Here is a 230,686-nt window from a genome sequence, read left to right as displayed (position 1 = left end):
AATCCGAAGCTGGTGCATGTGGGCAACAAATCCGTGTGCAATCCAGCGCGCGTGGAAGATCACCATGCGATATTGCCCACGCTAAAACGGCCGGGCAATTTAAGCAAAGAGGAGCAAAACGTATACGACCTCGTCGTCCGCCGGTTCCTTGCGCATTTTTATCCGCCGGCCGAGTACAAGCAGCATACCGTGTTGACCGAGGTGGAGGGAGAGACGTTCAAAACGAACGTAAAAGAGCTGCTTTCCCTGGGTTGGAAAGTGTGCCTCCCCGGCGACGAGGCCTCTAAACCGGGCGGACGCGGCAAGAAAAAGGACGAAGAGGAAGAAGCCGAGGAACTGGTCAGCGAGCCGTTTCAAATCGACCGGAACCAGCCGGTCCAATGTACGGAGGCCCAGGCCAAAGAGAAAGCGACCCAGCCGCCGAAGCATTATACCGAGGGGACGCTGCTTAAAGCGATGGAAAGTGCGGGAAAGCAGCTTGAAAACGAGGAGCTGCGCGAAGCGATGAAGGATGCCGGGCTCGGCACGCCGGCCACGCGGGCGGCGACGATTGAGCGGCTCAAAAAAGTCGGCTACATCACGATGCAAGGCAAAAGGATCACCGTCACGCAAAAAGGCCGGACGGCCGTGGAGCTGATCCGCCGCGCCGGCGTCGAGCTGCTGACTTCTCCGGAAATGACCGGCCAATGGGAGAGACGGCTGTACCAAATTTCCCGCGGGGAAGCGACTCCGGACAAGTTCATGGACAATGTGCGGCGGTTTACGGTGTCGATCATCGAAAAGGTGCGGACGCAGCAAAAAGCGGACGCTGCCTTGTTCGGCACGGCGGACGGAGACAAACCAGCGGGACGCGGGCGCGGAAAAACCGCGAAAGCCGGCCCGACGGGCCGTCCCGCCAAAGGAGCGGCCGGCTCGGCCAGCGCGGCGGCTTCGCCAGGCTCCGCAGCCAAGCCAGCGGCTGGCCCGGGGCTGCAGGCGCTCGCCCCTTGCCCGCGGGAAGGCTGCGGCGGCCAGATCATCGAAGGCCGCAAAGGCTACGGCTGCACGCATTACAAGCAGGGCTGCGGCTTCGTCATTTGGAAAGAGTTTGCCGGAAAGAAAATTTCCGCTTCCATGCTAAATGCGCTTCTGACCAAAGGCCAGACCCAGCTGTTAACCTTTAAGCGGGCAGGCGGAGAGATTAAGGGGCGGATCGCCCTGGTCGACCGTTCAACCGGAAAGCTTGAGCTTCTGCACGCCGAGCCGTCAGAAGCATCATCCAACTAAATCCTGACTTCTATCTTTCGGTCTAATCGCACCCTTGCGGTTGGGCCGGTTTATTCTGGATTTTGCCCAGAAATACATCCCCATTCCCAACATGCTGAACAATCCTCCAATGAATTGGGAAAAAGTTAGGATTTTTTGCGAACAGTACTATGGAAAAGAATTATGTTCTTCCCTTTACCAATTCTTTATTTTTGTCTCTAGTAATCAAGCCAGACGTGAAATGGCAACTTGAAATGATAGGGATGCTCTGGGATATAAAGAAAATGTTTGAACAAAAAAATCCTGGGGGTGGGAATATAAGGTTTCCATGAAAACCGTGCAGTTCTGGTTCACGATGATATCCAATATTACGCTTTCTTCCGAGGAATCGCCTAAATATTCAAACAACAGCAAGAAAGAATTCAATTAATGATCAGTTATATCCATCAGAACTACGCCGACAGCATCACTTTACCGGAAATTGCCGAAGCCGCGCATCTGAGTGTCTCTGAGTGCAACCGCAGTTTCAAGAAAACACTGCATACGACTCCTTATGACTATTTAATTAAATATCGCATCAAAAAAAGCACCGAATTATTGGTTGATACGGACTGTACGATTTCAGAAATAGCCCGTAGAGTGGGTTTCAACCATGCCAATCATTTCATTCAGTCCTTCAAAAAGCATTATAGAAAAACACCCAAGGAATACCGCAAATCCAAAAGCACAATACATAACGAGAGGTAGAACCATGTCAAAAACAATTCTGATTGTCGAAGATAAGCTTCTTTTACGGGAAATTATCAAAGATTACTTCCTTAATGAAGGATACAAGGTATTGGAGGCGGGTGACGGGAAAGAGGCGCTGGCATTGTTCGGACAGCATAAAGTCCAATTGATCATTCTCGACATCATGCTGCCTGAATTGGACGGCTGGGCGGTGTGCCGGCGGGTCCGCAAGGTGTCGGACGTTCCGGTCATCATGCTGACGGCCCGTTCGGACGAGGACGATACCTTGCTCGGCTTCGAGCTGGGCGCGGACGATTACGTCGTCAAGCCGTGCAGCCCGCCTGTTTTGCTGGCCCGGGCCAAACGTTTTCTGGAACCTCGCCATATGCCCGGGCAAGAAAAGGACACTTTGGGTGGGGCCGGGATCGCGCTGCACCTGCCTTCCCGCTCAGTAACGATTGACGGGGCAGACTGCAGTCTAACGTACACGGAATTCGAAATTTTAGCGTACCTCACGAAAAACAAAGGGACGATCGTGACTCGGGAGCAATTGATGGCGAAAATATGGGGATACGATTTTCCCGGCGATGAACGGACGATCAACAGCCATATGCGCAATTTGCGGGCGAAATTGGGCGACAAGGCCCAATGCATCGTGACCGTGGTACGCGCCGGGTACAAATTTGAGGATCGGCCATGTTAAAAGGAATCGTCCTCAAGCTGTTTTTGCTGACGACGGCGCTTTGCCTATTTCTCGTTGCAATGATTTTCGCCGCGCAAACCGTGTTTTTCAAACAATTTTATATGCATCAAAAAGTGTCGGACGTCAAGGCCGCCGTTCAAACGTTCAAGCAGGACTACATGAAAACGGGCGGGAAACCAAACGCCGCGGCCGAACTGGAGCAGAAATTTTACCGGGAGCATAACATCTGGATCGCGGCGTTGGACGAAATGGGGTATCTGCAGTACTCCGCCGATTTTGAGATGGAGGTCCGGCTGGAACAGGCTGAAGGTTTCCCTGACCTTGACGGCCAAACGCTGACGATTCCGCTTTACACTGTGGCGAATGTGGACGATTTTAGCGCCGACAATCCGCTGTACGCTTTCGGCGGTACCTGGGTCCAGGAAGGCCAGCCGATCGCGATCGAGGGTCTTATGATGAAGGGGCGCCTGATTCCGCAGCGGATGGCCAGGGGCGTTTCCGGCTTAAGAGAGGAAAACCGTCTGGAAAATACGCTGCTGGCCAATAAGGAATACGAGGTTGTCCCGCGCTTTGAGAGCCCGGTGCAATATCATGAAAAATATCCTTCGGCGCTGGTCCAGGGGACGATCACGAAACTTGCGCTGCCGGAAGGAGCCGGCGTCTCCCGTTATACGAACCGTTTGTTTCTGGAGCGGGTCAAAGCTTTTCAGGCGGACCTGCTGTACGGTGATTTCGCCGTTGACGGAAACGGCGAGGTGATGAATTTTGCGGAAAACGATGTGAACTATAAGTTGTTCGTGGAGCGTATCCAGGATCGGGAAGGCAAGTCCTCTTATATCTTCGCGCTGACGTCGCTTCAACCCGTCAGCGAAGCCGCAGCGGTGATGCAAAATTATTACGTTTATATTGTAATCGCCGCATTGCTGCTCGCGGTGCTGGCCTCGCTATACTTTTCCACCCGGATTGCCCGGCCTTTGCTGCGCATCAACCGGACCACGCAAAAAATCGCCCGCCTCGATTTCTCCGAGAAGCTGCCGGTGAGCGGCAAGGATGAAGTGGGACAACTGTCCGCCAGCATCAACGAGCTGTCCGAGCGGTTAAATTCTCATATTCTGCAGCTGGAGCGGGACATTGAGAAGGAAAAGCAATTGGAGCACACGCGGAAGGAGTTTATCGCCGGAGTGTCGCATGAGCTGAAAACTCCGCTGAGCGTCATCCAAAGCTGTTTGGCCGTACTCAAGGACGGGGTGGCCGGCCATAAGCGGGACTATTATTTTGCGGCGATGGAAGAAGAAGTAAACGGCATGATCTTATCAATCGCGGATATGCTGGAGCTGGCGAAATACGAGTCGGGCACGTACAAAATGCAGCAGGAACCGTTTGAAATCGGCCATGCGATCGAGCGGGTTTGCGGTAAACTGGCCCCGGAGCTCGCGGACAAGCGGCTGCGGCTGTCGACTCGAATGGCGCAGGCCGAAGTCGTGGCCAACCGGCACCGCATTGAGCAGGTTTTGGTCAATTTCCTGACCAACGCGATTCGTTATACGCCGGTAGGGGAATCCATCCTCGTCACGGCTGCCGAAGAGGCGGATTCCGTAAAGGTGAGCGTGGAGAACCGCGGTGTTCATATCCCGGAGGCGCAGTTGGAAAAGGTGTGGGATCGCTTTTACCGCGGGGAGCCTTCCCGAAATCCTTCGACCGGCGGAACTGGGCTGGGCCTGGCGATCGCCAAAAAAATATTGGAGCTGCACGGTCTGCCCTTTGGCGTGGCGAATACGGCGGATGGGGTTTTATTTTACTTTTATTTGCGCAAACAAGCGTAGAGCTTCGGTTCTGCGCTTTTTTAACTTATATTGATTTGATCTGCACCTGGTCTGCATTTCTCTCAACTATCCTATCAAGGTGCGAAAGAAAAACAACCTGAGAGGAATGTGAACGAAAATGAGAAAGACGCTCTGTATTTTGTTGGCCGGGATCGCTTTAATATCGCTTGCGGCGTGCGGACAACAAGAAGGAGAGCCACACCCGGCTTCCGGCAATCCGGTTTCAGCCGGACAGGCGCAAGTGGAGATTTCCGCGGATGCAGCGCAAGCCACGCTCGCTTCGCGGTTTCAAAGCAGCGTATTTCTGGGGGATTCCATCACGGAAGGCTTGTCGTATCATGATGTGCTGGATGAAGAGAACGTACTGGCCGGTGCGGGAAAAACAGCGGAATTCGCGATGGAGGATCTCGACGAACTGATGCGGAGAAATCCCGAGCATATTTTTATCCAGTTGGGTTCGGATGACATCCTCTGGCCGACGGATAACCCGCAGGAATACGCGGTTAAGCATTACACCGCCTTGATCGAAGCGATCAAAAATAAGCTTCCGCAGGCCGACATTACGGTTTTGTCGGTAACTCCCGTTACGGATGAGGCGCGGGAGAAAGAGCCCCGCTACCAAAACATCTCCGATTTTAATGAGAAACTGAAAGAGATGGCCGCCAAGGAGCAAGCCGCGTTTGTCGATTTGACCCCGATTCTCGCGGATCATCCGGAGCTGTACGATACGGACGGCATTCACTTTAGGCAGGGGTTCTATACGCTAATGCTGGACGCTTTGAAGGGCCGAGTGGAGTGACGGCGGCCATGTACTTCCGTCCCCGCCGATCCAGCGAGGCAGGGGGGATGAGTGTTGGTATTTAGCAGTCTGATCTTCCTGTTTTATTTTTTGCCGGCTACGATACTTATCTACTATTTGTCGCCCCAACGGTTTCGAAACGGTGTCCTGCTCGGGGCAAGCCTGGTATTTTACGCTTGGGGGGAGCCGTTATATATTTTCATCATGATCTTTTCGACCGTGTTCGACTATGCCAATGGCTTGCTGATCGAGAAGTACCGGGAGCGCAAAGCGCTCGCCCGGGCGATCTTTATCGGCTCCATTGCAGGCAATTTAGGGCTGTTGTGCTTTTTCAAATACGCCGGATTTGCCATCGACAACTTGAAACGGTTGTTGCATTTAGGCTTGCCTGCGGCCGATCTTCCGCTGCCGGTGGGCATCTCCTTCTATACGTTCCAAACGATGTCTTATGTCATCGACGTCTATCGCGGCAAAGTGCCTGCGCAGCGCAGTCCGATCGCTTTTGGCGCTTACGTGGCGATGTTCCCGCAGCTTGTGGCCGGTCCGATCGTCAAATACGGCGACATCGCCCGGCAATTAGTTTCCCGCCGCATGACGCTTGGCCGGTTTGGCGCGGGAGCGGAATTGTTTATCCGCGGTCTCGCCAAAAAAGTGCTGCTGGCCAACAATATCGGCCTGCTGTGGGCGAATGTCAAAGCGGCGCCGCCGGGGGAGCTGAGCGTGCTTTCCGCCTGGCTCGGGATTGCGGCGTTTGCCCTGCAAATTTACTTCGATTTCAGCGGATATTCCGATATGGCCCGCGGTCTCGGAAAAATGTTCGGGTTTGAATTTATGAAAAACTTCAATTATCCGTATATATCCCGGAGCATCACGGAATTTTGGCGCAGATGGCATATTTCCCTGGGCTCCTGGTTCCGGGAGTATGTCTACATTCCGCTCGGCGGCAACCGGCAAGGCCTGCCCAAGCAGCTGCGCAACCTGCTTGCGGTGTGGTTTTTAACCGGATTGTGGCATGGAGCGAGCTGGAATTTTATCGTCTGGGGTCTTTATTTCGGCTGCCTGGTTACGTTCGAAAAGCTGTTTTTGCTAAAAGGGCTGCACCGGCTCCCGCGTTTTGCCGGACACGTCTATACGCTGGCGGCTGTTATCATCGGCTGGGTGTTTTTCGAATACGAAAACCTGGGGATCGCTGCCCATTTTCTCGGAACGATGTTCGGGTTCGGCGCGCATGGCCTTGCCGATCGTCAGGCGCTTTACGATCTGTCCGCCTATTCCGGCTGGCTGATCCTGCTCATGTTATGCGCAACGCCGTTACCGCGCCTTCTGCTGCTGCGTTTCCGGAGGAGACGGGGGCATTGGGGCAGCGCCGCGGCTTTGGGTACGCACCTGCTGCTGTTGTTTTTATCCACGGCGTATTTAGTCAATGAAACCTATAATCCGTTTTTATATTTTCGTTTTTAGTGTCAGGAAGGGAGGCGGCGAAACCTGAAATGGTATAAACAAGCCATGGCTGTTCTGCTGCTGGCATTTATATGCGCCTTGCCGGCTCTGGAGATTCTAACGCCGGACCGCGAATTCTCCGCAGCGGAAAACCGGATGCTCGAGCCAAGGCCGGATCTTTCGCTGCAGCATTTGGCTTCGGGGAAGTTTATGGCCAATTACGAGAAGTACATGTCCGACCAATTTCCTTTCCGGGATTTCTGGGTTGGCGCGAAATCCGATACGGCCCGGGCGATGGGGCAAAAGGAAAACGGCGGGGTTTACCTGGGCAAAGACGGTTACCTGATTCAGCGGTTCTCTCCGCCGGCAGTAGGGGAGGTGGAGGAGAACGCGGAGGCGATCCGAACGTTTATTTCCGCGGCGCCGGGCCTGCACACCTACGTAATGCTGGCACCTACCTCCATAACACTGAACGAGGACAAGCTTCCGGCATTCGCTCCGGCCGGCAGCGAGCTTGCCTTTTTGGACAAAATGCGGAATGCGCTCAGCCGCTTCGCGCGCTTTGTCGACGTCTACCCGGCGCTGTACGACAAACGCCATGAGTATCTTTACTACAAGACGGACCACCACTGGACGACCTTGGGCGCTTATTACGCATACCGGGAGTTATGCAGGCAAATGGGGATGACCCCCCAAGAAGCGGAAGATTTCGAGATCTGGCAGGCCGCGGATGATTTCTACGGATCGCTGTATTCGCAGAGCGGCTTCAGGCATTTACGGCCTGATCGAATCGCTCTTTGGCTGCCAAAGGAGAAAGAGAACGAAACAGTTGAATATGTCGACGAAGAGCAGACTACCAATTCTCTGTATGCGTTGGAGAACTTAAGCAAGAAGGACAAATATGCAGTCTTTTTGAACGGCAACCATGCGCTGGTAAAAATCACGTCGCCGGCTCATCCGGCGGGAAAAAAGCTGCTGGTCGTGAAGGACTCGTATGCCAACAGCTTGATTCCTTTTTTGACGGGGCATTTCAGCGAGATTTATGTTGTGGACCTGCGGTATTATGACGGCGATTTGCTTGCGCTAATACGGGAACGGGAGATTGATGACATGCTGGTGCTTTATAATATCAATACGTTTTTTGCGGATCCGTCCATTAAGAACTTATCGGAGATGATAAAATGAATAGATATATGCAGGGAACAAAAACGTTCGTGTTCGGTTCCACTCTGCTGGCGCTTATCGTCATGACCGGCATTTTGGCGGGGTGCGCCGAAAGGGAAAAGGGAACCGGGAACCTGACGGCGGCCGATGTGGGCGAGCGAATCGAACAATCGGTTAACTTGGAGAGTATGGAGCAAAGGGATATGAAAAAGCTGCAAAAGCTGTATCATATCTCCGGCGAAGAGGTCGCGGATTTTGTGCTCTATACGGCGTCATCGAACGTGGAAGCGGACGAATTGCTGATCGTCCGGCTTAAGGACGAAAGCGAAGCGGACCGCGTCATGGCGAAAATCGAGGAAAGAATTGCCGCGCAAACCGCCAAATTTAAAGACTATCGTCCGGAACAATATTTTTTGCTCGAAAAGCATGTGCTAAAGACGAAAGGGCCGTTTATCCTATTTGCGGTCTCGGCCGGGGTTGACCAAATGGAGCAGGCTTTCGACGCGGTGACGGACACCTGAGGACAATAAGGCACAGGAGAGTGATATTCCTTGCTCTGCCAAAAATAACGGTAAAAAAGGGGCTTATTTTGGAAAATCCGCGACTATAGGAAAAATAAGGGACTTTTTTGGCTTTACTTTGGGGTGGAGGCGAAAAAAAGCATGGGATTATAAGGTTCCCAAGGGAAATAAGGACATTTTGTTCCTCTATTAAATCGAAAAAACACAATTCGCCCAAATAAGGGCTAAAATTACCTTTATTTTGGTGGGGGATCAGGGACCCGGTGGGTGAGACTCGTTTCCGAACAACAAAACGGACCTTGTTATAGGGTCCGTTTTTGCCGTTTCATCTGATGGATGTGATCAAAAATAATCCGTGGCACTTCCTCGAGCGAGGACACCGTATGCATGTTCGAATTGCTCTCCTGCTGCAGCTCAACGATGTTATACAGCCATTCATTTGGGATTTTGATGTAAACGGCGTTGATTCCGGCGGATAAGGCGGGCATTACATCGGTGCGCAGACTGTTCCCGATCATCCAGGTGCTGGTCCGGTCGAAGAAACGGGAACGTAAAATTTCCTCGAGCGCTTCCGCGTTTTTGTGCTGGCGGATGTATATGCGGTCCTCGAAGAACTCGGCCAGCTTCATCTGTTCGATTTTCCGCTGCTGGATAGCGGTCTCGCCTCCGGTGTACAACAAAAGCTCATGCCCCTGGCTGCGCAGCAGATTCAGCGTTTCGACCATGCCGGGGTAAGGCTCGACCGGATGCTCGTAGACGCTGAGCCCCAGCTTCATCAGCCGTTGTTCTTCTTCCGGCAGCGCCTTGCGGCCGTAGATACGGCAAAAATAGCGGTACGTTTCGACGAGCGATTCCGGAAAATGGGAGCTGGAAAATCCGATTTGGTGCACGCCGGCCACATCGATTTCGGTCTGTTTGTCGCGGATTTCCGCGGCGGTGACCGGATTCCCTTTAAACCAATCGACGAGTAGCTCGGCGAATTGCTCCAGGATCAAATCGAAATATTTATTGCAATGAATCAAGGTATCGTCGAGATCAAAAATAAGGTGTTGCCGCTTGGTCCGCGTGTTCACAGCAGGTCACTCCTTTATCCAAGTAAAACTTTCTCTGTTGCCGCCTGCATTACAAACGGATATAAGACTCCAGGAAAATTTGCAGCTCGGCGGCGCCGTCCGGGCGGATGCTGAATTTTTCGATATCCTGGTCGACCAAGTGGATGCGCAGCAGCCCGGCCACCCGAAGCCGCATGAGGTCATGCATCAAATCCTCTTTGCTTTCGTTTAAGTCATGCAGCATTTCGTAGATCGATTTCGGTTCGTCCGCCACATAGCGGAGAAGCCGCAGCCGCTCCGGCTTGGCGAGCGCCCGGGTCAACCGCTTTAACACGACCGGCGGCTCGTCCTCGTCGACTTCCGGGATGTCCAGCGGATATTGAATGAACAGGACATCGCGGTAGAAGACGTATGTATTGATCGGCCGGAAATGGGTGGACGGCGTGAGAACCACTTGGGAGACCGGTCTTTGCGGCTCCAGCACGAGACCGCCGGAAGCGTATTCGATCAGCGCGTCGGTGTCCATTTTTTTCAGGAGCGCGTTTTTCTCCGCCGCGTCTTCTTCCAGAAGAGGGAGCAGTTGCGGCTCTACGTCGCGGAAATAAACCTGGTGCCACGTTTTTAACAAAGGGATGTAATTGTCGCGAATTCTAACGATTGCCTCACAAGTCACATCGGGAATATAGGATTTTGTTTTCTGCCATAGCGCGTTTGCTTCGGCTTCGGCCGTTTCGTTCAAAAAGGAAAGAACGTCATCCGCCTTTCCGCGTTCCAGAACCCAAACGTACAACACGTCGTAATCGGAAAAGGGGTAGCCGGCGGCTTCCGCGAACCGTTGCCGGACCTCCGGATTGAAGCGGTTCTGAATCTCCTCGATCCATTCCGCTCCGACATCGAGATTGTTCACCCATTTCCGCGTCGTATATATCATAAAGCTGCTGAGCAGTTCGTAGACCAGAGAGTAATCTACCTTCACATCATAAGCCATGACAAGATACCTCCCAGAAATCTTTGCATACAAATTCATTATGGCTTGTTTGACGGGGGATTGTCTACTATAATGTTTAAGGATTCATGAACAAATCAGCAAAACGGCAGGACATCGTCAATGATTATTGGCGATTTTTTCTTTTTCCCTGCCTTCCATTTTAATCCGGAAAGCAGCGCCGGTCAAAAAATCGGCAAATATGAACATGCTGTAATGGATTTTCGCCGGCTTTTCCAATACACTTAAAGGTAGAGAAAAAAAGCGGTTGGCATCGTAAAAAAGGAGAATCGGACCCATGATCAGAGTGAACCACTTGCACAAATCGGTGGATGGAAATAAGAAAAAAGTGCTCCGCGACATTACCGTTCAGTTTGAAGGCGGGGAAATGATCGGCGTGGTCGGGCCCAGCGGCAGCGGCAAAAGCATTTTGCTGCGCTGTTTAGCGCTGCGGGAGCGCTGGAACCGCGGGGATTATACGTGGGACGGCGACCAGGTGATCAGCGGCGGTGGCGGCGGTTCGCAAAAGTACCGCTCCAAATGCGCTTACCTGGAGCAAAACCCTTCGCTGTTTCCCGAAAAAACGGCGCTTAAAAACGTCCTGATCGGACAGGCCGGGCAAACGCCGCTGCTTCGCCGCCTGACCGGTATGGTGCGTTCGGACGATTATATGGGCGCGATGGACGAGCTGGAGAAGTTCGGCCTGCTGGACAAAGCCCACGTGAAAGCCGGCAAGCTGAGCGGCGGCGAACGCCAGCGCGTGGCCATATGCCGGGCGCTCGTGCACGGCGCTGGGTTTATCGCGGCGGACGAACCGGCCGTCGGGCTGGATCCGAAGTCGGCCGAGCGCGTATTGAACACGCTGAAGGCCCTTTGCAAGGAGCAGGGCAAAATCGTCGTGGCGGCGCTGCCGCTGGACTTGGCGGAACGCTTCTGCACCCGTATCTGGGGCATACGCGATGGAGAGCTTAAAATCGACGTTTCCGGAAGAAGGCTGCTGCCGGAAGAGAAAAGGCTGATCGATTTGGCATGAAAAGAGTGATATGATGTTGGCAAAACGATGGTGCACCGTTATTGCTGGATTTTTTTTACTAATGGTGTTAAGCGGCTGCAGTTTTATCAGCGACCCGAAATCGCTGATGCAAACGCCGCAGTTGTCCTCGGATAAGGCGTCCCTGATCAGCGTCATCAAATCGGAGCTGAAAGGGGGAGAAATCATCTCGCCCCGGGATGTGCGCAACAGCAGCTCGATCCGCACTCCCGACCTGAACAACGACGGGGTCAAGGAGGCGGTGGTGTTCTACCAAACGCCGGATGAAGCCGTGCGGATTCACGGGATGATTCTGGAGCGCGAGAAGGATACCTGGGCGCTGAAAGCCCGCTTTGACGGTGAAGGCCAGGAATTGGAGACGTTTGACGTGCTGGATTTGACCGGAGACGGGAACCTGGAGATTATCGCCGGCTTCTCCAATGGAGGCGATGGACTGCAAAAGGGATTAACCGTATATTCCTACCATGAGGGAGCCGTTGAAAAAATGATGGCTTTGCCGTACGACTATTTCATGGTCGACGATCTCAATCAGGACGGTCAACCGGATATCACGGTGGTGAGCTTGAAGCGCCAGCAGTTCGCCACGGTGACGGCTTACCAGTATGCGGACGGATCCTTTCAGCAGCTCAGCCAACTGGAGCTGAACGATCCGGTCAGCGATTATTACAACGCGGTCAGCGGGAATATTACCCCAAAACTCAAAGGGATCATTCTCGACGCGTCCGTCGGGACTCATTCGGCTTTCTCCACCATCATCGTCATGAAGGACGGCCAGTTCGTGAATCTGCTTCCGTCGCAGGATATGACGCTGAAGGGTTATCCGATTATGAGCGGAGACGTGAATAACGACGGCGTGCTGGAAGTCGGCATGCTCGAGAAGCCGAAGGGCTGGGAATACATCTCTTTTGATGAAATCCCCTGGCTGTTTACCTATTACCAATGGGATGAAAAAGACGGTCTGAAATCCGTGATGCAGCAGTATATGGATATGGCGGGCCGCTTTTATTTCAATTTTCCGAAGGAATGGCGCGGCAATGTGACGATCGATACCAAATCGGATAAAAACGAGCATCTTTGGTTTGTCAAAACCGACACGAACGAGGTGGTGGCGGAAATTCGTTTCTTTACGCTTTCCGAGTGGGAGAAGAACAAAGCGGATTGGCAGTTCCTGGCGCAGGATACCGACAGAGTGATCGGCTTCCTTAGCCATACGGATTTGAAGGTGAATAAAGGCGAGACGGAAATCAAACGTTAAGCCGTTTTCGGATAGAGAGGGAGGTCTTACCATTGAGCAAGGTATTGATTTTGGAGGATGAAGAATCCATCCGCAGCTTTATCGTCATCAATTTGAAGCGGAACGGGTTCGAGGTGCTGGAGGCGGCGGAAGGCCACGAAGCGCTGAGCAAGCTGCAGAGCGTGCCGGATATCGACATCGCGCTGCTCGACGTGATGGTTCCGGGGATTGACGGGTTTGAGGTGTGCCGCCGGATCCGCGAGACCAACGAACGGATCGGGATTATTTTCCTGACCGCCAAAGTGCAGGAACAGGACAAAGTATACGCCTTGTCCGTCGGAGCCGACGATCACGTCAGCAAACCGTTCAGCCCGACCGAGCTGATCGCGCGGATCCATTCGCTGCTGCGCCGGGTTAACGTATACCGGGAGAGCAGCGCTAAAGTCATGTTTACGTCGGGGCCGTTTACGCTGGATTTGATTTCCAAGCAGTTTAAGAAAAACGGGCAGTTGATCGAACTGACGCCTACGGAATTTTCGCTCATTCAGTATTTCCTCGAGAAGGAGAATATGCCGCTGAGCCGGGATTCTCTGCTTGACCACGTCTGGGGCAAGGAATACATGGGCGATCCGAAAATCGTGGACGTAAATATCCGCAGGCTGCGGCAAAAAATCGAAAGCAATCCGTCCGAACCGGCTTTCCTGCAGACCGTGTGGGGGCACGGTTATAAGTGGAAAGGCGAGGGACAATGATCAAGAAAGGGATCGGACGGCAAATCGTTCTGCATTACTTTATCGTTGTATTCGTGACGCTGTTTATGGTCGAAATTATTTTCACGGTAGCCATCCGATCGTATTATTACGATACGATTTACAACCATATGGCCAACCATTCCAAATGGGCCTCGGATTTTTTCCAACAATTCGTGCGTCTGAACTCCGAACGCGATCCCGATTATTTTACCGAGATGCTGCGCACTTTTGAGCTGGACAATACCGAATTGATGATTTTGGACCGTAACGGAGAAGTCAAAGCGAGCACCAACGCCTTCCAGGCGGACAAAGCGATCCAGACGGGCGATGTCCCGCAAGCGCTGGCCGGCAGCGTAGGGAAATGGATCGGCCGGCAGCCGAGCACCGGCGAAGCGGTGATGGCGGTCTCGCGCCCGCTGCAGATTCAAGGCCAAACGCAGTATATCGCCCGGTTTGTCACATCGCTCGAGCGCGTTAATTCCAAGCTGCTGAACCTGACCTTTTTATCCATCGGGGTAGCTGCCGCCGTGCTTGCGCTTGTGACGCTGTTCAGCATCGGGCTCGCCAACTCGATCGTTAAGCCCATTAACAATATTCGCGACGTATCCGCGCAAATGGCACGGGGCAAATTCGACGCCAGGATCAGGGGCAACTACAAATACGAGCTGGGCGAACTGGCGGCAACGCTCAATTATATGGCGGAAGAAATCGTACGCAGCAATCAGATCAAGGACGAGTTCATATCTTCGATCTCGCACGAGCTCAGAACGCCGCTGACCGGCATTAAAGGGTGGAGCGAAACGCTCACGTCCGGGGGCTTCGATCCGGAAGAAACGAAGCTCGGAATGGGGATCATCGCCAAGGAGACCAACCGGTTAATCGGGCTGGTCGAGGAAATTCTCGATTTTTCCAAGCTGCAGCAAAATGAAATGAAGCTGGTCATCGGGCACGTCAATTTAAAAGAGCTGATTCAGGAAACGATGCTTAACGTATGGGCCAAAGCGGAACAGAAGCAAATCCAGCTGAAGCTGGAGGAACGTACCGACAGGACCGTCATCGTCAGCGGGGACGGCAATCGGCTTAAGCAAGTATTCCTGAATATCGTCGATAATGCGATTAAATTTTCCCATGAGCAGAGCTGGATTCACCTGGTGATCAGCGTAAAAGAGGACGGCCGGGCGATGGTGGAAGTGGTCGATACCGGGATCGGCATCAGCGAGGAGTATTTGCACAAAGTGAAGGACCGCTTCTTCCAGGTCAACCACCAGGGAGGCGGAACCGGGCTGGGCCTGGCCATCAGCCAGCAGATCGTGGAGCTGCATCATGGGGTGATGGAGATTCACAGCGAGCTCGGCGTCGGCACAACCGTGGCGGTGACGCTTCCCGTAGCCGAAGACGCGGAAGCATCGGACGTTACCGCTTCCGCCGCGCCGGAAGACGAATCGTCTGCAGACGGTGAAGCGGGCCGTTCGCTCGCCGCGGAAAACGATGATCAGGCTTGACCGAAAAGGGGGGAAACAAAATGATTGACAGGGTAGGAACGGTAATTACGCGCGGCGGGGACTTCTCAGTCACGCTCGCCAAGCCGGGCGACTTGGAAACGGTACGGCTAATGCTCGTCGAGGCGGCGAACTGGATGCAAACCGGCGGCGTCAAGCAGTGGAACCCCGAGCAGTTTACTCCGGACTTGATTCGTTCCTACTATGATGAACGGGAAATATATCTGTTGACCAGGGAAGGGGAGCCGGCAGCCATGTTTACGCTGCAGGATTCGGATCCCGATTATTGGGGGGCGCTGAACATCCCCGGATACAGTTATTTGCACCGGCTTACGGTCCGCTTGCCTTACCGCGGCCAGGGGCTGGGCGGTGAAATCCTAAGCTTTGCCGCCAAGCGGTCTAAGGTTTTGGGGCGCTCCGGACTTCGTCTCGATTGCTGGAACCAAAACGTAAAGCTGAATCGGCTTTATCAAGAGCTTGGCTTTCGCCTGCAGGGTACGGGGCGGAAGGATGATGGCCGCGAATTTAATTTGTATCAGTTGGCTCCGGCTATTTACGACCAAGCTTAATCCTTGAAAAGGGGCATCCCGCAAGCACACTTTTCGTGTACTTGCGAGGATGGCCCCTTTTTTTTCCGTTAATGAGATTGCCTATAAAAAACCCGTCAGGACAGCAGGCCTTCCGCCCGCAGCCGGGCCGTATTTTCGTAGACCTCCTGCAGCAGCCTGGAAGGCTGGGGAAGAACGGCGGGTTTTGCCAATACCGTTTCGCGCGGCCCGATCACCGCGATTTCGGACGCCGTTCCCTTCACGACCGCGCCATCCTTGATGATGGCGCCCTCGCCGATAATCGCCCGCTCGATCACCGCGTTTCGCCCGATTTTTACGCCGGGCATAATGACGCTGTCCTTAATTCGGGTGTTTCGTCCGATTTCCGTTCCTCCGAAAATGACTGAACGTTCGGCATGACCCTCCAGCGCGCAGCCATCGTGGATTAATGAACCGTTGGGGTTAACCCGTTTTTTGGGAGGAACCGGAACCGCCGGCATTTCCCGCGTATACATCGGCCAGTTTGTCTTATGAAGCTGCCAATCCGAGCTTTCCTCAAGCAAATCCATATGGGCTTCCCATAAGCTGTGGACCGTCCCCACATCCCGCCAGTATCCCTGAAACTCGTAGGCATGCAGCGGATCCGAGCCGGCAAGCATTTTGGGAATCAGATCCTTCCCGAAGTCATGGCTGGAAGCAGGATCTTCGGCATCCTCCAGCAGATGCCGCTTCAAATACCCCCAGTTAAACAAATAAATGCCCATCGAAGCCAGATTGCTTGCCGGCTGCTTCGGCTTCTCGGCGAATTCGGTGATCCGCTGTTTTTCGTCCTTGGACATGATGCCAAAACGATGCGCTTCTTCCCAAGGAACCGTCATAACGGAGATGGTCGCCTTGGCCCCATGGCTTAAGTGAAAATTCAGCATTTGGCGGTAGTCCATATGGTAAATATGATCCCCCGAAAGAATGAGGACATGTTCAGGAGCATACCCGTCGACGAACGCGATGTTCTTATATATGGCGTCCGCCGTTCCCGCATATTCCGAGGTTCCCGCATTGGAGGACGGAAGCAGAGATATTCCGCCGCCATCCGGCCGCGGCAGCATCCAGGGTTCGCCTTCCCCGATGTGCTCGTGCAGCGACGCCGCTTCGTATTGAGTCAAAACCCCGATCGTATCGATGCCTGAATTGACGCAATTGCTGAGAGGAAAATCGATAATCCGGTAATGCCCGCCAAACGGCACGGCCGGTTTTGCCTGCTTGGCGGTTAACGGGGACAATCTTCGCCCTTCCCCTCCCGCGAGCAGCATCGCAATACAGTTCTTTTTCCTCATTTCGTTTCCCTCCCGTATGTTTTTGACCGTGTAGTACATACATTAAAGGATATAATGTAGTTGAAATAAATTATGGAAATAGAAAGAAAATATTACATGAATTTTTGGAAAAAACTCATAATTTTTCTTTATCGGGAGTTTGCTTGAGTTTCGTCCGCAAAATGCTGAATGGTGGTGATGATATGTCCGAACCGTCCTGGGCTCAGGCCGTTTCGAAAACCGATGTTTATCTGTTTCATGAGGGCACCTTGTACCAAAGCTACCGTACGTTTGGCGCGCACCTCACCGAAGAGAACGGACGGCCCGGCGTTCGTTTTACCGTATGGGCTCCCAATGCATGCCAAGTCTCCATCGTTTCGGATTGGAACGGATGGAGAGGAGACCGCGATGTACTATATAAGATACCCGATTCGGGAATTTGGACTCGTTTTTTTCCGGGAATCGATGATGGAACATTTTACAAATTGGCGATTGCGGCAGCGGACGGCACAACGTTTCTAAAGGCGGACCCCTACGCGTTTCACGCGGAAGTCCGGCCTCAAACCGCTTCGGTCGTCGCCCGTCTGGACGGATATGACTGGGGGGACGCAGCATGGACGGAAAGCAGGAAGCCCCCGTACCAAAAGCCGATCAGCATTTACGAGATCCATTTCGGAACATGGCGGCAGGCGGAAGCGGGCCGGTTTTACACCTACCGTGAGATGGCGGACCTCCTGATTCCGTACGTCAAGGAAATGGGATACACCCATATAGAGATTATGCCGCTCGCCGAGCATCCATACGATCTATCTTGGGGGTATCAGGCGACCGGTTATTTTGCCCCGACCAGCCGTTACGGGAAACCGCAGGACTTGATGTATTTTGTGGATCGCTGCCACCAGGCGGGTATCGGCGTTTTGCTCGACTGGGTGCCGGGGCATTTTGCCAAGGACGCGCATGGCCTGCGGCGGTTCGACGGAACGCCCCTGTTTGAATACGGCGACCCCGCCAAAGCCGAAAAACCGGGATGGGGGACGCTCAGCTTCGATTTCGGCAAGCCGGAGGTGCGGTCGTTTTTAATTTCGAACGCTTTGTATTGGCTGGAGATGTACCATTTCGACGGGCTGCGGGTGGACGCGGTGACCAGCATGCTGCGGCTCGATTTCGAAAAAAGCGATGCCCCGCGAAACGAATACGGGGGCGTGGAAAATTTGGAAGCGATCAAATTTTTGCGGCAGTTGAATACGATCGTATTCCGTTATTTCCCGCACGCGCTGATGATGGCCGAAGAGTCCAGCGCCTGGCCGATGGTTACGGCTCCTGCCCATGACGGGGGGCTTGGCTTCAACTATAAATGGAATATGGGCTGGATGAACGATACGCTGGATTACATAGAGACGCCGTTTGCGGACCGCCCCGGGCGCCATCATCTGCTGACGTTCCCGGTGTGGTACGCCTATTCCGAAAATTACGCGCTGCCTTTGTCGCATGACGAGGTTGTGCATGGGAAAAAATCGCTGCTGGACAAAATGCCAGGCGAATATGAACAAAAGTTTGCCGGACTTCGCCTGCTGCTTGGGTATCAGTTCACTTTTCCAGGGAAAAAACTGATATTTATGGGCGGCGAATTCGGCCAATTCATCGAATGGCGGGATCAGGCCGAGCTCGACTGGTTTCTGCTCGATTACGAAGCCCACCGTCTGATGCGCGGGTACAGCGCCGCCCTTAACCGCTTTTATTTGCGGGAGCCGGCGTTGTGGCAGCTCGATCACGAACCGGACGGGTATCAATGGATTAACCCGCATGATGCCGGGCAAAGCGTCATAGGTTATATGCGCAAAGGCAAACGCAAAGAGGATCAGCTGCTTGTGCTGTTCAATTTTCAGCCGGCGGAGCGGCCCGTGTACCGCGTCGGCGTTCCGCTGCCGGGGCGGTACGAGCTCGTGTTCAACAGCGATGACGCTGGTTTCGGCGGTTCCGGTTATCCGCTTAAGCCGGTGGCGGCCGGCGAACGATTGTCTTGGCATGAACAGCCTTATAGCCTGGTTCTTTCGCTTCCCCCGCTGAGCATGACGGTGTGGAAGCGTAAAGTTTCGCCCAAACCGAAAAGGAGGGGAAGACGTTGAACATCTGCTTTGCCGCCGCGGAAGCGGCCCCTTTTATAAAAACGGGAGGTCTGGCCGACGTCATTGGAGCGCTGCCGAAAGCTTTGACCGCCGCCGGGCATGATGTGCGGATCGTGCTTCCGAAATACCGGGAAATCCCCGGGGAGTATACGGAGCGCATGAAGCATCTCGGAGCGGTAACCGTCCCCGTAGGCTGGCGCCGCCAGTACGGGGGCGTGGAAGCCCTGAATTGGGAAGGCGTGCCGGTCTATTTTATCGACAACGAATATTACTTTGGCCGGGAAGGCGTTTATGGCCATTGGGACGACGGCGAGCGCTTCGCCTTTTTGAACCGGGCGGTGCTGGAAATTTTGCCGCTGATCGGATTCGTCCCCGACGTCATTCACTGCCATGACTGGCACACGGCGATGGTGCCGCTGCTGCTTAGGGAGCATTATCAAGACAGCCCGTTCCATCAAGGCATCCGGACCGTTTACACCGTTCACAATTTGCTGTACCAGGGGATATTTCCGCCCGAAGTGCTTGGCGATTTACTTGGACTGCCGAAGTCTTACCTGCATGCGGACGCCGTGGAATATTACGGCAATGTCAGCTTTATGAAGGCCGGGCTCGTGTTCGCCGATCATGTGACGACGGTTAGCCCGACCTATGCGGAGGAGATTAAAACGGAGCATTACGGCTACGGCATGGACGGTCTGCTGCGGTCGCTGGGAAGCCGGCTCACCGGCATCGTGAACGGGATTGACAAGAGCGTCTACAATCCCGAAACCGATCTTGAGCTGTTTGCCCGCTACCGCAACAACCTCTCGCAAAAGCAGGCCAACAAGCCCGTGCTTCAACAGGAGCTCGGGCTGAATGTAGCGCCGCATATCCCGCTGGTTTCGATGATCACCCGGCTTGTGGAGCCGAAGGGACTCGATCTCGTCATCCGGGTTTTGGACGAATGGCTGGAAGGGGACGAGGTTCAATTCGCCCTTCTGGGCACAGGCGATCATGGATATGAGGATTGGTTCCGGGAAGCCGCTCACAGACATCCCGGTAAAATGTCCGCCCAGATCAAATTCAACGACGCGCTGGCGCGCCGCATGTACGCCGGCAGCGATCTGTTTCTCATGCCTTCGCGGTTCGAGCCCTGCGGCATCAGCCAGCTCCTCGCGCTTAGGTACGGGGCTGTGCCCGTCGTGCGGGAAACGGGCGGGTTAAACGATACGGTGCGGGCCTATAACGAATTTACCGGCGAAGGGAACGGGTTTACGTTCCGCAATTACAACGCGCACGATATGCTGTACACGCTGCGCAGAGCGGCCGGCTTTTACCGCGATCCTAAGCGCTGGAGCCAAATCGCGGCGAACGCGTTCGCCGGGGATTACAGCTGGAGCGCTTCGGCCGCCCGGTATGCCGATATTTACCGGACGATAAAGGCGAATGATTGAGTTTGCTTCTTCCGGTTCATTTTAAACGCCGGTACAAAATGCGGAAGCCGTAGGGGTCGAGCGATACGTTCATGACCCCGCCCGCGGGCGCGACCGGCTCTTCGGTAAGGCCGTCGCGCCAATCGCTTGTCTGCATCGGATGGGTTAAAGTTCGCGGTTCGGGCGTATTGTTCATCCAGACCGTAAAATGCATGAGCTCGTCCATGCGTTCATAAATGATGCACGGATCCCCGTGTTCGGCATGAAGAAAACGGAAACGTCCCTGCCGCAGCGCGATATGTTTTTTGCGGAGCGCGATCATCAATTTGTAGAAGTCGTACAGCTCCCGGTCCTGCTTGCTGCGGTCCCATTCCATGCATTTGCGGCAATCCGGGTCCCCCTCGCCGGTCAGGCCGATCTCATCGCCGTAAAACACGCACGGCGTCCCGATGTACGTAAACAAAAACACGACGCAAAGCTTCAGTTTGCGCTTGTCGCCGCCGACCCGGGTCAGCAGGCGGGGGGTGTCGTGGCTGCACAGCATGTTGAACACGACTTCGTTCGTTTGCTGGGGATAACGCATAATCAGGGCACCCATTTCATCGGAAAACGCGCAGCCGTCCATCCCGCCGTTAAAAAATTCCAGCACCTTGTCGGCAAACGGATAATTCATGACCGAATCGAATTGATCCCCAAGCAGCCAATTGAGCGAATCGCTCCAAACCTCGCCGATCAGGTAGGCGTCCGGGTTGGCCTTTTTGACGACCTGGCGGAATTCGCGCCAAAAATGATGGTCGATTTCGTTGGCCACATCAAGCCGCCAGCCGTCCAGTTTGATCTCTTTGATCCAGTACTCGGCGACGCCAAGCAAATATTCCTTCAGCCGGGGGTTGGCGGTGTTGAATTTAGGCATTTTCGGAAAAAAACCGAACGTATCGTACGTAGGAAATCCGTTTTCCACGCGGGCCGGGAACTGGTTGACATGGAACCAGTCGGCGTATGGAGAAGCGGCCCCGTTCTTCAGCACGTCCTGAAACGGCGGAAACTGCTCGCCGCAATGGTTGAACACGGCGTCAAGCACGACGCGGATGCCCCGTTCGTGGCAGCATTCGACGACCTTTTTCAGCAGCGCATTGTCGCCGAAGTGCGGGTCGACCTTTTTGTAATCCATCGTATCGTATTTGTGATTGGAGGGCGCGGCAAACAGAGGCGTGAAATAGATAGCCGTGATGCCGAGGTCGACCAGATCGTCGAGATGGTCAAGGACGCCCTGCAGATCGCCGCCGAAGTAATTTTCCCGGGTCGGCTTTCCGCCCCAGGCCTCAACGGGTTTCGGATCGTTGGACGGATCCCCGTTGGCGAACCGCTCCGGCATAATTTGATAAAAGACCGCCTGTTTGGCCCATTCCGGGACTTTAAACACCTCGATCTCGTGGATATACGGGAATTCGAACAACTCGCCGGGAGGGGTCGGCTCCTCCGTTTGAATCCCCGAATCCTGCATGTATACCGTTTCGGCTCCGGCTACCAGTTTAAAGGCGTACGACAGTCGCTTGAATCTTGGCCGGACCGACACCTCCCAATAGTCGAACATCCGGTCATGCGCCGCTTTTTCCATCGCCAGCTCCTGATAGGTGCCTTTCCAGTCGTATTTGTCGCCCGTCAGGGCGAAAACCCGCTCCACATCATCCCGTTTCGTGCGGATGCGAAGATGAATCGTTGCCGGGTCGTAGGCGTAGGCCCACTTGTCCCGGGGGACATGATAAAGCGCTTCAAGCAGCACGGGGCGACGCCTCCTTTTTCTCATCGAGTATTGGTTTCATGGTCCCATTATTCCCAAACTTTCCGCGGAGCATGAACCGGGGGTGACAGGTTAGCCGGTCGAGAAGGGCCGGTATACTTGACTTTTATTTAATGGCCTTATATAATCTGCATTGTAATTTTAAAAACTTTAAGGAGGATTATTAAAAAGTGACACAATCGATAAGACTTCGTTTCCCAACTTTGAACCGTTAATTTAATACGTTCAAAGGCTCCGTTTGTGTATACGGAGTAAACGGGATAAGTCTGTCCTTTTTTAATAATCCTCATTTGCGCATAGAAATATGTAATTATGCAGAAAGGCAGCTCACTTTGCCTTTCTTTTTTATTTTTATTTGGCGACAGCTTTCTTCAGCTAACCCTCTAATTCGAATTAGGATGGGTCTTCTTCCCTTTACTCTGATCACAGGCGGATTGCCTGTGATTTTTTTATTGCGAAAGGTGGAGATCATATGACCAAAAGAAAGCATAAGTACAGTGGAAGAAAGCTAAGCCGCGGGGAGCCTCCCAATTTTTCCGGACAGCATTTAATGCACAATAAAAAGTTGCTTTATGAAATTGTGGATCGGGCAAAGGTCGGAGGTGAAGACACGGTTTTAGAGCTGGGAGCCGGAAAGGGCGCTTTGACGACGGTGCTGAATCAACAAGCCAAAAAGGTATTGGCGGTAGAATATGATGCCCGATTTGTCGAGATCCTCAAGGAGAAAACGGCAAATCAGCCCAATACCATCGTGATTCATCAAGATATTATGAAAATCCGTTTGCCAAAAGAAAAGTTTATTGTTGTCTCCAATATTCCGTATTCGATCACAACGCCCATTATGAAGCTGCTGCTGAACAATCCTGCAAGCGGTTTGCAAAGGGGCATCATCATCATGGAAAAGGGAGCGGCCAGGCGCTTCACCGCAAAATTCATGAAAAATTCTTATGTTCTAGTTTGGAAAATGTGGTTTGATATTCGTTTTGTCAAAGCAATATCGAGAGATGATTTCTCTCCGCCGCCAAGTGTGGACTCGGCCATGGTAATGATCACTCGAAAACGGGCACCTGTATTACCGCAAAAAGGCTACAGCGTTTTTCTCGGGCTTGCCGAATATGCGCTCAAGCAACCGGAATCCCCGATTGAGTTTGCTTTTCGCGGAATTTTCACACCGCCGCAAATGAAGCTATTGCGGAGAAAGCTGAACATCGAAAATGAAAAACCTGTCGGTACGCTCAATGAAGAGCAATGGGGGATTGTTTATCAAACCATGGTTCAATATGTACCGTACCATAAATGGCCGAGAGTAAAGCGGTGATAATTGACCAAAGTATTATAATTGGAGGGGCGCTGGCAGAGCGGAGGCCGGATATGTGTGAAAATCTGATGAATGGCACGAAAATCCTTTGCATATATATACAAACTGATTTATAATTAGCCCAGTAATGATCACGTTATTAATTTGTGAAGAAAAGGACAGGAGAGAGACGAATGAAAAAATGGGGCATATTACTAACAGCTGTCTTGATGCTGACTTTCGTGTTGGCGGCCTGCGGACAGGAAAAAAATAACGGCGCGGGTCAGGCCGGCAACAAGGCCGGTCAAACGACGCAAAACGGTGCACAAGCGGCCGAACCCGACACGAACGAAACGGACAAAACATTAACGATTGGCATGAGCGCGGATTTCCCGCCGTACGAGTTCCATATTAAAAACGAGCAGGGCGAGGATGAAATCGTCGGCTTCGATGTCGAGATCGCCAAAGAAATCGCCAAAGACATGGGCGCGAAGCTGGAGATTAAGGATTTGAAGTTCGACTCCCTGCTTAACGAGCTGGCGAGCGGCCGGGTAGATTTGGTTATCTCGGGTTTAAGTCCGACGCCGGAGCGCGCTAAGCAAATCGATATGTCGAAAATTTACTATAAAGCCGAACAGGCGGTAGTCACCCGCGAGGCGGATAAAGACAAATTCGCCACCATGGAATCGCTGGAGGGCGCTAAGATCGGCGTGCAGCAGGGTTCTATCCAGGAAGAAATGGCTAAGAAAATTCCGAACGCCAAACTGACTTCGCTGGCCAAAATCAGCGATATCGTCATGCAGCTTAATACCAACCGCGTCGATGCGGCGATACTGGAAGGCCCTGTAGCGAAATCGTTCGTCAAGAACGTCAAAGGGATTGTCATTACCGACGCTACACCGGAAAACGAAGACGAAGGTTACGTGATCGGCGTGAAGAAAGGCAACAAGGAGCTGTTGGATCAGGTGAATTCCACGCTGGACCGCTTGATTGCCGACGGCAGCATCGATAAGTTCGTCACCGAAGCGAGTGAACTGGCTGAGAAATAATGGCGGATTGCAACCTGCAGAAAATAGCGAAGCCCATTTCGCTATTTTCTGTTTTTTTGCGTAAGGGTTTGAGGTAAACGAGGAGGAATGAAGGCTTTATGAATTTGATTTCGATGTTTATGGAATACCGAAGTTATTTTCTCGCCGGTGTGCAGTATACGCTGCTTCTGGCGGCGATCAGCGTGGTCTGCGGCTTTTTCCTGGGGCTGATCATCGCACTCTTGCGCATGTCTCCTTGGGGGATCGTGCGTTTTCTCGGCCATGCCTGGGTGGAATTCTTGCGCGGCACGCCGATGATGGTGCAGCTGCTGATCATTCACTATGGGTTTGCGTTTATGTTCGACATCAACTTTTCGCCGATCCAGTCCGGGGCGATTACACTGTCGATCAACAGTTCGGCTTATTTGGCGGAAATATTCCGCGCCGGCATCCAAGGCGTGGACCGCGGGCAAGGGGAGGCCGCACGATCGCTTGGGATGACCAAGGGAATGGCGATGCGGCATATCATCATCCCCCAAGCGATCAAATCGGTGCTTCCCGCGATCGGCAACGAATTCATCACGATCATCAAAGAATCGTCCATTGTATCGATCATCGGGACGGCCGAGCTGATTTTCCAGGCGCAATCGGTCGTGACCATTACGTACGACGGCATGACGCCGTACCTGATCATCGCGATCATGTACTTTATTTTGACATTTACGCTGTCCCGTATTTTGGGCGTGTTCGAAAGGAAGTTGAAGACCAGTGATCACCGTTAAAGGTTTGCATAAAAAATTCGGCCAATTGCACATTTTGAAGGGGATCGACCTGGAGATTTCCAAAGGCGAAGTCGTCGTCGTCATCGGCCCCAGCGGCTCGGGGAAAAGTACGTTTCTGCGCTGTCTGAACCTGCTCGAGGTTCCGACGGAAGGCGAAATCCGGTTTGAAGGCGAATCGATTACCGGGAAGGGCCACAACATCAACAAAACCCGGGAGAAAATGGGCATGGTGTTTCAACATTTCAACCTGTTCCCGCACAAAACGGTGATCGACAACATTACGTTGGCTCCGGTTCGCGTGAAAAAAATGGAGAAAAGCTCAGCGGAGAAGATCGCCGTTGAACTGCTGCGGACGGTCGGACTGGAGGATAAGCGGAACGCGTATCCTGCCCAACTATCCGGCGGACAGAAGCAGCGGATCGCGATCGCCCGCGCGCTGGCGATGGAGCCGCACGTCATGCTGTTTGACGAGCCTACTTCGGCGCTTGACCCGGAAATGGTCGGCGAGGTGCTGGACGTGATGAAGAGCCTGGCGGAACGGGGGATGACGATGGTCATCGTCACCCATGAAATGGGCTTTGCCCGCGAGGTCGGCGACCGCATCCTGTTCATGGATCAGGGCGTGATTCTCGAGCAGGGGACGCCGCAGCAGGTGTTTGGCGCGCCGCAGCACCAGCGCACGAAGGATTTTTTAAGCAAAGTGCTGTAGTGCCTTTAAGCTAGTATCCTCATATGTTTTTATTTCACTTCACCATATTTTTTCTTCTGATATCAAGTGAACTCCTCTTAATTTAGCAGAATCCTGCTTTCGAGGAGTTCACTTTTAATTCGTAAACTCGACCTCGTTTTCTCTATTCAAGGCGTCTATATATGAAATGCTGTTACCTCAGCTCAAGACCAGTCGAAAGATCAATGCTGAAGGCCACTTCAGAAGTTTTTTAGCTCAAAAATCGAGATCGGTGCTTGAAGAAATAAATGATGACTTTGGCTCTATTGATTCCAGGATGACGGACTGAGGTGGCTGTCTATAGCGTTTGTGTCTTGGTGTTCCTGCCTTGGTGTTCCTGCCTGCTGCCTGCCTTTGCACGATTATCCCCTTCTTTCAGGAGCAGGGAGCAGGGGGTGGGGGTTAGAGCAAGGGTTCCAAAAAAGAGAGAACAAAAAACAAAAAAAGGGGGAAAAAATGAGGCGGTTCAGGTGAGATTTTTGGCTTGATAAGAGAACACGTGTTTGGTATAATGAAATAAATGGAATTTATGTTCGTGTATTCTTGATTCGGGGGCGAGCGAATATGGAAGTCAATACGGAAACGGAACTTCAACCATTCAGCAGCCGTTTTAACAGCGAGCAGGACTGCATGGAGGCGCTGATCGCGATGAAGTGGCCAAGCGGCTTCGTCTGCCCGCGCTGCGCTTACACCCGGTGCAGCCGTCTGTCTTCCCGGCATATCCCTTTGTTCGAGTGCGGAAAGTGCAAGCATCAAACATCTCCTTTGGTCGGCACGATTTTTGAAGGAACGCATCTGCCCTTGCTCAAGTGGTTCGAGGCCCTGGATTTATTCCTGCTCCCGGGCGGCATCTCGGCGCTGCGGCTGAGCAAGGTGATCCGGGTCACCTACAAAACCGCCTGGTCGATGCTGCACAAAATACGTCATGCCGTGGGGGAGTTCGATGCCCGGGAGCTGCTCTCCGGAGACGTGAAGGTGAACAGCGATCAGTATGGGCGTAATCCGTCCCGGTGTCAGCTTTCGCATCCGTACGCCTCGGCGGTCGTAGCGGGATGCACGGTCACGGAGTCGGGCGAGCCGGAGCAGGTCAAAATCCGCCTGGTGCCGCATAAGCGGGGAGGCGAAAAGAGGGCAAACCGTCGCGATCTAACCGTGTTTATTGGCGGGCATGTGGATGTCCGTACATCGGCGGTGCAGTTGTTCTCTCAGGCCTTTCGGCTATATGCGCCCTTGCGGAGAGTGGTGAGAGAGGCGTGGGAATCGCTGAAGGGTACGTATGGAGCCTTGGGACTGAAGCATCTGCAGGCGTACCTGAACGAATACACCATACGCCGCCGGCTGCGCCTGTCCGGAGGACTGCCCGGAGCGGAAGAAACGCTGCGGCAGAAGTTGCTGCGCATGTGTGTGGCAATTCCGGCGATTCCTTACCGCCGGCTGATCGCACGCCAACCGAATCAGTCCCTTGCGGCTGCAGCCTGATAGAAATGATTGAACGCTACGGACATTGCACAAACGGATTCAGACTGCAGCAAGATCACGGTTTTTTCTTTTTTTCCGTTGTCTTGCCCCATTCTCCCGTCAGGTCTGCTTCACTTCACTTCTCCTAAACCTTCTTTTCCCGAACCTGGCTAATGATCTATGAACAGATTTATTGATCTCGAACATATCTGCTTTTCCCAAGCATATCTGCTTCTCCCGAACAACACATCTTCTTCTCTGCTTCCTGATCAAACGGGATAATCGTGCAAAGCCGTCCGGACAGCGGATGTTAATCTGCCGACCACCCCACCGGCCTTCCCTTTCCTCAAGATTGGCTAGAAGCTTGTTTGTACGTTACAACATGATGAGTTGTTACTTTTTTTACATGATTCCATAAATAAATAATAGCGGCAGAATGCGGGTTTGCGCGTTTTGGATACTATTTCCTGTCCAATTGGTTACAAAATTGTGATATATTTAGATAGCCAAAACCTGCCTCGGCAGGTGCGGGGGATGATTCAGCGAATAACGGAACGTTAAACGAAACGTGACCGGTTTTCTTGGGGTGAAGCGCTCGCATTGGGCGCCGGGGATAATCCTTTTTCCCGAATCCGACAACTAACTCCGCAGGCGTATAAAAGGAGGAAGAACAGCATGAAAAATCTCTTATTCTCGAAGATTGCAAAAACAACGTTGGTAGCCGCAAGTTTGGCGGCGGTTTTACAGACGGTACCTGTGCACGCGGATGCGGTACATACGACGGAAGAAGGAGATACCTTCTATCTGTTGGCCAAAAAGTACGGAGTCGGCTTGGAGCAATTGATGAACGCCAATCAGGGGATTGATCCCGGCAATATATACGAGGGGCTGAAGTTGATGATTCCGGAAATGGAGGCTCCCGAAGCGAAAGCAGCGGCGCCGGAATCGAACCAGGCTCCCGCGGCAAAGACGATGAAAGCCGACGCGGTGTCGGGGCCGACCGTATTGCCATCGGACAAAGTCGTCGAAGCCTGGGGCAAAACGTTTAATTATTCCCATACGATTCAGGTGAAAGCATCGGCATACTCGGCGGCCGCCGACGAAAACGGAAAATGGGGCGCGGTCGATTATTTCGGAAACCCGTTAAAGCTGGGCACGATCGCCGTCGACCCGGACGTGATTCCGATGGGAACGAAGGTACTGGTCACCGGATATAATCATGATGGCTTGCCGAAGCAGGCGTTTGTGGCCACGGCCAGCGATCAGGGGGGCGCGATCAAAGGCAACCGCATCGACATCTTCATTCCCGGCAGCGTCAAATCCGTCGAATCGTTCGGGTTTCAGGATGTCACCCTGTACGTGTTGAAGTAAATTCGTTTGCTTATATGTAGATCCAGTAAAGAAAGTGCGAGCGCTAGACCATTGGGTCTGATGCTCGCGCTTTTCTTTTTTATCTATACTTCGCCGTATTTAGCAATTCGGCCAAATCGACAAACTGGTAACCTTTGTCCCGCAGCGTTTGGATAATGTCCGGCAAAGCTTGGATCGTACCGTTTAAATTGGATCCTACTCCGCCGCCGGCATGAAAAAGAACGATCGAACCGGGCTCTATGGCGCCGAGCACGTTGTTTTCGACCTTGGATTTGTTCAGCCCTTTCCAATCCAGCGAATCCACGTTCCAGTTGACGATGGTGTAGCCGTTTTGCTTTGCCCATTTAATTTGCGGCTCCCGGATTTCGCCGTAAGGAGGACGGATCAGCTTGGGCCGGTACCCGGCGGTTTGCTGAATGATTTTTTCCGTACGCAAAATTTCCGTTTGAAATTGCTTGAGCGACCGTTTTCCGAAATTCGGGTGGCCAAAGGAGTGATTGCCGATCAGGTGGCCTTCCCGGCGTATCCGTTTTACCAGGGCAGGGAATTTTTTGGCCCGGTTGCCGACAATAAAAAAGGTCGCCTTCACACCTTCCTTCTGTAAAATGTTTAAAATTTGCGGTGTAAATCTCGGATCCGGCCCGTCGTCAAACGTCAGCGCCACTTGCTTGACCTCAGGTCCGCGAAATTTGAACGTTTCGGAATATTTGCGCCGAAGCTCGCTTAAATCGGCCGGCTTCGGTTTGGCGTCCGCCCGGGCGGCTTGAGCTTTTGCTTCCTTGTCGCCGGGCTGCAGCGCAGCAGCCGCAACGCGGGACGTTTCGGAAGAAACCGATACGACGGGCATGCTGCCCCCGATTACTGCGAGAATGAAAACGGAAATCAGGAAGTTTCTGAACAGGGTAGTCAACATTTTTCCTCCTTCGTCCGGGTACTGTTATGATTTGGTATGCCCATCTTTAACGGGATTTATAAAGACACAATTATGAAAAACATCACAGACGTTCTTCCCGAAAAATTGCATCCTTTGATGAAGCAGACGTAAGGAAGAGGTGGATTTGATGGCTATCGTGGTAAGCAACAGGCGGGTTGCCGATGACGTGTTTTTATTGACGGCGGAAGGCAGCTTTGCCGGGAAAATGGGCCAGTTTTATATGCTCCGCGCCGGCGAACGGTATCCATTGCTGTCGCGGCCGATCAGCATTTTCGATTTGACGGAGGACCGGATCGGATTTTTGTACCGGATTGCCGGGGAAGGAACCAGCCTGATCTCTCAGCTGAAGCCTGGCGATCCGCTCCGGATGGAAGGGCCTTTCGGCAACGGCTTTCCCTCGCTAACGGGAAAAACGGCATTCATCGGCGGCGGCATCGGTATCGCCCCGTTTTATTTTGCCCTCAAAACGGCGCCACAGGCTGACGTATATCTCGGCTTCAGCCGGGAAGCGTACATGGTCGAAGAGTTTCGCCAGGCATCCGCGGGCCGGACTATCGTTGATGTGGGCGGTTCGATACTCGACCGCGCCGATTTTGACGCTTATGACACAATCATCGCCTGCGGGCCGCATTCGATGCTGCAAGCCGTGCAGCAAAAGCAGGCAAGCGCGGGAAGCCGGGCCAAAGTGTACGTGTCTTTGGAAAACCGGATGGCCTGCGGCATCGGCGCTTGCTTGGTGTGCAGCGTGAAATGCCGGGACGGCCGGAAAAAGGCGTGTACGGACGGCCCCATTTTTCCGGTGGAGGAGGTGGTTTTTGCATGAGCGGGATCGATTTGTCCTGTGCCATCGCCGGGGTTTCCTTTAAGAATCCGGTCGTTATGGCCTCCGGTACGTTTGGTTTCGGGCGGGAGTACGGTGCGCTGTACGATATCAACAAGCTTGGAGGGATCAGCGGCAAAGGCTTGACCCTCCGTCCAAAGGCGGGAAACGACGGCCTGCGCGCGGCCGAAACGCCTTCCGGAATGCTCAACAGCGTAGGCTTGGAAAATCCCGGCGTCGCTGCTTTTCTCCGCGATGAATGTCCGTATTGGGAAACGCTCGATTTGGCGCGTATCGTAAATTTGGGCGGGAACACGCTCGAGGAATACGCGGAGGGCGCGCGCTTGATCGATGAGGACGCCGCCTGGCGCAAGCGGGAGGGACGTCAGGCGGTCGACATGATCGAATTAAACATCTCGTGCCCCAACGTCAAGGAGGGCGGGATGGCCTACGGGATCAAAACGGAGATCGCCCGCGGCGTCGTCCGCGAGGTGCGCGCGGCCACGAAGCTGCCGCTGATCGTCAAGCTGTCGCCGAACGCCGAAGACATTGCCGGGATGGCCGTAATGTGCCAGGAGGAGGGCGCCGACGGGGTTTCGCTGGTCAATACGTTTTCGGCAATGAAAATCGACATTTACCGGCGGCGCAGCGTCTTCGACAACCTGTACGCCGGATTGTCGGGGCCGGCGATCAAGCCGATCGCATTAAGGATGGTCCACCAGGTGTGCCGGGCCGTTACGATTCCGGTGATGGGCATGGGCGGTATCGGCAGCGCCGGGGATATCATCGAGTTTATTATGGCGGGAGCGGCCGTTGTGCAGGTGGGGACCTACAATTTCGTGCAGCCGTGCGCGGGCGAGCAACTGGTTGCCGGGCTGACCGAGTTTATGCGCTCGGAAGGCATCCGAAATTTGGACGAAATCCGCGGAATCCTTTAAAATGTGGTTATACATGGAGAAAAGGAGGCTGCGGCATGTTGACATTTGACGACATCAAGCTGGAGGCGATTCCGATGGGGCGCGATTTGCTGCTCACGATCGGCGGCGGCGAGGTCCATATCGGCGCGGCGTCCACCGCTTACGCGGCGGAAGGGGGCGTTACCGTGCAAACCTCGGCCGTTCCCGGCCACAAAGAGCACACGCTAAGCGAGGATTTCGCCCGCCGCGCCGCCGCGGCGCTGAATCGGACGGTGACCGTGGTCATGGGAATCCATTACGATGATTTAAGCAAGGCGGAAATTTTGGCCGTTTCGCAAAAAGCCTCCGCTTTACTGGATGATTATTTGCAGGAGGTTAAAAAATGACTACCGATTCGCAGCAAGACAAATTTCGCCGCAAAGCGCTGCAGGTTCCGGACGCGCAGGGACGGATTCTGCCTTATGCCCGGCGCCTGCCGGCAGAAACCGTAGCGCTGCCGGACGCGCAAGGACGGATTTTGGCCGAACGTGTGACAGCCCCCCATCCGTATCCGCATTTTCGCCGGTCGGGGATGGACGGCTTTGCCATCCTCAGCCGGGATACGCAGGGCTGCGGCGCGAACCGCCCGGCTCTGCTGGAGGTGGTGGACGAGATCCCCTGCGGCTCTCTGCCTTCCGTACCGCTCGCGCCGGGAACGGCGGCGCGGATTATGACCGGGGCGAAGGTGCCGGACGAAGCCGACGCTGTGGTCATGTTTGAAATGACCGAGACGATCCGGCAGGACGGCAAAACGTATATCCGGCTCATTCGGGAGATCGACCCGGGCAAGAATATTACTCCCGTCGGGCTGGAGCTTGCCGCGGGAGAGGTCATTTTGGAGCCCGGGCGCAAGGTGGGGGCCGGAGAAATTTCCGTGCTCGCAACGTTTGGGATCGACCGGGTGCCTGTCGTAAGAAAGCCGCGGATCGCGGTTTTTTCCACCGGTTCGGAGCTGCTGGCTATAAGCGAACCGCTGCAGGACGGAAGAATTCGCAACAGCAATGCGTACATGCTGGCCAGTCAGATTAAGGACGCGGGTGCGGAGCCGTTTATGCTGGAGGCGATTCCCGACGATCTGGAGCTGGCCCGCCAGCGGGTGCGGGCGGCGTTTGCCGATTACGATGCGGTGATCACCACCGGGGGCGTTTCCGTCGGCGATTTCGACATTATGGCCGATCTTGTGTCCGGCGGCGAGGTGGAAATGCTGTTCAACAAAGTGACGATGCGTCCCGGCAGCGTGACGACTGCCGCCGTGAAGGACGGGAACCTGCTGTTCGCGTTATCCGGTAATCCCGGCGCCTGCTTTGTTGGCTTCGAGCTGTTCGTGCGCCCGGCGATCGGCCGGATGCTTGGCGTTTTGCAGCCGTTTTTGCCGGAAATGACGGCGGAGCTAGGCCGGCCATACAAGAAAATCAACAACTTTACCCGATTCGTCCGGGGGAGGCTGGAAGCGCGCGAGGGCAAGCTTTACGCTTATCCGGCCGAGCTTGACGAATCGGGCGTGATGATCACGATTAAGGACAGCGATGCGCTGATTGTCATTCCTCCTTCCGGCGAAGCGAGGGAAGCCGGGGAAATGGTCACCGTGCTGAAGCTTCCGGGCGCTTCTCTTTGAGCGCTTTGGACAAGGAGGTTAACGAAATGGCGCCGATCATCCAAATCGTCGGCTATAAAAACAGCGGTAAAACAACGTTAATAGCCCGTCTTGTGGAGATGTTTCATGCCATGAATCTTCGCGTTGCCGTCATCAAGCATGATGTCCACGGCTTCGAGGTCGACCGGGAAGGGACCGATACATACCGCCACCGCCAGGCCGGCGCTTCCGCCGCCGCCATCGTCTCGCCATGGCGCACGGCGATCGTGGAGGAGCGGGAAACGCCGCTGGCGGACTTGATCGGGCATTTTCAGGCGTATGATCTTATTATTATTGAAGGCTTCAAGCGCGAGCCTTATCCGAAAATGGTGTTCATCCGCTCCGCCGAGGACGAGCATCTGCTGACGGAGCTCGGCGGGGTTTGCGCCGCGGTGTACAGGGAAGAGGCTCTCCCCGATCCGGACAAGCCGCCGCGGCCTGGACTTCGCTGCTTTGAGCGGAACGATGTGGACGGGATATTGTCGTTTCTGAAGCAAAATGTCCTAGTCTAAGCAAAAAGGACTTCTCAGCATAAAATGCGGGGGAGTCCTTTTTCGCGTACGGCGGCCGGCAGACGGATTTTTTACGATCCGCCGCTGATCCGGCGCTCGATTGCTTCGGACATCGTTTTGTCGGTGAGATGGGCGTAAACCTCAGTCGTTTCCGTCGAGGCGTGTCCGAGCTGCTCTTTCGTTTTGTAGATGTCGTTTTGCAAATAATAGTCCGTCGCAAAGGAGTGGCGGAGCTTGTGCACGGTCAGATAAGGTTTGCCGAACCGCTTGGCGTATTTGATGATCATCGCCTGGATGGCCCGCTTTGTCATCCGCTTGCCTTCCTTTTGCCCGTTGGGGACGGCGACGAACAGCGCTTTTTCCCGTTTCGGCGTGCGGTAACGCGTTTGCCGCAGCGTTAAATAATGAGCGAGATCGTCTTTGGATTGCTCGCGGAAATAGACCGGCGTTTTGAACGTTTCGTCATTGTTCCCTTTGCGGTACACATAAACGAGCTTATTGTTCAAGTCCAGGTCGTCGACGTTCAGGTTCACGACCTCGGACACCCGCAGCCCCGAATTCAGGATCAGGCTGGCGATGCAGGCGTCGCGTTCTTTATTTTGCTCGTAAGCGTAAAGCGCCTGCTTATTTCCTTCGATATCGTGGCCGTAGCCTTCGGCGATGTAGCCGATAAATTCGAGCAGCTCGTCCTCCTCGAGGATTTTCCCCTTCAGCTTGGCCGCCGTATCCTTCGGCTTGTGGATGCGTTTGATCTCTACCTTGGCCATAATGTTGCGTTTCAGCAGCGGGTAAAAATTTTCATCCTCGGCGATCTGGCTTAAATAATGGAACAGGGAACGAAGGGACGACATCTTGCGCGATACCGTGATTTTCGAATTCGTCCCATCGGTCCGGGTCGTCAAGTGCAAGCGGTAGCCGACCACATCTTCCATGCGCAGCGTCTCCAGATCGGTCAGCGAAATTTCCTTGTTGGTTTCGGCCTTCGTCAACCCTTCGGCCCGCAGCCAGCCGAAAAACTGCTCATAGTCCCGAACGTATTCCAGGAGCGTGGAAGGAGACAGGTCGGGCAGCTTATAATCGATAAACTGCTGTACAAACCAGGGCATAAGCGGCGTTTTTTCGTCCAGCTTTTTACGGTCGATCGTTTTCTGAACATTCACTGGCCGGCACCTCCAGCCCGCACCAGAAACACATAATCCGGATCGCGGTGGCTTTGCGGGACTTTGCGGATTTCCACATTCCCGAAAAAAGCGTTCAGCCGCCCGGCGAACTCCGGAGAGGGGGTGGCGCTCCAAAAAGTAATGCAGCCGTCCGGGTTGATCCGCGCGCCCAAAGCTTGCAGTCCCCGGTTATCGTACAGCGACGCGTTGCCGTCGAACACTTTCCAGTCCGGGCCGTTATCGATATCGAGGCAAATCAGGTCAAACGTTTCGTCGGTCTCCCGAATCCAGGCGATCAGATCGGCGTGCACCAGCCTGGTTTTCGGATGACGTAAGGCATAATCGGAAACGGGGGCCAGGACGGTGCGGTTCCATTCGATTACCTTCGTCTCGATTTCGACGACCGTAACCTCCCGTACCCGCGGGTCCGAGAGCGCTTCCTGCAGCGAAAAGCCGACGCCCAAACCGCCGATCAGCACTTTGCCGGGAGCCTTCGCTTGCTCCAGGGCGCGGCGCACCAGCAGACGTTCCGATTCTCCGTTATAGGTGGCCATCAGAAACGTGCCGTTGCTGATGATTTCATAAAATTCGCCGCGCCGTTGCAGTTGGATTTCCCCGCGCGGAGTAGAGGCGCGTTCGATGATTTCGGCGGGATGATGGGTATCGTTCATCAATAACTACCTCCCATTTAGTTAACATAACAATAATTATGTACAGTTTTTGCGTTTGCTGTGGTTCGATTGGACTCTTTAGCTCTCATTCGATTTGGAATGATCGAGCAGGGCTTGGTTGAATCTTTCCAAATACCGCCCGAAGTGCCGGGCATCCTCGTCGGACCAGTCTTTGAGCAGTTCGCTGATCCGGTTTAACCGGCCCAGCTTGTAAGCAAGATATTCCGTGGTTCCAAGCTCCGTGATTTCCAAAAAATAGGCCCGGCGGTCTTCGGGATCGGGCGTGCGCTTGACGTAGCCTTTCTGCTCCAGGGCGGCGGTCTGCCGGCTAACGGTGGAGATATCCAGCTGAAATTCGTCGGCCAACGCCTTGACGCCGATGGAGCCGAAGGAGCGGATGTGATGCAGCAGCAAATAGGCGGAACGATCGAGGTTGCCGTTTTTTTTCGCCGCGGTCACGAAGGTCATCCGGCGGTATAAGATGGCGATTTCCAACTCGATGGTTTCCAGGGAAGTTTGATCCATATCATGAATACCTCACAGCTTTTTAATATAATTTTATCGTAACATATCGACTAGAGAATTTGAAATGAAACCAGGCGGGGCAAGACTTGGGAGGGAGGCGGAAGCCCGCCCGTAACCTTGACAAAACAACAAGTAGTTGTATAATACAATTATATGGATTAGGGGGATTGGCATGCAAGCGCATGAAATGATGATCAAGCAGGTCTACAAAGTGAAGGAAAGCGATACGGTCCGTTCGGTGATTGAAAGGTTCATCGAGCATCGGATCAGCGGGCTGCCCGTCGTGAACGAACGAAACGAAATCGTTTCATATATCAGCGACGGGGACATCATGCGCTACATCGGCAAACATCGCGACGTTGTCGTTGACTCGATCTATTATGTGGCCGTCTTCAAAGGGGATCAGGAAGCTTACGAGGAAAGAGCGCGAAGATTGCTGGATCTCAACGTGATGGAAATCGGCAAAAAGAAAGTCATTAAAGTTTCATGGGATGAAGAAATTGAGAACATTGCGGCGATATTGGGGAAAAAGCAAATCAAAAAGCTTCCCGTCGAGCGTAATGGGGTGCTCGTGGGCATCATCAGCCGCGGGGATGTCATCCGGCATTCCTTCAAATCTTTAATGTAAGACGAAAGGAAGATTATATGTCATCATCTACATCATCGGCCAAAACCGCGCCGCTAAGCGGTACATCAAGCCATTTGGAGCTTGGGGAACCAAGCTTGCTGAAACAACCTAAGTCCGTATGGGCTGTTTTTTTTGCCTCGATCATCGCCTTTATGGGTCTTGGTCTCGTCGATCCGATCCTTCCGGCGATTTCCGCAAGCCTGAACGCTACGCCCAGCCAGGTTACCCTACTGTTTACGAGCTATAACGCCGTCATGGCGGTGGCCATGCTGATTACGGGGGCGATTTCGTCCCGCATCGGCATCAAATGGACGCTACTGGCCGGCATCGTCGTCATCGCCGTCTTTTCGGCGCTTGGGGGCATGGCCGGCGACGTGTGGACGATCATCGGGCTGCGCGGCGGCTGGGGCCTCGGCAACGCTTTGTTCGTGGCCACCGCGTTATCGGCTATCGTTACGCTGTCAAGCAGCGGCACGGGCAAAGCGGTCATCCTATATGAAGCGGCGGTTGGTCTGGGCATTTCAGTCGGACCGCTGCTCGGGGGCTGGCTTGGCGCCATTTCCTGGAGAGGCCCGTTTCTCGGCGTCGCCTCGCTGATGGTCATCGCATTCATTGGACTCATTTTGCTGATGCCCAAGGAGAACAAAGGGGAGGTCACACGCTCCCGCACCTCGATCCTGGCCCCGTTTAAGGCGATGAAACACCGCCCCCTGGTCGTATTGGGGCTGACCGCTTGCTTTTACAACTTTGGCTTTTTCACGCTGATGGCTTACGCTCCGTTTGTCATGGGACTCGATGAGCACGGGCTGGGTTACGTCTTCCTGGCTTGGGGGATTTTGCTGGCCATCACTTCGGTCGGCACCGCGCCGAAACTGCAGGAAAAATTCGGCACCCTCAAATCGATGTGCGCGATGCTGTTCCTGTTCTCTTTAGTGCTGCTGGCGATGGGCATTTGGACGAATTCACCTTGGGTGATCATCGCCGCCGTTATTTTTGCCGGAGCGCTGCTCGGCAACAACAATACGCTGATCACGACGGCGGTCATGAACGCAGCGCCGATAGAGCGGTCCACCGCGTCCGCCTCCTACAGCTTTCTCCGCTTTTTGGGAGGCGCGGTTGCTCCGTTTTTGGCCGGGAAGCTCGCCGAATGGTACAACCCGCACGTGCCGTTCATCGTCGGAGCCGGGTTCGTCATGCTGGCGGTCGTGTTCATTGCATTAAACCGCAAACATGTGCAGCACGTCGACCAGGTGGAATCGGCGCATTAACCGCCGTATTAGCACCTTGAGATTAATGGCATGAATTAATTTACTTCACTAGATTAACTGTACTGAGGCCCGCTTGCGGGCAGCGATTAGACCTTACGGTTTATCACGCCGCCCTCTAGCGGGGCTTTTGTTTGCTTATAATCAGTGATCAGTCCATTATTGCAGTTCCTTCGGCAGTGCTACCGCCAATAATCGTTTATCCGTTTGGGCCTGCCATTTCGGCGAAAGCAGCGGGACGGAGACGCTTTCCGCCGCATTGTTTTTGGTGGAAGCGGCTGTCGTTGGGGCTGCCTGGACAGCGTCTAAAGAAGCGTCGGAAGTCCAAGACCCGAAGCGAGCAGGGCTGTAGTAAGAATTGTGTTCAGAATAAGCTTTGATTGTGTCAATAGAACCATCTCCTTCATGATTACCGTCTCAGTTAATAAAACGCGGCAGAAGGAGGGAAGTTACTTTAAACAAATGTAATGCAAAATAAAAGCCCAGCCCGCTGTGTTCATTTCAGCGTCTGGGCGTTTTTTACTGTTGGTGCGGAGTTACCGTAATTACAGCTCCAGCTTGGCGATTTCCGATTTCAGCTTGTTGGCCGAAGCTTGGAACTGCGTCAATTCCGCGTCGCCTAGCTGCAAATCGAGCACTTGGCGTACACCGGTGCGATCCACGATGCTCGGTGCGCCGAGATAGACGTCCGAAACTCCGTTGTAATCGGTCAGCAGGGTGGAGACGTTCAGCACGGAACCTTCGTTTTGCAAAATCGACACGATAATCCGGTCCAAAGCCAGCGCGATCGCGTAGGAGGTGGCTCCTTTGGCGTTAATGATTTCATAAGCGGCGTTTTTGGTGCTGTTAAATATCTCCTCGCGCTCTTGTTCGTTGAACTCCAGGCCGATGCCGGCCACGTTCGCCAAGCTCCACAGCGGCACCTCGGAATCGCCGTGCTCCCCGATGATATGCGCGTGAATGCTGCGCGGGTTGATTTTTTTGTTCTGTCCGATCAAATAGCGGAAACGGGCGCTGTCGAGCAGCGTACCGGAGCCGATGACACGGTTCGACGGAAATCCGCTCTTCTTCAAGGTTACGTAAGCGAGGATATCGACCGGGTTGGTAGCTACCAGAATAATGCCATGATTGTTGTACTTCACGATGTTTTGAATAATGCTGTCAAAAATGCCGGCATTGCGCTTAAGCAGGTCGATCCGGGTTTCGCCGGGACGCTGGGAAGCCCCGGCGGCAATGACGATAATATCGGCGTCCGCGCAATCGCTGTAGTCGCCTGCCCATAACTTGACCCCGCCGGTAAACGGCAGGCCGTGATTCATGTCGAGCGCTTCGCCAAGCGCTTTTTCCTTATTCGCATCGATCAGGACGAGCTCGGAAATCCGTTCTCTTAACAGCAGCGTGTACGCCGTCGTCGCCCCCACGGCACCGGTACCGATAATCACGACCCGGCTGGAGCGCAGTTGGGTTTTCATCAAATCATCTCCTTAAAATGTAGATTCCCGTTTAGGATAGATTGCACCGAAGCCAGGCTACTTAACCTTTCCTTCCAACAATCGAAAAATTGCGACATATCGCCCTAAACCGTATGTATCCATCCTCATTGTACATGAAATATCTTAAATTTGAAGAAAAATCTGCAGGATTATTGAAAGTTGATCTGTTTCTATGCATTTGCTGAACAAAAATTAACGTAATAATTATTGTGTTAACTAATGACATTAATTTATAAAATCTGTAATGACTTTGTAACCTTGGATTAACGATTCTGTAAGGACGAATTTCTCATTTTGTATTATGCTAGTAATAATGAAATGAGAGAGGAATTATTCATATGTCGTACATCAACAGAAGCACACAGAAGCATTCCACCCGCACCGCGCGCGCGAAGTCCAAGCGGAAAGCAAAAGGGGTTGCGGTTACCGCCGTGGCGCTTTCCGTCGTATCATTAACCTTGTCGGGATTTGCCGTATATTCGTATTTGAAGCAGCATACGGCAAGCTCAATCGTCAAACACTCCACAACGGCTGTCGTGTCCGCTAATCTGGCCGGCAAAAATGAAGGCACTGTCGTCCAGCCGTCGACAAAACCGGAGCCGTCGACACCGGCTGAAACAACTCCGCCTGCCGCCACTCCAACCGACTCAAAAGCTGCGAACTCTGAGCCTGTAAAACAGTCCGCCGTTAAGCAGCCGAAGGTGATCTATTTGACTTTCGACGATGGCCCTAGCAAACATACACAGGAAATCATGGACATTTTAGCCAGATATCAAATTCACGGCACCTTCTTTATGATCGGAAATCAGCTATCCGGCCATGAGCAAACCGTGAAGGATGCGGTTGAAGCCGGCAACTATGTCGGACTGCACAGTATGAGCCACAACAAGAAAAAAATTTATGAGAGCGGAAATTCGGATAACTTCATCAAAGAATTCAAGCAGGAACAAAAGCTGATGGCTAAGATCACCGGAGTTTCGCCAACGCTCATCCGGGCGCCGTACGGCAGCAAACCGGAGATCGGCGAGCAATTCCGCGGCGAAATCGCCGACGCGGGCTTTAAAATGTGGGATTGGACGGTCGATTCCCAGGATTGGCGGTATTCGGGCAACCCCAAGCGTATTTTGAAGGAGGTCAAGCGCCAGGTGCACCGGGATACCGAAGTGATTTTAATGCACGAAAAGGCGCAAACCGTGGAAATCCTTCCGGAGGTTATCGAATATTTGCAGAAAAAAGGGTACGCCTTTGCCGTTTACAAGCCCAATCACCATGTCAGCGTAAATTTTGCCAAAGATAAGCGGCTGTAATCCGGCCCCTGAAGGCTTCGGCCACGTTTATGATATAATAGTTATCAGCATGTGGTTGAAAGTGAGGTTGTCTTTTTGAAATTATGGCGTAATGTTATCGCGGTTTCGCTATCCGTTTGTCTACTGCTGACGGCTTGTACGTCCGAGCGGCCGCCGGAAGCGAATCAGGCGCAGCCGGAGCCGCCGGAAGAAAAAGGGCAGACGCTCACCGTCATTAATCCCTCTTCCTCCGAGAGTCTGAGAGCGGAAGCCGCCGTGCCCTCGGAGGATAAGAACAACCAATATCAAATTCAAACGCGACTAACCGATTTTCAGTTGCTAAGCACGACTACCGGGTTGGCCTGGGGGCGTACTCAAAGCGAGCTGAGACTTTATCTTACTCGAGACAACGGGCAGACCTGGACGAATATTTCCCCGGCCGCTTCGGTGCAGTTTCCAAGCACGCCGCGTTTCGGCAAAGACATTTTTTTTATCGATCCGATGCATGGCTGGATTGTACTTAATGCCTCCGGTCTGGATGACGCGATCGTCTTAAGAACGGATGACGGCGGCGTCACTTGGAAAGTCTCTTCATTTCCGGGAGCGGACCAGGTCGAGGGGATTTATTTTTCGAACGAGTCCGCAGGTTGGATATTGGCCAGCAAAACGAGCGAAACGGGAAGTATTGAAATCGTGCTATACGCGACGGACGACGGGGGAGCTACATTTGATCCGATTATGGGAGCTCCGGACCCGAACAGCTTTACGCTGGAGCGGCCGGCGAGCGCCGGTCTGGGGAAGGGGACCCCGGTATCGATGGCGTTCATTGATCGGTTTAGAGGCCTCGTCAGCGAGATTGAAGCAGGACAACCCGCCCTGTACACGACCGGGAACGGGGGCGAAACCTGGGCGAAAAAGAAAGGCTTTTTTGATCCGTCAAAGTTCAAGACTTGCGAGCGGTTTAGCATCGGCAATGTCTCTCTTTTCGAAGACGGCAGTTCAGCCTGGGTCCCAGTCGGCTGCACTCGCGATGAAGCCACCAAGTTTAACGGCTACTTTACCCAAGATGCCGGAGCCACCTGGACGATGGTTCCTTTCAATTTATTTTGGCAGACCGGGTTTAATGAGGAATTGACCCCTACCTTTTTGACGCGCAACGAAGGCTGGACGATTATGGGCTCGACCGCTTACTATACTTCGGATCAAGGAAATCATTGGACGCCATTACCGCGAAGCCCGAAACTGGTTGATATTATGGCCGATTATCCGGAAGTGGTGAAGCTGCAGTTCTTTTCCTCCAGAGTAGGCTGGCTGCTCGTGGCCAAAGAAGATCAGAAACGTTCGCTGCTGCTGCAGACCAGAGACGGGGGGACGAGCTGGCATGTGCTGTAAGTCTGTCCGCGCCTGGGGCAACGCGAATATTCAATAGGAAAAAGTATGGCGGCCCGGCCATGCTTTTTTATTTTACAGAGTTTGTGAAAATAATCACATAATAAAATCCGACATTGTGATATATTTAACTTGTAAGAGAAACAGCAGCAAACTGGAGCGGTGCTCCAAATTTGATGGCAGGAGTGAATAGTGATGAAAACGACGACGCAAGACACGGTAACCCGCAATTATCTCCAATTTTGCTACACCTGCGAAGACGCTCATTTATGCACGACCGAAGATGTGTGCCGGGCTTGCTGGGCGGAAAAGGGGCTTTTGGATAACGAACCTGAAGCCGACGGCGTCGAAGAAACCCGCCAATTGCTGTTTGAATATTATGCTTGATTCATTTTCGCCAGCAGGCAAGTATGACTAAACCTCCGGTTCGATTTAAGAGCCGGAGATTTTTTATGATTTTGTGGGACAAGGGTGTCATAATTTACGCTGCAGGTGAATAACAAGTTTTAAATTAAGCGGCATATACTTAGGAAAGAAAGGGGAGGGACAAAAGAAGCAGGCCATTGCCTCTATGGAAGGAGGGCGAACCATGCAGTCATGGGTGGAAATGTTTGAGATGATGGAAACCGCGCTGCCGATCCTGCTCGTTGTGCTCACGGCGATTGTTGTAATTTCATCGGCGGGAGGGGCATGGCGCTTTTTCGCCGGCAGCAGGCAGCCCGTACTCAGCGTAAATTCGGTGATCGTCGGGAAGCGGACGGAGGTTTCCCACCGCCATGATACCGAGACAGCGGTCAACCGTTCGGACACGAAATATTATGTTACGTTTGAGGTCGAGAGCGGCGATCGGCTGGAATTTGCCGTCAGTGGCTTGGAATACGGCCAATGCGCGGAAGGGGACGAAGGGAAGCTGACGTTTCAAGGCCGCCGTTACCAAAGCTTTGAACGGGTGCGGAAAACGCAGCGGACGGAAGTGGAGGGGTTCCGGAAATACCGCAGTACGCTTTAGCCTTTAAATCAGACGAGGAAAGGAAGTCGCCAGGTTGAACGGAAATACGTTAAATAAAAACAGAAGCAAACGGAGCGCCTTTAACTTAGGTACTCGCGTTCGCTTCTGTTTTTGTTTTTAAATCCCGATTAATGGGTATAAGCTTTGATTCGCACGTTATCCGCCAAAAGCGCCTGGGCTACCGTCCGCGCGCTGGAAAATGCGCGTTCGGCGAGTTCGCCTTTGCCTGTGCAGCCGTCGCCGCAGAAGTAAAACGGGACGCCGGCCAAGCGGTTGGGAAGCAGCTTGTTTGTGCAGATGTTTTTGACGCTGGCAACCATCGCTTTTTTGGAAACGCGTTTGACTTCGACAAAATCCCGCCAATTCGGGTAATACGTATCGAACAAGGCCTCCATCTGCGCGTTTTTTTGCTCCAGATACTGTTTCTTTTGTTCCTCATCCGCAAAGTCGTCATTCAAGTAGGCGATGCCCTGAAGCAGCTGGCCGTGCACCGGCGCAACCGTGAAGTCGGTCGCGGAAACGTCGCTGATGAATATTTTGTGATCCATGTCGCTAATGTAATGGAATGGACGGGCTACGACTTTTGAGAAGCCGACGTCATACACCAGCACCTCGGTAGGGGTGCAATCTTTGTACGGCTCAAGCGAAGCGGACCATGGCGAGTTTTCCAGCAGTTTGACGACCTGCTGTACCGGCATCGCAAAAACAACCTGATCGTATTCTAAACGCTCCCGCGTTTTGGTGCGCAGCACAAACTTTCCGTCTTCCATGACAATCGACTCGACCGGCTCCTTCACGGAGATTTCCCAGTTTTCGTTGCCGCGGATCTTGTCGACCAACTGGCCTGTGATCGTCGCCCAACTGCCGAGAATATAGCTTACCGGCCGCTGGGAAAGGAACAGGTTATGATAGTATTCGGCGATGACTTCACCGGGCACTTTCCTGGCTTCCTCCGGCGTTATGAAGAAATTGGAGCAGACCAGATGCGCCCACAGTTCTTTGACATCAGCTGAGGCGTGAGAATGCTCCAGATAGTCGCCCAACGTACGATGATGCTTCAACTGGTGGATGTTGCCGATGACCGCGGCGACCTCGCTGACGAATCGCACCTTCTCCATCGGCGTCAAAACCTCCGTCTTGACGATGTTGACAAAATCGAGCGGGGCGGCGGTCAACTGCCCGTGCTTGGCGTACATTACTTTGCGTTTATCGACCTGCTTGCTTTGAAATTTAAGGTCCAGCTCTTCTTCCATATGATGGAGCGTGTGTCTGTCGATTCCGTATACCGCATGCGCTCCGTAATTCAGCGTAAATCCCGATTTCTCATAAGTAAATGCCCGGCCGCCAAGCTGCGGACTCCGTTCAAACACCGTGCCTGCCGTCTCCTCGTTGCCCGATAAGTATGCCGCCGCCGTCAACCCGGCCAAGCCGCCGCCAATAATCGCGATTCTCATGTGGGGAACCTCCTAAAAGGTGTTGTGAAGCAAAACGCTTTATAAAGAAATCACCAAAACCATATAAAAAACATTTATTTACTTAACAGTATATGCTATTCGTGTAAGCGCGTCCATAGAAATAGCCACAAAATGTTCAATATTGTAATCGTATTCACAAGATGAATCCGCTTGCAGCTATTGACAAGGCTGTTTTTAGGGGATTAGACACCCGGATAGGCATTCGCACATACAATATAGCGTCAAGTAGGGAGGAAGGAGGGACGGGATTGGCGGTCATTAAAGCAAACTCGGAAGACGTCAAGCTGCTGGCGCGCCTTATGCGCGCGGAAGCGGAAGGCGAGGGGGAGCAAGGGATGCTGATGGTTGGGAACGTAGGCGTTAACCGGATACTGGGCAATTGCCTTGATTTTCAGAATATACGCCTAATGAAGCAAATGGTGTTTCAATCCCCAGGCGGCTTTGAAGCGACGCAAAAAGGATACTTCTACCAAAGGGCCCGCGATCGGGATATCCGTTTAGCCCGGAGGGTGATAGGCGGAGAGCGGATACGGCCAGCGTCCAATGCGCTGTGGTTCTTCAGGCCCGCCGGCAATTGCCCGGGGACCTGGTACAATCAGCAGAATACCGGGCGTTTCAAATCGCATTGCTTCTTTGCCCCCAGCGCGCAAAATTGCCCGGGCGTTTATTAAGCGTACTTAGGCACGGCTAAGAAAGTGAAACCTAAGCAAGTAAATTGAGGAGGAATCGATACATGTTTACCCAGTCTTACCGGCCGGCTGCCTATCCCGCCGGCTACAACACCGCTCCGGCCCAAACCGGGGGGGCGGGTTTTGCGGCTCCGATGGGAGGCGGGGCAGTCGTCCCGCCGCAAGTGCCGAGCGGCAGTCCGATGACGCCCGGCGGCACGGTAGTGCCTTCGGCCATTCCGACGTTTGAGCAATCCTACATTGAAAATATTTTACGCCTGAATCTGGGGAAAGTCGGCACCTTTTATATGACATACGAAAACAACCGGGAATGGAATGCCAAAATATTTAAAGGCGTTCTCGAAGCCGCCGGCCGCGACCATATCATTATCAGCGAACCGGCCACCGGCCGGCGGATCATTTTGCTCATGGTCAACCTTGACTTTGCCACGTTTGATGAACCTTTGTATTATCAATATCCCGGCACCATCGGCGCCCCGCCGCCTACAAGATGAGATTAGGGCCCCCTCGCGAAAGGGGGTTCTTTTCATTTTTGCGGCCGCCGCGCCGGTACCGGTGTCATACCGAAGCGTTTGACTGTGTAGTGTATAATAATATAATTAATAGTAATCATGGTTTATGCCGAAATATGCTGAAAGGGAGATGAATCCATTGGGAAGTTGACGCTGCTCCATATAGATGAAAAATACAAAATGATGTACAATTCCATACTGCGAAGGAGGTGCACCTATTCACCGCTGGATAGGCGGGAATAGGAAACGTATTGAGTGACCCTTTACCGAGTCTTCTGCATGTAGGACTGATGGTGCTGCTGGTATTGCTGAACGGATTTTTCGTGTCCGCCGAATTTGCGATCGTCAAGGTTCGAAGCTCCCGCATCGACGCGATGGTGGAGGAAGGGCGAAGGAGAGCCGCGATCGTAAAAAGGCATTTGGATCATCTGGACGGTTACTTATCGGCGTGCCAGGTGGGCATCACGCTCAGCTCGCTGGGGCTGGGGTGGCTGGGCGAGCCGGTTGTGGCCCGGCTGCTAAGCCCGCTGTTTGAACTGACGGGTCTGGGCGAAAGGCCGGTTTATCTCATCTCGTTAACGGTTGCTTTTATTCTCATCGCCGTCCTGCACATCGTTCTGGGAGAGCTCTCCCCGAAAACGATCGCCGTCCGCAAGGCGGAAACCATCACATTATGGTTTGCCTGGCCGATGCTGCTGTTTTACCGTATCATGTATCCGTTCATTTGGATTCTGAACCATCTGTCGTCCGGCCTCTTGCGTCTGTTTAAGATTTCGCCGGTTTCGGGGCAGGACTCCGTGCATACGGAGGAAGAAATCCGGGTCATGATGAAGGAAAGCAGCGAAAGCGGCTTGATCGACAGCACGGAGATGTCGCTTGTAGACAACATTTTTGAATTCGCCGATACGACGGCGCGGGAAATTATGATTCCCCGGACCGAAATGATTTGCCTTTATACCCAGCATTCGCTGGAGGAAAACCTGGAAATCGCCTTGGAAGGCACAAGAACCCGATATCCCGTATGTCATCGGGATAAGGACCATATTATCGGATTTATCCATATTAAAGATTTGATCCGCTCGAATACCCGGAATTTGCGCGACCTGATCCGGCCGATCATGGCGGTCCCGGAATCCATCCAAATCAGCGATTTGATGAAACGGATGCAGCGGGGAAGAACGCAGATCGCCATCTTGATCGACGAATACGGGGGAACCTCCGGCATGGTGACGCTTGAAGATATCGTCGAAGAAATCGTCGGCGAAATTCAAGATGAGTTCGACGAGGAACGTCCCGGAATCGAGCAGGTTGAACCGGGCGTCTATTCCGTGGACGGACTCATGCTGATCGAATCGATCAATGACCGGTTTGGTCTGGAACTCGACTCCGACGATTACGATACGATTGGCGGGTGGCTTTATTCCCGGATCGAGATTTTGCCGCCGCAGGTGGGCCAAACCGTGGAATACGGCGAATTTGTTTATGTGGTGGAAGAAACCGACAACAAGAGAATTTCACGCGTCAAATTAATCCGGCAGCAGCTTCAGCCGCTGGAAGAGGCCGGCGCATAACATACAGAAGGCTGCCCCTTAGGTCAACTTGACCTAAAGGGGCAGCCTCGTTTTGGTTCCGTTTACGTATGCCGGCTTCTTTCCCATTCGTTATATAGCTTTTTCTTGATGCCTTCCCGGGTGCGGAACAGCCGCTGCCGGACGATATTTTCGCAAACGCCCAGCTTATCGGCGATTTCCCTGTAGCTTAACCCCAGCCGCCAGCGGTATTCGACCATGATGCGGTACTCCGGCTTCAAGCGGCGCAAATACGTAACGATCGCTTCTTCCATCAGCTTCGTCTCTACCGAGTCCTCGACGGAGCCGTCTTTCCAGGAGGCGGCAGCCAACTCGCCGATGGCGGATGTCTGCTCCAAATTTTGCATATACTTTTTGTTCTTGCGCAGATAGGTGATCGCCATATTGCGGGATACTGTCCTTAGCCAAGCCCGCAAGCTCGCTTCCGCCTTAAAGACGGGCTTCTTCAGCATAACCTTCAGGAAGGCCTCCTGGATGATGTCCTCCGTGGCCTGATGATCCTTGACAATAAGATAGATGGTGCCGTATACCCATTCATAAAATGCTTCGTACACTTGTTTTTGCTCGTCCTCGTCCAACTCCGAATAATTGGCGGACAGCAGGCACTGCAACCGGTTTGGCATGCGTTCCCTCTCATCTCCGCTAAAAACGATTCTATGGTAACTCTATCGGATGCTCTAGTCATTCGGATGCTCTATTCATTTTACTCTATCAACCAATGATTAGGTACTATTTTCCATAAATAAAACAAACTTGTCATTTGTTCGTGATACGGATGACGCTGCCTAAGGGAATCGATTACAATAGAAAGGGTGTGTCAAAAATATAACCTGCTCCGTAAGGTTCGGGGCGGGGAGAGCATCGTAATGCACGGAGGGAGAGAACATGAAAAGATTAATCTGGCTGGGATGCTGGTCATACCTGCTGATCGGCCTAGCTCATGTCGTCGTCGGCTCTTTGATGCCTAATCTGCTGGAACAATACGGCAAAGATTACAGCGCGGGAGGCAGCCTTATTTTTGCTCAATTCGCCGGATTTTTGGTCGGCGTGCTGGTTTCGCCGCTGCTGCTGGCCAAATTCGGTAAAATTTACGGACTGTTGATTGCCACGGGGATGCTTTGCACTGCGGAGGTTTGCTATTCGCTGCTGCCGCCTTGGGAATGGATGTACGCCATCGGGGCCGTGGCGGGGTTTGGATTCGGGATGATCGAGGCGGTGATCGGCACGATCATTCTCGTTGCGGTGACGGAAGGCACTGCGGTCGCCATGAGCCGGCTGGAGGTGTTTTTCGGGCTGGGCGCGCTGTTGATGCCGGTGGCCGCGGGATTTTTCATCCGCGCGGAGGCGTGGCGGTTTTCGTTCCTGGTCGTGGCCGGTTTGGCGTTTATCATGCTGTTTGCCTGGGGCAGGGGAAACTTCGGCGAATTCCGCGGCGCGCTGTATGCCAAAGGGAAGCGGCAGGATAAGAAGGGAGGATGGCTGAAGCAGTACCAGGGGGCCCGGGGACTGCTGCTCGCCGTATTTATCGTGTTTTTCTTTTTTTACGTCGGCACCGAAATGAGCTTCGTCAACTTCCTGCCGTCGCTGCTGATCGAGAAGCTGGGGCTTGATAAACCAACTGCGGCGTTCAGCGTCACGCTGTTTTGGATCGCGATGACCTGCGGCCGTCTGGTCGCCGGCATCATTGCAGAAAAAATCTCCTACAGCCGTTATGTGCTCTGGAGCTGCATCGTCAGCTTTGCGCTGATTGCGCTGTTTTCCTTGACCGGGGGGAAGGTCGTTACATATATCCTCATATTGCTGTTTGGTCTGTTTATGTCCGGGCTGTTTTCGATCGCGCTCGTATTTGCCAATAAGCTGCTGGTCGGAGCCGAGGAGTCGACGCCAAGCCTGCTGATCGCATCCGGGGGAGTAGGGGGAGCCGTTCTGCCGTTGATCATGGGGAAAACGATGGATCTGGGCGGTGCTTACGCCTCGTCCTGGCTGCTGGCCGGCTTTCTGATGCTGCTCGCGCTGCTGAGCATCTTCGCCGTGTTCATTCAGCGAAGCCGGGGCAGCGCGCTGGCCGCCGCCGTATCGGCCGAAAGCAACGGGTAGCGTTTCGCACAAAAAAAAGCAGCCGTCATCCGGAATCCGATTCCAGGTGGCGGCTGCTTTGTACTTATTGGCGGTGATCAATCAAAAAGCCCAGTTGCCTTTGGCGAAAATCGGTTCTTCCTTGCCGTCCTCCGCAATCCCGAAAATGTCCATCTCGGCCGAGCCGACCATAAAGTCTTCGTGCGCCAAGCTGGAATTCAGGCCGCGCTGCTCCAGCTCTTCCTTGGACATCGATTTTCCTCCCTCCAGATTGAAGGCATACGCGTTGCCGATCGCCAAATGATTGGAGGCATTTTCGTCGAACAGCGTGTTGTAAAACAGAATGCCGGACTGAGAAATCGGGGAGCTGTGCGGCACCAAGGCCACCTCGCCCAGATAATGGGAGCCTTCGTCCAGCTCGACCAGCTGCTTCAATACGTCCTGGCCGACTTCCGCCTTGTAATCGACGATCCGGCCGTTTTCGAACGTCAGCGAAAAGCGGTCCACGATCGTGCCGCGATAGCTTAACGGCTTGGTGCTGGACACGGTTCCGTTGACGCCGGTTTTCAGCGGAGCGGTGAACACTTCCTCGGTGGGCAGGTTGGCCAAAAACGTATGCCCTTTGGCGTTAATGCTTTCGGCGGCAACCCAGAGATGGCCTTCCGGCAGCTCGATCGTCAGATCGGTCCCGGGAGCTATGTAATGAAGCTTCTTATATTTTTTGGCGTTTAAATAATTGGACTTCTGCTTCAGATTGGCGATATGCTCTTCCCAGGCCGCGATCGGATCAAGACGGTCCAGACGGACGGTGCGGAAAATGGCTTCCCAAAGCGCGTCGATCTGCTGCTCCGCGGGAAGATCCGGGAACACTTTGGCCGCCCAGGCCTTGGAAGGGACGGCAACGATCGACCAGCTGAATTTATCGGACATTTGCATTTCCCGATATTTGCTCATCGCCTTGCCGTAAGTTTTCTGGTGATTGGTTAACCGCTGTGTGGACACGCCGCTGAGCAAATCGGGGTCCGAGGACATGACATGCAGGACGGCAGCGCCGTTTTCCACGTACTCGAGCATCTCTCCCGCATACCATTTCGGTTCGTCCAGGAAAGATTCCTCAGCAGCCATATCGTATCTCAGGCGGGTAACCGTGTCGTCGCTCCAGTTGACTTTGACGAACCGGGCCCCGGTTTCATAGGCTTTCTTCACGATCAGCCGCACCAGCTCGGCGGAATCGATCGCACAGTTGATGATCAAAGTTTGGCCTTGTTGAATGTTTACGCCGACCTTTACGGCCAGCTCAGCGTATTTTTCCAATTTTGTTTGAAAATCTGACATGGATTAGCCTCCGTTTTTTACAATTTGGTTATTGTTTTATCATACATCATTCTTCAAGATTTTAGTAATAAACCGGGTCCCAGGCCGCTTTAGCCGATAATTATTTTCCCTTCGGGGTAACGCAGCAGCTCTTTTTTCGATTTCGACGTGAACGCATATGCGAGCGTAAGCGGCCCGATCCGTCCCAGGAACATAACGGCGCAAAGAATCCATTTGCTGATGTTTCTGAGCTCGGGGGTTAAGTCCAGGCTTAAGCCGGCGGTCGCAAATGCGGACGTCGCCTCGAACAGCAGCGGCAAAAAGGCATGGTCTTCCAGCGCGGAGAGCGCCATCCCCACAAAAACGACGAGAAACATGGCCAGCCAGGTTTGGGTGATCGCTTTGATGATCGATTCTTTGGATAAACGCTCGCGGAAAAAGACGATATCTTCCTTGCCGCGAATCATGGCGTAAATGGCTCCCAGCAAAATGGCGAATACCGTCACCTTGATTCCGCCGCCCGTAGAACCCGGCGCCGCGCCGATGAACATCAGCAGAATAAGCAAAAATTGGCTGGACTGCTCCATATCCGACACGCTAACGGTGCTGAGCCCCCCGGATCTCGCACTGACGGAATGAAAAAAGGCGGCCATGGTCCGGTTCGTCCAGCTCATCGGCTGCAGCGTATGCGGATTGGAGGATTCGATGGCGAGCATAGTCAGCGCCCCGACCACCGTCAGGATCAGAGTCATGGTCAGCACGACCTTGGAATGCAGGGTCAGCCGGCGCGTACGGCGGTAGCTGACCAAGTCGGAAATGACGATAAAGCCGATTCCGCCAAGAACAATGAGCGCCATAACGACGATATTGACAAACGGATCGCCGGCGTATTCCGCCAGCCCGCTGAACGGGCCGTGGATTTTTCCGAACAAATCAAACCCGGCGTTGTTAAAGATCGACACACTGTGAAACACGCCAAAGTAGAGGGCCTGGCCCAAAGGCATGTCCCGAAAAAATCTCGCGGCCAGGAGCAGCGCGCCGACGAACTCGATGCTGAAGGTATAGACGCAAATTTTAATGATTAACTGCAGCAGTCCTCCGATCGCATTGTAGTTCAGCGTTTCCTGCAGAACGAGACGGTCGCGCAAGGAAATGCGGCGATTAAAAGCGAGCGAGATCAGCGTGCCGATGGTCGTAAAACCTAAACCTCCGATCTGGACCAGCAGCAGGATCACGATTTGACCGAACAGCGAAAACTGCGTTCCCGTATCCACAACGGCCAGTCCGGTTACACAGGTGGCCGAGGTCGCCGTAAAAAAGGCGTCCGTCAGCCCCAGTTTTTTGCCTCCGGCCGAAGCCGGTCCCAGCGAAAGGAGAAAAGCGCCGATCGTGATCGTGAGCGCAAATCCGAAGGTCAGCACTTTTGCGGGAGACAGCATGTTTTTTTTGCGTTTAGACATGGAATCCACCTTTACTCTTGTTGTACCGAATACCGATATTGATCTTGCCATAAAACATGGTACGATATTGCAGTAAGGTTGTACAGGCATTACACAAGACAAAAAATGCGAATCCGGGTAAAGGAGTACTAATGATGGAAGAATTAACGATTGTGGAAGCCCAAATGAAGAGACAGGAGGACGGATCCTACATTGGCAAAACCGTCTTTCAAGTAAGCTCCCATAAAGCGGGATATGAAATCGCCTTTTACAGCAAGGACGGAGGAGATTGGGATTACAGTCTGCATTATGCGAGCGAACCCGGCATTGAAGAGCAGTTCATGGCTGTAGACACAAGAATCGAAGAGGATGACGAATGGTTCGATGCGCTTCTCGATGCCGCTTGGGATACGTTGGCGGAGGAATGAGATTGGCCGTGTACGCACGATCTTCCCACAAGAGAGGAGGGGACAACTTCTATGATGCAGCATCCTTTTTATCGCACTTCGCTGGGGATTATCATGCTGCTGACGATCATTTATTTGCTGTCCAAGGTCAGTTTCATTTTTAATCCTTTCGTCACCCTGGTGCAGATTCTCATCGTCCCCTTGACGATTTCCGGGTTCCTTTACTATTTGCTGCGCCCAATCGTGCAATTTCTGGAGCGGAAAAAATGGAACCGGGTGCTGTCGATTCTGTTGATCTACCTTCTTTTTGCCGGAGTGGTTACGATCTTTTTTATGGTCGTTTGGCCGCCGCTGCAAAAGCAGCTGTTCGAGTTCATGAACAACGTTCCGAAACTCATGGCCAGCTTGCAGGAGCAAATGAACGAAATCCGCCGCAGCCGGTATTTTTCGTTTGTTACAAGCGAAGGCAGTCCGGAAGTGATGAACAAGGTGACCGAATACCTCAATTCCGCGTTGAATACGGTCAGCGGATACGTATCGCATGTGTTTAGCTTTTTGAACAATTTTGTGATCATCGTGGGGACCGTACCGATTTTTCTGTATTACATGCTGAAACAAGACGATAGGGTAACGCCTTCTTTGGTGCGGATGCTTCCGGTCCGTTACCGGATCGACGGCGAGCAGGTGATCCATGAGGTCGACAATATGCTGAAGGGGTTCATCGCCGGCCGGATGATCAGCGCCATGCTGCTGGCCGTTATGGGTTTCATCGGCTTTTGGCTGATCGGTTTGCCGTACCCGCTGCTGCTGGCCATCGTCATGGCCCTGTTTAACTTTATTCCTTATTTTGGCGCGCTGCTCGGCGCCATCCCTTGCGTTATCGTCGCGTTTACCGTTTCGCCGTCAATGGTGCTTTGGGTCATCATCATCGTCGTTGCCGCCCAACAGATCGAAGGCAATTTGATTTCTCCGTATATTTATGGGAAAACGATCAACATTCATCCGCTAACTACGATCGTGCTGTTGTTGATCGCCGGCGATTTCATGGGCATCCTGGGCATGATCCTGGCCATACCGCTTTATATGACGCTTAAAATTATCGTGATCAAGGCTTACCGGCTGTACATCGCCCAAAAGGTAGACAAGCTGCCGGAAGCGTGATGAATATCATATCTCCAGATGCCCTGCATGCGAGATGATTTTAGCGTAACCAAACGATCATTATTTAGCTCGGGGGATGAGAGTATGGCAGTAACTGCCAAGTCCGGGAAGTATTTTTACGCGTGGAGCAGAATACTTGCCGACGGATCGTTTTACCTGCCGGATCAAGCCCTGCAGGAGTATGGTATTCATCCGGATTCCCAGATCATTTTAATGACGGGACGCAACACGGTCCGGGGCTTCAGCGTGGTATGCAAGGAAATGATCGCAAATTCGCCGCTGGCGGCCGTCTTCGCCAGCATTCCCCAGCTTCGGCAACTTGCCGTTCCCGAGGGGGAGACGATTACGTTTAAAGAACGGACATTCTGTTGGGTTCATTTGAACTGTAACCGCTATTTTACGCTGCCGCCCGGGACGTGGGAGCAATTCGGCCTGAAGCCGGGGGATCGGCTGCTCAGTTTGCGGGCGACGCATTTGGCGTTTAACAACTTATTGGAAGGTCCGTTCATCGAGCAAGCCAAACAAATCCCTGATCTGACCGCCTACGGATAAAAAGCTGCCGCCTTGCCCCTTCTTGAACGAGGGAGCAGGGCGGCAGCTTTTTGCGGTTGGTTTGTCGTTTATTGTACCTGGCCCGCGTACCCACGGTATTTGCGGATCAGTTCCCGGTACGCGTCTTTGGGTCTTAAGCCGATGAGCTTCTCCACTGGCTCTCCGCCGCGGAAGAAGATAACCGTAGGCATCGACATGATTCCGTATTGCGATGCCAGTTCCGGATGATCGTCGCAGTTTACTTGGAGCAGGGGAACGGCTCCTTGAAATTCCTCGTGCAGCTCTTCCAGAATCGGCGAGAGCACCTTGCACGGAGGGCACCACGGAGCGTCAAAGTCGGCGAGCACCAATTCCGCGGCCGCACTTTCCCGGTTGAATTCGTTAGCATCGGCGATCCGTCTGATCGTCATATTCCATCATCTCCATTTCGGGATTTTCTTCTAAAATGTAGTGAATCCGTTCTTCCAGATTTGACTTGATCGTTTGCAGCAGCTCAATTTGCTCGGTAATCTCCTTCAACTTGCTGCGGTACACCGGCATAATCTCCCGGCAAAACGCTTCTTTGCTTGTCATTACGCATTGCAGAAAACCGGCGATTTCCTGCGTGGTCAGGCCGAGGCTCAAATAAAACTGAATCGTTTTTACCTGCTCGGCGGTCAAGCTGTGATAGTCGCGATATCCGTTGTTTAGCCGATTTGAGGTGATTAGCCCTTGCTCCTCGTAATATCTAAGAGAACGGATGCTGACGCCGGTCGCCTTCGACAATTCTCCAATTTTCATAAAACCTAACCTCACCTGCCTTCCGGATTCATTATAAACCCTGACACTAATGTGAGGGTCAATAGGTTGGCCGTTATTTTTCGCCAGAGACGAGAAGGATGTTTTGGCAAGGCTTAATCTTGGGCCCGGAAGTGTGTATAATGAAAGGAATGATTGACCCCAAAATGAGCGTTTGACGAGGAGGCACGCCAATGAAACCGGCTTTATTAATCATCGACATGCAGAAAGGGCTTTTGACTGATCCGCGGCTGCAAAGCGAGCTGTCCGTAGCTAGCGAGTATATTAACGCCGTGGCCGACTTATTCCGGGACACTGGCAGACCGGTCGTGGTGGTGCAGGATACGGAAATGGGCGAGCATTCGCCCGGATTTGAGGTGACTCCGGAAATTAGGCTTGACGATTCGGATCTCCGCATTTCGAAGGAATGGAACAACGCCTTTTGGAAAACCGATTTGGAGCAGCTGCTGCGGGATAAGGAAACCGACTTTGTCGTCGTCTGCGGATTTGCCGCGGAACATTGCGTAACCTTTACGTTTAACGGCGCCCGGGAGAGGGGCTTTGGGGCGGCGATCCTGCAAAAAGGCATTCTCGGCGAACATCCGGATGCAGTGTCCGGCGTATACCAGGACCGCAGTTTGATCAGCTATGCCGTTATCCATGCTTTGTTGAAAAATCAATGACTATGATTATTGACACCCCGGTCAATTTGTAACTAATATTGTTACTGACGCTTGAAAAGGGGGATACACGCTTGACGATCAGCTCCAGATTTTCCGTGGCCATTCACATTTTGTCCCTGCTTGAAATCAATAAGGACGGGGTTAGTACATCGGAGTATATCTCCGGCAGCGTGAATACGAATCCGGTCGTTATTCGCCGTATTATGAGCATGTTGAATAAAGCCGGGCTGGTGGAAGTTCGCCCCGGCGTGGCCGGCACCAAGCTGTCCCGCAAGCTGTGCGACATTACGCTGCTCGATATTTACCGCGCGGTGCATGTCGTGGAGGAGGATGGGTTGTTTGCGGTACACGATCATCCCAACCCGGATTGCCCGGTCGGCCGGAATATTCAGTCTGCGATCGAGCCGATCTTCTCCATGGCGCAAAAAGCGCTGGAGAAAACGTTGGAAGCCGTGACGCTGCAGGATATCGTCGAGGATATTTCCGCAAAAACGCCGGTGGTGTAAGTGCAAACTGAATCAACATCCGCTGTCCGACGCTTTGCACGATTATCCCGTTTGATCAGGAAGCAGCGAAGAAGATAAATTCAGGAGAAAGAGATATATTGGGGAAAGGATACTTTTGGGATCGGTAGATATGTTTTGAGAAGCAGACCTGTTCTAGATCAATAGATAGGTTTGGGAGAAGGAGGTTTAGGAGAAGTAAAGCAGGCCTGACGAGAGGGATGGGGCAAGACACCGAAAAAAATGAAAAGACCGTGATCTTGCCGCAGCCTGGATCCGTTTGCAGCAACGTCTGAAACGTTCAAGCACTTCTATCAGGCCGCAGCCTCAAGGGGCTGATGCGGTTGGCGCGCGATCAGCCGGCGGTAGGGAAGCACCGGCACCGCTACACACATCTGCAACAACTTCTGCCGCATCGTTTCTTCCGCTCCGAGCCGGCTTCCTTGCAGGCGCAGCCGGCGGCGTCCGGTGTATTCGTTTAGATACGCCTGCAGATGCTTCAGTTCCAAGGCTCCATACGTACTCTTCAGCGATTCCCACGCCTCTCTCACCACTTTCCGCAAGGGCGCATACAGCCGAAAGGCCTGAGGGAACAGCTGTACCGCCGATGTACGGACATCCACATGCCCATTGATGAACGCGGTTAGATCGTGACGGTCTGCCCTTTTTTCGCCTCCCCGCTTATGCGGCACCAGGCGGATTTTAACCTGCTCCGGCTCGCCCGACTCCGTGACCGTGCATCCCGCTACGACCGCCGAGGCGTACGGATGCGAAAGCTGACACCTGGACGGATTACGCCCATACTGATCGCTGTTCACCTTCACGTCTCCGGAGAGCAGCTCCCGGGCATCGAACTCCCCCACGGCATGACGTATTTTGTGCAGCACTAACCAGGCGGTTTTGTAGGCGACACGGATCTCCTTGCGCAGCCGCAGCGCTGAGATGCCGCCCTCAAGCAGGAATAACTCCAGGGCCTGGAACCACTTCACCAAGGGGAGATGCGTTCCTTCAAAAATCGTGCCGACCAAAGGCGATGTTTGATGCTTGCACTTTCCGCACTCGAACAAGGGGATATGCCGGGAGGTCAGACGGCTGCACCGGGTGTGAGCGCAGCGCGGGCAGACAAAGCCGCTGGGCCACTTCATCGCGATTAGCGCTTCCATGCAGTCCTGCTCGCTGTTAAAACGGCTGCTGAATGATTGAAGTTCCGTGCCCGCATTGATCTCCATGTTTACTCTCCCCCGAATTAAGAATATACGAACATTAGTTCCATTTATTTCATTATACCAAACACACGTTCCCTTATCAAGCCGAAAATCTCACCTAAACCGCCTCATTTTTCCCCCCTTTCTTTTTCTTCACGCTTTTTTTGGAACCCTTGCTCTGGCCCCAATCCCTGCTCCTTAACGAAGGGGATAATCGTGCAAAGGTAGGCAGCAGGCAGGAACACCGAGACACGAACGTTATCAACGCAAGAAAAACTACCGCTAAACGGCCTGGCTTCTTTGAAAATACGCTGGCAGACGTTTTTTATATGCGCAGCCAAAACCGGCAAGTATTCGTTGACACACGGTTCACCTGTAACTATACTGATTACATAACTATCATGTAACCAAACCGGTTACACTATATTGCATGAAATAGAGCATTTCGTATCCACACCAATCTTTGCGTATAGGAGGAATTTACATTTTGTCTGAGCACGTATCCATTCATCCCGCTGCCCGGATCGGCAGCGTCTATCTTAAAGTTCGCGATCTGGACCGGTCGGTGGCCTTTTATCGGGAAGTGATCGGCCTGAGCGTACTGAAGCAAAACGGAAACGTAGCCGAACTCACGGCCGACGGGAAAACACCGCTGTTGTACCTGGAAGCTAACGGGCAGTATCGGGTTATGCCGGAACGGTCGGTTTCCGGGCTGTACCATTTCGCGATCCTGGTACCGGATCGGACCGCGCTTGGCTTGGCGCTGCGCAATCTGATCAAATACCGAATTCCCGTTGGACAGGGGGATCACCTGGTGAGCGAAGCGTTATATTTAAACGATCCGGACCAAAACGGCATTGAAATCTACGCCGATCGGCCGCGCGACACCTGGCGGCGTGACGAAAGCGGCGAATATATCATGTCGACTGATCCGGTGGACGTGGATGGTTTGCTTGCCGTTTCGGAAGGAGCCGAGTGGAGGGGACTTCCGCCGGCAACGCAGATCGGCCATGTTCATTTTCATGTCGGCGATTTGCGCGAGGCGGAGCGGTTTTACTGCCAAATTCTCGGCTTTGAAATTACCGCCCATTACGGCGGGGCGGCGCTGTTTGTGTCCGCCGGCGGATACCATCATCATATCGGCCTGAATACCTGGGCCGGCGTCGGAGCTCCCCCGTCGCCGGAGGACGCGGTCGGGCTGCGTTATTTCGCGGCGGTGCTGCCGGACCTTGCGGCCCTAGGGGCCGTGGAAAGCCGGTTGGCGAATGCCAAAGCGGCCTATGAACGGGACGAGCAAGGGCGGGAAATCAGACTTACCGATCCGTTCGGCATCGGCATTAAACTAGTGATTGACCAGGCCGAATGATTTGACTCTTTCAATTGGCAAGGCTTCTCACCTATAATATTATACGATGCAATGTTATAGGAAAGGAGCGGTTGCCGTGAAGCTGTTCCCCCAGCTGGAGACGGAAAGATTTATTTTGCGCAAATTGACCGCGGAAGATGCCGGGGATTTGTTCCAGTATTTTTCCAATGACGAGGTTACGAAATATTACGACTTGGATCGGTTTGATAGTCTCCGGCAGGCCGAAGAGCTGATCCAAAACTGGAACATCCGGTATTTGGAGCGCCGCGGGTTTCGCTGGGCGATCACGGTCAAATCGGAAGGGGACCGGGTCATCGGTACATGCGGCTTCCATAACTGGTCTCAAGAGCACTATAAGGCGGAAATCGGCTACGAGCTGGATCCGGAATATTGGCGACAGGGCGTGATGAGCGAGGTGCTGCAGGAAATTTTGCGCTTTGGCTTTGAGGATTTGGGCTTAAACCGGATTGAAGCCTTTATCGACCCGGACAATATTCGTTCCAGATACCTGCTCGAGAAGATCGGTTTTCATGAAGAGGGCTATTTGAAGGAATGTTTCTTCGAGAAAAATCAATTTGTTGACGCCGTTCTGTTTGCTTTGCTGAACAAGCAGTACCTGGCCAGGCTTGAGCAATTTCATGGCAAACTTTTTAAAACTCCATAATAGAAATGAAAAAGAGATTTGCTCCGCGAAGGAGCAAGTCTCTTTTTTGCTGATGGAAATGCCCATGGAATGGGTATCATAATAATGATTGAAAACATTTAAAATTTTAATAGTACGATTGGAGGAAACGCGCTTTGAAATTGGAGAACAAAGCAGTCATCGTAACGGGAGCCGCATCGGGAATGGGCAGAGAAATCGCACTGCTGTTTGCCAAAGAAGGCGCCAAGGTCATGGTCTCGGATTTGAATTTGGAGGGCGCGAACGCCACGGTTGAACGGATTACAGCCGCAGGCGGGACGGCTCAAGCGGTGAAAACAAACGTCGCCGTGGAAGAAGACATTCAGCAGTTGGTGGATGCGACCGTTAAAGCTTTCGGCACGGTTGATATTTTGGTGAACAATGCGGGGATCATGGATAATTTCGAGCCGGCCGGCGACATCACGGATGAGCAGTGGGAGCGGGTGTTTGCCGTCAATACGACAAGCGTAATGCGTGCAACCCGGAAAGTGCTGCCGATCTTCTTGGAAAAGGAAAGCGGCGTGATCGTCAACGTTGCTTCCGCCGGAGGGTTGTACGGAGCACGTGCAGGCGCGGCGTACACCGCTTCCAAACATGCCGTGATTGGATTTACCAAAAACACCGGGTTCATGTACGCTCAAAAAGGCATCCGCTGCAATGCGATCGCTCCGGGCGGCGTGGAAACGAATATCGGGGCTTCGATGACCAATATCAATCCGTTTGGCGCTTCCAGACAACAGCTTGGCATGGCTATTAATCCGCGATTAGGCAGCGCCGAGGAAATCGCCAAAGTGGCGTTGTTCCTCGCTTCCGACGATTCCAGCTTTGTGAACGGCACCGTCATCACCGCGGATGCCGGGTGGACCGCCTATTAAGCGTGTTAAGCAAGCCTCCTGATCCGGGAATGGAAAAGGAGGCTTGCTCTGTTAGCCGGTCTTCATTCACTTTTAAGATATTCCCGCTCATAAACCGTTTTGACCTTGTTCAGCACCTGTTGCGCGAATTCGGTGTAATTTAATTCTTTAACTTGGCCTTTTTCCAAATACACGCCGGCAAGATCGCGGTATGGTCCAAACGCTCCGTCGTACAACCGCCCTGCCCCGTAAGACGGCGGCTGGAAAAACAGCTTCATCATCGGTTTCACATACCATGGCAAACCGGATTTTTTGCTTTTTCGCGCGGTGTTGTTGCTGCCTGGGTCGACGCTGCGGATTTTGATTCCTTCCTTGGCGAACTCCGGAGCTGCGGCCTGCGTCCAAAGCGACAATGCCAGCTTGGAAGTGGCGTAAGAACCCAACAGCTTGCGGAACGTTTTCGGGCGGTCCGGCGAATCCGCATCGAACGGCTTCGCCATATTTGTCACGGCGGACGAGGTGTTGATCACCGTTTTGTGGCGGCCGTTTTTTAAATGCTCCTGCAACTCCATCAAAATAATATAGGGAGCGACCGTCATCAACTCATAATGGAGCTCGCGCCCCTGTGCGGAGAAGAGCAGCTTGGTGTTTGCAACCATCCGCGAAAGCCCGTCAGGGGGAGTTTTTTTGCGGATTTTTTCATTGAAGATTCCGCTATCTTTTGCCATAATAAGCGAAGCGGTTAAGCGGTTGGACCCGGCGCAGAAGCGGCGGATTCATAAATCAAAGGAGGGAACGCCGTATGAAAGGAATCATTACGGTTGTCGGGAAGGACAAAGTCGGCATTATTGCGAAGGTATGTACATATTTGGCGGATCATAACGTCAACATTCTGGATATATCGCAGACCATCATTCAAGGGTATTTCAACATGATGATGATCGTGGACATTTCGGCGCCGTCGAAATCGTTTGAGCTTCTCGTCGAAGACCTGCAGCAGTTGGGGACGTCCATCGGCGTGGAAATCAAGCTGCAGCATGAGGATATTTTCAATATCATGCATCGCATCTAAGGAACGGGAAGGGGAGAAAAACATGATTTCACGCGTGGAAGTGCAGGAAACGAACTCGATGATCCGGGAAATGAATCTCGACGTGCGCACGATTACGATGGGCATCAGTTTGATGGACTGCGCTCATGAAAGCATGGATGTATTCAACCGGAAAATCTATGACAAAATTACCCGCCTCGCGGAGAACCTGGTCAAAACCGGCGAGGATCTGGAAAAACAGTTTGGCGTTCCGATCGTCAATAAACGGATTTCCGTGACGCCGATCTCGATCGCCGCAGGCGGTATCAAAACCGATACATATGTGCCGGTCGCCGAAACGCTCGACAAAGCGGCCAAAGAGGTGGGCGTCAATTTCATCGGCGGTTTTTCCGCGCTTGTGCAAAAAGGCTTCACGGCCGGCGACCGCCTGCTGATCGAAAGCATTCCGGAAGCGCTGGCCGTGACGGAGCGGGTGTGCTCCTCGGTAAATGTCGGCTCCTCGCGCAGCGGCATCAATATGGATGCCGTCAAGCTGATGGGCGACATCATCGTGCGCACCGCCGAACGAACGGTGGACCGGGGCTCGATCGGCTGCGCCAAGCTGGTCGTGTTCTGCAACGCGGTCGAGGACAACCCGTTTATGGCCGGCGCTTTCCACGGCGTGGGCGAACAAGAATGCGTCATCAACGTCGGCGTCAGCGGACCGGGCGTGGTCAAGCGGGCTTTGGAGGAAGTGAAGGGCAAAGACTTCGAAACGTTGTGCGAAACGATCAAGCGGACGGCCTTCAAAGTGACCCGGGTCGGGCAATTGATCGCACAGGAAGCGTCTAAGCGGCTGGGCGTGCCTTTCGGGATCATCGATCTGTCGCTGGCGCCGACGCCGGAAATCGGCGATTCCATCGCGGAAATTTTTCAGACGATGGGCTTGGAGGAAGCGGGAGCGCCGGGCACGACGGCCGCGCTGGCGATATTGAACGATAACGTGAAAAAGGGCGGGGTAATGGCCTCCTCCTATGTCGGCGGACTCAGCGGGGCGTTCATCCCGGTCAGCGAGGACCACGGCATGATCGAAGCGGTGCAGCGCGGCGCGCTGACGCTGGAGAAACTGGAGGCGATGACGTGCGTCTGCTCCGTCGGGCTGGATATGATCGCGATCCCCGGCAGTACGAGCAAAGCCACGATCTCCGGCATTATCGCCGACGAGGCGGCGATCGGTATGGTGAACAACAAGACGACCGCCGTGCGCATCATTCCGGTGATCGGCAAGGATGTCGGCGAAATCGTCGAATTCGGCGGTTTGCTTGGCTATGCGCCGATCATGCCGGTCAACTCGTTTGGCTGCGCGCCGTTCATCGAGCGGGGCGGCCGCATTCCGGCGCCGATCCACAGCTTTAAAAACTAATAGATAGAACGGACGACAGGTTCCGAAAGCAGAGGTGGATGCACGTTGAACAAAACGATCGGCCTGCTGGCCCATGTCGACGCAGGCAAAACGACTTTTGCCGAAGCGTTGTTGTATCGCACGCGGGCGATCCGCAGCCGGGGAAGAGTGGATCACCGCAACGCCTTTTTGGACGGCCATGAGATCGAAAAGGCGCGCGGCATCACCGTGTTTGCCGATCAGGCGGAAATGACGTACGGGAATTCCGTTTATTTTTTGCTGGACACGCCCGGACACGTCGATTTCTCGGCGGAAATGGAACGCGCTTTGCAAGTATTGGACTACGCCGTCATTATCGTCAGCGCGGTGGAAGGTGTGGAGGGCCATACGGAAACGGTATGGGAGCTCCTTCGCGCTTACGGTATTCCGACGTTTTTTTTCATCAATAAAATCGATCGTACGGGGGCCGACCCGGAACGCGTACTGGCGGACATCCGCCGGCAGCTGACCGGTGACGCGCTGGATGTTGCCGTCTTTACCCCGGACCATTGGGAGGATTCGCTGAAAGCCTGGCTCGCCGAACGGGACGATGCGCTGCTGGAACCTTATTTCGAAGGGACGCTGAACGACAAGGAATGGACCGGCCATCTGATCAGCCTGATTCGCGGCAGGAAGGTGTTTCCGTGCCTGAAAGGGTCGGCGCTGCTGGATCTCGGCATCGACGTTTTTCTCGAGCGGCTGGATCAGCTGACGGTTGCCGCTTATGACGATGGGGCCCCTTTTGCCGGGCGGGTATATAAAATCCGTCACGACGGGCAAGGGGCGCGGATTACGTTCATTAAAGCGCTGCAGGGCGTATTGGCGGTGCGCGGCGAAGTGGAATACGGGACGGGGGAAGCCCGCAAAGCGGAGAAAATTACGGCGATCCAAAAGGTTAACGGGCAGCGTTACGCGCAAGCCGATTCGATTAGTGCAGGCGAGCTGTTTGCCGTGACCGGATTAACCTCGGCGTTTCCCGGCCAAGGCGTCGGCGCTATTCATGACGCCGCCCCGTTCGAGCTTGTGCCGACCCTGCAATCCAAAGTGCTGTTCGCTCCCCCGCTGCACATCAAAGAAGTGCTCCGCGCGTTTCAAATGCTGGATGCGGAAGACCCGGCTTTAGGGACTGGCTGGGATGAGCATCTGCAGGAGCTGCATATTCACGTCATGGGCAAGGTCCAGCTTGAAATTTTGCAGCAGGTGGTGCGGGAGCGCTTTGGTTTTGAGGTGTCTTTCGGCCAGCCGGAAATTCTTTATAAAGAGACGATCGCGAAGCCGGTATACGGCTGCGGGCATTTCGAGCCGCTCGGCCATTACGCCGAGGTGCATTTGCGGCTAGAGCCGACGGGGCTAAACAGCGGCGTCGCGTTCGTGAACGCATGCCATCCCGACGAACTGGCGGCGGGCTATCAGAACCTGATCGGCCAGCATGTGCTGGAGCAGGAGCATCACGGGCTCTTGACCGGTTCGCCGCTCACGGACGTGCGGATCACATTGATAACCGGCCGTTCGCATAACAAGCATACCAGCGGGGGAGACTTCCGGGAAGCGTCCTTCCGGGCAATCAGACAGGCCTTGGAAAAGGCGGAAAACGTACTGCTTGAACCGGTATACCACGTGAAAATCAAAGTGGACACGGAGCATTTGGGCAAGGTGCTGACCGATATCCAGCAGGCTCATGGCCGGTTTGATCCTCCTGAGTTGACGGGAAGTTCCGCAACGATCACCGGCGTCGTTCCCGTCGCCTCCTTTATGGATTATAGTACGGTTTTGGCGTCAATGACGCACGGCAAAGGTGTCATCTCGCTGAAATTCGGCGGTTATGAAGCCTGCCATAATCCCGGAGATGTCATCCGCCTTAAAAACTACGATAAAAACGCCGATCCGGCCTATACCTCATCCTCCATTTTTTGCGCAAAGGGCCAGTCCTATTCCGTACCCTGGGGTGAGGCCGAACGGCATATGCATGTTCAGGTGCAATCCGAGCAGGCTTGGAACTCATGGATGAATGCTTAAACGCCGCTTTGTGAAACAGCCCTATTTTTCGGCTCCGGGACTTATAACCAATCCAACGTACCGCTAAAGTCATATGCTTAAGTAGATTGAAACGAAGGGAGGGCATCACTGATGTCGTGTTTCGCAGGCGGCGGTTTTACGAGCACCGGAGTTATCCTCGTTTTGTTCATCCTTTTGGTAATTGTTTTGACTGCCTGGATCTAAATCTGCTTAAACCAGGACAGCGCTTATGACGGGATTTAGGATTTACCGCCCGTGTGCGGAACATCAAGGCAGCAGGTGTTCCGTACACGGGTTTTTTAGAGAAAAGGGTGACTTCTGACCTGTCAGAAGTCACTTCCGTTTGTTGATTGTTCTTTGTTTTACGGCCCGGCGGCGGGGTGTACCGCCATTTCTTACGCTTGCCGTCGCCGCTTTGGGGAAAAATAATTTAATGAGCGGGTAAAACTGCCGGAACATCCCGACCATCTTTTGAACTTTGCCCAAGGTGCCCAAAATGCCGTCCAATCCGCCCAAACCCTTAAATAAGGAGCCGAAGCCGGACGAAGCGGGAGGGCCCGATGACGGCTGCGACGGCCCGAAAATACCGGGCAATTGCGGCCCAGGATTAAAAAGGGTGGGGGAGAGGGGACTTTGACTCATTTGAGTGGGAATAAATTGTTTGACTTTGACTTTTTTCTTTTTCCGTTTCAAGGGGTTCCATCTCCTTGGCGTTAATTAAAATCTAATGCAGTATATGTACCAACAAGCCATCTGCCCCTCCGCGCATGCACAATTTCCGCAAACGGGCCAGAAAAGGCGGTTGACAATGGCCCCAGGGGTGCATATAATTACCTATAATTCCATACGAGCAAATGTGTTGATTAGAAATAGTAAAAATGATCGAACCTTTCAGAGAGCCGTTGGTTGGTGAGAAACGGCAGCGCTCATCATTTTGAACTCGTTTATGAACAGCTGCCTGATATGTAGGGTGAGCCGGGATTCCGCCGTTACAAGGATAGATGGTGTCGGCCATCGAAAGAGATCATTTCAGAGCGTGAAATGAATTAGAGTGGTACCGCGGGATAAACCTCGTCTCTATTGCAGAGACGGGGTTTTTTTGTTGGTTAAAGCCCGGGTTTAATCAGCCCCGCTTCACATAGATTGCATAACCCAATAACCGAATGATCAAGGAGGAATTTCAGATGAACCGCAAAATTATCGTGCTCGATACGACTTTAAGAGACGGTGAGCAGGTCCCTGGGGCCAAGTTGAACGTACAGCAAAAATTGGAGTTTGCCCAGCAGCTGAAGCGCCTCCGTGTAGATATTATCGAGGCCGGGTTCCCGGCCTCGTCGCAAGGGGATTTCCAGGCGGTTCGGGAAATCGCCCGCAGCATGGGCGACAGCGTCGGCATCACGGCGCTGGCCCGGGCGGTGAAAAGCGATATTGACGCCGTTTATGAGAGCGTCCGGATCGCGCAGGAACCGCTGATCCATATTGTGCTCGGAGCATCAAACGTACACGTGGAGAAAAAGTTCAACCGCTCCAAGGAGGCGGTGCTGCAAATGGGCGTCGACGCGGTCAAATACGCCAAGACGCTGCTGCCGCAGGTGCAGTACTCGACGGAGGACGCCTCGCGGGCGGACTTCGAGTATTTATGGAAAACGATCGAAGCGGTCGTACGGGCCGGCGCCACGATCGTCAACGTTCCGGATACGGTGGGATATGCGATACCGGAGGAGTATGGCGAACTGATCCGGAAAATCCACGACCGTTTGAAAAACTTGGACGACAAGGTCATACTGAGCGTGCATTGCCACAACGACCTTGGGCTGGCCACGGCCAACACCTTGAGCGCGGTCAAAAACGGCGCGGAAAAAATCGAATGCACGATCAATGGCTTGGGAGAACGGGCGGGGAATACCTCTCTGGAGGAAACGGTCATGGCGCTGAAGGTCAGGGAATCGCTGTACCGCTGCAGCACGAACATCGATACGACCGAACTGCTCCGGACGTCGAGACTATTGACGCATTTGACAGGGCTCGACGTGCAGGCCAACAAGGCGATCACGGGTGAAAACGCGTTTGCCCATTCCTCCGGCATCCATCAAGACGGATTGCTCAAGGATAAACAAGTGTATGAAATCATGTCTCCCGAAGACGTTGGGGCGGAAAGCATGGAATTGGTGCTGACCGCACGTTCCGGCAGACACGCAGTCAAACATGCGATCGCGAAGCTGGGCTTCGATACGTCCAATACCGACGCCTTTGAGATCGTGTTTCAAAAATTCCTGGCCCTGGCCGACGCGAAAAAAGAGGTTTACGATCACGATCTGTACTACTTGCTGAACGATCAACGGGAACAAGCGGAGCACGCGAGCCGGCTGTTCGAATTGCGGTCGTTCCAGGTCGTGACGAATGATCTGTGCCCAACCGCGGCCGTGGTGCTTATGCAAAATGGGGAAGAGCTTAAGGGCAGCGCCGTCGGGGACGGTCCGATCGATGCATTATACACGGCGATCAAAACGTTGACCGGTCTGGACGTTCATTTGACGCATTATAAAATCAACAGCATTTCGCGGGGGAAGGAAGCGGTAGGCCGGGTGAATATCCAGCTTGATTTTCAAGGCAAGACGTATGTCGGCCGGGCGATGGACACCGATATTATCAAAGCAAGCGGCCAGGCTTTTCTGAACGGCGTTAACGCCGTTATTCTGGATCAGAAGGAGAGCGTTCAAGCTTTTTGAGTTAGGTTTTCCAATCAAAACTGCCCCTCCCAGTCTAATTTTAGGATGGGAGGGCCTTCCAGCGGGATGACACTTGGACCGAAGGGCCCCAGGAGGGCGGGATGCAGCCGAAGATCAACAAAGGAGTTCGCCGATACATCGGCTGAACTCTTTTGTTTTGCGCGGAGAAAACCTTGCCAAAAATCTGGTGACTGTTATTTTAGCGTTTGTGGGAGCTGCCGCCAATAAAGATTACATAAATATAGTTATGTTAACTTAAAAAACAGGAGGGATGCATCGCGCATCGCCTCCTGCTTATTAATGCTCGTGAAGTTGGGAAAGAGCCACGTTCTTCTCATTTTCCGGCTCGTCCAAAGGATAGATTCTGGCGGTTTCGTTTTTTTCGTCCACATGCTGAATATAAATCGGAACCCCATCGCAGGTTACGTTTACCATCGTCGGCGAAGCGACGATTTCTTTAGCGCGTTGACTGTTCATACTAAAGACCTCCTGGAATGCAAAATATCACAAACTTGGGGAATAGGCTTCAATCATACATAAGTTGCCCTCGCCATAGCGATGTTATGCAAACTCAAAACAAAACACTTGACCTACCTACCGAAGGTATGTAAAATTTGAGATACCTACCGAAGGTATGAAATATTCCCGTCAAACTCACGTTAAAGAAAGGACTTCAACCAAGATGAACCATACGCGAAAAGAAATCATCATCACATTAGCCGTAAATGTTGTACTGCCCTATCTGATTTACACTCTGCTCATTAAACATACCGGCAGTTTATGGGCGCTATCGGCCGCCTCCGTCGTTCCGCTGGTTGATTCGCTGTACAGTCTGATTAAAACGCGAAAAGCGGATATGTTTTCCGCCTTTATTTTCATCGGCCTGATCTTAGGCGTTGCTGCCGTGCTGCTTGGCGGGGACGAGAGGTTTATTTTGCTGAGGGAATCGTATGTAACGGGAATCATGGGACTCCTATTTTTGCTCTCTTTGCTTCTTAAGCGCCCGTTAATTTATTATTTTGCCGAGCGGTTTACGGGGCGGGATGCGAATATGGAAGAAAAGTGGAGACATTTGCCCAGGTTCCGCCATACTTTCCGGCTGCTTACCGCCGTGTGGGGGGTTGCTCTTGTGCTGGAAGCCGTTGTCAAAGTGGGGTTGGTGTACATTTTATCCGTTCCGTCATTTCTGGCGGTGTCGCCGTTTGCAAGTTATGGCATCGTGGGTGTGACGATTTGGTGGACCGTTCGTTACGTAAAGCGGGTGAAGAAGCAGGCCTCTCCGGGACTTCAACCGTCGGAATAAACACCGCTTATGAATTGGAGGTATTTGACCATGCATGATAAAACGATGAACCCTACGCTCAAGCTGCTGCTGGAGACGGCGGAAGAAATGATTTTGGAAAAAGGCTGCCGGGCCGCCACGCTGCAGGATATTGCCGTCCGGAGCGGGCTCACCAAAGGAGCGATTTATCATTATGTCAAAAGCAAAGACGAATTGTTCGCTTTAATCCTTGAATCCGGATTCGAGAAAACGAATGAGCTTTTTTTCGAATCGGTGGCTCAAGCCGCCGGCAAACCCGCCGAAATCCAGGGACCGCTGAACCTGGTGTCCGGCAGGATGCAGCATGCCGCCAGTCCGGACAGTGTTTCCAACCTGATCTTCATATACTTGCTCAGCCAAAGAGATAAACCCGCCGTGGACGACATTCTGCGGCGCTATCACGAAACCGCGATCCGCAATTCGGCAAGATGGATTGAAGTCGGCAAGCGGCATGGGGTTATTCCCGCGCACATCGACGCCAACAAGGTTGCGCAGCTATTTGCCACGTTGAAGTACGGCTTGCAGGTTCAACAAATCGTTACTCCCGATGACGAAGTATTAAGCGACCGGGACATCTATGAGTTTATGCTGAACGCGTTGAGCTGAGCGCTTTTTGGAAATATCCCCCGCGCGAAGGCGGGGGAATGGATTAAAAGGCGTGATCGTGATCGTTATTCATCTTGAAATCCGCCTATATAAGCGTATTTTATTTCACGGACATGAATCCGCTGCGTTCCGTCCGGAACCTCCAAGACAAGGGGAGAATTGCATTCCGCACAAAGCAGTTGCCTGCCGATCGGGGAGATAAAAGAGATCCGGTTGTTGTCGGGGTCGCTTTCCGTGGGATAGACCACAGTGAACAGGTCCGTTGAACCGTCTTCCTCAAACTCCACTTTTACGCCACTTCCAATCAGAACGACCTGATGGAGCATATCTTGCAGCGCAGTATCATCGGCCGCTAGCATGGATATCAATCGGGCGGTGTATTTTTGCAGGAGGTCGTCTATCATTTTCCGATCGCGGCTTGGCATTCCGTATAGATAAGTATCCGCAAAAAAAGGGTACTGTTCGTCAAAAAATACGAGCTGGTTCACCAAATGCGTTCTGGTTCCGTCGAGGGCTTTAAAACTAGGGCTCATAGTAGATATCACCCCCAACTTGTTTTTCCCAACCAAGCGTGACCATGTCAATGGTTCTCATACAAGCAGTCCTCCTTAAAGAAAATAAGCCCGCAAGGGGCTTACACTCAGTATAACATCTTTCCTGATTATGGTCATCCGAAGGTATTCGCATGATTGGTTTAAATTGTTTACATACAAATCTATTGAACTTATATTTATTATGTAGTGCAACTAATATGGGGTGAGGAGGAGTTGGCTTTATGCAGTTGGGGTACAAGTCATTCGGCAAGTTTTTTGCGGCCGCTGTCATTGCGGCCGGACTTACGACCGGTACGGCCTGGGGAACAGTCAGTGCAGCCGAAAACGCAAACGGTTCGGGGGAATTCCAGCTTAGGGTGTTACATACGAATGACACGCATGCCCATCTGGACAATATCGGCCGCCGCGTCACGGCCGTACAGGAAGCAAGAACGGGGAATACCCTGCTGCTGGATGCGGGCGACGTCTTTTCGGGAACGCTCTATTTTAATCAGTTTAGCGGCCTCGCGGACCTGTATTTTATGAACGCAATGAAATACGATGCCATGACGTTCGGGAACCATGAGTTTGATAAAGGTCCTGCGGCCTTGGCCGAATTTGTGAAGCAGGCCAAGTTCCCGTTCGTAAGCGCGAACCTCAATTTCGGCACAGAGCCGGCATTAAGCCCCATGGCGAACAGCGGGCTAGGAAAACCCGGGGAAGAAGGGAAGATTTATCCGGCCGTGATCAAGGAAATCGGCGGCGAGAAGGTGGGGATCATCGGCCTAACCACGCCGGAATCCTCCGTGCTCTCTTCGCCGGGGCCCAACATTAAGTTCAATGATGAAGTGGAAAGCGCGCAAAAGCAGGTGGATGCGCTGGAAGCGGAAGGCATCGACAAAATTATCGTATTATCGCATCTGGGTTATACGGTCGATCAGGAGCTGGCGGAAGCGGTTGATGGCATCGACATCATCGTCGGCGGCCACTCCCATACGCAGCTCGATGTTCCCGAAGTGCGCCACGCCGATACGGAGCCGACGCTGATCGTACAAACGGGCGAATATGACGAGCATTTGGGCCAACTGGATGTGACGTTTGACGACAAGGGCGTACTGAAGGAATGGAACGGCCGCTTGATCGACCTTAATGCCAAGGATGATGCCGGCAATTATGCCATTAAGGGCAATGCGGAAGCGGAAGCCAAGCTGGCCGAATACGCCGCCCCCCTAGAAGAACTGAAAAAAACCGTTGTCGGCGAGTCGGACGTTCCCCTAGACGGTGAACGCAACAGCGCGCGCAAGCAGGAGACGAACCTGGGCGACCTGGTGGCCGACGGCATGCGGTCGAAAGTGATGAGCATCGTCAAGGAACCCGGTGTCAAAGGATATGTGACGATTCAGAATGGCGGCGGGATTCGCGCTTCGATCGATGCCGGCGACATAACGCTCGGCGAATTGCTGACGACGATGCCGTTCGGCAACAATCTGACCGCGCTCAAGATGACCGGCGATGAAATCATAGCGGCGTTGGAGAACGGCGTAAGCGGCGTCGAAAACGGTGAAGGGCGGTTTCCGCAGGTTTCGGGCATGCGCTTCTACTATGATTCGACCAAGCAGCCTGAAGTCGTCGATGATGTGACCGGGGAGAAAACGCAATCCGGACAACGCATCGTGAAAGTACAAATTCAAAATGAAGACGGCACGTACGCCGACATCGATCCGAAGGCTTATTATATCGTGGCCACCAACTCCTATATGGCCGGCGGCGGAGATTTCTACAACTCGATGAAGCAGGCCAAGGACGACGGCCGTTTCTACGAGCTGAATCTGGTCGATTATGAAGTGTTCCGCGAATACCTGGATAAAGCGGGTACGGTCAACCTGAAGGCGGAAGGCCGCATCACCGATTTGAAAGGAGCGGCGCTTCCGGCCGAAGCAGGAAGCAGTGGCGAGGCCGGCGGGGAAGCGGCGGAGAATGTCGCTTCCCGGTTTACGGATATCGCTAACGATCCCAACAAGTCGGCGATTGCCCGGGCAGAGTCCGCGGGCATCATCAACGGTTACGGCGACGGCACATTCCGTCCGAATGGGCTCGTAACCCGCGCCGAATTTGCGGTGATGGTGAGCCGGGCCTTCAATCTGGGCGACGCGGCAGCCGAAACCGGATTTTCCGATGAAGACAGCATCGAGCCGTGGGCATTGCCTGCCGTTTCCGCGCTTAAGCAAGCGGGGTATACGGACGGTTTCGCCGACACCGCTTTCCGGCCTGAACAAAACTTGATCGTCAAAGAGGCTGCAGCCGTAATTTCCGCGGCGTCGGGGAAGGCTTTAAGCGGGTTGGAACTGAAAGAAAACGCACAAGTCACCCGCAGCGATTTGGTGCTGATGATTATGTCCGCGTTGAATGAATAGGCCGGCATGTCCGATGAAAGCTCAAAACCGTTCCACATATACTGTGGGGCGGTTTTTTCGTTATGTTATTTATGATGCATGATGAGCCGTAACGAAATGACGCTTTGCTCCATATGATGAAGAGACTGAGGAAATGGTTATTTACCTAGCCCGAAAAACAGTTCGGCTTTAAGCTGCGGGACGAAGTGGAGGAAGAAGGTGTTTAACTGATGCCTGCAATCGTTGGAAATGTAAAGATTATTAACATCAGCTCCGGTGGAGTGGTGCAATTTGGCGATACGCTGGTTATCTCCCCGCAGACGGCCACGAAAACATTTGCGGGCTCGGGATCGTTTAATACCGGGGATTTTCCGGTTACGAACAGCGGCTTGAGTACGACCCTAACCATTGACCCCGCTGTTGTCGATAGTTCGGTCACCAAGGGAGGGACCTTAGCCTAATGATACATGTTCAGCAGACCATTTCGATTCAGTGCCTTCGGATTAACGGAATTTCAAATTCTTCAGTTTTGCAAATCGGAACAGCCGGGATCATAAAATCGTTATCCAATCTGTACAATACCGGAGGGTTTACGGGTCCCGCCCCGGAGGCAGCCCCAACCGCTCCTGCTGCTTTGCCGGGACCGGTGGTCCCTTTTGCCACCGGGCGGTAATAACCGATTTTGAATGCCAATGCGGAAGGTGTGAAAAAGATGAACGAAAAAATTCGCTTGGATGTTACAAACGATAAAATCATGGTAGACAACATGAAGATCGTGGCAGTGGGCAGTTCATCGGTCGTTTTGATTGGGGACACCGGTTCTATTCGGCTCTCCTCCATATTTGACACTCCGCCGGAATCCCTCATTATCGGGCCGCTTGTGCCTTTTGCACGGTAGACATGATGCGGATATCCTGCGTTAATCAGATGAAAGTCACCTTCGTAATTTATTCTTCTTTTGTACATGTGGGAGATGTCTGGGGAATCTTTCCGGATTCGCAAGTTTTCGCCTTGCAACGCCAAATTCCCGTCTTTTGGGGGGATGAGGGGAAATTGGAGAAGCTGCCCGTGTTCTTTCAACCGTTTCCCTCCCAAGAAATCAATGAGGAAGTCATTTTTACGCAAAAGAACAAAAGCCCCTGCATCAACGTGAACAATCTCTATATTTTGGGGATATCAACTTCCTCCGGGCTGCAAATCGGCAATACCGCCATACTTGACGCGAAGAATCGCACCAAGCACATCAGGCATCTTATCCCAAGAGATTAATTGAACCGGTCTGATGATCCCTCCCATGTAGCTAATTTATTGCAAGACGGGCGATGGATTGGCATACATTGATAAAGAAAAAGAAAGGAGGAGGGGCATTTGTCGGGACATCCCCCCAATCATTGGCTGGATCAAATCAATCATGCCTTGCGCTGGCAGTACGATAAATTGTTTCAATTGGAAAACGATATTTCGGCGCTGAAGAAGCAGTTTGAGGCTTTGCAATCCATGCCGAGACAACATGTTGAAAAGATAGATTACAATTTTGAGCAGTTGAAAGTAGAAAATCTGAACGGCACCCTCATTATCGGAATCAGTCCTAATGATCAAGGAACGATTGAAGATCTATCGGTAGCCGGCAAACAAACGGAGGACGTTTCGTTTGGCCAGGACCCTGACGATCCGAGCAAATCGTCCGTCCAAACGATCAAAGTCGAAGTGCAACGATACATAAAAGAGGACATCGCCTCCTTGCTGGCCGAGAAAGCTAATCACCGCAATATGACCCTCACGGCCGAACAGCTGCAAAACATCATGGACGATATGATCCGGCAAGTCGAGGACCGGCTTGCCTTTTATATGGCTCAATTGCAAGAGGGGGCAAACGGTCATGAACAGCATGAACAGGTTGAGCGGCGTTTAAAGGATGATCTGCTGCAAGCGACGGATAAATATATCGATTACTTTCACCAACTGGGGGGTTCGTAACCCAGCGGGGGACCGGTTCGCCCCTGAAAACTGTGGCGATGCCGCGGGATGCCTGTCACGGTGATATAATATTGGCCTCTAAATTCGAACGGCTCGTCATCCACAACATCGTCAACCCAATGAAAATGTGATCCGTCAGGTAAATAAACGGGCGGTCCGGTGTAGCCGTTAAATCGATGGAAATGTTGATCCCGGGTGTAAGTGATTCCTTGGAAACGATGAAAGTGGCAGTCACTTGGGCCTCCATTAACAGGATAAGTAAAAAACCGGACATTATGACGATGGCCTAAATTGATGGATGTCGATCCATAAAACGCATGCGCATGCGCCTGACAATTTGTCGCAAACATCGGTACGCTTCCTTTCTTGTGATGTAAGGCTTTCTTAAAAAGGATTACGCTGCTTCGTTCGCTCATACAATTTATTGATACGGGGAGGAGGGGAATTATATGCGAAGTTCGCCGGCGGAGGCGGCCCAGACGTTTGTGTCTCAGCATTATCCCGATTGCATGTTAGCGGTATTGGGCGGCAGCGCCAGCATAAACCAGCATGACGCGGCTTCGGATTTGGATATCGTTGTTTTTGAAAAGGAGGACCCGGGTTATTTTCATAGGGTAAGCTCTTTCATGGATTGGATCATCGAGTGTACGGTACTTACGCCGGAAAATTACAGGGAATACTACGATTTAGGGGTGCAGACCGCCAACCCCACGTTGCAGAGACTGGTAGCCGGAGGCGTTGTTTTGGTTTCGCGGGAAAGCGGCCTGGAATTTATCGAAGAAGCAGAAAACGATCTGCAGTATGGCCCGATGCCTTGGTCGCAAGCAGAACTGGATTTCGCCAGATACCAGATTTCCGAAAAAATCACGGATTTGCAGGGCCAAGTTCCACGCTGCGAAAAATGGTTTGTGGCCAGCAAGCTGCTTATTTTATTTAGCGAGTTTCTGCTGCGCGCCAACCAACAATGGCTTGGGGAAGGGAAACACTTATTCCGGTATTTGCAAAAGTACGCTCCTGAAACGGCGGGGGAATTGGAGAAAGGGCTGGAAACGCTGTATCTTCGGGACGATCCGTGCGAACTCGTCAAGGTTTGCGGCCGGGCGCTGGAACCGTATGGAGGAACGCTGCTTGACGGGTATGAGGCATGAAACTTTGAAGTTAACTTGGGAACAACCGGATGAGAATGCCCCGTTGCGCTGTGCAACGGGGCATTCTCATCCAAACTTCTATTCCTCGTTTTCGCTTTCGACAAAGACATCGTGAAAGTTTTGGGACTCCGGCATCTTAGGCATCTGGATCTCCAAAATGCCTTCCTTGTATTTTGCCCGGGTTTGTTTAGGGTTCACTTGTTTTTTGAGCTGGATTTCCTGTTTTTCCCCGGACGGCAAAACAATCCGCAGCTTGTTGCGATTTACCGAGATCTTTGTATGGTCTAATTCGAAATGGTCCGAAACAGGCAACCGGACAATTAAACTTCGGTGTGTTTCGTGAAGTTCATAATTCCCCGCATTGTCATGGAAGATAGGGATTTTAAAATCGGCTGGCATGGACTTTTGAAGCTGCTTTTGGACATAGTCGCCTACCCAGGAGAGATTTTTGGCGGGATTCGCCTGGGTGAAATTTTTCGGCAAAAACGGAAATTGCTCCAGCATTTTCTTTTCAAATTCTTCCCAGCTTGTCAAACCGCCCTTATTTCGCATATCGCATCACCTACATCTTTATATATCTAAATTTTATTCAGCGGAGCATGTTCATGTTCGAACGGTAGCAAGTGATGCGGAAAAACAGCGCGGACTTTTCCTTTATGCGGACCTTGCACCAAATGCCTATAGGCTGCATAGCCTAGGGTTGAATAGAGCGAGAGGGGAAGGTTAGTTTGCACTATGATTTCGATTTTTACGATCCGTTTCGCGTCTCTGCGGACCAAAATTTAATCCCTGATATCGTACGCGCCATAAACGGTGAATACAACGCGATCATCTGCTACGAACAATTGGCCGGCATGGCTCCGAATGAAGAGATAAAGAGGAGAATTATGGAAATCCGTCAAGACGAAATTCGGCACTATCACAGCTTCTTGCAACTCTATGCTTCGTTAACCGGCACGCAAGCGACTCCGCGGCAAACGGAACGGTGCCCGGCCGATTACCGGTCGGGAGTGATCGGCGCTTTTTTGGATGAGCAAAAAACGGTTGACCAGTACCTGGAAATCGCAGATAAAGCGCACGATCCCTATATCAAGGAACTATTTAAACGTACGGTTTCCGATGAACAAAATCATGCTGTCTGGTTTTTGTATTTTATGGTGGGCGGGAAAAAGTAAAAAGCGAGATTAGAACCCGACTGGTATCAGGGAACTGGTCGGGTATTTATTTACAGGTTGCCACATTTCAATGTAAGCGATATACTATAATTACCCAGGTAAAATATTCCAACACCGTGGCTCCATAACTTCGTTCATATTTAAAATCATTTTGGAGGTGTATTATGAAAAAGAAGTCCTGTTTTACACTGGTGACCACATTTGCGTTTTCTTTGATTTTTTCTGTAAGCGCTTTAGCGGGGAGTGTGTTCTGGGAACCATTAAGTTATTTTAATCCGAGTACATGGGAAAAGGCAGATGGGTATTCCAATGGGGGGGTGTTCAATTGCACATGGCGTGCCAACAATGTTAATTTTACGAATGATGGAAAGCTCAAGCTGGGCTTAACGAGTTCTGCGTACAACAAATTTGACTGCGCGGAGTACCGATCAACGAACATTTACGGATACGGCCTGTACGAGGTCAGTATGAAGCCAGCCAAAAATACAGGAATTGTCTCATCCTTTTTCACGTATACAGGACCTGCTCATGGCACACAATGGGATGAAATAGATATCGAATTTCTAGGAAAAGACACGACAAAAGTGCAGTTTAACTATTATACCAATGGGGTTGGCGGTCATGAAAAGGTTATCTCTCTTGGCTTTGATGCATCAAAGGGCTTCCATACCTATGCTTTCGATTGGCAGCCAGGGTATATTAAATGGTATGTAGACGGTGTTTTGAAACATACCGCCACCGCGAATATTCCGAGTACGCCAGGCAAAATTATGATGAATCTATGGAACGGAACCGGAGTGGATGACTGGTTAGGTTCTTATAATGGAGCGAATCCGTTGTACGCTGAATATGACTGGGTAAAATATACGAGCAATTAATATGATTGCAGCTGGGCATGAGCTTTTTAGTCCAGCTGCAGGATTTTTTATAATTACGTAAAATAATAATTTGACGAATAATTATAAATGAATTATGCTTGGTTTAGGAGGTGACGAACCGACATGGATAAAACGTTAAAAGCGCATTATATGAACCGTATCGATGAAAAGCTAAGTGAGCTGCCTTGGTACGTGACCGAATACATAGATAGCCGCAAACGCAAATTGTCGCCGACGACGCTGCTGAATTACTGTCATGATTTCATCATCTTTTTTGACTGGCTGATTGCCGAAAAGTTCGCAGCCGCAAGCCGCAAAGACGTTGAATTACCCAGCTTGGAAAAATTGACGGTTCGCGAGATCGAAAATTTTCTTTCCCATCTGGAGTACCGTTTGGGAAACAACAAATATACGATCAACCGCAAACTGTCCGCGTTAAAATCGTTGTTCGATTATTTGCAAAACAAAGCAGAAACCGACGATTTACAGCCGTATATTCAGCGTAATGTTATGGCCAAAATAGAATTTAACGCCGTTAAAGAAAGCCAGGAAACGATGGCCAACCGGATTGAAGGGAAAATTTTGCGAGACGATGATTTCGAACGGTTCCGGCAGTTTGTGGCGTATGATTTTGGCGCGCAAAACAAAGACAACAAGCGGATTTTTCGTTTCCATGAGTTTAACCGCGAACGAGACACCGCCATCGTGTCCTTGATACTTGGATCCGGACTACGCTTATCGGAAGTTGCGGGAACCGACATCGGCGATCTGGACATGAACAAAGGATTGGTCCGGGTAATCCGCAAAGGAAATAAAGAACAATACGTGTATTTTAGCGAACAAGCTTTAGCGGACCTGGAAAATTACCTAAGCATCCGGGAAGCAAGATATGCGCCGGACAAATCGGAAAGTTCCTTGTTTTTGGCGGCGCCAATCGGCCGCAAAGGCACAAACCGCCGGCTGACGCCAAGAGCCATTGAGAAGCTGATCGAAAAATATGCGGCAGCGTTCGGCAAACCGGCGTTAACGGTACACGCGTTAAGACATTCTTTTGCGACACGTTATCATCAAGAAAACAACGACGTACCGAGACTAAAAAACCAACTGGGCCATTCATCAATCCAAACTACGATGATTTATACGCATTTAACGGATGAAGAGATGCGAAAAGCCGTAAATAATATGGATAAGTAAAAAGCAGATAAATCAGATCAAAGAGCCGGGTTGGGCCGGTTCTATATTTTAATAACACTACTTATTCACAAAACTCGTATTTTGTACATATGTATTTGTGAAGACTGAAAGCCTTTTTTATTCTAGCGAACTATTTAAATATAGTTCGTAGTTTGACTTAGCTCTTACATCCCATTTTGGTAATAAGTTCATTTTATCATCGATAAGGCTTATGCACTATATATTCTGGAAATAATTTGTTTAATACTATCGAACTGAATTTATTTATCACTTCTCTTAGTCTTGTCCTTTTCGGCAATCGGTCAGTTCTTGTCCTCGACTCGGGACAAGAACTTGTACTGATAAAATAAAATAGCCTCTAAAATAGCGACTTTCAATGGGACTATGTACTTGTCCTCCGACATAATCGTACAAGGTCTATTCATCCATCTATCCCGTTTCCGTGATATTTGGTGTCATAGCGCTATCGTCCCCGTTAGTTGAAGATTCGGGTGCCCATGTGGCAATACCATCTCTTGGAGTAGCAACCACAAGCCAATTATCTCTAGTATACTCTGCATCATCTCCAGCTTGCCAGCACTCATATTTTTCATGATGTCCATTAACAAAGAGTATCTGCCCTGACTAGATTGAATTACATATCTATATAAGTTATTTTTTCACTTTACGTTTGGGTTTCGTCAGGTCAAAACTATGTTTTACCATATCGTGAAGATCATCCTCCGGAAGGTTTCCATCTAAGATAATCGTATTCCAATGCTCTTTACTCATATGATATCCCGGCTTAACTTCTTTAAATGCGTTTCGAAGGAAATCAGATCGATCAGGATCACATTTCAGGTTAACGCAAAGATGATCATCTTTTTCAAATATTAACGCAAAGATCTTCTTGTTTCCTTTGTGGCGTATAGCTGTCCAACCTTCTCCAAAAGGATGATCCTCATATGAGGCTGGATAAGATAAACAGTATTCTACGATTTCTTCTAATTTCATTTTGGTATTCTCCTGTCTGTAAAGCTATTCATGATTGTTGTTTTTCTTGTGCCATGCTGCAATTTCTTCCATCCTTTGTTTAATTTTGAATTCAGACCCCTGTGTTGTCGGATGGTAGTATTCGCGTCCGATCAGGGAATCTGGCATAGTCTGCATCGTTGTTAGCTTTTCTTCTGTGTCATGGGCGTACTGATACCCTTTACCATAGTTCAGCTCTTTCATAAGCTTCGTTGGAGCGTTCCGAAGTTGCAAAGGAACAGGTTCACTCATGGAATGTAGGGCATCTTTTTTCGCATAGCGGTAAGCCAAGTAAGCGGAATTCGATTTGGGAGCCAGGGTCAGATATATAACGGCTTGTGTTAGATGTACATCGCACTCTGGCATTCCTATGAATTGACATGCCTGAAACACCGAAACAGCGATTTCTAAAGCCCTATTGTCTGCCAAACTCACGTCCTCACTTGCAAACCTAACTAGCCTACGAGCAATAAATAAAGGATCTTCACCTGATTCCAACATTCGAGACAACCAATAAATAGATGCATTTACATCACTATTTCGCATCGATTTATGCAATGCGGAAATAATATTATAGTGTTCTTCTCCATCTTTATCATACAAAAGTGATTTTCGATGAATAATTTGTAGCAGCCCTTCTTTGCTAATTTCAATATATTCACCTTGTTTCTCTCCGTTAAGCACAGCCATTTCTAAGGTGTTTAATGCCACCCTGGCATCTCCATTTGAATATTCTGCGATAGCAGAAAGTACGCCCTCTTCTAAACCTATCTTTTGTTCTCCGTATCCTTTAGGATCCAAGATCGCTTTTTTTAATAATTCAACAATATCTTCACTGCTTAGTTGGTGAAGTACAAAAACTTTGCTACGAGATAACAAGGCTGAGTTAACTTCAAACGATGGATTTTCGGTTGTCGCGCCGATGAGAATAATGCTCCCTTTCTCCACATACGGAAGAAAAGCATCCTGTTGTGCCTTATTAAACCTATGAATTTCATCAATGAATAATAGGGTTTTCTCCCCTAATTTCCTGTTTTCCTCAGCTTCTTTCATTATATTTCGGATTTCTTTAATACCGCTAGTTACTGCACTAAAATCAATAAACTTAGACTTGGTTTGATTGGCAATGATTTTAGCTAGTGTTGTTTTGCCAACACCTGGTGGACCCCAAAATATCATAGAAGACACTTGATCATTTTTGATCATATCTTGCAGAACTTTTCCAGGGCCAAGTAAATGTTTTTGACCTATAAAGTCTTCCAACGATTGAGGACGCACACGATTGGCCAATGGTCGATCATGTTCATTATCAAATAATGTTCCTTGTATCACAGTATCACTCCCTTTTGTAGAACAAATCATTAAAGGTTCTGCTTTCGGAATTCTACAGGCGAATAGCCAGTTTCCCTTTTGAAAAATTTACTAAAGTGAGTAGTTTCTTGAAAGTTCAGCATTTCTGCAATGTCGCTAATCAAGTAATCTGTATGCATTAATAAACGTTTAGCTTCGAGACTAATTCGAGCTGATATGAAAGCTTTAGCACTTATTCCAACAGCTGCGACCGTAACCCGTGTTAATGTTTTTTCTGTGCAATTTAAAAGGGCGGCATAGTCACTAACATGATTTAACTTGGCATAATTTTTCTCCACTAATTCTTGAAATTTTAAAAACTTTTGTGAGACCTGAGAAGTAGTAGGGATATTTTTTTGTTTATGGATAATGTTGAGCCAGGCTACGAATGCATAAAGCTGATAGCGTAACAACATATGAACATCCTCTTTGGCTACTTGAATTAAAGAATCTTGAACCATTTGCTCTATTAAAGTGATTGCCCGATGCAGCTCTGTATTATTTAAAGTCAAACTATGAGGCGCTCTTCCAATATCAAACGTTAAATTCAGTTCACTCAACGTAAGTGAAGCAGGAAGAAGGAATTCTTCACGGAATAGAATAACCCATCCGTCCCAGTTTTCAAGGATGCATGTTCTTGTCCATTTCGGTAAAGGATATATGTTCTTGTCCTTCGATTTGGACAAGAACATATATCTATAAATAAAAAAAACGCGATTTACGTGGATTCTAATGACTACATATTCTTGTCTTTTGACATTTAGTGGCATACATTATATTCCCCATTTTTGCAGATGCAAAAAAATAAGTTGTGTTTTTACATTTACAAATTTACTACTGTTCAAGTCCTTCAAAATTGCATCGCCAATCGGACACCCACGCGGGAAAATACCCTAATCGGTGAAAATGGTCCACGGAGCCCGTGGACCACTGCTTCTTCTGATTAGAGTCTAGCCGTCGAGCAGCGTCATCTGTTCTTTCATATAACGCGTGCCGTGAACGACATTCTTGGGACTGACCTGATCGATTCGTTCGAGGTCCTCCTTCATGAGAAGGATATCAGCCGCGGCCGCATTTTCCTCCAGGTACTTGATACGCTTCGTACCCGGGATAGGCAGCGCCCCGTTGGCAATCGTCCAGGCAATGGCCAATTGGGATGGTGTACAGTTCTTCTCCATCGCGATCTCCTTAATCTTGCCGACAACCTCAATGTTCTTCCGGAAGTTGTCTCCTTGGAACCGCGGCATCCATCTGCGAAGATCGTCGGCGGCCAGATCCTCGAAAGTGCGAAGCTCGCCGGAGATAAAGCCCCTGCTCAGTGGACTGTAGGCCACATGGGTAATCCCCAGCTCTCTTACGGTCGGGAGTATCTCCTCTTCGATGTCACGGCTCCAGAGCGAATACTCACTCTCTAGCACGGAGATCGGATACACGGCATGAGCGCGGCGAATGATGGAAGCGGAAGCCTCGGACAGGCCGAGCGCCCGAACTTTGCCTGCCTTGACCAAGTCTGCCATCGCTCCGACCGTCTCCTCTATCGGGATTTGCGGATCGACGCGGTGTTGGTAGTATAGATCGATGTAATCCGTATTCAAACGGCGAAGGCTATCCTCCACTGCTTTCTTAACGTAATCAGGATGGCCATTGATGCTCTCGTAATTTGGGGTGTACGAGAACTTGGTGGCGATAACGGCTTGCTCGCGGCGCCCTTGAAGAGCACGGCCGAGCAGCTTTTCGTTATGCCCGTTCCCGTACACGTCCGCGGTATCGAACATCGTGACGCCAATGTCCAAAGCGCGATGGATCGTTTGGATCGACTGTTCGTCGTTAGTCTCCCCGTAAATGCCTGGAGACATTCCCATAATTCCCAGTCCGATCGAAGAGACGAGGATATTGCTATTGCCCAAAATTCTTTGCTGCATTTGTTAATCCCTCATTCTATGTTTGTTGTCGCTCTGACTCCTCCATCTTGATTAACAACTGGCTCTCGGAAGGGATTCTCCCTTTTTCGATGTCTTCGTATATCGACAGTTTGTTATTGACGGCGTCGAGCGCTTTGGCCAATTCGTTCTGGCGGCGAAATAAATCTTCCTTGTACTGGTTCAAGATCGCTTTGCGCTGTGGAATCGTGGAATCACCATCGAGCGCAAGATCCACCATCTCCTTCAGCAACGACAGCTTCATCCCTGTCGCCCGGAAACATGTCATCAGCCGGATCCAATCTAGGTGATCTTGTTCGAACAGTCGATTCCCGTTCTTATCTCTCTTAATGTAAGGGAGCAATCCCTCCTTCTCGTAAAAACGAATCGTATGAGCCGGGCAACCAAGCCGCTCTGAAGCTTCTTTGATCGTGAATGCCATTGGCCGGATCGCTCCTTATCGGTTATTTTCAGACGGAATCGGCTGGTTCTTCCTCATCCTAAACCTTAAAGTACACTTTAAGGCAAGCGTTATTTTGGGAGACAGCTGTTAACGTCTGAACTACTGGTTATCATTATAATGCCCATCATTGACCCTATTTAGGGGGCTGTGAAAACTGGAGCTATAATAGAGGCACCTTCGGCGTTAAAATACACACAATGTTCGTTCCAATATCGTTTATTTTCGAATCCTTCTTGCTTACTCAATGGACACTTCGTGTATCTGAGTGTTCTACCAAACAAAAGTCGGCACTAAACAGAGAAAAAGGCAGCCGGATTAAATACTCGCTGCCTAAACTAAACTGCCAGTTAGCTCAATGAAGCATCTTCAGTCTACAACTTTATTTTTCAGTCTAGAACTTTATTTTCTTCTGACAGACAATTGATTGCAGGGCAGTACCGTTCGATTTAACAAACCAAAGTTAGGTTTACTCATTTATATACTTTTCAAATTCGCTTTTCAGCCAATACTGATTCTGATACGCAATATACTGTTCCATCCGTATCAGTAATTCGACCAACTCCGGCTTAGTGAGCTGCATATAGCGCTGTCGAACTCGATCTATGTCACGAGTTTGACGAAAAATATCCCCAGGCCTGAACCGATGCGCTCGCGTTAGCCAGGCGTGGCATACGAACAACGACATTTTGACAACAGGAGGCTATGTTGCTGGCGGAGCGAAAGACGGCTTACCATTACTGCACTTCATGATCTTTACTTAGCCCGTAACTGCCTCCGATGACGAACACGACATGGCTCCGTAGGTGCCCGAGCTGGTCGATCTTGACGTGAGGATACGCTCGCCCTCCCCCTTCACCTGAATAACCTTCTGCATCGCTGAAGTTATCAGGCACCTTCTCATCCGCCACCTCAATCATTTTTAACATAGTTTCTCCATCGGTGTGGTCTTGACATGTCCTTGTACTTTTTGCTATTGTTAATAGACCAGTTTATATAATTTTTTGGGGATATTGTTATATAGAATGGTCTACATATTTTTTTTCAAAGGGGGTCCATTAACAAACTGATCGGGCATTTGCGTAAAATTTAAATTAGAGCATGCGAACGACGTTTTTGCCAGCGGAAGCCTTGACGTTAGAACCAACGGGTCTTGTCACGATCTTTACTGAAGCCGGTAGACTGGAGAGGCTAGAGAAAACAACCCCGAATTTTTAGCAAAATTGGGTAATGATTATGATATTTCCAGCTTGTAATCTATAGACCGGTTGATATCTTTGGGGGTGGGAAAATGAAGAACGAGAAGTTAAATACAAAGGACGTTATTTTAAATACGGCTACCTGGTTATTTGCTAAGCATGGTTACCACGGAACGGGTTTGAATCAAATCATTAAAGAAAGCGGCGCGCCAAAAGGATCTTTATATTATTATTTCCCCAAAGGCAAAGAAGAGCTGGCCATTGCGTGTGTCAAGCTGACCCAGTCCAACTTACAAAGTAAGCTTCAGGAACTGATGTCGAGATTCGCTAAGCCGCAAGACTTCTTGCGCGCTTTCATTCTTAATATAGCAGACCGGATGGATGGTTTTGGAACCGATAAATTCGTTCCATTCGGCTTCTGGGCTGCTGCAGAGACATCTTCTGTGAGCGATTCTCTTCGAGATGCCTGTCAGGCCGCCTTAGCAGAGTGGAAAGATACGTTATCCAATAAACTCGTCGACACTGGGATTACAAAGGAACGCGCAGTCGAAATGGCCGAAATTTCTGTATGCTTGATTGAGGGAGCTACCATTATGTCGGTAGTCGAACGCAATTCCAGAGCGATGCGACGAGCTGCCAAGCATATTTCTGCGATTTTGGAGGAATAGCGATAATCGTATTGATCCAGGCAAGGGTTCGTGCCCTTTGTCGTCGCGAAATTATATAGAACGGTCTATATAGTACTTATCAATATATAGTTAAGGGAGAGGAAATCATGCAAGCTTCAGCAACAACAGGCAAAGAATTTGAAGAAACAAAAAAGAACGTTAAGATCTTCCCTATTGTAGTTGCATTTTTATTAAGTGGATTTATTGGATTGTTCGGCGAAACAGCTCTAAATGTTGCATTGACCGATTTAATGCAAGTGTTTAATATTGGATCAGCTACAATTCAATGGTTGACTACGGGTTATTTATTGACACTGGGGATTCTCGTCCCATTATCAGGATTATTGAATCAACGCTTCACAACGAGACAGCTTTTTATCACGGCGCTTATTTTTTCAATTATAGGAGCCTTAATTGGAGCACTAGCACCAAGCTTTGCTGTACTTATGGTGTCTCGTGTTGTTCAAGCCATTGGTACAGCGCTATTATTGCCGCTTATGTTTAATACGATACTCATTATTTTCCCGATCGAAAAACGTGGCGCTGCAATGGGCATGGTTACTCTCGTGATTCTGTTTGCCCCAGCAGTCGGACCTTCTATTTCTGGATTGCTAGTAGAAACATTAAGTTGGCACTATATCTTCTGGATTTCACTTCTTTTCCTTGTGATCGCGCTTATTATCGGGATCTTTAAGATGCAGAATGTTTCTAAAACAAGCAAGCCCCGAATTGATTTGCTCTCCATGTTGTTATCGACGGTTGGTTTTGGAGGGATTGTTTTCGGCTTCAGTAGTGCAGGTGAAGGGGGAGGCGGATGGACAAGCTCCACAGTAATCGTTTCTTTAGCGATTGGTGTCATCGCCCTGACTCTGTTCTCGATTCGTCAGTTAAGAATGACATCACCATTGCTTGATTTGCGCGCTTTTAAATACCCCATGTTTACAATCGGAGCGCTGATGGTCGGCCTGTGCATGATGGTTATTCTCTCTTCCATGCTTGTTCTCCCGATGTATTTGCAAACAGCATTAGCGTACTCCACTCTCAGTGCAGGTCTGATTCTGCTGCCAGCTAGCACAATTAACGGAATCCTTGCTCCAATTATGGGAAAATTGTTCGACAAATACGGGCCAAAGTGGATTGTCTTGCCAGGTGTAATCTTTGTTTCAGCTGCACTATGGATGTTTTCCACAGTAACCCTGACTTCAACGGTCACTTTCATTATCGCTGTTCATATCGTGATGATGATTGGTGTTTCGATGATTATGATGCCTTCTCAAACGAATGGACTCAATCAGCTTCCACCCAATCTTTATCCGCATGGTACGGCAATCATGAACACATTGCAGCAAGTTTTCGGTGCGATAGGCACGGCTGTCGCTGTCAGCGTGATGAGTAATGGATCTGAAAAGTTTATGAAAAGTGCTGAAAATCCAAGCGATCCGACGATTGTACCGGCTGCATTGACTGCCGGTGTGCACGATGCATTTATTTTCTGTATGATTATTGCACTGATCGGACTCGTACTTTCCATTTTTATTAAAAGAGTAACGATTGCAAAAAGATAGAAAACATCTTTAAGAATGTAAATTGCAGAGTTAGTTTTAGGCGGTTAGTAGTAGAGCCCGGAATAGACAAGTTTCTGCTTCATAATAAAATGAACGGCGCTGACGAACGCCTTCCTTTTGTAGGACTGCTTGCCCTAAAAGAAAATAATCCGACAAGCGAAGTAAATCAAGCTTGTTGTAATGCGTTTGCGAATTACATTTATAGTGAGCTGAAATAAAACCTAACAACTCGAAAAAGCCACCGATGCAATGGGTGGCTTTTCGTTTACTCAATTATGTTAATACTAAGCGCTTTTCCTACTTTGAATGTGAAGTACAAACCGGACATCATTATTCGATAGATTGGTTAGTCCGACATGTATTCGAACTGTTCGCATCTGATCATATTGATAAAACAGTTCCTTGCACACCTGGAACACCTTATGGGTAAGGTTGGTTGGCGTGTCGATTGTCTTCTCCCGGCTGAAGCCCCCTCCGCCCTCGTCGTCCGAGTAACCGATGGCCAAGGACACAGTGCGGCCGTTCATATTCACTTCCCTGGCGCGCCGGCAGACTTCTTCCGCTTGGTCAAGAATGACGGTGATAATCTCTTCACGCACGTTATAATCCCGAAGCAGTGTAATTCCGGAGCCGAACTATCGCGTGGCGAGCCATTTCTGGCTTGTCATACGGGTTGGTTAGGTCTATGCCCTGGGCGTGATATACCATCTGTTTCCCAATGATTCCAAAACGAGCCTTCATCGCAGGAAGATTGGCTTTGGCCAGCTCGTTGAAGCTATTCCATCCTAAAAACAATCTTTGTTCCCGTCTCCTGGTCGCTGAATGGCTTCCTATACTCTTACACGGGTAGTGGTGGAGAAATTACATAATTGGTTGAAGCATGACCTGCGTGGCTACCACCATGAGTCATGCGGCAATCACATTGTTTCCAATTTGCAATTCAAAATGGCCGCGAGGCTTAGAGATGGAGCATACCTCTGACACATTCACATCCCAATCGATACTAAGAGTCACTACACTTGCGTTACTGTACTGCCTAATAATAGCTCAATGATCCATGCAAAAGAAGCAATCACACCGTTTTGCGAGGGCCGGTGGGATTGCTTCTTTTTCTCGCTTACTCTCTTTGTTTATTGTTGATGATATCTAAAGCACCGGTTTCGGGATTAATAACCAAGCCATGAACTGGAATGTCATTAGGGATTAACGGATGGTTTCGAATCACCTCTTGTAGAGAAAGGGCGTTCAAAGACGCGGAAGTAGATCAGATGTTGTGCGTAATTATTCAAATCAGTATTCTGCTAGAGTGCCGTCGTAATTAATCACTTGTCCATTATGATTTTCATCATCCAAAACAAAGCTTACGATTAATTCCGCAGCCTGAGCAGGTGTTTTTACAAAATCTCCCGTTATATGCCCATTCAAATCCGTCGAAACCGCCCCTGGCATCACCGCAAAAATCTCCACAGGTATGCTCTCCTGCTCAAAACTCATTGCCCAAGATTTTGTCATTACATTCAAAGGTGCCTTGGCTGTTTGGTAGGCAAACGCATTGAAGTAAGGTAGTGGCTCAATAGGTATACTGATATTTTCAATAGTGCCCTTATTGGCAATCAATAATGGTAGCAAGCCTTTAGAAAGTGCAAAAGGACCGATAAAGTCAACTTGATGGGTTGCCTGTAGTTCTTCAACCGTAAACTCCCATCCAGGTTTATGCATATCGCCTGGAATACCCGCATTATTAACCAAGAGCGTCAACTCTGGGTAATTCTGCTTGATTGTTGTCACTGCGTTATCAATACTCTCTAAGTCGGCAACGTCCAACAGCACCAACTTTGCATCACCAAATTTTCGGAGGGCAGTTACTGCAGTTTCTCCTCGCTTCTGATCACGTGCCCCAACTAAAACACGATACCCCACTTCCAACAACTGCTTCGCAATCTCAAATCCAATACCTTTATTCGCACCAGTTACTAATGCTGTCTTTGTCATCTTTCATTCTCCTTTTTTTCTGCATATTGTTGATAACAGGCGATCTTTAGTTCGGCGCCCCGCAACTTTTTTTACGCATTTACAAGGGGTGCAATTGCGGAATCTTTTTATTGCAAAATTCCAGACATAATGAGATTCCAAACGACATCATATTCCTGTTGAATGGTTGGTATTAGCCATTCTCGACTGTAAAGTGGGTGATGAAATCGGATTGTTGACACATAGATTCCACGGGCAATATCTCCTGCTAGTCCTTCTTTAAACTCGTGATTGCTTATCCCTGCTTCTACAATTTTGGTGATGCTACCGATGATATGATTAACAAATTCATTAGCAATATCAGGTTCAGTGATGACATAAAACCAGCGTTTTAAAACCGCAAGACGTAAAGCCGATTTACTTGGGAAATGACGATAAATGGTTCCATGTGTGACATTTAATGATCGCGCCACATCAACTACACTCGTCTTCTCTGGTCCAAACCGACGAAGAACATCTTCCGTCGCATCCAAAATGGTTTCTTTTGTTAGAAGTGAATCTGCCATTAATATCGAGTACCAGCTACAGCAATTGTGCTGATTACTTTCTACGCGATCCACAGAGCCGTATGTTCCTCCAGACATTCCCATACAACCAAGACCCATGCTTGAAACTAATGGACCGTTTTTACCCAAATGGCTTTGTTTAATTTAATTAACCCATATTTAAGATAAATTGAATATACGAGTCAATTTCATAATTCGATTCGAATATAGGGCTATAATTACCGAAAATAAAATGCTGCTTGTTTAAAAAAATACGGTTATGCTGCTTGAGGCAGGCGTTTATTCAACTTATCGAGTGCAAACTTGGTTAGGTTGTACGCAAGTATACTGAGTTGGAAGTCGACGTTGGCTCGGACACCGCGGTGACGTGTTCGTTTCAATCCATAGTAACCCTTGAGATAGGCAAAGACACGCTCGACAGCCGTTCGCTTTTTGTACAGTTCTTTAAACCCTTTGCTGCCTCTTGCCGGATAGGTGTGCTTACGCACGTCCGTTTCGATCCGAATTTTAAACACCTTTTGGCAGCCGGATTCCGCAAACGGACATTCCTTGCACTCGCTTGGACGGGTATACCGAAGTGTCTCATACTTGGGATCAAAGCTGTCGTACCGATAGGCGTGGCCTTCTTTGCAAACCGGACCATAATCAAGATTCATCCCTTCCGGCGGAGCCGTATGGTGGATGATATCAATGATCGGGTAAGCTTGGAGCGAACGAATCAACTCGTAAATGGGCGTGCTGTCGTAGCCTTTGTCCCCCAACCCATATTTCACCTTCAGCATGGGAAACTTAAGTGGAAGACCTTTGAGCAACAGTACAGCCATGCGTTGGTCGTTCAAATGAGCCGAGCTCAGTACCCCGCTGAGCACATACTGACTATCGGTATCCACTACGATGTTGGCTTTATAGCCATACCAGGTGGTGAGCTTGCCTTTCGAATTTTTCTTGGTGCAACGCGAAGCAGACCTGGGCATCGCTTCAAACAGCTCGTCGTAGGTGAAGGGCAACATGTTTTCTATTTTCTTTTCGAAAGGGGGCAGGCTCGCCTCGTATGCTTCCCGTTCTTTACGGCGGCGTTCCTTTTCTTCGGCCGAGCAATTTCCACGCCCGTAAACCGGCTTTGTCGGCTTCGTGGGTTCGGTCTCAGACACGGGGAGAACGGGCTCCATTTCGAGCTGTTGCACCGAAGATTCCTTCTTTTGCTTCTGTTTCCTTGCGGCTCGGCGTTTGGCAGCAGATTCTCCATATTGGCAGTCCCACGCTTCAACCGCCGAGGAATCGACGGCGATATGAGCTCCCGTTAAGAAACCCTCGGCATGAGCGGCTCTCACCAAACGGTCCAGCACCTGTTCGAGCAGACCCTTTTGCTGCAGCGCCAGATTCAGCCGAGAGTAGGTCGATTCGCTTGGTATACGGTCCGAGCCGGTGAACCGGCATTGGATGCGAAACTCCTCGCTGCTTTACAGACGTTTTATGATGGAAGAGACGAATTCTATACCCTCCATCTTTGCGATGAGCAGCGAATATACCATGGCTGGATAATTTAATTCTTCCTTACGCCCGCGACGTTTTGGTTTGCTGAGTGCCTGCATGACTGGGGCAAGATCCAAATGCTCGAAGATTTGGCTGTACTTATCTTCGGGGCGCATTTCCATTAATTCCTCGAAGGAAAACAACTCCGTTTGGCGAATTGAATAGATAGGGATTACCTCCGTTTCTCTTTCTCGAGTTTGGTTTGGTCACTATTACTTCGAGATTTGGGGAGGTACTCCTTTTTCTATGCCCAAAAAATCCAGTTATATCAAGGGTTTTGAATTATGAAATTGACTCTATACTGCAATAAAATTCAAAACACAAGTATCAGATTTTGATTTTTGTTATTTGATAAAATATGTCAGAAAAACTTTATTTAGCTTCATTTTGTTTATTAGTCACAACATTTTCCATTTGTGATTTTGCATGTATTTTGCCTCAAATATTACTCTTTAGTTACTATGTAACCAAAAAGTCTGTACTTTTCGTATTTACACTTTTGGTCCAGAATAACTCTTGTGGCCACAAATACATTAAGAAATTTTAAAATATAAGGAGTGTGCGATTATGCCCACAAATACAAATCAAATTATTCTCAATATTCGATTCAAAGTTAAACCAGGAAAGAAAGAAACATTTCGTGACAGTTTGTTTTCAATGATTAACAACTTTAGAAATGAGCCTACTTTCGTAAATGCAATCGTATCTGATGATTTAGATAATCCTAATGATCTTGTTATTTATGAGATCTGGCAAGGTACTAGAGAAAGCTGGATACAAGATGAACTTCCGAAGCCTTACCGTAGTGAGTATGAAGGTGCACTTACAAGCCTCATTGACGATAGAATAGTAAGTTGGCTTGAACCTATCGGGGAATGGGGCAGCAAGCTGACTAGTGTGACTTGTTAAAATCATTATTGAAACTAGAACCCTTTAGTGTTATACATTTTATTCCCCATTTTTTCAGAAGCAAAATAATAAGTTGTTTTTGAACACAAAACTGTTTATAAGCGATACAACTAAAACGCGAGACAAAACTTGAAGTTTTGTCTCGCGTTTTTCTATTCATGGACATTTCTTAAGAAACAATCTGTTAAATATTGCCATACCATTTGTCTGGCAGTGCCAAACCGTGGTGATCAGCCAAGCAGTTAACGAACGGGCGTGTAGCGGAGCACCACGACGCCGGAGCCGATGGGGGTGGTCTCGGTCAGCTTCAGATTCAGTCGATCACGAACTCCCCCCAATAATTGGAGGCCACGTCCGGCAACGATTGGCTGTACCAGGAAGTGATACTCATCCACCAAGCCTAGTTGTGCCAGGGTGGAACCGAGACCGGGACCGACGTTAACGACTAGATAGCAATAATTGGGTCATCGGCAACAATTGAATGACAAATATAGCGATCGTCCCAGGCTCCCTTTTGGTACCATGCTTCGAACTAAATACCAAATACTAGCTTGGATAGTCGATTGAAACTTGCCCGGTACTCGTCTCGGTTTTTAAAGTCATAACTATGTATCATCATCGAAAAGTGTTGTCCTTTCTAAGTAAGGATATTTAATTATTCGCGTGATTCCGCATGGTTCCTTCTTCGTTGTGTAATTCTAAAACGATGCTATTTCCTCCCCTCCTCCCCACCTTCATCTTCACAAAAAAAGTGGACATTTCCGTTTCTCTAAAACGGATGTCCATATATATCGCTTTAGGCCTTATTCCCATACACGACCGAGCCGCTGCGCTTTGAAGCCGCTTTCTTGAATTATTTTACCAAACCGGACCATTGGCGTACATATCCCGATTTATCGAGCTTAAACTGGATTCCACTGTTAATATTGCTAATAATATGGCAAAGATAATCCGATAGACCTATGAAAAAATCGGGCGAGTCCGACGAAAATATGATTATACCCCGCCCTTAAGTCTCAAATCATTCCTGTTGACAGGGATTTTCGACCTAAAGTTTGGGCACATCACTACGCGGGAGGTAAGGCCTAAAGTTTCATGTGATCCCTAATCATGTCGTCCGCTAATCCTAACCGCAATCACACATTTTTATTATCTTGAAGGAGTGTACATCTTCGTGAAAACTATCTCTTACCCCCGCAAATCCGCAATGCTTCTTGTTTTTGTTCTGATATTGGCGCTTTTGGGCAATCCGGCCACCAAGACCGCCAGCGCTGAAATTGAACCCGTCTCCAACGCCAGAACGACTTGGTTATGGCACACCGCTCTCATCCAATCATCGTCCTCCGAGCTGTTGAACTTTGCTAAGTCCCAAGGCGTCGGAATCATATACTTGCAAATTAGCACCAAAGTGGATCTTGCCTCCTACCGCAGCTTCATTCGCCAGGCCTCGGAAATGGGCATCGAGGTTCATGCTCTAAACGGAGCCCCGGACTGGGCCCTCGCCACAAGCCGTCCGAAATTGGACGCTTTTATGAAATGGATTAACGATTACCAACAGCATGCCGAGCCGGAAGAGAAGCTAAAGGGAATTCATGTTGACATTGAGCCCTATCTGCTTCCGGTCTGGAAAACGGACTACGACACCCTGGTGACTGAATGGCAAGGCAATGTCGATGCGTTGGCCCGGCAGGCGGCTGACTTGGAACTCCCGCTATCGGCGGCTCTTCCCTTCTGGCTCGATAATTATAAAGTACCGGACAGCGAACAAACTTTGAGCTCCTGGATGATCTCGCGCTTCGAATCCGTGACCCTGATGTCTTACCGCGATAGCGCCAAGGCCATTTACGATACGGCTAAAACCGAGTTGGCCGAAGGCGAAAGCTTGAACAAGAAAATCTACACCGGTGTGGAAACCAAGCCCTCCAGCGAAGGAAATTTCATCACTTTTTACGAAGAAGGAAGCCAAGTTCTGAATGAGCAGCTCGTCCAGTTGGAGCAATTGGGCGAAGCGCATACCTCGTTCGGCGGTATCGCCGTCCACGACCTGGTAGGCTGGATGAATCTCGTTCAACGAGACCAATCGATGTAAGCTTACTGACCTTCTTATATAAAAAAAATCACCCTCTATTTGGCCCATGAGGGTGATTTTTTCAGCTTAAATGTTGACATTAAATTTGGCGAAAATTCAATATGATACTTAAACGTCTTAATGATCCGCCCCATGATTTGCAGTTATTACGCCAGGTGTACTTGGTACTACGGGTACTACAATCACGCTAATTAACCCCAATACGATCGCCATCGAAAAAAATACTTTTTTCATTACTTAATTCCTCCTTAAGAGTATTATTCATAAATAGAGTGTACCGCTTCTGTTGATTTTCGTCAGCATGTTTCCTAAATGATTCGAACAATGCAGAAAACTTTTTAAATGCGAATGTATCTTTAAGTATGTTAGACAATTCCAAACCTTGTAATGTTTTATCTATTGCAGCACTATACTGCTGACGAACAAAGTGATACAGCGACAATTTGAAGAATACTCTCATCAAGTACACTGTTCGCTTCAGCTTATAGTATTCGAGTGCTTTATTTATATCGTCTTCAAATAAAGTCAACACATCACCAATGTCAAAATCATGCTTTATTGCCGCATCGGTGATGTTGAGTATCCCAGGTAATAATTCTTCGATTCTTGCATCCCTTAGAAATTGAATATACGGGTCAAGGTACTCTAATCTACCTGAGAGCAAATTGACTGCGAGCATGTTGGCTTTAGAGAACAATTTAAAGAACTCGACTTCTTCTTTTGCTTCTTTACTCCCGTCGTCTAGCCAAGAAAGATCACTATACTCTTCTACAAGGGCCTTTGATTCGTTGTATTGTCCCTTATTTTGAAGAGCTAATCCTTTCATTAACTTGCTGTAGCCAAAGTAGTAAGTCGGATGCCTCTCACAAGCCTTGCTTTTAGTTGATCTTTCGCCTTCAAGCTCTAGGGCGGCCAAGTGAAGCTTGTCAGCTATTTCGATCATTTTGTCCCAATCTTCAAGGGTATATGTAGCCTTTAGCAGATCTACTAAGGAATCAATTTTCAAATCGTCCAGGCGTAATTGATTCAATAAATTTACCTCCAATCCCATTTAATTCCTTATCATAAGGATACGGAATTATTTACCATTAGTCAATTATTCTAAAGTGTTTTTTCTTATGATTGGGGCAATTATTGATCATTTTTTGAACAAGCTAAATCAATCCTCAACAAATTCCTATAAACGACAAAATCGCCCCCTCCCTTTCGGGAGAGTGCGACAAATTATTTAAAGTACCCGGTCCCCACAATCAACAAGATAACGAGAGTAACTGAGCATACAATTATTGTTTTTTTCAAAGAAAGCCACTTCCCTCATATAAACATAGTAAGATAAAATAGAAAAATGCTCCACTTCATTAAATGGAGCATTCATCATTTTTACGCGCTGAACGTTGCGGTATCAGCAAAGTTAGTTAAATGCAGGCTTTTTGCGATGTTTCGTTATTTGTTCAAAAGAATAAGCTATGCGAATTAAGGTAGGTTCGGTAAATGCTTTTCCGGCAAAAGTAACGCCAAATGGTCTGCCGTTCGCTCCATACCCCGCGGGGATAGCAATCGATGGATAACCAGCTTTGGCACATATATCCGCTCCAATATAAGCAGGAAACATTATCGCATCTAACTGATAACGATTTATCGCATAATCGATTCCTTCGTTCTGGGCTAGATATAAATCCATAATGGATTCCAAAATATAGTCCTTATTTTTCAAGGGATCGGTTAATCCCTCGCGGAATTTCAACATATCTTGGCCGTATTTTAGGGCTTCATCAGCATGATTTTCATTCCAATCGATAAGTTCGGACAATGAATGAAACGCCATGTGTGCCGGGAGACGCTGCAAATAATTTTCCACCCCATGATTGAATTCTAAATTCATCTTGTTCCACTGCCATGGCCCATGGAATGAAGGAATCTCGATATCTTCTACCACTTTGGCTCCTGCTTTTATCAGTTCGAAGACTGCTTGTTGAAATAGCTCCTTATTATATTCACCAGATTCATGTACGTAATCGGGCACTTCACTAAAGACCCCAATTTTCGCTCCCTGTAGTCCATCCTTGTCCAAGAATGCAGTGTAATCTTGTATAACATGGTCATTACGCCAGGTTGCTGGGTCGTGCTCATCCCTCCCAACCAATGCGCTAAGCAGAACTGCCGCATCTGAAACCGTCCTTGCCATCGGCCCTGCTGTATCTTGTGAATAAGAAAAAGGAATCATTCCTGAGCGGCTGATTAAGCCGACGGTCGGTTTAATGCCGACGATAGACATTTGTATGGCCGGACTTAGAATTGAAGCGGAGGTTTCTGTGCCTACCGCCGCCGCTGCAAAGCTCATGGCCACCGCAGCTGCCGATCCAGTACTGGATCCGCCTACGAAAAATTCACCATACGGGTGCGCGACCTGCCCTCCCTTTGAACTATAACCCGCCCACATCGTCGAGGAAACACCGTTGGCCCATTCCGTCATATTCGTCTTTCCCAATATAATGGCCCCGGATTCTCTTAGCCGGCGAATCAGGAAAGCGTCTTTCGTACTTACATGTTGCGCCAGCGCTAAAGCTCCCGCACTAGTACGCATTTTGTCTCCGGTTTCGATATTATCCTTCACGAGAATCGGAATGCCATGAAGAGGTCCTCTACTCCCCTTGCGCTGACGTTCTAAATCGAGAGCCTCTGCGATGAAAATGGCATCGGGGTTAATTTCCATGATGGAATTTATGTGAGGACCATCCTGATCATATTTTGCGATACGTGATAAATAGCAAAACACAAGTTCTCTTGAAGTAAATCTACCTTGTTCCATCGCGTTTTGTAACTCGTATATACTTGCTTCTTCAACATCAAAGTTCATCAGCGTAAAGGGATCTTTCATATTCATATACACGACCCATCAGAAGTTTTATATTGTTTAATAATACCACGATAGGTAGACATTACATTACTCCGCAAATTTATATACACCCCGGAACGCAAATTCATGAAGGCCGCGGAAACGCCGGCCTAGCAACTCATACCCCTTGGCTCCAGGGTGCAGGCCGTCCGTCAGCAAGGCTTCATCCTCCGGGCCGAGCCAGTTCAGGCCATCCTGGTAGTAAACTTTACGATCGCCCCGCTCCATAAGCAGCTCCACGGTCTCGCGGATGGCTTCACGCATCATGGGCAGCGTGAAGCCCAGACGATTCACCTCCGTTTCACGGACGGTGCCATAAATCGGGGAAATGACAAGCAGCGGAGTCTCCCTGTGCTTGTCGCGTATCGTCTCCAGCAGTCCAATCAACAGCGGCTTGAACATACGCGGGCTTAAGGTGTCTGCGCCATAGATGTTCACGCCCGCACATATGGAGATGAAATCGGCCGGCAGGTCGCGAATCAGCCGCCCGATCATCGGCTCCATGTGGCAGTTGCCGGAGAAGCCGAGATTGGTCAGGTTGAAGCCGCAGTTCGCGGCGGCAATGGCGGGCCAGGTGCGCGAAGGGCTGGAAGCCGCGACGCACTGGGTAATGGAGCTGCCGTAAGTAATCCACCGAGGCCGGGTATCTGGCAGCGGATCTGCGGAGGCTTTGTACCCAATTCGCAGGCCGGTGATGGTCATTCCAATATTTTGCGGGAGCCAAATCTCCAGATCCTTGACTCCGCCCCCCAGTCCGCTGAACAAGGCTTCTGTTGCTCCGGCGGGCAGGCTGAGCGTCCGGAACAATTCTCCCCCAACCAGGCAGTCCATGGCGGCGGTATCCGCAAGCGGTGTGAACGATACCGCCACCTCTGCGGAATCCGTGCGCAACCGCAGGCGGACACCGGCGCAAATTTCGGCTTTGCCCTCGATTCCCTCGGGCGGATACAGGTCGTAATCCAGGTAAGGAATGCGCCATGGCTTAATTCCATCCTCCCGGTGCTCCAACGAAACGGCACCGTGGAACCACTCATTCGTTAAAGGAAGCTGCATCACGGTGCATTCCCTTCCTTCTTGCCCACGGCCTCCTCAGCCAGTATGAAATCCTCTCCAAGCCATACATCCTGCTCCAGCAGCCGCCGCTGAAGCTCGGCTATGGAAATGCCGCGCGAGCCGGTGCCGCCTTGCAGCGCCAATGCAGCCGCCGTCCCCGCGGCCTGACCCATGGAGAAGCAGTTCGGCATCACCCGCAGGGAGCCTTGGACCGCACGATCCGAGGATACGGAGCGTCCGGCGACCCAAAGGTTGTCGATGCCGACCGGCAGCAGGATCCGGTACGGTACGCCGTGGGAAACTCCCGGCGGCAAGTGGTTGAAGGTCATCTCGCTTTTGCTGCTGGCGAGATGGATGTCGATGTAGTAGGCGTTGCGGGCAATGTCATCCGGAAAGGAGCGGGCAGCAAGGAAATCATCGACCGTCAGGATGTAGTCCCCTTCGATGCGCCGGGTCTCCCGGATGCCGAGCTGCTCTCCGCTCGCCACCATATGGGCGTGCTCAAAGCCCGGCACATAGCGGCGGAAGAACTGCAGCTGGCGTTCCGCCGTGCGGCGTCCTTCAATCGCCCCCCGCGTCAAATCCTCGGCAAGCGTACCATCGACGCCGAAAACATGGCCGAAGTTGACGCCCACCAGGTAGTCGCTGATCCAGGCAAGGCCGGAGATCGACTTGCGGCCCTCCGGCAGTGCTCCTTCGGCAATCGCCAATTCCACCGTCTTGTGCAGTTGGCCCGTATCCCCACTCTCCTCCAGGAAGCGTTTGAACTTTGGACGGTCCACATTCGCAAGCAGATAGCACATGCTGCCGGGCTGAAGTTCGCCTGCCTCCCCCCCCTTCTGAAAAGGAACCTCCGCCAGAGCGGCGATATCCCCGTCTCCCGAGCAATCGATGATATACCGGCAGGGGATGAAAGAACGTCCGGTTTTGTTGACGACAACGACCCCTTGGACCGTCCGGCGGTCCTCAGACAGTACAACATCGTAGACAAAGGTATGATACAGCGGCGTCACGCCGCTTTCTAGAATGGCATCGTCATAGACCCGTTTCAGCACCTCGGGATCGATCGGCACCCAATCCAGCAGCCCTTGATATTCCTCGCGGTACCCGGCGTCGCACGCCTGTTTCATCCGCTCCATCAGCTGCAGGCCGAGACCGCGGATAATCGGCTTCCGCTTATCCGTAAAGGGACAGAAGGCCGGAACGAGCGCAACCGTGCCCATGCCACCAAGGAAGCCCCGCTGCTCCACCAGCATCGTTTGCGCTCCCCCTTTCGCAGCGGCAATGGCTGCGGCGATGCCGGAAGCTCCGCCGCCGATGACCAGCACATCCACGTTGCGGGCAACCGGAATGCTGGCGGAAGGCAGCGTAATATGTCCGTAATTCATAGAAAGTCCTCCAATTCTGTATAGGTTTAATGGCTCAACCTAAAAATCGGTGCTTGACAGGCGGTAATGAGAACGGGGGCGTCATCCTGGACCCGCTAAGGGACCGAGTAGAACTTATTGGCTTCCAAAATACGACGTTTTCAGTTTTAACGGACAGGAGAGACCTTTATTTACTTGAAAATAGCCCAGAGCATCACTAGCGTTGCATTAAATCTGATCTGACAAGATACATTTTCTAGCCATACAAATACTCTAACGGTTGCCACAAGCGCTATTTGTTCCATGAACGTTGATTTCAAATTGTAACGGTTTCCATGGCGCTTATTTCACTGAAATCCGGCTATTTTGCTCAGATTCAGGCAAATAACGGCGCTCAGAACACTAGCCATGCAAACAACCTGACATGAAAAGTTGAAATTATGGTCCAATTACTATTTTGGTAATTAATGAAATATATTTACAGATTTGTTTCGGTCTTAGATTCAAAAAGGAAAATGTCCGCAGAGAAGTGGCACAGTTTTCCTTTTAATGGAAATATGCAGTTCGACCTATCGCACGATAACTTTCTTTTGAACCGGTTGCGGCTCACGGGGAGCCGGCAAGCGCTGCCTGCCCTTAGAGGTGCGCGACGGCTTTCGTTCTAGCGCCTGTAGTAACGCCGCCCACGGATAATGGGCATAGATGCGTATCAGTTTAAGGACCTCCCATGCAGTCTTTGAGGTCGCGGTCTGAAGGCGAACGAGCGTGCAGAGCGCAAATGCAATGAGCACCAAGTACAACTGATTCCAGATACCCTGTGGTGAGTAGCTAAACACCTTCACCATCCGCAAGTGCTGCTTGATCCATTTGAAGAACAGTTCGATGAGCCAGCGATACTTATACATCTGTGCAATCTCCGCTGCGGAGACCTCAAAGCAGTTGGTAATCAGGAAATAGTCCTTCTCCTCTTCGTCGCGAAAGACGATGAGCCGCAACTTGCGACTGCATTTGTTGAGGAGCACCTTGCGATCCGACACGATGAAGCTCCGATCGGCTTTGGGGATCCGGAAGTCCCGTGTCACGACGAACTGCGTATTCTCGCGAATGCGGGAGACAAAGTTGATTTTGTTCGCCGGCTGGTCCCATCGTTCAAAGTGTTCATGCTTTTGGTACCCGCGGTCCATGATATGAATGGCCTCAGGGTCGGTCACGAGTTCAAGCGACAATTCCGTCTCATTTACATCTACGGTGCTGGCGATGATGCGGTCGGGATAGACCAGTTTCGCCGGATCCGCGACGACCACACGCGTATGCATTTTGACTCCGTGTTTGCTTTTGGAGCAATTCGCCCAACTGGCCCGCTGCAGGGGCAGCGTCAACTCGGTCGCATCCAGGAGGCGCAGCTTTTTTCCGCCGGGCAGTTTGTCCGGTCGATCCGGATGGAGATGCTGAATCGCTTGGACCAATTTCACAAATACAGCTTGCAGCGTGTCGGTGCACAGGGTGGTCGTTTTCCGGGACAACGTCGATGGGCTGATGGACGAAAGCCCGGTAATTTCTTGCAACGGCACATGCGCCTGCAGTTGTTCGGTGATCATGTCGTACGACGTGGCGCCGAGCAGTTGGCCCGCGACATGCAGTTGAATGGTGTTTCCGGTGAAGAGCTTCTTTGCCCAGTGATCGCCCAGAAGTGAACGGAAATCTTGAAGCTCCAGCAACTTTAGGCATTGACAAATGGTCGATAAATTCGGTACGTTATCCATGGGAATTTCTCCTTTTGTGAGTGTGACGGATAACGTGTGCCACACTTCCACATTAGGAGAATTTTTTTTACTTGGGAAGGCCAAATCCTGGAAAGTGTTTGAACTTTTTCGTTCCCTTTAATTCCTAACGTTTCATGTTAGATTTTACGCATGGCTAGTGCGCTCAGAACCGTTACAATTTAGAAAAGGTATTTTTTCGTAAAATAGCCACTGCTACAACCGTTAGATTTCCGGGTAGCTTTTCCGGGAAATCTTGAGCAAAAGTTAATGCACGCTAGTGCCAGAACATGCTTCAAAAGGCCAAATAAGGTCCATAGAGTCCGTTCACCCTCCCAAAACGCGTGATTTCGTCGAAATAAGGTCATCTCGGTCCGTAGGTAGGGCCCCACGTACTCCGGATCGTTTGCCCAGCCCCGGTCAAGCTGCGATTTCGTTTTTGAGCCGGTTTAATGTTTCATAATTGCTTATTTGACCGTACCTTCAAGACAAAGACGCAACAGATCATCCACATGCGCGGTAGCCAGACATTCTACCGTATCGGCGGCGCCGTAATAGATTTTGACTTCCCCTGAATCTTCCAAAATCATGCCCCCGGGAAAAATAACATCATTGCGGAAGCCCCCATCGGTCTCATAAGCGGCTTCCGGCGCAAGCAGCGGCGCCTCCGCCCTGCCGATGATCCGGCTGGGATCGGCAAGATCCAGCAGCATAATGCCGGCGGTATAGCGTTTCTTCCAGCTATCCTCCCAGCCGTTTTTGCCCCGGCTGCGGTCGATGTCCACGGCATGGAACAGGGTCAGCCAGCCTTTGTCCGTTTTGACAGGCGGAGCGCCCGGGCCTACCTTGTCATTGGCATAGGCTACATCTTCAACCGCCAGCAGCAGCTTGGAGTTGCCCCAGTACTTCAGGTCAGGCGAGTCGCTTATCCACATGTCAAAGCGGTCTATGCCGCCCCGGCTGTATACGGGCATCGGCCGCTCCAGCCGCACATACTTGCCCACGATCCGCTCCGGGAACAATACCATGTTGCGGTTGTCCGGCAGCGACAGGCTAAGCACCTCGAAGGAGCTGAAATCCTCGGTTACGGCGATGCCGCCGCGCAGCCCATGCTTGGTATCGACCGCAAAGCACATATAGCATTGTTCGCCGACCACCGTCAGACGCGGATCATACACGCGGATAACTTCTTCATCATGCCAGGACCAGCACGGCTTAGGCTGCACCTCCCACTTGATGCCGTCATCGCTGAAGGCCAGGCCAAGATTGGTTGTATGATGAGGGGCAACAATCCCTTTATGTTCATCGCCGTAGTCATTGCGGAAGACCATCACATATCTGCCTTTGAATTTGGCGACTCCGGCATTAAAGACCATCGCCGGACCGTAAGGCACATCGCCTGGTGACAGAATCGGATTCGCTGCATGCCGGGCGATGACCGGGCTGGAAACCAAAGGTCCAATTGTAAAATCACTCATATGCACAATACTCCTTTGTATAAGAAATTGAATTTAACCTTTGACCGAACCCGCCGTCACCTGGATAAACGTCTTGTTTGCCAGAATATAAGCGAGCAGCATCGGCAGGATCGACAAACAGGCTCCCGCCATCATCAGATGGATCTGCATCGCCGCGGAAGAGCCGTAGCGGAGATTCGCCAGCCCGACGGTGAGCGTCTGCAGCTGCGGATTGGTCATCGTGAACACCAGCGGCAGAATGTATTCGTTCCACGCATGGCGGAAGGCGAACAGCCCGGCCACGCCCAGCCCCGGAGTCAAGAGCGGCAGGATAATCCGGAAGAAGGTGCGGATGAACCCGGAGCCATCCACCATTGCCGCTTCGTCAAGCTCGCGGGGAATCGCTTTGAAGAAGCCCTGCAGCATAAAAAACGTGCTGGAATGGGCGCTGATCAGTATGAGGATGACTCCCCACAGCGTGGTATTCAGGTGCAGGGCCACCATCAGATCAAACTGCGGGCGCAGCACAATAGCGCCTACGGATATAAACATCATCGATGCCTGCACCGTTACATACAGAGATTTGCCGGGAAAATCGCGCCGGTCCACCACATAAGCCGCCATGGAAGCGACCAGCAGGGTGCCAACTGTAACCATAATGCTGACAAAAGCACTGTTCCAGGTATAGCGGGCGAAATTAGCCTGTTTCCAGGCTTCCGCATAGTTGGCGAATTGCAGCTTGGCCGGCAGCAGGCTGCCGCCGGTCATCATTTCGGCGCCGGTCTTGAGAGAACCGGATAATGTCATAAGCAAGGGAAACAAAGTCAGCATCGCCGTTATCAATAAAAACAGCCACATGACCGTGCGGGCCAAAATTCGGCCTGCATGGCCGGAAAGTGGGCGGGCTGCACTTTTTCCGCGCCCGTCCGGCTGCGGGGATAACACCTGTTCGTTCATGGATGGACCTCCTGTACGCTAATAGAGGTTGTTCAAAAAGTCATCTTTTGATCACGAAGAAGGTCAAGAAGCGGATTCGACATCGAATCTTGAATTCAGCCGGGCCTTCCGTTGCTCACGTACCCAAAACGTACGCTCCGCTACTCAGTCCCTAGCTTCATCCAACCTTCTCGGTGCTGAAAACCTGACTTTTTGAACTCACACTAATACACCTTGTTCATTTTACGGCTCAAGAAGAAATACAAGCCGGTGATCGCTCCGACGATAACAGCGCTTGCGAAGCCTACGGCACTGCCGTATCCAAGCTGCTGCGTTACGGGCGAACCTGTAGATACCGGGAACAGCAGTTTGTACAGATAGAGATACATGACCTCGGTTTTCCCGATCGGTCCGCCTTCCGTGATGACCATAATGCTCTCGTAGCCTTTCAGGGATGCGATAATCGCCAGCATGATAACCATCTGAGCAACCGGGGCCAGCATCGGAAGCGTGATGCTCCAGAACCGTCTTCCGGCGTTCGCGCCGTCCATGGCCGCACTCTCGTACAAATCCTGCGGAATACTCTGCAGCCCGGCCAGGAACAGCAGCATATAATTGCCGACCGCGCCCCATACCGCCACAAGGATGACCGTCAGCATCGCATGCTTCGGCCCGAGCCAGTCGATCGGCTGCGAGACCAGGTGCAGCTTCATCAGAACGGTGTTAACCATCCCGTTATAGGAATTGAAGATATTATAAAAAACAACGGATATGACTGCGGTACTGATCACCGTCGGCATAAAATAGATGCCCCGCAGCAGATTTCCGCCCCGCAGCTTGCCGTTCAGGATGACCGCCAGCAGCAGGGACAACGGCAGCGTCAGCAGCAGCTTGCCTCCGGCAAAGATAAAGGTATTGCCGACCGATTCCCAGAACAGCCCGTCGCGCATCAACCGGCGGAAATTGTCCAGGCCAATGAACAGCGCATCGCCGTAACCGGCATAATCATAGAACATATAGCGCAGCATCCAGAGCAGGGGATAGATGCCAAGGGCGGCCGTCATAATGCTGCTCGGGACCAGAAACAGAGCATTCTCCCCCAGCCGGTTCCATTTAAAACTCATGATTTGTTCCTCCTTCCTTTTAAGTGCAAGTTCAAAAAGTCGGGTTTTCAAGACCGAGGCTTATGCTTCCGAAGTGCGTTTTTTCAAAACGCTTGAGTTGGATGAAGCCAGGGACTGAGTAGCGGAGCGTAGGGTAACCTATGTGAGCAACTGAAATGTTTCTGGAGGAAACATGCTTCGAAAGCATCCGCTTAGGCCCGGCTGAGTTCAAGATTCGACGTCGAATCGACTTCTTGAACGGCTTCGTCATGGAAAGATGACTTTTTTGAACAACCTCTTCAGGAAAAGTAAAGGGGCATCCCGCAAAGAAGTACGCGGCAGCCCCTCCTTCCCGTTATTCTCCCTGCGGTTTGCTTGGATCAAAAGCAGGATCCGGCGTTACGGTAATCTCGCCTTTCTCCACGGCTTTGGACAAGGCGGCGTTGTATCTTGCGTTCAAATCCGCTGTGACCGCTTTCAAATCTCCCCCGTCGAGGATGTATTTGAAGAAAGCACCCGCATAGGTGGAACCTTCCGGAGTAACGCTTGGCGCAGCGGGCCAGAGCGAGTCGTGTTCTCCGACCAGGAAGCCTTCCATCCCACCGATCTCCGGGTTTTTGGCCTGTTTCACAATACTTGGCACAATGGCAATCCCAAAGCCTTTTTCATGATAGGTCTTCAAAACCTCGTCGCCGTACATATACTGTACAAATTTCCAAGCTGCGTCCTGATGGGCCGATCTGGCGCTGATGCCGAGCCAGGTTCCGGCGGACACGATTTCGGAAGTTCCCTTGATCTGTCCGTCCAGCGTTGGGGCCAGGGCGCCCGCCCAGTTGATTTCCGTCGGGAATTGATCCTTGTACACGCCCGGCTCCGTCGAGAAGGAAAGATACATGCCGATTTTGCCTGCCGCGAATTGGGCGCGCAGCGGGTCGATATCCAGCGATTCCGCGCCGGGCAGAATGCTTCCGTCTTTATACATCTGCTTGAAATATTCGATGACCTGTGCGTAAGGCGCGAAATCGAATCGGCCTGTTTTCGGATCAAAGCCAAGTCCCTGATATCCGCTCAAGGAGAGAATCTCCCGGATGGAACGGTCAAATGCCTGCTTGGGATTTTTGAAGTTCAGCGCGAAGCCGTAGATGCCTTCGGACTTGCCGACTTCGGTGATTTTCTTGGCATCGTCCACCATTTCCTGCAGCGAACCCGGAGGTTTCTCGATGCCCGCTTTGGCAAAGAGATCCTTGTTGTAGACCAGACGCATGGTGAGGCCGGTGTTAGCCAGCGAGTACACCTTGCCGTCAAAACGGTTGACATTGTCAATCAACAGGCTGCCGAATTCCGTTTTCATGTCATCGGTAAGATAATCGTCAATCGGCGCCAGATACCCTTTTTTGACGAACTCGGACGTATTGGCGCTCTTGAGGCGCAGCACATCCGGCGCCTGGTTGCTGGAAAAGGCAATATCGACGCTTTGCGTGTAGTTCTCGGACATCACCGTCAATTCCACCTGAATATTGTCGCCGTTCGTTTCATTAAACTTATTGATCAATTCCTTAATATACTCTTGGTCGTGACGGTCGTCAGTCCAGTATTTCAACTGTATGGGTGCGCCCGTCTCGGCTGAGGGGGCCCCTGTGCTGCCGTCAGATTTTCCATTCGCCGCACCGCCATTGCCGTTGTTGCCGTTCCCGCCGCAGCCGGCAATTCCTGCGGCCAGGATAAGGCTCAAGCCGAGACCTAACCATTTTTTTCGCATACGTTCTACCCCTTTGATTAGCATTTGTATTGAGAGCTCGCCTTTTATTATAGGCCCTCGCCCGCGGAAAAGGAGTGCGGCAGACTCACTCTCCAGGGACAGAATTCTACGGTCTCCCGCGGCGCGCGCCTCACGCCTCCGGCCGGTCCGGGTGATAACCCGCCCTGAACTCCGATGGCGTCTGGCCGGTGATCTTCTTGAACATCTCGCTGAAATATCGTCGCTCCTCATAACCTACAGCCGAAGCCACCTCCTGCACCTGCGCCCCCTCCACCAGCAGCAGCTTCGCCTTCTGGATGCGTTCCGAGGTCGTATACTGGGTGACCGTCATCCCGGTCACCTTCTTGAACAGGCTGGAAAAGTAGCTGGCGCTGAGATGAACATGGGCGGCGCAATCGCCGACGGTGATATCCTCGGACAAGCGGCTCTTGATATAGTTGGTGGCTTCATAAATCACCCTCTGTCCTTCGGATAAGCTGTTCTGGCGCACCAGTCCGGCCCCTTCCGTGCACAAGGCCAGCAACTGACGCTGCAGGGACGAAAGCGACAGCCCCGCTGTCCCTTGCACCGCCCTGAATCGCTGGATCAGCGGCTGAATATCCGGATACGGAACGATCTCGTAAAAGGTGCGAATGGCTGAAGCGGCCAGCTCATCGTACAGACTGAGGAGGTAATCCGGATTTTGCCGGGAGATCAAGCTCTGCAGCGTTTCCGAAATCGCCGACAGAATGGCGCCCGTCCGGCTGACATTCCCGGAACGAAGGGCCAGCAGCAGCTCATCCTTGTACTCCAGCGCCAGCGGCTCCTGGCTTCCGCTCTGGTGAATTTCGTCGTACATAATGGCCGCATTGCCTTCGGTGAACAGGTGATGGGAGAGCGCCCGATGCGCCTGGCGGTAGGAATCCGGCAGCTCGCTAATCTCCTCCACTCTGCCGCCGACCCCGATCGAAACCGTAAACTTGGTATACCGCTCAATATTCCGGCAGCACTGCTCGGCAATTTCGATCGGACTGAACGGACGGGACACACTTGTATCATTCAGTACGGCCAGGTACCGGTCATGACGGGCGCGAAAAACGACGCAACGCGCATAGTCGGCCAGCGTCTCCTGCATGATGTTCAGCAGTGAGAAACGGATCAGCTCCATCTCCCGGATGGACAGCTCGGCAACCTGCTCCTGGAAACGATCGATTTCGATCAGCATTACCACGAAACCCCGAGGCTCTAGCTCAATATTCAGGAAATCCCATCGCCTTGAAGCCTCTTCCCATGAAGTTCGGTGGCTTACGAGCAGTGCAAAGTATTCCTGCTGCAGCACCGGCATGCTCTCGCGGAGCTTATTCTCCATTTCCCGCAGATTTAAGCGCTTGGACCTCTCTTCCATAATCTCCGCCTTGGCCCGCAGCACCGTCGACATGATCTCTTCCTCTGAAAAAGGCTTCACCACAAAATCAAACGCTCCCAGTTGCACCGCCTGCTGCGCGTATTCGAAGTCGGCATAGCCGCTGATCAGAATGACCTTGCAACTGCGGTTCTCTTCCAGAACCGTGCGCAGCAAGCTCAGCCCGTCCATTCTCGGCATCCGGATATCGGTAATGACCAGATCCGGCCGCACCCCGCCAATCAGCTTAAGCCCCTCTTCCCCATTGCTCGATACCCCTGCGACCCGAATCCCCTGTTCTTCCCAGTTCATCGCGGTCAGCCCGTCCACCACGCTTTTGATATCGTCGATAATGCAGAGACTGACCGCCTCAGGATTGCTCATCCGCATGCTCCCCCTTCTTAGGTAAAGAAATCCGTATTTCCGTTCCGCGTTCCGGCACACTGTCCACATGAAATTCCGCACCTTCCCCGTAATAGAGCTGAAGCCTCCGGATCAGGTTTGACACGGCATACCCCTTCTCCGATTCCCGCCAAAATAGAGCGCGCACTTGGGTCTCGTCCATGCCGCTGCCGTTATCACGTACGGCAAGCGTCCAGCGTTCCCCGCCCCCTTCTCCGGCAATTTCAATTTCGATCCGGCCGCCGTTCTCCAGGTCGCGAAAACCATGCAGAATGCTGTTCTCCACCAGCGGCTGCAAAATAATGCGCGGAATCGAAAGCGCGGACAACTCCGGCTCGCGGACATGAATCTCATAGAAGAACAACCCTTCATAGCAGCTTGACTGCAGCTCCAGATACTGGCGCACATGCTCCAGCTCTTTCGACAATGTCGTAATTTCCTGGCCATTGTTCAGCCCAAGCTGGAACAGCCGGGAGAGTGACATGACCATTTTTTGCGAAGGCCCGACCTGCTTCAAATTCAGCTTCCAGTAGATGGTGTTCAGAGTGTTGTACAGAAAATGCGGATCCATCTGCGCCGACAGCGCCTTGATCTCCGCAGACCGCTTATGCGTCTGTGCCTCCGTGACTTCTTCAATCAACACCACAATCTGCTCCAGCATCCGGTTGAACCGGAAGCCCACCTGGGCCAGCTCATCTCCGCTGCCGCTCGCAAAACGGGCGGACAAACCATTGTTCTCCACCCGCTTCATCACCTTCAACAGCCCTTGCAGCGGCTTTAGCAGATAGCGCGTAAACGCGCCGGAAACCAGCGTTGTTACGGTAAAAGCCGCCAGAGCAACCCCGGCGATCAGCCATTTCACATATACCATGTCCTTCAGCACGCCGGCCTGAGACTGGATGGTGGTCATCGTCCAATCCGCAATGCCGAGCCGGGCATAATTGAGCAAATAAGCTTTGCCGTCCAGTTCAAAGGATTGGCTGCCTTCCTGGCGATTCATCAACTCCCGCAGATTCCCCGAGTCCACCGCCTGCCGGACCAGCGGCTCCTTCACAGGGTAGACTGTCTCGCCTTTAGCGTTCAGCAAAAAGCTGGACGCCCCTGTCCCGGTGTCTCCCTGCACCAGCTTGCGGAAGCCGTCCTCACGGATATTCACGACAATATAGACATCGCTGACCGGAATGTCAAAGATCGGCTCCAGAATCAGCGAGATGACGCGGTCCTTGCCGGAGAAGAGCATATCCTCATGGCCCTCCACCCAGAGGTTCTTTTTCTCCTGTTCGATGCGGTCATACAGAAAGGTATCCTCAAACGCGGTGAGCCGGTTGCGGTTCATGGACGAAGGATAGAACTCGCCAATCGGCGTCGAAACGTAGATGGACTGTATCAGCGGCTCGGCGATCCGCGCTTGTGAGAAAACGTTGTCAAGATCGTTCAGATGCGTGTAATACCTGCTGGTGTCCCCGGAGGCGGCATCCTTCAGCATGTCGTGAAAAGGCTGGCTGATCATGAACGTCATCATAATCAGCATCAGCTTGTTCAGCTTCTCATCCACGATCTGCGCGGACCTGACCACCGTGTCCTGCGTGAGCTTCAGCGCGTTCTTTTCCAGGGTGGCGGCCGAAATATAATAAGACAGCCCGCCGGTCATCAGCACGGAGAGCACGATGACGGCCAGAAATGCGACTTTGAGTTTGCTGCGGAACGATTGCCTGCGGAGGTAATCCAAGCTTTTCACGCCTTCCGTTATAAATCTCTATCCCTTTGATTATTTCACTGCTGCCCCCTATTCGACAATATTAAAAAACGAAGCTGTCCCGAGCGCCATCTCATGGCTCTTGGGGCAGCTCCTTCGTATGATCCATTTACGCTAAATCGGGGCAGGCGCCAGCACCAAAGCATCGTCAAAATGGACGCCCGCCGAGGTGGTCCGGAATCCGATCCCGCCTGCTGTCAATTCGGTGACCGGATTGGTCCATTCCATCTTTAATTCTCCGTCCACATAACAGGCAATCTTGTTACCTTGGATAACCGCCTTCACCGTGTACCACTGCTTCTCCTTGGCTGTGAACGGGGTACTGGTTACAGCCGTCAGTTGTCCGTTCACGGATTTGTACAACTCCAGCTTTTTATTCGATGAATTGATGCGATACATATAATAATTATTGGCATCCTTCACCCTGAAGACCATACCTGCATTTGCATCGGTGATGGGCATTTTCATTCTGGCTTCATACGTGTAATCCGTCCATAAGCCGCCGCTATTAGCGGTAATCAGGGATGTAGTTGTCTGGCCCCCGCTGGACAGCACTTTATTCGTGCCGTCTGCAGGTACATTCCAGCCGCCGGTAACAGACGTCCATCCCGTCGTATTTCCGTCTTCGAAATTGTCGCTGAACAATGGCGGGTTGGCATTGGAATTAGCAAAAATGATACCGTTTACATTATTGTTGGCGGTGGCATTCAAATCGTTCAGGCTTGTTGCGAGCTTGCCTCCAACATAAATATCTGTGAACGTGACGCCGTTAACCATGCCGCCTTTGGCGGCATTTCCGGCAAGCCTGGATTTCTGCGATCCCGTCTCGCGAACATTGATGTTCTTTAAGATCACATTGCTTACGTCGCCGGAAGTGCTGGTGGAAACCCCAAGCCAATAGTTCCCGAATTGATTGATGCCAACGCGTTCGATATCGATATTTTCAAACGTAATATCTTGGGCGTAACCTTCCTCCGGAAGCGTGTTGTATTGGTAGCCATGATCAATGAGCAATGCCCGGGCGCTTTGAAACACATACGAATTTCGGATGGTTACGCCGATCTGCGGCTGGGCTACGCCCATGCCAATCTTGAATGCTGCGCATCTTGTCCAGGCCAAAGCGTCATCAAAGACCACATCCTCCAAATGTTCAAGCGCGCCCGGCCACCCTTTGGACATCCCCGTCTGCAGCCAGGTTTTGGTGGAGTACGTGTCGTCATCCGATATGGCAATGGCATGCTTGACAAGCACGTGCTGACTTTCATTAATATCGATCACGTCATTTTCAATTTTGTATAAATCCTGGAATCCCTTAAGATTTTTGATGGTCACATGATCGGAACGAACCACCATAAACGACCAGAAACCGGCATCCCGCAATATTAAACCGTCAAACGTAAAATTTGTGGTTGCGATCGGCACGAGCAGGTTGTTCAGAAGCCCTTCATTTTTATGCGGCGCCGGCATCTTGCGCTCCCGCATTGCGATGCCTTTGCCGTCAATGGTTCCCCGTCCCCGTATGGTAATATTGCTGGAGTTTATGGCAGTACGAATGAAATACGTTCCATCGGCATTTCGTGAATCCTTGCGAAAATCAATCGCGTAGTCTTCCCCCTTGCCTGTGCCGACAATGACGGCGCCTCCGGCCAGGTAAAAGGTCACATTGCTTTTTAATGTCAGATTCCCGCTTTTATAGACACCGGCCGGAACAAATACAATGCCGCCGCCCGCTTGATGAGCATCATCGATCGCCCGCTGAATCGCATCCGATGCCATCCGTGCCCCCGTGTTATCCGCGTTGTATGGCGACCGCGTCACATTATAGATTCCGGCACCTGTGGACGGGGGGATATCCGTCTCCAAGGGATCTGCTGCGATGACCATCTTCTTCTTCCAGTCATTGATTTTCACGATCACATAGGTTGAGGAAGAAAGCGAAAACGTCAGCTTGTTCCCATTGACCGTACCCTTGATGTTTTTGGCCTGTGGACTGATGGAATAAGAGGTAATCGGCGCATTGGCAGTAACTTCGATCCTGACCGTGCCGGAAAAAGAAAATTGAGCGTAGTCATAGTCATCCAGATACTTAATAACAGGAATCGTTTCGTTATCCGCTTTCAATGTAAACACACTGGATGCGGTATAGATGGATGGCATCGGGTAATTTTGGATCGTGGCCGGAGCAGCGGCGGTCTGTGCCAAAGATGCCGAATCAGCATCCATCTCGTTCGCACCAGCAGTTTGGGGTGAAAATCCTGTGATCATGACGGCAAGCACTACCAACAGACTAACTGCTTTTCTTGTAATGGTAAGCATGAAAAATACCTCCTCAAGATTATTCAGCTAGCAGCCCCACTTCCTGACGATCAAGCCCTCCCCCCATTAAAATTTTCACTGTCAAGATGGATTATAATCCCTGCTCAAAAAGAAAGGAGTGGGGCAAGCCCACTCTTCAGGGATACATTTTAACTGTTGACAAACGAGCTATAAACCTTTAAAGTTTTCTAAGCGGTCTTTAATTGATAATGATTATCAATATCATAACTTATGTAGTTGAAAGGGAGAATCCTAGAAATGAAGAAATTGTTGTTACCTCTATTTGTCCTTACCATCCTGGTTATAAGCGCCTGCGGCAACCATGCAAACAATAACTCCGCCACAACCAGCAAGGCTCCGGAAGCTGGCGCAAGCGCTAATACCAGCGGCTCCGATACCATTACTTATCAATCCGAAAACGGACCGATTGAAGTCCCTGCAAACCCTCAGCGTGTTGTAGTCCTTTCCGGATATGCAGGCAACCTGCTAGCACTTGATATTCCCCTTGTTGGTGTGGATGCCTGGACCAAAGCAAATCCGAAATTCCAGGATCCATTGAAGAATGTCGCCGAAGTGTCCGATGAGAATGTTGAAAGCATCCTGAACCTTAAACCCGATTTGATCATCGCCATGTCAGATGTCAAGAACGCGAATAAGCTGGGGCAAATCGCACCGCTGGTTACCTATACATACAACAAGGTGGACTATCTGACTCAGATTCTGGAGATCGGCAAAGCCGTTAACCAGGAACAGAAAGCAGCTGACTGGATTGCCGATTTCAAGAAACGTGCTCAAACAGCAGGTGAAGAAATTAAAGCTAAAATTGGCGCTGACAGTACAATATCCGTTATAGAAGGCGATTCCAAGAATCTGTATACCTTCGGTAGTGGCTGGGGGCGCGGGACGGAAATCATCTATCAGGCCATGGGTCTGAAAATGCCGGATAAGGTTAAAGAAATGACGGCAAAAGACGGATATTACAATTTGTCATTAGAAATCCTGCCGGAGTATATGGGAGATTACGTCATCTATAGTAAAGAATCCGCCGGTGATGCCTCCTTCCAGGAGACTTCAACTTACAAGGAGATCCCGGCCGTTAAAAATAACCATGTCTATGAAGTAGACGCCTCAACGTTCTATTTTAACGATGCCCTTTCTCTTGACTATCAGCTTGATTTTATTTCCAAGTCATTGCTAGGAAATTAAGGAACGGATGATCGAAATGAAGAAACAGTCCCCGCAAAAGCTGATAAACTCTGCTTTTGCGCTTAAACTGCTTGTCAGCTTGGTTGTGTTTGTTGTCATGTTCGCACTAGCGATCAGGCTTGGCACCAAAAATGTTTCCCTCTCCGACATTTGGAGCGCCATGTTTAACCCGCTCTTGACGGGTGGTGATATTTCCATCATCCGCGAGCTCCGTTTACCCCGGGAAGTCGGCGGCGTTCTGGTAGGGGCTGCACTTGCGGTTGCCGGGGCGATTATGCAGGTTCTAACCCGAAACCCGCTCGCCGACCCCGGACTGCTCGGTCTGACTGCCGGTGCAAACGCCGCACTTGCGGTTGCTTTGGCTTTTATACCCGCCATCGGTTATTTCGGAACGATGATTGCCTGTTTTATTGGCGCAACGGTTGGCTTTATGCTTGTATTCGGCATTGCTGCTCTTCGGAAACAAAACATGTCTCCCCTGCATATGGTGTTAGCCGGTTCTGCAGTATCGGCTCTGCTGACGGCAGTGGCCGAAGGAATCAGCCTTCAATTTAAGCTCTCCAAAAATGTATCGATGTGGACGTCCGGCGGACTGATCGGCACGACCTGGGGGCAAATTGCAGCAATAGCCCCGGTTATAATCATTTGCCTCGTCATTTCTATTCTGCTGTCCCGGCAGCTGACGATCCTTAGCCTGAACGAAGGAACAGCCGTGGGTCTTGGGCTGAAGATCACTCATGTCAAAATTGCGCTTTACGTGTTGATCACACTTTTGGCAGGTGCCGCGGTTGCCCTTGTTGGTAACATTGCCTTCATCGGCCTGATGATTCCGCATCTCGTGCGGACGTTTGCCGGGACCGATTACCGTACCATTCTGCCTCTGTCCGCGATAGCTGGCGGTAGTTTCATGTTGTTCGCAGATACGCTCGGGCGGATGATTAACGTCCCGTTTGAAACGCCGGTTACAGCTATCGTGGCCGTGCTGGGCTTGCCATTCTTCCTGTTCATTGTTCGCAAAGGAGTGCGATCTCTCTCATGAAAACATCCCGTCTGCATCATAAACAACCGCTTGTCATTTCTCTCCTCGTGCTTCTTATCCTGGGCACCATCGTAACCGGTATAGGTATCGGATCTTCCCCTATATCGTATGGCAGGCTGATTCCGACAATCCTTGGGCACGGATCATTTGAAGATCATTTTGTGCTCTTCTCCATCCGCCTGCCCCGGATACTAATTACGCTGCTGGCGGGTATGGCGCTGGCGTTATCCGGTGCCATTCTGCAGGGAATCACCCGCAATGAGCTGGCAGACCCGGGAATCGTAGGCATTAATTCCGGAGCCGGCGTCGGAGTTACCGTATTTTTCATCTTTGCGCCAATTGATGTCAAATCCTTCGTGTTCATGATTCCGCTTATGGCCTTCGCCGGAGCCCTGGTAACGGCCGTACTGATCTATGCATTCTCATACACCCGCAGCAGCGGGGTGCAGCCGATCAGGCTGGTTATCACCGGCGTCGGTTTCTCCATGGCCCTCTCCGGTATGATGATCGTGCTCATCTCTTCTGTTGACCGAACCAAAGTGGATTTTATCTCCAAATGGCTTGCCGGCAACGTATGGGGAACAGACTGGCCTTTCACCCTGGCCCTGCTTCCTTGGCTGCTCATTCTGGTCCCCTATGTGCTATTCAAATCCAGTGCGCTGAATTTGCTTGCATTAAACGAGCACAGCGCTATTGGTGCCGGCATGGCGGTCCAAAAAGACCGTATCCTTCTGATGCTGGCGGCGGTTGCGCTGGCGGCTTCGGCCGTCTCTATGACCGGCGGCATCGCGTTTATCGGCCTGATGGCTCCGCATATTGCCAGAGCTTTGGTTGGAGCACGACATCAGCAATTTGTGCCGGTGTCCATTCTAATCGGAGGCTGGCTGCTGCTTCTGGCGGATACGATTGGCCGCAACTTAACTCAGCCGGACGGTACCGCAGCCGGAATCATGGTGGCGTTTATCGGGGCTCCCTATTTCCTTTATCTTTTGTCAAAAAAAGCATGGTAAGCGGAGAAGATACGTTTCAACTATCAATAAAGGCATCTTCCGCTAGCTGGAGACCCAGCCGGGTTAACAGGGATGGAACGCGAGGCTTGAAGCCGCTAAGAAGTGGGGGGAATCCTTGCGAAATGCAAAAGTGCAGGCGGTTTTTGTCGAAACTCCTCTAAACAGGTGGTTCAAATGCAAAAAAGTGCAGTTCATTTCCCGTCTAAAAGCTGCTTTTTATCGTATAGCCCTAAATGAGATGAATTTTTGCATTTCAATCGCTCTAAAATGGTGATTTGCGGAAAATAGAATGCACTTTTGCAGTTGATTCCAGCGGATGGTGGCTTTCCCCAATTACGTATCGCTTCGGACGGTAGTTTGCATTATCAACACCTCTTTCCAATTGAAGATGTAGCTACTCCAACATTATCACGATACCGGAAAGCTGTGCTAAAAGTAATGGAATTGAAGCCGGTCAAATCGGTTCCGGAAGAAATACTAAGCCACATTTCTCCCCACGGATGGGCCCATAAATTTCTTAGGCACCGCTCGGATTACCTGGGCTTAGATTAAAAAAAACGCTAAGCCGTCCACATCCGAAGGCTTAGCGTATTGGTGTACTTACCCCAACTGGCGTTTAAATGCTTTACTGGCGAAGAAGTAAGCGATGAGCATGATTCCGGCACACCAGACAAGCGCGATCCAGATATCGTTGCCAACAGACCCTTCATACAAGAGGGCGCGAATCGCATTCACGATTGAAGTTACGGGCTGGTTCTCCGCGAACGCACGGACAACCTTCGGCATGGTTTCGGTAGGAACAAAGGCCGAACTGATAAACGGCAGGAAAATCAGCGGGTACGAGTAAGCTGTCGCCCCTTCCATAGACCCCGCTGTCAATCCGGGAATGACCGCCAGCCATGTCAGCGCCAGCGTAAACAGCACGAGTATTCCAGCTACCGCAAGCCAATCCAGGATATTAGCGCTAGAACGGAAGCCCATCAAGAGGGCGACGAGGATAACCACCACAACCGTAAGCGCATTGGAAACAAGCGAGGTCAACACGTGAGCCCACAATACCGACGAGCGCTTGATGGGCATGGTAATGAAACGCGACATCAGCCCGCTCTTTACATCCGTAAACAGCCGCACGGAAGTGTAAGCGACGCCGGATGCGATAGCCATCAGCAAGATTCCCGGCAATAAATAATTGACGTAGTTGTCCGTGCCTGTCTCTATGGCGCCGCCAAAAACGTAGACAAACAGCAGCATCATCATAATCGGCGTAATCGCCACCGTGATGATCGTATCCGGGCTGCGCATGATGTTGCGCATTAAACGCCCAAGCAATACCCCTGTTTTGCTTTTCATTTATATCTCCTCCTTTTTGCCGATGATCGCGAGGAAAATTTCCTCCAAGGTCGGCTGCTTCAGGGTGTATTCCACTTTTGCCGGCGGGAACATCTCTTTGAGTTCGGCAAGGGTGCCGGTCGTGATGATTTTTCCGTTATGCAGGATGGCGATACGGTCCGCCAGTTGTTCGGCTTCCTCCAGATACTGGGTCGTCAGCAAAATGGTCGTGCCGCTGCCGGCAAGCTCTTTGACGGTATCCCAGACTTCAATCCGCGCTTCGGGGTCAAGCCCTGTCGTCGGTTCGTCGAGAAAAATGACGGCTGGCGTCCCGATCAGGCTCATGGAGATATCAATCCGGCGCTTCATCCCGCCGGAATATTTGTCTACCCGGCGGCCCGCCGCCTCGGTCAGGCCGAATCTTACCAGCAGATGGTCGGCGACTTGAGCAGGATTGGAAACTCCCCGCAACTTGGCGATCATTATCAGGTTTTCCCGCCCGGTGAGCATGCCGTCTAAAGCTGCGAACTGCCCTGTCAGGCTGATGCTCTGGCGAACATGATCCGGTTGACGCTGGACGTCAAAGCCGCAAATATCTGCTTCGCCGCCATCGGGCTTTATCAGCGTCGAGAGGATGTTGACCGTCGTCGTCTTGCCCGCCCCATTTGACCCCAGCAGCGCGAAAATTTCGCCCCGCCGCACCTCAAAATCCACCCCCTTTAAGACTTCTTTGTCCTTAAAGGATTTTTTTAACCCTTTTACAGAAATCGCTGCATTACTCATTATTTTTCCTCCTTAAAAAAGTGCCCATCATCTGCTATTTAGTCTGACTGATAATCAGTATAACTTAGTACCAGGCTAAAAATATAACTGAATAGCAAGGCGGCAATTTACATTTGTAACCAGCTAATCAGTTGGTGTTGCCTATTGAACAGTCGGTATTATCCACCTGAATTTATTTTTTACCCAATCGTTTCATGATACTCTGATTCAAATCTTCACGATACTTGGCGACATAGGTTTTAGCGTTTGCGACGAGTTCGTCGGCGAAGGATGCCACGTCGTCCCCGGTGATTTCCAGCACTTGTCTGCCCTCCGCCGCACCGGCTTCGAACAACTCGATTAATTCATACTGCATGTGCAGCATATCCATCCCGTTGCCCGCTGAGAAATTCCACATGTAGTTTTGAATTTTCTTAAATACATACTGGTATTCCTCCGGCAGGGCGTCAACCCGTGCCATCATCATCTTGTACTCTTTTTTATCACCAATCATTTTTTTGAACATTTCCATCATGTTATTTTTCCTCCTTTTTTAGGTACGGAATATCTTATGAAGCTAAATTGACTTCAAGGCGTTGATTTTTGAAGATACAAATTCCCATTTCTCCCAAAACAATTTAAGTTCTTGGCGGCCAGCCTCATTCAGGGTGTAAAACTTGCGGGGCGGCCCCATATCCGAAGGTTTCTTTTCGATGTTGACCAGTTTTTTCTTTTCTAACCGCACGAGGATGGTGTAGACCGTCCCTTCCACGACTTCGGTAAACCCAAGCTCGTTCAGCCGGCGGGTAATCTCGTAGCCATAGGTTTCACGGCGGCTGATGATTTCCAGCACACAGCCTTCCAGCGACCCCTTCAGCATCTCAGTTAAATTTTCCATGTTCAAAGCCTCCCCGATTTTGCCCCTCCTCTATTTAGTCTGACTCATAATCAGTATTACATAGTACTGAGGGAAAATTTTACTTAATTGCTTTTGGAAAATCAAGCTATTAAGTATCACTCACTACATGTACATTGTATTACCGAGTAGCAAGGGTGTCAACTACTTTTCTTAAAATTATAGCAAAGAGGGACTTCAAACTGCCGTCCCTCTTCGACATTTATAATGCAAGTGATATAGGAAAATCAAAATAGGTATCGGGATATGGCTCATTTTTCAATGTATAATGCCACCATTCATACTCATAAGCGTTAAAACCGCTGGACTCCATGATAGAACGCAATAACCGGCGGTTTTTAGCTTCAGCTTCAGCGATTCCCCTAGCTTCGTGATGGGAGATGACATCCATCAGATCAAAATCACCGCCCATCGGAACAAGAACGTTGGTATCTAACCGATAAAGAGTCAGATCAATGGCGCTACCGCGGCTATGACTTGATTGAGTCGCTACGTAACCTTTCCGGATCATTTCGGAACGGTTGATATTAGGATAATGCTTTGATTTTGTACGCCCATCTTCAGGCTCTTCAGACCACTGCAGAAAACGATCCACAGCGCGTTGCGGACGATAACCGTCCCAGAGAAGCAAGCCATACCCAAGGACAGCTGCCTGCTCCTGGGCCACATGCAGCGCGGCAGCCAATTCATGGGTGCCGACAATACGATTGACTTCATAACCATCGACCGGTTTTCCGGTGAAATTGTCCCATGTGGCATACTTAGCATCCCAACGAATTCCGGGGAGAACTTCATCAAGGAACACAAATCCTTTTTGCATATTCTTATCCCTCCATCGCTAATGCAACCACGCGTTCAATCACATCGGCAAGCGTTAAGCCGGCGGCGGCCATCATTCTTGGATAGCGGCTGTATGAGGTACAACCAGGCATCGTGTTGACTTCATTGAGTACGACTTGCCCGTCTTCCTGCAGAAACATATCCACACGAGCAAGCCCGCTGCAGCCCAAAGCCCGATAAACCTGTTTCGCTGTTTCTTGTACCCGTTTCTTATCCTGATCTGAAAGATCGGCCGGAACCTTGATCGTGGAGTTTTCAGACCCGTTTTCCGGATTTTTTTCCTGATGGATGCGGAAGAAGCCATGGGATAACCGGATTTGATCCACTTCGCCAACAAACAAGTCGTTACCGGTTCCGAGCAATGCGCAGCCTACCTCGCTGCCGGAAATCATTTGCTCAATCAGAATTTTTGTGTCATATTGTCCTGCGCTTTCGATGGCTTCCGGCAATTCGTCCATATGGCATACCTTTCTAACGCCAAAAGACGATCCGGAACGGGCTGGTTTAACAAAGACAGGATAAACAAATGGCGCCGCGTCCGGCATGTCACCTTTGTTGAATGCCAAAAAATCAGGCGTAGCGATTCCTGCGTTTCTTACGATCACATAAGTCAAGGACTTGTCCATGCACAGCGCTGAGCTTTGGATATCGCAGCCTGCATAGGGAATGCCGGAGAGCTCCAACAGTCCCTGGATTGCGCCGTCTTCTCCCATTTTTCCATGCAAAACCGGAAACACAATATCGAGGCGGATGCTCTTGTATTTTCCCTGCTCCAACACAAGCACCCCGTGAACTTTTCTGTCCGGCGACAAAATGGCGGGAAGGCAATTTCCGCTTTCCCAATTCGCCTCAGGATAATCGCAGAGTTTCCATTCACCGGTTTTGGTGATCCCGATGTAAAGCGGATCAAATTTGTCCGGGTCAAGGTTTCTGGCGATCTCCTGTGCGGATCTTATGGAGACATCATGTTCTTCTGAGCATCCTCCGAATAAAACGGCCATCTTAAGCTTGTGCATTTATCTTTTTCCCCTTTCGAATTCTAGGCAATTCTGAATCGTGTTCTCTACGATATCTTGCAGCGCGTGATCTGTGTAAAAAGCGGTATGCGGCGTAATCATCACATTCGGCAATTTTTGCAGCCGCCGCAGAAGTTGATTATGGATCGGCTTGTTTGTACAGTCGTGATAGAATATACCTTCTTCGCCTTCAACGACGTCCAATGCGGCGCCCCCCAGCCTCCCATTTTCCAGAGCCCAGAACAGCGCCTCCGTATCAATAAGAGAACCGCGTGCGGTGTTAATGACAAAGGCCCCGTGTTTCAGGCTTTTGATTCGCTTCCGGTCAAGGATACGGTAAGTATCGCTATTGAGCGGCATATGCAGCGTCAGGATATCGCTTTGCCGCAGCAGTTCGTCCAGAGTAGCATATTCGGCTTTAGCTTGCGGATACAAGTTGTAAGCCAGTATGCGGCATCCGAAGCCGTGTAGCCGATCAATCACCGCCTGACCGATGCGGCCTGTCCCCAAGACCCCCACCGTCATGTCGCGCAGTTCCCGTCCCGGTACAGCGCAAAGCTTGTAATCATGGACGTCTGCCCTGCATAAAACCGACTTTGCATTTCGTAAAGACATGAGTATTAACATCAAAGTATAATCTGCTACGCTGGCCGGCGAATAAGCTACATTACCAATAGTAATGCCAAGCTTTTCAGCCGCTTCCATGTCAATGTGGTTGCAGCCTATACTTCTTGTGGATATATAAGCGACGCCGTTTTCCTTGAGGGCGCGAAGAGTTGAAGGCCCTATTTCCGTTTTATGGTTAACGCTAATACAGCAATTGCCTGATGCCAACGCGGCGTTTTCTGCCGATACCGCTGACTCAATGATCGTCGGTTCAACACCATAATGCGGTGAATACCTCCTGAACAGATCCGCTTCGTACTTTTCACATCCGTAAATCGTGATCCCTGTTTTCTCCATGGTGTCAACTGTCCTTTCTGCAAAATAAAAGCCTGCCAGCTTTGATAAAACCATGTTATCAAGAGCGGACAGGCCGTATTTTAAGATTGAGTTATTTAATTCCTAAGAAAATCCTAACATCAGATTGAGGTTTGCCTAATGCGTAACGGGTAAAGAGACCGTAAAGGTAACTGTGTTATCTTTGCTTTGGGCCACAATGATTCCACTATGCAGGGTGACGATTTCTTTGGCGATGGACAACCCTAACCCGGAACCGCCAGTGCCCGCCGTGCGCGCTTCATCCAAGCGATAGAACTTCTCGAAAATAGCGGCCAGCTTGTCCTGTGGAATGGTATTGCCTTGATTTTGAAAAACGATCTTTATATCACCCTCTATTTCCTCTGCGGAAATAACGATTTCCGTGTTTGGGTAGCTGTATGCGGCCGCGTTTTTCAAAATATTATTGAATACCCGCGCCAGCTTCACCGGGTCGCCGTACACGGTCAAGTTTTCGTCGGCGTGAAGCACAGTGGTATTTCCTTTTTCGGAGAGGATCGGATAAAACTCGTCCGTCATTTGCACAAGCATGTAGTAGAGGTCGATCGTTTCCTTTTCCAGCTTGATTTGCTGCAAGTTGTACCGGGTGATTTCAAAAAATTCGTTGATTTGTTCCTCCAAGCGATAGGCTTTGTCAAGTGTAATGTGAGTATATTTAGCTCTCTGCTCCACGGGCATATCGGGAGCCTCGCCCAATAAACTCAAGTAACCAATTACAGATGTAAGCGGAGTCCTGATGTCGTGGGCCAAATAAACGACCAAATCATTTTTGCGTTGCTCCGCTTCCTGAGCGGCCTTCTTCTGTCTTTTCAACTTGTCCTTTATGGTATTCAGACGATTTTCCATGAATTCCATCTCCGGGGAGAGGGATATTCTATCCTCTGAATCTTCCACAAGCCGATCCATGCCGGAGCTGATTTCATCAAAATGTTTTGTGAACCAGGAGATCGTAAACCAAGAAAGAATAACCAGAAAAACCAGGGTCAAAAGAAGCATAATGAGATCTAAGTTATTGCGAAATACATAATGATAGATGAGCAGTGCATCGGAGTTGTTCAGATTAAAAATATAAATCAGGAATTGAACGATGCGATCTCCAATCTGCCCCCGCAAAATATCCCGCATCAAAAGGACGGTAACAGCAGCAATGACCGTAATCAGCAGCATCTGTAAAAAAGCTTTTCGCTTCAGCATTGCATAATTGCCCTTTTTATTGCTTTTCAATTTTATAGCCGACCCCCCATACGGTTTTGATATACTTTGGTTTTTCTACAGTGTCGCCCATTTTTTCACGCAAGTGACGGATATGGACGGTGATTGTATTGTTGCTTTTGCTGTAATACTCGTCCTTCCAAATCTCAGAAAAAAGTTCCTCGGCACTCACCACTCTGCCCTTTCGCTCCAGTAAAATGCGGAGTATGGAAAACTCGGTGGGCGTCAGTTCAAGAGGTTGTTCATTCAGCAGGCACTCATGCGTGTTTACATCCATAACCAAACCTGAATGGACGATTACAGGCTCAGTGACAGGCGCAGACTGCGGCGTGTTGTATTTTTTATAGCGCCGCAACTGTGCTTTTACACGCGCTACCATCTCAAGCGGACGGAACGGTTTTGTGATGTAGTCGTCGGCACCCAAGGTTAGCCCCGTAATTTTATCCGTCTCTTCATCTTTGGCCGTCAGCATGATGATGGGATAGGTATGCTGTTCCCGTATTTTCCGGCAAAGCGTAAAGCCATTGATGTCCGGCAGCATAATGTCCAGAATGGCCAGGTCAAGCTCCGCCCGATCAATGCAGGAAAGAGCTTCCGTTGCAGAGTAAAACTTGAACACTTCATAATTTTCATTGCGCAGATACACTTCTATTAAATCCGCTATTTCATGTTCATCGTCAACAACGAGAACTTTAGCGCACATCATTTTCAGCCCCTTTCCGACAGAACTCAACATCCTACTAGTTTACTAAATTCGGCAACTAAATTTATGACTTCCAGCTTGAGAATTTATTAAGATTTTCATAAGGACCCCAACTTCCTTCGCTGCGCCTCGTTTAATGATAATTTAAAAAGCCGATCAAATTGATCGGCTCGAACAAGCCTACATATTCACAGAATCTCCGTTCGCCCGGTGGTAGCGCGCCAGCACATCCCCTGGCAGCACACTCGCTAGCCTTCCCAAGTGAAGGGAACCATTGGCATATGGCCAAGCTCCACCGATAAAAATGTTTCTTATGGTAATTCACCTCCTTTTTATAGGAAAACAACAAAAAGACTCCCATCCCTAAAGGGACGAGAGTCTTAGCTCACGTGGTACCACCCAGTTTCATCAATGTCTTACGGCATTCACCTCTTCAAGTACGCCGCAGGACGCGGTTATACTCTAGCACGATAACGGGTGCGGGTTCCCGGCGCAACCTACTTCCGGATTGGGGATTCGCTGCGCGGCTCAGAGACCATATTCGCGGGAAACATCTTTGCTCCTTTTCACCAACCGGAGCTTTCTGGGTGTTCTTACTTTTCCGATTCCAGCATAAGCTCATATATTTTGCGCGTTGTATTTACGTTCCTTACCGTTGTTTGTCGATAAATATCTGATGTTCTGTATTTTGATTATAAGCAACTTCACTGACAGTTACTGTCAATGAAGTTTGGTTCCAATACCCTGTATATCTTCTTAGGATGGAAATTCAGCAGAATAACTTTGGCCCATTTGCTAATGAACAGAAAACCACCAATCATTCATAAGTTTCTTATGAATATTGGCGGTTTTGTTTACTTTAATATTCTCCTTTAATTACAAAAAACGAGCCCCGAATGGTTCCGGCCAGTTTAGACTTCTGCCGGGCAAACTTAAACTTCCCTTCCAACTCCCGGGGTACCTCCATCCCCTCGGAAAGCTTGAAACCAACGGCCCGCTTCTTAGGGTCATCAACTGTATACAAAACGTTGACCGCAAGACCATCCTCATAAAAAACGAAGGCCCATTTGATATTTTCCACTTGAAAACGCGATGTCTCTAAAGGCTTGGCCGCAAACTCAATGTCACGTTCTTCTTTCAAAATCCGGTTCACATAAGCAAGGGTCTCTTGGCTTTCGGCTGCGGGTACAACCGTAAATTCATGCTTATATTTGTTCATGAAGTAACGGGCTTCATTTGCACGTAAACCGGCAAGCGCTTCTGCTACGGGTGAAGACTCTAAGCCAACCGTAGACACATTTTTAAAATCAACGATATAGGACATGCTCATACCCCCTTATGATCTCTTTATTTCCTAACCACAGGAATCCACATTTCGCCAAATACTAAACCGTTTCGCTGCCCCATCACGACCGATGTATTTGGCCCGCCAACATAGGCAAAATCCTTGGCTTCCGGCAAGGCTTGGCCAAAGGCAATGCCGGCAAGCGTATTATTTAGCTCTTCAGCCGACTTTCCTTCCCCTTTAACAACCAGGTATTCCCCCTTAGGAAATTGAATAACCCTGGTTGCTTCCGGTAGCGAGGCCTCGCTCATTACACCAGCATAATGCATCATCTTGTTATTCACCGCTTCGTTCACGGCAAAAATGTAGTCATTTGCGGCTACGGCCTTTAAAGTGTCAAGTCTTCCATCTTGTTTCACTGCCTGCCAAAAGTCTGCCTTCTCTTTGTTTATGCCGGCATAGTCCGTGTAATCGCTCTTAAGCTCGATTCCAATGCCCAAAACGGTGAAGCTGTCTTTTTCCTCAAGGGTATAATTTGCCATATTCAAAACCTTCCTCTTTTTTAAATTTATCAAATGATTTGTCTTTTCACTTGATGGGTTTATAATAACCATAAATCATGTCAAAAAATGATACCGTTTAGGGGGTCCCGATGAAAAAGGTTGAACGGATTAATACCATCATGCGGTATATCAACAATCGCGCCCATTTTACCATTTCTGAAATCATGCGAGAATTCAATATCTCCCGCTCGACAGCCATTAGAGATATCCGAGAGATTGAAGCCATGGGGATGCCGCTTGTCGCTGAAGCCGGAAGGGACGGGGGTTATTTTGTCATGAACAACTCGGTCCTGCCCACGGTCCGCTTTACCGATAATGAGATTAAAGCTCTGTTTATTGCCTTTATGGCCACGAGAAATCAACAACTTCCTTATCTAAAGAGTCGTCAGTCTTTAGCTGAAAAGTTACTCGGCCTGATCTCGGAAAACCAGCAGGATGACCTGGTTCTTTTAAATGAAATATTGCTGTTTGAAGGGACCAACCCCCATAATCCCGACCTGCTTGATCTGTCGGACCTGCCCCACCCCATGCTGGAAAAACTCATCCAAATCCTGCTTCTGGACAGCTATTTATTGGTGTCCATCGAAGAAGAGAAGGAAATAAAGTCGTATCCGATTTATCTCTTGCACCTTTATCGTGAAAAAAGCTTATGGTTAATTGAAGGCTTTGACTTAGAGGAAGAAAAGAGGCGGATTGTTCCTGTCGACAATCTCACCGATGTAGAACCCTACCCTGCGAAAAAAAGAACAAGTAAGAAAAAGATTTTAGAACAATTAAGCAAGCAGGAAGAAGATATCAACCTTGTCCTTGAACTTGGTCCCAAGGCGATTGCCCAGTTCAAAAAATACCATCCTTTAAAAGTTTCACTTTCCTATACAAATCCTTACCAAACCACAGCTATTCTTAAGGCTTTTATCAATGTTCATCATTCGGAAGAATTAGCCGAAATCATAAATTGGCTACTTTTCTTAGGTGGGGATATCAAGGTCAGGGAGATGCCGGAAGAAGTCTCGGAAGGGTTACAAGAGAGATTAAACTTATACTGCCCCTAGGCAGTGCCGGCCAGACATCAATCAATATCAAATCAAAATGTTAGAGAAGATGCCTGATGACGCCGACAGCTCGTACAACTCCAATTGCAAGTTCTTGTCCGCCGACAATTCCCACTCGGCGCACGATTATTCATATGCTGACAATGCCAACAGAGCGATGTTGATCACTTCTTCGAGATCTTCGCGGCTGGCCCCGTTCACAGCCTGGACCGTCATGCCGTACACGAGGGTTGTGACGTACCGGGCGAGGGCGGCAGGGTTGGCGTGCTCGGGCAAATCCCCATCCTTCTTGGCTTGCTCCAACCGGGTACTTAGCGCTTGTTCGATTTGAACGCGTTGATCGGTCAATAATTGTTTGATCGGATCGGATTCCTCGCTGCCTGTAAGGGCTCCTTTGATTAATAAACAGCCTGGAGAATAATCGGGATTGACCACCGAATCCGCCGTTGCCCGAAGAAGTTTCTCGATGACGGATCGAGCTGTCGGTTCGTTCAGCGCAGTCACGGAAGCTTGAATGGGCGCTTCGCTCATATATAAATCAAACGCTATGTGAAACAGTTTCTCTTTGCTGCCGAAAGTGGCATAAAAGCTTGAACGGTTGATCTTCATGGCTTCGGTCAGGTCCGACAACGAAGTCCCTTCATACCCCTTTTGCCGAAAAACCTTCAGGGCACGCTCAAGCGCTTGTTTAATGTCAAATTCCCGTGGACGTCCGGCTGCCATAACCATCCCACCCTTTTTCGTATGTCAGATAAGTGATATTTTACTACACAGCTCGGAATTTGCAATGATTTCGGAAAATATGAAAAGATCCAAGCTGCCCGGAAAGATCGGCGGCAATCCGATCTCCTGACAGTTTGGATCATTTTGCTTACATCGTCTGTTTCTCGTTTACTCTGCCTTCGTTAAGAAAACGCTTGTGGTTAAACGCTCCCGCCCCCATCGACATTCAGGCTTGCTCCGGTAATATAACTGGATTCAGGCGAAGCGATAAAAGCCACCATACTGGCAATTTCGGATGCCTTTCCGTGTCTCCCTAGCGGAATCGCCTTTACGAATGAAGAATAGGGACCCTCCGCAGGATTCATATCCGTATCGGTCATTCCTGGTTGAATATTATTGACTGTAATGCCATGAGGCGCCAGATCGCGCGCCAGCCCTCGTGTCAATCCGGCTACCGCGGCTTTGGTCGAGATATACAGGCTGTTTCCAGGGAATGGGTTGCTGTCGGCGGCCACACTGCCAATATTGATGACACGACCGCCTTGTGTCATTTGCGGAGCGGCCGCTTGAACAGCAACGAATACCGCTTTCCAATTAACCGCCACCATTTGATCGAATTCTTCAAGGGTATATTGGTCGTATGGCTTCAAACCTGCAATGCCGGCATTATTTACAAGAATATCAATACCGCCAAAGGCTTGGATCGCCTCTTCGACGGCGCCTTTCACTGCCCCGGCATCGGCGCTGTCCGCGCGAATCGCCAAAGCGTGCCCACCTGCGCTTTTAACTTCTTGTACCAGTTCCTCTGCCTTGCTTTGCGCACTGACATAAGTAAAAGCAACCGACGCGCCGTCTTCTGCGAGCCTTTTCACGATGGCTGCGCCAATGCCGCGAGCTCCTCCGGTGACCAATGCTTTTTTGCCGGCTAAGGGTTTATTCATTGTGCTTGACGTATTCAAATGTAAAACTCCTCTCCATTCAATTTTGTACCTTTCGGTTCATAATTAGGTATGACGCTATTATGAACCTTTTGGTTCAAAATTGCAAGAAGTAATTTTTTTGCTCGTTAACGGCTAATATCCATTCATAAAATTGGAGTGCTGCAGCAAGCTCTAGACTGGCTTGAATAGCGAAACAGCGACAGCCTATGGACCGAATCATCAAGTCCTTAACTGTCGCCGCTTCATTGGAACTAACCTTTACAATTTCTCGATATACCCTTCTGTTCCATGCACGCGAATTCGTTGCCCGTCTTTGATCAGTTTGGTCGCATTTTCCACTCCGACAACGGCTGGTAAACCATATTCACGCGCAATAACGGCTCCATGGGTCATCAGTCCGCCAACTTCGGTGACTAGGCCTTTGATGGATACAAACAAGGGCGTCCAGCTAGGGTCGGTGAAGGAGGTGACTAATATATCTCCATCTTCCAGATCGGCATCTTCCATATTTAAGATGACACGTGCTCGTCCCTCGATCACTCCGGAAGAAACAGGCAGACCCGCAATAGCTCCGGCTGGGAGATTTTCTCGTTTGTACTCCCCAGCGATGATTTCACCATCAGACGTGATAACACGTGGTGGAGTTAGTTTTTCGTATAATTTGTACTCGTCTTTTCGTTGGCTGATGATCCGGTAATCCAGTTGATTGGTGCGGGCAGCTTCGTGAAGTTCTTCAAAGGTGAGATAGTAGATATCTTCTTTATTACGAATAACGCCCGCTTGCACGAGTTGTTCGGCTTCTTTGAGCAAAGCCTGCTTATAAACGAAGTAGCGGTTAATATAACTATATTTTGGATATTCCCGATATCCAATGAGATTCCGGACTAGGTCGATCATTCGTTTTGTCTCTTTGGCTTTTTGTTCGCCATCCGGTAATTGCTTCAATCGCTTCAATAACTCTTGTTCTTTTTTCAATGCTTCCTGTCGCCCTTGCTCAAACTTCCGCTTTGCGGCATTAGGCTCAAAGTTTTTGATATTACCCAGAATCATGGGGACAAGTGTAATTGGTTTTTCGCTCCAGCGAGGTCTGGTAATATCGATTTCTCCGGTGCATCGCATGCCGTATTTGCTGAGATAAGCATTGATCGCATCACGTGCTTCCTGCCCGCCCTCAAACTTATGCAATTCATCCATAAAGTGATCATCTTGTACTTGCTGCAAATACGCAATGACTTCCGGGTAAGGACGTATCACATCTGCGACATCCATTAGCGCCAGACCCATTTCCGAAGTGATATTGTTTGGTACAGATTGAGACAGCGTATCTGCTGCGTTTTTTTCCCCCAACCACTCCAGCATTTTTTCATTGATCCATGATGAAGCATTCATAGCAGTCATAATCACACCAAAGCTGCGTGGATCAGACACGCTCTTCCTCTCCCTTAATTCCTGGATATCTTTCAGGATAAAATCAAACAGATCGGCTCCTGATTTCGTTTGGATCTTATGTTTTAACTCCTCGATCGATGATTCACTTTGCTTAATCAACTCAGAAACGATTGCCGGATCGTAATCGTTTAGGGTTTGATAATCCGCAGGCGCCGGACCTTGATTGCTTTTACCGTAACTCTGTTCTTTCTTGTCATCCGGTACCGATTTTATAAAACTCCCCCGCTCTATGACGGTCGTCAATGCATCTTTTATGAGCGGATCGTTTTTTCCCAGGACATTTATTAAAGTTTCCCTGCCGGAAGGTGAAGCCAGCATAAGTGAAACATCAACAAACAACCTTCCGCCGGCTTTACGCATGGGCGCAGGAGTTAGCAACAGGTAAAAAGACAATCCCAATGGTTTCATGGGGTCGGTCATCATTTGTTGGTGACCCACAGATACATAAACGTGATTTTCCTGATCATTCGCCTCAGGGATCGGGTATAAAGTTGTGATCGGCCGGCTCTGGACGATATAAAAAGTGCCATCCGCCAAACACCATTCAATATCTTGCGGCTGGCCGAAATAAGCTTCGATCCGTCTCCCGATGCGTGCCAGCTGTAAAATTTGCTCATCCGTCAGGGTTTGCGTGTTTTGCCGATCAGGATCGATCTGCTTTGTCTCCGTTCCCCCTTCTTTTCGTCCATAGATCGCTAAATTTTTGGCGGCGATCCTTTTATCGATGATTTCCCCATCCCGTACTTTATAACCATCGGCAGATACCAAGCCGGAGACCAGCGCTTCTCCAAGCCCAAAACCGGCATCGATGGACAGCAGCTTTCGGTTTCCGGTCATCGGATCGGCGGTAAATAAAATCCCCGAAGCCTGCGGGAAAACCATCCTTTGCACGATAACGGATAAATAAACCTGACGGTGGTCGAATCCGTTTTGCATTCGGTAGATGACCGCGCGATCGGTAAACAGCGACGCCCAACATTTGCGGATATGCTGCAAGATCGCATCGATGCCGGTAATATTTAAAAAGGAGTCTTGTTGACCGGCAAAAGAGGCATGCGGCAAATCTTCGGCAGTCGCACTGGAACGCACGGCAAAGCCAAGCCCCTGGCCAAACTGGGATAGACAGTGAGCTACTGCTTTCACAACATCGGAAGGAATTTCGGCGTCCAAAATGATTTGCCGAATCTTCCCGCTGATTTCCCCGATTTGATCGCGATCTTCTGCTTTTAGCATGGTTAGTCGATTAAGCAAAGCTTGATACGTTTCGTTTTGTTCGATGGCTTTTTGAAATCCCGCGGTTGTAACACAAAATCCTTCAGGTACTTGTATTCCTTTTAGTTTTGATAACTCCCCTAAATTCAACCCTTTTCCGCCAACGAGCGAAAGCTGCGTTTTTTCGATTTCCTTGAAGCCGAGAACCAACGAACTCATTCCACATCTCTCCTAACCATTAATTTGAGAAAAAACATTTGACAAGAGTTTACCGGCGTGTTACACTTAAAATGTAAGATGAGATATTTGTGACCATATCCATTGACACAGTCGTGGTTTGATTATATCATCGTGTGTTTTTATATGCAATATTAAAGAACCTGGCAAAATTGCCCAGGTTCTTTTTTTGATTCTCGACTAATATTACGACAAATGGCTACTTCCCAAATGTTATCTTATCAGAACCTAATCGAACCGACTCATGCCCCTCTTCCTTGGCTTTTCCGATTGAAATAATCATGACCGGGACATAGCGTTCTTCATCTAAACCAAATGCTTCAGCCGGCATTTTTCCTTGTTCCACAGCCGTATTGTATATTTCTTCAGCATAGAAATAGCTTTGGGTATCGCCAAAAATTAATACCATGGCTGATGAAGTATCATTTTGCAGCGTATTGAAACGCACAAGAGGTCTTAGTTTTTCTTTTCCTTCCGGAGTATCCACCACAACTACACGCCAAGGCTGCATATTTGCGGAGGACGGAGCCAAACTGGCTTCCGCAATCATTTCGCTCATCTCTTCTTTCGATATTTTAACATTTTCATCATACTTGCGGACGGAGCGTCGTCCCTTGACTATATTAGCGAAATCGTTATTTTGAATATTGTTGAACATAGAATCTCTCCTTTTTGATAACAGTGGATTTTTTGACATGGTGTATTTCGTTCGTTATCATATTCGTATTATGAACTATGAACTTAGGTTTATAGCAAGAAATAACGAGGTCATCTGATGAAAATAAATGAAGTTTCCAAACGGACCGGTCTGCCCATATCAACATTGAGGTTCTATGAACGCAAAAAGCTAATTCCGGACGTATTCGTTAAAAGAGATGAAAATAATTACCGGATTTATTCCGAAGAGATTGTTGAGTTTCTGGATGATGTGAAGGCCCTTTTATCCGCGGACTTTTCTATAGAAGAATTAAGTTTGATGGTCAATCAACAACTTAACTTATCCTACGAGGTAAAGAAGAAAATGGTGGAGCAAAAAATCAAAGAAATTGAAGAGATCGAGGAGCAATTGAAAAAGTCGAAAAAATTCTTGAGTGCAGTTTTGGAAGGTAAAGTGAATTTTCGAACAAAATGTTAAGAACAATTAACGTACAGAAAAAAAGGACATTCCGTTTCCCTGAAACGGATGTCCATATTGGTGTGTAATACTAAGCGCATTCCTTATGTTCCGGCTTACCCCGTGAATTCCTGCACCCACTCGCTATTGTAGTAAGCAACACCGATTTTGGTATAGGAGCTGTTTAAAATATTGGCTTTATGCCCCGGACTGTTCATCCAATCGTTCATCACTTGGGTAGGGCTGCTTTGCCCTTTGGCAATATTTTCACCGGCTGAATTGTAGGTAATTCCGAACTCCTTCATCATATCGAACGGGGATCCGTGTGTTGGGGAATTATGATCGAAGTAGTTGTTGTTATACATGTCTTGTGCCTTGACCATCGCCATATTGGACAACTCGGGACTCATGGTAAGAGCGGCTAAACCTGCTTTGCTTCTTTCCTTATTGACCAAATCCAGTACTTGCTGCGCAAATTGGGAGGAATCCTGAGCTTGTCCTGTAGTGCCTGTAGTAGGTGAAGGCGTTGAAGGTGTCGGATTCGTTGGTCTTGATGGAACTTGATTGGTCGGATTGGAAGGTACCGGGTTTGTCGGATTTCCGGCAGGTGGAATGAAGTCCCCTATATTGGAAGGAAATCCATCGGGAGTTTCTTTTATCCTAACCGATCCGTGAGCCTTAGTTGATGTAGCTATTGAAGACGCCTGTGTGGTGACAGGAGTTGGTGCAGCCGTTTGAGCTTTCATTGAAGGGGTCTTTCCCGCCGTGTTGTTTCCCGCCGCATTGTTGCCGGCCGCACACCCCGATACCAGCAATATTGCTGCCAATAAAATATACTTTACCATATTCCAATCTCCTCTGTTCGTTAAAGTAATGAATAACTGCACTTAATTTTTCCGGCGGGGCCCCGATTTATTCTTACACGAACAGACTAACATAATCAGCAAAAATGCCTTGACCGACTCATGGCCAAGGCTATTGGCATACGGGCGGATCGAAGCCGCTATTATGCTTGAATTATCCAATTTTATACAGAAATAAGATTATTAAATTCTCCGCGTCTCCTCTTTCCTTCTATAATGCAACGGCGCATGGCCCGTGACCGCCTTGAACACTCGACCGAAGTGCGTCACGCTTCCGAACCCCACCTTTCTCGCGATCAAGTTGACCTTTTTGGAAGAACTCTCAAGCAGCTTTATGGCTTCTTTGATCCGTACGCTGTTCACATACTCTACGAACGCGAAGCCCGTCGCTTCTTTGAAGGATCGGCTCAAATAATACGGGCTGATATAAAATCTATCCGCTAGCAAATGAAGCGACAATTCCTCCATGTAATGCTCGTTGATATAGCGGACAATCTCCGATATTCGTTCATGCATCGGACTTGGCGATGCCGGCAGCTCCGCATCCTGTTGCCGGAAGTGCCTGCAGCACATGATGAGCAGCTGCACGGCGAGCGTCTGGGCAAACAATTCGAAGCCGCTACTGCGTTCCCGAATCTCCTGAATAATCGCTCTGGAAAGCGTTTCGAGCGGTTGTCTATTGCGCAAGGAGCCGTTCACGATCAGATAATCCCGATCCAGCAAAGGCCAAAGCGCCTCCTTGTGGGCGCCGTCCGGCGAAAATAGCCGCTCGTGCATATTGATAATGAACCGCTCATGCTTCGGCCGCTCCGCATTGGTCGTACGGTGCAGAATATTGGGAGCAATGATGACGACATCGCCTTCGTTAATCGTAATCGTCCGGTCCTGAATAAAAAATTCCCGCTTGCCGGACATCAGATAATAGATTTCGTAAGTGCTGTGAAAATGGCTCACCGGCATATGGTGGCTTAACGCTTTCCGGTGGGATACCTCGAAAGTACCCGTATGATTCTCGAAATATAGATCTCCCAATCCGCTCCGCACTCCCTTCCGTACCTGTTGTTACATTATACCGCAAGAAATGAGAAGAAACAGAGACTTTTTGCAAAAAATGTACATAAACCGATGCTAGAATGGGAGTACAAACAATCGAGGAGGAAGGATACGTATGCAAACCGCTTCATCCCTTATGACCCCGATTCAATGGGCGCTTAAAGCCTGCGAGGCGATCATGGCCAAATTCGAGCCGGAAAAGCTTCCGCCGGACCGGTTCCACTACCATCAAGGCGTTTTTCTGTCCGGTATGGAGAAATGCTGGCGGCAGACCGGAGAACAGAAGCTGTTCGACTATATGAAACGGTGGGTGGACAGCCAGGTTCTCGAGGACGGCAGCATCAAGAAGTTTATGTCCGACGAGCTCGACGACATTCAGCCCGGCGTGCTTCTCTTCCCCCTCTACGAGCAAACGGGAGACGAGCGGTACAAAAAAGCGCTGCACACGCTGGTACCCTTGCTGAAATCTTGGCCGAGAAATCCGTCCGGCGGATTCTGGCACAAGGGACATTATCCGAATCAAATGTGGCTGGACGGCTTGTATATGGCCGGACCGATTGCCGTGCAATTTGCCAAAACATTTGGCGACAGCGAATATTTCGACATGATGGCCTTTCAGGCGCTGCTCATGGAGAGGCATACGAAGGACCCGGCCACCGGCTTGCTGTACCACGGCTGGGACGAAACTAAAAAAGCCGACTGGGCCGATCCCGTCACGGGCCAAGCGCCGGAGTTCTGGGGCCGCGCCATCGGCTGGTATCCCGTCGCCTTGCTGGAAATGTTCGAATACATGCCGGAGGACCATCCGGATAAAGCAAAGCTTGTTACCATTGTACAGGATCTGCTTATCGCGCTGACGAACTATCAGGACCCGGCCACTGGCCTGTGGTACCAGGTTATCGATAAAGGCGACCGCCCGGATAACTGGCCGGAAAATTCCTGCACGGCGCTGTTCGTGCATGCCATGGCCAAGGCCGTCCGGTTCGGTTATCTGGATGCCAAGTACATGGAGTGTGCCTGGAAAGGCTACCAAGGCGTCATCGATACGCTGAAGTTCGACGAGAACGGCAACGTCGTGATCGGCAATATTTGCATCGGCACGGGAATCGGCGACTACGCCCACTATATCGCCCGCCCAACCAGCGAAAACGACCTGCACGGCGCAGGCGCCTTCATCCTTATGTGCGTAGAGATGAATCTGGCGGCAAAATAGGTTAATAAATGGTAGGCACCATGCCCCCGTCCATCCGGATTGGAGAACCCTTAAATGCGGATGCGTAAGGGCTGCATACGAATGCGGCCAGCCTGCCTATTTCAAAAGGCTTGATAAACCGCTGTATTTCGGATTGGGGCAGGTTGGCAGCCATAAATTGCTTCTCTTTTTCCGAGAACGGCATCTCATCGGGAAACAAACTTTCAATGATTTGATACACATTTTCGGAAAGCGTTGGCCCCGGCAAGATCGTATTGGATGTGACTTCCGTTCCTTTCGTTAGTTTGGATAAGCTTTTTGACAGGGATAATAACATAGATTTGGTCATACAATACTGGGGCATTTGCCCTGAAGGCATAATCGCTTCTTCACTGGCAATAAAGATGATTCGTCCATAATTGTTTTTCAACATTTTAGGCATATAAAATTTGGATAATCCATTAGCGGCAAGGACATTCGTTCGGAAGTATTTCTCCCATACTTCATCGTCAACATCCTCGTAGGACATGATTTCATAAATCCCCATGTTGTTAATCAGAATATCGACATGGGGATATTTCTCAAATAAAGCTTCTCTTTGCCGGATATTCACAAGATCGGCTGCGGCATTCTGAGGGGAGGTAGCCGGGAACTCGGACTTCAGTTCTTTTACGGTTCGTTCTACTTCATCGTTATTTCGTCCGTTAATAAGGACATTGGCGCCTTCTCTGGCAAGTTCGATGGCTATAGCTTTCCCGATCCCTTTTGTCGACCCGGTTACTAAAGCGGTTTTGTTTTTTAATCCCATATCCATATCATCTGTCTCCTTTGTCGTCATTTACGGCGAGCTGATTTACAGTTATTCATAGAACACTCTCGTGCTCCGGATAGGGATTATATTACTTTGTCCGGATCGTTCGGTAACTAGTGGACAACGCCAAATTTCTTGTATAACCCGCCAATTATGAAAACCTAGCAAATTGTCGTTAAATATTCGGAACGCCAATTTGCAGGGGTATCGCCTTCCCAAAGGCGAAAGGCGCGGTAAAACGAGTTCTGATCTTCATAACCGATCAAGAAAGCCACTTCTTTAATATCGAGCTTGGGGTCTGCCAAGTATTCCCGTGCCTGTTCATGCCGAGCCTGTGCCAATAACTGCTTGAATGTTGTGCCCTCGTCAGTAAGGCGGCGCTGCAAGGTACGAACACTCATGCCAAGCGCGCTCGCCACCGCCTGAATGTCAAGGCGCCCTCCAGTCAGACTGCGCTTCAAGATCCTCTTGACCATCTCGGGAAATGAACGGCTGAGCTGTTCTTCCAATGAGCGGTCCAATACGGGAGTCAGGAGCTCCAGCAACTCTTTGTTATATGAAACAAAGGGTCGGTCCAGGTCTCTTCGATGCAGCGTTAATCGGTTGTTGGCTCCACCGATCCGGATAGGGCACCCGAAGTAAGCCTCAAGAGCCTTTACATCCCCCATCGTGCTGGAAAATTCCACGGACCGTGCAGTTAAAGGGCGCCCCGTGCCCCGCCGCCCTAGCTCCAGAAGAAAGGCCAGCGTGGTTCCAATCAGCACTGGCGGTCCGGGTTGCTCACCGGGCATCCGTTCCAATTCGATGGTACAGCGCTCGCCTTCTTCGGTGATACGCAAGCTTTCCGGAGGGCACAGTTGTTTGTACCGGGCCATCCGCTCAAGGGCGTCGCGATAGTCGCGAGCATGATAGGTCGCTAAGACGGTCGGCGGGTACTGAGCCGTTTCAAAGACGGTGGCCAGCTTGATGATTCCAATCGCAGTGTCGCCGATGAGATCGGCGTATGCCTGCCAGATTTTGAAATATTGGGCGACAGTGACGGCGACAGGTTCTGCAGCAATGGTGAGCGGCAGCTCCGCTTTGCGTGCGACGTCGTTCGGGGCAATTCCCAATTGTTGTAATCCCGCCCAAAATCCCAGCGGGAATTTTATTTGGTCAGATTTCATTGCGTGCGGATCTCCTTTAGTTGCTTACCTATTCGTTCCGGTTATGATTAAGTATACATAAAAACCGTTGATCTTTTCTTCAGGATCAACGGTTTTTGATATGGTGTTTTCTGGATCACATACCTGTTGCACTCGGGACACATGTGATGACGCCGAAGCTTAAAGGCATAACTCCATTTTGTTGAGCATCAGGGTGCTTATTCAACTCTCCACGTTCATTCTACTTCAACCAATGAACTGAAAGAAAAACAATAACAACTTCATTCTTGGATGTCCCCCACTGCATTTAAGAGATGAAGGCAGTCCCAAAGGTCACAAGCTAGCTGACCTTTTGGAACTGCCTCCTTTAACTTTTATGCTACGTTATCGCTTGCGCAGCATCCGGCCGAACACGCCCAAAATCGGAAGCAGCAATATTGCTGCTGTTAACAAGGAGGCTCGGATAGAGAACCGGTTTCCGATCCAGCCCACGGCCGGCCCTCCCGCGGTTTGGCCAAGCGCGTCCGACTGGCTGACCATCGACAACACCGTGGCCCGGGTATCGCTGCGCAGGTTCATGTTCAGCCATGTCGCATAGATCGGCTCGCTCACGGTAACGACTACACTTACGGCCAGCACGGATGCCAGCGCCCAAACGAAATCCGTCGCCAGAAAAAGCGAGAAGACGCCGGCAACGCGAATGAAAGTCAGTATAAATAAGGCCGCGGTCACGGTCCGCTCGCTGCTCATGTTCAGCTTTTTCTCGGTGAAGCCTACCGCTAGCATTCCCAAAATCGTGGAGGCCGCACTGATCAGGCCAAACCAAACAGCCACCTGCAACGTCCAGTCCGGAAAGCCGATTTCCTGGATCAGATGAATCTCCCATAGCCGGTCATAACCTTCCGAGGCCGCGCCGCTAAACAACGTGACGAACACGATGATCATCAATAGCGGACTGCGTGCGACCACCTTTGCCCCGCTTTGCCAGGTTCGGGTCATCTCTCGAAAATGAGAGACTCTTTCGCTGCGCGGCGGGCGGACAAAGCCCGTTTCCTTCATCTTGCGGATCAGGAGCAGGCCGAGCACAGCGTACATCAGGCCTCCCGCTATATACGGCAGATTCGGCGCCAGCACGGAAAGACCCACGCTCACGCCAATTCCCAGCAAAGATGCTGTCAGAGCCACACGTTTGGCGCGAATAAAAATGGACCCGGCGGCGGATTCCCCCGCCTCATCAACAATCCAGGCGCTGTCCGCCCCGCTGATAAAGGTATGACCGATACCGAACACCACCTGGGCCAGCATCACCCAAACGACGAGCGGGATCGCCAGGCCGAGCCCCTGAAACCAAATGATGCTGCCCTCAAACGTAAACCCCGCGCCCAAAATGAACATCCCGATAAAGACCGACAGTCTGCGGCTGTATGTATCGGCAACGACGCCGGTAATCCCCTCAAAAATCAGCACCGTTAATTCCAATACGGTTCCGATCAGAACAAGCTCAAAGGGATTCAAGCCCAGCTGTGTGACGTAATAGATGCTGTAGGTCGTAAATATAGTGCTGTTTGCCAGCGAAGAAATAAAATTCATCAAATAAAATACTTTTGCCGCTTGAACGTTATGCAAAACGGATTCCGCCTTTCAGGTAGGCGGCGCGTCATTCTAGGTCCAGAAGGTAATATTCGCTACTCCCTATTCGCTAATCACAATCCATACCGCAACATGCGGCCGCTTACCGTTTTTCTTTTTTGATCTTGATTTATTCCGGTTCGTTGGTTGGATTGAAATTGGCTTTTTTGCATATCAAACACCTCCAAAATAATTAAAAGAAACGTCTAAAAGCTAATTATACCAGTATTACACTTCCAGAACACGTTAAAAATTTACAGCTATCATGACCTTTGTTTAATGTGATTTCCTGGCGTTTGGACAACAACTTATATCCTTAAAACAAAAAAGTCGCCAGTCACGATCCGCCGAGGTCGGTGTATCTACCTTTTGTACCCTAGCCGTTTCGAGCTTCGAGCAGTTTCACAAATCAACGCCAGGTGTGGGGCTGTCTAAAGGGTTCGTGTTTTGGTGTTCATGCCAGCAACCCTTTGCACGATTATACCCTTCGTTCAGGGAGCCAGGGACCAGCGGGGCTAAAGCAAGGGTTCCAAAAGAGAGAAGAAAAAACAGAAGAGATGAGGAAAAAATGAGGCGGTTTAGGTGAGATTTTTGGCTTGATTAGGGAACGTATGTTTGGTAAAATTAAATATAGCGAACTCACGTTCGTAAATTCTTGATTTTGGGAGCGAGCGGACATAGAGGTCAATGCGGGAACGGAACTTCAACCATTCAGCAGCCGTTATCACAGCAAACAGGCCTGCATGGAGCGCTGATAGCGCATGTGTGTGGCGATTTCAGGCGATCCCTTACCGCCAGCTGATCGCACGCCAACCGAATCTGTCCCTTGTGGCTGCGGCCTGATCTTGGCGTTTGAACGGCAGGGGTTAGTTTAATGCGAATCAACTTGATTGGTGTGGGTTCTAAATTATCTCGAACCTATCTGCTTCTCCACAAATATTTATTTCTCCCGAGCTTGTCCTTCTCTCTGCTACCTGATCAAACGGGATAATCGTGCAAAGTCTCTGGACAGCGAGTGTTGATCTGCCGCCCACCCCACTTCCCTATACTCAAGTGGCAACCTTAAAATATTGTGTGATTTCGGCGAAGAGTTCGTTGCAACGGGGACATTCTCCGCATGGTTGCGGCAGCGCAAAACAAGGAAGCGGGGCACCCCCCCGCTTCCGCAAATTCCCCTATCGGCTCAGCCTCAAATAGGCGCTGCCTTGGTTACTGCAATTGCCACAATGCAGGCACGTTTGCCGGCTCCCAGCCCGGGAGCGAGGTGTACGCCTGAATGCACGCGTAAATGCTGCCGTTATAGGACACCAGGTCATTTATACGGTAGGCAACCCATGGCTGCCAAGGCTGACCTTCGCCCGGATCATCCTCCGCCGTCGTCGCTCCCTGAACGGAAGCGGACGCGGAAATATTGCCGGCGGCGTCTTTAGCGGTTACCGAAAAGGTGTAAGTCGTATTCGGAGACAGGCCGCTAACGGTTGCCGCGGTTCCGGTTGCGTTTACGCTTCCGGCATCATACGTTACCGTGTAGCCGGCAACGCCCACGTTGTCCGTGGAAGCATCCCAGGCGAGACTGATGCTTGTCGGCGTGGCTCCCGTTACGCGCAGTTTACCGGGAGCGGTTGGCGGTGTGGTATCCGGTTCCGGATCGGGATCGGGATTGCCTCCGCCGCCCAAGCTGTCCAGATAGGCCCGGTGACTGCCGGAGAAGGCGTAGTTGGCCGCTTTATCCCAGTTGATCGACCAGGTCATCAGCCCTTTGAAGCCGGGATATCCTTCGGGATTGCGCAGCGTGTAACTTCCGCCAAATGATTGCCCCTTAACGAGATAATCCAACGCTTTGTGCACTTCGGCCGGCGCCGTATATCCGCCATTTGCCGCGGACTGTGTGGCCGGAAGCCCGATGAGCACTTGATCCTGGCGCAGGGCGGGAAAATGGTTGTTTGCATTGCCGCCAACGTCAAATCCCTGCAGCAGCATCTCGGCCATAGCCACCTGGAAATCCGCCGTTCCCTGGGCATAGGATTTCCCGTCCAAACCGGTCATCGATCCGGAGTTGTAATGCTGCACGTGCAGATAGTCCAGCGAATCGCGCAAAGCGTAAATGACCGGAAGGTACGCGCCCCACGGACCGCCGTAAGCGGCGTATCCGCCTTGCACGTACGCTGTTTCCGGCGCCATGGTCAAGACGAAGCCGGAACCGTAGCTGTTCGCGATCTCCCGCACGGCGGAGATCAGGTTGACGATTTTAGGCGTCGTCGGGTTGCGAAAATCCGTGTCGCCCGGATTCAAGGACAACGAGCTTCCTTCCAAATCGATATCCAGGCCGTCAAAGCCGTACGTATCGATAATGCTTTTCATGGTGCTGACAAATTTCTGTTTGGCCTGGTCGGTGGACAATTCCACGGCTCCGTTGGCTCCTCCGATGGAGATCAGCACCTTTTTGCCCTGGCTTTGCAGCTCCCGTACGTCGGCTTGGAATTCGCCGATCGAGGCGTTATAAGGCTGGAATGCCATATCTCCGCTCGCCGCACCGCCTGAAGGCTCCGCAAACGCAACCTGGATGACATCATAGCTCGAAGGGACATCGCGCAGCCGGATGTTGCTGGACCCGTTGTCAAAGTTGTGCCAGTAGCCGACGATGATTTTATCGCCGTTTGCGGCCGAGGCCGCCGCCACCCTCTCCTCGCTGAATGCGGCGAGTGAAAACAACGGAACGATAAGTGCGGCAACGAGCAGCCAAATGCCCGATTTGCCGAATATTTTGGCCTGTTTCAATTGGTTTGTCCTCCTTGCAAAAGAAGATAATTACCTGCTAAAAGCCGAACCTGAACCGCTTAAATCAACCTATCATCTGCCTCCTTTACTAAATAGGGTCAATCTCCTAAATTAAGACAAAAAAGATTGCTAGAGTAACTATTTTACATATTCCCCCATTAATCCTGCTATATTTTTCAACATATTCTTTGATTTGATAGAAATATGGCAAAATCGTGTAGACCCATGCACAATTGCATGGGCCTCTCGCGCAAAAAAAGACTGCCGGCAATTTCCGCCGGCAGTCCTTCGCTTTCAAGTAGTATACTCCTCAATCCTATTCGCTGGACAATTCCTTGAGCGATTTGATTTTACCATGGGGATGCTGTTCTTGCTTGCGTGACTTCCAGGCCGCTTCTTTCCTTCTCTTCTGGTGAGCCATAACAGGTATCCTCCTTTGGATATTGTGATGTATACCACTTCCTTAAGTTGTCATTCCTCAGCTCTGTTCATGCATGAAACCTTTATCTCCTTACCTAAAAAATTAAAAATTATAAGCACGATAGTTCCTTCTTTTGGGCGATTTTTGCTATAATTAAATTGCGTTAAATGTACGTTTAATGTAATTTCGATTGTAAGCGATTGGACAGGTGCGAATGAATAAGTATACAGATACTTTGGAGCTATATGAGCGTGAATTGAACCTTTTTTTGGTATATATGAAGGATCGTGAATATTCAAAGGAAACCCAGAACGGCTACCTCCACGACGTCAAACACTTTCTCGCGGGATTGAACGGTAAAGCGGTTGCCGATGTAACCGACATTGACATATTGCAGCATCTCACGCGGGTTCGCGAATCCGGCGCCGGCCCCCGCTATCGAAACCGCTGCCAGTCCGCGATCCGTTTGTTCTATAAAGTTCTGGTCCGGTTTAGGGTGTGCAGCCACAACCCGGCGATGGATATTGAAAAAGCGAAGATCGAGAAAAACCGGCAACCGGTATTTCTTCAAAAGCAATTCCTGGATGCGTGCCTCCAGCTTGTAAAGGGAAGGTATATCGTGCGCGACGTTGCCATTATCGCGTTGATGGCTTACGCCGGGTTGCGGGTAAGCGAGATCGTCCGGCTGAACATTACTGATTTTGATCGCTTCGGATCCAAAATGTCGGTGCTTGGCAAAGGGGAAAAATGGAGGTATATCCCGCTTCCGGAGGAATTGCGGTATCTTTTGCAGATGTCGCTGGACCAACGAATTAAGCCGCGGAACAAAAAAGACGAACCCGCGTTTTTCATTTCGCAATTCGGCCGCCGCATCAGTAAACGTATGGTTCAAACCATCGCCGATAAGACGTTCGAAGCTCTGGCCGAGAAATATCCTCAATTTAAGGGTGTCCCCCTATCGGCTCATAAACTGCGCCATTCTTTTGCTACGGATCTGCTGCGAAACGGCGCTGATTTGCGCGCTGTCCAGGAGCTGCTTGGCCACGAGAACATTTCTACCACGCAAATCTATACGCACGTATTGGATGAAGCCAAGGAACGCGCCATGAATAAGGTGCGGCCGGCCATCCCTTTTATAAAAAACTTAGAGGAGACATAAGCTGCCTCCTCTCTGCCCCGCTTTCCGGAACTCTTCTATCAACTCAAGCGCTGCTGGAGAATGACCGCCAATTCTTCAACGGTATCCCAAACAATGGGACGGATCTCCTTGATTTTTACAGGGAGTGTATCGGCATCGCTGCTGCTTACGGTCCAGATCAAGGGGATGTTCAAACCGAGCGCATATCCCGCCGCAAAATACACCTTAGGAGATTGCCCCGTTAAATCCGCTATCACCAGCTTGCTGTCCGCTATCGCTGCCAAGGAATACTTTACACTGCTCTGCGTGTTCCTTTGCGCCAGCAAGCGCGGCAGATAACCGAACTGCTCGATTTTGGGGAGCAGCTTAACCTGCCACTCCGTGCGCAAATCCTCCTCATCCGAAATAAGAACGGAGCATGGTTTTAAGTTTTTTCCTGCGGCGCTGGCGGCTTCCCTCCATCCTTTTTCAGTCAGTTGAAAGGTAATTCCTTCCCTGATGAGCAATTGCTCGTTTCTCAGCTTATCAATGATATATACCAGTTCTTGCAGATTGGGAGAATACGTCAGATTGTAGCTGTTGGAGAGCGGATGAATAATCACCGGGTCCCCCGGACCATTGGAATGTCTATGCAAATACTGGAGCAAACGATTCCCTTTGTCTTGAATGTTCGCCGGATTGTCGGGAGAATTTGCAATGGCTTCCATATCGTTGGCGGATAAAGCGACCTTTTCATTGCAATCCGTCCGCTCCCGGATATAAGCCGAAACTAAATGAAGCAAGCCGCGTTTCTTTTGGTGCGGAAACGATTGTATCGCATTGTAGCTGTCCGTCAGCAGGCTATAAGACCCGCCGGGTGAACAGAAACAGTCCATATATCTATCATACTCGCCTTCCTGTTTAGTGAAGACAATCTTATCGCAAAACAAACAGCGTTTCTTCATCATGACAACATCACCTCTTAATCGATTGCTATCTCCTACCTTACCAAGATTTTTTTGAAAAATAGACAAGAAAATTTTTCCGCCGAAGGAGCCAAATGAATATTTTTCCTTCTTTGTCAAACACTATAAGTTAGGTTATATAGGAGGCTGATGTTTCATGTGTCAACGTTTTTCCATGGCGGCCGAGCTGGCGGAGGTTCAGGAGCATTTTCAGATCGAGCGGGTGATGTACTACTATAAAAACCGCTATAACATTAGCCCCACGCAGCATACGCCGGTCGTGCTGCAGCAGAACGGGGAGCGGATTTTGGACGAGTTCCGTTGGGGATTCGTGCCCTACTGGGGAAAGGATGCGATCAACGCGGATCTCCGGAATGTGCAGCGGAATCCGACTTACCGCAGAATGGTGAACAAGCAGCGGTGCATCATCCCGTGCAACGGATTTTACTATTGGAAAAATGAAGGCAAGAAGTCATACGCGGTGCGGGTCGTCATGAAAAACCGCGCCATGTTCGGGGTGGCCGGTTTATACGAAATCTGGCGGGATGCGCGCGGGGAACCGCTTCGCACCTGCACTCTGGTTATGACCGAAGCCAACCCGTTGATCGGAGAATTTGAGAGCCGGATGCCGGCGATTCTCTCTCCGGAGAACATGACCCGGTGGCTGGATGAGGGGACGAACGATTTGGATGCGTTAGATCCGATTCTGCGGCCCCATTCGGCCGAAGAGATGCATGCGTACGCGGTGGCGCCGCTGATTGACAACGACAAACACGACACGGCCGAATGCATTCGCGAGATGGATCTGGAGCGGGCGTGGATAAAACGCTGATTTTTCCGGCGCACGGAGTATGGCACCTCCGTGGCCGTTTTTTTTAACCGAACCAAGTACACTTTTTTACTTCCATAGGTTTCCACCATCTGCACAACCAGCTTGCGGCCTTTGAAGAGCCTTATCACTGAAAAACCTGGAGCATGAGAAGTTCATCAGCCTGACGACAAGCCATCCGCTGCGAAGAACGACCGACCGCTTCTTCGCGCAGCTGCCGTACGAACCGTACATTATCTTTGAAAGCGATGATCCCGCTACGGTCAGAGGGTTGATCCAGACCGGCATCGGCGGCTCCTTCATCCCATCCATTCTATGGAGCAAGGTTGTTACCGTAGATATCAAGCTGCTTCACATTAGCGAACCCCGGTGCAGGCGCACCATCTATTTGTCCTGGCCCGCCGGAGAGCGGCTGACCGACACGGAAAACTCGTTTTTCGAGTTCATCCTTCAGTTCTTCCGGGAGATCGGCATCAGACTGGCAAAAAAATGCGGCAGCCTCGGACCAGAAAAGTCCGGGACTGCCGCTATATTATTAAACTTATAGCTGCTGTCTATGCTTGCAAATTCAACTCCCGCTTTAAACGGTCCAGTTGCAGCAGATGATGCCGGTAATGCATCTCGATCAGCAAAAACCACTCTTTGGCGTTTAACGGGCCGAGTCTGGGATGCGGCATCTTGTTGCGTTCGGGCGCCTGAAGCAAAGCGGGTTCGGTGCGTTTCATCCGCTCCAATACACCACGCAGCCCTTCCGACAGCTGCTGCTTGCTCCCCGGCTGCTGCGGCGTGTATTGCGGCGAAGCCGGGACCCGAATCCGAACGGGCGGAAAGCTCCCCAGTTCGAATACCGCCCGGCCCTGCTCCGTTTTTTCCCCCGTATGGACCAAGGTTGCTTCGCTTTCGGCCAAACATTGGTCGATATGGCTCAAATGCATAAATTGCGCCGATTGAATCAAATGCATGTACATTTGCCCGATGGACCATTCCTCCTCATCCGTTTTTTTCAGCAGCTGCTCCATATCGAGGTTTTCCAGTTCGCTCAAATACCGTTCCACCGTTGCTTCAAACGCCTGCAGTGCCTCAGCCGTACTTCTCATCATTACAAACAACTCCTCTTCAATCATGGGATATACTCCCATTATAAAAAGACGCTACTGACAACAGCGTGTCAGTAGCGTCTTAAAATTTTTTCGGCCTCTTCCCGAATCCGGCGGCGGAGGGAGTCCGGTTCCAGCACCTCGACATCCCCGCCCCATCCGAGCACATATGGCAGCAGCTCCTCCAACTGCCGGACGCGAAAGGTGACCCGTAGTCCGTCCTCCCGCTCTTCAGTCTCTTCTACATAAAAATTAACGGTTTCGGCGATTTTGTCGGCGATTTCGGGGTTCACCCGAACCAGCACCTGCAGGTTACGGTCATTCGGCGGGCGGTAACGGCTTAGATTAAAGCCGGGCGGCATGGAAAAGCGTTCTTCCAATACGGCAAGCTCCGTCATCCGCGACAAGCGGAAATGGCGGATATCCTGCCGCAGCTCGCAGCGTGCGACCAAAACCCAATTCCCCTGTACGAGCGTCAGCCCGTATGGCGCGGCCTCCCGCTTGCTCTCCCTGCCCCCGCCCGCTTCCGGGATTTTTTTCAGATACCTAAAGCTAATTTTACGCCGCTCCAAAATCGCCCGTCGTACTTGGCCGAGATAGTCTTTCTCCTTCCGCCCGGTTACCGGTTCGCCAGCACGAAGGAGTCGCATCGTCTCCCGTACGCGCGCCGACTCGCCGCGTACCGGCTCCGGGAGAATCGCTTCGATTTTGCGCCTGGCCGCCTTGGCCACCCTGTTGTAATCGCTATCCAGCCTCTGCTCTATAAAATCCGTCCCCATAAGCAAGGCCACGGCCTCTTCCGCGGTAAATCCCACCGGCGGCAAAAAGTATCCTTCCATTAAGGAATAACCCTGCCCGGGAGCTCCGACAATCGGAACCCCCGCTTCGCTCAAGGCTTGAATGTCGCGGTATATCGTCCGCACGCTTGTCTCGAAATGAGCCGCCAAATCCTCCGCTCTCAGCACCTTGCTTCGCTGCAGTTCAAGCGTAATGGCGAGCTGCCGTTCGGTTTTGTTCATATTATTTTCCTCCGTATAAAACTGCCCACTCCAATAATAATATAACCATGCAGTCAGATGGAACCGACTAAAGGAGGAGTGGTTAAAGTTATGTCATCAAGCAGAAATCATCAAGAAGCGCACGGAATCGGACAAGCCGAGGAGCAACTGAACGATCAAGCCGAGGCGGCCGTTGAAATTCAAGGCCAAGCGGAAATCGACCGCCACATCAAACAAGCCGTTAAACGTCCGTACAAAACATCCGCAGAAGATGCCGAATAAGTTGTGAACAAGCAAAGTTAAACGAACCTCGGGGCGCTTTCGCGCCGGGTTCGTCCAACTTTTTTCGGGCAACCTCTTTCGATATTAGTTGAAGCCGCCGTTCACACGAATCGTCTGCCCCGTGATCCAGCGGGCTTTGTCGCTAACGAGCAGCTCGATCGCATTTGCGATGTCTTCCGGTTCGCCAAGCCGTCCAAAAGCATTTATGCGTCGAAACGAATCAATCAGCTCATCCGACTTGCCGTTCAAGAATAACTCGGTGGAGACTTGTCCTGGCGCAATGCAATTGATGATGATGTCTTTGGGACCGAATTCCTTTGCCAATTGGCGGGTCAGTTGCTCGACCGCACCTTTTGTAGCTGCATATACGCTGTACGTCGGCAGCATCGCACCTGACACGGAGGTCGATAAATTGATGATCGTCCCGCCTTTTTCCAAATGCTTCATCGCTTGCTGGCAGGCAAAATAAGTCCCTTTCACATTAACCGCAAAATGCCGGTCAAACATCTCCTCCGTTACATCCTCGATGGGTTTGCAAACCATGATGCCGGCATTATTAACGAGAATATCCACACGCCCATATTTATTGAGCGTCTCGGAGAACAACGCTTCGACTTCGCTTAAGTTGCCGACGTTGCCGCGGATTGCGGCCGCTTCCCCGCCGGACTGCTCGATCGTTTTTACGACCTCGTCCGCTTTGTCCGGATTCGAAGAATAATTGACAATCACCTTTGCCCCAGACTGCGCTAACTGGATGGCGATTTGTCTTCCAATTCCTCTGGACGCCCCAGTGACGATGGCAACTTTTCCATGTAAAGTCATTTTCATTCTCTCCTTTTTTTGTTTTTGGCTGAGCGATTATCGCCGGATTTGACCTTGCAAGTTCATTATAATAAGTACTTGAATGATCCCGTTAGAACATATCTGTTCGATCCTTGCCTAATTCTCTTCGGTCTATATAAGTTAAACTATTAATTGTGCGGATCAGGGCTTAAAATATTAGGACTGCTCAATAAGGAGCAGTCCTAGCACAGTTTAAAAAGTTATAATTGCTCTCCAAGTCCCTCCGCCTTGAGTACAACTAAAAGTGCCGGTAACCGTTCGGCCGTCCCCGGCAATGGTACCGATGTAGTCGCAGTTATTTCCATCGCTGCTGTTTCTCCGTAAAACCTGGACGTTGTTGCCGAATATGTTGATCGTCAATACGGCCGTTACATCCTGCGCCCCGGGCATCGTCCACCTGGCATCGAAAATGTTGCTGTTTCCCCGGCGCCGCCATACGCCACTCCAGCCCCCTTCTTGTTCAAACCAGACCCTGCCTAATCTGATTCTCTCGCGCCGAATGATCGTAGCAGTCCACCTGCCTCCGCCCCGGGTACATCTGTAAGTCCCGGTTACAGTACGGCCATCTCCAGAAAGTGTTCCAGTGTAGATGCAATCGTTTCCGTCACTGCTGTACCGCCGCTGAACAAATACAAAATTGCCAAAAATAATAATTGTCAAAACTGCAGTTACTGGTTGAGCTCCAGGCATAGTCCACCTGGCATCAAAAGTGTTGCTGCTTCCTCGCCTGCGCCACACCCCGCTCCACCCGTCTTCTTGTACGTGCCATTCAATGCCCAAATCTTGCTGGCGAAATGCGGAATCGGGTATTTCATACGGGGCGTAACCTGATGGAGCGTAATTGTATTGATACATGATTATTCTCCTTTGTTACACTTATTTAGCAATATATTATTGTGGGATTACGCCCATGTTTCCTACATACGCCTATTTTGGGCGCTCAGCTTTGCCAGCATAAGCTGAATCCGGAGCGGCCACAGGCAGCCAACCTGCCAGCAACGCTCCTCCCTCCGGATGGTTGCTTGCGGCAAGTTCACCTCCATGCCGCCTGACGATTCTTTGTGAAATGGTCAGCCCTAACCCGCTGCCTCCAGTGGAGCGGTTTCTGGAGACTTCCCCGCGATATAACGGTTCGAAAACGCGCTTCAGTTCCTCCGAGGAGAAGCCCGGGCCGGTGTCACGGATCGTAAACTTTACTTTATCGCCCGCTTTATAACCTTGCACAACAATTTCACCGCCAATTGGGGTATGTCTGACGGCATTATCCAGCAGATTGTTCATGGCGCGTTCCATGAAGTGCGCATCCCCGTTAATCAGCAAATCGTCCCCGGCATGAACTAAGATCGGGATCTGTTTCTGCCGGGCCAGCGGACTCAGACTGTCCACCGACTTCTGGAGGATGAGTTTAATATCAACCGTATTGTTGTTCAACTCCGTCTTCAAATACTCCATTTTTGTAAAGGTGAACAGGTCCTCAACGAGCCGGTCCAATTGTGCCGATTTTTCCTTGCAAACCGCCAAATATTTTGCCATTTTCTCCGGCGATTCAGCAATTCCTTGCTCCAAACCGTCCAAATAACCGCGTAACGCGAACAGCGGTGTCCGTAAATCATGCGCGACCGCGGCAATCACGAACCGGCGCTCCTCTTCCAATTCCGCTTGTTTCCGATACGACTTCTGCAGCCCGTTGACCATCGCTTCAAATCCGTCGCGGACTTCAGCGATTTCCGTAATCCTGGACCGGGGCAACCGCACATCCCAATCTCCTGCGGCGATTTGTCTGGCCGCATTGCCCATCTTCTCGAGCGGCTTAAGCAGGAACCGCCGCATTTCAACAGCGATAATAAAAAATGCCAATAAAAATCCGGCAAACGCCGAAATCATTTGAACGGTATTGGACTTGGGCAGATAAATGACCGCCCTTCCCAGCAAATGACCGTCCTCAATGACGGAAATCCGTTCCGTAGACCGCAGGGAGCCGCGGCGCTCCGGATTGGACCGGTAAATCTCCTGATCCGACGCCGATAAAATAGCCGCATCCATATTCGCTTTCCGCAGCTCTTCATGCAGCTTTGTCTGCCAAATAGGATCCCTCCACTTGTCCGAACCGGCTTCAATCCTGGCAATGATCCCGTTTAATTTTGCTTGCAGCGCTTTATTTTGCAGCCCGCTGTTTGCGATGCTTAGCGTTTTGGTTTCCATAAAGTGTGCTGTCAGAAAGAAAATCCACGGCAATGAGAGGATGAACAAGAAGCAAAGCAAAGTAAACGTACGTATGCGAAGTGTTCTCATTTTATCCTCCTTCAAAGCGATAGCCAACACCCCATACGTTTACCAGGTATTCCGGATGGTTCGGATCGGATTCGATCTTTTCGCGCAGCCGGCTGAGATGAACTCGAATCGTATGGCGATCGCCCACCCCATCCCAAAATTTTGCGAGCAGTTGCTCATAGGAAAACACATGTCTCGGGTGCTCGGCGAATAATCGCAACAGCTCATATTCCTTGGGCGTGAGCACGACGTTTTTCCCGTCCGCCAGCACCTCTCTGGTGGACAAATTTAACTTGATGCGGCCATAATCGAGGATTCTTCCGTCCGCTTGCCGGCCCCCAGCGGTGCGCCGCAAGACGGCTTTTACCCTGGCCACGATCTCTCCGGGCGAAGCGGTTTTGACGATATAGTCATCGCCGCCGAGCGTCAAGCCGCGAATCTTGTCCACATCATCGCTGCGCGCGCTAAGGAACAGGATCGGCACGCTGCTTTCCGCCCGAATCCGCCGGCACAGCTCAAACCCGTTTTGCCCCGGCATCATGATGTCGAGAACGATACAGTCGATGGAGTTTTGCTCAAACAAAGCCCAAGCTTCAGCGGCGTCGCCTGCGGTGATGACTTGAAATTGGTCGTTCTCCAAAAAGTCCCTTAATAGTTCAACGATACTTTGGTCGTCGTCTACAACGAGTATCGTATGGAATGAACTCATCAGCATCCCACCTTCATCCCCTAGTTTATCATCTTTTCGGAAAGAACCGACAAACCCTTATGTTTTGTGATGGATTGTTTATTGTTTTGTGACTTTTTTACAGCTTGGTTTGAGATATTCGTTTGTTATGATTTGATTTACTTTGAACTAGGAGGATTTACTGATGCTAAGCGTTCAAGTTGTGTTGTTTGACGGCTTTGACCTGTTGGATGCCATCGCGCCTTACGAGGTGTTTAACTCCGCTGTCCTGCATGCCGAAAATGCGGTAAGCGTGGAGTTCGTCACCGCCGAAGGACCGAGGTCCGTGACCAGCGGCATCAACGGATTGAAAATTGAAGCCAGCGGCAGATTGAATCCGCAGCAGGCGGGGATCATCCTCGTGCCCGGCGCGGCGGGGGACGTCGAAGGAGATGGCCCCGATTCGATCCCAGCCATTTTGAGCAGAGCAGTGCAAACGGAATTAACCGGACTGATGGAGCAAGCCCTCAGGCAACAAGACATCATCGTCGCCACCGTATGCGGCGGCTCCCTGCTGCTGGCCATGGGAGGGCTGCTGGAAGGCAGAAAGGCGGTAACCCATCATTTGGGTATGGATGTGCTAGGGGCAACCGGAGCGGTTCCCGTCCCGGCACGGGTCGTAGATGACGGCAATCTCGTTTCCGGCGGCGGCGTAACATCCGGACTCGATGTAGCGCTGTACCTGGTGGAACGTGAGCTTGGACCGCGTATCGCCCATGCGGTAGAGCAACTGTTCGAATTTGAACGGAGGGGGACGGTCTGGAGAGCAACCGGACTTGCGCCTGGCGGTCATAAACAAAAGGCGGACAACGAACCGAACATCGCGGCGGATAAAGCGAAAGCGGCTTATGGCGCCGGGGATAACAAAACCTCGCAGGCACCTGTCTTCGAGGGGGACTGGGTCGCGACGATCGCTACGCCCGTGGGGAAAATGCAGGTAAAACTCTCCATCTCAACGAGCAGCGGGGGGATCGAAGGCAACGCAACACAAGGGAATGAGACGGTCCCGTTTTTGGACCCCGTCCTGCAGGACGGCAAGCTTACCTGGTCGCTGCGAATCACGAAACCAATGCGCTTAAATCTGAAATTCGAAGCCGTCGTAGACGGAGATGACCTGATCGGTGTCGCCAAGGCCGGCATGCTGCCGTCATCCAAATTAACCGGAAAGCGGGTTTCTTGAGCTGGGGGGACCACATGAACATACGGAAAACATTATACGGACTTTTGGCCGCGGCCAGCGTTCTGTTCATCATTTATTCTCTGGTGAAAAATTATTGGATCGATCCCGGAGCTGCGGAATTTTTAAGCCATAAAACCGGTCTGAAACGCGAGCTTAATCTTCCCGTCTGGTTAAACGTGATGTACATCCACGTTGCCTTTGCCTGCATCGCCATGGCGGCGGGGCTGCTCAACTTCTCCAATCGAATCTTTGAAAAAAGCCGCAGGTTCCATCGCATTAACGGCTACGTTTATATCGTGTCCGTGCTGCTTGTCGTGCTGACTTCCGGATACATGGCGCCTTACGCCACCGGCGGAAGAATCGGCAGCATGGGATTCAATGCGCTGAATCTAATCTGGCTGTTCATCACGATGATGGCGCTCGTCCAAATTAAAAGGAAACGGACTACGCAGCACCGGAATTGGATGATCCGAAGCTACGCCTTTTGTTTTACGAATATGCTGATTCATCTCATCACCTCCCTTTTTCATCAGGGATTCGGTCTTGTATACGCAATCAGCTACACCATTGGCGTTTATGGCTCCATAGTGCTGCTGCTGGTCATTCCCGGCATCATCATTAGAATGATCGGCCAATCCAGGAGTAACTTCCGGACTTGAAGCGGCTTTGTATTCGGTGACAAAAAATAAACCCTTCACTGTAAGTTGTTCTCCGGAGAGATGGTGATAAACGTCACCTCAATCTCTCCGGAGAATCAATTTCTGAGTTCGCTGGAACTTAGATTGTCGATGAACCAAAGTCCGTGATCGTAAATTGAATGTCAAAGGTCACCGGCGTTTGACTGAAAACGTCGTCCCAATGATCCTCCACCGTTTTCCAGTATTTCGGTTGCTGAATCTTTAGTTTTTCACCGAATCCGGCCACTTCGACTTTGTATTTCGACTGCATTTTTTCCAACGTCGTTTCGAGCATTTGGGACAACCTTTTTTCAAATATCTTCTTCACTTTCTCCTGATATTCGATTTTGGACGGATTCTCCAAAACATCCCAATTTTCGATGATCCGCCCTTCCGATTCGAGCTTTACATGGAACGAAGGCCGATTATCCCGCACCTCGGAAGTGATTTTGCTCTTTATGGATTCAACCTCATAAGTGATCGGTTCATTGCGCCAATCGTAGCTTTTAATGGCCCCACCCTGCACTTCCCCTTTTATCCAGGAAATGCTCTCCACATCCGTTTGGTCCAGCAAACCGATCCATCGTCCGGTCTCCCCTTTAATAATACCGGCACCCGAAAATTCCGTCTCGCCACCCCCTGCCACAACCTCCTGCAGGATAAAGCTGCGCTTGGAGCCCAGCAGACTATCCAGCCTGGTCAAATTAACCTCCTTCAAGATTTTACCGGTTCTAAAATGGCCGCGCAGCAGATCCTTCAACTTGAAGGCCGGGATTTCGCCGGACTGTCCCGCTTCAAATGTATCCCGCGCCAGCCCTTGGCTAAGCAGCACAATACAGCTCGGACGAATATCGTTATCGCGGAGCACGAACTCCAGCAGCTTGTCCAAGTTTTGCTTTTGGACCAGTTCAGTGGATATGACGATCACCTTCAGGTGATGGCCGATGACCGCGCGCTGCCGGCGAAGCGAATACTGTCGCATAATCTCGAAAAGAGAGTCGCCCGTTTCCGATGTATTCAGAAATTCTGGCCCTCTGCCTTCCCCCTCTTGTTGTTTGCCGCCGCCGGAAGATTTCATCGGAACGATCTGGATAGTGGCCGTCATCAGATCCCGCTTAGAATAACTTCCCCCTTGCTTCTCCAACTGCTGTTCAATGGCTGTCGGCTTCCCTACGTCCAAAGCCAATCCGACGTACATGCTTAAATCCTCGATTTCTTTACTGCTCCAGCACCCCGTTTGCATCACAAGCAATCCAGCGACAGCAAAAAGGGACAGAATACGCCGTCTACACATGCTGTTTAAGTCCTTTCTTCCGGATGAGGAATATGACGGATAACGGCAGGGTCACCAAGACGAACACGATGACGCTCATGATTCCGTTTGCTCCGCCGAGTCCAAGTAAGTCGTTGATGCTTTTGGGCAAGAGCGCCGCGATAAAAATCACCGGCATTAGCGCAAATAGAGCGGCAGGGAACTTGATGCGGAAAACGTTCGATACTCCCAGGGAGACGACGAAAAAATTGCTGGTGAAATTGCAAAACATCTGCATGATCCAAATCACCATAAACGGAAATTCAAACCGTTCGAAAAACAATCCGCTGATTTCAAAGCTTCGCAGAAGGTCAAGCGTCGGCCAGGTGCTTCTTAATACGGCGCTCGTCGACATGCCTCCCACAACAATTACGGTTGTAATAAGGTACAATGCGATCGGAATGCCCATTCCGGGCAGCAGCCTTTTGGCCGCTTTCTCGGGATGCTGCAGATGCCCGACCAAAATCAGTACGACTTCGAAGCCCGCAAAGCTGAGGAGCGTTGAATTCAAGCCCTCGACTACAGGGGGCAGGCCTTCCCCGAGCAAAGGACGCAAATTATCGATATTGAACAGCCTCAAGCTGAGAAACAGGCTGAACACCAAAACCAGGATACTGACGGGAAAAATAATCTGGAACAAGCGGGCAATGCAGTTGATTCCTCCGGAAATCAAATAAGCCGCCACCCATATAAAAGGAATGATAATGGCCCAAATGGGGGTGTCCTCAAGCAAATAAAAGATCGTCACCTCCCCCAATACGCGGATCTCAAAAACGGCCATCATCAGAAAGTAAATGATCAGCAGCGCGGACAAAGCGCTGCCCGGGATGACGCCGGCGATTTTTCGCGAGAATTCAAAGACCGTGGCCCCGGGAAACTGTTGGCACAATTTTATCATGACAAACGCCGCCAGCAGCGCAAGGATGCTTGCCAGGGCAACGGATAACCAGGCGTCAGGGGTCTGTACTTTTTCGGTGGCGCTCCTGGGCAAGTTCAGAATCCCGGCCCCAAGGATGCTGTCGGTTAGAAACACAACCGCTTGCGATATCGTAATTTTGTCATCAGAACGTGTAAACACAAAGGGCCCCTCCCGACGTATCAATTTAGGATCTGCGCTGCTCACGGGTCGTCTTCAGCATCGCGGGTCTGCGCTTCATTAACGTCAGGGGCGCGCGGATGAACAAATCCTTCCAGTCGCGAAGCCGGAGCGGCGAGACTGGAGTTACATAAGGCACCCCAAAGCTTTCCAGCTTGGTTAGATGGCTGCACAGCAGCAGAAAAAACAGGATCGTTCCGAATATGCCCAGCACAGCGGCAAAAAACATCCCCGCAAAGCGCAAAATGCGCAGCGTAATCCCCGCGCTGTACATCGGGATCGAAAACGAAGCGATGGCGGTTACCGAGACGACAATAACCAGAAACGGGCTGACAATTCCCGCCTGGACCGCCGCTTCCCCGATGATCAGGCCGCCGACGATGCCCATCGCGGAGCCGATCGGCCTGGGCAGCCGGACCCCCGCTTCACGCAAAATTTCAATCGAGACTTCCAGGATCAAAATTTCGATCAGCGAAGGAAAGGGCACCCTTTGGCGGGTCTCGATAATCGTGATAGCCAATTCGGTCGGGATCAACCCGGGATGAAAAGAAATAAATGAAATATACAGCGAAGGAATCATCAGGGACATAAACGCGGTAAAAAAACGCAATGTCCGCAAAAGCGATCCACCCATCCACCGTTCATAGTAATCTTCGGGAGACTGCAGCAGCATGCTGAACGTCACCGGAACAATGAGCGCAAACGGCGTTCCGTCCAGAAGCAGCGCGATTCTTCCTTCCATAAGGGCGCTCATGACCCGGTCCGGCCGCTCCGTATTTTGCGCCTGCTGAAAGGGACTCAATATATCATCTTCGATCAATTGCTCGACATAACCGGACTCGGCGATATAATCCAAATTTATTTTGGCGATCCGCCGCTCCACTTCCTGAAGCAAATCGGGATTCACAATCGTTTTCATATAGACGACCGCCAGGTCTTTTTTAACGACATTGCCGACGACGTATTTTTTGATTTCCATTTGCTCCGTACGTCCCTGGCGCCGGAGCAGCGCCGTGTTATCGCTTAATACCTCGGTGAAACCTACCCTTGGCCCGCGCAGCAGCGCTTCCGAAATCGGCTCCTCGATGGATCTGGTTTTCCCCTTCGGGGTACCGACAAGCAAAGCATGGGGCATCCCCTCCGCCAGCAAGGCCGTATATCCCGTCAAGATCGCTTCGCTAAGGCGGCGGGTCTCGGTCACTTCGGTAATTTCACTGATGGGCAATGTTTTTTCCTTAAAGTACGAAGCAAGCTCTTCAGGCGGACGTTTCGGTTTTTGTTCCGCATCTTGAGCGGCGTCCGACATCAACACCTGCAACACATGGGTATCGATCAGCTGTTCCTCCTGCATTCCGTCAACGTAGATCAACACCGCCCGGACGCCGAACGGCGTGACTTCATATTCCCGGAAATGCACGTCGTCATTGCCGCCGATCGCCTCTTTCATGGACATGAGATCCGTTTCATAATCTCCGGATAACGGCGGACCGGAACTTTCCCGGGATGCCGGCGATTCGGCGGCGGATGCCCCCCGGCCTTCGCTCCCGTTCCCGGAATGGCTTGGCCGGCCCGTTACGACCGAGCGGAGCCGGCGGTGCAAGGCATACAGGACAATAGGAACCAGCAAGGTGAACCCCGCCTGCACAAAGATCGTCCAGTCAGGAATATAGGCTGCAATTTTAGACCACACAAGTAACACCCTTAGGAAAATGGTTTTCTTTAATTTACCCAGAAATTAGAAATTAGATGCATACCAGCCAGATGACCGGAAATAAAAAAACACTGCCTGGTCAGGCAGTGTGCGTCAAAACGCCATGCTTATGTTTTACGCCAGATTCAAATCATCAAGCTGTTTGGAGCTTAGCCGGATATCCAACGCGCCTAGGTTTTCTTCCAACTGAACGGAATCGCTCACGGCAACAAGCGGTAAGGCCGCCGGGGCGTTTTGCAGCATCCAAGCAAGCACAATTTGATTTGGCGTGTGTCCCGTCTCTTTCGCCAGCTTCCTTACCGCCTGCAATCTGTAGCCCGTAGCCTTGCGAGCAATACGATCCATTCGAAATCGTGCTCCCGATAAAGCCGATGTCCATTCATGGCCCGCGGTATCGGGTCCATGAGACCGATCCGCTCGTTCGCAGTGTATGTACGCTTAAACCGGTGAGTTCGGCAGCCTGTTGAATCGTCAACTCTTTCTCTTTCTCTGTCATCTGTATCCCCTCCTGTCAAGTAGTCTACAAGTTTGAGCGCGCTCTAAGTCAACAGGCATTGCGCCAAAAAAACTGCAAAAAACAGCTGCCTGAAAACTCCAGAGAAAAAAAATAAGGACATAAAATGTCGTTATTCTGGCGAAATCCGTCCATTCGGGAAAAATAGAGGAAATTTTTGCCGCTATTTGCCTCCGTCGTAAGAAATGCCTGCGTTCTAGACCATTCATAGGAAAATAAGGACAAAAATGGACCTCTGTCAAGAAAGTGGACACCCTTTTAAGCAACTTTTCTCTTATTAAATTGCGCAGCAAAGCGAACCGGTGACAAATAGCCGAGTGAACCATGGATCCGTTTTCGGTTGTAGAAGAATTCAATGTAACGGTAGATCTCGTCATAGGCTTGCTGCTTGGTCTTAAATCGCTTGCAGTAAATCAACTCCTTCTTGAGGATGCTGTGAAAGGATTCAATACAAGCATTGTCGTAGCAGTTGCCTTTGCGGCTCATGCTGGCTGTCATTTTGTAAATTTTGAGTTGTTCTCTGTACTCGTGGGACGCATATTGGCTCCCTCGATCCGAATGATGAATGAGCCCTTTTTTAGGCCTTTTGGCCACATAGGCATCCTTCAGAGCGTCCAGAACAAGATCGGTTGTCATTCGGTCATTCAAACGCCAGCCCACGATCTCACGGGTGCATAGGTCCATAACGCTGGCAAGGTACAGCCGACCTTCTCTACAAGGAATGTACGTAATGTCGGTAACCCAAACCTTATTGGGTTTGTTCACTTGAAACTGCTGGTTAAGGATATTGGGAGCAATCGGTAAGTCATGGTTAGAATCGGTAGTTTGCACTTTGTATTTACGTGCGACACAGGCGCGAAAGCCGAGCTCCCGCATGTATAAACCAATCGTCCTCTCCGTTACGTTCTCGCCTTCCTGATTCAGCAAGTACGTGATTTTAGGGGCCCCGTAACGCTGCTCGGAATCGTTGAAGTGATAAGTAATCCTTTTCAGCAGGTGTAACTTACGCAATGCTCGCTCACTCGGCTTTTTGTTTCGCCATTTGTAGTAGCCGCTCCGGGAAACTCTAAAAACCTGGCACATCTTCTCCAAAGAAAACTCGGAGCGGTGATCTTCAATAAACTGAAACCTTACTTCTTTGGTTTGCTGAAGATGTGCACTGCTTTTTTTACGATGGCCAGTTCCTCTTCCACATCGGCGATACGCTGCTGGCTTTCGCGGAGTTCACGCTCTTTGTCTTTCAAGAGTTGTTCGAGTTCCCGAACGCGTTCGACGTTTGTGATGGGTTCGTTCTTAAACTCACGGTATTTCGCCTTCCAGGAATGCAATGTCTTTGCTGGGATATCTAGCTCCAAGGCTACGTCCTCCACCGACTTTGTCTGTTCTTGGAGATATTTTACCGTTTGTCTCTTAAATTCTTCGTTATATCGTTTCCGTTGTTCACCCATGTGAACACCTCCTCAGATAGTTCCATTATCTTTTTCTCTTAACGAGGTGTCCACTTTTTATTCTAGCTCTAAAAGTGCCGCTAATGGGGATGAACATGCCAAACTCCGGATCATAAGCACATAAAGATCCGCTATTTTTAAGATCAACGGTTATTGCTCCAATCGCCGGCTGCCAAACACCGATTTCTAGGTTGAGCCCAAATTTTACATGAGAACTCAATAGAGTAGATAAGCCAGTGAAAAATTTCACTGGTCTGCTCTTCATTAATTATGCAGAAGCATGCGGCTACTCCGCCGGCGGATCGGCATGAAGGTCCCGGTCTTGCTCGGCGAACGTCCAACGAGTAAACGTAACCTCCAGGCCGTACCGAGCCGGTGAACAATGGTCTCCCTCCTGCATCACGGACAGAGGCGGGTTCAACCATTTCCCCGTCTCCCAATTCAGTATGTTTTTGTTCACTTCCGATCTCCTATCCGAATAAGTAATCACTAATTCCCCAATACCAATTCTCGCTGGCCTTCCTGATTCCCTGCCCCCCGCTTTATTCATTTACAGAAGGTCTCTTAATGCTCCGCAGCTTCCGGAGAATTTCCAGCAATATGACGTTAAAACTGACCCATACCCCGCAAAGACGTCGCTTGGATACTGTTCTTTGAAATAAACACGGCTGACGCCGACCGCGAGGCAGATTACAATACCCCCAATAACAACAGGTACGCGAACATTGCGGTTTTGATAATAACGCAGCAGCAGAAAGGCCGAAAACCGTATACCGTGATCGAGATCAGCGTCTCTCCACTGGGAAAGGTATTGAGTGGCGGGACGCCTGCCGCAACCGGTCCCGGACGGTGAAAAATGAGACGCAAAATAGGATCCAAAAAATCCCTGCCCGCTACGACCCAAACAAGAAAGGCCAGGTCAAGCCTGCGCTCCTTGCTTTGCAGCACGATCCAGACCGCAGTGAGCCCTAATACGGGTCCGTAGAAATAAAGCGTTCCGGGTATGGCAGCAACATTCATTAAACTTGTCCATTTCGGACCAAAAATGGTTGCCGACAGATAGAATGCAATCTCGTCGATTTCCTCGAATTCATGGCCAAAAAATCTTGGATTACGCCTAGCATCAGCCAGAAAAACAATATGAATACGGCAAAAGAAGTCAGCAGCAGAAACCGGACTTTGCCCGTAATGCTCAAGCCAGTAAGTTAGGATTTCCAAGGTTGATCTCCTCCGGATGCAAAAAAGACGGTTTGCAAAAATGCTAGCCGCCTTGCTAGTGTTTACACCGGATTTTAGCACTTCTTCCCTGCCCGGAGCAATCTTCCGGATGGTTTGCGGACTTTTTAATCGCGCCCATAAAGGGTATACTTGAATACGCAGAAATTGATGGGAGTAGAGGAAGGGTTATCTATCATGCAAAAGACGTTCCAACGACTGAAGACTGTAAAATTATTTACGACGCTGTACCGTTTGAAAATCGTACAAATCTTGATTCCTATCGTCATTATCGGATTGATTATTTGGGCCGGCCAGGCCGAGTTCCGCCGCATTGACTGGGCCGCCACCCTCCGTGTGCTGCACCGCCTGGAGCCGTCCAGGGTTCTGCTGCTCATCGCCATGTCCCTTGCCGCCGTCGCCTCGGTGAGCGGCTACGAGTTTGTGCTTCGCCGCCATTTCCGGCTCCCGATCGGGCGCTGGACGACGTTCCGTTTTGCGTGGATCGCCAATACTTCAAACAATGTCATCGGGTTCGCCGGAATAGCCGGAGCGGCTCTGCGAACCTATCTATACCGGAGCCGCGGGATTTCCGTTGCGACGATCACGGCTTCCATCGCTTTCCTGTCGACCATCACCATTACGGGCATATCTCTACTGGCCTGGGGAGATCTGGCCGGACTGCTTCCGATTGATGCGGTCACCCGTTCCCACCCCTGGACGCTGTATGCCGTCTGGGCGCTTGCCCTTTATCTGCCCGGCTACGTCCTTTTTCAGCGTTCGTCCTTTTATACCAAATGGCTGAACCGTGATCTGCCGCGGATGAACTTCTCCACAATCGCCGCGTCCGTGGCGGTCTCTTTGGTAGAGTGGGTATTATCCGGCATCGCCTTTTGGATGATCGCTTCGACCCTGCTGCCGGACCTGTCGTTCCGCACCGGGCTTGGCATTTACACCATCGCCGCCGCGTCCGGTCTGGTCAGCCTGGCGCCCGGCGGCATCGGCGGTTTTGACCTGATTGCGCTGCTTGGGCTTCAGGCGCTCGGCTACGCGCCCGAAAAAACAGCCGCCGTGCTCGTTTTATTCCGGATGATGTATTACATCATTCCTTGGCTGATCGGCCTTATTATGGGGGTATTCGAGTTTGCGAACGAGCGGCGCAAAGCGTCGGAGGCCAATACGCAAACGGTTGAAAAATCGCTGAACGCCTGGCAGCGGTTCTGGGAGTTTCCCGGCCAGTATGCATGGCTTTCGGAAATCGGAGCGTGGGCGCTCGGCAAGCTGGTTTTTTTCAGCGGAGTGATCCTGCTGCTGTCAGCGGCGACGCCCGGGCTTCTCTATCGGCTGCGATTGGCCGAGCAGCTCCTGTCCCTGCCGCTGATGCGGTTATCCCATCAATTGAGCGTGATCATCGGACTGATGCTGATCGTTCTTTCCTGGGGAATCTCCCGGCGGATCAAGCGGGCTTACCAGTGGACGATGGGTCTGCTGGGCGCCGGAATCCTGTTTACCTTCACCAAGGCATTCGACTATGAGGAAGCGATTTTTTTAATATTGATCGCCTTTCTGCTTTATGTGTCGCGCAAACGGTTTTATCGGCTCGGAGCCCAGATCGGGCGCGGCACCATGGCGACATGGGCGGTTTCCACAGTTATCGTAGCTTTGTTGTACGAAGCAATCGCCTCGGGGACGCAGCCGCCGTTTTTCAAACACCTGCCGCCGGGTCACGAGCGGTATCTTCATCTCATTCTGAATCCGACCGAGCATACCGTTGCGATCATTACCGGGCTCGCCGTTACTTGGATTCTGCTCTCGCTTACGATCATTCTCCGCCCTAACAGGCTTGGTGCGCTTGGGGCGACCGAAGCGGAGCGGGACAAGCTGCGCGGCTTTCTCGGCGAAACCGGCGGCAATCTTCTGACGCACATGCTGTTTGCCGGCGACAAAAGCTTTTTTTGGGCTTGCGGCGGACGCGTCCTGTTTCCGTATTCGCTCATCCGCAACAAATTCGTGGTGTTGGGCGATCCCATTGGCCCCGCGCCGCTTCTTTACGACGGGATTCAGGAATGTCAGCGCTTTGCCGATTTATACGATCTGGAAGTTGTGTTCTATCAGGTATCTCCCGCAAACCTGCCGATTTACCATGAACACGGGTACCGATTTTTCAAACTGGGCGAAGAAGCGCTGGTCGACCTGGCAAACTTTACGTTAGCCGGAAAAGCCAACACCAGTTTGCGCAATGTGAAAAATCGCTTTGAACGGGAAGGCTTTCACTTTGAGGTGCTTCAGCCTCCGCACGATCCGCAGTTGCTCGGCCGGCTTCAGCGCATCTCGGACGAGTGGCTGGACGGCCGCAGGGAAAAAGGATTTTCACTCGGCTGGTTTGATCCTGCGTATTTGCAAGAATCTCCGATTGCCATACTTGCGGCGGCGGACGGGCAAGAGATCGCTTTTGCATCGCTTGCTCCAAGTTATGACGATCGGCGGACCATGTCCGTAGACCTGATGCGCCATTTACGCAAAACCCCGAACGGAACGATGGATTTCCTGTTTATCCGCTTGTTAGAGTGGGCGCGGGAGCAGGGGTACGCCGTCTTTAATCTGGGAATGGCCCCCCTTTCAAGCGTCGGCCAAGCGAATATGGCTTTGCGCGAGGAAAAACTGGCGAATCGGGTATACAATTATGGAGGCCACTGGTACGGCTTTAAAGGACTTCGTCATTATAAAGAAAAATTTTCGCCGCGCTGGGAGCCTCGCTACCTGGCTTATCCCGCCCGCGTGACGCTGCCCGTTTTGCTTGTCGAACTGGTCATAATGATCGCGCGGCGGCCGAAAAAAGGCCGCTAGGGCTACATAAAAGTAAAATGCGCCGTCCCATGAAAGCAGCCGTTGCATCTCTTGGGATGGCGCATCTTTTTTATGGGGATTAACGATATTTCGCGGCCTTGCGTTTTACAACACGTTCCCACTCATGACCTAGCAAATAGGCATTCCCCAATAATAACAATGCCACGCCGATGACTATTATAACCCTGCCCGTTACTGCAACTTCCTCATCAGTGTACCCTTTTATAGATCATCACCTACCTTTTCATGTGCAGTGTATTCCTGCCCAGGAGATACTGAATGGATAGCCGCCCATTAGAATTTTAATTCTCCGCCGCAGGAAGACGCCCCAACACCGAAACGACGGCCTGATGAATTTCTTCATAACCCGTACACCGGCAGATGTTGGACTGCAGCCAGTCCGTGATCGTCGCCTGATCCGCATCGGGATGAGTTCGTGCCAGCGCATAGATATTCATAATAAAGCCGGGAGTACAGTAGCCGCACTGGAAGGCGAACTTTTCCACGAACTCCCTTTGAACCTTCGTATCGTAAAGGCCTTCGATGGTCGTTACCTTTTTTCCCGCCGCTTCAACGGTAAGCATGAGGCAGGATTTCATAGGTATGCCGTCGACGAGTACCGTGCAGGCCCCGCAGTCTCCGTTCCGGCAGCCCGGTTTGGAGCCGGTTAAACCCAAAGAATCCCGCAATGTGTCCAGCAGCAGGTCTGCGGGCCGAATGGCGGCGGTCCGTATCTCGCCGTTCACATCCAGATCCAGCGCCATGCCGTAACGTTTCGTATCCGCCATATTATTCCGCCCCCAACGCTTTCAATATGTCTTCCAATGTCAGCTTCAGAATGAGCCCGCGATATTCCGCCGAAGCTTTAATGTCGCTCAGGATTGGCGCCGGCAACAGCGCAATGGCCTGCTCGACCCTTTCTTTCAGCGGGATGTCCCGCAGGTTTAAACGGGCTTCAATCGCTTCCGAGCGGAAAGGAAAAGCGCACACCCCGCTGAAAGCGACGCGAATCCCGGAACCGGTGCGAATCCCGGCCGCGGTGACGACCGGATAATCGATGACGGCTACTTTTCGTTTTTTTATGGTGATATAGGGCATTCTCCTATAGCTTTCATCCGTAACCGTCTGCACCAGGAATTCTCCCTTTCCAAGCTGAAGGGTTTGGTCGAACGCTTGGGTAATCGGCGCTTGTCTTCCCCCCGCCGGGCCGGCGATCCGCACTTCGCTATCGGTTAAGAGCAGCGGAAGCACCGCTTCACGGTAAATAAACCGCCCGCAAATATTGCCGCCGAACGTAATTTTATTGCGGGAGGTGCGGTCGGCAACTTCGCCCCCGGTTTCTCCAAGCAGAGGAAACACCCGGGAATCGTAAAGCTGGGACAGTGTCAGCGCGGACCCGAGAATCAGCTTATCCTCCCGAACCGACATCTCGCGGCATTCAGGGATCGCCTTCAGATCGATCACGGCCCCTGTAATCACTTGGTTAAGCCTGCCCAAGGTGATAATTTCGGTGCCGCCGGACCAATAAAGCGGCCGTTTGCCCTGTGTGTCCAATTGCCGATAAAGGTTAACGGCCTCGTTTACGGAAGCCGGCCGGTAATATTCGAAGTCATAGGGAATCATTCTGCCTCCCCCTTCTTGTCCTCCAGATCGTTTCCGGGAAAAGAGGCAATTGATTCAGCTGCACTCCCGCAGCGCGCGATAAGGCGCTGGCCAATGCGGCAGGCATGCCGATCAGCCCGTGTTCGCCCAGCGCGCGGCTGCCGTAGGGCCCATCCAGGCACGGACTTTCGATAAATTCCACCACATAATCCGGGTTTTCGCCATAACGGATTAAAGGATAATCGCGAAGCGTTGGATTATAGACGGCGCCTCCGGGGCTAAACAAAAACGTCTCGCGGTTGGCAAAGCTTAGCCCCATGGACATCGCGCCCATCACTTGGCCAAGCGCCGCTTTAAGATTCAGCACCTTGCCCGCGTCGTTGACGGAAATCGCTTTAAGCAGCCGGTAGGAATAATCCCTGGTGTCAAGCTCAATTTCTACGGCTTGGGCCCCTACGTTCCACTCCGGCCCCGGCGTGCCTTCCCCGGTCTTCGGGTTCGTCAAGTTCATCCGCCGCTGGATATAATTACCTCGGCCGATGATTTGGCCGCCGATGGAATTTCCGTTCGGATATCTGTAGCCATAGCAAATCTCTTCGACCCTGACGTTCAAGCTCGGGTCGGCCCGGACGAACACTCGTTCCCACCCCAGCTCCAGATCGTCGGGGTCCGCCCTGAGCACGCAGGCGGCGATTTTCAGCAGTTGCCCGATCGCGTCGTCCGCCGCTTTAAGCACCGCGCGTCCCGCCAAAAAAACGCCGCGGCTAGCCACCGTTTTCCAGTGCTCCGGCGTAATTTGGGTATTCACCTTAAACTTCACGTGCACCTTATCGGGACTCATCTTCAATCGCTGCGCCAGGATTTGAGCCAACACCGTTTTGGTGCCGGTGCCGATCTCCACGACGCCGGTCTCCAGATTTACGCTGCCGTCCCGATTGAAGGAAATGATCGCCCCCGAACTGGCATCCGGGTCCATGGAGGAATTTTTCCAGAAGCAGCTGATTCCTTTGGCCCGGATCTTATTCGCATCCACCTGCCTCACCTGCCATTCGTCCCAGCCGGACAGCGTACGCAAACGGTGCATGCAGGTTTTTAAGTCGCCCAGACTGCTTTCCGTCAGCACATCTTTGGTGGGCGCGGTGTCGCCGGGCACGACAATATTCCGCATGCGCAGCTCCCAAGGGTCCATGCGGAGTTTTTCCGCCAGCGCATCCATCGCCCGGTCTATGGCAAAGGTCAGTTCCGCATGCCCGTATCCCCGAAATGCCGAAGCGTAAGGATGGTTGGTGTACAACGTGTAGCAGTCGCAATACAAATGCTCGATTCTATACGGTCCGGAGCAGTCGATCAGGGCTGCCCGGGCAACGTCGCTGGATTTATCGTTGTAAGCGCCGCCGTCGAACCGGTACACGATATGCGCCGCGGTGATTTTCCCCTGCGCCGTGCTGCCCAGCCTGACCGTGGCATCGAGGCCGATATGCCCCGGCGAAGTCAGCATATCTTCCTCCCGCGTGTTGATGATTTTAACTTTGCGGCCGCCCACCGCCCGCGAAGCAACATAAGCGACCAGCTCCAGCTGGATCGCAGCCTTGCCGCCGTAACCGCCTCCGACGAACGGGGTGGTCACCACAATCCAACCGGGATTGATATTAAAAAAACGGCCCAAATAATTTTTGATGGCAAAAGGAGCCTGCGTCGACGATTCAATGTGAATATGGCCGTCCGGCTTGATCTCCGCGACAGCGCTTCGCGTTTCCATCGCCGCATGGTCCGACGGTACGAACGAAACCGTGTTTTCGACGACGACTTCGCTCATATTCCAGCCCACTCTCAGGTCGCCCTTGCGAACCTTGAGCAGGCTGGCGATGTTGGTTCCGGGGATCGGCATAACCCCTGCCGCCGCTTCATACTCCCCCAGCTTCTCGTGAATGAGCGGAGCGTCTCTTCGCAAGGCGTCCACCGGAGAGTTCACTACCGGCAGCGGCTCGTACCGGATTCGGATCAAATCCGCCGCACGCTGGGCCTGCACTTCCGTATCGGCGACCACCACAGCTACGGTTTCCCCGTAAAACCGCACACGGTCTTTGGCGATGATGGGTCTGTCGCGAATTTCTTCCCCGGTAAGAACATCGCTGCAATCCCCTGTCAACACGGCGCGAACCCCTGGAACTTGCCGGGCCTCGTCCGTGTTGATCTCGACGATCCGCGCATGGGCGTACGGACTTATTGCCATACGGGCGTGGAGCATCCGTGTATCGGTTTGATCGCCCGTATATAAAGCGGCGCCTGTTACCTTATCCCAGGACTCTTTTTTCGGAACACTTCTGCCGATGACTTCCAAAGCCGCCCTCTCCTTTCGAATGTTGCTCCGCACGGTTTCCGCAAATTACTGCATTATACGAATCGGGACAAATCGTTATGCTCCTAAAGCGCAAAAAAAGACACCCCATCATAAGGGGTGCCGCGAATTAGGACAGCCGATAAAGCTGTTTAAGAAGCGCGGACGTATCCGTAAAAATGGCTGACGAATACCTTAGAGGCTCGTCCGGCATAGCGTCCATCCGACGCAGTTCGAGCGACGACACGGAAAGATCGGCCGCTTTGGGACTTGGGTTGATCCAATATAAGCCGATCGTTCTCAGCAGGCCGGCCCATTGTTTTCGTTCGGGTTCTCCTAGCGTCCCTGTGGAGTTCCATTCGGAAACAACGTTTAGCGTATTTTCCAAATAGGCCGTACCTTGCTTCATCATAGCGATTCTATTCAGATTTTGCCGCATCAAGACTTGGCTTGCGGGTGCGGTCACATTGAATTGGATGCTTTCCGCCGCCTGCTCCATTTGTTTTTCTAATTGAAACAGATTTTTCCCAAATGTCCGCAGCGCCGATTGAACAGCCTTTTTTTGCTCGTCGGAACAACCGCTTTGAATCCAGTCAGCTGCTTCGGCAAACCGCTCCGATAAGCTTTTCATGAGTGCCAAAGCTTTGCGTTCAGCAGGTTTGACAAAATTCGGCGGGTATATGAGCATATGGACGGCGAGCCCGACGCCTAAGCCAATAAACGTATCGCGAATGCGGTCCAGTCCGTAAAGGTCGGATTGTTTTTGCAGGGCAAAAACGAGCAGCACACTCAACGCCACTTCATGCATGACGCTTTCCGTCCTGTCTATCAGTAAACCGAATCCGCACACCAGGGCGAGAAGCAAAGCCAGCGTCCAGCCGTTTAAGACCATAGAGCCTGCGGCCCACAAGGTTAACGTAACGCCGAGAACTGTACCGAGAAGCCGATGAAACGAGTATCGAATGGATTGAAAGACGGTGGTTTGCACGCATAAAATCACCGACAGCGGCGCCAGGTAAGGGTGCTTCGACCCGGCCAGCTTGGCGAGCTCCCATGCGATTCCGGAAGCGGCGGATATTTTGACGATGAATACGATAAGTTTGCCGATATTCCGTACTTTTTCCTTGGTTTGTTCGGTCAAAGCACGCCCTCCGTTTTACCAACATTTCGTTAAACATCAAATGTAGAATACGGCATCCGCGCCGTTTTTATCCCTTCAGAATTATTTTTTTATCCTCGATTTGATATACCCTATCGGCTACTTTCTCCAATAAATGCACATCGTGCGATACGAAAATAATAGTACCTGCGCAGCTCTTCATCAATTGCTCTAATGCTTCGACCGCAGGCAAGTCGAGAAAATTACTCGGTTCATCCATTAGCAAGATGTTATACCGCCCCAGAAGCATTTTGGCCAGCTGCAATTTAATCATTTCGCCGCCGCTTAAAACCGGCAACACTTTCCGTACATCCTATTGAGAAAACCCCATCGAAGCCAATACAGCTCGAATTTCCGAATATCTTTAGCTTTTATCAATAACGTCATCGTCGCACCTCCTTTCTCCTCTTATTTATCTAAATGCCGAATCGACGGAAGCAGCATACATAGAAGCGCAATGCCGATGATGCCGATTCCCGAAAGCGTAAACCAATAATGAATGCCGATTCGATCCGCAAAAATCCCGGACGCGATTAACCCCAGCGGCATAGCAAAAGATGTCATGCTGCCCAACAGGCCAAATGCCCGTCCAAGAAACTCCGGTTGAATTTTCTCTTGAATGAGAGCCGCTTGCACACCGCTAAAGAATGGACTTGAAAAGCCCATCAAAATGCTGCATAGAACGAAGAGGAGAAACCCGTTTACCGGCAATAAACCAGAAATTGCAAGAGCAATCCCCATCAATGAGACGGAAAAAATTATACTCCATGCACGGTTTTTGAATCCGCCCCAAATTCCAAGCAGCAAGCCGCCAGCCAACATTCCGGCGGCAAAGACGGTTTCAACGATAGAAGCATGGGTTGCCGTACCTCCGAAATACCTCATACTCATTAAAGGGAACAAGGCGCTGATTGGCATAAACACAAACGCATATAAAGCACTGATCCAAAGCAGTGCAAATAAACCCTTCGCTGCTTTAAATGTGCGGTAACCTTCTTTTACCTCTTCGAAAAAGTTGCTTTTAACACTTTCGACCGGCGTCTTTGGTTTGGGGATAGCAACTAGCGCTACAGTTAAACAGGCGATCAACGCCCCTATCACATCAATCGCAATAATGGCGTTAAGCTCCCATGTTGCATACAGAACACCAGCAATTACAGGGCTTAAAATATAGCTTATCGACTGTACCGATTGACTGTATCCTGCGCACTTCGTCAGTTGATCTTCCGGCACCAATAAAGGGGCTACCGCACTCAAAGCAGGTGTATGAAATGCCGTTCCGATACTGCGAATAAACAAAACGACCATCACGACCCATATCGGCAAGTCGATGGCAAGCGCAACTAAAGCCAAGGCTGCACCTGCGGCCGCAATGATCAAGTCCGCTCCGATCATCACCAGTTTGCGGTTCCAACGGTCGACCAATACGCCAATCATCGTTCCCAAAACAGCTTGCGGTAAAAAACCAACCATGGTTGCGATAGAAAGCACCAACGCAGACCCTGCCCTATCGGTTAGATACCAAATGATCGCCATCTGCAGAACAGCGCTGGTAATTAGCGAAACCGCCTGTCCTGCCCATATTGTAAAGAAACTGCGCTTCCAATTTTGTTTTGTCATGTTCATTTCTCCCTGTATTTTTTATTGTCTGGTTGTTTTTGGGCAATAAAAAATACAGATCCAAATCCACCTTGAGGGCAGTTGGTCTGCATTCATCACGAATAAGAACACGGCGATAAAAGGCATGGCAAAAAAAGCCATCCTTATCGCAATCTATGTCTACACGCGTAAAAATAAGCAGCACAAAAAAGCCCAGAGTAGTGGAAACTAATCTGCTTTTTTATTGCCGGCTTATCGAATACGCATGGAATGTAGCATAGATAACGTGCCTCCTAATATTTAATGTAACTCATATTAACATTGACTTCTCCAACTGTCAAACTCGCATGGTTTCCTTTTCGATACCTTGTTTAAATAAAGTGCCTAATTGTTCGCACAAGCGCAATGCTTTATGATGCAACTTAAGTTCTTCAACGCGTAAAATTGCACCAATAAAAAAGAGGAGTGAACTTGAATGAATGTTGCTTTATGGGTTGTGCAGATCTTATTGGCATTGATTTTCCTGATCGGGGGCTGGATGAAAATCTTTATGTATAACAAGGTATACGAGATGTGGCCTTGGGTAAAAGACTCCCCGAAAGCATTTGTAACATTTGTTGGTTGTGTGGATCTTTTGGCGGGTTTGGGAGTAATCTTGCCTCAATTAACGGGAATGCTCCCTTGGCTTACACCATTAGCGGCGCTAGGAGCCTCCGTGATTTTGACTCTGGCCGTCGCGCTTCATATCAAGAGAAAAGAGATGAAAGACGTAATCCCCAATCTCGTTTTTTTAGCGCTGGCTGTGTTTGTAACGGTAGGACGTTTCTACTGACCGGACTCTTCCCCATATAGCTCAGTCAAATGCTTGCCATGAGCCATCCCCCACTCGTTCATGGCAAGCAATACAGGCAGCAAACTTCTTCCGTAAGCCGAAATGGAGTATTCAACCTTCGGAGGCACTTGCTGATAGACCTCCCGATGAACGATGTCGTGATACTCCAATTCTCTTAAATGATGCGTCAGCATCTTTTTGGTAATGTCCGGAATGGCTTTTTGCAGTTCGCTGAATCTCATTGTACCATTGGAAAAAAGATTAAATAAAATCACGGTTTTCCATTTGCCGAAAAGTACTTCCAACACCGCTTCGTATTTACAATTTAAAACCATTTCATCCTCCACCAAACGTGCATATATTGATACTATAGTTAAAAACAGCATCTGCTTACCGGAATAGACTCTAGATCCGATTATATGCCCGCAAGTAGCTTTGTTCAAGGATCTCCACGCGCAAACCCATACGGTGGATGAAATTCGATAATGCAAAAAGAGTCCGCGCGCGCGGACCCAGTTTACTCTTATGGTTTAAAAGCTCTAATAATCCCAAACTCCAGATGTTCTTTATTATCGATAATAAGATCCGAGGAACGAAATACGCACTCCATCAGTTTGTTGTCCAGAAAGGACCCTTCATCAATGATTTGATGATCATCGGGATATTCGTATTGTTGCCCCAGTTTGTCATCCCCCATCTCGCTCATTTCGAGAAATTCGATACGAGTGAAGCCGCAGTCCGTTAATACCACGTTCCACTCATCCTTATTCATGATCGAAGGCGCGGGGAAAAATGATCTTAGCTCCGATACGATTTCCGCAGGGGCTGAAGGCCGGACAAACATCTCGCGATCGTAAAATACCCCGCCGGATTTCAGCACCCGAAAATACTCGGATAACGATTGCTCTGCTTGCGTGAAATTAGTGACGGATTCAACCAGAACGGCATGGAAGGATTCATCGGAAAAAGGCAGGGCATGAGCGTCGGCAAGCTGGAAATCCACTTCCACCCCCATGGCGGATGCCCGTTTTTTCGCTTTGGCCAAAATGTCAGGCTGTATGTCCACGGCAACGATCCGATACCCCTGTTCGGCTAAATAACACGCCGTTCTTCCCGTACCGCAGCCGATTTCCAGAATGGTCCCATCCACCGACGGTTTATACTTGTTAAATTGCTCGATCGTTGCCGCAAATCCGCCGGGATGGGCACTCCCTTCGCCTAATCTAGACAACATTTCCAAATAGTGCATGAATAATCAATTCACCACCTTTTCCGGTTAGTCTAGTTTAACGTATTCAAATGGGCCGGCGGCGGCTTGGGCGGTGGATTACATTCCCGTTCCAAGCGATTGCGGCGGTGCTTGCACTTCGCTGCGGGACAGCTTGTGCTCCGCTCTTCTATCTTTGAGCACAAGCAGATACACGACGGCCATCATGCCGGCCAGAAGCAAAATCGCCCCTCCCAGCTGCGGAATAAAATAGGACGCATGTCGGGTTCGATCACATTATCGTACACGCCTTCCACGGAAATGTATTGGGAAGCGTCCAGCTTGCCGATCAGCTCGCGGCTGTACTTGCTGTGATCCAGGTCGACGACGGCAAGCGGCGCTTCGTTAATCTGGCTGTTTTTGAAGGCATAGCCGAATACGGCAGCCATAATCAGAGGCATCACAATAAAGACAATGACGGACTTGCCGCTCATCAGCAGCTTCCATTCCTCGATAAAAGCTTTCATCGAGCCTTAACCTCTACCGTCATACCCGGCAATAACTCCGGCGTACGGTCAATTTCGATGCGGACGATATACGAGGTTAAACCGGAAAGTCCCTTCTCCCGGCTCATCCGAAGGCTGGCATATGGCGGCGCGGGCGTCACGGATTTGACGACTCCCTTGGCATCCTGCTTCAGCGCTTTGATATGGGTATTTACATGGCCGTTCACTTTAAAATGCGAAACATCCGTTTCGTTTACGTACACTTCATAATAAAGCTGATCAGTCTCAATCACGGCTCCCACGCCGCCTCTCGATACAAGTTCTCCGACTTTCGGCACGATGCGCGTCACCTTGCCGTCTGTGGAAGCGACAAGCGTCATCCGTTCTTTCTGCAGCTTCAAGGTTTTATATTGAACGTCAAGCGCTTCTTTTTGCTTCTTAAGCAAGTCGACATTGTATTTGCCGTTTTCGACTTCTTCCTTCGATTGGGCAATCGAATTCAGCGCTTCCTTCGCTTTTTCGGTTTTGATATGCGCTTGTTCTTTTTCTTCGGCGGTTGCGCCTGCTTTCATTTTGTCGAGCGCCGTTTGCTGCTGGGCAACCGAGTTGTTGGCCACGGCGAGCTGCTTTTCGGCGGAAACCACCTGATTATTGGCCACGTCAACTTGATTTTGCGCCGTTTCTAAGGCGATGTTTGCGTTCTCGAGCTGATTTTCGGCCGATTCCAGATCGGTCTGAGCCACGAGCCCGTTTTCGTAAAGGTTCTTAATCCGCACGTAGCCGGTTTGGGCCAGATCGGCGCTTTTTTGCTTGGCGTTTAGGGAAAGCTCCGCTACCGCCAAATTTTTCTTGGCCGATTCCACGGCGGCTTTGGCGGCCGCGGCCGATTGCTTGGCGGCTTCGACCACCAGCTCCTGCCTTTCGATATCTTCGGAACGCGTGCCTTTTATGACCTGGCTTTCCGCCGCTTTCACCCCTTCTAGATCCAGCTCGCTTTGCTTTTCTTGGGTCACGATTTTTTCGGATTGGACGTCAAGCGACTTTTGGGCCTGCTCAATTTTTAATTTCGCCTGCTGGATATCGCCCTCCAGTTTGGCGATTTGCAGGTCGATGTCCGTCGTATCCAGCTGCATGAGGACTTCGCCCTTTTTTACATGCTGCTGTTCTTCCACCGCAATGGATACGACTTTGCCGCCGACGCCTTGGAAGGCCTGATTGACGGAATCGGCCGCAAGCAGCGCGCTTTTCTCCGAGGCGGCGACGGTGACGGCGTCCTTCCCTTTCAGCGCCATGAAAGTGCCGCCCAACACCAGCGCGATAACCAGCAGAACATACATGATGTTCTTGCGGTTCAATAACTTCCTCATGGCCTGTTATTTCCGCTTTCTTTGAATGCACCAGTAAACGAACCCTACGATCCCCACCGCGGCCATCATCGGAAGACAAGTTCGTCCCAAGGATCGCCCGAGCTGAAGCAAAGACACTTCCCGAAAAGAGGAGGCCGAAAGGAACAAGCACGACAGCCCCATAGCTATAATTAACGTAACGATAAGCCATTCCGTTTTTCTCATGCCGGTTCCTCCCGCTGCCCGGATGCAAAGCGAAGCTCGCATCTCGTTCCTTGGCCAACCTTGCTGCTGACCAAAAGTTCCCCTTCCTGCAGCTCCGCCAGTTTTTTGGCGATCGGCAGCCCAAGCCCCGTGCCCCCATGCTGCCGCGAGCGCGATTTCTCCACGCGATAGAACCGCTCGAAAATCAGCGGGAGCTCGTCTGCGGGAATTCCGATGCCGGTATCCTGGACGGCCAAACATACATATGCCGGGGTTTGATCCAGCTCAACGGTGATGCCGCCCTTTTCCGTATAACGCACCGCGTTTTCCAGGATATTAAGCACGATCTGTTCCGTCCTCAAGCCGTCCCCGTAAACCAAAGGAATGGCATCCTTGATTATCGTCTGCAGCCGCAGCCCCTTATCCTCCGCTTTCAGCTGCACTTTGCGTACGGCATTATCGGCAATTTCCGCCAAATCGATCCATTCCAGGGACAACGCGATTTTTCCTTCTTCCATTTTGGCCAGCTCAAACAAATCATTAACCAAGCGCTGTAATCGAAACGCCTCTTCGTGGATAATCTCCAAATACCGGTCCCTTTCCTCCACCGTATCGTAGAGCCGGTTTTTCAGGACTTTCGCGTATCCTTCCAAGTAGGTGATCGGAGTCCGCAGCTCGTGGGATATATTCGCAAAAAATTCCTGCCGCGTATCCCGGTACCGCTGAAGCTCCACGGCCAGATGATTGATGGAATCCGCCAACATCCCGATTTCATCGTTCCGCCGAATCGCTAATCTGGCTTCCAGTTCGCCGGCCGCAATGTTGCGGGTCGCAACCTGCATTTGCACTAGCGGCCTGGACAAAATCCGCGCGATGATCCAAGCAATTCCCAAGGCAAGCAGAAGTGCCCCCACTCCCGCCAGAACCAGAACGCCCCTTACCGCTGAGAGCGATTCATCCATATGTTTGGTCGAAGACAAGACGTAGACGGCCGCCGTAATATTTTTCCCGGCTGCATCAAATATCGGTTTGGCCGCGATAAAATACCGGGCTCCATTCGGATCGGCATATTCCGACTCGACCGTCCGCCCGGCGAACAGCAGTTCAACGTCCCTTGGCTTAATAAATGTACGGTCCGTCATATCGTAAGGCCCGGAATTTGCCAGCACGTTTCCTTGCTCGTTAATATAGAGGACGCTGACATTGGAAAAATCGGCGAATTTCAGCATCGTTTCTTCGGACAGCATATCCGGCGGTTCGCTCATCGCGGTGAAATGGGTCGTTAGTTCGTTGACCTCCGTTCTCATTTCCGCACTATAGAAATTCGTAAACATCCGGTCAATGGAGAGCCCCAGTGACACAATCACCACGACAAACGCCCCGAGAATGACAAGGCCGAGCTTGAAGCCTATTTTATTTCCGCTCATTGGGAACTGCCCGCCCCGTTCCATTTATAACCTACTCCCCAAACGGTTTGAACCGGATTAAACCCGAGTCCCGCTTTTTGGGTCTTATCCCGGATATTTTTAATATGCGTGTCAACGACCCGGACTTCCCCCTCGTATTCGCTTCCCCAAATCAAGTTCACCAATTGCTCGCGGCCGAACGCGCGTTGCCCGTTTTTAGCAAGCGTCAGCAACAAATCGAACTCTTTGAGAGTGAACTCCACCAGGGTGTCATGGATATAAACCTCCCTGCCTTCAGGGAGGATTCGAAGATGGCCAAACTCCAATACGGGCTCCGGTTTGATGGCGGTTTCCGTCATCGCCGCACGGCGGATTAAGGCGTACACCCGGGCGAGCAATTCCTCCTGTTCGAACGGCTTGGTCAAATAGTCGTCCGCGCCGATGCCAAGCCCATGCACCTTATCCTTGGTTTCGGAACGTGCGGTGAGCATAAGAATGGCTACGTTGTCATTTTCCCGGATCTTTTTGCAAACTTGCCACCCGTCCATATCGGGCAGCATGATGTCCAGCAAAATGACGTCAAACCGATGTTTTTCCGCCATGTCCAAGGCTTCGTAGCCATTTGCCGCCTCTTTCACCTCAAATCCTTCCCGCGTTAAATAGATACGCAGCAAATTGCGCATATTCCATTCATCGTCCACAACCAGCACCTGTAGCTTTGACACGGCGGCCACTCCCTTTCTTACGCATACAGAATATTATAGCTTAATTTACCGGGACAGTTTTTGGAGCGCTTGCTTTATTTGTTCGTTTTGCGCTTTAAGCTCGTCCAGTTCCGCCCGAATCGCTTGCTCGTTTGCCGAATGATGCGCATGATCCCCTCGCCCATGAACATGCCCATGTCCCTTCATGCCAAACATCATAAAAATCATCATCAGCGGACAAACCAGCACCAGCAACCAAGACCAATCCATCTTGCCTTCCTCCTTCAACATTTCAATCCTTGATAAGTCCATTCTATAAAAGGAATGTGTAGAAACGATGTGGAAACAGCGGATAAACAAGCAAACACGATTCTAAAGAACCGTGTCTGCTAAAAAGGCAGCTGCATTTGTCAGTGGCTCGTTCCGTGCATGCTTCCATGCCCTGCTCCCGACTTGGCCGTGATTTCCAGCATCGAATCGATTTCACCCTGCGCCTTCTCGCTAATCGTTGCCGCCGATCCCGTCAGCCAGGAATGATTGTAGGGGCCTTCCGTCGGAGTCTGATCATACGTAGGCTGAACCGACATCACGTAGGACATCACCGATTCAGGCATCCCTTCCCGATCGGTCCACAGTAATGGAGCGTGTTTTCCCAAGTGCGAGAAAGGGGCGGCCGCAATAGCCAATGACGGCGAAGCGGCGTTCACAAAAGAAAAGTTGTGGCCCGGCGTGGTAATTCCCCACCCGAACCCGGTTTGCTCATCTTTATATTTGGCAAAAGCGATCGCATTGGCATAGGGATCATCTCCGGAGATGCGCACCGTATTGCCGAATGACTTTAGTTCACTTTCAACCTTGGCCGAAATCACGGATTCGGGACCCAATATGTAAATATTCGCCTTGCCTCCCCGTGTTTGCAAAGCCTCTTTAGTTTCCTGAGGGATTTCGTCCTGCTTGACGTACAGAAGGGGTTCGGGCATATGCGCGATCCAGTTGATAGCCGGCATGGTGTACTCCTGGCTGTCCATGGAACCGATGATCACGGAGGAAGGATTGTCCCCGGCTGCTTTTGCGTAATAGGCATCGATCGCTTTGGCCAAAGCTGCGGGATTGTCGGCGGCGATTTTGTCCGTTTTGAAGCCCAGCTCCTTCACCTGATCTTCAACGCCTTGTCCGAGATCCCCCACCAAAATCGCCTGAACGCCCTGGTTGGATGCCACACCGCTGGGCTGGAGTCTTTTTAGTTCATTTGCCGTGGCTTCGGGAACGCCGTCTTTGTTCACAAACAAAATCGGGCCATTGCTGGGATGATGGATCAAATCGGCGCTGACCGCGGCATTTTGCCAAGGGTCCGCAGAGGTGAGAATGACGCTTCCGGGCCGGTTATCCTCGCCGGTCGCCATCCATAGCGAACGGGAAACCGCCACCGCCGCATTCACGGGATCATCGGTGTTGATCCGGGTCGTATTTTTGGAGGCGATCCAGGGGGCAGCCACCGCGGTCGCACCCGCTTTGGATTCATTCGCGGTTTGAGCGGCGGAGCCTTCAACCTTCGCCTCCCCCGCCGCCTCCTTGCCGCCCGTATTGGTACATGCCGACAACACAAACACCGCGGCCAAAACCGCCGCGCCAAGCTTGACAGATTTCTTCATGCAAACCTCCTGCAAATTCTCATTATTACCTAATTAGTGTTATTAGGTGATAACTATTTTAAACAGAGAAAATGAAGAAAGTGTGTGGTTTTTATGGAGATTGAACGCTTGCGCTTGGCAAATGAATCCGGAACAATGTCGGATAATCGGCATCGCTCACAAGCTCCATGGCGCCTTGGTGACGCTCGATGATTTTTCGGCATATCGCCAGCCCCAGTCCCGTACCTTCCTTGCCGGAAGAAGAGCCGCGGACAAATTCCTCAAACAGCCGCTCCCTTTCCCGCTCCGGAAAACCTAAGCCGCTATCCCCCAGCCATAGAATGGCTTTCCCGTCCTGTTCCTCGCATGACGCATAAAGTTCGGTCCCCGGCGGATTATACTTCAGCGCATTTCCGATCAGATTGGCGGCTACACGGTCCATATGCACCAGGTCCATCATGACATGCAGCGGCGTTTCCGGAATTTCCGCCCGCAAGCGGAAGCCGTGATGCTCGATTTCGGGATAAAATTCCGCGATTTTTTGCTGGTACCATTTGGTCAGATTCACTTTTTGCAAATTAAGCTTGAGGTGCTCGTCATCCAATTTCGCCAGCTCAAACAAATCCAGGATCAGTTTGCTCATATAAGAGGATTTATCGAGAATGTATTGGACATATTTCCGCCGCTCATTTTCGTCCGCCGGCGGGTTGTCCAGCAGCAGCTGGGAGTAACCCAATATCGACGTAATCGGCGTTTTTAGATCGTGCGACAGGTGCAGCAGCAGATTTTGCTTGTTCTTTTCGGCCGTTGCTTTGGCTGCGGACGCCTGCTGCAGTCGTTCGGCCATGTCGTTGAAGGCATCGCGAATTTCCGCAAATTCCTGTTCGGCCTCAAAATGGAGCCGCTTCTCGTAGCGGAACCGTTCCATCTCCCCGATGCCTTGGGCGATTTGCTGGAGCGGCTTCTTCAACTGGCGAACGGAATACCGAGTGTAGAAGAACAGAGCCCCCATCAGGAACACGAGCAGGGAAGCCGCAAAAATACCGACGGCAAGAAGCATCTTATCGTTTAGTTCCGGGGTTTTCCATAATAGGACGTACCGCTCGCCATTGGGTCCTTCCACCGAATAAGGATGATAGGTAATATACCGATCATTACGGTACATATCGATTTCGGCAAAAAGCCGGTCCCCGCTGTAGGCAGTGATATCGTCCTGTTTCTGCCCTTCCGTGGCAATGACATTCCCCTCTTCATCCAAAAGCTCCAGCCAGCCGCTGTACCGGTCGAGCAAGGTTCCATTTAAAGTCCCGTCCGCTTCGTACAAATCAGCCGCGCTGATCTGCTTGAAATCCGGAGTTTTGTCGAAAAAACGGTTCATCAGGAAATCCATATTGAGCAAAGCCAAGATGATCGCCGTGAGCACAAGGCCGGTAATCGCGGTGTAATTCAACAGAAACAAACGTTTGAGCGGCCGCTTGCCTCCATGTCGGTTATGCTTTTTCAAACCGGTAGCCAAGCCCCCTAATCGTCACGAGATGAACGGGTTTTCGGGGATTGTCTTCGATTTTGTCGCGGATTTTGCTGATATAGACCATCACCAAATTTTCATCCCCCATATATTCCTCGCCCCATACCTGCTCGTAAATATGCGCTTTCGTATAAACCCGTCCCGCGTTTCTCGTCAGCAGCGCCAAAATTTTAAATTCATAAGAAGTCGTCTCTTTGTACTCTCCTTGCTTGTACAGCTTGCAGCTCAGCAGATCCAGGGCGACGTCGCCGATCTCGATAAACTCCCGCTCCCGCTGTTCCGGCGTCTGGTACGATTCCGCGCGGCGGAACAAAGCCTGAACCCGGCTGACCACTTCCAGCGGATTAAACGGCTTGCCGATATAATCATCCGCTCCGAGCTGGAGCCCGTTAATTTTGTCCATATCGTCGGATTTGGCGGAAATAAACAGAAAAGGGACATGGGAGTGCTGCCGCATTTTCCGGAGCAACTCAATCCCGTCCATTTCCGGCATCATCACGTCGGCCAGGACCAGATCGATCTTCTCTTTTTGAAAAAGCTCAAGCGCTCCCTGTCCGTTTTCGGCTTCAAAAGTGCCGTAACCGTAATTTCTCAGGTAAATCCCCAGGAGCTCGCGGATTTCTTTTTCGTCGTCGATGATCAAAATCGCTTTTATTCCCCTCACCCCGTATACGTAAATGTGCCCTTTTGTTCACAGAAGCGGCTCTGCAAACAAAAGGGACTTTACTATTCCATCCTAGTATAAGTTATCCGCGAACTTCGACAACAGCGCAACCGCTTCTTGCCGGAGCATCGGCTCCCGCGACCGGTAGTCGAGACCGCTGCCCGGCGAGCCGGCGATTTCCGGCCCATATAATCCTTTCGCCACAACGTAACGAACTCCTTCAAGCGCCCACGGGCTGGTTGTCCCGCTTAGCTTCGCTTCCATCGGAGCCGCATGCAGGTAAGCGGCAGCCATATTCCAAACCAGGCTGGCCGCTTCCTCCCGGGTGATCGGTTTGGACGGATGGAACTTGCCCCCGCCCGTCCCCTTGATGATGCCGAATTCATAAGCGGCTTGAATTTCTTGGGCATACGGACTGCCGGCGATATCAGCGAATACCGGATTTTGCCTTGACGGAGCAATCCCCGTCCAGCGGATGAACCAGCCGATGAACTCGCCTCTGGTAATCGGCTCTTCGGGCCGGAATGCCGCCTCCCCGCTTTCCCGGCCAATGATATCAAGCTGGCGCAGGTGGCTGATATATGCGGCATAAGGGTGGTCAGGGCCAATATCCGGATACTGCCGGGGCTCGGGCATTTTTTGCGACCAGCTGTCCGATTTTTGATCGTAATAAAAAGCCCGCACCGTGTTGTCGTCATTCAGCTTAAACCCGGCTTTTACGCCGTTTTCGTCTTCAAACAGCAGCGGCTCGATCGCGCGAAGCCGGTGTTCGCCCAGCGGATCGGTTGCGATCAGCAGGCCGCCTGCGGCGCGAATGCGGGTCGTCCACATCCGGTTCCGCAGGTCGCTGTAGACGCCTTCGAATTGCTTCAAGGACTGCTGACCGGTGGTGACCGGCTGCTCCCCGGCAGCGGTTTTCTCCGGATAATAATGATCCATAAAGGCCTCGAACAACGGAATCCGGAAGTCAAAATCCTTATTCACGTTGACGTATACGCCGACGTTTTCCTCCGGCAGCAGCCACATTCCGCTATGGTATCCGTCCATATCTCCGCCTTTTTCCACCACATAACGCCCGTTATAGATTTGGCGGTTGGAATATTCGAACCCGTACGCCATGTTCGGCAGCTTCGCGTGGATGGCAAGCTGCGGACGGTGCATTTCCGCCGTAGACGCCGCATCTAAAATCTTAGCGTCACCTAGCTTGCCGCCGTTCAGATGCGCGATCATAAATTTCGCCATATCGGAGCCGGTCGAAAACATGCCGCCGGCGGGAAGCACGGTCGGAACGGTGGCATATTGCGGAATTGGCTTGCCTGTCACATCGTAGGGTACAGCCAGTTGGTCATTGATTTTCGGCGTAAACCGAAAGCCGCTGCTTGTCATCCCAAGCGGTTCAAAAATATGCTCCCGGACGTATTCTTCAAAAGGCTGGCCCGCAACCTGCTCAACGGCATATCCCTGCAGCGTAAAACCAAGGTTGTCATAGCGGTAGTATTTGCCGGGCTCTCGAACGACAGTGGGAACATTAGCTTTAATGAAAGACTTTAAAGAAACCTCCCGCTTCAAATCCGGCGACGTTAGTTCGGAGGTGTCCCCGTAGTCGAATCCGGTGCTGTTCGTTAATAAGCTTTTCATCGTCAGCGGCGCGTTCGTTTTATTGGGGATGCGGACGCCGCCCAAATAGGGCGTTATATCCCCGTCCAAGTCGATTTTCCCTTGATCCGCCAGCTGCATCACCGCCGTAGCGGTAATCACTTTCGAAACCGAAGCGATCCGAAATACGGTGCGCTCCGGATCCACGGGCAGCTTCTTCGCCGTATCCGCGTTTCCGTACCCTTTTTGGGCCAGGACTTGATCGCCCTTCACAACCATGACCACAGCCCCGGCCATATTTTTGGAAATTTCAGGATCCGCGAAAAATTCATCGAAAAACCGCCCCACTTCTTCGGGATCGTGTGGTCCCTCCTCCGCCGCGGAAGCGGTATTGTGCAATCCGGCACTCCCTCCGCCGCCGATAGCGCCCGTGATCATTACGATCCCTAAGGCAACGGCCGCTTTGGCGCGGAACGTCCGCCACATGTTCATTGATTGCTCTCTCCCTTCGCTTATAAAGTACGCCATAAGCGTACCGGAGCAATCTTAATCCGGTTTCTATGCAACCTTAATGTAATCTTAAATCAAGACATGGAATCGGATGGAAAGAAATGTAAAGCACGGTTACCCGTTGTCCAAGTAACCGTGCTCTTTAATGGGTTTATGACTCTAGGCCGAATGCCCGGATCAGCAATTCTGCGGTTTCGCCCCTGCTGAGTGTTCCGCTTGGCTTCAGCGTACCGTCCGGATAACCGACGATCCATCCGGAAGCAGCCGCCTGCTGCAGCGCCGAAGTTGCCCAAGCGGTGATTTGATCTCTATCATTGAATCTATTCAACAGGTTCTGGTTCGAATCCGGCGAACTCGCTCCCAGCGCCTTCGCTAAAATCACGATCGCCTGTTCCCGGGTCAGCGGCGCATCCGGGGCAAACGATTCGGAGGATACACCGTTGATCCAGCCTTGGGCATAGGCGTCCTGTACGGCTGAGGCCGCCCAGTGGCCTTCCAGATCCGCAAACGCAGCGCTTCCGCCTTCATCCGTGTTTTTACCCAGCGCTTTAGCCAGGACCGAAACAAACTCGGCGCGCGTTACCGGCCGGTCCGGCCGAATCGTGCCGTCTTCGTAACCCTGCATCCATCCGCGTACAGCCAGCGCCCGCAGCGCGCCGTCCGCCCAGTGCTCCCGCGCATCGCTCCAGCTGTGCTCGGGGGCTGCCCCGCTTCCGGAAGCTGCCGGCGGCTTCACGCCTTCGGAAGGCGCCGCCGCATCTCTACTGACGGCCATCGCAAAAGTGCCCGATGCCGTCAAATCAAAGGCAACGCCAACGATGCGGCCAACGTCATCATAAACGAATGCGGCAGGAAGTTTCTCTCTCGTACCGTCAGTGTAATAAGCCAGTATAAACGGATCATCCGCCGTTCCCCCGTTGGCCGGTAATGCGGCAGAGTTCTGATCAAGCGGCAGAACGACTCGCGGCGTTCCCGTCACCGCAGCGCTAATCCGCACTGCGGGTCCCGCCGCCGATAGCCCTTCGCCGGAAGCCCATGAACTGAGCAATTCCGAACCGGCGCCGCTTTCCGCTTCAAGAGTGACCTCCAGCTTTCGTCCTTCCGCGGCCAGTTTTAGCAGATCTTCTTCCGAAAGGCGGAACGTCGCGTATCTGGACACGATGGAAGTGCCGGCTTGATCGAATTTGCGCAAAAGATCGGAAGCAATGATCACTCGGCTGGCGCCTGTCTCATTCGTTAATTCAATGGAAGCGTGGTCCATGCCGGAAAGCTCAGCCTGGCGGATCCGTTGCTCCAAATATGCGGCCGAAGGCGTATAAACCACGACCAAACGGCCTTGTTCGTACAGGAACGATTTTTGAAGCGTTGAACTGCTAACCGATACGCCGCTCCGTCTCCCGCTGTTCTGACCGCCGTCGTCGTCCCCGCCGCCGGTTCGAACGCCGGGAACCGTAATCGCGATCGGGACGGTCAGCGCGCCGGAGCCGTCCGAAACCTTGATTACCTGCAATACAAGCGTAACCTGAGTAGCGCGTGCCGGACGATGGATGACTCCGTCCGTTTGCACGACCTCCGGATGACTGCTGCTGGAGATCGCAAGCGTGAACCCGTCCGGCACTGCCGGAAGCTGCAGTTTCGTATCCGCTTCGCCCGGGCCGGGGACGGCTGTGATTGCCGCCGCTACGTCCGCTGCCGTAAGAAGCTTTACGTATATTAGAGCGGACGGGGAACTTGCCATACCGTTCACCGTTTGCAGCACATAGTACCCGTTTTCCGCAAGCGAAGTAAATGTGTACGTCCCTTCCGCGGACGCCGTGCCATCAGCTGCCAGCCGCCCATCGCTGTTATACAGTCCAAGCCGGGCCCCCGGGACTGCTCCGCTTACATGGACGGAGCCTGCTACGCCGCTGCTTGCGGCCGCAGCCGACACCGGGCGGGGCCGCACATGAACTTCGCGCTCGGCGCCTTCCGCCGTCCATCCATCGCCGCTATAATCATAGCTTAGCGAATAAATACCGGGGGTATTTATATCCATCAAACCCGTTCCCGTTATCCCTTCCGCCAGAATGCTCCCATAAACGCTATCGACGACGGTCGCTCCAGGGTCCGTAAAGCTGTCTCCGCTTTCGAGCAGCACAGGATTCGTTCCGCTGAGGCGAATATAAGGCGTGTTCGGCAGAGCTTTAAGTACGGTGAGCCGAAACGTTCTCTGCACGGCAGCCGCATCCTTGGACACCGTTGCCGTCAAGTGAACCTCGGCATCCCCGTCCGTGTACCTTGGCCTGTTGACCCGGCCGTCCGCATCCAACACTTCCGGCCGATCGGACGCCCATTCGATCGTAGTGTCAAAGGGGCCCGAGCGGGGAAGGTTGATGGAATCTTTAATCCCCGCAGGGTAATTAAGAACTAGCGAATCCGCCGCCAGCCGTGCCGCCTCATCCGGGCGAATCGGCTGAGCGGGAAGCAGCAGCGGGAACGCCTTGGTCAGCGAATACGCTCCTCTTGAAATCGTCGCCGTCAGCGTCACGTTCTGATCCCCATCCGTATAACTCGGCAGGGTCACCTGTCCTTCCGAGTTCAGAAATTCAGGATGCGACGAGCTCCAGTTCATGAAAACACCGTTTGCCCCGCGGTCCGGCAAATCCAGATCGTACGTGACCGTCGTTACGGGCAAGGTCAACGACTGATATGCGGCCGCCACGGCTTCTTCATCGTTGATCGGGAGGCTCAGGACATGAACGTTAAACGTCTTGACCCGCTCCAGACCGTCCAGCCTCAGCACAGCGGTCAGCGTGACATCTTTGTCTCCCTTCGAATAAGCAGGCTGGTGAACCGTTCCGTCCGGCGCGACGATCTCCGGCGCATTGGAAGACCACTCGATCCGCGTTCCGCCATAGCCCGTTTCAGGCAGTGCGAGGTTGCCTGCAACGGCCGTCAGATCCCCGAGCGTAAGTTCCTGCTCCGCTCTGGCCAGAGCGGTTTCGGCCGGTTCCCTCAGCACGGTTATGTTGAAAGTCCTAGTCACCTTATACGTTCCCAGCATTACCGCCGCCGTCATTTCCACCGCGCGGTCCCCCTGAGCATACGCAGGGCGGGTCACCTTTCCGTCATTGCCGGCCGTTTCCGGAGCGTTTGAGCTCCAGCTGACGGTTGTCCCGCTTAATCCGGCAAGCGGAAGCGTTAAATCCTGCGTCACCGCAGAAGCGCTGTCGCCGGGCGCATATCCGATTTCCAGCGCCGCTGCGGCCTCGTCAGCCCGTTCCGCCTCGCTTGGAACGTTCACGGTGATTTCCGCCGCCGGGCTGCTTCCTTTGGCGTTAACCGCTTGAACGCTGTATGTAATTTCTCCTGCCGGCAGGACATCGGCATCCGTATAAGAAGTAAGCGGTCCGGAATAAATCAGCGTGCCGTTTCGTCTAAGTTCATAAGTGGCCGCTTTTGCTGCGGCATCCCAACTAAGCTTGGGAGCCCCATCTTGAAAGACGCCCGCAAAATTCCCCGGCGTCCCGGGCGCGGTCAGCAATTCTCCATAAGCTTCAAATTCGAGCACGGACGCCCATTGATTGTTGGCGGCATTCCCCTGATCAATCACCAGCCGGACGTAACGCGCATCTACCGGCGGCAGAGACCGTTGAAAGAGCGGATTAGTGTTGCCCTGCACCGTATCCACGGTCTTCCAATTCGATCCGTTCAAGCTCGTTTCCAAATGAAAATGATAAGGGTCCAATCCGCCGGACCATTCATAGTAGAGCCCCATACCGGTTACCTTCCAAATACTCAGCGTATAAATATCTCCCAAATCGACCTGAATCCATTTCTCTCCGGCGGTTGCCTGGTACCAGCGGCTGGTCGGCTGAACGGAACCGTCCACCGCCCTCGACGGCTCGTACGGGTCGGCAAAGCCGCTGGAAGTTACGGGTTTGCCTAGCGTTACGTTCACGACCGCCGCCGACGCATCCTGACCCAACATCAAAATCGCCCCGCCGATGGCCGGCAAAAGCGGGATCAGGAACCGGAGTTTCATATTTTTACGCGTTCTACGTTTTGTTTTCGACACGCCCTCACCTCATCTTCCATGTTTGCGATTCCTACTCGCGAGGCGGGAACGCACCGTTTATAGAAATATAATAGGAAACCCCCGGCATCGGCGAAGCTCCGCGCAAGTCCGGCAGCGCAAACGTCGTTTGACCGTTCCCGCCGAATTTTGTTCCGAGCAAGGAATATAAAGTTGGGTTTTGAGAAATCGACAACTCCTGGCCTTCGGCTTTCATCCAGCCTTCCGGGGTGAAGCTGTAGGGGAACAGCTGAATCTCGCCTAAATACGGATCTGTCGACGCTTCCGCCTGCCCGGGATTAACCACTGCGCCTGCCGTTAACATCACTCCCAGGGCACCGAGGATCAGAGCTTTTTTGTAATAACTTTTCATCATATACATCCTCCTTTAGAATTCACGGAATATATCGAGATTCCCGCTTTTGTCCGTGACAAACATCATAGACTAAGTAGATATTAGCATGAAAGTCAACCATTTAATATTGAAATTTTAATCGATGCTGCAGTGCGCTTTAAGAGATCTGTGTAGGCGGATGGATTGAACCTGGCCGGTTCTTTTGCCGGCGCTTAAGTGCGGAGCGAAACTTATTCCATATATCGCCGTCTAAATGATATTCCGAATTTTTCAGATTTTAGAGGTGAATTCCTATGAAATGGAGCTTTAAATTGGTCAAGATACAAACGCTTTTTCTTTTGCTGCTGCTGTCGATCCCGCTTTTCCTGTCATCCGCCGCGTCGGCGGCTTCTTCCGACTCCATAACCATTGAGGACCCCGTGCTGGAAAAAATCGTCCGCTCCCTCCTCGGCAAACCTTCCGGACCGATTACCGCCGAGGACGCCGCGCGCATCACGGAGATCGATACCTCGAAGTCCTATGACGCCATGGCTGAGGGTGCGCAAAACGGTGCGGGCGCCGGATCGGCCGGAATGTTTCCCGGCATTCAAAGCCTTGAGGGGCTTCAGCATTTCGCCCATTTGCAACGGCTGTATATCGCACCGGACTATACACACCCTTTTCAACCTGAGCATCGCATCAAAGACGTTGCCCCGCTAAGTAAACTAAGCAAACTCGAGGATCTTACCATATCTTCGGGTTCACTTAAGTCGCTTGACGGGTTGCAAAACTTGAACAACCTGAAGCGATTGACATTGCAGTATAACGGCGGGCTGTCGGATCTTAAGCCGCTCCGCGGTCTGACTTCCCTCGAAGAACTGGATTTGACCGGAAACCATGTCGCGGACCTGTCTCCCATCGGCCACTTGCCGAAGCTCCATAAGCTTGAGCTGGATGCGAACCCGCTCGTTGATTTGGAACCGCTGCGCGGACTTAAAGGACTGACGGAGCTGTCGTTCGCCGATTTGACCCTCGCCAGCGACACCCCCCATCCGAAGCCGATTGGGCTGGAAGCGTTAAGCGGACTGACCGGACTCGTTAAGTTAAACGTGGAGGCGGCACGCGTGGCAGACCTCGCTCCGATTAAGCCGCTTTCCCGCCTGGAAGAATTGGATGCGGGACAAAATCCGAACCTGCTGCATCCCGAAACCGTAAGCTCGTTCCCGAATCTAACCCGGCTGTCGCTCCCGGCGGTCGGTTTGAAAGATGTCGCACCGCTAACCGGGCTTACGAAGCTGGAATCCCTCGATATCAGCATGAACCAGATCGAAACGGTCGACCCGCTGCGCGGCTTGTCCCGGCTTCGCACCTTTAACGCAGCCGCCAATCGCCTGTCTTCGATCGCCGTCATCAATGCGTGGCCTGAGCTTGAATACGCCCATCTCAGCCATAATCTGCTCGCTTCGATCGAAGGAATCCAGCCCGGCCCGAAACTGAAGCTGCTTGACATCGAAGGCAATATCGTTGATTACCGTGAACCGTCCGGCTCCGCTGCCGTGATCCAAAGGTTGAAGGAAGCAGGCGCCGAAGTGCTGCTTACGACCTACGAGCCATTTCCGGACATATTGTTCCGCCAGACTCAGGACGTATATGTTTTGGGGAAATTTGTAAAATTGGACAAAGCCCCTTTCAACAATAAAGGGAGATTTTACGTGCCGCTCCGGTTCGTATCGGAAACGCTGGGGGCTAACGTGAAATGGGATAAATCGGCGCGCAAAGTAACGATACACGGGAAAAACCGCGAGCTTGAACTTACGATCGGAGAAAAAACCATCCTTGTGAACGGAAAACGCATGGAGACGGATGCGGCTCCGATGATGGTCGGAGGTACCACCTTCGTTCCCGTCCGCTTTGTTTCCGAACAGCTCGGCATTTACGTTCAGTCGATTGGGAACAGCGCAGTCGGCCTGATCCTGCCGGATTGATGCAAAACGAAAGAGGCCGCCCGCAAAAGTGTAATCACTATTGAGGAAGGCCTCTTTATTTACCCAATCAACACTATAGCTCGACAATCTTAGTGGCTATATGATCGCAAAATTCGCGGTCATGCTCCACGAAAAGGATGGTCGGCGCGTATTGCAGCAGCAGTACTTCGATTTGCATGCGCGAAATGACGTCGATGAAATTCAGCGGTTCGTCCCAGACCAGGAGATGGGCTTGCTCGCAGAGACTTCTCGCGATCAGCACTTTCTTTTTTTGACCGCCGCTAAATGCCGCCATGTCCTTTTCGAATTGGATTCGGGAAAAATCCAGCTTTCTTAAGATCGCCTTAAAGAGGCTTTCATCAATTCCTTCACTACGGGCATAGTCCGTTAAATTGCCTTGGAGATGGGAAGTATCTTGGTTAACATAAGATATTTTAAGTTGACTTCCTGTTCTAACCGTCCCCGTGTGGCTAATCTCCTCACCGCAAATCAGTTTAATGATGCTAGATTTGCCGGAGCCGTTTTTCCCGGAAAGCGCAATCCGCTCCCCCTGCTCGATCGTAAAGCTGATATCCTCGCAAACCGTCTTCTCCCCGTAAAAAATCGAAACGTGCTCAAGCTGGGCCAGCCTGGAGTTATGAAAAGGAAGCTGTGTGATCTTTAAACTCTCCGACGTTTCAATGTTTTTCAATAGTTTGGACTTTTCTTCAATGGCGGATTGCTGCCGTTGCTCCATCGATTTGGAGCGCTTCATCATCTTGGCGGCTTTATGGCCGATATATCCCTTATCCACCTTCGACCCGGAGTTTCTCGTACCGTTTTTTGTTTTTTCCACCTCGTGCGACCAGTTGTTCGTCCGTTTCGCCGCTTCCGACAAGCGTTTGATATCTTTTTTTAGCTTATCGTTATCAGCGAGCTCATAATTATCCTGCAGCTGTTTGTTTTCCCACCAGTCGGAAAAATTGCCCTTCTGAATTTCGATATTCATCTTGTTGATGGACAGGATATGATCCACGCAGTTGTCCAAAAACGCCCGGTCGTGCGAGACCAGAATAAAACCGCTTTTGCCCGCCAAATAATCGCTCACGAGCTTTCGCCCTTCCATGTCCAAATGGTTGGTCGGTTCGTCGATGAGCAGGAAGCGGTTTTCCTTCAGGAACAAGGCCGCAAGCATCACCTTCGTCTGCTCGCCGTTCGACAAGGACGCAAACGGCCGGTACAACACATCCTCGGACACCTTCAGCAAGTTCAATTCGCGCATGAGTTCCCAGTTGACGTAGTCCGGAAATATTTCGCTGACGACATCCATGGTCAGATATTCCGGGTTGTTGATATGGAAAGGAAAATACTCAAAGCCGACGTCGGCGGAAATATGCCCGCTGTATTCGTATTTGTCCTGAAGCAGGTTCAGAAACGTCGTTTTCCCCCTGCCGTTCCGCCCCGTAAAGCCTAGTTTCCAAGCGGTATCGATTTGAAAGCTGACGTCTTCAAAAATGTTATCGTAACTGCCCTCATAGGCAAAAGTCAGATTCGTTACTTTAATTAATGACATGAAACGATCCTCCTGCAAAAAAAATTTGAGCCGCAAGAAAGTTACTTTCCCGCAGCTCAAATCAAATACAGCAAATCTGGCCCACTTATGGCATCAGATCAGGATATTCCGTTTGAGTGAAAAGGATAAGCAACTTTCTTGCATAGGAAAAATAAAACATGCGAAACCATTCTCGCTTTGCTGTTTTATGATTCTTAGCAAGAAAAATCCATTATCCTCTTCAGCTCCTGTCATTTAAATTATTTGTATCTTAACATAGCTGTTTTCTAAATTCAACCATTCAACGCCAGGATGGCCGATAAGGCCCTGCGTTATCACGTCAAAGGCTGCCCACTATAAACTTTTATATCCAACGGTTCGGTTAAAAATTGACTCGCCTTGGCCACGAATGAGGTAAAATGTTCACTGGAATTATGGGAATCCACTGCAGCCGAATCTTCCCAGACTTCAATCATCGTAAACGCATGTTCTTTTTCCGTATCTTTATACAGTCGGTACGATATATTACCGGCTTCATTTCTCGAGGCTTGTATCAGCGGAGCAATCTCTTCCAAAAAACTTGCTTCCTTCTTTGGATCTACTTGAAACCCGGCATGAATAATAATCACCTTTTCCATCCCTTTCCGTTTTATTTCCATAGTATTACATTTTCAAAAAAACAGCAAAAATTTCATGAACAGGCGTGCGCTATAGAGATTCCTTAGCCTAGGCTGGCTTTCAAGTGCATGCCTAAGATTCTCCCTCCGATCAAATCCAGGCAAGTTATCCCCTTGAATAAGGCGTAACTCGATTTTCATGATTGAACGCCCCCCTCAATTTAGAAATGATTTTGCAGACTCAAAAATGCTCTGATGATCGGTTGATCCGGCGGGCTGATGTTATCCGGCAATCGGTTCACTTCAAAAAATCGGACCTCTTCCACTTCGGTCTCCTCTTTACGGATCGTTCCGCGATACTCTCGACACAGATAGGCGGTTACCACGTTATAAACTTCGTCCCCGTGCGGATACTTGTAATAAAGCTCATGCCCCGAAAAAACATCCATCAACTCAAGCTGAACGGCCTCCAACCCCGTCTCTTCAAACAATTCTCTCCGGGCTACTTGCTCCAACGATTCCCCAGGTTCCAGCGATCCCCCGGGTAGCCCCCACATGCCGTTATCCGTTCTTTTTTCCAACATAATGGAGTCTCCGTCGATAACTACAACACAAGCGCCTACCATAATTAAAGGTCTGGTACCCACAATCTTTCTTAAATCCATAATGTAGCCCATGGGGGATCACTTCTTTTCCTGGTTATTAATAGCTCAAAACCAAAATGGGATTTGAAAAAGCAATATCAGAAAAACTGCAAAAACCAGGCTCCCTAAGAAATTTCATAGAAAAACATAAGTACATAAAATGGCGTTATTCCAGCGATATCCGTCAATTTTGGGAAAATAGAGGAAATTTGTGTCGCTATTTTCTCAAAGCTCAAGGAATTCCCGCCTTCTGGGCCACTCAAAGGAAAAATAAGAACAAAAAATTCCGCTAATGAGGATGAACATGCCTGGCTCCAAAAAATAAGTCCATAAAGTGCCGCTATTTTGCAGGCCCAGCCGCGGCGGTTCGTCATTCAGCAGCAGCCGTTATCAAACACCGATTTTTAAGTTCAGCCTAATTTAATACTTTATTTTATTTACTCGAAACAGCACGAAACACAATAAATAAATGAAGCACGTAACGCCAAACAGCTTAAAAATGCTGGGTGTCAGCAGCATATACATGCTGTACGGAAAACTCCAGATGAACGAAATCAATAAAATTAGACTCCGGGACAAAACAAGACCCATGGAAAATAAAACAGCCGGGAGAACCAGCATAATAAATGTAATCAAAAAGCTAATCCGATCCAAGCCGTTAAAATAAGGATTAAACCACAGCAGAACCGCCCATAAACCAACGGTGACCACACTTGCCGCGTAACCGATTCGTTTGATAAGCCCTAACGACGGCTTAGTATAACCGCTGCTCATAGCTTTCCTTTAGCGAAGCGGCCACCTCATCGGCGGAAAGTTTTAATTTTTCCGCATGCGCGGCGATAATTTTTGCCGGGTTCGGCAACTCCTCTTGTTTCGGCCAGTAGTGATCGTCCCACACATGCGACCGTTTGAATGCTTTGGCGCAGTGCATATAACATTCCTCGACTTTCACCCCGATCCCCAGCACCGGAACTTTTCCGAAAGCCTCCATGTTCTTCAGGATCTCCCGATCTTTCACGATCCAGGCCTGTCCGTTGATTCTTAACGTCTCCCCCAGCCCGGGAATCATAAAAATCAATCCGATCCTCGGATTTTCGAGAATGTTCCGCAGAGAGTCGAATCGTTTATTTCCGGGACGTTCGGGAATAATCAAATGGCGGTCATCCATAACGTGTACAAAGCCGGCGGCATCTCCCCGCGGAGATACATCGCAAGAGCCCGCCGAATCGGCGGTGGACAGGAAGATGAGCGGAGACTTGGAAATAAAGTCCCGGCAATGCCGGTCTATGACCGTTACCGCTTTGTTCTTAACCAATTCCTTCGGAAATCCGCATAACGTCCGGAGCTCCTCCTCCGAAGTAACGATGTCATTAAAAATAGATGCTTTCACTTGAAATCCCCCCAGCGGATGATCTTATGGGCGCGTGCTATAGTTCCCGGATTTTTACTTCTGCGATGGAGCTGACGATAAAATCAGCCGCTGACAAATCTTGATTCCCGGAGTTGGGATTCACGAATCCGATGCATCGCATACCGGCGTCTTTCGCTGCCGCCACCCCGTGTTTGGCGTCCTCCAGGACACAGCAATGCTCCGGTTCCACGTTCATCGCCCGCGCGGTTTCCAAATAGACGTCCGGAGCGGGTTTCCCCTTGGGAACCTCTTCCCCGCTTGTGATGCATGCGAATTCATGCAGGATGTTGAATTTGCTCAACACCTTTTCGATAAATACTCTGGGGGACGATGAGGCCAAGCCGATCGGAATATTCCCATCACGCAATTCCTGAATGAGCTCTCGGATCCCGGAAATGGGTTCGATGTCCGATTCATCCAAATAAGCAAGTTTTTTCGTTAATTGCAGCTGAATCAATTCTTCAATCGACTGCGGCAGTCGATGTTTTTTCTTGATGAGCCTCCACATTTCCGGATTGGTCATCCCCACGTATTGCTCCAGCTCTTCTTTGCTGCTGGCAATGCCGATCGAGTTTAGCGTGTACAGATCAACTTCGAAATGCAGCGGTTCGCTATCAATAATTACGCCGTCCATATCAAAAATAAATGCTTTCAGCATGCAGGATACTCCTTGTGCTCGTATTTTGTCGCATAACGTTAAGCGATGCTCATTTGAGCATATATAATAGCAAATAATGAACCGCGCGAGGAATCTGCGGCCGAGTTCATAATGGCATTTCGCTTTAGCACTCAAACCGGCGGTTCTTTATGAAGATCCTGATCTTGCTCGGCAAAAGCCCAACGGGTAAACGTAACCTCCAGGCCGTCCCGCGTCGGTGAACACGTGAAAGGGCCGGCTTGATTGCCGGAAAGGTAAGGGAAACGAGCCACGCGGATGGTGCGCCAGGCATGGCGCTCCGTACGCGCCCGTATAATGACGGCATCGTTCATGAGGGATGCGCGGATGGTCACCTCCTCGCCCGCCCATTCGGGTACGGCCGTTAAGGACCAGTCCGAATACCCATCCGTGACTACGGCGGACAACTGGGGAATTCCATCGTTGATTTCAACGCCCGCTTTGATCCACTGGCCCGGTCCGTGGTACAGCATAATACCGGCCTGATCATACAATTCGGTGAAAGTCGTCAGCAAAAACGACACCTCCACCGCTTTGTCCGCCGGCCAGCCGGTTAACAGGGCCGCGCCGTCCTCAAACTCAAAACCGTAAAGTGTCTTCTTCCAAAAATCCCTGCCTTTTTCCGGAACAACCTTTAGGCAGCTCCCCTCCTGCTTCACGGATAAAGGCGCATTCATCCAGCGCCCTGTCTCCCAATTCAATATGCTTTTGGTCATTTGCCAAACTCCTCCTTAGGATAGCCTCTTAATGCCAAGAGGCGATTCTTAATTCTTGTTTTCCAACCGCTTCACCAACTCCGCTAAATCCTTGCCTTGCAGCGCGCCTTCCACCAATTGCGGCAACATCGCGGGCGTGCAGGCAAAACAAGGAGTCCCGTCCCTAGCAAAAGCCCTGGCCAACTGTTCATCGTAAAACGGTGTTCCTTCATCCGACAGGGCGAGCAACCCTAGCGTCTTGACGCCGGCTTCCCTCATTTCCCGCATCCGCCGGATCAGCCGGGATTGATTGCCCCCCTCATAAAGATCGGAGATCAGGATGAACAGCGTTTTCTTCGGTTCTTTAATGAACTGTTCGCAATAGGCCACGGATTTGTCGATATTCGTGCCTCCCCCGAGCTGAATGCCGAACAGCATATCCACCGGATCGTTCGCGCATTGCTCGGTCAGATCGACCACCTCGGTATCGAAAACGACCACACGCGTGTCCAGCGCCGGAATGCTGGCAAAAATGGACCCGATCACCGACGCCCAGATCACCGATTCCGCCATGGAGCCGCTCTGGTCGATATCGACGATAACCGTCCATTCCTTGCTGCGCTTGGCGCGGTCAAAGTAATAAAACCTTTCCGGGACGATTCGCTTATGCTGTGCATCGTAATGCTTCAGATTCCGCTGAATCGTCCGCTTCCAGTCGATACCGCTCAGCGAGGACAGCGGTGTATGCTGCCGGCGGTTTAACGCCCCGGTGACCGCTCTTTGGAGCTCATGGCTCATCCGTTTGACCAGATCATCGACCACCGCCTGCACAAGCATTCGCGCGGTGTCCTTTGTCTTCTCCGGAATTTTCCCTTTGAGCGACAGCAGCGTTCCGACAAGGTGGATATCCGGTTTAACGGTGGCCAGCACCTCCGGTTCGAACAAAAGCTGCTTCCAGCCTTTGCGTTCCATCGCATCATTCTGGATTACGGACACCACGTCTTCCGGAAAAAAAGTCCTTACGTCGCCGAGCCACTGCGCCAGGCGGGGCGTGGATTTCCCCTGGCCCGCACCGCGAGCGCCAGCACCGCTGCCCCCGTTTGCCGCTTCTGTGCCCTCCGCCGTTTGATCGTAAATGGCGGCAAGCGCGCGATCCATAATCAACTCATCGTCCGAAAGCTCCACTTGCCCGCCGCTGCCGTACCGGTCAAGCTCCCCTGCGGCGGCCGCGCCCAGAATGAGCCGCCAGCGGGCTAAAGCCTGTTGGTTTACCGCTTCAGCCATGTCTATAAATCCTCAAAATCGAAATCATTAAGTTCATCCAGCATCCGGGCTTCATCCTCCTTAAGCTCATCCATCATGATTTCGGCCGCCTGCTGCGGCTTAACGCCCCACAATTCGCCAAGCAGCTCGGCGACCATCGTTTTTTCCTTCTGGCTGAAAGCGCTGAAAGCACGGCGCAAAAAGACCAGCGCCCGCACAAACTCGTGATCCTCCAGCGTGCTGATATACGCGTTAAGCTGCTCCCATAGGCTCATCCGCGACAGAAGCGCATACCGGTTGCGCATCGCCAGACCTTCGAACCAGCCTGCGCCCAGGTCGGCCGGAATCCCCGGCGAGAGCCGGCGCGAAACTTCGGCAGCGCATTGCTCGGCCGTAAGCTCTCCCCGCTCCAGCAAAATCGCGCACGCCAGACCGGACAGCCTGGGGTGGGCATCATCTCTGTCCGATAAAGCGGTCAACTCCTCAACCCACAGCCCTTCATCCACTTCGGCGCTATGCTCTGCGGCGATATGGCTTAGCTCGTTCATCGCTTCCGCCATCGCCTGCGCCGCCTCATCATTGCATTGGCTCGCCTCTTGCAGAAACAAAGCCGCGCGCAAATACAATTGCTGCAGCAGTGGGATTAACGGGGTCGTATCGATTCTGCGGATTCCGCCGAAGCGGACAAGCTGCGACAGGATTCCCGCCGCGGCCGCGATTTCCACGACATTCCGGCTCTGGACCGCCAGGCTTTGCAAGGCCGATCGGCCGGCCTCCATCTGCCGGATCATCCCGCACTCGTAGGCAACGGAGATCAGCGCGGAAGCCTCCTTGATCGTGGAGCATTCCTCTAGCCGCTGCTGCAAAACGAAGGCCGCGGCGGTTTCTACGGTTTCGCCCAGCAAATTGGATTCCACGACTTCGATCTCCACTTCCGGGGACCACTGGACGATCCAATGCTCCGACCACACCGCCTGGCCGGCGGACCTGGCCCGGTCTTTGACAAAATGAATGCCGAGCAGCTTCAAACGATGGAACCAGATCGAGCGGTTCAAATCAAGATAGGCCGCTTCCTCGGAATTAACCCGCCGGTTTTCCCGCAGGTCGAGGACTAAATCCTGGGCAACCGCGGTTTTGTATTTCTCCAGTTTAAGCCGCTTCAGCTGGCGGTTCACGTCGTCCTGAATCGGCGTTTGGCTGACCCCTTCGGCCAGGGCCCCGATCGCCGTCCCCACCTCCGTACGCGCGAGCGATTCGGCGACCACGGCGAGTTCTCCGCGCCCCAGGAGCGTTTTGGCCGCATCTCTCAGGTCAATAAGTACCGGCAGGCTGCCGCCATGCAGGGCCGACAAGGATTCGGCGAGCCTGACCGCCTCGATCACCTCTGCCGTGGAGCGGTGCGTTCCCGTCCTTCGCAAATCCGCGGCCGCCGAAGCGAGATAACGATGCGGCAGCTCCTCCAGCGTACCCCGCTGCATCTGCTCCCACATCATTTCAAAATAGTACGGCGCAATGTTCCCCGCTCCATACCCGGTCAAAGACGAAAGCCGCAAATAGGAATACGGCATCAGCGTCAGCTTCGTCTTGCGGGAAGGAAGCTGCGATATTTCTTCGTCGCTCATGGCAAGGGACAGATCCTTGAGGGCGGAAGCGTGATACGCCCCGCAAATGACCACGACCTGTTCGGGCTTATGTCCCGCAGCGACCGCATCGGCAATTTGCCGGCACATATACGCTTCGCGCACCGCATTATAGGCGTATTCGAGCCTTTGGCCGCGGCGCTCCCGCTCCGCGGTCAGCTCCCGCATTTGTCCCGAGTACGCCAGAATGGCCTGACGGTAGGCATCCGGACGCAAATTGTGCTCAAAGTTACGTTCCCAATACGCGTCATAGTCGTATTCGCCGGCGATTGCCGTAATCCTGCCGTACAAGGAGCTTTCCGGCTCAGCGCCCCCTTCCGTCACGCGGCCTTCTCCCTCCGGGAGAGGAGCGGCGCTGCCGTTCGGCCGGTCTTCTTCCCGCTCCCGGGCGGCGCCGCGCGCATCCTGCAGACAAACCGCGGAAGACGAAGGCAAATCGATAAAGGCGCAGTACGCACCATGTTTTCGAGCCCAGAGCATTGCCTGATATTCCGGGGAATACACGGCGAACGGCCAGAGCGCGGTCCGGACCGGCACTTCCTCGGTGAAGGCCAAAATCGCCACCGGCGGCTTGGTCGAGGTGTTCGTCAAATGCGCGATTTCGGGGGAAGCGTCCGCCGGGCCCTCAATCAGCACCGCCGTTGGCTTTATCTGATCGAGGAAGTCGGCCACATGGTAAGCGCCGGCCGGAGACAGGTGCCGGACGCCAAAGATCTGCACTCCAGCGCCGCTCGCCGGCTTCATTGATTCATCTCCTTGCAGGCGTTGTAGAGGCCGCGCCAGCTTGCTCCGCGTTTTTTCATCACGTTGTCCAAATATTCTTTCCATACGAGACGGTCCTTGTCGTCATCCTTCACGATCGCCCCCTGCAGCCCTGCGGCCAAATCTTCATCGGTGATTTCTCCGCCGCCAAAGCTGGCCGCCAGCGCCATGCTGTTCGTGAGCAGTGAAATGGCTTCCGCCGTGGAAATGACCCCGGCCGGGGATTTCACCTTTTCTTTTTTGTCCAGCGTCATGCCGCTGCGCAGCTCTCTGAAGATCGTCACTATCTTTTGCAGCGCTTCGTCTGCGGGAACGGCCGCCTGCAGGTCATAGGATGCGGCGATTTCGGCGACGCGCTTCCTGACGATTTCCACTTCGGTTTCAAGGTCGGCCGGCGCCGGCAGCACGATCATGTTAAAGCGGCGTTTCAGCGCCGTCGACATTTCATTGACCCCGCGGTCGCGGGTGTTGGCCGTAGCGATAATGCTGAATCCTTTGCGCGCGTTCAGCTCTTTGCCTAGCTCGGGAATCGAGATCGTCTTCTCCGATAAAATCGAAATCAAAGCGTCCTGCACCTCGGAGGCGCAGCGGGAAATTTCCTCAAAGCGGGCGATGCCGCCCGCTTCCATCGCCCGCATGATCGGGCTCTTCACCAGCGCCTCCGGCGTTGGCCCCTGGGCCAGCAGCATGGCATAGTTCCAGGAATAGCGGACCTGCTCTTCCGTCGTCCCCGCCGTTCCCTGCACAACCAGCCCGGAGTTGCCGTAAATGGCTGCGGCCAGATTCTCCGACAGCCAGGACTTGGCCGTTCCCGGCTCGCCGATCAACAGCAAAGCGCGGTCTGTCACCAGCGTCGCAATCGCCATTTCAACGAGACGCGGGTTCCCGATATATTTCGGGGTGATCGCCTGACTCCCCGCGGTTCCCCCGACGATAAACTTAAGCACCGACTGCGGGGACATTTGCCACCCGGCCGGGATTTTCCCTTGATCCTCACGGATCAAAGCCTGCAGTTCTTCCTGATACAAAAGCTCCGCAGGCTTGCGCATCATCTCCTGCATCGCGGATTCCGTACTCATCACCGCCATCGCTCCTTTATGATAAAAATATGAGACCCCTTAAATGGACGACTCCATCGTTTTTAAAATATACCCCAACTGCTCTACGCTGCTGCCAACGAATTTGGGCATGGCCTTGCGGATCCGGTCCGCATAGGAGGCGGGAAGACGGCAAAGCTGGTCGAACAGAAACGGTTCGATTTCGTGGCATTCCGTATTCCGCTCGTCTTCCAAAGCCCGGATGAGCGCTTCATGCAGCTCTTTCTCCGGGATTCCCGCGCGAACCAGCCCCATGGCCGCCAAATTGGCAAAACGGTTGCGAAATTCCGGCGATTTGCCCAGCTTAGCAAGCAAATAGGAAGCGGCAGCCTCATGTCCCGGCCGGGCGAAAGCGCTGACCAAGGCCAGATGATTGAGGGCAATGAAATGATCCAGCCAGCGCGGGTCCCATGCTGCGGCGATTTGCTCCGGCGACGGCATTTCCACGTAATATGCATAGCTCCTCCGTTCACTCGTCCATACCGGCTCCGCTTCCCGATACCTGCGGTCAATGACCAAACCTTCCAACGTATCGAGCAAGTGCTTGCAGTAGTTGGCGCTTTTGCTGACGGACGAAGCAGCCAACCGGTCTTGCAGAATGCCGGCATACTCCTCATACAAGTGTTCCGGAGGCAATGCGGACTGCGCCTTAACAAAGGTTTCACGCACATACGTGTTCGTTCCCGCCGTTTTTTTCAGTTCGATTTTTATCGCAGCCCTGACAAGCTCGCGCCCCTCGCCGGAGCCGGTTTTGGTTATGTACTGCAGCGCTGCGTTCGTTAAAAAAGTCCAGCCAAGCGTGTAAGCATAGTGAGTATAGTTCCGTAGAACTCTTAAATAAATCTCCTCCAGCTCAGGCATCGTTTTATGGTGAAGCGCCCAGAAATAGCGTCTCGCCAACATCGAGCTTTCCTGCGTTTTCTCCCTATCCGCTACGCCCGCCTCCACAGATTGAATCAGTTTGGCAAAATCCCTGGCCAGCCACCTGTTCAACCGTTCCGATCGGCTTCGGTTTAACGCCGGGCCTACCAGTTCGCTGTCTTTGCCTTTGGAAGCCTCATACAGACGTTCGGCCGCGCTTGCCGAGTCGCTGTCCGCCAGCGCCTGATACGCCGCTTCGCGAATGCTCTTCTTCTTGTCGCGGCTGAATTCGAGCAAAGCCCCTTCATATTCGGCGTACCCCGCAAGCAGACGAATCGCCGTCGTCCGCACTTCATCGGAACCCGAAACGGCGGCCTCATAAATGACAGGCCGCGCTTGTTCGCCGCCGCTCCTTGCGATAACGGTCAGCTTGCGCGCTTCAAGCTTCCCTCCGGCGGGCTCAAAGCTTCGGATCAGATGCGGCACGATTTCAGCGCCATAAGACGGCAAAATGTCCGTCATCGCAAAATCGGCAATTTCCGCATAAGGGTCGTTCAACGCTTCCAAGGCAAACGGAAGCAGGCGAAGATCCTGAAACAATCCATCGCGGAACGCTTCGACGATGATTTCATGGCGCCCGCCGCCCCGGGTGGTAAGCGCATGGCGGACCGCGGACAATTTCCGGAAGGATGCGAACGTCTTTAAGGAAACGGGTTTGTTGTGCAGCATAACCGTCTCGCCCGCGGTGGAACCTTTGCCCTGGGTGCGCAGCACCGACTGAAGGAGAAGATTGACGTCCTGCAGCCGCCGGGCCGAATCCGCTCCACTGTCTTCGGCAATTAAAGACGCGGTGCCTTCGGCCAGTTTTTTAAATACCGGAGCCCGTTCTCCCAACTGCTGCAAAGCCGGAACCAACCGTTTCAATCTATAATCCCCGGACGCCAGATCGCTGCCGGCAATATAAAGGCGCCGGATTTCATCGTTCAGCTCAAACAATATGGCCTGACTCATTATGCATGTTCCTCCAATTCGGCTTGTTAGTAGAGGTTGCCGTTGTTAACCCGGACTAATAAAGCAATCGTATCAGCTCTTGTTGGCTTAAAATACTGAGCGGCTGAACCGTTAGCCGGCCGCTTAGGGAATCATGTTGAAACATCCCCAGCACGGCGATGTCCTGAAGGTGCTCATCCGGCAAAAATTTCATAAGCTGAACGGTTCCGTCGTCCAATACATCGCGAAGCTCCAGCGTGTCCCCTTGTGCGTCGGCAATAAACAGCCGGCCTTCCGAATCGGCGACTACCTTTGCTACAGCCAGCAGCACGACCGGGTTAGAATCGCCCAGCGGATTTTTTAGCTGGTTTTTGACCCGTTTGACGGTCTCGGCGAAAGATGGAGCGGCGCAGCGGCGAATTTGGCCCAGATCCTGCTCTTCCAAAGCTCTGGCGGTCATCGATTCGAAGCGGATGCGCCGGTTCAGATCGCCGGGGTAGCGGTAAAGCTCCGGCACGACGGCCACCTCGAAAAAGCTGTCTTCTTCTCGTATCAATTTCGCCGCTTTATAGGGACGGTACTGTACCGTATAATGAATTTCCCCGCTATCCGGCTGAATCCAATAACCGCAGTCGACGTATTCCTGCCGGGCAGCATCATCATAGCTTAAAAAGGCCAGCTGAATCAGCTCGGTTCCCGGAGCGGCCAATCCCGCCTCCTTCAGTTCGGTCAGCTGCCAGGCATGCCCTAGCCATTCCTCGATGGAAGACTCATGGTCCAGCGCCAGCTCGGGATCTTCCAGCCTTGCGGACAGATGCGCTCTGCCTTTTTTAATGAAGGCATGAATGACGGCAAGCTGCTCGACGGCCAACGAATAGGCTTGCTCCGGATTTTGCCGCTCCGACAAGATCAGCAGCAGCTTGCCAAGCTGAATTTGCGCGCCGGCCAAATAGTGGCTTTTCATTTGCTTCATATGTTCCTGAATCACTTTAAGCTCCTTGGCATCCAAGGTCCCGAGTCCGCGCCGGATCAAAGATTGCGTTAACTTCTCGAGCAGCTCCAGCCCTTCCAGCTGGGCCGCGATTTTTTTCTTCAGCGCTGATTTATTGACTTTTTTCGGCTTGGCATCGGCTCCGGCAGCGGCTTCCTGCGCTTTCTTCTCTTCCCGCTTTCCGGCTTTCTCCCGTTTGGCCGCCAGATCCGCGGGCACTTCCGCCTCCATGAATGGCTTTCCTTCCGCATAGGCATACAAGAGACCCAATACATGTTTGCACGGGAATTGCCGGCTCGGACAGCTGCAGCGCATCACCGGTTTGTCGGGAACGGCGAAATCCGCGGATGGCGCGTAAGGTGTCTTTCCGCTTCCCGCACACAAGCCAAATAGCACCTGTCCATCCGCGGACCGGTGCAGCTCGATATACTTGCCTTTTCTGTTTAAATCCTGGCCGTTCTTAATCGCCGCGCTATTCGGGGCCAGTGAGTCGATCCAAGTTTCCGTAATCTCAATCAAACGTAGTTCCCCTCCGCCATCGGTAAGTTTACTGCTCTGCCAAAATTATCATATAAGTCTTTCTTCTATATAATACCTAATATTCGCAGCCTTCCCTACCTACTAAAGTCCTAACGGGAACATATATTCTTATTTATTTAAAAAACCGCCCAACGACGTCCCTTTATAATCTGTGGACGCTGCTCTAACGGACTCCAGCGACGTTATCCGCCCAATTCCCGGCTATTTCCCAGCCTAACGGCACTAGCGTTGCATTAACTTTCAAACAAGACAACTTGCAGTCCTGATACATTCCAGATTTCCCGGGATTCAGATTTTCTGATGAAATGATTATGTTTTCAAGCCGATAATGCGCCCGCCGGGAAATCTAGCTATGATGAACGTAAACAAAAGACAGCCCTCCATATTGCTACATCTCGTAGGTTAAAATGGATAGTGAAAACCAAACCATTTCAGAGCTACATAGCAAAGGAGAGCTGATACTATGCAGTCTACCACAAAATTCGTCGGTTTAGATGTATCCAAAGAAAAAATTTCGGTTGCTATTGCAGATGCAAGCGGTGAAACTCCTCGCTATTACGGGAGCATTCCTCACACCCCGGCGGCGCTGCGCAAGCTGATCAAAGAACTGGGACCGGCCGAAACGCTATCGTTTTGTTATGAGGCAGGTCCGACAGGTTACGAAACCTATCGCTGGATCACCTCCATGGGAGCCCATTGCGTTGTCATTGCTCCGTCGCTTATTCCCAAACGCCCTGGCGATCACGTGAAGACGGATCGACGGGACGCCGAGCAGCTTGCCCGTCTGTTTCGTGCAGGAGAATTGACTCCTGTCTACGTCCCGGAGCGGGAAGACGAGGCTTTGCGGGAGTTGGTTCGCGCCCGGGAGGCCGCCAAAGAGGACGCGCATCGGGCACGCCAGCGGATATTGAAGTTCCTGCTCCGCCATCACATCGAACCGCCGGCTACGATAAAGCGTCGTTGGACCCGGAAGTACCGTTCCTGGCTGGAGCAACTGACATTCCCTTATGAGCCCATGCAAGTAGCCTTCGACGAGATGCTCCATACCTTAAATGAGATCGAGCAGCGGATGGGGCGTTTGGAAAAAGCCTTGGTTCAGCAAGCCACGGTCGGCTCCAAGGCAACTCTGATTCGGGTGCTTCAGTCCCTGCGTGGGATTGGACTACTGACGGCCGTCACTCTAGCTGCTGAGATCGGTTCATTTACTCGCTTCCGCTCCCCGGCCCAACTCATGGCGTATTTAGGGTTGGTTCCTCGTGAGAGTTCAACCGGCCTGAGTACTCGGCGCGGAAGTATGACCAAAGCCGGTAACGGGCGCTTGCGCCGATCCTTGGTGGAATCCGCCTGGAGCTACCGTCATCGGCCTGCGGTGAAAGGAGATCTCGCCAAGCGTTTGGATGGCATGCCGGCCGATATACAACTGTTGTCGTGGAAAGCGCAAGAAAGATTGCATTACAAATACCGTCATCTCATTTTTGGAAAGAACAAACACAAAAATGTGGCCGTAGGCGCGGTGGCCAGGGAGCTAACCGGGTTCATATGGGCTGTTGCTCGAACGGTGGAACAACCGGTGGCTAACTAACGCCCCTTCCGTCCCCTTTGGGGAGACGCAGGGAGCGTTGCCCCCTGCACCCCCACACTCGCCGTGAGGCGTTCCTCATTTCCAATGAGGAATAGGAAAAGTGTTGATTTGAACCTAACCGCTTGTCAAGAAAAGCGCTTGACAAGCTCACGCCTGAGCACGAGGCCCGGGAGCAAACGAAGGTTCCGGGAGAGAATTTGCGTCAACCGTTTGCACTAGGTGAGTAACTGAACGTGCGCTTCTAGCTTGCAAGAGCTCTCCTTGACGAAGGCATAACATGTGGTACCAACCCACGGATAGCAGCGTGCCGACCGTCGCTCGCATTTTTGCTCTCGCGCCACGTGCTCAGGCACCTCTCACACGGAGGGCTTGACAAAAACGTTCATAGCAACGGTTGTAGCAGCGGCTATTTTACGACAAACGCCCTTTTCAAAATTCTAACGGTTGTGATTGCCGTTATTCGCCTGAATCTAAGCAAACTGAGCCGGGTTTCAGTGAAATAAGCGCCAGAGCAACCGTTAGATTTTGAAATCAACGTTTTTGGAACAAATAACGCTTGTGGCAACCGTTAGAATATTGGTGTGGCTAGAAAATGTATCTTGTCAGATTTAATGCATCGCTAGTGGCCTAACGGACTCATGTGACACTATTTCGTTCTAAACGAGCCGAAAAAAGCCGACTTGAGGTAAATAGAGTCGTCTGGGTCCGTTACATTTTGCAAACCTCCATGTTCCCCCCAGATAACAGTTCTAGAGTCTTTTAGCCCCTAGATTCTCGTTATTTAGTTTACATAATATTTATTATGTTTAATTGTGCGGAAACGTCTTTCTCCTTACGAAATGTCTGTCTGCCCAATAAACGACGAACAGCGGCAACAAATCCGTATGCCGAACGTTTCGTACGAAAATGGCACTCCTTCAAGCTTAAGCTCCCTTTCCAAAAAAAGAAGCAGGATTCACCCGCCTCCGTTTAATAATGTTTTATCTTGTTAGCTTTGCCCGGTTACATTAAAGCTTACTTGCCAATTTCATGCTGCGAAAGCTCTCTATTATCGCGCTAATTTGCGCCGATCATAACTCCCGTATCACCGGGATCCTGAAGCCAAATTTTCGAGATCGCCCAATTGTCTTCGTAAAGCCCGCTCCCTTTTTCGATCGTTAGGGAAGCCTTTCCATAGCCTATGACTTCTTCCATTACAATAAGGGGATAATTAAAGGTAATCTGCACTTTTTTATCGGACAATGACTTGGTATCCAACTTTTCCACGGCTCCCATATGCGGGCTGGATCCGCCCGTAACCCAGAAATTATCCTCGAACTCTTGTTTTGTGCTTGCCTGCAAAGCCGGGGTCATGACGGCGTACTGCATCGGCCCATTTCTTTTCTGAACTCCGCGAATCCATGTCTTCGCCGCCTCCTCCGGTGTATCCGCCTGCAGCGCGCTCATAAACAGGTCAACCTGATGAGCCAGGTGGGACGCCTCCGGCAGGGTTACATGAATGCTGTTGTCCTTGTAGGTCACTTCCCCTTTCAACTCCTCCACGATAGCGCGCAGCGAAACCATAGCCGTGCCGTTTTCGATTTTCAGCTTCAAATACGTATTCGCGTACGGGGCCTTGTTAATAAAAATCTTCGGTCCGGTCGTCATAGCCAGTGCGGAGCCCGATAGCAGCACGAAAGCGGAGCATGCCGCAACGATAACCTTGACTCTTTTTTTCATCAACCATTCTCCTTGTTTTCATATGTAAAAACTCTAAATCTCATTTTAGTAGAATGATTGTCAAAGATAGTTACAGACCGGTTACTGTATCCTCACAAAAATTAAACAATTATTCTCAAAATCATATATCCATTTATCGATGGCAAGAACTGCTTTTACATAAATGCTGAAGGCGCTCCATATAGTATCTGATTTCACCGTTCATCGGACTGTTGGCTTCCCCTTGTGCCAAACGGAGCGTTCTATCGGAACAGCCTTTGCCCGGCGCTTCTGATTCGGATTATGCTCTTGGCATCCTCCACGATGTAAGCTTTAACTCATGCAGGTGCCGTTCTTTCTAATCCCGCAAATACTTCATCCCATTTTTGTTTAAAAAAACCCGGCATATGCCGGGTCAAAATGTTAGCATTATGTGCATCTTTAGAAACGCCTCAGTCTTGCCGTTCACGAATTTGATGCCTCCCTTAACGGGTATGGTTTCTTAGTTTCGCGGTCGGCTATGCTGACCATCACCGATTCAGGTTTAACCCTAGCAATTAAACCCATCGCCTCAATTCGACCAACCATTTCCGCAAGATAGGCCGCCGTCCGGTTCTTGGCCTCGCGGCCGCCGTCAATATCGACCATAAAACGGATGTCCGCCCCTTGATCGAGATAAGGAAGAATCAGGTTTTCGAGGCTGATCCGCTCGGCCAACCCGAATTGCGCGGCAATTTCTTGGCTGTATGACGTTTCCAAAGACAATTTTTCGCGAACCGAATAAATTTCCCTGGGGAGAATCACTTGGCGGCTGCACAGCCATGCCCCTCTTCCTGCACGGTACACTACAATGTAGCTGACGAACTTGGTATGTCCCGGGTGGGTCTGTGCGTCGGTCGTAATAACGAGGTCGTATACGCCCCGCGGATCGCTTGCGATGAACCGGGATATCCGCTCCATCACATCGCTAAATTCCAGGTTCTGTTCCGTCGTATTCCGATATGTCGTCTCATGAATCAATGGGTACTGTCGTCTTTTACTTTTCATAGGGTTCACCTGTACTGCAAGGTTGGCTTCTTCCTTTCGTTTTGGAATTTTTCGGGCTATATAAGTTGAACTATTGATTCTACGTGATAGGGCAGCCGTGTGAAATGTTCTTATGATCGCTGTTGTCGCGGATTTCTTGATTTTATAGATTCCAACAAGGAAGAAATCCGCTCACAAAGGCGACCAAGCATATGCTTCCGATGCAGCTTTCTTCCAGAAAGCTTTCAGTTTCTTCAGAATCATTTCACCTAGGTTCAATATTCTAAAGTGTGTATTATTTAGAATATTGAACACTCTTGCCTAGTTCCCGATTTTTCTTAAGTTCAACTTATATAGCTAAGAATCCGGCTTATAAAACGCCGAAAGCTCCCTTTTCATAATATGTCTTGATCACCGCTGCTTGATCACAAATGTGCCGAGCCGGATTCGAACCAGCTTAACAGGGGGCGTGGGAATCGAACCCACCACAGTCTGCTTTGGAGGCAGACTCGCCGTCCTAGGAACATGGACCCCTACAGGATGAATAAAGATGACGTGGACGGGGCTCGAACCCGCAAATCCCGGCGTGAAAGGCCGGTGTGTTCATCCATTTTCACCACCACGCCATGCTAAGAACAGAACTGGATTACGGTAAATCCTTGCTAAGAGCGGGTTAATCTCCCACCGATTTTTTACAGCTTGTGTTTCGTTAGACCACATCATTGAACCCTGCCAAGTGACCCACTCACACTTTGCGAACCGTAACCGTATAGGTATGTACTTTTCATTGGGGAGATCGACCGGAATCGAACCGGTGCAGTATCAGGGCCACAACCTGACGTGTTATCCACTTCACCACGATCTCCGCGAAAATAAGTGACGCATGCCGGATTCGAACCGAGCGATTGCAGGATTGAAAGTCCTGTGGCTTTGACCGCTTGCCTAATGCGCCATGAAAAAAAGACTGCCTCCCCAAGGAGCGGCACCATTCGCTTCACTTGCCTCTCCCGAATCCTCCGGGCAGAAACAAGCACAAATGGACCGCTTGCCAGGGTGCAAGCAGCCTTTACGTACTGAATATGTATCGACGGAAATGAATTTTGAATTCAGAACGGTCCGTGATTCACAATCACGCCAGTACCGTTCCTCCTTCTTTAAGGATGTTACGGACTAAACGTGGTACGTAAAAGCTACCGGCGATCGGATCGAGATAGGATGGTTCGCCGCTCTCTCGCCAAATATTTGCCTGTTCGTTATAGCGTTGCTCCAAAAAATCTAATGTAAAGTGCATTTTCATTTCCTATCCCTTCCTTTCCTCGTAGATTTACAAAACGCATTCTCACGTTAATGCTTTAATGTTTTACCTTGTTGATGTTTATGATGTTACCACGGTGTTTTTATGCTGTCAACCCTTTTTTTATCTTTTTTTGAACATTCATCCAAAATGACCAAAAAGAAAACCGCCGAGTCATCTCAGCGGTCTTATATCCGAACAAATTCACACGTTGCAAACAACGTTATTTGCATACAACTTCCCCTAAGAAAGAGAATGTTTGGATATATTGAAACGGCTGCATGACGAGGATAAAAAGCTTTCGGCATGATCAAACAAACGGTTGTCCTCCAGAAGGCACCATTGCTCCAAGTTCTCATACCCGATTGGATACATCGCCAATTTCATCCCCGTTCACGCTCCTTTCATTCGTTTTCCTAAATTTTCATCAGCATAAATTACCTCAGCGCGATTTGTCAAGGGAAAATTTTCTCCGCCAAAAAAGGGTTGCGCCCTTGGCCCTTTCCCGAAGGCATCGCACCCGGCACCCCATCCGCTTCCAGCAGCGGGCGGACGACGAGCTTCACCGGCCACTCCCGGCTCTCGAAAATCGCCCGGTACAGCGCGGCGCGGTCGGCTTGCGGCAGCCCGGCGGCCAGCAGCGCTTCCTTCCATGCCTGCCCCGTGATCGCCCACAAACGGGACTCGGGAATGGCGTACACGCCGGACAGGGCTTCCATAATCGAAGCCAGATTTACCTGCGTACCGAGCGACTGGACGTAAAATATCAGCTTATCGATCGTCTCATTGTACAGGCTGTTGGAATAGCCGGGACGTATGCGGTAGCCCGGGTCCCCAATGCCGTGCTTGTCCAGGTACGGCTGATGCAGCCGCACCGAATCGTGGTCGCGAAACAGCAGTCCGCTCACTTGATTTTGCTTCAAGACCAGCAAGCAGTTTTGTCCGTGAATTTCCGGCACAACCCCAACCTTAAACAGACGCATCACCACATCGTAGAACATGCCGGCCAGGTCGGCATAGAAGCTTAAGACCTCTTCGGCGGAAAGCGGCTTGCCCATCATTTCGGACAAAAAATGCCGGCCCCCCAAATCCACGCCAAGCGCGGACATCGGGATCACCTTGCACCCTTCCACAAATAGCTCCGGCGGATAAAGCCGGAGTTGAGCGGCCAGGTGGCGCGGGTGGTCGTCGAACAACCCCATCGCCGCCGGCATGTAGCCCCACCAATGGCGCTCCTCGCACAGATAAACCCGGCCGCGCAGCGTCTCATCGCAAGCCACTGCCTGACGCAGCAGCTTCTCTCCGACCAGGCCGTTAAGCAGCTTCACCACAGGCAAATAACGGGCAGCTCCCAGCGACAGCACGCTGACCGGCAGCTTTAGCACGGCCGATACGCCCCCCGCTTCGGCATGAGGCTCAATCACGGCTTCCGGCGCCATGGAACGCAGCGAAGAGGTGGCCAGGAAGTCGCCGGCCTCCGCATCCAGCACCACGATCGTCTCGTCCTTTATCTCCTGAGCGAAACGGGGCGCGATCACATGCTCAAGCTGCCAGGGATGGACGGGCATCGGCACGTATTCGTCCGGTCCCATCCCCCGCCGGCTCAGCTCCGCCTCAACCAAAGCCCGCTGCTCGGCGTTCAACACATCCAGGCAGGACAACTCTTCCTCCTTGCAACCCCGCACAACCGAATCCCTATGCACCGCTACCCAGCGAAGTCGGATCGGCTCGCCGAACTCCGCCGAATACCGCAAGCTGTCCTGCCCGGTAAAGCCGATTTTGGCTTTGGCCGTCGGATGGAACGGACGGTCGCGCAGAGCGGCGATCCGTTCCCCTTTGATGAACCACTCGTAAGCCGTGGCCGGGGTGAATGCCAGCAGCTGCTCCATCCGTTCCGGACTCAGGCTGAGCGCTAGCTGCCGAACCGCCGTCTCCACAGCGGCCAGAAAGTCCGCAACGCCCGGCTGTGCGTAAGCTTCCGCGGACAAAGCCGAACGCAGCACGGCTTCCGCCTGCTCCGGCGCAGTGCCTAAGCCGGCCCAGCTTCCGTCGGCAGTCTTTTTATAAATGGGGGTATTCTGCACCCACTGAATTCCCAAGCGGATGCCGGACTCAACCAGAAACACGATTTCCCCGGCATAAACCTTGGTCTCGGCACCATATTCTCCATCTTCTCCGTATAACCGCCGAATCCGCGCCGGCGCAGCCGAGAGCGGCCGGAGCAGCTCCTCGTCCAACCGGAAAAACCGCTCCGTCAAAAAAGCATTCATCAAATCGGCGGTAATCCGCGACTCAGCCGCTTTCAGGCCGGACTCTATTGTCGATGTGCGCATGACCATTTCCTTCCGTCAAATAGTAAAATTCCGGATGCGGATGACCGAGAAAATCATGGTGAGAGATCGTCCAGCAATAGGCGCCGGACTTCTCAAAAACAACGATGTCGCCGACCCGCAAACATTCCACTTCGGCATCCGCGTGCAGCCGGTCTTTCGGCGTGCACAGCTCGCCAACCAACGTCACTTTTCCGTGCCTGACCTCCGGTCTGGCAAAAGGATGCTCCCACCTGCCTGTCGGCATAATGACAAACGGATGATTGTGCCCCCAGGAAGCGGGCAGCCGGTTATGGTGGGTGCCTCCCCGCAGCACGGCAAAGTGCTGATCATGCGATATTTTGATGTCAACCACCTCGGCCGCGTAGTAGCCGTGCTCGGCCACGATCAGCCGGCCCGGCTCGAACCATAGCCGCACCCCGGCAAGCCGCTTCCTCGCTGCACTCCGCGCGATCAGGGACGTGAACAGCGGCCAGTCGAACGCCGGCGCAGCATCGTAGGAGACGCCAAAACCGCCGCCCGCGTTAACGATTTCAAGGTCCAGATTATAGCGCTCCGCCCACTCCTCCGCCTTCAGCAGATACAGCTCAATCATCTCCGCGTGCAGCTCCGCCCGCAAATTATTCGACAGCGAGTGAAAATGGAAACCGCATAACCGGACCGCCCCCCGGCCCTCCTCCCGGATGATGCCGATCGCTTCTTCGATCAGCAGCTCGTCCAGCCCGAAAGGAGCAGGACGTCCCCCCATCGCGATTTTGGTCTGCGGCAACGCAGCCGTTCTCAGGTTGATGCGCAGTAAAATGCGCACCGGCCGGCTCCGCCCTTGGGCCAGCCGGATAATCCGCCTCAGCTCGAGCAGGCTTTCCACATGGATATAGGTGACATTATGCCTGAGCGCTAGCTCCAGCTCCGCTTCTTTTTTGCCGGGACCTCCGAACAGAACGCGAACGTTCTCACAGACTTCCCTGACTTTGAGCAGCTCGCCGGCGGAGGCCACCTCAAAGCCGTCCACCAGCGGCAGTAGCGACTCGATAATGCGCCGGTCGGGGTTGGCTTTGATGGCGTAGAACAGCCCTGTCCCATCCGGCATCACCCGCCGCATCTCCCGGACATGCGCCTGAATCCCCGCCAGGTCATACAAGTAGGCGCACACCGGCTCCCGGCTCTGCGCCCGCAATCGCTCTATCGCTTCCCATACGTTTGCGTTCATATCCATCCACCCGCGTCCCAATAGTCATTCCGCTTTTGCAGATATGCGCGGAATGCCGTGTTTCTGTCGTCTCCCAGCACATAGATGCGTACGCCTCGCTCCGCCCACAGCCGCATGTCCTCCCTGCTTCTGGCCACCGCCGCGTACGGAACCCCGCACCGTTGCGACGCCGCATGCAATTGCTCCAGCCGCCGCCGCACCTCCGGGTGCCCGGTTTGCCACGGCAATCCGAGGGATTGCGACAAGTCCGCCGCCCCTTCCAGCACAAAGCCGATCTGCGGATGGGACAAAATGGCTTCGCTTTGCCGGATGCCTTCCGCGCTTTCGATCATCGGTACAATCATAATGGCTTCATTGGCTTCGCGGATGTAGTCGGTCAGCGGATACTTGGCGAACGCGCCCGGCCGGCCGCTGTTCAGGCTGCGCATTCCGAGCGGATGGTAATACGCCCGGCGGACCGCCTCCTCCACCTGCTCCCGCCGCTCCACATGGGGGATGACGATGCCCTGGGCGCCCGCGTCCAGCACCTTCAGTATTTCGGTGCGTTCCACGCCCGAAACGCGGACAAGCGGGGTGACACCCGCCAGCTCGGCGGCGCGGATCAGTTCCTCGACGCGCTCCATATTCGTGGAGGCGTGCTCGTGATCAATGATGACAAAATCATATTCAGCATGGCCGATCAGCTCGACAACAACGGGATGCGGAATGGAGACAATCAGTCCGAACACCGGCTGCTTCCGGTTTATTTTTAATTTCAGCGTATTGGGTCTCATAATAGTGACAAACTCTCCCGCGCCAGCCGCAGCGGATTGCTTGCTTTGCGGAAATGCAGCTCGCCGTCGCCGTACAACCTGCGCTTGGTCATCTCCTCGATCAACGCATCCGCCGCAAACAGGTCAAACCATTTAAACCTCTCCCTATACTCGGGAAACTGCCGCTGATATTCCGCAATCGTTGCCGCGCACAGGCCCCAGAACTCCCGCTCCGATAGTCCGAACCTTTCCAGGGTCAGGGCGATCTCCGTCATACAGATGAAAAAAAAAGCGTCATACGTGTAATCCCGCACCTCCGGCGCCGCTTTGGCATGGATAAACGAATACCGGTTGAACCGCCGGTGCGTTTCCGGCTCAGGGTACAGCTTGGGCGCCAGCTCCGGAAACAGCAGCTTGTCCGGGACATACCGCACGCCGTCATGCAGGTCTTTGACGATGATCCGTGACGGCAGCCCGTCCTCTAACACCAGGATGATGTTCTGAGCATGCGCTTCCAAGGCGATGCCGTGCGCGTACAGCAGATGAATCATCGGCAGGGTCAGCGTGCGGACAAGCGCTTCGCTCCACCGCCCGATTCCGTGCCGGCCGATGACATCCCGGATGAACGGCTCGCCGTTTTTTTGCACCAGCATCAGTGCGTTCAGCGGCCAGGCCTCTTCACCTTCCCGCAGGCGGGCGGATACGCTCTCCCTCCAGATCGCTCCCAGCGTGCCGTACGCGCTGCGGTACTGAATCCTAGGCAGCCTCTCGTACCGCAAGGACAGTCCCATAACCTCTTTGAGGATGCCGAACCGCACCCGCCGCAGCAGCTCGTCCTGCCGGATCAGACCGTCCAGCCAGTCGCTGATCAGCGGCGCGTTTTGCGTCGTATGATGGGCCAAAATGCGGCCGGTTGAGGTATTGGTGATGCTGAGCGACAATTTGATGTATGAAGCCTCCGCATGATCTCTGTGCGACAGCGTGCGGATCGATTGCTGCGCCCGGTAATTGCCGTCCGAAACCCCCAGCGGAATCAGCTCCCGGCTCAGCCGCTGGCGAGTGAAGACGGTTTCAAGCCGATGCTCCCACTGCCAGGGATGGACGGGAATCAGCACATACGCACTCCCATCGCCCTCCTTCTCCAACATGCGGCCGAACCTGCGCCGGTCATTTTCCGTCAGGTGCTGCCCGTAAATCTCCTCCGCCGAACAGCCGGCGGAAAGCGCCATATCGGCAAGCTCCTGCTTCACGGCAACCCAGTGCAAACGAATGTTCCGATTGAATTCGGGACCGTACGCCAGATTGTCCGTTAATGTGAAGCCAAGTCTGGACTTGTAGCTTGGATGGTAAAGATGCCCGTCCGTCATATGGCTTTCCAACGCATCATAGTGTTTGTCGCCGTCCGGAACGCGCTCGGGGAGCTCGGCCCTGCACTGGCTATCCTTAGCCAGCGTCTCCAGCAGCTCCTGGATGAAGGAGTCGATCCGCTCCCCTTGCAGGTTGCCCAGTACCAGTTCCTCCACAAACAGGTGCAGATCGGCGCAGGGTTCGCCTGCTCTTTGGATGGAATCTTTGACGATTTTCACCCGGCCGAACGAAAATTTCTCCTCCGCCTCGCAAGTATAAGCAACGGGCTTTCCGTCCCTGCCTACTCCATCCGTCCGCCAAATCCCGCCGGTTTCGGTGCGGTTCAAGATGCCCTCGAACCACAAAGCCTCCAGCGTCTGGCGCATCATCCTCTCCTGGACATCATGATAGGCGGCCGTCTTCGGGCCGGACAAGTTAGCCAAACTATCCGTTGATTCCACGCGCTTTTCACTCCTCCGTTTCTTGAATTAAATTGCCGACCGGCACATAAGCCGGCGCCTCGCCGCTTCCTTTTAGACAGCTCAGCATGTTCCGCTTGGCATAGAACGTACCTGCCGTAAGCAAGTGTTTCGCAAAAGCATTGCCGCTTCTCTCGTATGCCCGCCGGAGCGTTTCGCGCACGATCGTCCAGAAATGCGTTTCGGGAACGCCCGCATCCCTGGCCATGGCATGAATAAGCGAGCCGAGATGATTCACGATAAAATAGTACGATGTCCGCGCCCAGGCCTGCTCTCTTGAATAGAACAAAGGACCGGACAGCTCCTGTCCCCGGGCTGTCCCCAACCCTTCCGCCGCCCTGCCGATCTCGACGCTAACGCCTTCCAGATCGCGAATGATGAAGGCCTCCGGCATGCCGTCCCGCAAGGTCAGCAGCGTGTTCTGCAAATGGGCTTCAAAATGAATGCCCTTCTCCCACGCAACGCGCACGAGCGGCAGCAGCGACAGCTCCAGATAACGCGCAAACCAGCGGTCCGCCTGTCCGCTCCGTCCGAAGCCGCCCAGCATCGACGTCAGGCGCGAAGGCCTTCCCGGCTGCGGAGCTTCCGCCAGACTTGCCAGCACATAGGTGCATGCCGGATCAAATTCGATCGGACGGTAGACGATCGTAAACTGCCGGGTCAACTTCTCATCCGCAAACCGGCAGGTGCTAACGCCCGTCTCATAAGCGATCCGGGTAGGCGAATTTGGACCGAAACAGCCATGCCGCAGCAAATAGCGGGAGGCGTCAAGCGTCCTGCGCATCTGCTCATCGCTGTTGGTACGGATCAAATTGGTGATCTGCATGCTCAGGGACAGCTTGATATTGCAGTTCATGTCGGGCACATATACCGTACGTACGGAGGTCGTCGGATAGACAAGCGGCCCCAGGCTGCCGAGGGGAACCAATTTCCCTTCGCGGACATAATCCTGAACCTCGGACAGGCCCAGCACATGCTTGTATTGCCACGGATGAACCGGAAGCGGAGCGTATTCGCCGCTTTTGTCCCCAAGCGTATGCCGAAGATGCGCCTGCACGCTTTCATGCGGCGGTACTTTTTTGTCCTCCGCCACCCACTCGTCCCGGAATACATCCTTTCTTACGGCAAAATAACCGAGCCGAAACGAGGTGCGCAGCTCCGGACTGAACATTCGCACATCCCGCTCGGAAAATCCCCGCGAATTTTTGGGAAAGGGGTGGAACGGATGCCCGTAAATCAGCGATTGTTCCGAAGTCCGGTAGTCGAACACCTCAAGCTCCGCCGCCCGCTCGATAAACAGGGCGAGATTGCGGCAGCTGTTGTCCACCTTTTCCGCAAAACTGCGCGCCTGTTCGTCCGTGATCCGGTTATCATCTGCCGGCGCGCCTTCGCCTGTCCCCAAACCTTCGCTCGACAGCTCCCGGATGATCCATTGGACTAGTTCCCCGTATTCCACATGACCATTCGCTCCGTTTGCGCCGGACCGCCGAATGCTCTCGTATTCATGCTCTCCGGCGGCGGAATAATAGGCCAGCTTTCCAAAAACCGTAACCCCGCAGACCGGGAAAGCGACCGCATAGTCAAGCGTGTCCGCGTTCAGCGCAATGTCATCCTCCCTCTCCTGCGCCAGCTCCCGGATGTAGCAGTTAAGCAGCAGCTTGCACGTGTGCCGGTTCGCTTGTTCCAAGCTCTCGGAACGAAGCTTGCTCTCTATCTCCAGCAATGATGCCAACCTTCTTTCTCGATACGGATAAATTGGCCTGCTCCTTTTATCAGCAGGAGGCGAAAGCCGCGGGCGGTTCGGCCAGCGCTTCGGTCACCGATTTCTCGAAAATCGAAAGCACGTCCGCAGCTTCGCGTTCGGTGATCGTCAGCGGCGGCAGGAAGCGGATGACGGCGGAGCGGCGCCCGCCCACCTCCACAATCAAACCATTATTGAAGCAGCTCCGCTGAATGGCGGCGGCCAGTGCCCCATGCGGCGGATAGTGGCCCAAACGATCCCTGCGGCCGGCGGTGTCCACGATCTCCACCCCGATCATCAGGCCGCGGCCGCGAACATCGCCGATCGCCTCGCACCCGGCTTTCAGCGCGCCGAGCCCGGCCATGAACTGCTCGCTGCGTTGCTGCACATTGGCCAGCACACCCTGTTCGCGGATATAGCGCAGCGTCGCCAGCCCGGCGGCCATCGCCAGCTGGTTGCCGCGAAAGGTGCCGGTATGCGCCCCCGGCGGCCATACATCCAGCTCTTCCTTGTAGATGACAAGCGACATTGGCAGACTGCCGCCAACCGCTTTGGAACAGACGATCACGTCCGGGACGATCCCGGCATGCTCGAACGAAAACATGCGGCCCGTACGCCCGATCCCCGTTTGCACTTCGTCAATGATCAGCGGGATGCCCCTTTCGGCCGTGATGCGCCGCAGTTCCCTAAGCCATTCAAGATCGGCGGGGATCGCTCCTCCCTCGCCCTGCACCGTCTCCACAATGATGCCGCAAGGAGCGGCAATGCCATTTTCGCAGTCGTCGAGCAGGTTCTCAATATACTGCGCGCTCAGCTTGGCGGTCATGCCGCCGCCCATGCCGAACGGACAGCGGTATTCATAGGGGAAAGGAAGGAAATGCACATCCGGCAGCAGGCTCTGCAGATGCTCCTTTTTACTGAGATTGCCGCTCAGCGCCATCGCCGCCTGCGTCGACCCATGATAGCCGCCTTGAAAGGCAAGAACGGATCTGCCCCGGGTTGCGCTCTTCACCAGCTTGATCGCGGCTTCAACGGCGTCCGCCCCGGTCGGGCCGCAGAACTGGATTTTGCTGCTGTTCCTTAGTTCTTCGGGCAGAATCGAAAACAGTTCCTCCATAAAGGCCAGCTTGAGCGGCGTGGCCAGATCGAGGGTGTGAAGCGGAATTTGCTGTTCGAGCACGCCGCGAATCGCCTCCACCACGACCTCATGATTATGGCCCAGCGCCAGCGTGCCGGCGCCGGCCAGGCAGTCATAGTACATGCGGCCTTCCGTATCCGTCACCATCATTCCTTTTGCCCTGCTGATCACAAGCGGAAAATGCCGGGGGTACGCGCGCGCATTGGATTCCTTTTCTTCCTGCAGCCTTAAGTAATCGTTCTGATCGTTTTGGACATTATGGACCTTTACCGACATATCCTTCCAACGCTCCTTTGGTTTAGTTGTGGGATGCAGAAAGTGTTGTTTCAAACAAATATTCCAGGTACATGCGGGTGACATCGCGTGAAGCGCCTTCATACGAAAAAACGTGATACGCGAAATCAGGCAGGGCATTGACCTCCAGGATGCCGCCGGATGTCTTCGTTATGGGCCGGCCGATATCGGGGCAGCGCATATCGATGCCGGCGACATCAATCTGCAGCGTTCGCGCAGCCTCGATGGCCATTTCGGCGTTGGCCGGGCAGATGGAATCCGTGTGATCGGCGTAAATTTCGCTGATCTCGCCGGCCGGAGCATTGTGAAGATCAAACAGCTCCAGCCGCGCTCCCGCCGGAATAAGATCGTCAAGCGCCGCCCCCTGCTTGTCCAGCACCGCTTTCAGCCGCGGCGAATCCGCCTTGATTTCGGCAAACGCCTCCATTTCGCCGATGCTGCGCCGTCTGATTCTCGTTTCATTCAATCGCCGGATCAATTCCCTTACCGAGGAGGAGCCGTTTCCAATGACATAGGCAGGCCGGTATCCGGTGACCGCCGCCACCTTGCCGCCGATGACCAGAACGCGATAATCCGCCCCCGGCACAAATCGCTGAACCAGGATGCTCCCGCTGGATCGGCCGGCTCTTCGGATGGCTTCGACAAGCTGCTCCCTGGTCCGGACGTCCAGCGTGACGCCGGCGCTGCCGCTGGCATCAAGCGGCTTGACCACAACCGACGCGCTGGCCTCCAGAAACCGTGCGGCCTTCTCCCCCATCTCCGGCACCACGATAAACGGAGGCACCGGCAGCCCCCGGCGCTGCAGCAAATGGTTCGCCGCTTCTTTATTTTTCGCCAGCAGTCCGGCAATCAACGGCAGACGATGGGATCTCGTTTTGTTGATCACGATGCTCCTGCCCTGGCAAGTGAGCTCCAAAAAATCCTCGCACCCGGCGATAAGCTGGCGGCAGCCGATGCCCATCTCCTCGGCTTTGCTCATAATCAGCCGATTTTGTAAATTTTGGCTTTGCGCCCCGCGCAATGCAACCCCTCCCATCCCCGAAAAAGCCACGGTTGTTCCTCATGGTTCCGATAATATAAAAGCATCAATTTAATGATAATGATTATCAATATCATATGTAATTATCTTACAGGAGGTTTGTTTGAAATGTCAATTATAAACTTTTAAGGTAATTTAAGTTTTTTTCGCGCGTTCGGGGTTATAAACATTGTCGGAGTACAGGAGTGGAAAAAGGGTTTTTAAGCGAGAGGTGGAGAGGTATGAACTAGCCTATTTGGTCATTTTGGGGCAAATCAGGAAGCTATGGTCCGTTAGCACTTGCGTTGCATTCACTTTTGCTTATGATTTCCCGTAAAAGTTACCCGGGAATCTAACGGTTGCAACAGCGGCTATTTTCCGAAAAAAGACCTTTTCTGAAATCTAACGGTTATGAGCGACGTTAATTTCCTTAATTCAGGAAAAAAATAGCCGGGTATTAGTGAAATAAGCGCCATGGCAACCGTTACAATTTGAATTCAACGTTTTTGGAGCAAATAGCGCTTGTGGCAACCGTTAGAATATTTATGTGGCTATATAAGATGAACTGATAATTGAACGGAACAGGTCAGCCGTGTGAAATGTTCTTACGATCGCTGCCCGTTCCAGATTTCCATGATTCGGCAAATTCATACAAGGTAGAATCCCGCTATTTCAACTTCTATAAGAAAATGTATCTTGCCGGATCAGATTTAATGCAACCCTAGTGTATTTTCAGGAAATAAGGACTCTCCGGTCCCTTAGCCGCTTCAGCCTGGACCATCTCTCTTTGCTCCAGTGCCGTACAGCATGCCGCGCGTGCCTTGGGAGGCGGCACTAGCCCCGCAGGAAGAAGCGGCGCTCCCCGGCGCTTCCCATGTTAACGATTCCGTTTCGGGCATGTCGAGCAATAGTCGTGCGGCGTGTCCGACGTCAGATAATACAAGCAGCACGTTTTGCGCATGCGGATCGGGCTATCGGACTCAGCCTTGATCACTTTGGGGCTGTTGAATTTCTTGATCGGGTTGCGCGGTTCGCCGAAAAGACGCGGCGGCGCGTCATAGAGCAGGTAGCGGTAATCCTCCTCCATCCGCCGCTTTTGCTCGGGGCTGGCTCCTTCTTGCGTAAACTTTTTCTCATACAGCCAATAGACATAGATCGCCGTATTTTCCCATAACAACGCTTTGGAGATGCCGGCCGCTTTGGATATGGCGGTCCACACCCGGGACAAGTTTCCGGCAAACATCGTTTCAATCACCCGGTCGCGCCATTCGCTTCTCTGTCCCTCACCTGGCTCACTAACCTGCAGGTCCAAAAGCCTCGCTTTGGGCAGCCACGCCTGCTCCCGGTAGCTCGATTCGATCCAGCCGTTCTCCAAGGCCAAATTCAAGCCCTTGTTGAGGCAGGACATCGCATAGAGTCCGGGAGCGACGACAAGAAAGGCATACCGCTTGGCAAACAGCGAGACGGCGGCAAGCTCGGAATCGGTTTCGAAAATGCCTTTTACCCCGCGAAAATAGGCCAGGCTTTTCTCCGAATCCAGCAAGTCGGCAAACGGAATGGAGAAAGTCCGGTTAGGCGAAGAGTCCCGGGTTAACCGGTAGTCGGCGGCCAGGATTTCAAATTCTTCCGGTTGCAGCGAGTTGTCTGTAGTCTTGTTCATCTTGAATTTTTCTGCCCCTTCCGTGAGGTATGCATAAAGGTGTTCCAAACAGCGGATCGACGGCGATCTCGCAGTCCATCCGGAACACGGTCCGGACCATCTCCCGGGTCACGATATCCTCCGGTCTGCCCTGCGCGAACACGGTTTTGTTGTGGACCGCGACGATATGATGCGCGTAACGGCAGGCCAGATTCAGATCGTGCAGAACCATGACAATGGTGCGGCCTTCCCGCTCGTTCAGTTCAAACAGCAGATCGAGGACTTCAATCTGATGGCTCATGTCCAGGTACGTTGTCGGCTCGTCAAGCAGCAGCGTTTCCGTGCCCTGCGCGAGGGTCATGGCGATCCAGGCGCGCTGGCGCTGTCCTCCCGACAAGGCGTCCACCGGGCGGTCCGCCAGCTCCGACAGACGCGTGGACTCAAGCGCAAGCCGGACCATCCGCTCATCCTCGCGCGACCACTGCTTCAGCCAGCTTTGATGGGGATACCTCCCCTGCCGCACTAGCTGGCTCACCGTAAGCCCTTCCGGGGCGGATGGTCCTTGAGGCAAAATCGCCATTCGCCGGGAGACCTCTTTGGCAGGAAGCTTGGCAATCTCTTCCCCGTTCAGCAGCACCGTGCCCGACCTGGGTCTGAGCAACCGGGCGATGGTGCGCAGCAATGTCGATTTGCCGCAGCCGTTGCTGCCGATCAGCACCGTGATTTTTCCTTTGGGAATCGCCAGATTCAGGTTGTCGATCACAGGCTCCGTGCCATAAGAAATGGTCAAGTCCTTTGCTTCCAAGATGCTCACGGTTTCTCCTCCTTCTTCATGAGGTTGTTCAAAAAGCCATCCGGCTTTTTGAACGCAATTAAAATTGATTTCTGTTCTTAAACAGGAGGTACAGGAAAAACGGCGCCCCAATCCCCGCGGTGAACACCCCTGCCGGGACGTCCAGCGGAAGAAACGCCGTGCGTCCGACCAAGTCGGCGCCGAATACAAGCAGCGCGCCGGTCAGCGCCGACACGAGCAGCAGGCCGCCGAACATCCGTCCCGCCAGTTTTCGGGCGATATGCGGCGCGATCAATCCGGCGAAACCAAGCGTGCCGGCCACGGCAACCGCAAAACCGGCGAGCAGGACGCTGCACAGCAGCAGCGCAAAGCGGTGGCGCTCAACGGTGACGCCGAGTCCGGTGGCCAGGTCGTCCCCGAATTCCTGCGCGTTCAAACTGCGGGCCAGCCAAAGCGCAAGCGGTACGACGAGCAAAATAACCGGAATTATCGTATAAACATCCGTCCATGAAGCGCCATACACGCTGCCTGTCAGCCAAATATACGCTTGCCCGGCGGTATAAAACGGACTGATGATCAGCATAAACGTCGTGCCGGCGCTGGTGATGGCCGAAATGCCGACGCCGATCAACACGAGGCGGATCGGCGCGACCCCGGCCTTCCAGGCAAGCGCATAGATGACCATCGAGGTCACCAATGCTCCGGCAACCGCAAAGGCCGGCAACAGCTTGATGCTGACCGCCCCGCCCAGCAGCGTCACAAACCCGACGGCAACAGCCGCCGCGCCTCCCGTGATGCCGATGACATCCGGAGAAGCCAAGGGATTGCGGATCACTCCTTGCAAAATGGCGCCGGACATGCCGAGCGCGGCTCCGACCAGCAGGGACAGCAGCACCCGCGGCAGCCGCAGCGTAAGTACTACAAAATCATACTCCCCTGCATTCAGTCCCAGAATCGTCCGCAGCACTTCCAGGGGCGAAATCACATCGCTGCCTAGGCTTGTGCCAAGCACAGCGGCGAGCAGGACGAGAAGAACCAGCACGGCGATGACAAGCACCGCTCTCCTCTCCACCTGCAGGGATACCGCTTCCTTCTTGCTGCGGAAGATAAACGTTCCTCTCATATCTTCGTCACCCCCTTGCGGGCAATGTAGACGAAGAACGGTCCGCCAATCAGGGCGGTCATGATCCCAAGCGGGAGTTCCTCCGGCAGGATGATCAGCCGCGCGGTCACATCGGCCAACAACAGCAGCACCGCTCCGCCTATGAGCGAGTAAGGAATAAGCCAGCGGTAGTCATTCCCGACCCATGTGCGCATAATATGGGGCACGACGAGTCCGACAAGACCGATGGAGCCGGCTACGGCCACGGCACCCCCGGCGAGCAGCACGGTTGCGGCGCCCATGGCCGTCTTGACCAGCACGACGTTTTGCCCCATGCCTTTAGCGATATCATCGCCGGTCAACAGCAGATTGATCGCCCGGCCCATAAACAGCGCGGCCAAAGCTCCCGCGGCCATATACGGCAGAACGGGATACAGCATCTCCAGCGTGCGGCCGCTGACGGAGCCGGCCAGCCAGAACAGCACCTCCTGCAGACCGGTCCCGTCCAGAACGAGCACCGCCTGCGTGAAGGACGAGAACAAGGCGGTAATCGCCGTCCCGGCCAGCACAACCTTGATTGGGGTCAAGCCGTCCCGCCCGATGGAGCCAAGCGCATACACGACGGCCGCCGCAATGGCAGCCCCGGTAAAGCCAAACCACATCATCGTATTTAATGATGAGACCGACAGCACCACACTTGCAAGCACGATAAAAAATATCGCCCCGGCATTGATGCCAAACACGCTTGGAGAAGCGAGCGGATTACGTGTCAACGCTTGCATGAGCGCACCCGCAACCGCCAGGCTGGCGCCGACAACGGCGGCGATCACCGTCCGGGGCAGCCGCTCGGTACGGAGCACGATATGCGGGGTGGATTCTCCATCATAATGTTTGAACGCTTCCACCGCCGTGGAAACCGTAATTTCCGTGCGGCCGTAAATCATGCTCGCGGCACCCGCCGCAGCCAGCAGCACCAGCAACGCCGCCAGCCCTAAAATCTTGGATTTCCCTTGTGCAAACAGGGGCAACATGTCCTCACTCTTTCCCCTTAGTTCAGTTTGAAATACTCATACAGACCATCGAGCAAAAGGTTGGCCGACTTGTAACCGCCCCCGAGGTTCCATATTACCTCATCCACCTGGACAAACTGGTTGTTTTTGACCGCATCCAGATTGGCCCACAGCTTGCTTTTTGTCCATTCCTCGTAATTCTTCTGGACGGCTTCACCATCCGCACTGTAATTGAAGTTAAAGATCATGTCCGCATTCATATCCGGAATGCCTTCCTTCGAGGCAAGCTCGACGCCCCAGATATCTTCGTCATGACCCGGAGGTCTTGTAAAGCCAAGCTCTTGCAAAATTTGGCCGGCGTAACCCATATAGTAAATCCGCACCTGATCGGCTCTGAAATTGGTGATCGTAGCTTCAATCGGCAGGCGATCGCCCATCTTCTCTTTAAAGTCGGCCACTCTCGCCTCCCAATCGGACAATAGCTGATCGGACTTGTCTTCAAGGTTCAACGCCGTGCCCGCCGTTTTCAGCGTTTCCTTCCAGTCGTACAGCGTCTCCAGCATCACGGTCGGCGCGATTTGGGACAACTGCTCATAAATGTCCTCATGCCGCGTCTTATTGGCGATAATCAGATCGGGCTTAAGCTTATGTATTTCCTCCAGGTTCGGCTGAGTCTCCTGCCCGACGAGGGGCACGCCTTCCACATCGGCCCGCAAATATTCATAGACAGGCTGCTGCGCCCAGGATTCGACCACTCCGGCCGGCTTCACCCCCAGCGCAACCACGACATCGTTCGCCCCTTGGAACAGGGTGACGACTTTTTGCGGTGTTCCCTTAATCTCGGTTTCCCCCATCGCATGTTTAATGATCCGCGTCTCTTCCCCCGCACTGCTATCCGCTCCGCCGTTTGCGGCGCTGCCCGCATCCGCGCTGGCGCCCGCCGCCTGGCTCGTATTTGCCGTTCCTTCCGCCGCCCCGCCGGCGGCTCCGCAGCCTGCCAACATCGTAAAGATCAACACAAGCGCAATATGGCTGAAAAATGATTTGTTGTTGAACTTGAACAACATTGTTTTCTCCCCCATTACACTCTAAATGATAATGAATATCAATATCAGCTAGATTGTAATGGAGGTTGGAATATTATTCAAGTGTTATTTCAAATTTTTATTATAAAAACACGAGCCGCAAGGGCATTTTCTCCCCCGCAGCTCGCCAAACTCGATATGCCTGCTATTCGCCCGATCAAATCAACACTAAGCAGGCTCCCCAATCACCTTCCATTGCTGGATGCCGGTTGACGCGGCGGCCTTTGCCTTCATCGTTAACCGGATTTTCGTCGTTGTCACCGGGTCGAAGGCGGTCACATTATACCGATCCGGAAGCACACCATATGCGGATGGGTTCGGCACCTGCACCCAAGCATTTCCGTTCCAGTACTGCAGGTAAAAAGACTCCGGCAGATCGATCCCCTGATTATCGTCAAACCAGTACACTTCGCTGGACGAGATCTTATACGGACGGTTGAAGTCATATTGAACCCACTGCTCGGTTCCGGGGTTATCCCAGTTGCCGTACACCGGGTGTCCACGGTCCGCCGAGCTTTCCGGTTCGTACTCGTCATTCAGCCCGGCCAGGCTTTCCCAAGGGGATACGTAGGAGGTGGAGGCCGTTCCATTGACGGCTACATTTTCTGTCGGGGCTCCTCCCTGTCCGACGTTGATGGTGAATTGTTTTTGCACCGGGGTACCCTTTTCATCGTAATCGCGAAGCTGCACAGTAAACCGGTAGCTTCCTTGGGCATTACCGGATACGGTTCCTTTGATTTCGCCGGTAAAGCGGTCCAAGCTCAGACCTCCGGGCAACGAGCCTTGCGTAATCGTCCAATCGTAGAAAGGAACCCCGCCCTCGGCCTGCAGCTTCAGTGCGTAATTCCCTCCCGGCGTTGCGTTAGGAATAGAGATATTTTTGATGGACGGACTCAGGAAAGGCGTCAGCTCGCGATTTAATTTCCAGCCCGCTTTTTCCGCAATCAGCAAGGCCAGTTTGGTCAGCATCCAGCGCTTATTGTCGTGAAAAAGATGGTTATATCCGCCGTTCTGGCCGCTGAGCCGATCCCAATACTGCTGATCACCGGGAATATGGTAGCTATTGTCCAGCGGTACAGGAACGCCTTGGTAGTCTATAATATTGTCCGCCGTTCTCCAGCCGCCGCGCTCGTAGGCCGCCATCCCTTGCCAGCTATCGGAATACGCGACCGCGTGGCCAAACTCGTGCATGATCAGGCCGTAAACGTCCGTGCGCGTACCCGACATTTCCGACAGGTACCATTCCTCGTCATTTAGCGAAGTAAACGGCGTCGCGGTATCGTAAAAATCGAGGATCGTTAGCAAGGAACGATGGATATTCCCCGGTACGGTCACTCCGCCCCGCTTGTGATATTGTCCGTTGTTCGCCGGTCCGCCGGTCGAGTAGGGGCCGTTGAGTCCTCTAAGGTAGATCCACATTCCGTTGTAAGGCTCGTTGTTGGTTGCGGCGACATGCCCGTTGAAGCCATCCTCCGGCAGCCAGGTCGTTTCCGCGTTGGCCGGAACGGTATCGAACGGCTCCATATCGAAGAAATAGAACCAATCTTTAATTGCCTGCTCACCGGCTGCACGGATCGCCGGATTGCTGAAATAGGGCTGAACCGTGTCATATCTGTAATCGAATTTAAGCGGCAGCTCCGGCTCCCTGTTATCGTCCTGATCCAGGACGCGAATCGGAGTGGTTTGCGTGCGGGAGGCGCCATTCGCGCCGGTCACCGTCAATTCCAGCGTGTAATGTTCGATTTCGCCGTTTCCGCCGATCCGGTCCGGTTGGATCTCAAGGTAAAAAGGCTTGCGCTCGCCGGAGTTTTGGAACGACAGCGTCTTGGCCGCCCCGTTTGCGCTAAAAGTGCTGGGACGGTCCAACATCAATCTGGAGCTGCCTTTGGCCTTAATGTTTATGGTCAAAGGATAAGCGGCGTTCCGCGGCGGAACAAGCGTTAGTTTGACAAAAGGATTGGCGATATACCCTTGCCAGTCCACCAGCTCCACGCCGTAATTGTTCAGGGTTCTCCCGAAAATATCGACAATTTCCGCCTGATCGTCAAGCTGCTGCGGCTCCGCCGGCTCGGCGGCGGCCGGTAAAGCGAATAAGGAAACCGTTAACAGAATGCTCATCCATAATGAGACCCATCTTTTCATCCTTTATCCCCTTCCTTGTTTATAGCTCAACCTAAAAATACGGCGGTTAACGGCCGGCTCTAGCTGCTGCCTTGGCTAACCGTCATCCCTCAAAAATAGCGGCACTTTATGATCTTATTGTCCGGAGCCAGGCCTGATCATCCCCGTTAGCGGCGTTTTTTGTCCTTATTTTCCTGTGAATGGCGCAGGGGCGCGGGCATTTCCTTGCGACGGGAGAATATAGCGGCATAAAATGCCTCTATTTCTTTCAAATGCACGGATATCGCCGGAATAACGTCATTTTTTGTGCTTATGTTTTTCTCTTGAGCTTCGTTCATTTGCTCATTGAACCCCCCACTTCAGCCCGCAGGAACCCAGCGTATTGCTTATAAACCCGCTCTCTGGCATCAGCGATGCCCGGCTGAAATTGAATCAACGCGGAGGAGCGCACGCGCCGGACTTGCTGCGCCGCTTCAAGCAGCTTGCTTTCCCTGCGGGTTCCCAATACGCCCGCATCGCCGCATACGGCCGCGGCGGCCAGCCGCCCCTGGGCCATAGCCACCAGCGCGCTTTCGATCCCGGTAATATTGCCGGCGACATACAAGCCTTTCACCGGGGTTTGCAATTGCTCATTGTGAAGCGGAATATGGCCGCCCAGCTCCGGTACATGCACAAATGGGCACCCGGCCACCGCGGCCAATTCCGCCAGCGGATATAATCCCCCCGCCAGCGCCGCGAAATCCACCCGCTCCTCCCGCTCGCTGCCGGGGATGACCTCGCCGGTTCCGGTTACATCCGCCAACGTTACGGATTCCACTCGGTCCGTACCGTTAATGGATATGGCCGCCGTACGCAGCAGTAACGGAATATCCCATATTTTCATCCCGCTGCGGGGGAAAAACCGGGCCGCCGGCCCCACGATCCCTAAGCTGCCCGCGATCTTTCCGCCGATTCGCAGCAGCGGCGAAGGCGCCAGATGGGCGAGGCCCATCAGCTTCGCCAAAACGGCCTTGGGCGAGGCGTCTTCGCCGGACAAGGGACCCGGCCCGGGCAGCACAATCCCGGCGATCGGCACTCCGCTGACCGCTAGCTCCCGGGCGATCGCCATGGCAAGCGTGTTAACGCCGATAATTAGGCCGCGCCGGCCGGGCTTCACGTAGTGCACATTGGCCAGCACCTGGGCCGCGCCGATCGACATCACGCCGGGCAGCGTCCAGCCGGGGCAGGGCCGGGGAATTTCGGCGGCGCCCGTAGCGAGCAGGACGTTTGCGGCCGCCAACGCTCCGCCGGTCGTTCTAACCACCCAGCGGTCATCCTGCCTGGCCATACCGTAAACGGATATGCCGCAGCGGATTTCAACCCCCAGGGCAGCGCATTTTTCCAGCAGTTGCTCAGCTTCCCGCCGGCCTACCCACCAGTGCCCTTTTTCCTCGTGAAACTGGCCCAGCATACGCCCGCCCGGTTCGGGGAACTCATCCAGCACGACTACGCCGAGCCCATGGCCGGCCGCTTCGGCCGCGGCCGACAATCCCGCTGGACCGGCGCCGACGATCAGCAGGTCGAATAGCGGGGACTTCGTCACGGCCGTTTCCTCCCCGTTATTTCATTGGGCAGCCGCCGCCCCTCGGAAATGCGCATCCCCGCCTCCAGCGGGGTAAGGCAGGAGCGCACCGGCCCCTTGCCTTCCACATCCAGCCGGCATTCCATACAATGGCCGATGGCGCAGTACAGCCCGCGGGGACTGCCGGATTCCTCGTGCCTGCGTAAAATGCGAATCCCGCCGGCTAGCAAAGCGGCGGCGATCGGCTCCCCTTGCCGTCCCGTCAATACCTTGCCGTTAAATGTAAAACTCACCATTTTACCCGGCGTTTTCTGCGGACCCAGAATCGGGTGGTCTATGATCCGTTCCACTATTCTCCCCCCCTTGCCAGTTGGCCGAAAGTGACGGGCCGGATCGGCGGGCGGCAGGCCAGCAGCTCGGCATCGCGGGAGGACTCGGGATCTTTTGCGTGAATCCAGGTTTCCAGCAGGTTCCTGCATACCCGGCCCTGGCAAGCGCCCATCGCGGCCCGCGTCTTCATCTTCAGTTGCCGGGAGGTACGGCATCCCGACGCATAGGCCGCCTCCAATTGTTCCAGCGTCACTTCTTCGCAGCGGCAAATCACCGTGGATCGTCGTTGCATATCGTAAGCCTCCTAAAAAGTCCGTGTTCAAAAGTCAGGTTTTGAGCACCAAGAAGGTTGGATGAAGCTAGGGACGAAAGGAGCGAAGCGTACGTTTTGGGTACGTGAGCACCGGAAGGCCCGGCTGAATTCAAGATTCGACGCCCGATCCGCTTCTTGTCCTGCTCCGTGATAGAAAAACTCTATCGATGAACAATCAAAGAAGACAGGCCGCCTTAAGATGAAGTTTTTCTTGCGATTTAAGGAAGAATATCTCCGGTGGCTATTCATTCTTAAATCTTCAAAAGATGACCCTAAAAATAACGAATAGCGCAGGTCTTCAGCTCTGTGTAGAAATCCAGGGCGGCTTGCCCCTGTTCGCGCGAGTGCGAGCTGGACAGCTTCATGCCGCCAAACGGGGCCTGATACTCGACGCCCGCCGTCTCCTGATTAACGCGGACCATTCCGGCCCGGGCTTCGTCGAGGAACCGGTGAGCAAAGGACAAATCCCGGGTGAATAAAGAAGCGCTCAAGCCGTAAACGGACTGATTGCACAAAGCGACGGCCTCCTTGAAATCGGACGCTTCCAGCACCACGGCGACCGGTCCGAAAATCTCCTCCTGAATCAGCGGATGCTCCGCGTTCAAGCCCGCCGCCACCAGCGGCCGAATGTAGTAGCCTTCCCGGTCCTCCGCCGCTGCCGGACCTTGAGCCAGGATTTCGGCATGCTCCCAAGCCAGCTGCACATAGGAATTCACCGTTTCGTATTGGCCTGCCGAAGCTACCGGTCCCAGGTAAGCCTCCGGGTCAAGGGCCGGGGCCAGCTTGAGCCTGGATACCGCTTGCGTCAACGCTTCGGTAAACGAATCGTAAATCCCGGATTCCACGATGATGCGGCTGGTCGCCGTGCATTTCTGGCCCGCCGAGCGGAAAGCGCCGCTGACGATTAGGGGCACGGTATGCTCCAGATCGGCGTCGCTTAGCACCACGGCGGCATTTTTGCCGCCCATTTCTGTTTGATATTTGATGTTGCGTTTGGCGCAGGTCTCGGCGATGTGCGTGCCGGTGGCCGTGGAGCCGGTAAAGCTGACCGCGTCCAAAGCGATTTGCTCCAGCAGCGGACCGCCGATTTTACCGCCTTTGCCGACGACCAGATTGACGACACCGGGCGTAAGTCCGGCTTCGGCGAAAATTTCCGCCAGCCTGGTCGCGGTCAAAGAAGCGGACTCGGCCGGTTTCCAGATCACCGTGTTGCCGCAGATCAGCGCCGGCGCTATTTTCCATAGCGGAATGGCCACGGGAAAATTCCAGGGGGTGATAATTCCTACCACCCCAAGCGGCACCTTCCGGCTATACTGCAAAACATCCGGCTCGCTGGAAGGGATCACCGCCCCGCTCGCCCGTACTCCTTCTGCGGCATAGTAACGCAGCAGGTTTACGCCGCGCATGACTTCGCCGCGCATTTCCGTAATCGGCTTGCCCATCTCCATGCTGGCGAGACGGGCCACCTCGGCCGCCCTCGCCTCCAAAGCGGCCGCCAGCCGGTGCAAATGCTCGCCTCTTGCGGCCCCCGTCAAGCGGGACCAGGAAGCGTATGCCGAACGTGCCGCCTGCTCCGCCTGTCTGACATGCGAAGCGTCGGATAAATGAAGCACGCCTACTTCCTCGCGGATGTCGGACGGATTAACCACGGCGCACTCCCCTGCCGCAGGGACGATCCATTCTCCACCGATCCAATTTCGGCTGTGTACCATTGACGATTTTGACGATTCTTCCTGTTTCAAGCTCATTCCAAGCTCCCTTCTTTTGTTTCCTTTTTGGACGCTTCCTTTTTGGACTCAACCCAGAAATCGGCGCTTGGCTGTAAAGTCAGTTGGCTATCCATTCGTTTTGAGTTAACGGCTCTGCATCCCGGTTCTTCAGTCTTTCGCTAACGGTTGTAACCTGCGCTTAATCAGCCGAAAAGACGAGATTCATTATCTGACGGTTGCACCCGCGCTTATTTGGGTGAAAAAGGGGCGAACCTTTGAGATAAGCCAAAATAAGCTCTGTCGCAACACTAGCGTTGCATTAAATCTGACGGGATACATTTTCTCGCCACCGCTCTAACGGTTGCCACAGCCGCTATTTGCTCCAATATCGCCGTTTTCAAATTCTAACGGTTGCCATAGCGCTTATTTAGCTTAAACCCGGCGATTTGGGCTCAGATTAGAGCAGATAACCGCGCTCACAACCGTTAAAATTTAGAAAGGGGCTTTATTGGCAAAATAGCGACTGATACAACCGTTAGATTTCTGGCGTGATCTCAAATGGAATTGCGGGCAAGGTGTACCAGAGATTTTGTGCAGGCGTTAATGCAACGCCAGTGCTGTCGCAACCGTTAAATTTGGTTTCCCCTGCATTTTGTCGACTTAGCGGCGCTCACAACCTTTGGAATGACGCCGGCCTTGCTTGGAGGGGCTGTGCCGTCCTGATATCAAACGCCGCTTTTGCCTTTGCTCCCATTTTTGTGCCGATTCCTTCTTAATGCCCCTTGTTCGTGCGACTGCCGGTTAATTGGCCGGTTGTTTATGGCAGGTCGCCTGCTCAAACGCTTGTTTAATCACCTCGCAATCGGCCTCCGGCAAAGGCAGGCGCGGCGGGCGGGTCGGCCCGGCCGGGAATCCGGCCAGCTCCATCATGTACTTGATCGACTGGACGAGCTGGGGGCTGGCGTCGAAGTGAAGCAGCGGGAGCAGCCGGCGGTACAGCTCGGTTGCTTCCCGGACCTTGCCTTGTCTGGCCAGGCCGAACAGTTCCACGCCTTCCTGCGGCAAAGCGTTCGGCACCCCGGAGATCCAGCCTGTCGCTCCGAACAGCGCCCCCTCCATGGCCAAATCGTCGACGCCGATCATCACTTCCAAATCCGTATAGGCCAAAATATCGTGAACGCGGCGGATGTCGCCGGAAAACTCTTTGACGGCCACTATATGCTCAAGCCCGGAAAGTTTGGCCAGCAGCTGCGGGGTCAAGTCGACCTTG

General features: G+C 51.8%; 215 protein-coding genes, 4 tRNA genes, 4 pseudogenes, 1 riboswitch and 1 other annotated feature (2 of these 225 only partly in view). Of the genes and pseudogenes, 82 read left to right on the top strand and 141 right to left on the bottom strand.

The window, feature by feature from the left end:
- The 8 genes from DYE26_RS06630 to DYE26_RS06595 all read left to right on the top strand — a co-directional run.
- Positions 1–1,266, top strand: the 3' portion of a protein-coding gene (locus DYE26_RS06630; RefSeq protein WP_036623080.1) for a type IA DNA topoisomerase. It extends 1,026 nt beyond the left edge of the window; the window shows 1,266 of its 2,292 coding nt (coding positions 1,027–2,292); its start codon lies off the left edge, out of view; it ends in the stop codon at positions 1,264–1,266.
- A gap of 408 nt (positions 1,267–1,674) precedes the next feature.
- Positions 1,675–1,992, top strand: a complete 318-nt coding sequence (locus tag DYE26_RS34780) for a helix-turn-helix transcriptional regulator (protein ID WP_051985450.1) — start codon at positions 1,675–1,677, stop codon at positions 1,990–1,992.
- Between the two features lie 4 nt (positions 1,993–1,996).
- On the top strand, positions 1,997–2,677 hold the full coding sequence (locus DYE26_RS06620; protein WP_036623079.1) for a response regulator transcription factor: 681 nt from the start codon (positions 1,997–1,999) through the stop codon (positions 2,675–2,677).
- Positions 2,671–4,500, top strand: a complete 1,830-nt coding sequence (locus DYE26_RS06615; RefSeq protein WP_036623077.1) for a sensor histidine kinase — start codon at positions 2,671–2,673, stop codon at positions 4,498–4,500. Before DYE26_RS06620 ends, DYE26_RS06615 begins: the two co-directional genes overlap by 7 nt.
- 118 nt (positions 4,501–4,618) lie before the next feature.
- Positions 4,619–5,299 carry a GDSL-type esterase/lipase family protein gene (locus tag DYE26_RS06610; protein WP_036623075.1) on the top strand — a complete coding sequence of 227 codons (681 nt, stop codon included), beginning with the start codon at positions 4,619–4,621 and terminating at the stop codon, positions 5,297–5,299.
- A gap of 54 nt (positions 5,300–5,353) precedes the next feature.
- Positions 5,354–6,760, top strand: a complete 1,407-nt coding sequence (locus tag DYE26_RS06605) for an MBOAT family O-acyltransferase (protein ID WP_036623074.1) — start codon at positions 5,354–5,356, stop codon at positions 6,758–6,760.
- Between the two features lie 45 nt (positions 6,761–6,805).
- Complete coding sequence (locus DYE26_RS06600) at positions 6,806–7,924, top strand: DHHW family protein (RefSeq protein ID WP_036623073.1); 1,119 nt, start codon at positions 6,806–6,808, stop codon at positions 7,922–7,924.
- On the top strand, positions 7,921–8,424 hold the full coding sequence (locus DYE26_RS06595) for a DUF4358 domain-containing protein (protein ID WP_082207776.1): 504 nt from the start codon (positions 7,921–7,923) through the stop codon (positions 8,422–8,424). The genes DYE26_RS06600 and DYE26_RS06595 overlap by 4 nt, the downstream gene beginning before the upstream one ends.
- A gap of 302 nt (positions 8,425–8,726) precedes the next feature.
- Here DYE26_RS06595 and DYE26_RS06590 read toward each other — a convergent pair whose 3' ends face one another.
- Together DYE26_RS06590 and DYE26_RS06585 are read right to left on the bottom strand one after the other, a co-directional pair.
- Entirely contained in the window at positions 8,727–9,497 is a 771-nt protein-coding gene (locus DYE26_RS06590; protein WP_036623071.1) for an HAD family hydrolase, read from the bottom strand.
- A 49-nt stretch (positions 9,498–9,546) separates the two neighbouring features.
- Positions 9,547–10,464, bottom strand: coding sequence for an ArsR family transcriptional regulator (locus DYE26_RS06585; RefSeq protein ID WP_036623070.1), 918 nt, complete (start codon positions 10,462–10,464; stop codon positions 9,547–9,549).
- A 295-nt stretch (positions 10,465–10,759) separates the two neighbouring features.
- Between DYE26_RS06585 and DYE26_RS06575 the strand changes: the two genes are divergently transcribed.
- The 5 genes from DYE26_RS06575 to DYE26_RS06555 are packed head-to-tail and all read left to right on the top strand — an operon-like array spanning position 10,760 to position 15,566.
- Positions 10,760–11,494, top strand: coding sequence for a phosphonate ABC transporter ATP-binding protein (locus tag DYE26_RS06575; protein ID WP_036623067.1), 735 nt, complete (start codon positions 10,760–10,762; stop codon positions 11,492–11,494).
- A gap of 16 nt (positions 11,495–11,510) precedes the next feature.
- A complete protein-coding gene (locus tag DYE26_RS06570) occupies positions 11,511–12,767 on the top strand; it encodes a hypothetical protein (protein WP_240534135.1) in 1,257 nt (418 codons plus the stop codon).
- Between the two features lie 32 nt (positions 12,768–12,799).
- Positions 12,800–13,498 (top strand): response regulator transcription factor, encoded by a 699-nt coding sequence (locus tag DYE26_RS06565; RefSeq protein ID WP_036623064.1) that lies wholly within the window; start codon positions 12,800–12,802, stop codon positions 13,496–13,498.
- Positions 13,495–15,000 carry a sensor histidine kinase gene (locus tag DYE26_RS06560; RefSeq protein ID WP_051985449.1) on the top strand — a complete coding sequence of 502 codons (1,506 nt, stop codon included), beginning with the start codon at positions 13,495–13,497 and terminating at the stop codon, positions 14,998–15,000. Before DYE26_RS06565 ends, DYE26_RS06560 begins: the two co-directional genes overlap by 4 nt.
- Positions 15,001–15,020: 20 nt before the next feature.
- Positions 15,021–15,566 carry a GNAT family N-acetyltransferase gene (locus DYE26_RS06555; RefSeq protein WP_051985448.1) on the top strand — a complete coding sequence of 182 codons (546 nt, stop codon included), beginning with the start codon at positions 15,021–15,023 and terminating at the stop codon, positions 15,564–15,566.
- Positions 15,567–15,661: 95 nt separating this feature from the next.
- Here DYE26_RS06555 and DYE26_RS06550 read toward each other — a convergent pair whose 3' ends face one another.
- Positions 15,662–16,879, bottom strand: coding sequence for a glucose-1-phosphate adenylyltransferase (locus DYE26_RS06550; protein WP_036623062.1), 1,218 nt, complete (start codon positions 16,877–16,879; stop codon positions 15,662–15,664).
- Between the two features lie 182 nt (positions 16,880–17,061).
- Here DYE26_RS06550 and glgB point away from each other — a divergent pair, with 182 nt between their 5' ends.
- Both glgB and glgA read left to right on the top strand, forming a co-directional pair.
- Positions 17,062–18,984, top strand: coding sequence for a 1,4-alpha-glucan branching protein GlgB (glgB, locus tag DYE26_RS06545; RefSeq protein ID WP_036623061.1), 1,923 nt, complete (start codon positions 17,062–17,064; stop codon positions 18,982–18,984).
- Positions 18,981–20,417: a glycogen synthase GlgA gene (glgA, locus tag DYE26_RS06540; RefSeq protein ID WP_036623059.1), complete on the top strand. Its 1,437-nt coding sequence runs from the start codon at positions 18,981–18,983 to the stop codon at positions 20,415–20,417. The genes glgB and glgA overlap by 4 nt, the downstream gene beginning before the upstream one ends.
- Positions 20,418–20,433: 16 nt before the next feature.
- On the opposite strand, the gene DYE26_RS06535 is transcribed toward glgA, so the two are convergent.
- On the bottom strand, positions 20,434–22,179 hold the full coding sequence (locus DYE26_RS06535) for an alpha-glycosidase (protein WP_115311187.1): 1,746 nt from the start codon (positions 22,177–22,179) through the stop codon (positions 20,434–20,436).
- A gap of 188 nt (positions 22,180–22,367) precedes the next feature.
- Between DYE26_RS06535 and DYE26_RS34775 the strand changes: the two genes are divergently transcribed.
- From DYE26_RS34775 to DYE26_RS06500, 7 genes are all read left to right on the top strand, one after another.
- Positions 22,368–22,412 carry an erythromycin resistance leader peptide gene (locus DYE26_RS34775; protein WP_115311283.1) on the top strand — a complete coding sequence of 15 codons (45 nt, stop codon included), beginning with the start codon at positions 22,368–22,370 and terminating at the stop codon, positions 22,410–22,412.
- A 257-nt stretch (positions 22,413–22,669) separates the two neighbouring features.
- Complete coding sequence (gene erm / locus DYE26_RS06525; protein ID WP_036623056.1) at positions 22,670–23,515, top strand: 23S ribosomal RNA methyltransferase Erm; 846 nt, start codon at positions 22,670–22,672, stop codon at positions 23,513–23,515.
- Positions 23,516–23,688: 173 nt separating this feature from the next.
- Complete coding sequence (locus DYE26_RS06520) at positions 23,689–24,543, top strand: transporter substrate-binding domain-containing protein (RefSeq protein WP_036623055.1); 855 nt, start codon at positions 23,689–23,691, stop codon at positions 24,541–24,543.
- A 98-nt stretch (positions 24,544–24,641) separates the two neighbouring features.
- Positions 24,642–25,304 (top strand): amino acid ABC transporter permease, encoded by a 663-nt coding sequence (locus DYE26_RS06515; RefSeq protein WP_036623054.1) that lies wholly within the window; start codon positions 24,642–24,644, stop codon positions 25,302–25,304.
- Positions 25,291–26,013, top strand: coding sequence for an amino acid ABC transporter ATP-binding protein (locus DYE26_RS06510; protein ID WP_036623053.1), 723 nt, complete (start codon positions 25,291–25,293; stop codon positions 26,011–26,013). The genes DYE26_RS06515 and DYE26_RS06510 overlap by 14 nt, the downstream gene beginning before the upstream one ends.
- A 582-nt stretch (positions 26,014–26,595) precedes the next feature.
- Positions 26,596–27,510, top strand: a complete 915-nt coding sequence (locus DYE26_RS06505; protein WP_051985447.1) for a transposase — start codon at positions 26,596–26,598, stop codon at positions 27,508–27,510.
- A gap of 473 nt (positions 27,511–27,983) precedes the next feature.
- Positions 27,984–28,159: riboswitch (cyclic di-AMP (ydaO/yuaA leader) on the top strand.
- A 5-nt stretch (positions 28,160–28,164) separates the two neighbouring features.
- A complete protein-coding gene (locus DYE26_RS06500) occupies positions 28,165–28,860 on the top strand; it encodes a 3D domain-containing protein (RefSeq protein ID WP_036623051.1) in 696 nt (231 codons plus the stop codon).
- 79 nt (positions 28,861–28,939) lie between these two features.
- On the opposite strand, the gene DYE26_RS06495 is transcribed toward DYE26_RS06500, so the two are convergent.
- Positions 28,940–29,770 carry a polysaccharide deacetylase family protein gene (locus DYE26_RS06495; RefSeq protein WP_227872758.1) on the bottom strand — a complete coding sequence of 277 codons (831 nt, stop codon included), beginning with the start codon at positions 29,768–29,770 and terminating at the stop codon, positions 28,940–28,942.
- Positions 29,771–29,921: 151 nt separating this feature from the next.
- Between DYE26_RS06495 and DYE26_RS06490 the strand changes: the two genes are divergently transcribed.
- From DYE26_RS06490 to mobB, 5 genes are read left to right on the top strand one after another with little or no spacing between them, the layout of a single operon-like run.
- Entirely contained in the window at positions 29,922–30,617 is a 696-nt protein-coding gene (locus DYE26_RS06490; protein WP_036623050.1) for a dihydroorotate dehydrogenase electron transfer subunit, read from the top strand.
- Entirely contained in the window at positions 30,614–31,552 is a 939-nt protein-coding gene (locus tag DYE26_RS06485) for a dihydroorotate dehydrogenase (protein WP_036623048.1), read from the top strand. The genes DYE26_RS06490 and DYE26_RS06485 overlap by 4 nt, the downstream gene beginning before the upstream one ends.
- Positions 31,553–31,587: 35 nt before the next feature.
- Positions 31,588–31,917: a prenylated flavin chaperone LpdD gene (gene lpdD, locus DYE26_RS06480; protein ID WP_036623046.1), complete on the top strand. Its 330-nt coding sequence runs from the start codon at positions 31,588–31,590 to the stop codon at positions 31,915–31,917.
- A complete protein-coding gene (locus DYE26_RS06475; protein ID WP_036623045.1) occupies positions 31,914–33,185 on the top strand; it encodes a molybdopterin molybdotransferase MoeA in 1,272 nt (423 codons plus the stop codon). Before lpdD ends, DYE26_RS06475 begins: the two co-directional genes overlap by 4 nt.
- 26 nt (positions 33,186–33,211) lie before the next feature.
- Entirely contained in the window at positions 33,212–33,715 is a 504-nt protein-coding gene (mobB, locus tag DYE26_RS06470) for a molybdopterin-guanine dinucleotide biosynthesis protein B (protein WP_036623044.1), read from the top strand.
- Positions 33,716–33,786: 71 nt separating this feature from the next.
- On the opposite strand, the gene xerS (DYE26_RS06465) is transcribed toward mobB, so the two are convergent.
- From xerS (DYE26_RS06465) to DYE26_RS06455, 3 genes are all read right to left on the bottom strand, one after another.
- The gene (gene xerS, locus DYE26_RS06465; protein ID WP_036623042.1) at positions 33,787–34,875 is read right to left on the bottom strand and encodes a tyrosine recombinase XerS; all 1,089 of its coding nucleotides are present in this window, start codon (positions 34,873–34,875) and stop codon (positions 33,787–33,789) included.
- On the bottom strand, positions 34,872–35,546 hold the full coding sequence (locus tag DYE26_RS06460) for a spermine/spermidine synthase domain-containing protein (RefSeq protein ID WP_036623040.1): 675 nt from the start codon (positions 35,544–35,546) through the stop codon (positions 34,872–34,874). The genes xerS (DYE26_RS06465) and DYE26_RS06460 overlap by 4 nt, the downstream gene beginning before the upstream one ends.
- Positions 35,547–35,624: 78 nt before the next feature.
- A complete protein-coding gene (locus DYE26_RS06455) occupies positions 35,625–36,071 on the bottom strand; it encodes a MarR family winged helix-turn-helix transcriptional regulator (RefSeq protein ID WP_036623039.1) in 447 nt (148 codons plus the stop codon).
- A 172-nt stretch (positions 36,072–36,243) separates the two neighbouring features.
- Between DYE26_RS06455 and DYE26_RS06450 the strand changes: the two genes are divergently transcribed.
- Both DYE26_RS06450 and DYE26_RS06445 read left to right on the top strand, forming a co-directional pair.
- Entirely contained in the window at positions 36,244–36,699 is a 456-nt protein-coding gene (locus DYE26_RS06450) for a CBS domain-containing protein (RefSeq protein WP_036623038.1), read from the top strand.
- 17 nt (positions 36,700–36,716) lie between these two features.
- Positions 36,717–37,967, top strand: a complete 1,251-nt coding sequence (locus DYE26_RS06445) for an MFS transporter (protein WP_036623036.1) — start codon at positions 36,717–36,719, stop codon at positions 37,965–37,967.
- Positions 37,968–38,509: 542 nt separating this feature from the next.
- Here the strand turns inward: DYE26_RS06445 and DYE26_RS06440 are convergent.
- Positions 38,510–39,436 carry an L-lactate dehydrogenase gene (locus tag DYE26_RS06440; protein ID WP_115311186.1) on the bottom strand — a complete coding sequence of 309 codons (927 nt, stop codon included), beginning with the start codon at positions 39,434–39,436 and terminating at the stop codon, positions 38,510–38,512.
- A gap of 359 nt (positions 39,437–39,795) precedes the next feature.
- On the opposite strand from DYE26_RS06440, the gene DYE26_RS06435 reads away from it, so the two are divergent.
- The 4 genes from DYE26_RS06435 (at position 39,796) to DYE26_RS06420 (ending at position 43,141) form a co-directional block, all read left to right on the top strand.
- A complete protein-coding gene (locus DYE26_RS06435) occupies positions 39,796–40,764 on the top strand; it encodes a polysaccharide deacetylase family protein (protein WP_036623032.1) in 969 nt (322 codons plus the stop codon).
- Positions 40,765–40,839: 75 nt separating this feature from the next.
- Entirely contained in the window at positions 40,840–42,135 is a 1,296-nt protein-coding gene (locus tag DYE26_RS06430) for a hypothetical protein (RefSeq protein WP_036623031.1), read from the top strand.
- 192 nt (positions 42,136–42,327) lie between these two features.
- Positions 42,328–42,519, top strand: a complete 192-nt coding sequence (locus tag DYE26_RS06425; RefSeq protein ID WP_036623029.1) for a hypothetical protein — start codon at positions 42,328–42,330, stop codon at positions 42,517–42,519.
- 202 nt (positions 42,520–42,721) lie between these two features.
- Positions 42,722–43,141 carry a DUF2500 domain-containing protein gene (locus DYE26_RS06420; RefSeq protein WP_036623027.1) on the top strand — a complete coding sequence of 140 codons (420 nt, stop codon included), beginning with the start codon at positions 42,722–42,724 and terminating at the stop codon, positions 43,139–43,141.
- A 128-nt stretch (positions 43,142–43,269) separates the two neighbouring features.
- Here DYE26_RS06420 and DYE26_RS06415 read toward each other — a convergent pair whose 3' ends face one another.
- Entirely contained in the window at positions 43,270–44,595 is a 1,326-nt protein-coding gene (locus DYE26_RS06415) for a phytoene desaturase family protein (RefSeq protein WP_036623024.1), read from the bottom strand.
- A 269-nt stretch (positions 44,596–44,864) separates the two neighbouring features.
- Between DYE26_RS06415 and DYE26_RS06410 the strand changes: the two genes are divergently transcribed.
- The 3 genes from DYE26_RS06410 to DYE26_RS06400 all read left to right on the top strand — a co-directional run bounded on the left by DYE26_RS06410 (position 44,865) and on the right by DYE26_RS06400 (position 47,388).
- Positions 44,865–45,287 carry a cell wall hydrolase gene (locus DYE26_RS06410; protein ID WP_036623023.1) on the top strand — a complete coding sequence of 141 codons (423 nt, stop codon included), beginning with the start codon at positions 44,865–44,867 and terminating at the stop codon, positions 45,285–45,287.
- A gap of 62 nt (positions 45,288–45,349) precedes the next feature.
- The gene (gene gerQ, locus DYE26_RS06405) at positions 45,350–45,799 is read left to right on the top strand and encodes a spore coat protein GerQ (protein WP_036623022.1); all 450 of its coding nucleotides are present in this window, start codon (positions 45,350–45,352) and stop codon (positions 45,797–45,799) included.
- Positions 45,800–46,068: 269 nt separating this feature from the next.
- Complete coding sequence (locus DYE26_RS06400; RefSeq protein WP_036623021.1) at positions 46,069–47,388, top strand: hemolysin family protein; 1,320 nt, start codon at positions 46,069–46,071, stop codon at positions 47,386–47,388.
- A 62-nt stretch (positions 47,389–47,450) separates the two neighbouring features.
- Here the strand turns inward: DYE26_RS06400 and DYE26_RS06395 are convergent, their stop codons facing one another.
- Positions 47,451–48,029 (bottom strand): RNA polymerase sigma factor, encoded by a 579-nt coding sequence (locus DYE26_RS06395; protein ID WP_036623019.1) that lies wholly within the window; start codon positions 48,027–48,029, stop codon positions 47,451–47,453.
- 262 nt (positions 48,030–48,291) lie between these two features.
- Between DYE26_RS06395 and DYE26_RS06390 the strand changes: the two genes are divergently transcribed.
- On the top strand, positions 48,292–49,503 hold the full coding sequence (locus tag DYE26_RS06390) for an MFS transporter (RefSeq protein WP_036623017.1): 1,212 nt from the start codon (positions 48,292–48,294) through the stop codon (positions 49,501–49,503).
- An 81-nt stretch (positions 49,504–49,584) separates the two neighbouring features.
- On the opposite strand, the gene DYE26_RS06385 is transcribed toward DYE26_RS06390, so the two are convergent.
- Both DYE26_RS06385 and DYE26_RS06380 read right to left on the bottom strand, forming a co-directional pair.
- Entirely contained in the window at positions 49,585–50,817 is a 1,233-nt protein-coding gene (locus DYE26_RS06385; RefSeq protein ID WP_036623015.1) for an aminopeptidase, read from the bottom strand.
- A gap of 89 nt (positions 50,818–50,906) precedes the next feature.
- Positions 50,907–52,256: a TrkH family potassium uptake protein gene (locus DYE26_RS06380; protein ID WP_036623013.1), complete on the bottom strand. Its 1,350-nt coding sequence runs from the start codon at positions 52,254–52,256 to the stop codon at positions 50,907–50,909.
- A 134-nt stretch (positions 52,257–52,390) separates the two neighbouring features.
- Here DYE26_RS06380 and DYE26_RS06375 point away from each other — a divergent pair, with 134 nt between their 5' ends.
- From DYE26_RS06375 to DYE26_RS06365, 3 genes are all read left to right on the top strand, one after another.
- Positions 52,391–52,663 carry a hypothetical protein gene (locus tag DYE26_RS06375; RefSeq protein WP_036623012.1) on the top strand — a complete coding sequence of 91 codons (273 nt, stop codon included), beginning with the start codon at positions 52,391–52,393 and terminating at the stop codon, positions 52,661–52,663.
- 51 nt (positions 52,664–52,714) lie between these two features.
- Positions 52,715–53,803, top strand: coding sequence for an AI-2E family transporter (locus DYE26_RS06370; protein ID WP_036623011.1), 1,089 nt, complete (start codon positions 52,715–52,717; stop codon positions 53,801–53,803).
- Between the two features lie 84 nt (positions 53,804–53,887).
- On the top strand, positions 53,888–54,355 hold the full coding sequence (locus DYE26_RS06365) for a hypothetical protein (protein WP_036623009.1): 468 nt from the start codon (positions 53,888–53,890) through the stop codon (positions 54,353–54,355).
- Positions 54,356–54,423: 68 nt separating this feature from the next.
- Here the strand turns inward: DYE26_RS06365 and trxA are convergent, their stop codons facing one another.
- Together trxA and DYE26_RS06355 are read right to left on the bottom strand one after the other, a co-directional pair.
- Positions 54,424–54,765 (bottom strand): thioredoxin, encoded by a 342-nt coding sequence (trxA, locus tag DYE26_RS06360; RefSeq protein WP_036623008.1) that lies wholly within the window; start codon positions 54,763–54,765, stop codon positions 54,424–54,426.
- Positions 54,737–55,135, bottom strand: a complete 399-nt coding sequence (locus tag DYE26_RS06355) for a MerR family transcriptional regulator (RefSeq protein WP_036623006.1) — start codon at positions 55,133–55,135, stop codon at positions 54,737–54,739. The genes trxA and DYE26_RS06355 overlap by 29 nt, the downstream gene beginning before the upstream one ends.
- Positions 55,136–55,326: 191 nt before the next feature.
- On the opposite strand from DYE26_RS06355, the gene DYE26_RS06350 reads away from it, so the two are divergent.
- Positions 55,327–55,815 carry a cysteine hydrolase family protein gene (locus DYE26_RS06350; RefSeq protein WP_036623004.1) on the top strand — a complete coding sequence of 163 codons (489 nt, stop codon included), beginning with the start codon at positions 55,327–55,329 and terminating at the stop codon, positions 55,813–55,815.
- A 71-nt stretch (positions 55,816–55,886) separates the two neighbouring features.
- The gene (locus DYE26_RS06345; protein WP_036623003.1) at positions 55,887–56,321 is read left to right on the top strand and encodes an Rrf2 family transcriptional regulator; all 435 of its coding nucleotides are present in this window, start codon (positions 55,887–55,889) and stop codon (positions 56,319–56,321) included.
- A gap of 311 nt (positions 56,322–56,632) precedes the next feature.
- Here DYE26_RS06345 and DYE26_RS06340 read toward each other — a convergent pair whose 3' ends face one another.
- Positions 56,633–57,547, bottom strand: coding sequence for a transposase (locus DYE26_RS06340; protein WP_115311185.1), 915 nt, complete (start codon positions 57,545–57,547; stop codon positions 56,633–56,635).
- A gap of 463 nt (positions 57,548–58,010) precedes the next feature.
- Here DYE26_RS06340 and DYE26_RS06330 point away from each other — a divergent pair, with 463 nt between their 5' ends.
- From DYE26_RS06330 to DYE26_RS06320, 3 genes are all read left to right on the top strand, one after another.
- The gene (locus DYE26_RS06330) at positions 58,011–58,889 is read left to right on the top strand and encodes a VOC family protein (protein ID WP_036622996.1); all 879 of its coding nucleotides are present in this window, start codon (positions 58,011–58,013) and stop codon (positions 58,887–58,889) included.
- A 76-nt stretch (positions 58,890–58,965) separates the two neighbouring features.
- Positions 58,966–59,553 (top strand): GNAT family N-acetyltransferase, encoded by a 588-nt coding sequence (locus DYE26_RS06325; protein WP_172531694.1) that lies wholly within the window; start codon positions 58,966–58,968, stop codon positions 59,551–59,553.
- A 134-nt stretch (positions 59,554–59,687) separates the two neighbouring features.
- Positions 59,688–60,446 carry an SDR family oxidoreductase gene (locus DYE26_RS06320; protein ID WP_036622995.1) on the top strand — a complete coding sequence of 253 codons (759 nt, stop codon included), beginning with the start codon at positions 59,688–59,690 and terminating at the stop codon, positions 60,444–60,446.
- Between the two features lie 62 nt (positions 60,447–60,508).
- Here the strand turns inward: DYE26_RS06320 and DYE26_RS06315 are convergent, their stop codons facing one another.
- On the bottom strand, positions 60,509–61,084 hold the full coding sequence (locus DYE26_RS06315) for a Rossmann-fold NAD(P)-binding domain-containing protein (RefSeq protein WP_124332127.1): 576 nt from the start codon (positions 61,082–61,084) through the stop codon (positions 60,509–60,511).
- A gap of 143 nt (positions 61,085–61,227) precedes the next feature.
- Here DYE26_RS06315 and DYE26_RS06310 point away from each other — a divergent pair, with 143 nt between their 5' ends.
- From DYE26_RS06310 to DYE26_RS34050, 4 genes are all read left to right on the top strand, one after another.
- Positions 61,228–61,497 (top strand): ACT domain-containing protein, encoded by a 270-nt coding sequence (locus tag DYE26_RS06310; RefSeq protein WP_036622993.1) that lies wholly within the window; start codon positions 61,228–61,230, stop codon positions 61,495–61,497.
- Positions 61,498–61,522: 25 nt separating this feature from the next.
- Positions 61,523–62,878 (top strand): PFL family protein, encoded by a 1,356-nt coding sequence (locus tag DYE26_RS06305; protein WP_240534234.1) that lies wholly within the window; start codon positions 61,523–61,525, stop codon positions 62,876–62,878.
- Positions 62,879–62,923: 45 nt separating this feature from the next.
- Positions 62,924–64,912 carry a GTP-binding protein gene (locus DYE26_RS06300; protein ID WP_036622991.1) on the top strand — a complete coding sequence of 663 codons (1,989 nt, stop codon included), beginning with the start codon at positions 62,924–62,926 and terminating at the stop codon, positions 64,910–64,912.
- Between the two features lie 111 nt (positions 64,913–65,023).
- Entirely contained in the window at positions 65,024–65,116 is a 93-nt protein-coding gene (locus DYE26_RS34050) for a sporulation protein YjcZ (protein WP_082207775.1), read from the top strand.
- A 129-nt stretch (positions 65,117–65,245) separates the two neighbouring features.
- Here the strand turns inward: DYE26_RS34050 and DYE26_RS06290 are convergent, their stop codons facing one another.
- Positions 65,246–65,605, bottom strand: a complete 360-nt coding sequence (locus DYE26_RS06290; RefSeq protein WP_036622989.1) for a hypothetical protein — start codon at positions 65,603–65,605, stop codon at positions 65,246–65,248.
- A gap of 157 nt (positions 65,606–65,762) precedes the next feature.
- Positions 65,763–65,994, top strand: a binding site (T-box leader).
- 102 nt (positions 65,995–66,096) lie between these two features.
- Between DYE26_RS06290 and DYE26_RS06285 the strand changes: the two genes are divergently transcribed.
- A complete protein-coding gene (locus DYE26_RS06285; RefSeq protein ID WP_036622988.1) occupies positions 66,097–67,641 on the top strand; it encodes a 2-isopropylmalate synthase in 1,545 nt (514 codons plus the stop codon).
- Between the two features lie 297 nt (positions 67,642–67,938).
- Here the strand turns inward: DYE26_RS06285 and DYE26_RS06280 are convergent, their stop codons facing one another.
- Complete coding sequence (locus DYE26_RS06280; RefSeq protein WP_036622986.1) at positions 67,939–68,118, bottom strand: small acid-soluble spore protein H; 180 nt, start codon at positions 68,116–68,118, stop codon at positions 67,939–67,941.
- A 205-nt stretch (positions 68,119–68,323) separates the two neighbouring features.
- Here DYE26_RS06280 and DYE26_RS06275 point away from each other — a divergent pair, with 205 nt between their 5' ends.
- Both DYE26_RS06275 and DYE26_RS06270 read left to right on the top strand, forming a co-directional pair.
- A complete protein-coding gene (locus DYE26_RS06275) occupies positions 68,324–68,944 on the top strand; it encodes a VC0807 family protein (protein WP_036622985.1) in 621 nt (206 codons plus the stop codon).
- 30 nt (positions 68,945–68,974) lie between these two features.
- Positions 68,975–69,568: a TetR/AcrR family transcriptional regulator gene (locus tag DYE26_RS06270; protein ID WP_036622984.1), complete on the top strand. Its 594-nt coding sequence runs from the start codon at positions 68,975–68,977 to the stop codon at positions 69,566–69,568.
- Positions 69,569–69,633: 65 nt separating this feature from the next.
- Here the strand turns inward: DYE26_RS06270 and DYE26_RS06265 are convergent, their stop codons facing one another.
- Positions 69,634–70,101, bottom strand: coding sequence for a GreA/GreB family elongation factor (locus tag DYE26_RS06265; protein ID WP_036622982.1), 468 nt, complete (start codon positions 70,099–70,101; stop codon positions 69,634–69,636).
- Positions 70,102–70,343: 242 nt separating this feature from the next.
- On the opposite strand from DYE26_RS06265, the gene DYE26_RS06260 reads away from it, so the two are divergent.
- The 6 genes from DYE26_RS06260 to gerPC all read left to right on the top strand — a co-directional run bounded on the left by DYE26_RS06260 (position 70,344) and on the right by gerPC (position 74,471).
- Entirely contained in the window at positions 70,344–72,515 is a 2,172-nt protein-coding gene (locus DYE26_RS06260) for a 5'-nucleotidase C-terminal domain-containing protein (RefSeq protein ID WP_036622980.1), read from the top strand.
- A gap of 209 nt (positions 72,516–72,724) precedes the next feature.
- A complete protein-coding gene (locus DYE26_RS06255) occupies positions 72,725–72,955 on the top strand; it encodes a spore germination protein (RefSeq protein ID WP_036622978.1) in 231 nt (76 codons plus the stop codon).
- Positions 72,955–73,167, top strand: coding sequence for a spore germination protein GerPB (locus DYE26_RS06250; RefSeq protein WP_082207774.1), 213 nt, complete (start codon positions 72,955–72,957; stop codon positions 73,165–73,167). Before DYE26_RS06255 ends, DYE26_RS06250 begins: the two co-directional genes overlap by 1 nt.
- Positions 73,168–73,248: 81 nt before the next feature.
- The gene (locus DYE26_RS06245; RefSeq protein WP_082208052.1) at positions 73,249–73,392 is read left to right on the top strand and encodes a spore gernimation protein GerPD; all 144 of its coding nucleotides are present in this window, start codon (positions 73,249–73,251) and stop codon (positions 73,390–73,392) included.
- A 2-nt stretch (positions 73,393–73,394) separates the two neighbouring features.
- Positions 73,395–73,763, top strand: coding sequence for a spore germination protein GerPE (locus DYE26_RS06240; RefSeq protein WP_082207773.1), 369 nt, complete (start codon positions 73,395–73,397; stop codon positions 73,761–73,763).
- Between the two features lie 99 nt (positions 73,764–73,862).
- A complete protein-coding gene (gene gerPC, locus DYE26_RS06235) occupies positions 73,863–74,471 on the top strand; it encodes a spore germination protein GerPC (RefSeq protein WP_051985444.1) in 609 nt (202 codons plus the stop codon).
- Here the strand turns inward: gerPC and DYE26_RS06230 are convergent.
- Entirely contained in the window at positions 74,450–74,821 is a 372-nt protein-coding gene (locus DYE26_RS06230; protein WP_082207772.1) for a YmaF family protein, read from the bottom strand. The genes gerPC and DYE26_RS06230 overlap by 22 nt on opposite strands.
- Before the next feature lie 99 nt (positions 74,822–74,920).
- On the opposite strand from DYE26_RS06230, the gene DYE26_RS06225 reads away from it, so the two are divergent.
- Positions 74,921–75,619 carry a hypothetical protein gene (locus DYE26_RS06225; protein WP_036622971.1) on the top strand — a complete coding sequence of 233 codons (699 nt, stop codon included), beginning with the start codon at positions 74,921–74,923 and terminating at the stop codon, positions 75,617–75,619.
- 78 nt (positions 75,620–75,697) lie between these two features.
- On the opposite strand, the gene DYE26_RS06220 is transcribed toward DYE26_RS06225, so the two are convergent.
- A complete protein-coding gene (locus DYE26_RS06220) occupies positions 75,698–76,102 on the bottom strand; it encodes an Hsp20/alpha crystallin family protein (RefSeq protein ID WP_127463462.1) in 405 nt (134 codons plus the stop codon).
- Positions 76,103–76,347: 245 nt separating this feature from the next.
- Here DYE26_RS06220 and DYE26_RS06215 point away from each other — a divergent pair, with 245 nt between their 5' ends.
- The 3 genes from DYE26_RS06215 (at position 76,348) to xerS (DYE26_RS06205) (ending at position 78,866) form a co-directional block, all read left to right on the top strand.
- Complete coding sequence (locus DYE26_RS06215; RefSeq protein ID WP_051985443.1) at positions 76,348–76,794, top strand: ferritin-like domain-containing protein; 447 nt, start codon at positions 76,348–76,350, stop codon at positions 76,792–76,794.
- Positions 76,795–76,958: 164 nt separating this feature from the next.
- Positions 76,959–77,672: a beta-glucanase gene (gene bglS, locus DYE26_RS06210; protein ID WP_036622969.1), complete on the top strand. Its 714-nt coding sequence runs from the start codon at positions 76,959–76,961 to the stop codon at positions 77,670–77,672.
- Between the two features lie 123 nt (positions 77,673–77,795).
- A complete protein-coding gene (xerS, locus tag DYE26_RS06205) occupies positions 77,796–78,866 on the top strand; it encodes a tyrosine recombinase XerS (RefSeq protein ID WP_036622967.1) in 1,071 nt (356 codons plus the stop codon).
- Positions 78,867–79,517: 651 nt separating this feature from the next.
- Here xerS (DYE26_RS06205) and DYE26_RS06200 read toward each other — a convergent pair.
- From DYE26_RS06200 to DYE26_RS06175, 6 genes are all read right to left on the bottom strand, one after another.
- Entirely contained in the window at positions 79,518–79,859 is a 342-nt protein-coding gene (locus DYE26_RS06200; protein WP_036622966.1) for an MmcQ/YjbR family DNA-binding protein, read from the bottom strand.
- 24 nt (positions 79,860–79,883) lie between these two features.
- Positions 79,884–81,209 (bottom strand): replication-associated recombination protein A, encoded by a 1,326-nt coding sequence (locus DYE26_RS06195; RefSeq protein ID WP_036628160.1) that lies wholly within the window; start codon positions 81,207–81,209, stop codon positions 79,884–79,886.
- Between the two features lie 29 nt (positions 81,210–81,238).
- Entirely contained in the window at positions 81,239–81,997 is a 759-nt protein-coding gene (locus DYE26_RS06190; RefSeq protein ID WP_240534133.1) for a helix-turn-helix domain-containing protein, read from the bottom strand.
- Positions 81,998–82,177: 180 nt separating this feature from the next.
- A complete protein-coding gene (locus DYE26_RS06185; protein WP_036622965.1) occupies positions 82,178–83,149 on the bottom strand; it encodes an aldo/keto reductase in 972 nt (323 codons plus the stop codon).
- A gap of 16 nt (positions 83,150–83,165) precedes the next feature.
- Positions 83,166–83,588 (bottom strand): MerR family transcriptional regulator, encoded by a 423-nt coding sequence (locus DYE26_RS06180; RefSeq protein WP_036622963.1) that lies wholly within the window; start codon positions 83,586–83,588, stop codon positions 83,166–83,168.
- A 755-nt stretch (positions 83,589–84,343) separates the two neighbouring features.
- Positions 84,344–84,535: an RNA methyltransferase gene (locus DYE26_RS06175; RefSeq protein ID WP_036622961.1), complete on the bottom strand. Its 192-nt coding sequence runs from the start codon at positions 84,533–84,535 to the stop codon at positions 84,344–84,346.
- A gap of 362 nt (positions 84,536–84,897) precedes the next feature.
- On the opposite strand from DYE26_RS06175, the gene DYE26_RS06170 reads away from it, so the two are divergent.
- Both DYE26_RS06170 and DYE26_RS06165 read left to right on the top strand, forming a co-directional pair.
- Positions 84,898–85,473, top strand: a complete 576-nt coding sequence (locus tag DYE26_RS06170; RefSeq protein WP_036622959.1) for a TetR/AcrR family transcriptional regulator — start codon at positions 84,898–84,900, stop codon at positions 85,471–85,473.
- Between the two features lie 107 nt (positions 85,474–85,580).
- Positions 85,581–87,038, top strand: a complete 1,458-nt coding sequence (locus tag DYE26_RS06165; protein ID WP_036622957.1) for an MDR family MFS transporter — start codon at positions 85,581–85,583, stop codon at positions 87,036–87,038.
- A 284-nt stretch (positions 87,039–87,322) separates the two neighbouring features.
- On the opposite strand, the gene DYE26_RS06160 is transcribed toward DYE26_RS06165, so the two are convergent.
- The 5 genes from DYE26_RS06160 to DYE26_RS34045 all read right to left on the bottom strand — a co-directional run bounded on the left by DYE26_RS06160 (position 87,323) and on the right by DYE26_RS34045 (position 91,224).
- Positions 87,323–87,637: a DinB/UmuC family translesion DNA polymerase gene (locus DYE26_RS06160; RefSeq protein ID WP_036622956.1), complete on the bottom strand. Its 315-nt coding sequence runs from the start codon at positions 87,635–87,637 to the stop codon at positions 87,323–87,325.
- A 691-nt stretch (positions 87,638–88,328) separates the two neighbouring features.
- A complete protein-coding gene (locus tag DYE26_RS06145; protein WP_036622953.1) occupies positions 88,329–89,030 on the bottom strand; it encodes an SDR family NAD(P)-dependent oxidoreductase in 702 nt (233 codons plus the stop codon).
- 107 nt (positions 89,031–89,137) lie between these two features.
- Positions 89,138–89,629: a TetR/AcrR family transcriptional regulator gene (locus DYE26_RS06140; RefSeq protein WP_164815279.1), complete on the bottom strand. Its 492-nt coding sequence runs from the start codon at positions 89,627–89,629 to the stop codon at positions 89,138–89,140.
- 203 nt (positions 89,630–89,832) lie between these two features.
- The gene (locus DYE26_RS06135) at positions 89,833–90,906 is read right to left on the bottom strand and encodes a transposase (RefSeq protein WP_244927443.1); all 1,074 of its coding nucleotides are present in this window, start codon (positions 90,904–90,906) and stop codon (positions 89,833–89,835) included.
- Positions 90,907–91,035: 129 nt separating this feature from the next.
- The gene (locus DYE26_RS34045) at positions 91,036–91,224 is read right to left on the bottom strand and encodes a hypothetical protein (RefSeq protein ID WP_244927433.1); all 189 of its coding nucleotides are present in this window, start codon (positions 91,222–91,224) and stop codon (positions 91,036–91,038) included.
- Between the two features lie 451 nt (positions 91,225–91,675).
- Between DYE26_RS34045 and DYE26_RS06130 the strand changes: the two genes are divergently transcribed.
- Complete coding sequence (locus tag DYE26_RS06130) at positions 91,676–92,017, top strand: putative quinol monooxygenase (RefSeq protein ID WP_036622951.1); 342 nt, start codon at positions 91,676–91,678, stop codon at positions 92,015–92,017.
- Between the two features lie 242 nt (positions 92,018–92,259).
- Here the strand turns inward: DYE26_RS06130 and DYE26_RS06125 are convergent.
- Positions 92,260–92,454, bottom strand: a pseudogene (locus tag DYE26_RS06125) (dihydrofolate reductase family protein); the annotation flags it as partial.
- A gap of 737 nt (positions 92,455–93,191) precedes the next feature.
- Between DYE26_RS06125 and DYE26_RS06120 the strand changes: the two are divergent.
- A complete protein-coding gene (locus tag DYE26_RS06120; protein ID WP_051985441.1) occupies positions 93,192–94,106 on the top strand; it encodes a hypothetical protein in 915 nt (304 codons plus the stop codon).
- Between the two features lie 187 nt (positions 94,107–94,293).
- On the opposite strand, the gene DYE26_RS06115 is transcribed toward DYE26_RS06120, so the two are convergent.
- The 12 genes from DYE26_RS06115 to DYE26_RS06060 all read right to left on the bottom strand — a co-directional run bounded on the left by DYE26_RS06115 (position 94,294) and on the right by DYE26_RS06060 (position 112,292).
- Entirely contained in the window at positions 94,294–95,136 is an 843-nt protein-coding gene (locus DYE26_RS06115; protein WP_036622949.1) for a hypothetical protein, read from the bottom strand.
- A 381-nt stretch (positions 95,137–95,517) separates the two neighbouring features.
- On the bottom strand, positions 95,518–96,984 hold the full coding sequence (locus DYE26_RS06110; protein ID WP_036628154.1) for an amidase family protein: 1,467 nt from the start codon (positions 96,982–96,984) through the stop codon (positions 95,518–95,520).
- A gap of 66 nt (positions 96,985–97,050) precedes the next feature.
- Positions 97,051–98,055 (bottom strand): SGNH/GDSL hydrolase family protein, encoded by a 1,005-nt coding sequence (locus DYE26_RS06105; protein WP_240534232.1) that lies wholly within the window; start codon positions 98,053–98,055, stop codon positions 97,051–97,053.
- Positions 98,055–99,443 carry an FAD-dependent oxidoreductase gene (locus DYE26_RS06100; protein WP_036622947.1) on the bottom strand — a complete coding sequence of 463 codons (1,389 nt, stop codon included), beginning with the start codon at positions 99,441–99,443 and terminating at the stop codon, positions 98,055–98,057. Before DYE26_RS06100 ends, DYE26_RS06105 begins: the two co-directional genes overlap by 1 nt.
- 548 nt (positions 99,444–99,991) lie before the next feature.
- Entirely contained in the window at positions 99,992–101,185 is a 1,194-nt protein-coding gene (locus DYE26_RS06095) for an IS4 family transposase (RefSeq protein ID WP_036622946.1), read from the bottom strand.
- 464 nt (positions 101,186–101,649) lie between these two features.
- On the bottom strand, positions 101,650–102,660 hold the full coding sequence (locus DYE26_RS06090) for a glycoside hydrolase family 130 protein (RefSeq protein WP_036622945.1): 1,011 nt from the start codon (positions 102,658–102,660) through the stop codon (positions 101,650–101,652).
- A gap of 33 nt (positions 102,661–102,693) precedes the next feature.
- Positions 102,694–103,596 (bottom strand): carbohydrate ABC transporter permease, encoded by a 903-nt coding sequence (locus DYE26_RS06085; RefSeq protein ID WP_036622944.1) that lies wholly within the window; start codon positions 103,594–103,596, stop codon positions 102,694–102,696.
- A gap of 203 nt (positions 103,597–103,799) precedes the next feature.
- Positions 103,800–104,699: a carbohydrate ABC transporter permease gene (locus DYE26_RS06080; protein ID WP_036622943.1), complete on the bottom strand. Its 900-nt coding sequence runs from the start codon at positions 104,697–104,699 to the stop codon at positions 103,800–103,802.
- Positions 104,700–105,033: 334 nt separating this feature from the next.
- Positions 105,034–106,437 (bottom strand): ABC transporter substrate-binding protein, encoded by a 1,404-nt coding sequence (locus DYE26_RS06075; RefSeq protein ID WP_036622942.1) that lies wholly within the window; start codon positions 106,435–106,437, stop codon positions 105,034–105,036.
- 130 nt (positions 106,438–106,567) lie between these two features.
- Positions 106,568–108,202 carry a response regulator gene (locus DYE26_RS06070; protein ID WP_036622941.1) on the bottom strand — a complete coding sequence of 545 codons (1,635 nt, stop codon included), beginning with the start codon at positions 108,200–108,202 and terminating at the stop codon, positions 106,568–106,570.
- Complete coding sequence (locus DYE26_RS06065) at positions 108,189–109,958, bottom strand: cache domain-containing sensor histidine kinase (RefSeq protein WP_240534132.1); 1,770 nt, start codon at positions 109,956–109,958, stop codon at positions 108,189–108,191. The genes DYE26_RS06070 and DYE26_RS06065 overlap by 14 nt, the downstream gene beginning before the upstream one ends.
- Before the next feature lie 132 nt (positions 109,959–110,090).
- Entirely contained in the window at positions 110,091–112,292 is a 2,202-nt protein-coding gene (locus DYE26_RS06060; protein ID WP_240534131.1) for a 3-keto-alpha-glucoside-1,2-lyase-like domain-containing protein, read from the bottom strand.
- 258 nt (positions 112,293–112,550) lie between these two features.
- Between DYE26_RS06060 and DYE26_RS06055 the strand changes: the two genes are divergently transcribed.
- The 3 genes from DYE26_RS06055 to DYE26_RS06045 are packed head-to-tail and all read left to right on the top strand — an operon-like array spanning position 112,551 to position 115,547.
- Positions 112,551–113,498, top strand: coding sequence for an iron-hydroxamate ABC transporter substrate-binding protein (locus DYE26_RS06055; RefSeq protein WP_036622939.1), 948 nt, complete (start codon positions 112,551–112,553; stop codon positions 113,496–113,498).
- A gap of 16 nt (positions 113,499–113,514) precedes the next feature.
- Positions 113,515–114,537 carry a FecCD family ABC transporter permease gene (locus tag DYE26_RS06050; RefSeq protein ID WP_036628151.1) on the top strand — a complete coding sequence of 341 codons (1,023 nt, stop codon included), beginning with the start codon at positions 113,515–113,517 and terminating at the stop codon, positions 114,535–114,537.
- On the top strand, positions 114,534–115,547 hold the full coding sequence (locus DYE26_RS06045; protein ID WP_036622938.1) for a FecCD family ABC transporter permease: 1,014 nt from the start codon (positions 114,534–114,536) through the stop codon (positions 115,545–115,547). Before DYE26_RS06050 ends, DYE26_RS06045 begins: the two co-directional genes overlap by 4 nt.
- Positions 115,548–116,147: 600 nt before the next feature.
- Here DYE26_RS06045 and DYE26_RS06040 read toward each other — a convergent pair.
- From DYE26_RS06040 to DYE26_RS05985, 12 genes and pseudogenes are all read right to left on the bottom strand, one after another.
- Entirely contained in the window at positions 116,148–116,897 is a 750-nt protein-coding gene (locus DYE26_RS06040; RefSeq protein ID WP_036622937.1) for an ABC transporter permease, read from the bottom strand.
- A complete protein-coding gene (locus tag DYE26_RS06035) occupies positions 116,898–117,659 on the bottom strand; it encodes an ABC transporter ATP-binding protein (protein WP_036622936.1) in 762 nt (253 codons plus the stop codon).
- A gap of 172 nt (positions 117,660–117,831) precedes the next feature.
- Positions 117,832–118,173: a DUF1048 domain-containing protein gene (locus DYE26_RS06030; protein WP_036622935.1), complete on the bottom strand. Its 342-nt coding sequence runs from the start codon at positions 118,171–118,173 to the stop codon at positions 117,832–117,834.
- A 42-nt stretch (positions 118,174–118,215) separates the two neighbouring features.
- On the bottom strand, positions 118,216–118,536 hold the full coding sequence (locus DYE26_RS06025) for a PadR family transcriptional regulator (RefSeq protein ID WP_036622934.1): 321 nt from the start codon (positions 118,534–118,536) through the stop codon (positions 118,216–118,218).
- Positions 118,537–118,756: 220 nt separating this feature from the next.
- Positions 118,757–119,374: a D-Ala-D-Ala dipeptidase VanX gene (gene vanX / locus DYE26_RS06020; RefSeq protein WP_036622933.1), complete on the bottom strand. Its 618-nt coding sequence runs from the start codon at positions 119,372–119,374 to the stop codon at positions 118,757–118,759.
- A gap of 4 nt (positions 119,375–119,378) precedes the next feature.
- Positions 119,379–120,410: a D-alanine--(R)-lactate ligase gene (gene vanA, locus DYE26_RS06015; RefSeq protein ID WP_036622932.1), complete on the bottom strand. Its 1,032-nt coding sequence runs from the start codon at positions 120,408–120,410 to the stop codon at positions 119,379–119,381.
- Entirely contained in the window at positions 120,411–121,373 is a 963-nt protein-coding gene (locus DYE26_RS06010; protein ID WP_063836307.1) for a D-isomer specific 2-hydroxyacid dehydrogenase family protein, read from the bottom strand.
- Positions 121,374–121,508: 135 nt separating this feature from the next.
- A complete protein-coding gene (locus DYE26_RS06005; RefSeq protein ID WP_063836373.1) occupies positions 121,509–122,603 on the bottom strand; it encodes a sensor histidine kinase in 1,095 nt (364 codons plus the stop codon).
- A gap of 16 nt (positions 122,604–122,619) precedes the next feature.
- Complete coding sequence (gene vanR, locus DYE26_RS06000; RefSeq protein ID WP_036622930.1) at positions 122,620–123,324, bottom strand: VanR-ABDEGLN family response regulator transcription factor; 705 nt, start codon at positions 123,322–123,324, stop codon at positions 122,620–122,622.
- A gap of 189 nt (positions 123,325–123,513) precedes the next feature.
- A pseudogene (locus DYE26_RS05995) lies at positions 123,514–123,639 on the bottom strand (class I tRNA ligase family protein); the annotation flags it as partial.
- 544 nt (positions 123,640–124,183) lie between these two features.
- Positions 124,184–124,648, bottom strand: a complete 465-nt coding sequence (locus DYE26_RS05990; protein WP_036622929.1) for a hypothetical protein — start codon at positions 124,646–124,648, stop codon at positions 124,184–124,186.
- A 23-nt stretch (positions 124,649–124,671) separates the two neighbouring features.
- Positions 124,672–125,151: a GyrI-like domain-containing protein gene (locus DYE26_RS05985; RefSeq protein WP_036622928.1), complete on the bottom strand. Its 480-nt coding sequence runs from the start codon at positions 125,149–125,151 to the stop codon at positions 124,672–124,674.
- A gap of 110 nt (positions 125,152–125,261) precedes the next feature.
- Here DYE26_RS05985 and DYE26_RS05980 point away from each other — a divergent pair, with 110 nt between their 5' ends.
- Positions 125,262–126,224, top strand: coding sequence for a helix-turn-helix transcriptional regulator (locus DYE26_RS05980; protein ID WP_036622927.1), 963 nt, complete (start codon positions 125,262–125,264; stop codon positions 126,222–126,224).
- 126 nt (positions 126,225–126,350) lie between these two features.
- On the opposite strand, the gene DYE26_RS05975 is transcribed toward DYE26_RS05980, so the two are convergent.
- The 4 genes from DYE26_RS05975 to DYE26_RS05960 all read right to left on the bottom strand — a co-directional run bounded on the left by DYE26_RS05975 (position 126,351) and on the right by DYE26_RS05960 (position 131,444).
- Positions 126,351–126,947, bottom strand: a complete 597-nt coding sequence (locus DYE26_RS05975) for a TetR/AcrR family transcriptional regulator (RefSeq protein ID WP_036622926.1) — start codon at positions 126,945–126,947, stop codon at positions 126,351–126,353.
- A gap of 200 nt (positions 126,948–127,147) precedes the next feature.
- Positions 127,148–127,906, bottom strand: a complete 759-nt coding sequence (locus DYE26_RS05970; RefSeq protein WP_218032600.1) for a 3-oxoacyl-ACP reductase family protein — start codon at positions 127,904–127,906, stop codon at positions 127,148–127,150.
- Between the two features lie 240 nt (positions 127,907–128,146).
- Positions 128,147–130,768 carry a phosphoenolpyruvate synthase gene (gene ppsA / locus DYE26_RS05965; RefSeq protein ID WP_036622924.1) on the bottom strand — a complete coding sequence of 874 codons (2,622 nt, stop codon included), beginning with the start codon at positions 130,766–130,768 and terminating at the stop codon, positions 128,147–128,149.
- A gap of 217 nt (positions 130,769–130,985) precedes the next feature.
- Entirely contained in the window at positions 130,986–131,444 is a 459-nt protein-coding gene (locus tag DYE26_RS05960; RefSeq protein ID WP_036622923.1) for a nitroreductase family protein, read from the bottom strand.
- A gap of 117 nt (positions 131,445–131,561) precedes the next feature.
- Between DYE26_RS05960 and DYE26_RS05955 the strand changes: the two genes are divergently transcribed.
- Positions 131,562–131,921: a MerR family transcriptional regulator gene (locus DYE26_RS05955; protein WP_036622922.1), complete on the top strand. Its 360-nt coding sequence runs from the start codon at positions 131,562–131,564 to the stop codon at positions 131,919–131,921.
- A 95-nt stretch (positions 131,922–132,016) separates the two neighbouring features.
- Here the strand turns inward: DYE26_RS05955 and DYE26_RS05950 are convergent, their stop codons facing one another.
- Both DYE26_RS05950 and DYE26_RS05945 read right to left on the bottom strand, forming a co-directional pair.
- The gene (locus DYE26_RS05950) at positions 132,017–132,745 is read right to left on the bottom strand and encodes a CAP domain-containing protein (RefSeq protein ID WP_036622921.1); all 729 of its coding nucleotides are present in this window, start codon (positions 132,743–132,745) and stop codon (positions 132,017–132,019) included.
- A 201-nt stretch (positions 132,746–132,946) separates the two neighbouring features.
- Positions 132,947–133,795: an AraC family transcriptional regulator gene (locus DYE26_RS05945; RefSeq protein WP_036622920.1), complete on the bottom strand. Its 849-nt coding sequence runs from the start codon at positions 133,793–133,795 to the stop codon at positions 132,947–132,949.
- Positions 133,796–133,931: 136 nt separating this feature from the next.
- On the opposite strand from DYE26_RS05945, the gene DYE26_RS05940 reads away from it, so the two are divergent.
- Entirely contained in the window at positions 133,932–135,029 is a 1,098-nt protein-coding gene (locus tag DYE26_RS05940) for a glycoside hydrolase family 88/105 protein (RefSeq protein ID WP_036622919.1), read from the top strand.
- A 1-nt stretch (position 135,030) separates the two neighbouring features.
- Here DYE26_RS05940 and DYE26_RS05935 read toward each other — a convergent pair whose 3' ends face one another.
- From DYE26_RS05935 to DYE26_RS34040, 5 genes are all read right to left on the bottom strand, one after another.
- On the bottom strand, positions 135,031–135,822 hold the full coding sequence (locus DYE26_RS05935) for an SDR family NAD(P)-dependent oxidoreductase (RefSeq protein WP_036622918.1): 792 nt from the start codon (positions 135,820–135,822) through the stop codon (positions 135,031–135,033).
- A 158-nt stretch (positions 135,823–135,980) separates the two neighbouring features.
- A complete protein-coding gene (locus DYE26_RS05930; RefSeq protein ID WP_036622917.1) occupies positions 135,981–136,985 on the bottom strand; it encodes an AraC family transcriptional regulator in 1,005 nt (334 codons plus the stop codon).
- Between the two features lie 363 nt (positions 136,986–137,348).
- Positions 137,349–138,590: an MFS transporter gene (locus tag DYE26_RS05925; RefSeq protein WP_306436793.1), complete on the bottom strand. Its 1,242-nt coding sequence runs from the start codon at positions 138,588–138,590 to the stop codon at positions 137,349–137,351.
- A gap of 1,212 nt (positions 138,591–139,802) precedes the next feature.
- A complete protein-coding gene (locus DYE26_RS05920) occupies positions 139,803–141,371 on the bottom strand; it encodes a glycosyl hydrolase family 18 protein (RefSeq protein WP_036622916.1) in 1,569 nt (522 codons plus the stop codon).
- Between the two features lie 316 nt (positions 141,372–141,687).
- Positions 141,688–141,792 carry a DUF6254 family protein gene (locus DYE26_RS34040; RefSeq protein ID WP_015735743.1) on the bottom strand — a complete coding sequence of 35 codons (105 nt, stop codon included), beginning with the start codon at positions 141,790–141,792 and terminating at the stop codon, positions 141,688–141,690.
- A 214-nt stretch (positions 141,793–142,006) separates the two neighbouring features.
- Between DYE26_RS34040 and DYE26_RS05915 the strand changes: the two genes are divergently transcribed.
- A complete protein-coding gene (locus DYE26_RS05915; RefSeq protein ID WP_036622915.1) occupies positions 142,007–142,951 on the top strand; it encodes a tyrosine-type recombinase/integrase in 945 nt (314 codons plus the stop codon).
- A gap of 38 nt (positions 142,952–142,989) precedes the next feature.
- Here DYE26_RS05915 and DYE26_RS05910 read toward each other — a convergent pair whose 3' ends face one another.
- Positions 142,990–143,877 (bottom strand): hypothetical protein, encoded by an 888-nt coding sequence (locus DYE26_RS05910; RefSeq protein ID WP_036622914.1) that lies wholly within the window; start codon positions 143,875–143,877, stop codon positions 142,990–142,992.
- Positions 143,878–144,031: 154 nt separating this feature from the next.
- Between DYE26_RS05910 and DYE26_RS05905 the strand changes: the two genes are divergently transcribed.
- Together DYE26_RS05905 and DYE26_RS05900 are read left to right on the top strand one after the other, a co-directional pair.
- Entirely contained in the window at positions 144,032–144,706 is a 675-nt protein-coding gene (locus DYE26_RS05905) for an SOS response-associated peptidase (RefSeq protein ID WP_036622913.1), read from the top strand.
- 127 nt (positions 144,707–144,833) lie between these two features.
- A complete protein-coding gene (locus DYE26_RS05900; RefSeq protein WP_082207770.1) occupies positions 144,834–145,250 on the top strand; it encodes a LysR substrate-binding domain-containing protein in 417 nt (138 codons plus the stop codon).
- Between the two features lie 7 nt (positions 145,251–145,257).
- Here the strand turns inward: DYE26_RS05900 and DYE26_RS05895 are convergent, their stop codons facing one another.
- Both DYE26_RS05895 and DYE26_RS05890 read right to left on the bottom strand, forming a co-directional pair.
- A complete protein-coding gene (locus tag DYE26_RS05895) occupies positions 145,258–145,800 on the bottom strand; it encodes a DinB family protein (protein WP_036628145.1) in 543 nt (180 codons plus the stop codon).
- Positions 145,801–145,871: 71 nt separating this feature from the next.
- Entirely contained in the window at positions 145,872–146,819 is a 948-nt protein-coding gene (locus DYE26_RS05890; RefSeq protein ID WP_036622912.1) for a helix-turn-helix transcriptional regulator, read from the bottom strand.
- 90 nt (positions 146,820–146,909) lie between these two features.
- Between DYE26_RS05890 and DYE26_RS33330 the strand changes: the two genes are divergently transcribed.
- Complete coding sequence (locus DYE26_RS33330) at positions 146,910–147,080, top strand: hypothetical protein (protein WP_164815307.1); 171 nt, start codon at positions 146,910–146,912, stop codon at positions 147,078–147,080.
- An 84-nt stretch (positions 147,081–147,164) separates the two neighbouring features.
- Here DYE26_RS33330 and DYE26_RS05885 read toward each other — a convergent pair whose 3' ends face one another.
- From DYE26_RS05885 to DYE26_RS05870, 3 genes are all read right to left on the bottom strand, one after another.
- The gene (locus tag DYE26_RS05885) at positions 147,165–147,902 is read right to left on the bottom strand and encodes an SDR family oxidoreductase (RefSeq protein WP_036622911.1); all 738 of its coding nucleotides are present in this window, start codon (positions 147,900–147,902) and stop codon (positions 147,165–147,167) included.
- Between the two features lie 948 nt (positions 147,903–148,850).
- Entirely contained in the window at positions 148,851–150,215 is a 1,365-nt protein-coding gene (locus tag DYE26_RS05875; RefSeq protein WP_051985439.1) for a sensor histidine kinase, read from the bottom strand.
- 1 nt (position 150,216) lies between these two features.
- A complete protein-coding gene (locus tag DYE26_RS05870) occupies positions 150,217–150,903 on the bottom strand; it encodes a response regulator transcription factor (RefSeq protein ID WP_036628141.1) in 687 nt (228 codons plus the stop codon).
- Positions 150,904–151,066: 163 nt separating this feature from the next.
- Here DYE26_RS05870 and DYE26_RS05865 point away from each other — a divergent pair, with 163 nt between their 5' ends.
- Positions 151,067–152,101 (top strand): DJ-1/PfpI family protein, encoded by a 1,035-nt coding sequence (locus tag DYE26_RS05865; protein WP_036622909.1) that lies wholly within the window; start codon positions 151,067–151,069, stop codon positions 152,099–152,101.
- Positions 152,102–152,115: 14 nt separating this feature from the next.
- Positions 152,116–152,760 (top strand): DUF2306 domain-containing protein, encoded by a 645-nt coding sequence (locus DYE26_RS05860; RefSeq protein ID WP_036622908.1) that lies wholly within the window; start codon positions 152,116–152,118, stop codon positions 152,758–152,760.
- Between the two features lie 118 nt (positions 152,761–152,878).
- Here the strand turns inward: DYE26_RS05860 and DYE26_RS05855 are convergent, their stop codons facing one another.
- From DYE26_RS05855 to DYE26_RS05825, 7 genes and pseudogenes are all read right to left on the bottom strand, one after another.
- A complete protein-coding gene (locus DYE26_RS05855; protein WP_036622907.1) occupies positions 152,879–154,072 on the bottom strand; it encodes a Ger(x)C family spore germination protein in 1,194 nt (397 codons plus the stop codon).
- A complete protein-coding gene (locus DYE26_RS05850) occupies positions 154,065–155,168 on the bottom strand; it encodes a GerAB/ArcD/ProY family transporter (protein WP_036622906.1) in 1,104 nt (367 codons plus the stop codon). Before DYE26_RS05850 ends, DYE26_RS05855 begins: the two co-directional genes overlap by 8 nt.
- A gap of 25 nt (positions 155,169–155,193) precedes the next feature.
- The gene (locus DYE26_RS05845; protein WP_036622905.1) at positions 155,194–156,876 is read right to left on the bottom strand and encodes a spore germination protein; all 1,683 of its coding nucleotides are present in this window, start codon (positions 156,874–156,876) and stop codon (positions 155,194–155,196) included.
- Positions 156,877–157,011: 135 nt separating this feature from the next.
- Positions 157,012–157,242 (bottom strand): aldo/keto reductase, encoded by a 231-nt coding sequence (locus DYE26_RS05840; RefSeq protein WP_036622904.1) that lies wholly within the window; start codon positions 157,240–157,242, stop codon positions 157,012–157,014.
- 427 nt (positions 157,243–157,669) lie between these two features.
- A pseudogene (locus tag DYE26_RS05835) lies at positions 157,670–158,859 on the bottom strand (IS3 family transposase).
- A 286-nt stretch (positions 158,860–159,145) separates the two neighbouring features.
- Entirely contained in the window at positions 159,146–159,319 is a 174-nt protein-coding gene (locus tag DYE26_RS33325) for a hypothetical protein (RefSeq protein WP_164815261.1), read from the bottom strand.
- A gap of 230 nt (positions 159,320–159,549) precedes the next feature.
- Positions 159,550–160,077 carry a phosphatase PAP2 family protein gene (locus DYE26_RS05825; protein WP_036622903.1) on the bottom strand — a complete coding sequence of 176 codons (528 nt, stop codon included), beginning with the start codon at positions 160,075–160,077 and terminating at the stop codon, positions 159,550–159,552.
- Between the two features lie 195 nt (positions 160,078–160,272).
- Here DYE26_RS05825 and mprF point away from each other — a divergent pair, with 195 nt between their 5' ends.
- Positions 160,273–162,921, top strand: a complete 2,649-nt coding sequence (gene mprF, locus DYE26_RS05820) for a bifunctional lysylphosphatidylglycerol flippase/synthetase MprF (protein ID WP_036622902.1) — start codon at positions 160,273–160,275, stop codon at positions 162,919–162,921.
- Between the two features lie 302 nt (positions 162,922–163,223).
- Here mprF and DYE26_RS05815 read toward each other — a convergent pair whose 3' ends face one another.
- From DYE26_RS05815 to DYE26_RS05790, 6 genes and pseudogenes are all read right to left on the bottom strand, one after another.
- A complete protein-coding gene (locus tag DYE26_RS05815) occupies positions 163,224–163,709 on the bottom strand; it encodes a (2Fe-2S)-binding protein (RefSeq protein WP_036622901.1) in 486 nt (161 codons plus the stop codon).
- 1 nt (position 163,710) lies between these two features.
- Positions 163,711–164,544, bottom strand: coding sequence for an FAD binding domain-containing protein (locus DYE26_RS05810; protein WP_036622900.1), 834 nt, complete (start codon positions 164,542–164,544; stop codon positions 163,711–163,713).
- Entirely contained in the window at positions 164,531–166,864 is a 2,334-nt protein-coding gene (locus tag DYE26_RS05805; RefSeq protein WP_036622899.1) for a xanthine dehydrogenase family protein molybdopterin-binding subunit, read from the bottom strand. Before DYE26_RS05805 ends, DYE26_RS05810 begins: the two co-directional genes overlap by 14 nt.
- 127 nt (positions 166,865–166,991) lie before the next feature.
- Positions 166,992–168,002, bottom strand: coding sequence for an FUSC family protein (locus DYE26_RS05800; protein ID WP_036622898.1), 1,011 nt, complete (start codon positions 168,000–168,002; stop codon positions 166,992–166,994).
- A 67-nt stretch (positions 168,003–168,069) separates the two neighbouring features.
- Positions 168,070–168,378 (bottom strand): annotated as a pseudogene (locus DYE26_RS05795) (ATP-binding cassette domain-containing protein); the annotation flags it as partial.
- 50 nt (positions 168,379–168,428) lie between these two features.
- The gene (locus DYE26_RS05790; protein ID WP_036622896.1) at positions 168,429–169,640 is read right to left on the bottom strand and encodes an MFS transporter; all 1,212 of its coding nucleotides are present in this window, start codon (positions 169,638–169,640) and stop codon (positions 168,429–168,431) included.
- Between the two features lie 454 nt (positions 169,641–170,094).
- On the opposite strand from DYE26_RS05790, the gene DYE26_RS05785 reads away from it, so the two are divergent.
- Positions 170,095–170,451: a DoxX family protein gene (locus DYE26_RS05785; RefSeq protein WP_036622895.1), complete on the top strand. Its 357-nt coding sequence runs from the start codon at positions 170,095–170,097 to the stop codon at positions 170,449–170,451.
- Here DYE26_RS05785 and DYE26_RS05780 read toward each other — a convergent pair.
- From DYE26_RS05780 to DYE26_RS05715, 15 genes are all read right to left on the bottom strand, one after another.
- Positions 170,445–170,894, bottom strand: a complete 450-nt coding sequence (locus DYE26_RS05780; protein ID WP_306308130.1) for a winged helix-turn-helix transcriptional regulator — start codon at positions 170,892–170,894, stop codon at positions 170,445–170,447. The genes DYE26_RS05785 and DYE26_RS05780 overlap by 7 nt on opposite strands.
- A gap of 80 nt (positions 170,895–170,974) precedes the next feature.
- Positions 170,975–171,700: a class I SAM-dependent methyltransferase gene (locus DYE26_RS05775; RefSeq protein ID WP_036622893.1), complete on the bottom strand. Its 726-nt coding sequence runs from the start codon at positions 171,698–171,700 to the stop codon at positions 170,975–170,977.
- A gap of 78 nt (positions 171,701–171,778) precedes the next feature.
- The gene (locus tag DYE26_RS34495; RefSeq protein ID WP_255310165.1) at positions 171,779–171,901 is read right to left on the bottom strand and encodes a hypothetical protein; all 123 of its coding nucleotides are present in this window, start codon (positions 171,899–171,901) and stop codon (positions 171,779–171,781) included.
- Positions 171,883–172,185, bottom strand: a complete 303-nt coding sequence (locus tag DYE26_RS05770) for an ABC transporter permease (RefSeq protein ID WP_036622892.1) — start codon at positions 172,183–172,185, stop codon at positions 171,883–171,885. Before DYE26_RS05770 ends, DYE26_RS34495 begins: the two co-directional genes overlap by 19 nt.
- Positions 172,182–173,531: an HlyD family secretion protein gene (locus DYE26_RS05765; protein ID WP_227872754.1), complete on the bottom strand. Its 1,350-nt coding sequence runs from the start codon at positions 173,529–173,531 to the stop codon at positions 172,182–172,184. The genes DYE26_RS05770 and DYE26_RS05765 overlap by 4 nt, the downstream gene beginning before the upstream one ends.
- Before the next feature lie 6 nt (positions 173,532–173,537).
- Positions 173,538–173,735, bottom strand: a complete 198-nt coding sequence (locus tag DYE26_RS05760) for a hypothetical protein (protein ID WP_036622890.1) — start codon at positions 173,733–173,735, stop codon at positions 173,538–173,540.
- The gene (locus DYE26_RS05755; RefSeq protein WP_036628139.1) at positions 173,732–175,141 is read right to left on the bottom strand and encodes a sensor histidine kinase; all 1,410 of its coding nucleotides are present in this window, start codon (positions 175,139–175,141) and stop codon (positions 173,732–173,734) included. The genes DYE26_RS05760 and DYE26_RS05755 overlap by 4 nt, the downstream gene beginning before the upstream one ends.
- Positions 175,138–175,845, bottom strand: a complete 708-nt coding sequence (locus tag DYE26_RS05750; protein ID WP_036622889.1) for a response regulator transcription factor — start codon at positions 175,843–175,845, stop codon at positions 175,138–175,140. The genes DYE26_RS05755 and DYE26_RS05750 overlap by 4 nt, the downstream gene beginning before the upstream one ends.
- Before the next feature lie 45 nt (positions 175,846–175,890).
- Positions 175,891–176,094: a DUF2933 domain-containing protein gene (locus tag DYE26_RS05745; protein ID WP_036622888.1), complete on the bottom strand. Its 204-nt coding sequence runs from the start codon at positions 176,092–176,094 to the stop codon at positions 175,891–175,893.
- Positions 176,095–176,234: 140 nt separating this feature from the next.
- Positions 176,235–177,476: a cell wall-binding repeat-containing protein gene (locus tag DYE26_RS05740; protein WP_036622887.1), complete on the bottom strand. Its 1,242-nt coding sequence runs from the start codon at positions 177,474–177,476 to the stop codon at positions 176,235–176,237.
- A 91-nt stretch (positions 177,477–177,567) separates the two neighbouring features.
- Entirely contained in the window at positions 177,568–178,959 is a 1,392-nt protein-coding gene (locus tag DYE26_RS05735; RefSeq protein ID WP_036622886.1) for a HAMP domain-containing sensor histidine kinase, read from the bottom strand.
- Positions 178,946–179,638, bottom strand: a complete 693-nt coding sequence (locus tag DYE26_RS05730) for a response regulator transcription factor (protein WP_036628138.1) — start codon at positions 179,636–179,638, stop codon at positions 178,946–178,948. Before DYE26_RS05730 ends, DYE26_RS05735 begins: the two co-directional genes overlap by 14 nt.
- Positions 179,639–179,719: 81 nt before the next feature.
- Entirely contained in the window at positions 179,720–181,735 is a 2,016-nt protein-coding gene (locus tag DYE26_RS05725; protein WP_036622885.1) for a serine hydrolase domain-containing protein, read from the bottom strand.
- A 169-nt stretch (positions 181,736–181,904) separates the two neighbouring features.
- Complete coding sequence (locus DYE26_RS05720; RefSeq protein WP_240534130.1) at positions 181,905–185,810, bottom strand: immunoglobulin-like domain-containing protein; 3,906 nt, start codon at positions 185,808–185,810, stop codon at positions 181,905–181,907.
- A 31-nt stretch (positions 185,811–185,841) separates the two neighbouring features.
- Entirely contained in the window at positions 185,842–186,183 is a 342-nt protein-coding gene (locus tag DYE26_RS05715) for a phage tail protein (RefSeq protein WP_036622883.1), read from the bottom strand.
- A gap of 272 nt (positions 186,184–186,455) precedes the next feature.
- Between DYE26_RS05715 and DYE26_RS05710 the strand changes: the two genes are divergently transcribed.
- Entirely contained in the window at positions 186,456–188,126 is a 1,671-nt protein-coding gene (locus DYE26_RS05710) for a stalk domain-containing protein (RefSeq protein ID WP_036622882.1), read from the top strand.
- A 73-nt stretch (positions 188,127–188,199) separates the two neighbouring features.
- On the opposite strand, the gene DYE26_RS05705 is transcribed toward DYE26_RS05710, so the two are convergent.
- The 12 genes from DYE26_RS05705 to DYE26_RS05650 form a co-directional block, all read right to left on the bottom strand.
- Positions 188,200–189,678: an Lsa family ABC-F type ribosomal protection protein gene (locus tag DYE26_RS05705; RefSeq protein ID WP_036622881.1), complete on the bottom strand. Its 1,479-nt coding sequence runs from the start codon at positions 189,676–189,678 to the stop codon at positions 188,200–188,202.
- A gap of 314 nt (positions 189,679–189,992) precedes the next feature.
- On the bottom strand, positions 189,993–190,286 hold the full coding sequence (locus DYE26_RS05700) for a putative quinol monooxygenase (RefSeq protein ID WP_036628137.1): 294 nt from the start codon (positions 190,284–190,286) through the stop codon (positions 189,993–189,995).
- 209 nt (positions 190,287–190,495) lie between these two features.
- Entirely contained in the window at positions 190,496–190,951 is a 456-nt protein-coding gene (locus tag DYE26_RS05695; RefSeq protein WP_036622880.1) for an NUDIX hydrolase, read from the bottom strand.
- A 92-nt stretch (positions 190,952–191,043) separates the two neighbouring features.
- A complete protein-coding gene (locus DYE26_RS33080) occupies positions 191,044–191,292 on the bottom strand; it encodes a hypothetical protein (RefSeq protein ID WP_127463447.1) in 249 nt (82 codons plus the stop codon).
- A 380-nt stretch (positions 191,293–191,672) separates the two neighbouring features.
- Positions 191,673–192,308, bottom strand: a complete 636-nt coding sequence (locus tag DYE26_RS05685) for a pyridoxamine 5'-phosphate oxidase family protein (RefSeq protein WP_036622879.1) — start codon at positions 192,306–192,308, stop codon at positions 191,673–191,675.
- A 37-nt stretch (positions 192,309–192,345) separates the two neighbouring features.
- Complete coding sequence (locus tag DYE26_RS05680; protein ID WP_036622878.1) at positions 192,346–192,987, bottom strand: HAD family hydrolase; 642 nt, start codon at positions 192,985–192,987, stop codon at positions 192,346–192,348.
- Positions 192,988–193,118: 131 nt separating this feature from the next.
- A complete protein-coding gene (locus DYE26_RS05675; protein ID WP_036622877.1) occupies positions 193,119–193,721 on the bottom strand; it encodes a DUF1349 domain-containing protein in 603 nt (200 codons plus the stop codon).
- A gap of 48 nt (positions 193,722–193,769) precedes the next feature.
- Positions 193,770–194,984, bottom strand: a complete 1,215-nt coding sequence (locus DYE26_RS05670) for a VWA domain-containing protein (RefSeq protein ID WP_036622876.1) — start codon at positions 194,982–194,984, stop codon at positions 193,770–193,772.
- A gap of 2 nt (positions 194,985–194,986) precedes the next feature.
- Positions 194,987–197,347 (bottom strand): DUF5682 family protein, encoded by a 2,361-nt coding sequence (locus DYE26_RS05665; RefSeq protein WP_036622875.1) that lies wholly within the window; start codon positions 197,345–197,347, stop codon positions 194,987–194,989.
- A complete protein-coding gene (locus tag DYE26_RS05660) occupies positions 197,344–198,444 on the bottom strand; it encodes an ATP-binding protein (protein WP_115311182.1) in 1,101 nt (366 codons plus the stop codon). Before DYE26_RS05660 ends, DYE26_RS05665 begins: the two co-directional genes overlap by 4 nt.
- Before the next feature lie 39 nt (positions 198,445–198,483).
- On the bottom strand, positions 198,484–200,334 hold the full coding sequence (locus DYE26_RS05655; protein ID WP_036622874.1) for a HEAT repeat domain-containing protein: 1,851 nt from the start codon (positions 200,332–200,334) through the stop codon (positions 198,484–198,486).
- Between the two features lie 55 nt (positions 200,335–200,389).
- Positions 200,390–201,823 carry an SWIM zinc finger family protein gene (locus DYE26_RS05650; protein ID WP_036622873.1) on the bottom strand — a complete coding sequence of 478 codons (1,434 nt, stop codon included), beginning with the start codon at positions 201,821–201,823 and terminating at the stop codon, positions 200,390–200,392.
- Between the two features lie 484 nt (positions 201,824–202,307).
- On the opposite strand from DYE26_RS05650, the gene DYE26_RS05645 reads away from it, so the two are divergent.
- Positions 202,308–203,426, top strand: coding sequence for an IS110 family RNA-guided transposase (locus tag DYE26_RS05645; protein WP_036622457.1), 1,119 nt, complete (start codon positions 202,308–202,310; stop codon positions 203,424–203,426).
- A 1,056-nt stretch (positions 203,427–204,482) separates the two neighbouring features.
- Here the strand turns inward: DYE26_RS05645 and DYE26_RS05640 are convergent.
- From DYE26_RS05640 to DYE26_RS05530, 26 genes are all read right to left on the bottom strand, one after another.
- On the bottom strand, positions 204,483–205,145 hold the full coding sequence (locus tag DYE26_RS05640; protein ID WP_051985437.1) for a hypothetical protein: 663 nt from the start codon (positions 205,143–205,145) through the stop codon (positions 204,483–204,485).
- Positions 205,146–205,589: 444 nt separating this feature from the next.
- Complete coding sequence (locus DYE26_RS05635; protein ID WP_051985436.1) at positions 205,590–206,171, bottom strand: ribonuclease H-like YkuK family protein; 582 nt, start codon at positions 206,169–206,171, stop codon at positions 205,590–205,592.
- Between the two features lie 440 nt (positions 206,172–206,611).
- Positions 206,612–206,669 (bottom strand) — tRNA-Ser (locus DYE26_RS33320).
- A gap of 32 nt (positions 206,670–206,701) precedes the next feature.
- Positions 206,702–206,776: transfer RNA gene (locus DYE26_RS05630), tRNA-Glu, on the bottom strand.
- A 162-nt stretch (positions 206,777–206,938) separates the two neighbouring features.
- A tRNA-His gene (locus DYE26_RS05625) sits at positions 206,939–207,015 on the bottom strand.
- 12 nt (positions 207,016–207,027) lie between these two features.
- A tRNA-Glu gene (locus DYE26_RS05620) sits at positions 207,028–207,102 on the bottom strand.
- 177 nt (positions 207,103–207,279) lie between these two features.
- Positions 207,280–207,447: a hypothetical protein gene (locus tag DYE26_RS33315; protein ID WP_164815311.1), complete on the bottom strand. Its 168-nt coding sequence runs from the start codon at positions 207,445–207,447 to the stop codon at positions 207,280–207,282.
- A 452-nt stretch (positions 207,448–207,899) separates the two neighbouring features.
- Positions 207,900–209,777, bottom strand: a complete 1,878-nt coding sequence (locus tag DYE26_RS05615) for an IucA/IucC family protein (RefSeq protein WP_036622872.1) — start codon at positions 209,775–209,777, stop codon at positions 207,900–207,902.
- On the bottom strand, positions 209,737–210,984 hold the full coding sequence (locus DYE26_RS05610) for a type III PLP-dependent enzyme (protein ID WP_036622871.1): 1,248 nt from the start codon (positions 210,982–210,984) through the stop codon (positions 209,737–209,739). The genes DYE26_RS05615 and DYE26_RS05610 overlap by 41 nt, the downstream gene beginning before the upstream one ends.
- Positions 210,981–211,757: an HpcH/HpaI aldolase family protein gene (locus DYE26_RS05605; RefSeq protein ID WP_082207769.1), complete on the bottom strand. Its 777-nt coding sequence runs from the start codon at positions 211,755–211,757 to the stop codon at positions 210,981–210,983. The genes DYE26_RS05610 and DYE26_RS05605 overlap by 4 nt, the downstream gene beginning before the upstream one ends.
- Positions 211,754–213,544: an IucA/IucC family protein gene (locus DYE26_RS05600; protein ID WP_051985435.1), complete on the bottom strand. Its 1,791-nt coding sequence runs from the start codon at positions 213,542–213,544 to the stop codon at positions 211,754–211,756. The genes DYE26_RS05605 and DYE26_RS05600 overlap by 4 nt, the downstream gene beginning before the upstream one ends.
- 7 nt (positions 213,545–213,551) lie before the next feature.
- On the bottom strand, positions 213,552–215,285 hold the full coding sequence (locus tag DYE26_RS05595; protein WP_036622869.1) for an IucA/IucC family protein: 1,734 nt from the start codon (positions 215,283–215,285) through the stop codon (positions 213,552–213,554).
- Between the two features lie 49 nt (positions 215,286–215,334).
- Complete coding sequence (locus DYE26_RS05590; RefSeq protein ID WP_036622868.1) at positions 215,335–216,717, bottom strand: diaminobutyrate--2-oxoglutarate transaminase; 1,383 nt, start codon at positions 216,715–216,717, stop codon at positions 215,335–215,337.
- A 22-nt stretch (positions 216,718–216,739) separates the two neighbouring features.
- Positions 216,740–217,756, bottom strand: a complete 1,017-nt coding sequence (locus tag DYE26_RS05585) for an ATP-grasp domain-containing protein (protein WP_036622867.1) — start codon at positions 217,754–217,756, stop codon at positions 216,740–216,742.
- A gap of 874 nt (positions 217,757–218,630) precedes the next feature.
- Entirely contained in the window at positions 218,631–219,413 is a 783-nt protein-coding gene (locus tag DYE26_RS05580) for an IucA/IucC family C-terminal-domain containing protein (RefSeq protein ID WP_036622866.1), read from the bottom strand.
- Positions 219,370–220,206 (bottom strand): ABC transporter ATP-binding protein, encoded by an 837-nt coding sequence (locus tag DYE26_RS05575; RefSeq protein WP_051985434.1) that lies wholly within the window; start codon positions 220,204–220,206, stop codon positions 219,370–219,372. The genes DYE26_RS05580 and DYE26_RS05575 overlap by 44 nt, the downstream gene beginning before the upstream one ends.
- A gap of 58 nt (positions 220,207–220,264) precedes the next feature.
- Positions 220,265–221,308, bottom strand: a complete 1,044-nt coding sequence (locus tag DYE26_RS05570; protein ID WP_036622865.1) for a FecCD family ABC transporter permease — start codon at positions 221,306–221,308, stop codon at positions 220,265–220,267.
- On the bottom strand, positions 221,305–222,318 hold the full coding sequence (locus DYE26_RS05565) for a FecCD family ABC transporter permease (RefSeq protein WP_036622864.1): 1,014 nt from the start codon (positions 222,316–222,318) through the stop codon (positions 221,305–221,307). Before DYE26_RS05565 ends, DYE26_RS05570 begins: the two co-directional genes overlap by 4 nt.
- Before the next feature lie 17 nt (positions 222,319–222,335).
- Positions 222,336–223,364: an ABC transporter substrate-binding protein gene (locus DYE26_RS05560; protein WP_036622863.1), complete on the bottom strand. Its 1,029-nt coding sequence runs from the start codon at positions 223,362–223,364 to the stop codon at positions 222,336–222,338.
- A gap of 186 nt (positions 223,365–223,550) precedes the next feature.
- The gene (locus DYE26_RS05555) at positions 223,551–225,524 is read right to left on the bottom strand and encodes a putative Ig domain-containing protein (protein WP_036622862.1); all 1,974 of its coding nucleotides are present in this window, start codon (positions 225,522–225,524) and stop codon (positions 223,551–223,553) included.
- Between the two features lie 146 nt (positions 225,525–225,670).
- The gene (locus DYE26_RS33310; protein WP_164815318.1) at positions 225,671–225,841 is read right to left on the bottom strand and encodes a hypothetical protein; all 171 of its coding nucleotides are present in this window, start codon (positions 225,839–225,841) and stop codon (positions 225,671–225,673) included.
- Positions 225,838–227,085: an NAD(P)/FAD-dependent oxidoreductase gene (locus DYE26_RS05550; protein WP_036622861.1), complete on the bottom strand. Its 1,248-nt coding sequence runs from the start codon at positions 227,083–227,085 to the stop codon at positions 225,838–225,840. Before DYE26_RS05550 ends, DYE26_RS33310 begins: the two co-directional genes overlap by 4 nt.
- Positions 227,082–227,360, bottom strand: a complete 279-nt coding sequence (locus DYE26_RS05545; protein WP_082208049.1) for a (2Fe-2S)-binding protein — start codon at positions 227,358–227,360, stop codon at positions 227,082–227,084. Before DYE26_RS05545 ends, DYE26_RS05550 begins: the two co-directional genes overlap by 4 nt.
- 53 nt (positions 227,361–227,413) lie before the next feature.
- The gene (locus DYE26_RS05540; RefSeq protein WP_036622859.1) at positions 227,414–227,686 is read right to left on the bottom strand and encodes a (2Fe-2S)-binding protein; all 273 of its coding nucleotides are present in this window, start codon (positions 227,684–227,686) and stop codon (positions 227,414–227,416) included.
- 293 nt (positions 227,687–227,979) lie between these two features.
- Positions 227,980–229,455 carry an aldehyde dehydrogenase family protein gene (locus DYE26_RS05535; RefSeq protein WP_240534129.1) on the bottom strand — a complete coding sequence of 492 codons (1,476 nt, stop codon included), beginning with the start codon at positions 229,453–229,455 and terminating at the stop codon, positions 227,980–227,982.
- Between the two features lie 762 nt (positions 229,456–230,217).
- Positions 230,218–230,686 carry the 3' portion of a dihydrodipicolinate synthase family protein gene (locus DYE26_RS05530; protein ID WP_036622858.1) on the bottom strand. It continues 419 nt past the right edge of the window, so only the last 469 of its 888 coding nucleotides appear in the window; its start codon lies beyond the right edge, outside the window; its stop codon occupies positions 230,218–230,220.

Source organism: Paenibacillus macerans (genome assembly GCF_900454495.1).
Classification (GTDB): Bacteria; Bacillota; Bacilli; order Paenibacillales; family Paenibacillaceae; genus Fontibacillus; species Fontibacillus macerans.
This window is presented reverse-complemented; position numbering and strand designations above follow the sequence as displayed.

Excerpts from the sequence above, each read along its gene's own strand:
- DYE26_RS34780 (WP_051985450.1), top strand. The coding sequence starts at position 1,675 with ATGATCAGTTATATCCATCAGAACTACGCCGACAGCATCACTTTACCG.
- DYE26_RS06620 (WP_036623079.1), top strand. The coding sequence starts at position 1,997 with ATGTCAAAAACAATTCTGATTGTCGAAGATAAGCTTCTTTTACGGGAA.
- DYE26_RS06615 (WP_036623077.1), top strand. The coding sequence starts at position 2,671 with ATGTTAAAAGGAATCGTCCTCAAGCTGTTTTTGCTGACGACGGCGCTT.
- DYE26_RS06610 (WP_036623075.1), top strand. The coding sequence starts at position 4,619 with ATGAGAAAGACGCTCTGTATTTTGTTGGCCGGGATCGCTTTAATATCG.
- DYE26_RS06600 (WP_036623073.1), top strand. The coding sequence starts at position 6,806 with ATGGCTGTTCTGCTGCTGGCATTTATATGCGCCTTGCCGGCTCTGGAG.
- DYE26_RS06595 (WP_082207776.1), top strand. The coding sequence starts at position 7,921 with ATGAATAGATATATGCAGGGAACAAAAACGTTCGTGTTCGGTTCCACT.
- DYE26_RS06585 (WP_036623070.1), bottom strand. The coding sequence starts at position 10,464 with ATGGCTTATGATGTGAAGGTAGATTACTCTCTGGTCTACGAACTGCTC.
- DYE26_RS06575 (WP_036623067.1), top strand. The coding sequence starts at position 10,760 with ATGATCAGAGTGAACCACTTGCACAAATCGGTGGATGGAAATAAGAAA.
- DYE26_RS06560 (WP_051985449.1), top strand. The coding sequence starts at position 13,495 with ATGATCAAGAAAGGGATCGGACGGCAAATCGTTCTGCATTACTTTATC.
- DYE26_RS06555 (WP_051985448.1), top strand. The coding sequence starts at position 15,021 with ATGATTGACAGGGTAGGAACGGTAATTACGCGCGGCGGGGACTTCTCA.
- DYE26_RS06550 (WP_036623062.1), bottom strand. The coding sequence starts at position 16,879 with ATGAGGAAAAAGAACTGTATTGCGATGCTGCTCGCGGGAGGGGAAGGG.
- glgB (WP_036623061.1), top strand. The coding sequence starts at position 17,062 with ATGTCCGAACCGTCCTGGGCTCAGGCCGTTTCGAAAACCGATGTTTAT.
- erm (WP_036623056.1), top strand. The coding sequence starts at position 22,670 with ATGACCAAAAGAAAGCATAAGTACAGTGGAAGAAAGCTAAGCCGCGGG.
- DYE26_RS06520 (WP_036623055.1), top strand. The coding sequence starts at position 23,689 with ATGAAAAAATGGGGCATATTACTAACAGCTGTCTTGATGCTGACTTTC.
- DYE26_RS06515 (WP_036623054.1), top strand. The coding sequence starts at position 24,642 with ATGAATTTGATTTCGATGTTTATGGAATACCGAAGTTATTTTCTCGCC.
- DYE26_RS06505 (WP_051985447.1), top strand. The coding sequence starts at position 26,596 with ATGGAAGTCAATACGGAAACGGAACTTCAACCATTCAGCAGCCGTTTT.
- DYE26_RS06500 (WP_036623051.1), top strand. The coding sequence starts at position 28,165 with ATGAAAAATCTCTTATTCTCGAAGATTGCAAAAACAACGTTGGTAGCC.
- DYE26_RS06490 (WP_036623050.1), top strand. The coding sequence starts at position 29,922 with ATGGCTATCGTGGTAAGCAACAGGCGGGTTGCCGATGACGTGTTTTTA.
- DYE26_RS06485 (WP_036623048.1), top strand. The coding sequence starts at position 30,614 with ATGAGCGGGATCGATTTGTCCTGTGCCATCGCCGGGGTTTCCTTTAAG.
- lpdD (WP_036623046.1), top strand. The coding sequence starts at position 31,588 with ATGTTGACATTTGACGACATCAAGCTGGAGGCGATTCCGATGGGGCGC.
- DYE26_RS06475 (WP_036623045.1), top strand. The coding sequence starts at position 31,914 with ATGACTACCGATTCGCAGCAAGACAAATTTCGCCGCAAAGCGCTGCAG.
- mobB (WP_036623044.1), top strand. The coding sequence starts at position 33,212 with ATGGCGCCGATCATCCAAATCGTCGGCTATAAAAACAGCGGTAAAACA.
- DYE26_RS06460 (WP_036623040.1), bottom strand. The coding sequence starts at position 35,546 with ATGAACGATACCCATCATCCCGCCGAAATCATCGAACGCGCCTCTACT.
- DYE26_RS06455 (WP_036623039.1), bottom strand. The coding sequence starts at position 36,071 with ATGGATCAAACTTCCCTGGAAACCATCGAGTTGGAAATCGCCATCTTA.
- DYE26_RS06450 (WP_036623038.1), top strand. The coding sequence starts at position 36,244 with ATGCAAGCGCATGAAATGATGATCAAGCAGGTCTACAAAGTGAAGGAA.
- DYE26_RS06445 (WP_036623036.1), top strand. The coding sequence starts at position 36,717 with ATGTCATCATCTACATCATCGGCCAAAACCGCGCCGCTAAGCGGTACA.
- DYE26_RS06440 (WP_115311186.1), bottom strand. The coding sequence starts at position 39,436 with ATGAAAACCCAACTGCGCTCCAGCCGGGTCGTGATTATCGGTACCGGT.
- DYE26_RS06435 (WP_036623032.1), top strand. The coding sequence starts at position 39,796 with ATGTCGTACATCAACAGAAGCACACAGAAGCATTCCACCCGCACCGCG.
- DYE26_RS06425 (WP_036623029.1), top strand. The coding sequence starts at position 42,328 with ATGAAAACGACGACGCAAGACACGGTAACCCGCAATTATCTCCAATTT.
- DYE26_RS06420 (WP_036623027.1), top strand. The coding sequence starts at position 42,722 with ATGCAGTCATGGGTGGAAATGTTTGAGATGATGGAAACCGCGCTGCCG.
- DYE26_RS06415 (WP_036623024.1), bottom strand. The coding sequence starts at position 44,595 with ATGAGAATCGCGATTATTGGCGGCGGCTTGGCCGGGTTGACGGCGGCG.
- gerQ (WP_036623022.1), top strand. The coding sequence starts at position 45,350 with ATGTTTACCCAGTCTTACCGGCCGGCTGCCTATCCCGCCGGCTACAAC.
- DYE26_RS06395 (WP_036623019.1), bottom strand. The coding sequence starts at position 48,029 with ATGCCAAACCGGTTGCAGTGCCTGCTGTCCGCCAATTATTCGGAGTTG.
- DYE26_RS06390 (WP_036623017.1), top strand. The coding sequence starts at position 48,292 with ATGAAAAGATTAATCTGGCTGGGATGCTGGTCATACCTGCTGATCGGC.
- DYE26_RS06385 (WP_036623015.1), bottom strand. The coding sequence starts at position 50,817 with ATGTCAGATTTTCAAACAAAATTGGAAAAATACGCTGAGCTGGCCGTA.
- DYE26_RS06380 (WP_036623013.1), bottom strand. The coding sequence starts at position 52,256 with ATGTCTAAACGCAAAAAAAACATGCTGTCTCCCGCAAAAGTGCTGACC.
- DYE26_RS06375 (WP_036623012.1), top strand. The coding sequence starts at position 52,391 with ATGGAAGAATTAACGATTGTGGAAGCCCAAATGAAGAGACAGGAGGAC.
- DYE26_RS06370 (WP_036623011.1), top strand. The coding sequence starts at position 52,715 with ATGATGCAGCATCCTTTTTATCGCACTTCGCTGGGGATTATCATGCTG.
- DYE26_RS06365 (WP_036623009.1), top strand. The coding sequence starts at position 53,888 with ATGGCAGTAACTGCCAAGTCCGGGAAGTATTTTTACGCGTGGAGCAGA.
- trxA (WP_036623008.1), bottom strand. The coding sequence starts at position 54,765 with ATGACGATCAGACGGATCGCCGATGCTAACGAATTCAACCGGGAAAGT.
- DYE26_RS06355 (WP_036623006.1), bottom strand. The coding sequence starts at position 55,135 with ATGAAAATTGGAGAATTGTCGAAGGCGACCGGCGTCAGCATCCGTTCT.
- DYE26_RS06350 (WP_036623004.1), top strand. The coding sequence starts at position 55,327 with ATGAAACCGGCTTTATTAATCATCGACATGCAGAAAGGGCTTTTGACT.
- DYE26_RS06340 (WP_115311185.1), bottom strand. The coding sequence starts at position 57,547 with ATGGAGATCAATGCGGGCACGGAACTTCAATCATTCAGCAGCCGTTTT.
- DYE26_RS06315 (WP_124332127.1), bottom strand. The coding sequence starts at position 61,084 with ATGGTTGCAAACACCAAGCTGCTCTTCTCCGCACAGGGGCGCGAGCTC.
- DYE26_RS06310 (WP_036622993.1), top strand. The coding sequence starts at position 61,228 with ATGAAAGGAATCATTACGGTTGTCGGGAAGGACAAAGTCGGCATTATT.
- DYE26_RS34050 (WP_082207775.1), top strand. The coding sequence starts at position 65,024 with ATGTCGTGTTTCGCAGGCGGCGGTTTTACGAGCACCGGAGTTATCCTC.
- DYE26_RS06285 (WP_036622988.1), top strand. The coding sequence starts at position 66,097 with ATGAACCGCAAAATTATCGTGCTCGATACGACTTTAAGAGACGGTGAG.
- DYE26_RS06280 (WP_036622986.1), bottom strand. The coding sequence starts at position 68,118 with ATGAACAGTCAACGCGCTAAAGAAATCGTCGCTTCGCCGACGATGGTA.
- DYE26_RS06275 (WP_036622985.1), top strand. The coding sequence starts at position 68,324 with ATGAACCATACGCGAAAAGAAATCATCATCACATTAGCCGTAAATGTT.
- DYE26_RS06270 (WP_036622984.1), top strand. The coding sequence starts at position 68,975 with ATGCATGATAAAACGATGAACCCTACGCTCAAGCTGCTGCTGGAGACG.
- DYE26_RS06265 (WP_036622982.1), bottom strand. The coding sequence starts at position 70,101 with ATGAGCCCTAGTTTTAAAGCCCTCGACGGAACCAGAACGCATTTGGTG.
- DYE26_RS06260 (WP_036622980.1), top strand. The coding sequence starts at position 70,344 with ATGCAGTTGGGGTACAAGTCATTCGGCAAGTTTTTTGCGGCCGCTGTC.
- DYE26_RS06255 (WP_036622978.1), top strand. The coding sequence starts at position 72,725 with ATGCCTGCAATCGTTGGAAATGTAAAGATTATTAACATCAGCTCCGGT.
- DYE26_RS06250 (WP_082207774.1), top strand. The coding sequence starts at position 72,955 with ATGATACATGTTCAGCAGACCATTTCGATTCAGTGCCTTCGGATTAAC.
- DYE26_RS06245 (WP_082208052.1), top strand. The coding sequence starts at position 73,249 with ATGGTAGACAACATGAAGATCGTGGCAGTGGGCAGTTCATCGGTCGTT.
- DYE26_RS06240 (WP_082207773.1), top strand. The coding sequence starts at position 73,395 with ATGATGCGGATATCCTGCGTTAATCAGATGAAAGTCACCTTCGTAATT.
- DYE26_RS06230 (WP_082207772.1), bottom strand. The coding sequence starts at position 74,821 with ATGTTTGCGACAAATTGTCAGGCGCATGCGCATGCGTTTTATGGATCG.
- DYE26_RS06225 (WP_036622971.1), top strand. The coding sequence starts at position 74,921 with ATGCGAAGTTCGCCGGCGGAGGCGGCCCAGACGTTTGTGTCTCAGCAT.
- bglS (WP_036622969.1), top strand. The coding sequence starts at position 76,959 with ATGAAAAAGAAGTCCTGTTTTACACTGGTGACCACATTTGCGTTTTCT.
- xerS (WP_036622967.1), top strand. The coding sequence starts at position 77,796 with ATGGATAAAACGTTAAAAGCGCATTATATGAACCGTATCGATGAAAAG.
- DYE26_RS06200 (WP_036622966.1), bottom strand. The coding sequence starts at position 79,859 with ATGAAATTAGAAGAAATCGTAGAATACTGTTTATCTTATCCAGCCTCA.
- DYE26_RS06190 (WP_240534133.1), bottom strand. The coding sequence starts at position 81,997 with ATGCCACTAAATGTCAAAAGACAAGAATATGTAGTCATTAGAATCCAC.
- DYE26_RS06185 (WP_036622965.1), bottom strand. The coding sequence starts at position 83,149 with ATGCAGCAAAGAATTTTGGGCAATAGCAATATCCTCGTCTCTTCGATC.
- DYE26_RS06180 (WP_036622963.1), bottom strand. The coding sequence starts at position 83,588 with ATGGCATTCACGATCAAAGAAGCTTCAGAGCGGCTTGGTTGCCCGGCT.
- DYE26_RS06175 (WP_036622961.1), bottom strand. The coding sequence starts at position 84,535 with ATGTTAAAAATGATTGAGGTGGCGGATGAGAAGGTGCCTGATAACTTC.
- DYE26_RS06170 (WP_036622959.1), top strand. The coding sequence starts at position 84,898 with ATGAAGAACGAGAAGTTAAATACAAAGGACGTTATTTTAAATACGGCT.
- DYE26_RS06165 (WP_036622957.1), top strand. The coding sequence starts at position 85,581 with ATGCAAGCTTCAGCAACAACAGGCAAAGAATTTGAAGAAACAAAAAAG.
- DYE26_RS06145 (WP_036622953.1), bottom strand. The coding sequence starts at position 89,030 with ATGACAAAGACAGCATTAGTAACTGGTGCGAATAAAGGTATTGGATTT.
- DYE26_RS34045 (WP_244927433.1), bottom strand. The coding sequence starts at position 91,224 with ATGCGCCCCGAAGATAAGTACAGCCAAATCTTCGAGCATTTGGATCTT.
- DYE26_RS06130 (WP_036622951.1), top strand. The coding sequence starts at position 91,676 with ATGCCCACAAATACAAATCAAATTATTCTCAATATTCGATTCAAAGTT.
- DYE26_RS06110 (WP_036628154.1), bottom strand. The coding sequence starts at position 96,984 with ATGAAAGATCCCTTTACGCTGATGAACTTTGATGTTGAAGAAGCAAGT.
- DYE26_RS06105 (WP_240534232.1), bottom strand. The coding sequence starts at position 98,055 with ATGCAGCTTCCTTTAACGAATGAGTGGTTCCACGGTGCCGTTTCGTTG.
- DYE26_RS06100 (WP_036622947.1), bottom strand. The coding sequence starts at position 99,443 with ATGAATTACGGACATATTACGCTGCCTTCCGCCAGCATTCCGGTTGCC.
- DYE26_RS06095 (WP_036622946.1), bottom strand. The coding sequence starts at position 101,185 with ATGGATAACGTACCGAATTTATCGACCATTTGTCAATGCCTAAAGTTG.
- DYE26_RS06090 (WP_036622945.1), bottom strand. The coding sequence starts at position 102,660 with ATGAGTGATTTTACAATTGGACCTTTGGTTTCCAGCCCGGTCATCGCC.
- DYE26_RS06085 (WP_036622944.1), bottom strand. The coding sequence starts at position 103,596 with ATGAACGAACAGGTGTTATCCCCGCAGCCGGACGGGCGCGGAAAAAGT.
- DYE26_RS06080 (WP_036622943.1), bottom strand. The coding sequence starts at position 104,699 with ATGAGTTTTAAATGGAACCGGCTGGGGGAGAATGCTCTGTTTCTGGTC.
- DYE26_RS06075 (WP_036622942.1), bottom strand. The coding sequence starts at position 106,437 with ATGCGAAAAAAATGGTTAGGTCTCGGCTTGAGCCTTATCCTGGCCGCA.
- DYE26_RS06070 (WP_036622941.1), bottom strand. The coding sequence starts at position 108,202 with ATGAGCAATCCTGAGGCGGTCAGTCTCTGCATTATCGACGATATCAAA.
- DYE26_RS06060 (WP_240534131.1), bottom strand. The coding sequence starts at position 112,292 with ATGCTTACCATTACAAGAAAAGCAGTTAGTCTGTTGGTAGTGCTTGCC.
- DYE26_RS06055 (WP_036622939.1), top strand. The coding sequence starts at position 112,551 with ATGAAGAAATTGTTGTTACCTCTATTTGTCCTTACCATCCTGGTTATA.
- DYE26_RS06050 (WP_036628151.1), top strand. The coding sequence starts at position 113,515 with ATGAAGAAACAGTCCCCGCAAAAGCTGATAAACTCTGCTTTTGCGCTT.
- DYE26_RS06045 (WP_036622938.1), top strand. The coding sequence starts at position 114,534 with ATGAAAACATCCCGTCTGCATCATAAACAACCGCTTGTCATTTCTCTC.
- DYE26_RS06040 (WP_036622937.1), bottom strand. The coding sequence starts at position 116,897 with ATGAAAAGCAAAACAGGGGTATTGCTTGGGCGTTTAATGCGCAACATC.
- DYE26_RS06035 (WP_036622936.1), bottom strand. The coding sequence starts at position 117,659 with ATGAGTAATGCAGCGATTTCTGTAAAAGGGTTAAAAAAATCCTTTAAG.
- DYE26_RS06030 (WP_036622935.1), bottom strand. The coding sequence starts at position 118,173 with ATGATGGAAATGTTCAAAAAAATGATTGGTGATAAAAAAGAGTACAAG.
- DYE26_RS06025 (WP_036622934.1), bottom strand. The coding sequence starts at position 118,536 with ATGGAAAATTTAACTGAGATGCTGAAGGGGTCGCTGGAAGGCTGTGTG.
- vanX (WP_036622933.1), bottom strand. The coding sequence starts at position 119,374 with ATGCAAAAAGGATTTGTGTTCCTTGATGAAGTTCTCCCCGGAATTCGT.
- vanA (WP_036622932.1), bottom strand. The coding sequence starts at position 120,410 with ATGCACAAGCTTAAGATGGCCGTTTTATTCGGAGGATGCTCAGAAGAA.
- DYE26_RS06010 (WP_063836307.1), bottom strand. The coding sequence starts at position 121,373 with ATGGAGAAAACAGGGATCACGATTTACGGATGTGAAAAGTACGAAGCG.
- DYE26_RS06005 (WP_063836373.1), bottom strand. The coding sequence starts at position 122,603 with ATGCTGAAGCGAAAAGCTTTTTTACAGATGCTGCTGATTACGGTCATT.
- vanR (WP_036622930.1), bottom strand. The coding sequence starts at position 123,324 with ATGTGCGCTAAAGTTCTCGTTGTTGACGATGAACATGAAATAGCGGAT.
- DYE26_RS05990 (WP_036622929.1), bottom strand. The coding sequence starts at position 124,648 with ATGTCCTATATCGTTGATTTTAAAAATGTGTCTACGGTTGGCTTAGAG.
- DYE26_RS05985 (WP_036622928.1), bottom strand. The coding sequence starts at position 125,151 with ATGGCAAATTATACCCTTGAGGAAAAAGACAGCTTCACCGTTTTGGGC.
- DYE26_RS05980 (WP_036622927.1), top strand. The coding sequence starts at position 125,262 with ATGAAAAAGGTTGAACGGATTAATACCATCATGCGGTATATCAACAAT.
- DYE26_RS05975 (WP_036622926.1), bottom strand. The coding sequence starts at position 126,947 with ATGGCAGCCGGACGTCCACGGGAATTTGACATTAAACAAGCGCTTGAG.
- ppsA (WP_036622924.1), bottom strand. The coding sequence starts at position 130,768 with ATGAGTTCGTTGGTTCTCGGCTTCAAGGAAATCGAAAAAACGCAGCTT.
- DYE26_RS05960 (WP_036622923.1), bottom strand. The coding sequence starts at position 131,444 with ATGTTCAACAATATTCAAAATAACGATTTCGCTAATATAGTCAAGGGA.
- DYE26_RS05955 (WP_036622922.1), top strand. The coding sequence starts at position 131,562 with ATGAAAATAAATGAAGTTTCCAAACGGACCGGTCTGCCCATATCAACA.
- DYE26_RS05950 (WP_036622921.1), bottom strand. The coding sequence starts at position 132,745 with ATGGTAAAGTATATTTTATTGGCAGCAATATTGCTGGTATCGGGGTGT.
- DYE26_RS05940 (WP_036622919.1), top strand. The coding sequence starts at position 133,932 with ATGCAAACCGCTTCATCCCTTATGACCCCGATTCAATGGGCGCTTAAA.
- DYE26_RS05935 (WP_036622918.1), bottom strand. The coding sequence starts at position 135,822 with ATGGATATGGGATTAAAAAACAAAACCGCTTTAGTAACCGGGTCGACA.
- DYE26_RS05930 (WP_036622917.1), bottom strand. The coding sequence starts at position 136,985 with ATGAAATCTGACCAAATAAAATTCCCGCTGGGATTTTGGGCGGGATTA.
- DYE26_RS34040 (WP_015735743.1), bottom strand. The coding sequence starts at position 141,792 with ATGGCTCACCAGAAGAGAAGGAAAGAAGCGGCCTGGAAGTCACGCAAG.
- DYE26_RS05915 (WP_036622915.1), top strand. The coding sequence starts at position 142,007 with ATGAATAAGTATACAGATACTTTGGAGCTATATGAGCGTGAATTGAAC.
- DYE26_RS05910 (WP_036622914.1), bottom strand. The coding sequence starts at position 143,877 with ATGATGAAGAAACGCTGTTTGTTTTGCGATAAGATTGTCTTCACTAAA.
- DYE26_RS05905 (WP_036622913.1), top strand. The coding sequence starts at position 144,032 with ATGTGTCAACGTTTTTCCATGGCGGCCGAGCTGGCGGAGGTTCAGGAG.
- DYE26_RS05895 (WP_036628145.1), bottom strand. The coding sequence starts at position 145,800 with ATGAGAAGTACGGCTGAGGCACTGCAGGCGTTTGAAGCAACGGTGGAA.
- DYE26_RS05890 (WP_036622912.1), bottom strand. The coding sequence starts at position 146,819 with ATGAACAAAACCGAACGGCAGCTCGCCATTACGCTTGAACTGCAGCGA.
- DYE26_RS33330 (WP_164815307.1), top strand. The coding sequence starts at position 146,910 with ATGTCATCAAGCAGAAATCATCAAGAAGCGCACGGAATCGGACAAGCC.
- DYE26_RS05885 (WP_036622911.1), bottom strand. The coding sequence starts at position 147,902 with ATGACTTTACATGGAAAAGTTGCCATCGTCACTGGGGCGTCCAGAGGA.
- DYE26_RS05875 (WP_051985439.1), bottom strand. The coding sequence starts at position 150,215 with ATGAGAACACTTCGCATACGTACGTTTACTTTGCTTTGCTTCTTGTTC.
- DYE26_RS05870 (WP_036628141.1), bottom strand. The coding sequence starts at position 150,903 with ATGAGTTCATTCCATACGATACTCGTTGTAGACGACGACCAAAGTATC.
- DYE26_RS05865 (WP_036622909.1), top strand. The coding sequence starts at position 151,067 with ATGCTAAGCGTTCAAGTTGTGTTGTTTGACGGCTTTGACCTGTTGGAT.
- DYE26_RS05860 (WP_036622908.1), top strand. The coding sequence starts at position 152,116 with ATGAACATACGGAAAACATTATACGGACTTTTGGCCGCGGCCAGCGTT.
- DYE26_RS05855 (WP_036622907.1), bottom strand. The coding sequence starts at position 154,072 with ATGTGTAGACGGCGTATTCTGTCCCTTTTTGCTGTCGCTGGATTGCTT.
- DYE26_RS05840 (WP_036622904.1), bottom strand. The coding sequence starts at position 157,242 with ATGGATCGTATTGCTCGCAAGGCTACGGGCTACAGATTGCAGGCGGTA.
- mprF (WP_036622902.1), top strand. The coding sequence starts at position 160,273 with ATGCAAAAGACGTTCCAACGACTGAAGACTGTAAAATTATTTACGACG.
- DYE26_RS05815 (WP_036622901.1), bottom strand. The coding sequence starts at position 163,709 with ATGGCGGATACGAAACGTTACGGCATGGCGCTGGATCTGGATGTGAAC.
- DYE26_RS05810 (WP_036622900.1), bottom strand. The coding sequence starts at position 164,544 with ATGATTCCCTATGACTTCGAATATTACCGGCCGGCTTCCGTAAACGAG.
- DYE26_RS05790 (WP_036622896.1), bottom strand. The coding sequence starts at position 169,640 with ATGACAAAACAAAATTGGAAGCGCAGTTTCTTTACAATATGGGCAGGA.
- DYE26_RS05785 (WP_036622895.1), top strand. The coding sequence starts at position 170,095 with ATGAATGTTGCTTTATGGGTTGTGCAGATCTTATTGGCATTGATTTTC.
- DYE26_RS05775 (WP_036622893.1), bottom strand. The coding sequence starts at position 171,700 with ATGCACTATTTGGAAATGTTGTCTAGATTAGGCGAAGGGAGTGCCCAT.
- DYE26_RS05770 (WP_036622892.1), bottom strand. The coding sequence starts at position 172,185 with ATGAAAGCTTTTATCGAGGAATGGAAGCTGCTGATGAGCGGCAAGTCC.
- DYE26_RS05765 (WP_227872754.1), bottom strand. The coding sequence starts at position 173,531 with ATGAGGAAGTTATTGAACCGCAAGAACATCATGTATGTTCTGCTGGTT.
- DYE26_RS05760 (WP_036622890.1), bottom strand. The coding sequence starts at position 173,735 with ATGAGAAAAACGGAATGGCTTATCGTTACGTTAATTATAGCTATGGGG.
- DYE26_RS05755 (WP_036628139.1), bottom strand. The coding sequence starts at position 175,141 with ATGAGCGGAAATAAAATAGGCTTCAAGCTCGGCCTTGTCATTCTCGGG.
- DYE26_RS05745 (WP_036622888.1), bottom strand. The coding sequence starts at position 176,094 with ATGGATTGGTCTTGGTTGCTGGTGCTGGTTTGTCCGCTGATGATGATT.
- DYE26_RS05740 (WP_036622887.1), bottom strand. The coding sequence starts at position 177,476 with ATGAAGAAATCTGTCAAGCTTGGCGCGGCGGTTTTGGCCGCGGTGTTT.
- DYE26_RS05725 (WP_036622885.1), bottom strand. The coding sequence starts at position 181,735 with ATGAACATGTGGCGGACGTTCCGCGCCAAAGCGGCCGTTGCCTTAGGG.
- DYE26_RS05715 (WP_036622883.1), bottom strand. The coding sequence starts at position 186,183 with ATGATGAAAAGTTATTACAAAAAAGCTCTGATCCTCGGTGCCCTGGGA.
- DYE26_RS05710 (WP_036622882.1), top strand. The coding sequence starts at position 186,456 with ATGAAATGGAGCTTTAAATTGGTCAAGATACAAACGCTTTTTCTTTTG.
- DYE26_RS05705 (WP_036622881.1), bottom strand. The coding sequence starts at position 189,678 with ATGTCATTAATTAAAGTAACGAATCTGACTTTTGCCTATGAGGGCAGT.
- DYE26_RS05695 (WP_036622880.1), bottom strand. The coding sequence starts at position 190,951 with ATGGGCTACATTATGGATTTAAGAAAGATTGTGGGTACCAGACCTTTA.
- DYE26_RS33080 (WP_127463447.1), bottom strand. The coding sequence starts at position 191,292 with ATGACGAACCGCCGCGGCTGGGCCTGCAAAATAGCGGCACTTTATGGA.
- DYE26_RS05680 (WP_036622878.1), bottom strand. The coding sequence starts at position 192,987 with ATGCTGAAAGCATTTATTTTTGATATGGACGGCGTAATTATTGATAGC.
- DYE26_RS05675 (WP_036622877.1), bottom strand. The coding sequence starts at position 193,721 with ATGACCAAAAGCATATTGAATTGGGAGACAGGGCGCTGGATGAATGCG.
- DYE26_RS05670 (WP_036622876.1), bottom strand. The coding sequence starts at position 194,984 with ATGGCTGAAGCGGTAAACCAACAGGCTTTAGCCCGCTGGCGGCTCATT.
- DYE26_RS05665 (WP_036622875.1), bottom strand. The coding sequence starts at position 197,347 with ATGAAGCCGGCGAGCGGCGCTGGAGTGCAGATCTTTGGCGTCCGGCAC.
- DYE26_RS05660 (WP_115311182.1), bottom strand. The coding sequence starts at position 198,444 with ATGAGTACGGAATCCGCGATGCAGGAGATGATGCGCAAGCCTGCGGAG.
- DYE26_RS05655 (WP_036622874.1), bottom strand. The coding sequence starts at position 200,334 with ATGAGTCAGGCCATATTGTTTGAGCTGAACGATGAAATCCGGCGCCTT.
- DYE26_RS05645 (WP_036622457.1), top strand. The coding sequence starts at position 202,308 with ATGCAGTCTACCACAAAATTCGTCGGTTTAGATGTATCCAAAGAAAAA.
- DYE26_RS05640 (WP_051985437.1), bottom strand. The coding sequence starts at position 205,145 with ATGAAAAAAAGAGTCAAGGTTATCGTTGCGGCATGCTCCGCTTTCGTG.
- DYE26_RS05635 (WP_051985436.1), bottom strand. The coding sequence starts at position 206,171 with ATGAAAAGTAAAAGACGACAGTACCCATTGATTCATGAGACGACATAT.
- DYE26_RS33315 (WP_164815311.1), bottom strand. The coding sequence starts at position 207,447 with ATGAAAATGCACTTTACATTAGATTTTTTGGAGCAACGCTATAACGAA.
- DYE26_RS05615 (WP_036622872.1), bottom strand. The coding sequence starts at position 209,777 with ATGCGCACATCGACAATAGAGTCCGGCCTGAAAGCGGCTGAGTCGCGG.
- DYE26_RS05610 (WP_036622871.1), bottom strand. The coding sequence starts at position 210,984 with ATGAACGCAAACGTATGGGAAGCGATAGAGCGATTGCGGGCGCAGAGC.
- DYE26_RS05605 (WP_082207769.1), bottom strand. The coding sequence starts at position 211,757 with ATGAGACCCAATACGCTGAAATTAAAAATAAACCGGAAGCAGCCGGTG.
- DYE26_RS05590 (WP_036622868.1), bottom strand. The coding sequence starts at position 216,717 with ATGTCGGTAAAGGTCCATAATGTCCAAAACGATCAGAACGATTACTTA.
- DYE26_RS05580 (WP_036622866.1), bottom strand. The coding sequence starts at position 219,413 with ATGAACAAGACTACAGACAACTCGCTGCAACCGGAAGAATTTGAAATC.
- DYE26_RS05570 (WP_036622865.1), bottom strand. The coding sequence starts at position 221,308 with ATGAGAGGAACGTTTATCTTCCGCAGCAAGAAGGAAGCGGTATCCCTG.
- DYE26_RS05565 (WP_036622864.1), bottom strand. The coding sequence starts at position 222,318 with ATGTTGCCCCTGTTTGCACAAGGGAAATCCAAGATTTTAGGGCTGGCG.
- DYE26_RS05560 (WP_036622863.1), bottom strand. The coding sequence starts at position 223,364 with ATGTTGTTCAAGTTCAACAACAAATCATTTTTCAGCCATATTGCGCTT.
- DYE26_RS05555 (WP_036622862.1), bottom strand. The coding sequence starts at position 225,524 with ATGAAAAGATGGGTCTCATTATGGATGAGCATTCTGTTAACGGTTTCC.
- DYE26_RS33310 (WP_164815318.1), bottom strand. The coding sequence starts at position 225,841 with ATGAACGAAGCTCAAGAGAAAAACATAAGCACAAAAAATGACGTTATT.
- DYE26_RS05545 (WP_082208049.1), bottom strand. The coding sequence starts at position 227,360 with ATGGTGAGTTTTACATTTAACGGCAAGGTATTGACGGGACGGCAAGGG.
- DYE26_RS05540 (WP_036622859.1), bottom strand. The coding sequence starts at position 227,686 with ATGCAACGACGATCCACGGTGATTTGCCGCTGCGAAGAAGTGACGCTG.
- DYE26_RS05535 (WP_240534129.1), bottom strand. The coding sequence starts at position 229,455 with ATGAGCTTGAAACAGGAAGAATCGTCAAAATCGTCAATGGTACACAGC.